Origin of the sequence: Streptomyces sp. Edi2 (assembly GCF_040253635.1) — a bacterium.
GTDB lineage: Bacteria > Actinomycetota > Actinomycetes > Streptomycetales > Streptomycetaceae > Streptomyces.
In genome coordinates, this window is the sequence record NZ_JBEJGX010000003.1 from 3,607,796 (window position 1) to 3,837,890 (window position 230,095).

The 230,095-nt window shown below is 70.5% G+C and carries 193 protein-coding genes, 2 tRNA genes and 3 pseudogenes (2 of these 198 cut by a window edge); 93 read left to right on the plus strand and 105 right to left on the minus strand.

Going from position 1 to position 230,095, the window contains the following annotated elements; all coding sequences use genetic code 11:
- The 3 genes and pseudogenes from ABR737_RS19125 to ABR737_RS19135 form a co-directional block, all read left to right on the plus strand.
- Positions 1-2,055: the final stretch of a putative T7SS-secreted protein gene (locus tag ABR737_RS19125; protein WP_350251376.1), read on the plus strand. The gene continues 2,700 nt to the left of window position 1, outside the view; the window shows 2,055 of its 4,755 coding nt (coding positions 2,701-4,755); the start codon falls outside the window, past its left edge; it ends in the stop codon at positions 2,053-2,055.
- Between the two features lie 5 nt (positions 2,056-2,060).
- Positions 2,061-2,423, plus strand: a complete 363-nt coding sequence (locus ABR737_RS19130) for a hypothetical protein (protein ID WP_350251377.1) — start codon at positions 2,061-2,063, stop codon at positions 2,421-2,423.
- A 284-nt stretch (positions 2,424-2,707) separates the two neighbouring features.
- Positions 2,708-2,898, plus strand: a pseudogene (locus tag ABR737_RS19135) (IS630 family transposase); the annotation flags it as partial.
- Positions 2,899-3,315: 417 nt separating this feature from the next.
- Here the strand turns inward: ABR737_RS19135 and ABR737_RS19140 are convergent.
- Positions 3,316-5,115, minus strand: a complete 1,800-nt coding sequence (locus ABR737_RS19140; RefSeq protein WP_350251378.1) for an ABC-F family ATP-binding cassette domain-containing protein — start codon at positions 5,113-5,115, stop codon at positions 3,316-3,318.
- Positions 5,116-5,244: 129 nt separating this feature from the next.
- Here ABR737_RS19140 and ABR737_RS19145 point away from each other — a divergent pair, with 129 nt between their 5' ends.
- Positions 5,245-5,610: a hypothetical protein gene (locus ABR737_RS19145; RefSeq protein ID WP_350251379.1), complete on the plus strand. Its 366-nt coding sequence runs from the start codon at positions 5,245-5,247 to the stop codon at positions 5,608-5,610.
- Positions 5,611-5,641: 31 nt separating this feature from the next.
- On the plus strand, positions 5,642-6,583 hold the full coding sequence (locus ABR737_RS19150; protein WP_350251380.1) for an alpha/beta hydrolase: 942 nt from the start codon (positions 5,642-5,644) through the stop codon (positions 6,581-6,583).
- 99 nt (positions 6,584-6,682) lie between these two features.
- Here the strand turns inward: ABR737_RS19150 and ABR737_RS19155 are convergent, their stop codons facing one another.
- Both ABR737_RS19155 and ABR737_RS19160 read right to left on the minus strand, forming a co-directional pair.
- Positions 6,683-7,048 (minus strand): hypothetical protein, encoded by a 366-nt coding sequence (locus ABR737_RS19155; protein WP_350251381.1) that lies wholly within the window; start codon positions 7,046-7,048, stop codon positions 6,683-6,685.
- A gap of 508 nt (positions 7,049-7,556) precedes the next feature.
- A complete protein-coding gene (locus tag ABR737_RS19160) occupies positions 7,557-7,781 on the minus strand; it encodes a hypothetical protein (RefSeq protein ID WP_350251382.1) in 225 nt (74 codons plus the stop codon).
- A 187-nt stretch (positions 7,782-7,968) separates the two neighbouring features.
- Between ABR737_RS19160 and ABR737_RS19165 the strand changes: the two genes are divergently transcribed.
- Complete coding sequence (locus tag ABR737_RS19165; RefSeq protein WP_350251383.1) at positions 7,969-8,826, plus strand: helix-turn-helix domain-containing protein; 858 nt, start codon at positions 7,969-7,971, stop codon at positions 8,824-8,826.
- 1 nt (position 8,827) lies between these two features.
- A complete protein-coding gene (locus tag ABR737_RS19170; RefSeq protein ID WP_350251384.1) occupies positions 8,828-9,025 on the plus strand; it encodes a DUF397 domain-containing protein in 198 nt (65 codons plus the stop codon).
- A 34-nt stretch (positions 9,026-9,059) separates the two neighbouring features.
- On the opposite strand, the gene ABR737_RS19175 is transcribed toward ABR737_RS19170, so the two are convergent.
- The 6 genes from ABR737_RS19175 to rsmI all read right to left on the minus strand — a co-directional run bounded on the left by ABR737_RS19175 (position 9,060) and on the right by rsmI (position 14,972).
- A complete protein-coding gene (locus ABR737_RS19175; protein WP_350251385.1) occupies positions 9,060-9,965 on the minus strand; it encodes a 4-(cytidine 5'-diphospho)-2-C-methyl-D-erythritol kinase in 906 nt (301 codons plus the stop codon).
- A complete protein-coding gene (rsmA, locus tag ABR737_RS19180; RefSeq protein ID WP_350251386.1) occupies positions 9,962-10,954 on the minus strand; it encodes a 16S rRNA (adenine(1518)-N(6)/adenine(1519)-N(6))-dimethyltransferase RsmA in 993 nt (330 codons plus the stop codon). Before rsmA ends, ABR737_RS19175 begins: the two co-directional genes overlap by 4 nt.
- A 22-nt stretch (positions 10,955-10,976) precedes the next feature.
- Positions 10,977-12,131, minus strand: coding sequence for a resuscitation-promoting factor (locus ABR737_RS19185; protein ID WP_350251387.1), 1,155 nt, complete (start codon positions 12,129-12,131; stop codon positions 10,977-10,979).
- A 274-nt stretch (positions 12,132-12,405) separates the two neighbouring features.
- Positions 12,406-13,311, minus strand: a complete 906-nt coding sequence (locus ABR737_RS19190; RefSeq protein ID WP_350251388.1) for a TatD family hydrolase — start codon at positions 13,309-13,311, stop codon at positions 12,406-12,408.
- Between the two features lie 33 nt (positions 13,312-13,344).
- Complete coding sequence (locus tag ABR737_RS19195) at positions 13,345-13,809, minus strand: hypothetical protein (RefSeq protein WP_350251389.1); 465 nt, start codon at positions 13,807-13,809, stop codon at positions 13,345-13,347.
- A 257-nt stretch (positions 13,810-14,066) separates the two neighbouring features.
- Complete coding sequence (gene rsmI / locus ABR737_RS19200; protein ID WP_350251390.1) at positions 14,067-14,972, minus strand: 16S rRNA (cytidine(1402)-2'-O)-methyltransferase; 906 nt, start codon at positions 14,970-14,972, stop codon at positions 14,067-14,069.
- Between the two features lie 88 nt (positions 14,973-15,060).
- Here rsmI and ABR737_RS19205 point away from each other — a divergent pair, with 88 nt between their 5' ends.
- From ABR737_RS19205 to ABR737_RS19220, 4 genes are all read left to right on the plus strand, one after another.
- Positions 15,061-16,800 carry a dolichyl-phosphate-mannose--protein mannosyltransferase gene (locus ABR737_RS19205; protein ID WP_350251391.1) on the plus strand — a complete coding sequence of 580 codons (1,740 nt, stop codon included), beginning with the start codon at positions 15,061-15,063 and terminating at the stop codon, positions 16,798-16,800.
- Positions 16,801-16,988: 188 nt separating this feature from the next.
- Positions 16,989-18,641 (plus strand): penicillin-binding transpeptidase domain-containing protein, encoded by a 1,653-nt coding sequence (locus tag ABR737_RS19210; protein WP_350251392.1) that lies wholly within the window; start codon positions 16,989-16,991, stop codon positions 18,639-18,641.
- Between the two features lie 88 nt (positions 18,642-18,729).
- Entirely contained in the window at positions 18,730-19,245 is a 516-nt protein-coding gene (locus ABR737_RS19215; protein WP_350251393.1) for a YbaK/EbsC family protein, read from the plus strand.
- A complete protein-coding gene (locus ABR737_RS19220; RefSeq protein WP_350251394.1) occupies positions 19,242-20,093 on the plus strand; it encodes an EamA family transporter in 852 nt (283 codons plus the stop codon). The genes ABR737_RS19215 and ABR737_RS19220 overlap by 4 nt, the downstream gene beginning before the upstream one ends.
- Positions 20,094-20,273: 180 nt before the next feature.
- Here ABR737_RS19220 and ABR737_RS19225 read toward each other — a convergent pair whose 3' ends face one another.
- The 11 genes from ABR737_RS19225 to ABR737_RS19275 all read right to left on the minus strand — a co-directional run bounded on the left by ABR737_RS19225 (position 20,274) and on the right by ABR737_RS19275 (position 32,498).
- Positions 20,274-21,494, minus strand: coding sequence for an RNA-guided endonuclease InsQ/TnpB family protein (locus tag ABR737_RS19225; protein WP_350251395.1), 1,221 nt, complete (start codon positions 21,492-21,494; stop codon positions 20,274-20,276).
- Between the two features lie 147 nt (positions 21,495-21,641).
- Positions 21,642-22,550, minus strand: a complete 909-nt coding sequence (locus ABR737_RS19230) for a TIGR01777 family oxidoreductase (RefSeq protein WP_350251396.1) — start codon at positions 22,548-22,550, stop codon at positions 21,642-21,644.
- A gap of 128 nt (positions 22,551-22,678) precedes the next feature.
- The gene (locus ABR737_RS19235; protein WP_350251397.1) at positions 22,679-23,470 is read right to left on the minus strand and encodes an SDR family NAD(P)-dependent oxidoreductase; all 792 of its coding nucleotides are present in this window, start codon (positions 23,468-23,470) and stop codon (positions 22,679-22,681) included.
- 505 nt (positions 23,471-23,975) lie between these two features.
- Entirely contained in the window at positions 23,976-25,184 is a 1,209-nt protein-coding gene (locus ABR737_RS19240) for a serine hydrolase domain-containing protein (RefSeq protein WP_350251398.1), read from the minus strand.
- A gap of 223 nt (positions 25,185-25,407) precedes the next feature.
- Positions 25,408-26,181 (minus strand): energy-coupling factor ABC transporter ATP-binding protein, encoded by a 774-nt coding sequence (locus tag ABR737_RS19245; RefSeq protein ID WP_350251399.1) that lies wholly within the window; start codon positions 26,179-26,181, stop codon positions 25,408-25,410.
- On the minus strand, positions 26,169-26,930 hold the full coding sequence (gene cbiQ / locus ABR737_RS19250) for a cobalt ECF transporter T component CbiQ (RefSeq protein WP_350251400.1): 762 nt from the start codon (positions 26,928-26,930) through the stop codon (positions 26,169-26,171). Before cbiQ ends, ABR737_RS19245 begins: the two co-directional genes overlap by 13 nt.
- 1 nt (position 26,931) lies before the next feature.
- Positions 26,932-28,113: an energy-coupling factor ABC transporter permease gene (locus ABR737_RS19255; RefSeq protein ID WP_350251401.1), complete on the minus strand. Its 1,182-nt coding sequence runs from the start codon at positions 28,111-28,113 to the stop codon at positions 26,932-26,934.
- Between the two features lie 239 nt (positions 28,114-28,352).
- Complete coding sequence (locus ABR737_RS19260) at positions 28,353-30,677, minus strand: MMPL family transporter (RefSeq protein ID WP_350251402.1); 2,325 nt, start codon at positions 30,675-30,677, stop codon at positions 28,353-28,355.
- Positions 30,678-30,815: 138 nt separating this feature from the next.
- A complete protein-coding gene (locus ABR737_RS19265; protein ID WP_350251403.1) occupies positions 30,816-31,391 on the minus strand; it encodes a TetR/AcrR family transcriptional regulator in 576 nt (191 codons plus the stop codon).
- A gap of 145 nt (positions 31,392-31,536) precedes the next feature.
- Positions 31,537-32,193, minus strand: a complete 657-nt coding sequence (locus ABR737_RS19270) for an ATP-binding protein (RefSeq protein ID WP_350251404.1) — start codon at positions 32,191-32,193, stop codon at positions 31,537-31,539.
- Complete coding sequence (locus ABR737_RS19275; RefSeq protein ID WP_350251405.1) at positions 32,190-32,498, minus strand: hypothetical protein; 309 nt, start codon at positions 32,496-32,498, stop codon at positions 32,190-32,192. The genes ABR737_RS19270 and ABR737_RS19275 overlap by 4 nt, the downstream gene beginning before the upstream one ends.
- Positions 32,499-32,681: 183 nt before the next feature.
- Between ABR737_RS19275 and ABR737_RS19280 the strand changes: the two genes are divergently transcribed.
- The 4 genes from ABR737_RS19280 to ABR737_RS19295 all read left to right on the plus strand — a co-directional run bounded on the left by ABR737_RS19280 (position 32,682) and on the right by ABR737_RS19295 (position 37,707).
- Positions 32,682-33,584 carry a helix-turn-helix domain-containing protein gene (locus ABR737_RS19280; protein ID WP_350251406.1) on the plus strand — a complete coding sequence of 301 codons (903 nt, stop codon included), beginning with the start codon at positions 32,682-32,684 and terminating at the stop codon, positions 33,582-33,584.
- On the plus strand, positions 33,577-33,810 hold the full coding sequence (locus tag ABR737_RS19285; RefSeq protein WP_350251407.1) for a DUF397 domain-containing protein: 234 nt from the start codon (positions 33,577-33,579) through the stop codon (positions 33,808-33,810). Before ABR737_RS19280 ends, ABR737_RS19285 begins: the two co-directional genes overlap by 8 nt.
- Positions 33,803-34,012 (plus strand): DUF397 domain-containing protein, encoded by a 210-nt coding sequence (locus ABR737_RS19290; protein WP_350251408.1) that lies wholly within the window; start codon positions 33,803-33,805, stop codon positions 34,010-34,012. The genes ABR737_RS19285 and ABR737_RS19290 overlap by 8 nt, the downstream gene beginning before the upstream one ends.
- Positions 34,013-34,335: 323 nt before the next feature.
- The gene (locus tag ABR737_RS19295) at positions 34,336-37,707 is read left to right on the plus strand and encodes a S41 family peptidase (RefSeq protein ID WP_350256845.1); all 3,372 of its coding nucleotides are present in this window, start codon (positions 34,336-34,338) and stop codon (positions 37,705-37,707) included.
- Between the two features lie 248 nt (positions 37,708-37,955).
- Here ABR737_RS19295 and ABR737_RS19300 read toward each other — a convergent pair whose 3' ends face one another.
- From ABR737_RS19300 to ABR737_RS19315, 4 genes are all read right to left on the minus strand, one after another.
- Positions 37,956-38,213 (minus strand): hypothetical protein, encoded by a 258-nt coding sequence (locus tag ABR737_RS19300; protein ID WP_350251409.1) that lies wholly within the window; start codon positions 38,211-38,213, stop codon positions 37,956-37,958.
- 214 nt (positions 38,214-38,427) lie between these two features.
- Positions 38,428-39,339: an SDR family oxidoreductase gene (locus tag ABR737_RS19305; RefSeq protein ID WP_350251410.1), complete on the minus strand. Its 912-nt coding sequence runs from the start codon at positions 39,337-39,339 to the stop codon at positions 38,428-38,430.
- Entirely contained in the window at positions 39,336-40,367 is a 1,032-nt protein-coding gene (locus ABR737_RS19310) for an alpha/beta fold hydrolase (protein WP_350251411.1), read from the minus strand. Before ABR737_RS19310 ends, ABR737_RS19305 begins: the two co-directional genes overlap by 4 nt.
- Entirely contained in the window at positions 40,364-41,896 is a 1,533-nt protein-coding gene (locus ABR737_RS19315; protein WP_350251413.1) for a flavin-containing monooxygenase, read from the minus strand. The genes ABR737_RS19310 and ABR737_RS19315 overlap by 4 nt, the downstream gene beginning before the upstream one ends.
- A gap of 210 nt (positions 41,897-42,106) precedes the next feature.
- Here ABR737_RS19315 and ABR737_RS19320 point away from each other — a divergent pair, with 210 nt between their 5' ends.
- Entirely contained in the window at positions 42,107-42,949 is an 843-nt protein-coding gene (locus ABR737_RS19320) for a MerR family transcriptional regulator (protein WP_502964345.1), read from the plus strand.
- A 61-nt stretch (positions 42,950-43,010) separates the two neighbouring features.
- On the opposite strand, the gene ABR737_RS19325 is transcribed toward ABR737_RS19320, so the two are convergent.
- A complete protein-coding gene (locus tag ABR737_RS19325; RefSeq protein ID WP_350251414.1) occupies positions 43,011-45,026 on the minus strand; it encodes an AfsR/SARP family transcriptional regulator in 2,016 nt (671 codons plus the stop codon).
- Between the two features lie 369 nt (positions 45,027-45,395).
- Between ABR737_RS19325 and ABR737_RS19330 the strand changes: the two genes are divergently transcribed.
- Positions 45,396-45,908 (plus strand): stress protein, encoded by a 513-nt coding sequence (locus ABR737_RS19330; protein WP_350251416.1) that lies wholly within the window; start codon positions 45,396-45,398, stop codon positions 45,906-45,908.
- Between the two features lie 485 nt (positions 45,909-46,393).
- On the opposite strand, the pseudogene ABR737_RS19335 reads toward ABR737_RS19330, so the two are convergent.
- From ABR737_RS19335 to ABR737_RS19345, 3 genes and pseudogenes are all read right to left on the minus strand, one after another.
- Positions 46,394-47,243, minus strand: a pseudogene (locus ABR737_RS19335) (helix-turn-helix domain-containing protein).
- 3 nt (positions 47,244-47,246) lie between these two features.
- The gene (locus tag ABR737_RS19340) at positions 47,247-47,630 is read right to left on the minus strand and encodes a DUF6879 family protein (RefSeq protein ID WP_350251417.1); all 384 of its coding nucleotides are present in this window, start codon (positions 47,628-47,630) and stop codon (positions 47,247-47,249) included.
- A gap of 179 nt (positions 47,631-47,809) precedes the next feature.
- Positions 47,810-48,613 (minus strand): exodeoxyribonuclease III, encoded by an 804-nt coding sequence (locus ABR737_RS19345; RefSeq protein ID WP_350251418.1) that lies wholly within the window; start codon positions 48,611-48,613, stop codon positions 47,810-47,812.
- A gap of 134 nt (positions 48,614-48,747) precedes the next feature.
- Here ABR737_RS19345 and ABR737_RS19350 point away from each other — a divergent pair, with 134 nt between their 5' ends.
- The 10 genes from ABR737_RS19350 to ABR737_RS19395 all read left to right on the plus strand — a co-directional run bounded on the left by ABR737_RS19350 (position 48,748) and on the right by ABR737_RS19395 (position 60,757).
- Positions 48,748-49,236, plus strand: a complete 489-nt coding sequence (locus tag ABR737_RS19350) for a GNAT family N-acetyltransferase (protein ID WP_350251419.1) — start codon at positions 48,748-48,750, stop codon at positions 49,234-49,236.
- Positions 49,237-49,369: 133 nt separating this feature from the next.
- Positions 49,370-50,299: an ABC transporter ATP-binding protein gene (locus ABR737_RS19355; RefSeq protein ID WP_350251420.1), complete on the plus strand. Its 930-nt coding sequence runs from the start codon at positions 49,370-49,372 to the stop codon at positions 50,297-50,299.
- A complete protein-coding gene (locus tag ABR737_RS19360; RefSeq protein WP_350251421.1) occupies positions 50,296-51,372 on the plus strand; it encodes an ABC-2 membrane transporter-related protein in 1,077 nt (358 codons plus the stop codon). The genes ABR737_RS19355 and ABR737_RS19360 overlap by 4 nt, the downstream gene beginning before the upstream one ends.
- A gap of 391 nt (positions 51,373-51,763) precedes the next feature.
- Complete coding sequence (locus ABR737_RS19365; protein ID WP_350251422.1) at positions 51,764-52,153, plus strand: GntR family transcriptional regulator; 390 nt, start codon at positions 51,764-51,766, stop codon at positions 52,151-52,153.
- A gap of 221 nt (positions 52,154-52,374) precedes the next feature.
- A complete protein-coding gene (locus ABR737_RS19370) occupies positions 52,375-53,154 on the plus strand; it encodes a MerR family transcriptional regulator (RefSeq protein WP_350251423.1) in 780 nt (259 codons plus the stop codon).
- Positions 53,155-53,505: 351 nt separating this feature from the next.
- Positions 53,506-54,771, plus strand: a complete 1,266-nt coding sequence (locus ABR737_RS19375) for a glycosyltransferase (RefSeq protein WP_350251424.1) — start codon at positions 53,506-53,508, stop codon at positions 54,769-54,771.
- 266 nt (positions 54,772-55,037) lie between these two features.
- Positions 55,038-55,607: a M23 family metallopeptidase gene (locus ABR737_RS19380; protein WP_350251425.1), complete on the plus strand. Its 570-nt coding sequence runs from the start codon at positions 55,038-55,040 to the stop codon at positions 55,605-55,607.
- A gap of 136 nt (positions 55,608-55,743) precedes the next feature.
- Positions 55,744-56,175, plus strand: a complete 432-nt coding sequence (locus tag ABR737_RS19385) for a helix-turn-helix domain-containing protein (RefSeq protein WP_350251426.1) — start codon at positions 55,744-55,746, stop codon at positions 56,173-56,175.
- Complete coding sequence (locus tag ABR737_RS19390) at positions 56,172-57,011, plus strand: alpha/beta fold hydrolase (RefSeq protein ID WP_350251427.1); 840 nt, start codon at positions 56,172-56,174, stop codon at positions 57,009-57,011. Before ABR737_RS19385 ends, ABR737_RS19390 begins: the two co-directional genes overlap by 4 nt.
- A gap of 131 nt (positions 57,012-57,142) precedes the next feature.
- Positions 57,143-60,757: a HelD family protein gene (locus ABR737_RS19395; protein ID WP_350251429.1), complete on the plus strand. Its 3,615-nt coding sequence runs from the start codon at positions 57,143-57,145 to the stop codon at positions 60,755-60,757.
- A 312-nt stretch (positions 60,758-61,069) separates the two neighbouring features.
- Here the strand turns inward: ABR737_RS19395 and ABR737_RS19400 are convergent.
- From ABR737_RS19400 to galU, 7 genes are all read right to left on the minus strand, one after another.
- Positions 61,070-61,142, minus strand: a tRNA-Ala gene (locus tag ABR737_RS19400).
- A gap of 75 nt (positions 61,143-61,217) precedes the next feature.
- On the minus strand, positions 61,218-62,264 hold the full coding sequence (sepX, locus tag ABR737_RS19405; RefSeq protein WP_350251430.1) for a divisome protein SepX/GlpR: 1,047 nt from the start codon (positions 62,262-62,264) through the stop codon (positions 61,218-61,220).
- Positions 62,265-62,416: 152 nt separating this feature from the next.
- Entirely contained in the window at positions 62,417-63,031 is a 615-nt protein-coding gene (locus ABR737_RS19410; RefSeq protein ID WP_350251431.1) for a GNAT family N-acetyltransferase, read from the minus strand.
- Positions 63,032-63,045: 14 nt separating this feature from the next.
- On the minus strand, positions 63,046-63,549 hold the full coding sequence (locus tag ABR737_RS19415) for a MogA/MoaB family molybdenum cofactor biosynthesis protein (RefSeq protein WP_350251432.1): 504 nt from the start codon (positions 63,547-63,549) through the stop codon (positions 63,046-63,048).
- Complete coding sequence (gene moaC / locus ABR737_RS19420) at positions 63,546-64,028, minus strand: cyclic pyranopterin monophosphate synthase MoaC (RefSeq protein WP_350251433.1); 483 nt, start codon at positions 64,026-64,028, stop codon at positions 63,546-63,548. The genes ABR737_RS19415 and moaC overlap by 4 nt, the downstream gene beginning before the upstream one ends.
- A 61-nt stretch (positions 64,029-64,089) precedes the next feature.
- Entirely contained in the window at positions 64,090-65,406 is a 1,317-nt protein-coding gene (gene glp, locus ABR737_RS19425) for a molybdotransferase-like divisome protein Glp (protein ID WP_350251434.1), read from the minus strand.
- A 4-nt stretch (positions 65,407-65,410) separates the two neighbouring features.
- The gene (galU, locus tag ABR737_RS19430; RefSeq protein ID WP_129295899.1) at positions 65,411-66,313 is read right to left on the minus strand and encodes a UTP--glucose-1-phosphate uridylyltransferase GalU; all 903 of its coding nucleotides are present in this window, start codon (positions 66,311-66,313) and stop codon (positions 65,411-65,413) included.
- A gap of 87 nt (positions 66,314-66,400) precedes the next feature.
- On the opposite strand from galU, the gene ABR737_RS19435 reads away from it, so the two are divergent.
- Positions 66,401-67,096, plus strand: a complete 696-nt coding sequence (locus tag ABR737_RS19435; protein WP_350256847.1) for a 5-formyltetrahydrofolate cyclo-ligase — start codon at positions 66,401-66,403, stop codon at positions 67,094-67,096.
- A gap of 101 nt (positions 67,097-67,197) precedes the next feature.
- On the opposite strand, the gene ABR737_RS19440 is transcribed toward ABR737_RS19435, so the two are convergent.
- Entirely contained in the window at positions 67,198-69,921 is a 2,724-nt protein-coding gene (locus ABR737_RS19440; RefSeq protein ID WP_350251435.1) for a penicillin acylase family protein, read from the minus strand.
- A gap of 182 nt (positions 69,922-70,103) precedes the next feature.
- On the opposite strand from ABR737_RS19440, the gene ABR737_RS19445 reads away from it, so the two are divergent.
- The 5 genes from ABR737_RS19445 (at position 70,104) to mscL (ending at position 76,192) form a co-directional block, all read left to right on the plus strand.
- Complete coding sequence (locus ABR737_RS19445) at positions 70,104-71,624, plus strand: potassium/proton antiporter (protein ID WP_350256848.1); 1,521 nt, start codon at positions 70,104-70,106, stop codon at positions 71,622-71,624.
- 355 nt (positions 71,625-71,979) lie between these two features.
- Complete coding sequence (locus tag ABR737_RS19450; RefSeq protein ID WP_350251436.1) at positions 71,980-73,281, plus strand: MFS transporter; 1,302 nt, start codon at positions 71,980-71,982, stop codon at positions 73,279-73,281.
- Positions 73,282-73,414: 133 nt separating this feature from the next.
- On the plus strand, positions 73,415-73,789 hold the full coding sequence (locus ABR737_RS19455; protein WP_350251437.1) for an FmdB family zinc ribbon protein: 375 nt from the start codon (positions 73,415-73,417) through the stop codon (positions 73,787-73,789).
- 232 nt (positions 73,790-74,021) lie between these two features.
- Positions 74,022-74,855 carry an S-methyl-5'-thioadenosine phosphorylase gene (locus ABR737_RS19460; protein ID WP_350251438.1) on the plus strand — a complete coding sequence of 278 codons (834 nt, stop codon included), beginning with the start codon at positions 74,022-74,024 and terminating at the stop codon, positions 74,853-74,855.
- Positions 74,856-75,685: 830 nt separating this feature from the next.
- Positions 75,686-76,192 (plus strand): large conductance mechanosensitive channel protein MscL, encoded by a 507-nt coding sequence (gene mscL / locus ABR737_RS19465; protein ID WP_350251439.1) that lies wholly within the window; start codon positions 75,686-75,688, stop codon positions 76,190-76,192.
- A 43-nt stretch (positions 76,193-76,235) separates the two neighbouring features.
- Here the strand turns inward: mscL and ABR737_RS19470 are convergent, their stop codons facing one another.
- The 4 genes from ABR737_RS19470 to ABR737_RS19485 all read right to left on the minus strand — a co-directional run bounded on the left by ABR737_RS19470 (position 76,236) and on the right by ABR737_RS19485 (position 79,876).
- Positions 76,236-76,505 (minus strand): hypothetical protein, encoded by a 270-nt coding sequence (locus ABR737_RS19470; protein WP_350251440.1) that lies wholly within the window; start codon positions 76,503-76,505, stop codon positions 76,236-76,238.
- 4 nt (positions 76,506-76,509) lie between these two features.
- On the minus strand, positions 76,510-77,085 hold the full coding sequence (locus ABR737_RS19475) for a MepB family protein (protein WP_350251441.1): 576 nt from the start codon (positions 77,083-77,085) through the stop codon (positions 76,510-76,512).
- 662 nt (positions 77,086-77,747) lie between these two features.
- On the minus strand, positions 77,748-78,293 hold the full coding sequence (locus ABR737_RS19480; protein WP_350251442.1) for an AMP-binding protein: 546 nt from the start codon (positions 78,291-78,293) through the stop codon (positions 77,748-77,750).
- 179 nt (positions 78,294-78,472) lie between these two features.
- Positions 78,473-79,876 carry a rhodanese-like domain-containing protein gene (locus ABR737_RS19485; RefSeq protein ID WP_350251443.1) on the minus strand — a complete coding sequence of 468 codons (1,404 nt, stop codon included), beginning with the start codon at positions 79,874-79,876 and terminating at the stop codon, positions 78,473-78,475.
- Between the two features lie 428 nt (positions 79,877-80,304).
- Between ABR737_RS19485 and ABR737_RS19490 the strand changes: the two genes are divergently transcribed.
- From ABR737_RS19490 to ABR737_RS19505, 3 genes are all read left to right on the plus strand, one after another.
- On the plus strand, positions 80,305-81,105 hold the full coding sequence (locus tag ABR737_RS19490) for a GntR family transcriptional regulator (RefSeq protein WP_350251444.1): 801 nt from the start codon (positions 80,305-80,307) through the stop codon (positions 81,103-81,105).
- Complete coding sequence (locus ABR737_RS19500; protein WP_502964346.1) at positions 81,090-82,298, plus strand: sulfite exporter TauE/SafE family protein; 1,209 nt, start codon at positions 81,090-81,092, stop codon at positions 82,296-82,298. Before ABR737_RS19490 ends, ABR737_RS19500 begins: the two co-directional genes overlap by 16 nt.
- 108 nt (positions 82,299-82,406) lie before the next feature.
- Positions 82,407-83,621, plus strand: a complete 1,215-nt coding sequence (locus tag ABR737_RS19505; RefSeq protein ID WP_350251445.1) for an NAD(P)/FAD-dependent oxidoreductase — start codon at positions 82,407-82,409, stop codon at positions 83,619-83,621.
- A gap of 215 nt (positions 83,622-83,836) precedes the next feature.
- On the opposite strand, the gene ABR737_RS19510 is transcribed toward ABR737_RS19505, so the two are convergent.
- Complete coding sequence (locus ABR737_RS19510; protein ID WP_350251446.1) at positions 83,837-84,916, minus strand: MerR family transcriptional regulator; 1,080 nt, start codon at positions 84,914-84,916, stop codon at positions 83,837-83,839.
- A gap of 130 nt (positions 84,917-85,046) precedes the next feature.
- Positions 85,047-86,462 carry an amidohydrolase gene (locus ABR737_RS19515; protein ID WP_350251447.1) on the minus strand — a complete coding sequence of 472 codons (1,416 nt, stop codon included), beginning with the start codon at positions 86,460-86,462 and terminating at the stop codon, positions 85,047-85,049.
- 212 nt (positions 86,463-86,674) lie between these two features.
- On the opposite strand from ABR737_RS19515, the gene ABR737_RS19520 reads away from it, so the two are divergent.
- From ABR737_RS19520 to ABR737_RS19535, 4 genes are all read left to right on the plus strand, one after another.
- Positions 86,675-87,706, plus strand: a complete 1,032-nt coding sequence (locus ABR737_RS19520) for a methyltransferase (RefSeq protein WP_502964489.1) — start codon at positions 86,675-86,677, stop codon at positions 87,704-87,706.
- A 244-nt stretch (positions 87,707-87,950) separates the two neighbouring features.
- Positions 87,951-89,108 (plus strand): low temperature requirement protein A, encoded by a 1,158-nt coding sequence (locus ABR737_RS19525; protein ID WP_350251449.1) that lies wholly within the window; start codon positions 87,951-87,953, stop codon positions 89,106-89,108.
- 601 nt (positions 89,109-89,709) lie between these two features.
- Positions 89,710-90,561 (plus strand): hypothetical protein, encoded by an 852-nt coding sequence (locus ABR737_RS19530; protein ID WP_350251450.1) that lies wholly within the window; start codon positions 89,710-89,712, stop codon positions 90,559-90,561.
- On the plus strand, positions 90,554-91,684 hold the full coding sequence (locus ABR737_RS19535; protein ID WP_350251451.1) for a P1 family peptidase: 1,131 nt from the start codon (positions 90,554-90,556) through the stop codon (positions 91,682-91,684). Before ABR737_RS19530 ends, ABR737_RS19535 begins: the two co-directional genes overlap by 8 nt.
- Positions 91,685-91,880: 196 nt before the next feature.
- Here the strand turns inward: ABR737_RS19535 and ABR737_RS19540 are convergent, their stop codons facing one another.
- Positions 91,881-92,597 (minus strand): VIT1/CCC1 transporter family protein, encoded by a 717-nt coding sequence (locus ABR737_RS19540; protein ID WP_350251452.1) that lies wholly within the window; start codon positions 92,595-92,597, stop codon positions 91,881-91,883.
- 83 nt (positions 92,598-92,680) lie between these two features.
- Here ABR737_RS19540 and ABR737_RS19545 point away from each other — a divergent pair, with 83 nt between their 5' ends.
- A complete protein-coding gene (locus ABR737_RS19545; RefSeq protein ID WP_350251453.1) occupies positions 92,681-93,304 on the plus strand; it encodes a hypothetical protein in 624 nt (207 codons plus the stop codon).
- Between the two features lie 173 nt (positions 93,305-93,477).
- On the opposite strand, the gene ABR737_RS19550 is transcribed toward ABR737_RS19545, so the two are convergent.
- Positions 93,478-93,810: a hypothetical protein gene (locus tag ABR737_RS19550; RefSeq protein ID WP_350251454.1), complete on the minus strand. Its 333-nt coding sequence runs from the start codon at positions 93,808-93,810 to the stop codon at positions 93,478-93,480.
- A 442-nt stretch (positions 93,811-94,252) separates the two neighbouring features.
- Between ABR737_RS19550 and ABR737_RS19555 the strand changes: the two genes are divergently transcribed.
- Together ABR737_RS19555 and ABR737_RS19560 are read left to right on the plus strand one after the other, a co-directional pair.
- Entirely contained in the window at positions 94,253-95,458 is a 1,206-nt protein-coding gene (locus ABR737_RS19555; RefSeq protein ID WP_350256850.1) for a CaiB/BaiF CoA transferase family protein, read from the plus strand.
- An 81-nt stretch (positions 95,459-95,539) separates the two neighbouring features.
- Complete coding sequence (locus ABR737_RS19560; RefSeq protein WP_350251455.1) at positions 95,540-96,871, plus strand: L,D-transpeptidase; 1,332 nt, start codon at positions 95,540-95,542, stop codon at positions 96,869-96,871.
- A gap of 121 nt (positions 96,872-96,992) precedes the next feature.
- Here the strand turns inward: ABR737_RS19560 and ABR737_RS19565 are convergent, their stop codons facing one another.
- Positions 96,993-98,720, minus strand: coding sequence for an MDR family MFS transporter (locus tag ABR737_RS19565; RefSeq protein WP_350251456.1), 1,728 nt, complete (start codon positions 98,718-98,720; stop codon positions 96,993-96,995).
- Between the two features lie 138 nt (positions 98,721-98,858).
- Between ABR737_RS19565 and ABR737_RS19570 the strand changes: the two genes are divergently transcribed.
- Entirely contained in the window at positions 98,859-99,665 is an 807-nt protein-coding gene (locus ABR737_RS19570; protein WP_350251457.1) for a TetR/AcrR family transcriptional regulator, read from the plus strand.
- 188 nt (positions 99,666-99,853) lie between these two features.
- Here ABR737_RS19570 and ABR737_RS19575 read toward each other — a convergent pair whose 3' ends face one another.
- The 5 genes from ABR737_RS19575 to ABR737_RS19595 form a co-directional block, all read right to left on the minus strand.
- Positions 99,854-100,534 (minus strand): hypothetical protein, encoded by a 681-nt coding sequence (locus tag ABR737_RS19575; RefSeq protein WP_350251458.1) that lies wholly within the window; start codon positions 100,532-100,534, stop codon positions 99,854-99,856.
- Positions 100,535-100,920: 386 nt separating this feature from the next.
- Positions 100,921-103,101 (minus strand): fructose-specific PTS transporter subunit EIIC, encoded by a 2,181-nt coding sequence (locus ABR737_RS19580; protein WP_350251459.1) that lies wholly within the window; start codon positions 103,099-103,101, stop codon positions 100,921-100,923.
- Between the two features lie 312 nt (positions 103,102-103,413).
- Positions 103,414-104,361, minus strand: a complete 948-nt coding sequence (gene pfkB / locus ABR737_RS19585; RefSeq protein ID WP_350251460.1) for a 1-phosphofructokinase — start codon at positions 104,359-104,361, stop codon at positions 103,414-103,416.
- Positions 104,358-105,158: a DeoR/GlpR family DNA-binding transcription regulator gene (locus ABR737_RS19590; RefSeq protein ID WP_350256851.1), complete on the minus strand. Its 801-nt coding sequence runs from the start codon at positions 105,156-105,158 to the stop codon at positions 104,358-104,360. The genes pfkB and ABR737_RS19590 overlap by 4 nt, the downstream gene beginning before the upstream one ends.
- Positions 105,159-105,431: 273 nt before the next feature.
- On the minus strand, positions 105,432-106,433 hold the full coding sequence (locus ABR737_RS19595) for a sigma-70 family RNA polymerase sigma factor (RefSeq protein ID WP_328386260.1): 1,002 nt from the start codon (positions 106,431-106,433) through the stop codon (positions 105,432-105,434).
- 185 nt (positions 106,434-106,618) lie between these two features.
- Here ABR737_RS19595 and ABR737_RS19600 point away from each other — a divergent pair, with 185 nt between their 5' ends.
- Positions 106,619-107,278, plus strand: a complete 660-nt coding sequence (locus ABR737_RS19600; RefSeq protein WP_350251461.1) for a GNAT family N-acetyltransferase — start codon at positions 106,619-106,621, stop codon at positions 107,276-107,278.
- 122 nt (positions 107,279-107,400) lie between these two features.
- Positions 107,401-107,991, plus strand: coding sequence for a hypothetical protein (locus ABR737_RS19605; RefSeq protein WP_350251462.1), 591 nt, complete (start codon positions 107,401-107,403; stop codon positions 107,989-107,991).
- A 92-nt stretch (positions 107,992-108,083) separates the two neighbouring features.
- Here ABR737_RS19605 and ABR737_RS19610 read toward each other — a convergent pair whose 3' ends face one another.
- Positions 108,084-108,563, minus strand: a complete 480-nt coding sequence (locus ABR737_RS19610) for a pyridoxamine 5'-phosphate oxidase family protein (RefSeq protein ID WP_350256852.1) — start codon at positions 108,561-108,563, stop codon at positions 108,084-108,086.
- Positions 108,564-108,758: 195 nt separating this feature from the next.
- On the opposite strand from ABR737_RS19610, the gene ABR737_RS19615 reads away from it, so the two are divergent.
- Entirely contained in the window at positions 108,759-109,724 is a 966-nt protein-coding gene (locus ABR737_RS19615) for a questin oxidase family protein (RefSeq protein ID WP_350251463.1), read from the plus strand.
- Between the two features lie 150 nt (positions 109,725-109,874).
- Here the strand turns inward: ABR737_RS19615 and ABR737_RS19620 are convergent, their stop codons facing one another.
- Positions 109,875-110,642 carry a DODA-type extradiol aromatic ring-opening family dioxygenase gene (locus tag ABR737_RS19620; RefSeq protein ID WP_350251464.1) on the minus strand — a complete coding sequence of 256 codons (768 nt, stop codon included), beginning with the start codon at positions 110,640-110,642 and terminating at the stop codon, positions 109,875-109,877.
- Positions 110,643-110,808: 166 nt separating this feature from the next.
- Here ABR737_RS19620 and ABR737_RS19625 point away from each other — a divergent pair, with 166 nt between their 5' ends.
- On the plus strand, positions 110,809-111,306 hold the full coding sequence (locus tag ABR737_RS19625) for a MarR family winged helix-turn-helix transcriptional regulator (protein ID WP_350251465.1): 498 nt from the start codon (positions 110,809-110,811) through the stop codon (positions 111,304-111,306).
- Between the two features lie 303 nt (positions 111,307-111,609).
- Here ABR737_RS19625 and ABR737_RS19630 read toward each other — a convergent pair whose 3' ends face one another.
- Together ABR737_RS19630 and ABR737_RS19635 are read right to left on the minus strand one after the other, a co-directional pair.
- On the minus strand, positions 111,610-113,139 hold the full coding sequence (locus ABR737_RS19630) for an MFS transporter (RefSeq protein ID WP_350251466.1): 1,530 nt from the start codon (positions 113,137-113,139) through the stop codon (positions 111,610-111,612).
- A 199-nt stretch (positions 113,140-113,338) separates the two neighbouring features.
- On the minus strand, positions 113,339-113,968 hold the full coding sequence (locus ABR737_RS19635; RefSeq protein ID WP_350256853.1) for a TetR/AcrR family transcriptional regulator: 630 nt from the start codon (positions 113,966-113,968) through the stop codon (positions 113,339-113,341).
- Between the two features lie 571 nt (positions 113,969-114,539).
- Between ABR737_RS19635 and ABR737_RS19640 the strand changes: the two genes are divergently transcribed.
- Entirely contained in the window at positions 114,540-115,787 is a 1,248-nt protein-coding gene (locus ABR737_RS19640; protein WP_350251467.1) for a M6 family metalloprotease domain-containing protein, read from the plus strand.
- A gap of 179 nt (positions 115,788-115,966) precedes the next feature.
- Here the strand turns inward: ABR737_RS19640 and ABR737_RS19645 are convergent, their stop codons facing one another.
- Complete coding sequence (locus ABR737_RS19645; protein WP_350251468.1) at positions 115,967-116,611, minus strand: TetR family transcriptional regulator; 645 nt, start codon at positions 116,609-116,611, stop codon at positions 115,967-115,969.
- A gap of 67 nt (positions 116,612-116,678) precedes the next feature.
- Between ABR737_RS19645 and ABR737_RS19650 the strand changes: the two genes are divergently transcribed.
- Complete coding sequence (locus ABR737_RS19650; RefSeq protein ID WP_350257161.1) at positions 116,679-116,879, plus strand: hypothetical protein; 201 nt, start codon at positions 116,679-116,681, stop codon at positions 116,877-116,879.
- Positions 116,876-117,217 (plus strand): hypothetical protein, encoded by a 342-nt coding sequence (locus tag ABR737_RS19655; protein WP_350251469.1) that lies wholly within the window; start codon positions 116,876-116,878, stop codon positions 117,215-117,217. Before ABR737_RS19650 ends, ABR737_RS19655 begins: the two co-directional genes overlap by 4 nt.
- A gap of 132 nt (positions 117,218-117,349) precedes the next feature.
- Here ABR737_RS19655 and ABR737_RS19660 read toward each other — a convergent pair.
- Positions 117,350-117,490 (minus strand): annotated as a pseudogene (locus ABR737_RS19660) (TIGR02391 family protein); the annotation flags it as partial.
- 403 nt (positions 117,491-117,893) lie between these two features.
- Positions 117,894-119,351 (minus strand): IPT/TIG domain-containing protein, encoded by a 1,458-nt coding sequence (locus ABR737_RS19665; protein ID WP_350256854.1) that lies wholly within the window; start codon positions 119,349-119,351, stop codon positions 117,894-117,896.
- Positions 119,352-119,857: 506 nt separating this feature from the next.
- Here ABR737_RS19665 and ABR737_RS19670 point away from each other — a divergent pair.
- The gene (locus tag ABR737_RS19670; protein ID WP_350251470.1) at positions 119,858-120,655 is read left to right on the plus strand and encodes a bestrophin-like domain; all 798 of its coding nucleotides are present in this window, start codon (positions 119,858-119,860) and stop codon (positions 120,653-120,655) included.
- A gap of 134 nt (positions 120,656-120,789) precedes the next feature.
- Here ABR737_RS19670 and ABR737_RS19675 read toward each other — a convergent pair whose 3' ends face one another.
- Genes ABR737_RS19675 through ABR737_RS19685 form a run of 3 tightly spaced genes read right to left on the minus strand, consistent with a single transcriptional unit; the run spans position 120,790 to position 122,712 of the window.
- Complete coding sequence (locus ABR737_RS19675; RefSeq protein WP_350251471.1) at positions 120,790-121,203, minus strand: arsenate reductase ArsC; 414 nt, start codon at positions 121,201-121,203, stop codon at positions 120,790-120,792.
- Positions 121,196-122,314 (minus strand): ACR3 family arsenite efflux transporter, encoded by a 1,119-nt coding sequence (arsB, locus tag ABR737_RS19680; RefSeq protein WP_350251472.1) that lies wholly within the window; start codon positions 122,312-122,314, stop codon positions 121,196-121,198. The genes ABR737_RS19675 and arsB overlap by 8 nt, the downstream gene beginning before the upstream one ends.
- Positions 122,311-122,712, minus strand: coding sequence for an ArsR/SmtB family transcription factor (locus ABR737_RS19685; protein ID WP_350251473.1), 402 nt, complete (start codon positions 122,710-122,712; stop codon positions 122,311-122,313). The genes arsB and ABR737_RS19685 overlap by 4 nt, the downstream gene beginning before the upstream one ends.
- A gap of 78 nt (positions 122,713-122,790) precedes the next feature.
- On the opposite strand from ABR737_RS19685, the gene ABR737_RS19690 reads away from it, so the two are divergent.
- Complete coding sequence (locus tag ABR737_RS19690; RefSeq protein WP_350251474.1) at positions 122,791-123,264, plus strand: ArsI/CadI family heavy metal resistance metalloenzyme; 474 nt, start codon at positions 122,791-122,793, stop codon at positions 123,262-123,264.
- Between the two features lie 291 nt (positions 123,265-123,555).
- Here the strand turns inward: ABR737_RS19690 and ABR737_RS19695 are convergent, their stop codons facing one another.
- Positions 123,556-123,969, minus strand: a complete 414-nt coding sequence (locus tag ABR737_RS19695; RefSeq protein ID WP_350251475.1) for a hypothetical protein — start codon at positions 123,967-123,969, stop codon at positions 123,556-123,558.
- Positions 123,970-124,156: 187 nt separating this feature from the next.
- Here ABR737_RS19695 and ABR737_RS19700 point away from each other — a divergent pair.
- Positions 124,157-124,232: transfer RNA gene (locus ABR737_RS19700), tRNA-Arg, on the plus strand.
- A gap of 126 nt (positions 124,233-124,358) precedes the next feature.
- Here ABR737_RS19700 and ABR737_RS19705 read toward each other — a convergent pair.
- The 7 genes from ABR737_RS19705 to ABR737_RS19735 form a co-directional block, all read right to left on the minus strand.
- The gene (locus tag ABR737_RS19705; protein ID WP_350251476.1) at positions 124,359-125,525 is read right to left on the minus strand and encodes a tyrosine-type recombinase/integrase; all 1,167 of its coding nucleotides are present in this window, start codon (positions 125,523-125,525) and stop codon (positions 124,359-124,361) included.
- Positions 125,525-125,731: an excisionase family DNA-binding protein gene (locus tag ABR737_RS19710; RefSeq protein WP_350251477.1), complete on the minus strand. Its 207-nt coding sequence runs from the start codon at positions 125,729-125,731 to the stop codon at positions 125,525-125,527. The genes ABR737_RS19705 and ABR737_RS19710 overlap by 1 nt, the downstream gene beginning before the upstream one ends.
- Positions 125,728-127,086, minus strand: a complete 1,359-nt coding sequence (locus tag ABR737_RS19715; RefSeq protein WP_350251478.1) for a replication initiator — start codon at positions 127,084-127,086, stop codon at positions 125,728-125,730. The genes ABR737_RS19710 and ABR737_RS19715 overlap by 4 nt, the downstream gene beginning before the upstream one ends.
- Positions 127,083-127,328 carry a hypothetical protein gene (locus ABR737_RS19720; protein ID WP_350251479.1) on the minus strand — a complete coding sequence of 82 codons (246 nt, stop codon included), beginning with the start codon at positions 127,326-127,328 and terminating at the stop codon, positions 127,083-127,085. The genes ABR737_RS19715 and ABR737_RS19720 overlap by 4 nt, the downstream gene beginning before the upstream one ends.
- Before the next feature lie 179 nt (positions 127,329-127,507).
- Entirely contained in the window at positions 127,508-127,702 is a 195-nt protein-coding gene (locus ABR737_RS19725) for a hypothetical protein (RefSeq protein ID WP_350251480.1), read from the minus strand.
- 12 nt (positions 127,703-127,714) lie between these two features.
- The gene (locus ABR737_RS19730) at positions 127,715-129,034 is read right to left on the minus strand and encodes an FtsK/SpoIIIE domain-containing protein (protein ID WP_350251481.1); all 1,320 of its coding nucleotides are present in this window, start codon (positions 129,032-129,034) and stop codon (positions 127,715-127,717) included.
- A gap of 50 nt (positions 129,035-129,084) precedes the next feature.
- Complete coding sequence (locus ABR737_RS19735) at positions 129,085-129,441, minus strand: SCO3933 family regulatory protein (protein WP_350251482.1); 357 nt, start codon at positions 129,439-129,441, stop codon at positions 129,085-129,087.
- A 169-nt stretch (positions 129,442-129,610) separates the two neighbouring features.
- Here ABR737_RS19735 and ABR737_RS19740 point away from each other — a divergent pair, with 169 nt between their 5' ends.
- On the plus strand, positions 129,611-130,390 hold the full coding sequence (locus ABR737_RS19740) for a GntR family transcriptional regulator (RefSeq protein ID WP_350251483.1): 780 nt from the start codon (positions 129,611-129,613) through the stop codon (positions 130,388-130,390).
- A gap of 385 nt (positions 130,391-130,775) precedes the next feature.
- On the opposite strand, the gene ABR737_RS19745 is transcribed toward ABR737_RS19740, so the two are convergent.
- Positions 130,776-132,341: a GmrSD restriction endonuclease domain-containing protein gene (locus ABR737_RS19745; RefSeq protein ID WP_350251484.1), complete on the minus strand. Its 1,566-nt coding sequence runs from the start codon at positions 132,339-132,341 to the stop codon at positions 130,776-130,778.
- Positions 132,342-133,303: 962 nt separating this feature from the next.
- Here ABR737_RS19745 and ABR737_RS19750 point away from each other — a divergent pair.
- Positions 133,304-134,881, plus strand: a complete 1,578-nt coding sequence (locus tag ABR737_RS19750) for a hypothetical protein (RefSeq protein ID WP_350251485.1) — start codon at positions 133,304-133,306, stop codon at positions 134,879-134,881.
- A 1,171-nt stretch (positions 134,882-136,052) separates the two neighbouring features.
- Here the strand turns inward: ABR737_RS19750 and ABR737_RS19755 are convergent.
- The 6 genes from ABR737_RS19755 to ABR737_RS19780 all read right to left on the minus strand — a co-directional run bounded on the left by ABR737_RS19755 (position 136,053) and on the right by ABR737_RS19780 (position 143,364).
- Positions 136,053-137,561 carry an HsdM family class I SAM-dependent methyltransferase gene (locus ABR737_RS19755; RefSeq protein WP_350251486.1) on the minus strand — a complete coding sequence of 503 codons (1,509 nt, stop codon included), beginning with the start codon at positions 137,559-137,561 and terminating at the stop codon, positions 136,053-136,055.
- Positions 137,558-138,787: a restriction endonuclease subunit S domain-containing protein gene (locus tag ABR737_RS19760; RefSeq protein WP_350251487.1), complete on the minus strand. Its 1,230-nt coding sequence runs from the start codon at positions 138,785-138,787 to the stop codon at positions 137,558-137,560. Before ABR737_RS19760 ends, ABR737_RS19755 begins: the two co-directional genes overlap by 4 nt.
- A 354-nt stretch (positions 138,788-139,141) precedes the next feature.
- Entirely contained in the window at positions 139,142-141,082 is a 1,941-nt protein-coding gene (locus ABR737_RS19765; RefSeq protein WP_350251488.1) for a DNA/RNA helicase domain-containing protein, read from the minus strand.
- A gap of 977 nt (positions 141,083-142,059) precedes the next feature.
- On the minus strand, positions 142,060-142,425 hold the full coding sequence (locus ABR737_RS19770) for a hypothetical protein (RefSeq protein WP_350251489.1): 366 nt from the start codon (positions 142,423-142,425) through the stop codon (positions 142,060-142,062).
- Positions 142,404-142,700: a hypothetical protein gene (locus ABR737_RS19775; RefSeq protein ID WP_350251490.1), complete on the minus strand. Its 297-nt coding sequence runs from the start codon at positions 142,698-142,700 to the stop codon at positions 142,404-142,406. The genes ABR737_RS19770 and ABR737_RS19775 overlap by 22 nt, the downstream gene beginning before the upstream one ends.
- Positions 142,690-143,364 carry a bifunctional DNA primase/polymerase gene (locus ABR737_RS19780; RefSeq protein ID WP_350251491.1) on the minus strand — a complete coding sequence of 225 codons (675 nt, stop codon included), beginning with the start codon at positions 143,362-143,364 and terminating at the stop codon, positions 142,690-142,692. The genes ABR737_RS19775 and ABR737_RS19780 overlap by 11 nt, the downstream gene beginning before the upstream one ends.
- Before the next feature lie 171 nt (positions 143,365-143,535).
- On the opposite strand from ABR737_RS19780, the gene ABR737_RS19785 reads away from it, so the two are divergent.
- On the plus strand, positions 143,536-144,891 hold the full coding sequence (locus ABR737_RS19785; protein ID WP_502964490.1) for an NsdA family TPR-like regulatory protein: 1,356 nt from the start codon (positions 143,536-143,538) through the stop codon (positions 144,889-144,891).
- Positions 144,892-144,899: 8 nt separating this feature from the next.
- Here ABR737_RS19785 and ABR737_RS19790 read toward each other — a convergent pair whose 3' ends face one another.
- The gene (locus ABR737_RS19790) at positions 144,900-145,826 is read right to left on the minus strand and encodes a phosphotransferase family protein (protein ID WP_350251492.1); all 927 of its coding nucleotides are present in this window, start codon (positions 145,824-145,826) and stop codon (positions 144,900-144,902) included.
- A 1,076-nt stretch (positions 145,827-146,902) separates the two neighbouring features.
- Between ABR737_RS19790 and ABR737_RS19795 the strand changes: the two genes are divergently transcribed.
- The gene (locus ABR737_RS19795) at positions 146,903-147,046 is read left to right on the plus strand and encodes a hypothetical protein (protein ID WP_350251493.1); all 144 of its coding nucleotides are present in this window, start codon (positions 146,903-146,905) and stop codon (positions 147,044-147,046) included.
- A gap of 863 nt (positions 147,047-147,909) precedes the next feature.
- A complete protein-coding gene (locus ABR737_RS19800; RefSeq protein ID WP_328386250.1) occupies positions 147,910-148,230 on the plus strand; it encodes a GYD domain-containing protein in 321 nt (106 codons plus the stop codon).
- Positions 148,231-148,607: 377 nt separating this feature from the next.
- Here the strand turns inward: ABR737_RS19800 and ABR737_RS19805 are convergent, their stop codons facing one another.
- Positions 148,608-149,204 carry a hypothetical protein gene (locus ABR737_RS19805; protein ID WP_350251494.1) on the minus strand — a complete coding sequence of 199 codons (597 nt, stop codon included), beginning with the start codon at positions 149,202-149,204 and terminating at the stop codon, positions 148,608-148,610.
- A gap of 136 nt (positions 149,205-149,340) precedes the next feature.
- On the opposite strand from ABR737_RS19805, the gene ABR737_RS19810 reads away from it, so the two are divergent.
- Complete coding sequence (locus tag ABR737_RS19810; protein ID WP_350251495.1) at positions 149,341-151,455, plus strand: TIR domain-containing protein; 2,115 nt, start codon at positions 149,341-149,343, stop codon at positions 151,453-151,455.
- A 169-nt stretch (positions 151,456-151,624) separates the two neighbouring features.
- Positions 151,625-152,359 carry a hypothetical protein gene (locus ABR737_RS19815; RefSeq protein ID WP_350251496.1) on the plus strand — a complete coding sequence of 245 codons (735 nt, stop codon included), beginning with the start codon at positions 151,625-151,627 and terminating at the stop codon, positions 152,357-152,359.
- 206 nt (positions 152,360-152,565) lie between these two features.
- On the opposite strand, the gene ABR737_RS19820 is transcribed toward ABR737_RS19815, so the two are convergent.
- A complete protein-coding gene (locus tag ABR737_RS19820; RefSeq protein ID WP_350251497.1) occupies positions 152,566-154,665 on the minus strand; it encodes a SpoIIE family protein phosphatase in 2,100 nt (699 codons plus the stop codon).
- 255 nt (positions 154,666-154,920) lie between these two features.
- Between ABR737_RS19820 and recQ the strand changes: the two genes are divergently transcribed.
- Positions 154,921-157,083: a DNA helicase RecQ gene (gene recQ, locus ABR737_RS19825; RefSeq protein ID WP_350251498.1), complete on the plus strand. Its 2,163-nt coding sequence runs from the start codon at positions 154,921-154,923 to the stop codon at positions 157,081-157,083.
- 57 nt (positions 157,084-157,140) lie between these two features.
- Here the strand turns inward: recQ and ABR737_RS19830 are convergent, their stop codons facing one another.
- Positions 157,141-158,415 carry a sensor histidine kinase gene (locus tag ABR737_RS19830; protein ID WP_350251499.1) on the minus strand — a complete coding sequence of 425 codons (1,275 nt, stop codon included), beginning with the start codon at positions 158,413-158,415 and terminating at the stop codon, positions 157,141-157,143.
- A complete protein-coding gene (locus ABR737_RS19835; RefSeq protein WP_350251500.1) occupies positions 158,412-159,074 on the minus strand; it encodes a hypothetical protein in 663 nt (220 codons plus the stop codon). The genes ABR737_RS19830 and ABR737_RS19835 overlap by 4 nt, the downstream gene beginning before the upstream one ends.
- Before the next feature lie 531 nt (positions 159,075-159,605).
- On the opposite strand from ABR737_RS19835, the gene ABR737_RS19840 reads away from it, so the two are divergent.
- From ABR737_RS19840 to ABR737_RS19850, 3 genes are all read left to right on the plus strand, one after another.
- The gene (locus ABR737_RS19840) at positions 159,606-160,337 is read left to right on the plus strand and encodes an SDR family oxidoreductase (protein WP_350251501.1); all 732 of its coding nucleotides are present in this window, start codon (positions 159,606-159,608) and stop codon (positions 160,335-160,337) included.
- 30 nt (positions 160,338-160,367) lie between these two features.
- The gene (locus ABR737_RS19845; protein ID WP_350251502.1) at positions 160,368-160,814 is read left to right on the plus strand and encodes a cupin domain-containing protein; all 447 of its coding nucleotides are present in this window, start codon (positions 160,368-160,370) and stop codon (positions 160,812-160,814) included.
- A 286-nt stretch (positions 160,815-161,100) separates the two neighbouring features.
- Positions 161,101-161,388, plus strand: a complete 288-nt coding sequence (locus ABR737_RS19850) for a hypothetical protein (protein ID WP_350251503.1) — start codon at positions 161,101-161,103, stop codon at positions 161,386-161,388.
- A 23-nt stretch (positions 161,389-161,411) separates the two neighbouring features.
- Here the strand turns inward: ABR737_RS19850 and ABR737_RS19855 are convergent, their stop codons facing one another.
- Positions 161,412-162,251, minus strand: coding sequence for an isocitrate lyase/PEP mutase family protein (locus ABR737_RS19855; protein WP_350251504.1), 840 nt, complete (start codon positions 162,249-162,251; stop codon positions 161,412-161,414).
- A gap of 63 nt (positions 162,252-162,314) precedes the next feature.
- Between ABR737_RS19855 and ABR737_RS19860 the strand changes: the two genes are divergently transcribed.
- From ABR737_RS19860 to ABR737_RS19870, 3 genes are all read left to right on the plus strand, one after another.
- Entirely contained in the window at positions 162,315-163,034 is a 720-nt protein-coding gene (locus tag ABR737_RS19860) for an ArsR/SmtB family transcription factor (protein WP_350251505.1), read from the plus strand.
- 180 nt (positions 163,035-163,214) lie between these two features.
- Positions 163,215-163,604: an ADP-ribosylation/crystallin J1 gene (locus ABR737_RS19865; protein ID WP_350251506.1), complete on the plus strand. Its 390-nt coding sequence runs from the start codon at positions 163,215-163,217 to the stop codon at positions 163,602-163,604.
- Entirely contained in the window at positions 163,601-164,533 is a 933-nt protein-coding gene (locus ABR737_RS19870) for an ATP-grasp domain-containing protein (protein WP_350251507.1), read from the plus strand. Before ABR737_RS19865 ends, ABR737_RS19870 begins: the two co-directional genes overlap by 4 nt.
- A gap of 57 nt (positions 164,534-164,590) precedes the next feature.
- On the opposite strand, the gene ABR737_RS19875 is transcribed toward ABR737_RS19870, so the two are convergent.
- On the minus strand, positions 164,591-166,096 hold the full coding sequence (locus ABR737_RS19875) for a glycosyltransferase family 39 protein (RefSeq protein WP_350251508.1): 1,506 nt from the start codon (positions 166,094-166,096) through the stop codon (positions 164,591-164,593).
- A 279-nt stretch (positions 166,097-166,375) separates the two neighbouring features.
- Positions 166,376-169,408 carry a D-alanyl-D-alanine carboxypeptidase gene (locus tag ABR737_RS19880; RefSeq protein ID WP_350251509.1) on the minus strand — a complete coding sequence of 1,011 codons (3,033 nt, stop codon included), beginning with the start codon at positions 169,406-169,408 and terminating at the stop codon, positions 166,376-166,378.
- A gap of 224 nt (positions 169,409-169,632) precedes the next feature.
- On the opposite strand from ABR737_RS19880, the gene ABR737_RS19885 reads away from it, so the two are divergent.
- The 3 genes from ABR737_RS19885 to ABR737_RS19895 all read left to right on the plus strand — a co-directional run bounded on the left by ABR737_RS19885 (position 169,633) and on the right by ABR737_RS19895 (position 171,983).
- Positions 169,633-170,394: a GOLPH3/VPS74 family protein gene (locus ABR737_RS19885; RefSeq protein ID WP_350251510.1), complete on the plus strand. Its 762-nt coding sequence runs from the start codon at positions 169,633-169,635 to the stop codon at positions 170,392-170,394.
- 317 nt (positions 170,395-170,711) lie between these two features.
- Positions 170,712-171,578, plus strand: a complete 867-nt coding sequence (locus tag ABR737_RS19890) for a helix-turn-helix domain-containing protein (RefSeq protein WP_350251511.1) — start codon at positions 170,712-170,714, stop codon at positions 171,576-171,578.
- A gap of 195 nt (positions 171,579-171,773) precedes the next feature.
- On the plus strand, positions 171,774-171,983 hold the full coding sequence (locus ABR737_RS19895; protein WP_350251512.1) for a DUF397 domain-containing protein: 210 nt from the start codon (positions 171,774-171,776) through the stop codon (positions 171,981-171,983).
- Positions 171,984-172,102: 119 nt separating this feature from the next.
- Here ABR737_RS19895 and ABR737_RS19900 read toward each other — a convergent pair whose 3' ends face one another.
- A complete protein-coding gene (locus ABR737_RS19900; protein ID WP_350251513.1) occupies positions 172,103-172,990 on the minus strand; it encodes a hypothetical protein in 888 nt (295 codons plus the stop codon).
- A gap of 139 nt (positions 172,991-173,129) precedes the next feature.
- Between ABR737_RS19900 and ABR737_RS19905 the strand changes: the two genes are divergently transcribed.
- A complete protein-coding gene (locus tag ABR737_RS19905; protein ID WP_350251514.1) occupies positions 173,130-174,359 on the plus strand; it encodes an aminotransferase-like domain-containing protein in 1,230 nt (409 codons plus the stop codon).
- An 86-nt stretch (positions 174,360-174,445) separates the two neighbouring features.
- Positions 174,446-175,231 carry an SDR family oxidoreductase gene (locus ABR737_RS19910; protein ID WP_350251515.1) on the plus strand — a complete coding sequence of 262 codons (786 nt, stop codon included), beginning with the start codon at positions 174,446-174,448 and terminating at the stop codon, positions 175,229-175,231.
- An 88-nt stretch (positions 175,232-175,319) separates the two neighbouring features.
- Here ABR737_RS19910 and ABR737_RS19915 read toward each other — a convergent pair whose 3' ends face one another.
- A complete protein-coding gene (locus ABR737_RS19915) occupies positions 175,320-176,438 on the minus strand; it encodes an ADP-ribosylglycohydrolase family protein (RefSeq protein ID WP_350251516.1) in 1,119 nt (372 codons plus the stop codon).
- 200 nt (positions 176,439-176,638) lie between these two features.
- On the opposite strand from ABR737_RS19915, the gene ABR737_RS19920 reads away from it, so the two are divergent.
- Together ABR737_RS19920 and ABR737_RS19925 are read left to right on the plus strand one after the other, a co-directional pair.
- Entirely contained in the window at positions 176,639-177,598 is a 960-nt protein-coding gene (locus ABR737_RS19920; protein WP_350251517.1) for a D-2-hydroxyacid dehydrogenase family protein, read from the plus strand.
- 108 nt (positions 177,599-177,706) lie between these two features.
- A complete protein-coding gene (locus tag ABR737_RS19925) occupies positions 177,707-177,964 on the plus strand; it encodes a hypothetical protein (protein WP_040900550.1) in 258 nt (85 codons plus the stop codon).
- A gap of 141 nt (positions 177,965-178,105) precedes the next feature.
- Here ABR737_RS19925 and ABR737_RS19930 read toward each other — a convergent pair whose 3' ends face one another.
- The 3 genes from ABR737_RS19930 to ABR737_RS19940 form a co-directional block, all read right to left on the minus strand.
- Positions 178,106-180,754, minus strand: coding sequence for a bifunctional FO biosynthesis protein CofGH (locus ABR737_RS19930; RefSeq protein WP_350251518.1), 2,649 nt, complete (start codon positions 180,752-180,754; stop codon positions 178,106-178,108).
- A 159-nt stretch (positions 180,755-180,913) separates the two neighbouring features.
- Positions 180,914-181,312, minus strand: a complete 399-nt coding sequence (locus ABR737_RS19935; RefSeq protein ID WP_350251519.1) for a VOC family protein — start codon at positions 181,310-181,312, stop codon at positions 180,914-180,916.
- Between the two features lie 470 nt (positions 181,313-181,782).
- The gene (locus tag ABR737_RS19940; RefSeq protein WP_350251520.1) at positions 181,783-182,607 is read right to left on the minus strand and encodes a TIGR03619 family F420-dependent LLM class oxidoreductase; all 825 of its coding nucleotides are present in this window, start codon (positions 182,605-182,607) and stop codon (positions 181,783-181,785) included.
- 231 nt (positions 182,608-182,838) lie between these two features.
- Between ABR737_RS19940 and ABR737_RS19945 the strand changes: the two genes are divergently transcribed.
- Together ABR737_RS19945 and ABR737_RS19950 are read left to right on the plus strand one after the other, a co-directional pair.
- Positions 182,839-184,389: a CehA/McbA family metallohydrolase gene (locus ABR737_RS19945; RefSeq protein WP_350251521.1), complete on the plus strand. Its 1,551-nt coding sequence runs from the start codon at positions 182,839-182,841 to the stop codon at positions 184,387-184,389.
- Positions 184,390-184,470: 81 nt separating this feature from the next.
- Positions 184,471-185,433 (plus strand): quinone oxidoreductase family protein, encoded by a 963-nt coding sequence (locus tag ABR737_RS19950; protein WP_350251522.1) that lies wholly within the window; start codon positions 184,471-184,473, stop codon positions 185,431-185,433.
- Between the two features lie 130 nt (positions 185,434-185,563).
- Here ABR737_RS19950 and ABR737_RS19955 read toward each other — a convergent pair whose 3' ends face one another.
- The 6 genes from ABR737_RS19955 to ABR737_RS19980 form a co-directional block, all read right to left on the minus strand.
- Positions 185,564-187,024, minus strand: a complete 1,461-nt coding sequence (locus ABR737_RS19955; RefSeq protein ID WP_350251523.1) for an aldehyde dehydrogenase family protein — start codon at positions 187,022-187,024, stop codon at positions 185,564-185,566.
- 169 nt (positions 187,025-187,193) lie between these two features.
- Positions 187,194-189,035 (minus strand): N-acyl-D-amino-acid deacylase family protein, encoded by a 1,842-nt coding sequence (locus tag ABR737_RS19960; RefSeq protein ID WP_350251524.1) that lies wholly within the window; start codon positions 189,033-189,035, stop codon positions 187,194-187,196.
- Positions 189,036-189,076: 41 nt separating this feature from the next.
- Positions 189,077-190,201 carry an LLM class flavin-dependent oxidoreductase gene (locus ABR737_RS19965; RefSeq protein WP_328386221.1) on the minus strand — a complete coding sequence of 375 codons (1,125 nt, stop codon included), beginning with the start codon at positions 190,199-190,201 and terminating at the stop codon, positions 189,077-189,079.
- Positions 190,202-190,321: 120 nt separating this feature from the next.
- Positions 190,322-191,107, minus strand: a complete 786-nt coding sequence (locus ABR737_RS19970; RefSeq protein WP_350251525.1) for an SDR family NAD(P)-dependent oxidoreductase — start codon at positions 191,105-191,107, stop codon at positions 190,322-190,324.
- A gap of 216 nt (positions 191,108-191,323) precedes the next feature.
- A complete protein-coding gene (locus tag ABR737_RS19975; RefSeq protein ID WP_350256856.1) occupies positions 191,324-192,235 on the minus strand; it encodes a TIGR03619 family F420-dependent LLM class oxidoreductase in 912 nt (303 codons plus the stop codon).
- A 158-nt stretch (positions 192,236-192,393) separates the two neighbouring features.
- Positions 192,394-193,266: a DUF4231 domain-containing protein gene (locus ABR737_RS19980; protein WP_350251526.1), complete on the minus strand. Its 873-nt coding sequence runs from the start codon at positions 193,264-193,266 to the stop codon at positions 192,394-192,396.
- 237 nt (positions 193,267-193,503) lie between these two features.
- Between ABR737_RS19980 and ABR737_RS19985 the strand changes: the two genes are divergently transcribed.
- The gene (locus ABR737_RS19985; protein WP_350251527.1) at positions 193,504-196,317 is read left to right on the plus strand and encodes a toll/interleukin-1 receptor domain-containing protein; all 2,814 of its coding nucleotides are present in this window, start codon (positions 193,504-193,506) and stop codon (positions 196,315-196,317) included.
- A 130-nt stretch (positions 196,318-196,447) separates the two neighbouring features.
- Here ABR737_RS19985 and ABR737_RS19990 read toward each other — a convergent pair whose 3' ends face one another.
- On the minus strand, positions 196,448-197,680 hold the full coding sequence (locus tag ABR737_RS19990; RefSeq protein ID WP_350251528.1) for an amidohydrolase family protein: 1,233 nt from the start codon (positions 197,678-197,680) through the stop codon (positions 196,448-196,450).
- Positions 197,681-198,036: 356 nt separating this feature from the next.
- Here ABR737_RS19990 and afsR point away from each other — a divergent pair, with 356 nt between their 5' ends.
- The 5 genes from afsR to ABR737_RS20015 all read left to right on the plus strand — a co-directional run bounded on the left by afsR (position 198,037) and on the right by ABR737_RS20015 (position 204,770).
- Positions 198,037-200,979, plus strand: a complete 2,943-nt coding sequence (afsR, locus tag ABR737_RS19995; protein WP_350251529.1) for an SARP-family global regulator AfsR — start codon at positions 198,037-198,039, stop codon at positions 200,977-200,979.
- Positions 200,980-201,189: 210 nt separating this feature from the next.
- The gene (locus ABR737_RS20000; RefSeq protein ID WP_350251530.1) at positions 201,190-201,453 is read left to right on the plus strand and encodes a laminin G; all 264 of its coding nucleotides are present in this window, start codon (positions 201,190-201,192) and stop codon (positions 201,451-201,453) included.
- A 353-nt stretch (positions 201,454-201,806) separates the two neighbouring features.
- Positions 201,807-202,010: a hypothetical protein gene (locus ABR737_RS20005; RefSeq protein WP_350251531.1), complete on the plus strand. Its 204-nt coding sequence runs from the start codon at positions 201,807-201,809 to the stop codon at positions 202,008-202,010.
- A 204-nt stretch (positions 202,011-202,214) separates the two neighbouring features.
- A complete protein-coding gene (locus ABR737_RS20010; RefSeq protein ID WP_350251532.1) occupies positions 202,215-203,924 on the plus strand; it encodes a class I adenylate-forming enzyme family protein in 1,710 nt (569 codons plus the stop codon).
- 255 nt (positions 203,925-204,179) lie between these two features.
- Positions 204,180-204,770 carry a TIGR03086 family metal-binding protein gene (locus tag ABR737_RS20015; RefSeq protein WP_350251533.1) on the plus strand — a complete coding sequence of 197 codons (591 nt, stop codon included), beginning with the start codon at positions 204,180-204,182 and terminating at the stop codon, positions 204,768-204,770.
- A 218-nt stretch (positions 204,771-204,988) separates the two neighbouring features.
- On the opposite strand, the gene ABR737_RS20020 is transcribed toward ABR737_RS20015, so the two are convergent.
- Positions 204,989-206,626 (minus strand): FadD3 family acyl-CoA ligase, encoded by a 1,638-nt coding sequence (locus ABR737_RS20020; RefSeq protein WP_350251534.1) that lies wholly within the window; start codon positions 206,624-206,626, stop codon positions 204,989-204,991.
- Positions 206,627-206,731: 105 nt separating this feature from the next.
- Between ABR737_RS20020 and ABR737_RS20025 the strand changes: the two genes are divergently transcribed.
- From ABR737_RS20025 to ABR737_RS20040, 4 genes are all read left to right on the plus strand, one after another.
- Positions 206,732-207,883 (plus strand): lipid-transfer protein, encoded by a 1,152-nt coding sequence (locus ABR737_RS20025; RefSeq protein ID WP_350251535.1) that lies wholly within the window; start codon positions 206,732-206,734, stop codon positions 207,881-207,883.
- 153 nt (positions 207,884-208,036) lie between these two features.
- Positions 208,037-208,519 carry a Zn-ribbon domain-containing OB-fold protein gene (locus ABR737_RS20030; protein WP_350256857.1) on the plus strand — a complete coding sequence of 161 codons (483 nt, stop codon included), beginning with the start codon at positions 208,037-208,039 and terminating at the stop codon, positions 208,517-208,519.
- Positions 208,516-209,322 carry an enoyl-CoA hydratase/isomerase family protein gene (locus tag ABR737_RS20035; RefSeq protein ID WP_350251536.1) on the plus strand — a complete coding sequence of 269 codons (807 nt, stop codon included), beginning with the start codon at positions 208,516-208,518 and terminating at the stop codon, positions 209,320-209,322. Before ABR737_RS20030 ends, ABR737_RS20035 begins: the two co-directional genes overlap by 4 nt.
- Positions 209,323-209,532: 210 nt before the next feature.
- Positions 209,533-210,516 (plus strand): hypothetical protein, encoded by a 984-nt coding sequence (locus ABR737_RS20040; protein WP_350251537.1) that lies wholly within the window; start codon positions 209,533-209,535, stop codon positions 210,514-210,516.
- A gap of 136 nt (positions 210,517-210,652) precedes the next feature.
- Here ABR737_RS20040 and afsK read toward each other — a convergent pair whose 3' ends face one another.
- The gene (gene afsK / locus ABR737_RS20045) at positions 210,653-213,325 is read right to left on the minus strand and encodes a protein serine/threonine kinase AfsK (RefSeq protein WP_350251538.1); all 2,673 of its coding nucleotides are present in this window, start codon (positions 213,323-213,325) and stop codon (positions 210,653-210,655) included.
- A 984-nt stretch (positions 213,326-214,309) separates the two neighbouring features.
- Between afsK and ABR737_RS20050 the strand changes: the two genes are divergently transcribed.
- Positions 214,310-214,957, plus strand: a complete 648-nt coding sequence (locus ABR737_RS20050; protein WP_350251539.1) for a TetR family transcriptional regulator — start codon at positions 214,310-214,312, stop codon at positions 214,955-214,957.
- A gap of 273 nt (positions 214,958-215,230) precedes the next feature.
- On the opposite strand, the gene ABR737_RS20055 is transcribed toward ABR737_RS20050, so the two are convergent.
- From ABR737_RS20055 to ABR737_RS20070, 4 genes are all read right to left on the minus strand, one after another.
- On the minus strand, positions 215,231-215,698 hold the full coding sequence (locus ABR737_RS20055; protein ID WP_350251540.1) for a nitroreductase family deazaflavin-dependent oxidoreductase: 468 nt from the start codon (positions 215,696-215,698) through the stop codon (positions 215,231-215,233).
- Complete coding sequence (locus ABR737_RS20060) at positions 215,698-217,344, minus strand: acyl-CoA dehydrogenase family protein (RefSeq protein WP_350251541.1); 1,647 nt, start codon at positions 217,342-217,344, stop codon at positions 215,698-215,700. The genes ABR737_RS20055 and ABR737_RS20060 overlap by 1 nt, the downstream gene beginning before the upstream one ends.
- Before the next feature lie 353 nt (positions 217,345-217,697).
- A complete protein-coding gene (locus ABR737_RS20065; protein WP_350251542.1) occupies positions 217,698-218,201 on the minus strand; it encodes an allene oxide cyclase barrel-like domain-containing protein in 504 nt (167 codons plus the stop codon).
- A gap of 201 nt (positions 218,202-218,402) precedes the next feature.
- Positions 218,403-219,995: an IPT/TIG domain-containing protein gene (locus tag ABR737_RS20070; protein ID WP_350251543.1), complete on the minus strand. Its 1,593-nt coding sequence runs from the start codon at positions 219,993-219,995 to the stop codon at positions 218,403-218,405.
- 424 nt (positions 219,996-220,419) lie between these two features.
- Here ABR737_RS20070 and ABR737_RS20075 point away from each other — a divergent pair, with 424 nt between their 5' ends.
- Positions 220,420-221,604, plus strand: a complete 1,185-nt coding sequence (locus tag ABR737_RS20075) for a thiolase C-terminal domain-containing protein (RefSeq protein WP_350251544.1) — start codon at positions 220,420-220,422, stop codon at positions 221,602-221,604.
- Positions 221,605-221,662: 58 nt separating this feature from the next.
- On the opposite strand, the gene ABR737_RS20080 is transcribed toward ABR737_RS20075, so the two are convergent.
- Positions 221,663-222,445, minus strand: a complete 783-nt coding sequence (locus ABR737_RS20080; protein WP_350251545.1) for a VOC family protein — start codon at positions 222,443-222,445, stop codon at positions 221,663-221,665.
- A 232-nt stretch (positions 222,446-222,677) separates the two neighbouring features.
- Here ABR737_RS20080 and ABR737_RS20085 point away from each other — a divergent pair, with 232 nt between their 5' ends.
- Both ABR737_RS20085 and ABR737_RS20090 read left to right on the plus strand, forming a co-directional pair.
- Entirely contained in the window at positions 222,678-224,168 is a 1,491-nt protein-coding gene (locus tag ABR737_RS20085; protein ID WP_350251546.1) for an FAD-dependent monooxygenase, read from the plus strand.
- Position 224,169: 1 nt separating this feature from the next.
- Entirely contained in the window at positions 224,170-224,985 is an 816-nt protein-coding gene (locus tag ABR737_RS20090; protein WP_350251547.1) for a pyridoxine/pyridoxamine 5'-phosphate oxidase, read from the plus strand.
- Positions 224,986-225,012: 27 nt separating this feature from the next.
- Here the strand turns inward: ABR737_RS20090 and ABR737_RS20095 are convergent, their stop codons facing one another.
- The 3 genes from ABR737_RS20095 to ABR737_RS20105 form a co-directional block, all read right to left on the minus strand.
- A complete protein-coding gene (locus tag ABR737_RS20095) occupies positions 225,013-225,501 on the minus strand; it encodes a GNAT family N-acetyltransferase (RefSeq protein WP_350251548.1) in 489 nt (162 codons plus the stop codon).
- A 244-nt stretch (positions 225,502-225,745) separates the two neighbouring features.
- Positions 225,746-226,333 (minus strand): Zn-ribbon domain-containing OB-fold protein, encoded by a 588-nt coding sequence (locus ABR737_RS20100; RefSeq protein WP_350251549.1) that lies wholly within the window; start codon positions 226,331-226,333, stop codon positions 225,746-225,748.
- 144 nt (positions 226,334-226,477) lie between these two features.
- Positions 226,478-227,017, minus strand: coding sequence for a GNAT family N-acetyltransferase (locus tag ABR737_RS20105; protein WP_350251550.1), 540 nt, complete (start codon positions 227,015-227,017; stop codon positions 226,478-226,480).
- A gap of 300 nt (positions 227,018-227,317) precedes the next feature.
- Between ABR737_RS20105 and ABR737_RS20110 the strand changes: the two genes are divergently transcribed.
- Both ABR737_RS20110 and ABR737_RS20115 read left to right on the plus strand, forming a co-directional pair.
- Positions 227,318-229,573, plus strand: a complete 2,256-nt coding sequence (locus ABR737_RS20110) for an acetate--CoA ligase family protein (RefSeq protein WP_350251551.1) — start codon at positions 227,318-227,320, stop codon at positions 229,571-229,573.
- 169 nt (positions 229,574-229,742) lie between these two features.
- Positions 229,743-230,095 carry the 5' end (the start) of an enoyl-CoA hydratase/isomerase family protein gene (locus ABR737_RS20115; RefSeq protein ID WP_350251552.1) on the plus strand. It continues 502 nt past the right edge of the window, so only the first 353 of its 855 coding nucleotides appear in the window; the start codon lies at positions 229,743-229,745; the stop codon falls past the right edge of the window.

Consider the following 230,095-nt stretch of genomic DNA (forward strand, 5'->3'; position numbering starts at 1 on the left):
CTCGGCCAGACCACCCGCTTCGAATACACCCACTTCGACCTGCTGACGGCCCGCACCGACCCTGACGGCGTCCGCCACGAGTTCCACCACGACACGGAACTACGCCTCACCCACGTCACCAACCCTCAGGGCCTGACCTGGAACTACACCTACGACGGTGCTGGCCGCCTGGTCTCCGAATCGGACTTCGACGACCGAGCCCTTACCTACACCCACGACCCGGTCGGTCGGCTCGCCACCCGCACCAACGCCCTGGGCGAAGTCACCACCTACACCCGCGACCCCCTCGGCCGCATCACCGAAAAGAACGTCGCGGGTCTTGTCACCACCTACACCCACGACACCTCAGGTAATCTCCACCAGGCCGCCAACCACGACGCCACCGTCACCTATACCCACGACATCTTGCGCCGCGTCACGTCCGAGACGGTCAACGGCCGCACCATGACGTTCACATACGACGCCCTGGGCCGCCGCACCTCCCGCACCACCCCCACTGGAGCGGTCACCACCTGGACGTACGACGCTGCGGGGCGAGAGACTGGCCTGAACGCCGGGGGTCGCAGCATCACGTTCACACGCGATGCTCTAGGCCAAGAACTGTCCCGCACCCTCGGCGACATTACCTTCACTCACACCTACGACACTCTTGGCCGCCTCACCGACCAACACATCACCGCGACTGCGCACACCGTCCAGCACCGTGCCTACACCTACCGTGCGGATGGCTACCTCACCGGCATCGACGACCACCTCAACGGGGCACGCCACTTCGAGCTTGATGCTTCCGGCCGGATCACCACTGTTTCCGCCCGGAAGTGGACAGAGTCCTACGCCTACGACGAAGCCGGCAACCAGACGCATGCCACCTGGCCCGACCGACACCTGGCTCCCGAGACCCGAGGCGAGCGCACCTACACAGGTACACGGATCACCCGAGCAGGCACCGTCTGCTACGAATACGACACCGCCGGCCGGACAACAGTGCGCCGGAAAGCCCGCTTGTCGCGAAAGCCCGACACCTGGCGCTACACCTGGGACGCTGAAGACCGCCTGATTGCGTGTACCACTCCGGATGGTGCTCTCTGGCGCTATCTCTACGATCCATTCGGACGGCGCACTGCGAAGCTACGCATGGCCGAGGAGGGGCAGCGCATCGCTGAGCGGGTTGACTTCGCCTGGGACGGCACCACCCTGTGCGAGCAAACCACTTTTGTCCACGGCGGCGTCTCGCATACAACGCTCACGTGGGATCACCATGGACTGACCCCTCTGGTTCAGCGTGAATGCCGCAGCGCGGTCCACGCCACGCAACATGAGGTGAACGAGCGGTTTTTCGCTATCGTCACCGACCTCGTCGGGACGCCCACTGAACTACTCGACGAGGCCGGGGCCATCGCTTCCCGGACGCGTACGACAATCTGGGGTGCCACAGCCTGGAGCACAGGCGCCACCGCTTACACCCCATTCCGATTTCCCGGACAATATTTCGACCCGGAAACCGAACTTCACTACAACTATTTCCGTTCCTACGATCCCGAAACTGCTCGTTACACCACCCCGGATCCACTCGGGCTCGCCCCGGCACCCAATCCCAGAGCCTACGTTCATAACCCCCACACTTGGACGGATCCTCTCGGGCTCAAACTATGCGAAACGGCAGGATCCAGTGGCGTTCCCTCTGGGCATGGAACAGTGCGCTGGGATGTAGACATGAACCACGCCACAATCCGAGTGGAGGGAAATGGAAGATACATGGAAACTGAACAGATCATCCCAAACTGGGATGGAGTGGGAAGCCCGAACGGTCTTCCCACAACTGGGGCAGGCGCTCAAAGCCTCGGTCCGAACGTGGTCGAACGCACCTTCCATGTTCCTGACGTGAACGCCGCGGTCGACGCCCAGTTGAGGACAATCAACGCAAAGCTTGGCGATTATAGCCTCATGCGCAACAATTGCGTTACGTACTGTGTGGACATATTGAGATCCGGCGGAGTGGATATCCCGCCGGGCGCAAGAGGTATGCTCGTTCTCAAAAAAATGCTGAAAGATTAGGAGGTATGGTGCGCGCGGAAGAAGTGAAGCCGAATGAAGTTCTTGCCGAGATCATCCTGAGTAAAAAGGTTGGGACGAGCCATGTTCGACTGGCTGGTGACCTGATCTCAGTCGATGCACAGCTCAGCATGGCCGCGGTAGAAAGCGGCGGTCTGCCGCTGGAGCAGATGGCCGATATCGCTGAGGCCGTATTGCCGTTGGAGGAGGCCTTTATTCAAGCGTGGGAAGAGGTTAATTCTGAACCCGGTTTCGAAGAATCGTTTCCCAAGCTGAAGGAATTGGAACGCGTGCTGAGGAACGCAGTGGAGGGGATTATCGAGATCGCGCAGAGGCATCAGCTTTCAGTTAGTCGGACGCACCTCGACTGAGTCACTGTGCCCTGTTGAACTTGTGGCCTCGACCAGTACAAAGTCCGCCGCCGTCAGGGCTGGTGCCGGTGCGGAAGTCTGCGTGGTGGTGGCCCGCCTAGTTTCCGCAGCCAGGGCCCACGGCGCCCCAACCACCCACACCGTCAACTGTCCCGCTGGCAGGTACGGCGCCAAGCCACCGCCCGCCGCTACTGGTGCTGGTGCTTTGACCCTGTTGGTTCGCCTGATTGGTGGCCGTGGCGGTTGGAGATGCGATGACATCCGGTCCGACCGCGGGAGGCGCGGTGGCCGAGCCTGTCCAGGTGTGCAAACTGATCGGCCAAGAAGGGCAGCGGCTGCAGCAGGTCGTGCTCCGGAGCAGCACCAGTTCGGCGCGGTTCCGGCGCACGACGATGCTGCTGGCCTCGACCCGTGGGAACCGTCTCCCGGTGATCGCCAGCTGGTGCAGGCCGGCGAGGACACCGTCCGCTGCGTCACGTCGGGCAGCACGGAACGCTGAAGTCGGCGGCCTTGGCGGTATCGGCCCCCGCGGCCACCAGCTCGGTGCCGCTGTCCACCACATCATGCCGGTGCGCCGCGGCCTTGGCGGCCGCATGCTTGGCCCGCTGCCCGCGATGGAACTCCCTGTCACATCACGAGCGCGTGACCTGGATTGAGACCGTCTTTTGAAGGAGTGCGACGGACTTCGAGAGCCGTAAGACCGGAAACCACAGGGGACCAGGCGCCCTGGCCCATGAGCGGGAGGGATGTTTCCGACTTGTGGCCAGGCGTCAGCAGTCGGCGGGCACGCCAGATGGTGGGAACGGCTGGCGCGCCGAATCACTGGTGGAACGGGCACGCCTCGACCGTCAACAAGACGGGAAGACCACCGGCCCGCCCCACCTCCGTATATCTACGCCTCCTCAGCCAACTCCAACCACCGCATCTCCAGCTCATCCTTCTCCGTGCTCAGTTCGCGCAGCTGGGCGTCGAGGCCGGCGACCTTCTCGAAGTCCGTCGCGTTTTCGGCGATCTGGGCGTGGAGCTTGGTCTCCTTGTCGCCGATCTTGTCCAGCTGGCGTTCGATCTTCTGGAGTTCCTTCTGGGCGGCGCGGTTGACGGCGGCGGCCTTCTTGGGGGCTGCGGTCTGCTGGGTGGGGGCAGGCGTCGCGGCCTCGATGACCTGGCGGCGGCGGTCCAGGTACTCGTCCAGGCCGCGCGGGAGCATACGGAGGGTGGCGTCGCCGAGCAGGGCGTGGACGCGGTCGGTGGTGCGCTCGATGAAGTAGCGGTCGTGGCTGATGACGATGAGGGAGCCGGGCCAGCCGTCGAGGAGGTCTTCCAGCTGGGTCAGGGTCTCGATGTCGAGGTCGTTGGTGGGCTCGTCGAGGAAGAGGACGTTGGGCTCGTCCATGAGGAGGCGCAGGATCTGCAGGCGGCGGCGCTCACCACCGGAGAGGTCGCCGACCGGCGTCCACTGCTTCTCCTTGGTGAAGCCGAACTTCTCGCAGAGCTGGCCCGCGGTCATCTCGCGGCCCTTGCCCAGGTCGACCCGCTCGCGCACCTGCTGGACGGCCTCCAGCACCCGCAGCGTCGGGGGGAGTTCGCTGACCTCCTGGGAGAGGTACGCCAGCTTGACGGTCTTGCCGACGACCACGCGTCCGGCAACGGGCTGCGTCTCGCCCTGCGTCCAGGCCGCCTGGGCCAGCGCCCGCAGCAGCGAGGTCTTGCCGGCGCCGTTGACGCCGACCAGGCCGATCCGGTCGCCGGGGCCCAGCTGCCAGGTCAGGTGCTTGAGGAGGACCTTCGGCCCCGCCTGGATGCTGACGTCCTTCAGCTCGAAGACGGTCTTGCCGAGGCGGGAGCTGGCGAACTTCATCAGCTCGGCGTTGTCGCGCGGCGGCGGGACGTCCGCGATCAGTTCGTTGGCGGCCTCGATGCGGAAGCGGGGCTTGCTCGTACGGGCGGGGGCGCCGCGCCGCAGCCAGGCCAGCTCCTTGCGCATCAGGTTCTGCCGCTTGACCTCTTCGGTGGCCGCGATCCGCTCCCGCTCGGCCCGGGCGAAGACGTAGTCGCTGTAGCCGCCCTCGTACTCGTGGACATCGCCGCGCTGGACGTCCCACATCCGCGTACAGACCTGGTCGAGGAACCACCGGTCGTGGGTGACGACCACGAGGGCGGAGCGCCGGGCGCGGAGGTGTCCGGCCAGCCAGGAGATGCCCTCGACGTCGAGGTGGTTGGTGGGCTCGTCGAGGACGATCAGGTCCTGTTCGGCGATCAGCAGCTTGGCGAGCGCGATGCGGCGGCGCTCACCGCCGGAGAGCGGCCCGATGACGGTGTCCAGGCCCTGGGTGAAGCCCGGCATGTGCAGATCGCCGAAGAGGCCGGTCAGCACGTCGCGGATCTTGGCGTTGCCGGCCCACTCGTGGTCGGCGAGGTCGCCGATGACCTCGTGCCGGATGGTGGCGGCCGGGTCGAGCGAGTCGTGCTGGGTGAGGACGCCGAGGCGCAGCCCGCCGTTGTGGGTGACCCGGCCGTCGTCGGCGGTCTCCAGCTTCGCGAGGATCCGGATCAGGGTGGTCTTGCCGTCCCCGTTGCGCCCGACGACGCCGATCCGGTCCCCCTCGTTGACGCCGAGCGAGACACCGTCGAGCAGGGCACGGGTTCCGTACACCTTGCCGACGGCTTCCAGATTGACGAGGTTCGTGGCCATTCCGCTCCTGCACTTCTGCACTTCAGGTCGATCGACCTTCCCAGCCTAGTCGGCGTGGGGACGAGGACCGCCGGGAGATGAGTATCCGTACCGATGGCAGGAGCGGACGGCGGCCCTAGCGTCAGCGGCATGATCAACGACCAGGCTCCGGCCGCCCCTTCCGTGTCCGACACCGCACCGTCGGTGACCGGCTCCGCCGTGGGCCGCATCGTCGCCGGCCTGCTGGTGCTGGCGTTCGCCGGGGTGACCGGGCTGTTCGCGCCGTTTTTGGTGATGGCGAGCGACGGCTGCTCCGAGGATGACGCCCGCACGATCTGCTCCGTAGGCGCCCAGCAGGTCGTCGGCAACCTGCCGGTCATCGCCGCCTTCGTGGGCGCCCTGCTGGCTGTGGTGGGCATGGGCAGCAGGGGTGGCGTCAGCCGGGGCTGCCTTCTGGCGGCCCCGTTTCTGCCGGCCCTTGCCTGGGTGGTGTCGCTGGCCATCGTGGGCGCCTGAGACGCCGCGGCCCGCGTTGTAACGTGCCGTCATGGCACGGGACATGGGCATGGCGGGTACGGCGGGGATGGCAGGCGCGGCGGGTATGGCGGGCACGGCAGGCGCCGTAGGCCCGGACGGCTCGGACGGCTCGGACGGCACGGCAGTGGAGACGGTACGCGGGCTGGTCTACGGCCCGAGCGGGAAGCGGCTGGATGTCTATCGTCCGGCGGGGGTGGCAGGGCCGTCCGGGGACGCCTCAGCCTCCGGGAAGACCGGGGAGACCGGGGAGACCGGGGAGACCGGGGAGACCGGGCCCTCCGCCCCCGCGCCCACCGTTCTGCTCTGGCACGGCATCGGTCCGGACGAGCGGGACGTGCTCGAACCGCTGGCACGTACCGCGGCGGCGCGCGGGCTGCTGGTGCTCGTACCGGACTGGCGCTCGGACGCCGCGGACGGGGGCCGGGCGCACCTGCTGGAGTCACTGGCCTTCGTGCGCAGAGAAGCGGGCGGGCTGGGCGGCGACGGGGAGTCGTTCGTGCTGGCCGGGTGGTCGGCGGGGGCCGGGGCCGCGCTGGGGGTCGCCCTGCGTCCCGAGATCGTGGAGGGGTGGCGGCCGAGGGCGGTGGTGGGCCTGGCGGGCCGCTACGACCTGCCGGCGCGGACCACCGGGACCGCGCCGCTTGCCGATCTCGCCGAGGGCCGGGTCCCGGGCGTCCCCGTCCACCTCGTCCACGGCAGCCGCGACGCCGTCTTGGATGCCCGCTGCTCCCGCGATCTCGCCGAGGCACTGCGGGCGGCGGGTCGGGCGGACCGGGCGAAGCAGGCCGTGACCCTCCAGGAGCCGGAGACCGACCACGCCGGCGTGATCATGACCGCGTACGAGCCGGCGGCGGACCACTGCGTCCCGACGACCGCCGAACACGCCGTACGCTCAGGCCAGTTGGTGACCGGGGTGCTGGCCGAGGCCGCCGGAACCGGTGGCGCGGCGTAACGCTCCGGCCGCTCGTGCTGCCTCAGCAGCGCCAGCTCCTGCTGGACGACCAGGTGTTGAGTCTCCGTCGGCTGACCACCAAGGAACACTCCTCAGTGGTCAGCTCAGCGCCTTCTCGATGGCCTCGAAGATGTCGGCGTCGGTCTCCTGCTGCCAGGCCGGAAGGTCGGGCCAGTCCGCGACGTAGCCCGGCTTCGGGTCGTCGAAGTGCTTGAACATCTGAGCCGTCCAGCAGGTCGCGACGAAGCGCCCTTTCTGCTCCCGGGACAGCCTGGACGTGTGGCCGTCGCTGACCTCGACGAGCTGGCGTACCTGCTCGTAGACCGCCCCGGCAGCCTCGCGCTCCCACTGCGGGGTGTCGTCCCACGGAGTGACGTAACCGGCCTTCGGCTCCCCGGGGAAGTGCCGCCGCACTCCCGCAATCCAGGATTCCCGGAACAGTCGTGCACCCTCGGTCTGCGACATGCCATCCCCTTTCGTCACGGCGTGCTCAGCGTGGCGATCTCCGCCCCCAGCTCGGCCACGCGGTGATCGCGGCTCAGGGGGCCGAACTCGTCGCACAGGTCCCGGAGTCTATGGGCGATGTACCTGGAGAATGACACGCGAGCACACGCGCCCAGACTGCCAAGACGGCGTGCGCCTCAGCGGCGCCCGCCCCCACCGGATGACCAGGTGTTGAGTCTGCGCACGGACTCCTCCAGCTCCCGGCGCCGGGCGTCTTGAGCCGCACGCTGCCGCGCCTCCGCAGCAGTGACGTACGGCCGGACGAGGCCGCCGTCATCACCGCACAGTGGCAGCAGACCGGGCGGCACTCGGCGGACCCGTACGAGGCGCCGTCGACCGGCAACCGCCGGCGACCCTGCCGACGCAGCGAGCGCGCCGGTAGTGGTGGTCGCCCGATGCCCGCCCCGCCCCGGAAGTAACCAGCTCAGCAGCCCGCCGAAGGTTGCCCGGACGAGACCCGGTCCGCCGCTCAACGGGCCGCCGCCTTGCGCAGAACCTCGGCGAGCCGGCGGGCGGTGGCCGCGTTGCAGTTACCGAGGGCGACCAGCGAGACGCCGTAGATGCTCGCGAAGCCGGGCAGATCGACGCCGAGCGACGGCAGCGTGATGCCGTGGTGCTCCAGCGCGGTACGCAGCTCTTCGGCGCTTTCCTGTACGTCGTCGGGGTGGTCAGGGAGGGAGCGGTCGAGGGGCACGGAGCCCGCCTTTCTGTACGCATAGCAACGAACCGCTTACAGAGTGATGTGACGCGGCGTAGCGTGAAAGGGGTTTGGGCTCCCGGTCGCGGTCCGGGGAATGCGTGGTGTGACGTGGTGGAAATGCGGGAACCGCCGGGGCCTGTCCGCAACGACTGGGAATCAGCTACACGTACGGCGGTGAACCGTGGCACGACGCAAGGACATTGACGGCTCGGCGGGAGTCCCCACCTTTTACGGCGCGGAGCTGCGCTACCAGAGGGAGTTGGCCGGGCTCACGCTCTCGCAACTGGTCGAGGGCAGCTTCTACGGCCCGAGCCACCTCAGCGAGATCGAGCGCGGCGAACGGCGGATGCCGATGGAGTTGGCAGAGCACGTGGACAAGGTGCTGAAGACGGACGGCTTCTTCACGCGGCGCTGCGAGGACGTGCGGAAGGCGAGGCGGACCGGCCACGCCGAATACTTCGAAGGCATTTTGGAGGCGGAGAAGCGCGCGGAGACCATCGAGGAGTGGTGTCCCACCCTCGTCCCTGGGTTGTTGCAGACCGAGCCGTACGTGCGGGCGGTGGTGCGGGCGACTCACCCGCTGGCGCTCGACAACGAGGTGGAGGTCAAGGTCAGCGCCCGCACGGCGAGGGGCCACCTCTTCGAGAGTGACCACAAGACCCCCGAGTACTGGGTGGTCCTGCCCGAGTACGTGTGGCGCTGCCCGGTCATTCCTGCGGCCGAGATGGCCGATCAGCTCGATCGCATCGCGGAGCTGGCAAGGAGGCGCCGGATCGTTCCACAGGTCCTCCCGTGGAATTGCGGACCGCACCCCCTCATGACGGTGGGCTTGGCCAAGATCATGACCTTTGCAGACGCTCCGCCGCTTACCTACCTGGAATCGCAGTACAGCGGCGACACGATCGACGATCCGGCCCTCGTGAAGAGATACCGCAAGGCATACGATCGGCTCAGGGCCGCCGCACTCCCTCCTGAGGCGTCCCTGACCATGATCGAGGCGGCCGCAGAGGACTACCGAAGTGACAAACAAACGGATTGACTTGAGCACCGCCGTCTGGCGCAAGAGCAGCTACACCAACGGCGACGGCGGAGACTGCGTCGAGGTAGTCGACGACCTCCCCGGCATCGTCCCCGTCCGCGACTCCAAAGACCCACACGGCCCGGCAATCGTCTTCCCGGCCACCGCCTGGTCGACCTTCGTCGCCGCCGTCAAGAGCACCGGCCTGCCGGGCTCTTGAGCTTCGCGGGTGCTTGAGCCGCCCGGGCTCCCGATCAGAGCACCCGCGCCCCCGCCGCCGGCGCATCCGCCACCCGTACCTGGCGGCAGGTCCCCGATGCCAGCAGGGCCGCGGCCACTTCCTCCGCCGCCTGCGCGTCCTTGACCAGGAAGGCCGTGGTCGGGCCCGAGCCGGAGACCAGGGCGGCCAGGGCGCCGGCCGCGGTGCCCGCTTCCAGCGTCGCGGTCAGGGGCGGGCACAGGGACAGGGCCGCGGGCTGGAGGTCGTTGGTGAGGGTCGCGGCGAGCGCGGTGGCGTCGCCCGACTCCAGGGCGGCCAGGAGCTCGGGGGCCGCCTCCGGATCCGGTACGTCCGTGCCTGCCGTCAGACGGTCGAACTCGCCATATACGGCGGGGGTCGAGAGACCGCCGTCGGCGACCGCGAAGACCCAGTGGAAGGTGCCGCCGACGGGGAGGGGGGTCAGCAGTTCGCCGCGGCCGCGGCCCAGGGCCGCGCCGCCGACCAGGCTGAACGGTACGTCGCTGCCCAACTCGGCGCAGAGGGCGAGGAGTTCTTCGCGGGAGGAGTTCGTTGACCAGAGGGTGTCGCAGGCCAGGAGGGCCGCGGCGGCGTCCGCGCTGCCGCCGGCCATGCCGCCCGCGACGGGGATGTCCTTGGTGATGTGGAGGTGGACGTTCGGCTCGATGCCGTGGCGGGCCGCGAGGAGTTCGGCGGCGCGGGCCGCGAGGTTCGTGCGGTCCAGGGGGATCCGGTCGACGTCGTGGCCCTCGGCGGTGATCCGGAGGGTGTCGGCCGGGGTGGCGGTGACCTCGTCGTAGAGGCCGACGGCGAGGAAGACGTTCGCCAGGTCGTGAAAGCCGTCCGGGCGGGCGGCGCCCACCGCCAGCTGGACGTTGACCTTCGCCGGCACCCGGACGGTGATCGAGGTGGTGGTCGTCATGTCTGCTCTCCCCCGGATTCCTGCTCTGCCCCTGATGCTTGCTCGCCCCGTGCTGACGCCTGCTCTCCCCGTACTGGCGCCCGCTCTCCCCGTGACTGCCGGATGCCTGGCGCCCCGCCCGGTCCCTTGTGCTCGGCGATCCGCGCGAACTCCTCGACGGTCAGCGCCTCGCCGCGGGCCTGCGGCGAGACACCAGCGGCGACCAGTGCGGCCTCCGCGGCGGCGGCCGACCCGGCCCAGCCGGACAGCGCGGCCCGCAGCGTCTTGCGGCGCTGGGCGAAGGCGGCGTCGACGACGGCGAAGACCTCGTCACGGGAAGCGGTCGTCTCGATCGGCTTGGTGCGGCGCACCAGGGAGACCAGGCCGGAGTCGACGTTGGGCGCGGGCCAGAAGACGTTGCGGCCGATGGCGCCGGCCCGCTTGACCTCGGCGTACCAGTTGGCCTTCACCGACGGCACGCCGTAGACCTTGTTGCCGGGGCGGGCGGCGAGGCGGTCGGCGACCTCGGACTGCACCATGACCAGGGTGCGGTCGATGGTGGGGAAGGCCGCGAGCATGTGCAGCAGCACCGGCACGGCGACGTTGTAGGGGAGGTTGGCGACCAGCGCGGTGGGCGCGGGTCCCGGCAGCTCGGTGACGTGCATGGCGTCGCTGTGCACCAGCGCGAAGCGGTCGGCGCGCTCGGGCATCCGGGCCGCGACGGTGGAGGGCAGCGCGGCCGCCAGCACCTCGTCGATCTCGACGGCGATGACCCGGTCGGCGGCCTCCAGCAGCCCCAGGGTCAGCGAGCCCAGGCCCGGGCCGATCTCGACAACGACATCGTCGGCCCCGACCTCGGCGGTCCGCACGATCCGGCGGACGGTGTTGGCGTCGATGACGAAGTTCTGGCCGCGCTGCTTGGTGGGCCGGACGCCCAGCGCGGCGGCCAGCTCGCGGATGTCGGCGGCGCCCAGGAGGGGGCCGGAATCGTCGGTGGTGCTCTTGGTCATGCCAAAGCCTCGCTGCGCTCGTTCACCCGTGAAGCTTACGGCCGCAGACCGGCCACGGGCTCGCCCCCCTTCTGATGTAGAGCTTCTTGGCCCGGAAGGTCTGTTCCCGGGGGGAGGCGTCCTGCGGGCGCCCGTGGCCGCCGAGGGCTCGCCAGGTGGGTGCGTCGAACTGGTAGAGCCCGCCGTAGGTGCCCGAGGCGTCGACGGCGTGCGGCCGCCCGCCCGTCTCACACTGGGCCAGCGCATGCCAGGCGAGGTGGTCGGCGCCGCGCACGGAGGCCGGCAGCACCATGGTGCCGAGGTGCACGATCTGCGGACGGGGCGCGTGCACGACCTTGCTGTGCAGCCGCTTCGGCTTCTGCCGGACGCCGTTGACGGTGCGCACCCGGTAGGTGACCCGCCGCACCCCGGGCCGCCCCTGCTGGACGACCGACTGGACGCCGCGGGCCAGATACGGGTCGGCGCGCAGGATCGTACGGAAGGGCAGACGCTCCTCGCGGACCTCCTTGGAGCCGGTGATCCGCATTACGGAGATGGTCTGGCCGTCGCGCGGGAAGCTCTCCGGCGGCGCCGAGGTGGTGTCCTGGTCGCGCAGCGCGAGGCCGGCCTCGGCCAGCGCCTCGCGGACGGTGGCGGCGTTGGTGCGCACCCGGTGTTCCCGGCCGTCGGCGACGATGACCAGCGAGCGTTCGGTGCGGACCGCGAGCTCCATGCCGTGCTGCTCGATGCGCCGGGAGCGGTCCGCGGACAGCACGGCGCCCTCGGCCCGCACGCCGAGCTGGTGGAGCGCGCCGGCGACGGTATCCGCGGTGGTCCACACCTGGCGGCGCTGCCCGTCGATGGTCAGGACGACCGGGCGGCCGTGCCGGACGACGATCTCGTCACCGCTGCTGAGTCCGGTGCCGGGGGCGGGCGCGACGAGGTCGTGGGCGCCGATGTCGAGATGCTCGGCGGCGAGCAGATCACCGACGTCGCCGGCGAAGGTGTGCAGCGAGCGCGGGATGCCGTCGACGGTGAGCCGGACCGCCTTGTCGTGGACGACGAAGGCGGTGGTGCCACCGGCGAGGAAGACGACGACCAGCGCCTGCGGCAGCAGCCTGCGCAGCGCGTCGGGGCCCTCGGCGCGGCGTCTACGACGGCCGCGCGCGGCGCGGTGGCTGCTCTGCGAATGACTCACGGCGCGCTCCACATGCCACGGGATGCGGTTGACGGCCGGAATGTAGCGGAGTGTGGGTGACTCTCCAAAGTCGACCCGTTACGGAAAGTGTCCATCTGGAGGTGCGGCGCAGGTCTCCGGTGGTGCCGGAGGGCCGTCGGCGGGCGGTCGGAAGGACGCCGCGGGCCGGGCGGAAACCCCTCGGCGGCCGGCGGAATGCGGTGGCGTCCGTTCAGCATCCGAAGGCACGCGGGGGTGCCTCCGGATGCGTGTGGTCAGTGCCTGAAGGCCCCTGTCAGTACCCGAAGGCGCGGGCCGTGTTCGCGGCGACGGCGGTGGCCAGTGCGTCCTCGGTCATGGCTTTGACCTCTGCCATCGCCCGCAGCGTGACCGGAATGAGGTACGGGGCGTTGGCTCGTCCGCGGTAGGGGGCGGGGGTCAGGAAAGGGGCGTCGGTCTCGACGAGGACCAGCTCCGGCGGGGCGACGGCGAGGGCGTCGCGCAGCGGCTGGGCGTTCTTGAAGGTGACGTTGCCGGCGAAGGACATGAAGTAGCCGGCCGCGGCGCAGACCTCGGCCATCTCGGCGTCACCGGAGTAGCAGTGGAAGACGACCCGTTCGGGGGCACCCTCCTCGCGCAGGATGCGCAGCACGTCGTCGTGCGCCTCGCGGTCGTGGATGACCAGGGCCTTGTCGTGGCGCTTGGCGATCTCGATGTGCGCGCGGAAGGACCGCTCCTGGGCTGCCATGCCCTCGGGCCCCGTACGGAAGTAGTCCAGGCCGGTCTCGCCGACGCCGCGGACCTGCGACAGGGCGGCCAGTTCGTCGATCCCGGCGAGCGCGGTGTCCAGCGCGGCGTCGCCGCCCGCTTCCCTGGCACCCTGCCGCGACCAGCCTCCCCCAGCCCCGGGGGGCTGGGAGGTGCCCCCAGGATCACCCAGCACGATCCGCGGCGCCTCGTTGGGGTGCAGCGCGACGGTGGCGTGCACGCTGTCGTGCGCGGCCGCGGTGTCGGCGGCCCAGCGCGAACCGGCCAGGTCGCAGCCCACCTGGACGACGGTGGTGACGCCGACGGAGGCGGCCTTGGCCAGCGCCTCCTCCACGGAGCCGTCCTGCATGTCCAGGTGGGTGTGCGAATCCGCGACCGCCACCCGAAGGGGTTCGGGCAGCGGCGGCGGGGTGTTCTTGTCCTGCGGTGCCATGGCCGCGATCCTACGAGGGCCGCGGCACGGGCCTCACTTGCGGTGGTGCTGGAAGGGGTGCAGCAGGTCGGAGAGGTGCCAGTGGTGGCGTCCGGGGTCCTCGGCGGTGCTGCCGGCGTGGTCCGGGACGGCCCCGGAGGGTGCCGGTGCCGGTGCCTTCTTCCGCTCGCTGCCGTGCTGGCGCTGGTGCATGCTCGCGATCGCGTCGGAGACCATCGATACCTGGCCGGAGCGCATGATGCGTACGACGTTGCTGCCGCAGTTCAGGCAGGTGGGGCAGGTCAACGGGGACGGGACCCGCTCGCCGTCCGCGTAGTAGACGACATGTGTCTCGCCCTTGCCGTCGACCTGGTGGACTATCTCGTACGCCTGCTCCCAGCCGTGCCCGCACCTCATGCAGGCGAAGGAATAGGCCTCGTGCGCGGCGGCGTCCGGACGGGCGGCGGGGTGGTCTCCGCCGGTGGTCGAAACGCCGGTGGTCTTCGCGATCTCGCTCATGTGCGCGCTCCTCTTGTCCGCTGGACAAGGTCTTCGGGAACCGTTCGTCCCTCGTCCAGTGGACGCCTTCGGCGCGCACAATGCAGCCCTTGGCCGAGGCTATTGGCCCAGATTTGGCCGACGGTAGGAAAATCACCTCAACGCGCCGACCTGCGCTTTACCTTTCCGGTCAGCCGTTTACCTTCTGATGAGTCGCTTTTCGCCCGGGGCCGCGCATCAATTCTTCGCGGGGTTCCTCGCGGGGTGCTCCCCGAGCTTTACGCCGGGCCCTTCTCCGGGCCCTTCGCTGAGCCCTTCTCCGCGTTTTTCTCCGCGCTCTTCTCCGCGTTCTTCGCCGCGACCACCGCGTCGAAGACCTCCCGCTTGGGCAGCCCGGCGTCCGCGGCGACCGCGGCGATGGCCTCCTTGCGGCGCTCGCCGGCCTCCTCGCGGACCCGCACCCGGCGCACCAGCTCGTCGGCGTCCAGCTCCTGCGGCCCGCTCTCCGGGGCGCCCTCGACGACGATGGTGATCTCGCCGCGCACCCCCTCGGCCGCCCAGGGCGCCAGGTCGCCCAGCGGCCCGCGCTTGACCTCCTCGTACGTCTTGGTCAGCTCACGGCACACCGCCGCGCGCCGGTCGGCGCCGAAGATCTCGGCCATCGCGACGAGGGTGTCGTCCAGGCGGTGCGGCGCCTCGAAGTAGACGAGGGTGCGGCGCTCGCCTTCGACCTCGCGCAGCCGGGAGCGCCGCTCGCCGCCCTTGCGGGGCAGGAAGCCCTCGAAGCAGAAGCGGTCCACCGGCAGGCCGGAGACGGCGAGTGCGGTGAGTACCGCGCTGGGGCCCGGTACGGCGGTGACCTTGATGTCCCGCTCGACCGCCGCGGCGACCAGCCGGTAGCCGGGGTCGGAGACGGAGGGCATGCCGGCGTCGGTGACCAGGAGCACCCGTGCCCCGCCGGCCAGCGCATCGGCCAGCTCGGGCGTCCTGGCCGCCTCGTTGCCCTCGAAGTACGAGACGATCCGCCCGGTGGGCTGGACGTCGAGCGCCTGGGTCAGCCGGCGCAGCCGCCGGGTGTCCTCGGCGGCGATCACATCGGCGGCGGCCAGCTCGGTGGCGAGCCGCGGCGGCGCGTCCGCGATCTCCCCGATGGGCGTCCCTGCAAGTACCAGCGTTCCAGTCACCGTCCCATCCTCCCAGGAGGCCGCCGCGCCCCGATCCGTCGGTGTCCCCCGGTGGCGTCCCCACCGGTCCACAGGCCACTTCCCTACGATGGGCCGGGTGACGAGTGACACCACCGCGACCGACGCCACCGCGCAGCATGCCCCGGAGCCGGCCGAAGCGCCCCCCGTGTGGCAGCGGCGGCTGCGCCGCTTCGGGTACCCCGTCCGCGCGCAGGGCGATGTCCGCGCGCGGCTGGTGCCCGCCTTCCCCGAGCCGAGCGGTCGCCTGTGGGCGGTGTTCGGTGTGGGCCCGGCGGCCGCGGCCCGGCTGGCACGGTGGTCCGGCTGGGCCGGTCCGCTGCTGGTGACGCTGTTCGCGGGGGTGCTGCGGTTCTGGAACCTGGGCAGCCCGCGGAAGGTGATATTCGACGAGACGTACTACCCCAAGGACGCCTGGTCGCTGCTGCAGTACGGCTACGAGGGCACCTGGGCCAAGAACGCCAATGACGCGCTGGTCAGCCATGCGCCGCAGATCCTGCTCTCGCCCGAGCACTCGTACGTCGTCCACCCGCCGATGGGCAAGTGGCTGATCGCGCTCGGCGAGTGGGCGTACGGGATGAACCCCTTCGGCTGGCGGTTCACGGTGGCGCTGCTCGGCACCCTCTCGGTGCTGCTGCTGTGCCGTATCGGCCGCCGGCTGATGCGGTCGACGGCGCTGGGCTGTCTAGCGGGCGCCCTGCTGGCGGTGGACGGTCTGCACTTCGTGATGAGCCGGACCGCGCTGCTGGACCTGATCGTGATGTTCTGGGTGGTGGCCGCGTTCGGCTGTCTGCTGGTGGACCGGGACCGTACCCGGGCCCGGCTGGCGGCGGCGCTGCCGCTCGACTCCGCCGGAGTGGCGCACCCGGACGGGGAGGTCGGCGACCGGCTGCGGCTGGGGTGGCGGCCGTGGCGGCTGGCGGCCGGGCTGTGTCTGGGCCTGTCCGCCGCGACGAAGTGGAACGGCCTCTACTACCTTGCGGCCTTCGCCCTGATGTCGGTGCTGTGGGATGTCGCGGCCCGCCGTACGGCAGGCGCCCGGCGGCCGTTCCGCTCGACGGTCCGGCGCGACGTCCTGCCCGCTTTCGGGTCCACCGTCGTCGTCGCCCTCGCCACCTATCTCGCGTCGTGGTCGGGCTGGATCGCCACCAAGGGCGGCTACTACCGCGACTGGGCGACCACGCCGGACGGCCGGGCGGGCGGCTGGACCTGGCTGCCGGACTGGCTGCGCAGCCTGTGGCACTACCAGACCGAGGTCTACGCCTTCCACACCGGACTGACCACCCCGCACACCTATCAGTCCAACCCGTGGAGCTGGCTGGTCCTGGGCCGACCGGTCTCGTACTTCTACGAGGACCCCAAGGCGGGACAGGACGGCTGCACGGCGGCCGAGGGCTGCGCCCGCGAGGTGCTGGCGCTGGGCACCCCGCTGCTGTGGTGGGCGGCCTGCTTCGCGCTGCTCTATGTCCTCTACCGCTGGCTGTTCCGGCGGGACTGGCGGGCCGGGGCGATCGCCTGCGGGGTCGCGGCCGGCTATCTGCCGTGGTTCCTCTACCAGCAGCGGACCATCTTCCTCTTCTATGCGGTGGTGTTCGTCCCGTTCCTGTGTCTGGCGCTGGCGATGATGACCGGCGCGCTCATCGGACCGCCGGGGTCAACCGAGCGGCGCCGCACGATCGGTGCGGTCGGTGCCGGTGTCCTGGTTCTGCTGATCGTGTGGAATTTCATCTACTTCTATCCCCTGTATACGGGTATGCCCATTCCCAAGTCGGCCTGGCACCACCGGATGTGGTTCGACACCTGGGTGTAGCCGTCCGGCGCGGTGCGGCCGACCGGAGGCGGCCCGGCGGGAGTTCGACAACTCTGTAACAGGTGTACAACAGCGCGTCACCGGACCGTGCCCTGATCGAGACTCACCACGTCCCCGTGTCCCTTAGAGTGCGGTGCACGTTCTTGTGTGCGTATTCAAGGACGAGGCTCTGGGAGGGATTCAGCGGCATGCGCCGAGAGGTGAAGTACGGGCTGATCGGCGGATCGGTGGCCCTGGTGGCGGGAGTCGTGGGCGGCTTCGCGCTGTTCGGCGGCTCGGACGAGTCTCCGCAGGAGGTCAGGTCGGCGGACGCCAAGGCGGGCGACAAGGGGCCGAAGGTGGCGACCGGCCCGCTGTCGGCCAAGGAGGTCCACACGACGGCGCAGGGCTTCCTGACCGCCTGGCAGTCCGGCGACGCGGCCAAGGCCGCCGGGATGACGGACGACCCGGTCAAGTGCAAGGCCGCCCTGGAGGCCCTGGCCAAGCAGGCCCGGTTCTCGAAGGTCTCCCTGACGCCGGGCACGCCCTCGGGCGACAAGGTGCCGTACTCCGTTGCCGCGCAGATCGACTACAAGGGCACCAAGGCGGCCTACTCGTACCGCAGCGCCACGACCGTGCAGCGCGACAAGACCACCGGGAAGCCGCAGATCGCCTGGCAGCCGGCGATGCTGCACCCGGGCCTGGCCAAGGGCGACCAGCTGCGGACCGGCGAGGCCGAGGCGCCGCCGATCAAGGCCGTGGACCGCAACGGCGCCGCCCTGACCCCCGAGGAGCATCCGGCGCTGGCCGGGGTGCTGGACAGCCTGCGCGACAAGTACGGCGCCAAGACCGACGGCAAGCCCGGGGTGGAGCTGTTCATCCAGCGCGCCAAGAGCGCCAAGCCCGCGGACCAGTTGCCCGACAAGACGCTGAAGGTGCTCTCCAAGGGGACCCCGGGCACGCTCAAGACCACCCTGGACGCCAAGCTGCAGTCGGCGGCCGAGCGGGCGGTCAAGGGCAAGAAGTCCGCCTCCGCCGCCGCGGTCAAGCCCAGCACCGGCGAGATCCTGGCGCTCGCCAACTCCCCCGAAAAGGGCTTCAGCATGGCCACCCAGGGGTCGCTGGCCCCCGGCTCGACCATGAAGATCGTGACGTCGGCGATGCTGATGGACAAGGGCCTGACCTCGCCCGGCAAGAAGAACCCGTGCCCCAAGTACGTGACCGTCGGCGGCTGGAAGTTCCAGAACCTCAACAAGTCCGAGATCAAGGACGGCACCTTCGCGCAGAGCTTCGCCGCGTCCTGCAACAACGCCTTCATCTCGCACGCCAAGGACCTCAGCGACGACGATCTGACCAACGAGGCCAGGGACGTTTTCGGCATCGGCCTGAACTGGCAGACCGGCATCCCCACCTTCGACGGTGCGGTGCCCGTGCAGAGCGACGCGCAGATGGCGGCCTCGCTGATCGGCCAGGGCGGGGTGCGGATGAACCCGCTCAACGTCGCCTCGCTCTCCGCGACGGTCCGGGCCGGCTCCTTCCACCAGCCGTACATCGTCTCGCCGTCGCTGGACCACCGGACGCTCGCCAAGGCCCCCCGCACGATGAAGCCGTCCACCCTCAGCGGCCTGAAGTCGCTGATGAAGCTGACGGCGACCTCCGGTACGGCCGCCGAGGCGATGGCCGGGGTCAGCGGTGACATCGGCGCCAAGACCGGCTCCGCCGAGGTCGACAACCAGAAGAAGCCCAACGCCTGGTTCTCCGCCTACCGCGACGATGTCGCCGCGGCGGCCGTCGTCCCGGCGAGCGGCCACGGCGGCTCCAACGCGGGCCCGCTGGTCCGCGCCATCCTCACCGCCGGCTGACGGGGCGGGGCGCCCGCCGGGGTGCCTCTCGTCTCATCGACCGGATTCCGTTCGCATGGCCCGTACAGCTTTCGCTAGCGTGCGGGCCATGAGCGATTCCCGGTCCGGCACCACACCGGAAACCCCGCACGCCACTGCTCACCCGCGCTTCGCCGAGGCGCTCACGGAACTGGGCCTGACCGTGGAGGTCCGCAGCTTCCCGGAGGCCACCCGCACCGCGGCCGAGGCCGCCGCGGCCGTCGGCTGCGAGCTCGCCCAGATCGTCAAGTCGCTGGTCTTCGCGGTGGACGGGCAGCCGGTGCTGGTGCTCATGGACGGCGCCTCCCGTGTCGACGTGGAGCGGGTGCGCACGGAACTCGGCGCCGCCGCGGTCGGCCGCGCCGATGCCGCCCTCGTCCGCGAGACCACCGGCTACGCCATCGGCGGCGTCCCGCCCTTCGGCCACCGCACCCGCACCCGGGTGCTGGCCGACCGCGGCCTGCTGGCGCACGATACGGTCTGGGCCGCCGCCGGGACCCCGCACACGGTCTTCCCGCTCGCCCCCGCGGCCCTGATCGAGTACGCCGGCGGCCGGGTCGTCGACGTGCGCGAGCGCACCGCATGACCCCGCTCGTCGTCGCGGCGGTCCTGCTGGCCGCCGTCACCCACGCCAGCTGGAACGCCATCGCCCACGGCATACGCGACCAGCTCCTGGCCTTCACCCTGGTCGGCGGCGGCGGTGCGCTCTGCGGCCTGGCCCTGGCCGCCGTCACCCCGCTGCCCGCGGCCGGCGCCTGGCCCTTCCTCCTGGCCTCCAGCGTGCTGCACATCGTCTACCAGGTCCTGCTCATGCAGTCGTTCCGCCTGGGCGACTTCGGCCAGATGTACCCCATCGCCCGCGGCACCGCGCCCCTGGTCGTCACGGTCCTGGCCGCCGTCTTCGTCCACGAGGTCCCCAACGGCTGGGGGCTGGCCGGTGTCGCCCTGGCCTCCGCCGGGCTGGTGGGCGTCGCCCTGTGGGGCATCCGCGGTTCGGGCACCAGGCCGCACTGGCCGGCCCTCCTCGCCGCCCTCGCCACCGGCCTGGCCATCGCGTCCTACACCACCGTCGACGGCCTGGGCGTCCGCGCCTCCGGCACCTCCCTGGGCTATATCGCCTGGCTGATGATCCTCGAAGGCATCGTCATCCCCGTCTACGCGCTCGCCACCCGCCGCCGTCAGCTCCTCACCGAGCTGCGCCCCATCGCCCTGCGCGGCATGGCAGGCGGTGTGCTCTCCGTCTTCGCCTACGGCCTGGTGCTGTGGGCGCAGACCCGCGCGCCCCTCGCCCCCATCGCCGCCCTGCGCGAATCGTCCATCATCGTGGGCGCCGCCATCGGCGCCCTCTTCTTCAAGGAACGCTTCGGCGCCCCCCGGATCGCCGCGGCCGGCCTGATGGTCATCGGCATCGGCCTGATGCTCCACACCGGCTGAGCGAGCGGCGCCCCGCGGACGGTGCCCCGCGGACGGCTCAGGTGCCGGCCCGTGCGCCGCGTACCCGCCGCACGAGGTCGTCCGCGGCGCCCCGCCACGCGTCGTGGTCAAAGTTGAATCCTCCCCTCCCTGAAGGGAGGGGATTCCTCACCCTCCAGGGCTGATGTGGGGATTTCTAGCTCACGCCGCCAGGCGGGGCAGCGCCCCGTCTGGTCTTCCGCGATCAGCACTAGCCGGGTTGAGACCAGCCCGGACCAGCATCACGCGTGCGGAGTTCTTGTCCCTGGGGGATACGGCTCCGCACACGGTGCAGGCATAGGTTCGTTCTGAGAGAGGTAGCGCGTGCTTGGTTCTCGCTCCGCACTGTGAGCAGTCCATCGTGGTGTGCGCGGGGTGTACCAGGTGCACGGCACGGCCGTGCTTGCGGCCCATCTCGCTCAGAGCCATCTTGGTGGCCCCGATAGCGGCGTCGGCGGCCTTGCGGGCCATGGTCGACTTCGCGAGGAACTTCGGCTTGAAGTCCTCGACAGCCAAAGCATCGTGGTCGCGAACCACGGACTTCGCCCACTTACGACCGGTGTCCTTGCGCTGCCGGGCCACCTTCTTGTGCAGCTTCGCCGTCTGCCGCCTCGCGGCCTTGTAGCCCTTCGACCCCGGCTTGCCCCTTGGCGGCTTGCGGCGGGCCATCATCCGCTGATAGCGGGCCAGCTTCTGCGCAGCCGTCTTCCCGTGCTGGGCATGGGGCAGGTCATGGGCGTCGGACGTGGTGGTCGCGGTCTCCTTCACGCCCCAGTCGATACCAATCACACGGCCGGTCTCCGGCAGCGGCTGGACCTCGGCGGGTACGACGAAGGACGCGTACCACTCCCCCGTGCTGTCCTGATAGACGCGCACGCTGGACGGGTCGGCGGGAAGTTCCCTCGACCACACCACCGTCACCGCGATGCCGCCCGCAAGGTGCAGACGGCCGTCTTTGAGGCGGAAGCCCCGCTTGGTGTAGTTCAGCGTCGGCAGCGCCTCGCGCTTCTTCTTCCACCTCGGCATACCAGCCCGGCGGCGCATCGGCAGCCGGTCTTTGATGTCCTTCTGAGCCTTGGACTTGGACTTGCCGAAGTCGCGGATCAACTGCTGCTGCGGCACCGAGGAGCCCTCACGCAGCCACGGCGTTCGCGAGCGGGCCTCGGTCAGCATCTTGTCGAGCTGGGCCGGACCGCATGTCCGCTTCTCGCCGGTGGCTTTGTTGTGCAGGTGGATGGCCTTGGACTTGGCAACAGACTCATTCCAGACCCACCGGCACCGGCCCCACTCCGCTTCAAGGGCGGTTCGGGCGGTGGACGACACGCGCAGCCGGAACGTCCACCGGGCATGCCCGGCATCCTCCGTCTTCGCTTCCGTCGTCATACACCACAACCTATCGGGGAGGACTGACAGTTGAGAACAATCGATCTTGGTGGGCTCCCTCGCCCCGCCGTGGGGTGAACACCATTTCGCCCTGGCGGCGAAACGGCTACCTCTGCCCTGCTCCGCAGGAGTCCGATTCCCCCCGCCCTAAAGGACGGGGCATCCTCGGAGGAAGCCGGTGAATCCCGCTTCGAGCAGGCGTCCTGGCACCACACGGCGGCTCTTGAGCAGGAGTTCGGTGTCGGAGCGCAGCGCGAACGCGCCCAGCTCGGCCATCCACTTCGTGGCCGGCAGGCCCACCGGGACGCCCCAGGCGGCCCGCAGCGCGCGCATGAACTCGCGCTGCGGCAGCGGGGCGGGGGCGGCGAGATTCACCGGCCCGGCGAGGTCACTGCGTTCGACCAGGAACTCGACCGCGCGGACGAAGTCACGGTCATGGATCCAGGACACATACTGCGCCCCGCCCGCGACCGGACCACCGAGCCCGAGCCGCGCCAGCCGCAGCAGGACATCGAACACGCCGCCGCGATCGGGGCTCATCACCATGGCGGAGCGCAGCGCCACCTTCCGGGTGCCCGGGGTCTCGGCCTCCTCCTGCGCCCGCTCCCAGGCCTTGGCGATCTCGACGCTGTACGCCCAGTAGTCCGGGACCCCGGCCTCCGCGCCGCCGACCACCCCGGTCGCCTCGTCGTTCGGGGCGTCGAAGCGGTGGGCGTAAACGGTGGCGGTACTCATCTGCAGCCAGACGCCGGGCGGCCGGCCCGCGGACGCGATCGCCTCCCCCACGACGCGGGCGGAGTCCACCCGCGAGTCCATCATCGCCTGGAGATTGGCCGGGGTGTAGCGGCAACTGACGCTGCGTCCGGCCAGATTGATCACGACGTCGCTGCCGTCGACCTCCGCGGCCCAGGCGCCCTGCGTCACGCCGTCCCACCGCACTTCCCCGGCCCGCACCGGACGCCTGGTCAGGACCACGACCTCGTGCCCCGCGGCGGTCAGCGCCCGCCTCAGGATGGTGCCCACCTGACCGGTCCCGCCGGGTATCACTATCTTCATCGGGCTCCCCTCGTCATGCTCATCGTGCACCCGGCCGGCCCTTGCCCTGCGGCCGGGTGCCGGAACGCCGTGCCCGGGCCCGGCAGATGCCGCCGACCCGGCCACCTGCCCGGGCGGCGGGCCCGCCCTCACTCGCCCCGTAGCGCCCTGAACAACTCCCCGTTGGCGACCAGCACCCCGCCGTCCACCGGCAGCGTGATCCCGGTCACCCACGCCGCATCCGACGACGCCAGATAGGCCACCGCCGCCGCGACATCCTCCGGCCGCCCGACCCGCCCCAGCGGGTACGCCGCGGCCGCGCGCCGCAACCGGTCCTCGTGCCCGGCCCAGTTGGGGGTGTCGACCGTTCCCGGCGCGACGAGGTTGACCCGTACGCCGCGCGGCGCGGCCCGGCCGGACAGCGTGCGGGTCAGGCCGGCCAGGCCCGCCTTGGCCGCACTGTAGGCGTGATTGCCGAAGTCCTGGATGCCGTTGACGGACCCGATGTTGACGATCGCGCCGCGCCCGCCGGCCGCCGCCAGATGCGGCAGCGCGGCCCGCGCGCACCGGAAGGCGCCGCCGAGCGTGATGTCGAGGTCCGCCGCCCAGTCCTCGTCCGTCTCGTCCTCGAACGACGGGGCGTCCGGATGGCACCGGTAGGCGTTGTTGACCAGCACGTCCAGCCCACCGAAGCGGTCCACCGCGCGGGCCACGGCCGCCTCCACGGCCGCCCGGTCCCCCACGTCGCACGGCGTTGCCTCGGCCGTTCCGCCGGCCTCGACGATCCGCGCGGCCGCGCGGGCGGCGCGGTCCCCGTCGAGGTCGGTGACCAGTACCCGGGCTCCCTCCGCGGCCAGCCGTTGCGCGGTCGCCTCGCCGATGCCGCGGCCGGCGCCGGTGATCAGTGCGCTGTATCCGTCGAACCGTTGCGTTGTCGCCATGCGTTGCAGTGTGTCCTGCTTCCCACGTTGTCGTCTGCGGCGCCGTTCGCCTCCGGCGGGGTGGGGTGGGGTGGGGTTTGGGCGGGGGCCGCTTGCGCTGTGTGGTGGGTGCCGGTGGCGGGCCTCCGGGGCCTGTGTTGTGGACTGCTTCGCTTTACGTCCACAACACAGGCCCCTCCGGCCCGCCACCTCCCGCCCGGATGGCGACCCCCGCCCGGTGGGGTGAAGGTTTTCAAAGACCAGTAGCTCGGCCCGCATCGTGATGCGGGCCGAGCTACTGGTCTTTTGTTTTCTCCTGCTCCCCCACCCGGGGTGGGGTCCCTCAACCGGCGGGAGGGGGCGGGGCCGGAGGGGTGGGTGTTCGGACTGCTTCGCTTTACGTCCGAACACCCACCCCGGAGGCCCCGAACCCGCCACCCACCACTCACCTCGGGGCCCCACCCCACACAACCAACCCCGCCCCCGCCGAAGGCGGGAAAAGAACAACAGACGAGGTACGGCGGGCTCACCCGACAACGTGGGAAACGGCTCTCACCATGGCCTGGGGGCGCGGGTCCGCCGTCACATTCCGCTGCATACCGTTCGTGACGTAGCCGAAGGCGACCCCGCTCTCGGGGTCGGCGAAGGCGAGCGCGCCGCCGCGGCCGGGGTGGCCGAAGGAACCCGGGCCCAGGAGCGGCGAAGCGGGGCCGTGGAGCATGAAGCCCAGTCCGATGCGGGTGGGGACGAGGAGGGTGCGGTCGGGCCCCGCGGACTCCTCGGTCCGGGCGAGGGTCAGCGTCGCGGGCGCGAAGAGCCGGGGGTGGCCGTCGACGGCCCCGATGAGCGCGGCGTAACAGCGGGCCAGCGAACGGGCGGTGGCGATGCCGCCGGAGGCGGGCAGTTCGGCGGCCCGGTAGGCCGGGTCGTTCTCGTCGGGCGCCGGGGAGATCGCGCCGAAGGCGCGGCTGGTGAGCGAGTCCGGATCGGCGTAGGCGTCGGCGATGGACGGCTTCGGGCGGACCCGCAGGCCCGTCGCGGCGGGCGGGGCCGGCGCCCCGACGGCGCCCAGCCGTCCGACCCGGGACTGCGCCGCCTCGGGCAGACCGATCCACAGATCGAGGCCGAGCGGCCCGGCTATCTCGTCGGCGATCCAGCTGCCGACGCTGCGGCCGGTGACCCGCAGCACCAGCTCGCCGATCAGCCAGCTGTAGGTCTGCGCGTGGTAGCCGTGATCGGTGCCGGGCTCCCAGAGGGGGGCCTGGGCGGCGACCGCGGCGGGGCCGCTGACGCCATCGATGGCCTGGCCGGGGGTGAGCGGGGTGTCCAGGGCCGGCAGCCCGGCGCGGTGCGAGAGCAGATGGCGGACGAGGACGCGTTCCTTGCCGGCGGCCTTGAACTCGGGCCAGTACGTGCCGACCGGCGCATCGAGGTCGAGCTGTCCGCGCTGGTGCAGCAGCAGCGGTACGAGGGCGGCGATGCCTTTGGTCGCGGACCGGATCACCTGGGCCGTGCCGGCCTCCCAGGGCGCCGCGCCCGCCGCGTGCTTGCCGGCGTCCCCGTCCTTGGTGCCGCCCCACAGGTCGACGACCTTGCGGCCGTGCCGGTACACGGCGACCGCCGCGCCCCGCTCGCCGCGCCGGTCGAAGTTGGCCATGAAGGCGTCCCGGACCGGCTCGAAGCCGTCCTCGACCGTGCCCTGGACGTCCACCACTGGTTCCTGCTTCCCACTCATCCGTCGCATTCGTGACCCATCCATGGTGCAACGCGCGGATCAGTGCTGATGACCAGGACCGCACCCCGTGGCCTTCGTCACACGGGTACGTCAGGGCCCGCGGCTCACCGGGGCCGGGGCCGGGGCAGCGAAGGGTCACCGTCAGATCGGTGAAGGGGCCTCGTCGGACCGGCGAAGGGGCACCGTCGGACCGGCGGCGCGTCACCGTCCGATGGGCGGCGGCTCACCCCGGGACGTCGACCGACCGCGGGTCGAAGCCGAAGGGCAGTTCCAGCCGGTGGGTGCGCATCAGTTCCTCGTCGCACAGCAGCTTCTGGGTGGTCCCGTCGGCCACGAGCACCCCGCCGGAGAGCACGACGGACCGCGGGCACAGCTCCAGGGCGTACGGCAGGTCGTGCGTGACCATCAGGACGGTGACGTCCAACGACCGCAGGATGTCGGCGAGTTCACGGCGGGAGGCCGGGTCGAGGTTGGAGGACGGCTCGTCGAGGACCAGGATCTCCGGCCGCATCGCCAGCACGGTCGCGACGGCGACCCGGCGGCGCTGCCCGAAGGAGAGGTGGTGCGGCGGGCGGTCGGCGAAGTCCGCCATGCCGACCCGGGCGAGTGCTTCGGTGACCCGCTCCTCCAGTTCGGCGCCGCGCAGTCCCGAGGAGGCCGGGCCGAAGGCGACGTCCTCGCGGACGGTGGGCATGAACAGCTGGTCGTCGGGGTCCTGGAAGACGATGCCGACCCGGCGGCGGATCTCCGCGAGGTTTTCCCTGGCGACCGGGAGGCCGGCGACCTCGACGGTGCCGGCGCCCGCTTCGAGGATGCCGTTGAGGTGCAGGACGAGGGTGGTCTTGCCGGCGCCGTTGGGCCCGAGCAGCGCGACCCGCTCGCCGCGGCCGACGGTCAGGTCGACGCCGAAGAGCGCCTGGTGGCCGTCGGGGTAGGCGTAGGCGAGCCGGGAGACGGCGAGGGAGGGGGCGGGTGCGGTGGTGCTCAAAGGGTCCATCCCAGGAGGCAGACGGCGAGCGCGGCGAGGGGGAGGGCGGCCGCGCCCGTCCATTGTGCGCGGGTGGCGGTGGCCTCGCCGACCTGGGGCATGGTGCCGGTGTAGCCGCGGCTGACCATGGCGAGGTGGACCCGCTCCCCGCGCTCGTAGGAGCGGATGAACAGCGCGCCGGCCGACTTGGCGAGCACGCCCCAGTGGCGGACGCCGCGCGCCTCGAAGCCGCGGGAGAGCCGGGCGATCCGCATCCGGCGCATCTCGTCGGTGATCACATCGCCGTAGCGGATCATGAAGGAGGCGATCTGGACGAGCAGCGGGGGCATCCGCAGACGCTGGAGGCCCAGCAGGAGTTCGCGCAGTTCGGTGGTGGCGGCGAGCAGCACGGACGCGGCGACGCCCAGCGTCCCCTTGGCGAGGATGTTCCAGGCGCCCCACAGCCCCGACTCGCTCAGGCTCATCCCGAGGACCGCGACCCGCGGCCCCTCGGCGACGAACGGCATCAGCAGGGCGAAGGCGACGAACGGCACCTCGATCAGCAGCCGCTTGAGCAGGAACCCGGCCGGAATCCGGGCGGCCCCGGCGGCGGCCGCGATCAGCAGGGCATAGAGCCCGAACGCCCAGGTGGCCTCCCGCGGGGTGGAGACGACGACGAGGACGAAGCAGAAGACCGCGGCGATCTTGCAGTGCGCCGGCAGGGCGTGGACCGGTGAATGTCCGTGCCGGTACAGCTTGTGCGCATGTCCGGCGCCCATCTCAGGCACTCTCCGACGGGCGCCCGCTGCCCGCGGCCGGCTGCTCGCCGCTGCCGGCGTTCCTGCGGCGCCGGAGCACGACGAACACGCCCGTGCCGACGGCGAGCGTCGCGCCGACCCCGATCACGCCGGCGAGGCCGCCGGCCAGGCGCGGGTCGGTGATGTCCTGGACGCTGTAGTCGGCGAGCGGGGAGTCCTTGGCGGCGTGGTCCCTGGCCTTCGCGTCGATGCCCTGGTCGTGGGCGACCTTCTCCAGGCCGTCGGGGCTGGCGGAGGCGTAGTAGCTGATGCCGCCCGCGCACACCAGGGCGGCGGCGAGGCCGGCCAGCCAGACCCGGCGGGAGGAGCGGCGCGGGGCCGCGGAGGCGGCGGAGGCGCCTGCGGGAGCGGGAGCGGCGGAGGCGGGTGCGGGCGCGGCAGGCCGGGAGGGCTCGTCGGCCGGCGAGCCGGACTCGTCGCCCGGGGCGGCCAGCGGCGAGGTCCGCAGCTCCAGCGGCTTGGTCAGGCCGCGCGCGCCGTACACCAGGTCGGGGCGTACGGCGATCACCGCGCCGACCGTCAGGGCGGTGATCGCCGCCTCGCCGATCCCGATCAGGACGTGGACGCCCACCATGGCGGTGAACACCTTGCCGATCGACACATCCGCGGTCCCGCCGAGCGCGTAGATGGCGGTGAAGGCCACCGCGGCCGCCGGCACCGACACCAGCGCGGCGACGAACGAGGCCACGGTGACCGAGCGGCGCCGCCGCGGCAGCACCTTCACCAGCCCGCGGAACAGGGCGTAGGCGACCACGGTCGTCACGATCGCCATATCGGTGATGTTCACGCCCAGCGCGGTCAGCCCGCCGTCGGCGAACAGCACGCCCTGCATCAGCAGCACGACGGAGACACACAGCACACCGGTGTACGGGCCGACGAGTATCGCCGCCAGCGCACCGCCCAGCAGATGCCCGCTGGTGCCCGCCGCGACCGGGAAGTTCAGCATCTGCACGGCAAAGATGAACGCCGCGACCAGTCCGGCCAGCGGCGCCGTACGCTCCGCGCCCGCGACACCGCCCGCACCCGCACCCGCACCCGCCAGCTCGCGCCGGGCGCCGCGCAGGCTGACCGCGACCGCGGCGGCGGCGACCACACCGGTCGCCGCCGACACCGGCGCATTGATGAATCCATCGGGTACGTGCATCTCAGGCTTCTTCCGCTTCAGGCTCTGCAACCCACCAATGGTGGTGTCTCCTGCAAATAACTTGCAAGAGCGCCCATGATGCGAAACGGCCACGGCGAGCGCAAAGGCGGGTCCCACCTGCGCATCCCTCACCCAGGGGAACATGTGCACGGATGAGGGGTGCGGAGGGCCGTGCCGGGCCGCGCGCTACGCACCGGCCCGGCACGGCCCGTCAGACGCGGCCCGTCAGACGCGGCCCGTCAGGTGCGCACCGCTTCGCGCGCGGCGCTCTCGTCCGGCCCCTCGGCGGTACCGGTGCCGGAACCACCGCTGACGCCGGTGCCGGAACCACCACCGGTGCCGGTGCCGGAACCACCGCCGGTCTCAGTGCCGCTGGCGCTGCCGCCGAGCTGCGTACGCAGCCCCTCCCCCTCGACATCCACGTTCGGCAGCAGCCTCTGCAGCCACCGCGGGAGCCACCAGGCGGAGCGGCCCAGCAGCGCCAGGACCGCGGGGACGAGAGCCATCCGGACGAGGAAGGCATCGAAGAAGACGGCGATGGCGAGGCCGAAGCCGATCATCTTGATCATCGAGTCGGAGGAGCCGATGAAGCCGGCGAAGACGCTGATCATGATGACCGCGGCGGCGGTGACCACGCGCGCGCCGTGCCGGAAGCCGGTGACCACGGCCTCGCCGGGACGCTCACCGTGAACGAAGGCCTCACGCATCCGCGTGACGAGGAAGACCTCGTAGTCCATCGCCAGGCCGAAGACCACGCCCACCATGAAGATCGGCATCATGCTCATGATCGGGCCGGTCTGCTCGACCCCGAACACGTCGGCCAGCCAGCCCCATTGGAAGACCGCGACGACCGCACCGAGCGCCGCCACCACCGAGAGCAGGAAGCCCAGAGCCGCCTTGAGCGGGACGAGCACCGAGCGGAAGACCACCATCAGCAGCAGGAAGGCCAGGCCGACGACCAGCGCCAGATAGGGCACCAGCGCGTCATTCAGCTTCTGCGAGACATCGACATTCATCGCGGTGGTGCCGGTGACCAGGGTCTTCGAACCGGTGTCGCGGGCGATGCCGTTCGCCGTGGACCGGATGTCGTGCACCAGATCCTCGGTTTCGACGCTGCTGGGCTTCGACTTCGGGATGACGTTCAGCATCGCGGTGTCGCCGGCCTTGTTGAAGGCGGGCGGGGTGACGACGGCGACGTCGTCCAGCTTGCCGACCTCCTTGGCGACCCGCCCGGCAGCGGACTTGGCGGTCTGCCCGGCGTGCGCGCCGCGCCCGTCGACGACCAACATCAGCGGGCCGTTGAAACCCGGGCCGAAGCCGTCCGACAGCAGGTCGTACGCCTTGCGCTGGGTGGTGTGGGTGGGCTGCGATCCGTCGTCCGGCAGGCCCAGTTCCAGCGAGGCCGCGGGGATCGCGACGACGCCGAGGCCGACCACGCCCGCAAGAAGCACGGAGACCGGCCGCCGCAGCACGAAGCGCGCCCAGCGGGTCCCCATGTTGGGCCGCTCGGTGATACTCACGCTCTCCGACTTACGCGCCTCCTTACGCGCCTTGCGGGGCAGCACCCGCGCCCCCGCGAAGCCCAGCAGCGCCGGGATGAGGGTGAGCGCGATCAATACGGCGATGACGACGGTGCCGGCCGCGGCCAGGCCCATCTTCGTCAGCATCGGGATGTTGACGACGGTGAGGCCGACCAGCGCGATCACCACGGTCAGCCCCGCGAAGACGACCGCCGAGCCCGCGGTACCCACCGCGCGTCCGGCGGCCTCCTCGCGCTCACGGCCCTCGGTGATCTCGGCGCGGTAGCGGGAGACGATGAACAGGGCGTAGTCGATGCCGACGGCGAGGCCGATCATCGTGGCCAGCGTCGAGGTGGTGCTGGAGAGGTCGAGCGTGCTGCTCAGCGCGGTGATGGTGGAGACACCGATACCGACCCCGATCAGCGCGGTCAGCAGCGGCAGTCCGGCCGCGATCAGCGCACCGAAGGTGATGACGAGGACGACCGCGGAGATCGCGATCCCGATGACCTCGGTCGCACCGGTCTCGGGCATGGCCTGCAGGGCGTTGCCACCGGTCTCGACGGTCAGTCCGGCGTCCCGGCCGTCCTTGGCCGCGTCGTCGAGGGCGTCCTTGGAGGCGTCGGTCAGTTCAAAACCGGTGACCTTGTAGGAGACCTGGGCGTAGGCGGTGCGGCCGTCCTTGCTGAGGGCCCTGGCGGTGTACGGGTCGGTGACCCGGTCGACCTGCGAGGAGCCCGACTGCAGGGCGTGGACGGTCCGTTCGACGGCCGCCTTGTTCGCCGGGTCCTTCATCGTCTCGCCCGCGGGGGCCCGGAAGACCACCCGGGCCGTGGCGCCGTCGGCGTTCGTGCCGGGGAAGCGCTGGTCGAGGAGGTCGAAGGCGCGCTGGGCCTCGGTGCCGGGGATCGAGAAGGAGTCGGCGGCGGGTGCGGCGGCGGTGGCGGCCCCGACGCCGGCAACTGCCAGCAGGGCCACCCATATCAGGGCGACGAAGCGGCGCCGCCGGAAGGCGAAGCGGCCGAGTTTGTAGAGGAAAGTGGCCATGAGACCGGGTGCTCCCGTGGGATGAAGGGCGTACATGGGCGTACGGAGGCATGCGCCATCACCCCGGCGACGAGAGCGGCGTGCCGGGTACGAGGGCTGGGATGAAGGGGAGTGTGAAGGGAAGTGGGGCGGGCGGGATCAGACGCCGAGGGCGGGGAACACCACGGCGTCGAGATAGGCGGAGAGGAACGCGGCATCGGCGCAGCGGTCCTCGATGAGCTGCTGGGCGATGAGGGCGCCGACGAGCATGTGCGGCGCGAACTGCAGCGCGGGACACCCGGCCGCGATCTCACCGCGGTCGATGGCGCGCTGCAGCATCGCGTTCAGCCCGGTCATCTCGGGGTCGAGGAGGACTTCACGCAGCGCCTCGTGGAGCTCGGGGTTGCCGTGGATGGCCATCCCCAGCCCCCGCATCAGGGCCGCGTCCTTCTCGACCTGCCCCTCGTCGTCGGCCCGGCGCACCAGCTCGGCGAAGTCGCCGCGCAGGCTGCCGGTGTCGATGTCCGCGGTGCTGACCGGCTTGCAGTGCCGCAGCGCCCTGGCGACGAGCTCCGGCTTGCCCTGCCACTGGCGGTAGAGGGTGGCCTTGCTGGAGCGCGTACGGGCGGCGACGGCGTCCATGGTCAGCGCGTCATAGCCGACCTCGCGCAGCAGATCGAGCACCGCATTGAAGAGCTCGGCCTCCCGCTCGGGAGTCAGCCGGCTGCGCCCCATGACACCTACCTCCTGGTCGGACCGTACGCACGCGGCCACCTTACCGACGGCAACTGCGAACGAAACGGTTTCGTACACTTCGAAGATAGGCCCCCACCGATCGAAACGGAAGCGTTTCGCTAGTGGCCTGCGTCACCGGGGGGCGTCAGTGCTTGATCGCCATCTCGGCCCAGAAGGTGAAACCGCCGTCCAGTTTCCGCCGCCCCCAGCGGTCGGCCAGCGCCTCCACGATCAGCAGCCCGCGCCCGCCGTCCTGCTCAGGCCCCGGCCTGACCGGCGCGGACGCATAGCCCTGCCCCTCATCGCTCACGCCGATGCACGCGGTCCGGGCGGTACGCGAGAGCACGACTGCGATGAGACGACTGTCGCTGTACTTCAGCGCGTTGCCGACGAGCTCCCCGGTGATCAATTCCAGCGCTTCCGCCTGCTCCGGGGCCACACCCCACCAGCAGGCGATGGTCCGCACGTAGTGACGGGCGGCGCCTGCGGAGGAAAGATCCCCACCGGGGAGCGACTGCAGGCCCAACTCCTGCAGCGGGTTGGACGGCTGCGTCAACGCGCGCCAGAGGGCGTCCGTTAACCGACTGTCCGGAGAGCCGAGTTCAGGTTCCGGGTCCCGCCCGAAGCCGGCGAATACGTCCTGCGTCTGGTCGAGCGGCCCACCTGCCGCGCCGGGTCGCATTACCTCCAGCCGGTTGACGAGACGGGATACCGGGCCGGTGCCGTCCGTGGACAGATAGCAGGGCCGGCCGCCCTCTCCGGCCCAGGGCAACCGCCGAAGCGAAGCGTCATCAACGTTCACCGCGCCACCTCCACGTCACGCATGCCGTATGCAGTGCCCCGAAGGGTGCGGAGCTGCCGCGGGTGACGTCGCTCCTGCCGCTGCTCGCGGGTGAGCAGATAGGGGCGGATCATGGCCGTTGCCCGGCCGTCGATCGGGGTGTCGGTGGCGTATGGGCCGGGGCGGCGGGACGTCAGCGCAACGAATGCCGGCCGGGCAGCGCGGGCCGGACGGGGAAGACGGCTCAGCGCCCCGGCACGATGGCGGCCACGTGGGGCAACCAGGGACCGCAGCCGGTTGATGGCGTGCGCGCATTGGCGGTGCATGACCTCAACTCCCTTTGCAGAGTCTGCATCGATACATCGCAAGAAGACTGCCATTGGATTCCAATGAATAGCCGACTCGCGAATGGAGTTCACCAATGTGAGTGACGAGCTCCCGGAGATGCCCGTACCGGCCAATAGCTGCGTACGCTCGCCGTGTTGGGCCGTCGCTGAGCGTGACAGCGAATGGCGGGCGAGAAGGAAGAGGCGGGGATGACCGCGACACTCACAGGACCGGCGGGGCGCATGCAGATCGCCCGTGGCTTGATCTCCTTGCGCGAGCGATGCGGCTTGACTCAAACGCAGGTCGCCGAGCGGGCCGGGGTCAGCAAGGCGACCGTGAGCCGTTACGAGATGTGGCAGGACCGTGCCAGGATCCGGTGGGCCACAGTGAAAGCGATCGCCGACGCCTGTGACGCCTCTGTAAGCGAACGTGATGCCCTGGTCCGAGTCGCGCGGACCCAGACCGACGGCTGGTGGGTCGGGAACAGCGCGGTGCCGGAATGGATGGACCCGCTGGTGTCCTTCGAGCACGAAGCCGAGTACGAGCACCTCTGCGCCAACACCGTCATCCCTGGTCTGCTGCAGACGCGGGAGTACGCCCTCGCCATCCATCAGGCGCGCGAGGTGCGCAGCCCGAACGATGTGATCGAGCAGATGGTGGACGCCCGGATTCAGCGCCAGGGCATCCTTCGACGGGAGCCGCCGCTGCACGTGTGGGCGGTGTTGGATGAAGCCGTTATTCGCCGGGCGGTCGGCAACTCAGATGTGATGGCCCGGCAGTTGGACCACCTCTACGAGATGGCGCAGAGCCCTACGGTCGAGATCCAGATTTTGCCGTTCAAAGCGGGAGCTCATGCAGCCGGAGCCGGCGACTTCGTCATCCTCGGTAGGAACGACGAACGAAACCCGCTCAACTCCATGGCCGTGGTCTACATCGAGATGCGACGACGCGGGCTGTATCTCGACGAGGCCGAAGATGTCTCCGGCTATAAGCTCACCTTCGACTATCTTCGCTCACAAGCAGCCGACACCTCGGCGTCGTTGCGGCTGCTGGCCAAAGTACGACAGGAGCTGCCTCATGGCTGATCGCCCACTGTCCGGCATAGAACTACCGGCTCCCACTTGGTTCAAGAGCAGCTACAGCGGCGGCGAAGGCAACGCATGCCTAGAGGTCGCACCTGCCGGGACACGGGTCGCTATCCGCGACTCCAAGAACCCGGGCGGGCCCGTGCTGGCATTCCCGGCCACAGCGTTCGCGGCGTTCGTCGGCGAGGTGCGGCGCAACGGCTCGCCGGAGCTAACCCATGACTGATCACCCTCAGTCCCGGACCGACATACCGGCCTCCGCCTGGTTCAAAAGCAGCCACAGCGCCGCCAACAACGAATGCATGGAGATCGCATATGCCGGGACGCTGGTAGCCGTCCGCGACTCCAAGGACCCGATCAGGCCCCCGCTGGCATTCCCGGCGGCAGCATTCACCGCGTTCGTCAACGAGGTGCGGCGCAACGGCTGACCCGGATCGGCACCACGTGCGGCGAGAGCTGAGTACGGAGGCAGACGGGTCGGGCGGGGGCCACTCGGAGCGCGTTCGCGGCCTCGGCGCCCGACCACGTGGCGCCGTAGCCGGCACCGGCCCCGCCGCCCTCCCCCGAGGCCCACCCACCAGGCCGACTTGCCCCCGCTCGTCCGTCCCGGAACGATGGTTGGGTGAGCGATGTACCCGAGGACGTCGGGCCGCGCCCGGAGTCGGACCCCGCCAAGGCCCGCGGGCGGCTGCGTCGGGACAAGGCCCGTGGGCGGCAGCGCCGGGAGCCGACCGCCACGGGTGTGCCGGGGGTGTCCGGCGGCGCGTATCTGCGGTATCCGCATCTGCACGACGATCTGCTCTGCTTCGCCGCCGAGGACGACCTGTGGATCGCCCCGATCGCCCCGGAGGGCGAGGAGCCGGGGCGCGCCTGGCGGCTGACCGTGGACCGTACCCGCGTCGGCCACCCCCGCTTCTCCCCCGACGGCGCGCACATCGCCTTCACCACCTGGCGCAGCCTCGACCCGGAGGTTCATCTCGCGCCGGTCGACGGCGGCCCGGCCCGGCGGCTGACGTACTGGGGCAGCACCGATGCCCGGGTCTGCGGGTGGACACCGCCCGACCACGAGGGACAGGCGCACGTCCTCGCGGTCTCCTCGCACGGCCAGCCGTTCTCGTACTACTCGTGGGCCTACAGCGTGCCCACCGACGGCAGCCCCGGCGGCAAGCTGCCCTGGGGGCCGGTCTCCGATATCGCGGTCGCCGACGTCGAAGGGGAGCGCCGCACCCTGCTGCTGAGCGGCAAACCGCCGCACGAGCCCGCCTCCTGGAAGCGCTACCGGGGCGGTGCGATGGGCCGGATGTGGCTGCACGGCACCCGGCTGCTGCCGGATCTGTACGGGCACCTCGACTCGGTGATGTTCGTCGGCGGCCGGGTCGCGTTCCTCTCCGACCACGAGGGCATCGGCAACGTCTACTCCTGCCTTCCCGACAGCACCGACCTGCGCCGGCACACCGATCACGCCGACTTCTACGCCCGGCACGCCTCCAGCGACGGCTCGCGGATCGTCTACCAGTGCGCCGGTGACCTCTGGCTGATCGACGATCTGAGCCCGCAGGCCGTACCGCGCAAGCTGGCCGTACGCCTGGGCGGTCCGCGGGCCGGCCGGCGGACCTACCAGGTACCGGCCGCCTCGCACGTCACCGGGCTCGCGGTGGACACCACCGGGCGGGCCAGCGCGGTCGGCATACGCGGCAGCCTGTACTGGCTCACCCACCGCGACGGTCCGGCCCGCACGATCCACGACACCCCGGGCGTACGGGTCCGGCTCCCCGAGATGCTGGGTTCCACCGGCCGGATCGCGTACGTCACCGATGCCGAGGGCGAGGACGCGATCGAGATCACCAACCTGCCGCGGGCCGGCGCCCCGGGCGAACCGCGCCGGCTGGCCGCCGGTGAGCTGGGCCGGGTCCACGAGATGAGCTCCGCACCGGACGGGGAGCGGCTGGCGGTGGCCTCCCATGACGGCAGGCTGCTGCTGGTGGATGTGTCCCGGCCGGAGGAAGGGGAGGCCGGGGAAGGAGAGTCCGGGGAAGGGGCGGGAGAGGAGGACCGGTCGGCGGAGGGGGCGGCCGCCGGCGGCGCCCGCGTCACCGAGCTGATCCGCTCCACCAACGGCCCGGTGCGCGATCTGGCGTTCTCGCCGGACTCCCGCTGGCTGACCTGGTCGCACCCCGGCATCGGCCGGACGCTGCGGCAGATCAAGATGGCCCGGCTGTCCGACCGGCACATCGTGGACGTCACCAACGGCCGGTTCGAGGACGAGCAGCCGGTGTTCACCCGCGACGGCCGCTATCTGGCGTTCCTGTCCTGGCGCGGCTTCGACCCGGTCTACGACGTGCACACCGGCGACCTGTCGTTCCCGCTGGGCTGCCGCCCGTACCTCGTACCGCTGTCGTCGGCGACCCCCTCCCCGTTCGCGCTGTCCCCGGAGGGCCGGCCCGCTGCGGGCGGTCTGGACCCGGACGAGATTCCGCCGCCGTCCGGCGAGGGGCCGGTGCTGGTGGAGGTGGAGGGGCTGGAGAACCGCGTCACCCCGTTCCCGGTGGCCGCGTCCAAGTACTCCTCCCTGGAGCCGGTCAGCGGCGGCGGGCTGGTCTGGCTGCGCTGGCCGATCTCCGGCGCGCTGGGCGAGACCTTCGCCAACCCGGCCGACACCTCGGGCCGGCCCACCCTCGAACACTTCGATCTGACCAAGGCGCGGCGCACCGAACTCAGCAGCTCGCTGGACGGGTTCGCGCTCAGCGGCGACGGCACACGGCTGGTCGTCAACGACGAGGGCGACCTGCGCGCGGTGCCCGCGACCGAGCCGCCGGACAGCGACTCGACGGTCTTCCTGGACCTGCGGCGCATCCTGCACGACGTCGATCCGGTGGCGGAGTGGCACCAGGCGTTCGACGAGGCGGGCCGGATCACCCGGACCTACTTCTGGGACCCGCAGATGTGCGGCCTCGACTGGGACGCGGTGCTCGCCCAGTACCGGCCGCTGCTCGAACGGGTCGCCTCCCCGGACGAGTTCGCCGATCTGCTGCGCGAGGTGATGGGCGAACTGGGCACCTCGCACGCCTATGTCGTCGGCGCCCGGCGCAACGAGGGGCCGCCGCACTACCAGCGCGCCATGGGCCTGCTCGGCGCCAACCTGGTGTGCCGCGACGGCCATTGGGTGGTCACCCGGATCCTGCCCGGCGAGTCCTCGGACTCCAAGGCCCGCTCTCCGCTGGCCGGTACGGGCATCCGTGAGGGCGCGGCGCTCACCCATGTCGACGGCCGCGGGGTGGACCCGGTGACCGGCCCGTATCCGCTGCTGGCCGCGGCCGGCGGCACCACCGTGGAGCTCACCTTCTCCCCGCCGGAGGGCGAGGGCCCGCCCCGCCGGGTCGCGGTGGTCCCGCTGGTCGACGAACGGCCGCTGCGCTACCAGGACTGGGTGGCCAAACGCCGCGCCGTGGTAAGGGAGTTGAGCGGCGACCGGTGCGGCTATCTGCACATCCCCGACATGGGCGGCTCGGGCTGGGCGCAGTTCAACCGCGATCTGCGGATGGAGGTCTCCCGGCCCGCGCTGATCGTGGACGTTCGGGGCAACGCGGGCGGCAATATCTCCGAGCTGGTGATCGAGAAGCTGACCCGCACCATCATGGGCTGGGATCTGACCCGCGACGCCGAGCCCGTCTCGTACACCAGCAACGCCCCGCGCGGTCCGGTGGTGGCGGTCGCCGACGAGATGACCTCGTCCGACGGCGACATGATCACCGCGGCCTTCAAGCTCCTGGGCATCGGCCCGGTGGTCGGCATGCGGACCTGGGGCGGGGTGGTCGGGATGACCGGCCGGCACCGGCTCGCCGACGGCACCGCGATCACCGTCCCGATGAATGCCGCATGGTTCCGGCTCTACGGCTGGGGCGTGGAGAACCATGGCGTCGAGGTCGACATCGAGGCGCTGCGCTCCCCGCTGCACTGGGCCGAGGGCCGGCATCCGCAGCTGGGCGTAGCGGTGCGCACGGTGCTGGAGCTGCTGGAGCGGCATCCGGCGTCGACCCCTCCGGACCTGTCGGACGCGCCGGACCGGCGGCGGCCGCCGTTGCCGCCCCGGAGCGGGGGCGCGGCGGAGGCGGCGGGGGCCTGAGCCGGCCGTCGGCCGGACCGGGCCAGGTCGCGACGGTAGGGGCAGGCCGCCGCAGCAGGGGCGTGCCACGGCAGAGCGCCAGAGCGGCCGCAAACTGAGGAACTGGCCATCCACCCTTTACGGGTGCCTGCTCAAGGTCGCCGGCTGACCGCCGGCTGACAACGCGGTGGGGCGCACCCGGTCGACCGGGTGCGCCCCTTCACGCATGACGCGTACGCCGCCGCGCGTGAAGTTCAGGACGAGCCGTGTCAGCTCTCGAAGCGGCCCTCGGCGGCGTCCATCGCGTCCTGGGCGGGGCGGCCGCCCTGCTGGCCACGCTCACGCGGCTTCTCCTGGCCGCCCTGACGCTGACCGCCACGCTCCTGGTCCTGGCGCTGACCGCCGTGCTCACGGTCCTGGCGCTGACCGCCGCGCTCGTGACCCTGCTCGCGAGCGTCGCTCCGGGCGTTCTGCGCCTGGTTCTTGAGCTCGTTGGCCTTGTCCTGGAACTGGTCCTTGATGCCCATGCTGTTCACTCCTAGTGGGGTGTAGGGGGGTTGGGCCCCGTTCAGCGTGACACGCCCGGACATTGCTCGCATTTCGATCACGGATGACTACGCTCCGTGATGCGCGCGGGTTGCCCGCCAGGCACTCACCCGGCACACAGCAGGCACCGACCGGCCGCTCAGGGGCGGCTCCGGTGCAGCTCGGGGCCTTCTCCCAGGCCGTTCGCCACCCGGGTCACCGGTCCGCCCGCGCCTTCTCGTCCGCCTCGCCGCCGGCGCCCACCAGGCCGACCCGCATGCCGTCCAGCCGGTCCCCGAACCGCCGCATCTCCCGCTGGCCCACCGACCCGATGAGCGAGGGCAGATACCCGCGGACCGACTGCATCCCGCGCAGCCACCACTGCCCGTAGACGTGCGCGGAACGGCGCTCGATGCCCACGACGATCCGGTCGACGGCGGGGTCCGGCGGATAGGTCTTGTTCGACGGCCACGGCAGCCGGGAGCGCAGCTCGCGCATCACCTCGTCCTGGTCGGCGCCGCGCACCATGTCGGTGTCGGTCCAGCTCAGATAGCCGACCCCGACCCGTACGCCCTTGTAGCCGACCTCGGCGCGCAGGCTGTGCGCGAAGGCCTCGACGCCCGACTTGGAGGCGCAGTAGGCGGTCATCATCGGCGCCGGGGTGATCGCGGCGAGCGAGGCGATCTGCAGGAAGTAGCCGCGGGACGCCATGAGGGCGGGGAGGAAGGCGCGGCTGGTGACCGCGCCGCCGATGAGGTTCACCTCGATGACCCGCCGCCAGGAGTCCGGGTCGGAGTCGGCGAACGGGCCGCCGGTCGCCACCCCGGCGTTGGCGACGACCACATCGACCTTCCCGAAGCGGTCCTTGACCTCGCCCGCGATCCTGGCCATCGCCTCGTGGTCGGTGACGTCGGCGTGCCAGTGGTGCGCCGGACCGTGCAGCGAGGCCGCGACGCCCCGCAGTTCGTCCGGCTCCAGACCGACCAGCGCCAGCGTCGCCCCGCGCGCCGACAGCTTGCGGGCCAGCAGCGCACCGACCCCACGGGCCGCGCCGGTGACGACGACGACCTGGCCTTCCAGGCTCCGGGCCCTGCTCCCGCTCCGGCTCCTGCTCGCGCTCGCCCTCATACCGTCTTCTCCTTCTTCTGCCCTGCGGAGCGGGGGACTTCGGCGGCCGCGGACTCCCCGGCCTCGGCGCCGGTGCCGTGCCCGGCCACGGTCCCGGCCTCGGCCCCGGCCCCCGCCGTCCGCAGATGGTCCTTGACGAGTTCGCGCAGCCGCCCGGCGACCGCACCGGGGTCCTCGATCGGTGTCATGTGCCCGAGGCCCGGCAGCTCCGTGAGACCGAGGCAGTCGGGGAGGACGGAGGCCAGCCGACGGGCGTGCACGAGCGGGGTGAGCCGGTCGGCGGTGCCCGCGATGATCGCGGTCGGCAGCTCCAGCCGGCCGACGCCACCGGTCAGTTCGAGCCCGGAGAGCACCTTGCCCCAGCGGGCCCGGACCCCGGGCGGGCAGGCGTGCACGATGCGCGCACAGGCCTCGATCTGCCCGGGGGTGGCGCTGGGGCCCATGGTGGCGTACTGCAGGGCGCGCTTGGCGAGCGGCGATACGGGGCCGAGCGGCGCCCGGGAGTGCAGCATCAGCCGGTGCGCACGGCGCCGCCCCTGCGGGCTGCGCAGCGGGAACACCCTTGATTCGGCGGGCAGATCGGCCATTCCGGTGCTGCACAGCAGCGCGGCGGCGGCCCGCTCGCGCAGCTGCGGCCGTCCGGCGGCGGCCATGATCGTCATACCGCCCATGGAGTGGCCGCCCACCACGGCGCGTTCGTCCGGCCGCAGGGTGGCTTCCAGTACGGCCACCAGGTCGTCGGCGAGCGCATGGGTGCCGTGGCCGGCCGGACCGGCGGCGGGGCTGCGGCCGTGGCCGCGCTGGTCGTAGACGACGACCTTGTACTCGGGGGCCAGGTCGCGGACGACCGGCGCCCAGAAGGCGGTCGAGCAGGTCCAGCCGTGCGCCAGGACGACGGCCGGGGCGTCCTCGGGGCCGTGGACCTCGGCGTAGAGCCGGGCGCCGTCGGCCGAGGTGACGGTCAGCGTCGTACGGGGCACCGGCGGCGCGTACGGGCCGGTGGTGACGTGTCCGGGCCGGCGGCTCATGCGGCCACCTCCGTGCGCGCGCCGGCGGCGGTCCGGTCCCCGGGCCGGCCGGCCGGTGGCCGCAGCACCTCGTACTCCGCGAGGTCGACCTGCCGGGTGACCTTCTTGAACTCCCCGGTCGTCCCCGGCCAGACGGTGGTGTTGCGGCCGTTCGCGTCCAGATACCAGCTGTTGCAGCCGCCGGTGTTCCACACCGTGCGCGCCATCCGCTGCTGAAGCGTGTGGTTCCACGCCCTGACGGCGGAGGGCCGGGCATCGAGGGCGATCTTTCCGCCGAGGAGGTCCAGCTGGCGCATGAAGTCGGCCAGGTAGTTCAGCTGCGCCTCGATCATCAGGATCATCGAGCTGTTCCCGAGGCCGGTGTTGGGCCCGATGACGGTGAGGAAGTTGGGGAAGCCGGCCGCGCTGGTGCCGCGCAGCGCCTCCATGCCGCCCTTCCACTCCTCGGCCAGCGTCGTCCCGTGGGCGCCGGTCACCCGCTCGGCGATCGGCAGGTCCGTCACATGGAACCCGGTGCCGAAGACGATCGCGTCGGCCTCCACCTCGCTCCCGTCGGCCCCCACCAGGGTGCTGCCGCGCACCTCCTTCAGCCCCGCGGCGACCACGTCCACATTGGGCTGCGCCAGGGCCGGGTAGTACGTGTTGGAGAGCAGGATCCGCTTGCAGCCGATGCGGTAGTCGGGGGTCAGCGCGGCCCGCAGCACCGGGTCCTTGACGGCCTTCTTCATATGGTTCCGGGCCAGGAGCTCGACCAGCCCCAGCTCGTTGGGGCGCTTGGTAAAGGCGCTGACCTGCAGTTCCCTGATGCCCCAGAGCAGCCCGCGGCGTGCGGCCCGGGTCGCGGGCACCTTGGTGTGCAGCCACTGCTCGGCCGCGCTGATCTTGCGGTCGGCGCGCGGCAGCACCCAGGGCGGGGTGCGCTGGAAGAGCGTGAGGCGTTCCACGTCCGGCTGGATCGCGGGCACGATCTGGATCGCCGAGGCCCCCGTACCGATCATGGCGACGCGCTTGCCCCGCACGTCGTAGTCGTGGTCCCAGCGGGCGGAGTGCGAGACCTTGCCGGGGAAGGTGTCCAGCCCCGGTACGTCGGGGACCTTGGGGTCCGACAGCGGCCCGGTCGCCGAGACCACCACATCCGCGGTCAGCGGTCCGCCGGCCGTCTCCACCTCCCAGTGCAGCGCCTCCGTGTCCCAGCGCAGGCTGTGCACCTCCGAGTTGAGGCGGAGGTGCGGACGCAGTCCGAAGGTGTCGGCGACCCGCTCCAGGTAGGCGCGGATGTGCGGCTGCCCGGAGAAGTTCCGCGGCCACTCCGGGTTGGGCGCGAAGGAGAAGGAGTACAGATGCGAGGGCACATCGCAGGCGCATCCGGGATAGCTGTTGTCCCGCCAGGTGCCGCCCACCGCACCGGCCCGTTCCAGGATGACGAAGTCGGTGATCCCCTGGCGCCGCAGCCGGACCGCCGCGCCGAGACCCCCGAACCCCGATCCGATCACCGCAACCCGCACATGCCTGCGCTCGCGCTCGGCCATTGCGCCGCCTCCCGAGTTCGACGTACTTCACTGCCATCTTCGGTGCCGTGAGGTCCGGCGCCACAGCCGCCCGCCCCATCGCGCCAGCAATCACTGGCACAGTTGGAGCGTAGGGCAGCCGCGTACCGAGCGGTAGGGGGCGGACGGCAGGAAGTTACCGCTGGTTGTCGCCCCGGTCCCGTGCCACGCCCCCGGGCATAGGCTGAGTCCGTGGCAGCGAACGAGAACTCCGAGGACGCGCGCACGGAAGCGGCAGCACACCCCCCGGCGCGCGAAATGCGCATGGCCGACCTGGCGGAGGAAGCCGGCATCACGGTCCGTACGCTGCGCTTCTACCGCGAGCGCAAGCTCATCCCGCCGCCGCGCCGCGAGGGCCGGATCGCCTGGTACAACGAGCACCACCTCGCCCGCCTGCGCACCATCGGCGCCCTCCTGGAGCGCGGCCACACCCTGGGCGGCATCGCGGAACTCCTCTCGGCCTTCGACACCGGCCGCGATGTGCGCGAACTGCTGGGACTGGACCACACCCTGGTGGCGCCCTGGTCCGAGGAGACACCCGTCCGCCTCACCCCCGAAGAACTCGCCGACCACTTCAGCGAGGACATCACCCCCGAAAACCTCACCACGTCCCTGGACATCGGCTACCTCGCCGTCGACGGCGACGAGTTCGTCCACATCAGCCGCCGCCTGCTGGATGCCTCCACCGAACTCGTGGGCAAGGGCATCCCGTTGGCCGACGTCCTCGAAGCCGGCCGCCAGGTGCGCGCCCACGCCGACGCCCTCGCCGACATCTTCACCACCCTCATCCGCACCCACGTCCTCTCCGACGTCCTCTCCCGCACCTCCACGGGCGAGTCCCCCGGCCCCGACGAGGTCGACCGCATCGCCGAGACCGTCGACAAGTTCCGCCCGCTCACCAAGGGCGTGGTCGAGGCCGAACTCTCCATGGCCGTGGACCGCCGGGTCCGGGCGGAACTGGCCACCTGGCTGCGGGAACAGGGGCAGGAGCAGGGCGGGGAACGGGGGAACGGGCAAGGGCAGGACGGGGAGTGAGCCCGGGCGGGCGGGTGGTCGCGGCTCGGTCAGGCATCGAACAGGCCCTTGCCGCCACGACTCACCCGGGCCACAACCGGAGCCCGGCCGCATGGTCGGACAGGCGCCGCAGGGCGAGGTCCCGGTAGGCCGGCGGCTCCTCGGTCGCGACGAGCTTCCCGGCGTAGATGCGCACCAGCTCGGTCCGCGCGAAGTGGCCCCCGGCCTGCTCTTCGAGGAGGTGCGCCTCACACAGCTCGGCGAGCTGACGCCGGGTGCGCTGCAGGTCGTGTCCGGCCAGCGCGGCGGCCGCATGGACCTCCACGTCCGGGCCGGGGACGAGCCCGAGGAGCCGGAACAGCCGGGCCGCACCGCTCGACAGTGCGCGGTAGCTGAGCGACAGACCCGCCTCCATGGACAGGTCCGGATCGGCCGCGGACAGCTCGCACAGCCGGTGCCGCTCGTCGGCCAGCTTCTTCGTCCAGTCCGCCAGCGACCAGCCGACGTGTGCCATCAGCCGGGCGGCGGCGATCCGCAGCGCCAGCGGCAGCCGGTCGCACCGCTCGACGAGTTCCCTCGCGGCGGCTTCCTCCGCCGCGATGCGCTGCCGCCCCAGCGCGGTGCCCAGTAGCTCCAGGGCGTCGTCCGCGGGCAGGGGGCCCACCGTGACCAGCGCCGCACCGTCACGGATCATCAGCCCGCTCAGCCGCCTCCGGCTGGTCACCACGGCCAGTGCGCCCGGCGTCGCGGGCAGGAGGGGACGCACCTGCTCGGCCGTCCCGGCGTTGTCCAGCACCACGAGCATCCGCCGCCCGGCGAGCAGCGAACGGTAGAGCGCCGAGCGCTCCGTCTCGGAGTCGGGGATCTGCGCGTCCGGCACCCCCAGCGCCTGCAGGAACCTCCCCAGCACGGTGCCCGGCCGCATCGGGGGACGCTCGAAGCCCCGGAGGTCGATGAAGAGCTGGCCGTCGGGGAACTCGGCCTTGAGCCGGTGCGCCCAGTGCACCGCCAGGGTGGTCTTGCCGGCCCCGCCCGCGCCGGCGAGCACCACACAGCCCGGGCCAGGAACCCGGTCCAGGTGCTCGTCCAGCGCGGCGCCCTCCCTCGTACGGCCGCAGAAGTCGGCGATGACGGGCGGGAGTTGGGCAATGAGAGGTGGCGTCACGGAAGGGTTTTGCGCGGCGTAAAGCGGTGCGGCGGAAGGGTGTTGCGCGGCGTAAGTCGGCGCGGCGGACGGACGTTGCGCGGCGTAGGGCGGCGCGGCGGACGGACGTCGCCCGACGGAAGGCGGCGGGCGGTCCGCGTCGTACGGCACGGCGGAACGGGGAGCGGCCGGGGGACGATCGATGAGGTGCGGCACGGCGGAACGGGAGCCGGCAACGGGCCGGTCGGCGAAGTGCGCCACGGCTGCCGGCTTCCCGTCGAGCACCGCCAGGTACGTCTCATTGAGGGCCGGGCCGGGATCGATGCCGAGCTGGTTCTTCAGGTGCCGTCTGGTCCGGTGGTAGTGGCCGAGGGCCTCGGCCTGTCTGCCGCTCGCCTGCAGCGCACGCATCAGCAGAGCGGTCAGCTCCTCGTGCAGCGGATGCTCCGCGAGGTAGGCGGTCAACTCCGTGACCAGCTCCCCGTACCGGCCGAGCAGCAGCAGCCTGCCGCCGAGTTCCTGCAGCGCCGCCACCCTCGCCTGGGCCAGGCCCACACCCAGCGTCCGTCTGACCCGGTCGCCGGGCACATCCGCCAGCGCCTCACCACGCCACAGACCGAGCGCCTGGCGCAGCTGCGCGACGGCCGTCCACGGCTCGGCCTCACGGGCATCGGACACCAGCTCCCGGAACCGGTTGACATCCACCGCCCACGGGTCGGCGATCAGCACATACCCCTGGCCCCGGGTGGCGATTTCGGCCTGGCCGGCCAGCAACTGCCGCAAGCGGTGCACATGGTTGTGGACCACGCCTCTCGCTCTGGTCGGCGGGTCCGCATCCCACGCCAGGTCGATGAGCCTCCCCACCGGGATCACGCGATTGACCTCGCTGATCAGAATCGCGGCCACGGTGCGCAATCGGCCCGCTCCCAGGCTCAGCAGTCGCCCGTTGTTCACTTCGATTTCAACCGGCCCCAGTAGCCGCAACTCAACCATTGTGCCCTCGAGTTCGTCCCGCCGATGCGCGCACAGCAAACCGCCCTTTTGCCAGCAAAGACCACCGGCGGGAAGGCGGGGTTCCGTTTCCCTCACCGCTTTCACTATGTGGACGGAGAAAGCGGACTGACGGAAAGTCAGTGAAGTGTGCGGACCATCTGCGAAGTGCGTGATCACAATGTGAGCGGTTCATGAGCGGGGCCGCGAAACATCCTTCCTGTGCCGGTCGCAGCGGCAATCCCCTAGCCGCTGCCCTGGCCGGCTCTCCGGTCCCCGATACCCGCATCGGGGATCGGAGAGGACTGCCATCCGTACACCTGGAGGAGAACCATGGTTACCAAGAACGTTGTGAAGAAGGGCCTTGCGGCGGCGGCGCTGTGCGCAGCACTGAGCGGCACGGCCGTCGCCTTCCCGGCGACGGCATCGGCCGCCCCGGCCGCTCCCGCCGCCGCGGCGGGCGAGTCGCCGGTCAGCGTCGGCGCCAACGCGAACCTGAACTTCAACGTCGACGTCCTCGGCATCGCCAACAAGATCGAAGCCTCGATCAAGACCGCCCAGAACCGCGAAGGCTTCGTCAAGAACCTGATGGAGTCCGCGTTCTACGAGAGCGGCCAGCACTACAACGTCATGGTCCACAACCTCAGCCAGCCGTACGACGACAAGCTGAACGGCGTGAAGCAGTACGGCTCGGCCACCTACGACGGCGTCGTCTACGGCATCTGGATCTTCGAGGACGGCGAGTTCACGAACCAGGGCGACGGCGGTTACATCAACTGGGCCTTCCGCGGCGTCTGGGAGCGCCCCGACAACGGCGGCTACGTGAAGTTCTCCCGCATTTCCTGAGCCCCTGGCCGGACCACCGGCCCGCCTCCGCACCGCAAACGGCCCGCCGCACTCCGGTGGGCCGTTCCTGCTGCATGAAGGCGTTCCGTTCGCCCGGCCGGCCCGGTCGGCTGGCATGGCCTGTGGCCCGCAGGGGGATACCTCTGCGGTTGGGTCACCCGTCCCGGCGCTTACCTGTCCAGGGTTTCCGCCGCCGGGGCGGGAGTCTCGAGCGCGGATCAAGGGTTCCGCCGAGTCGTGCCCACCAGTCCTTGGTGCCGCGCCTGGCTTCGCTGGAGGTTCAGCGCAGTGCATACCTTGCAGCCCGGGATCGGCACGCCATCCAACAGCCACTCGTCCAGCGGCAGTTCCACAGGTGGTTGGCTGTCCCGCATCGGGCTGGTCATGGCCCCTCCGCCGTTCGCCTCGCGTGTCCTCTCGATGACGACAACGCCAGGAACCCGCGCGGCCCAACTCACAGCCGATTGCACGCGATTGCGGGGCAATCACCTCAACGAGGCCATGGCCGATGTGATCAGCCCACGAGCTTTGGCGCCATAGACGGCCATGTCCGCCATAGTGGAGAACGCGGCGGCATACATAGCCACTTCGCTGGGCTGTGTCACGGTGAGGTAGCCGGACACCAGCTCTACGTTCGCTTGCGCCTTGTCGAAGATGGAGAAGCCCTCGACCGGCATACGAGTCCGGCCGAGCCCGGTCGGGACCACGCCGATACTCACGTTGGGCAGCGCGCTGGCCGTCAGCAGGTGTTCGAGCTGCTCGATCTGCGTATGCGCGGTGCCCAGCGCATTGGTCAAGGCCGGCCTCTTCCATCAGGAACGCGAATCGCTTCTGTCCCTCATACAGGACCCTCTGGCGGTCCATCCGGGCAGCGACGGCATCGGCCACGTCATCGATCACTACCCGCCTTCGCTGAACTGCGCGCAGCACGTCTTCGGTGTATCCGAAGGTTTGGATCAGCCCGGGAACGAAGTGTGGCGAGTAGCAGCGGAACCAACGGGTTCGCTCATACACCGGCAGGACGGACTCTTGCGCCCGTCGCAGGCCGGTGCGCTCCATGCGATGCCACTGCAACCACGTGCTCTCGGCAGTCCGGAGAGAGACGATGAGGTCCTGCGCCTGGTCCTCCGTGCCGCACGCCCGGCACCAAGCCAGGATGTCGTCAGCGGACGGTGAGGTCTTGGCGGTGGCGATACGGGACGCCCTGGACGGGTGCCACCCGCATGCCGCAGCCAGCTGTTTGCCTTCCAGGCCGGCATCCCGGCAGATCTCGCGGAGACGATCTGCCAGTGCCTGCCGGGCTGCCTGGGCACTGGACGATGACGAGACGGGCATGGGTCAGAGGGGCTTGTACTCCTCGTGCGGGATGGCCCGCTCCCACACGGCCTCGAAGGCCGAACTCACCAACTTCACAACGGCGGGTTCAGTTCGCCACTCCCGGTCGACCACTTCGCCGACACCTGAGAAATAGGTGAAGAGCACGGCCGACCTGTCGAACATCCACAAGTCAGTGCCGGGTAGCGGAATGTCCGCGCTCTTGCGTCGGGGCAGCCACCGGATCAGCTCTCCCGCTGCCACGTTGGGGAACGTCACGTCGTACTCGTACTTGTCCGTTGCCTTGTACGACTGGATCAGCAGATCTCCGCTGTCCTCGTCCAGCCAGATCGTTGGCGAATCGATGTCCGGCGTGTTCGGAATGATCCCGAGGAATCGCAGCCTCATGCCTGACCTCTCCCTGGGTCGACACATTTGCGCCCGATTGCACGACAATCACCCCTCCGGGGAGGGCCGTCAAGGGCGCATAGAAGCGCACAGGCAAAGCAGCCGGAATAGCCGAAGCAGCCATGCGGCCCCGTCCGGCGATGGCGGGCATGACAGCCGGGCGGGGCTTCGTGCTGCCCCTACAGGTCGAAGACGACCGTCACCGGCGCATGATCCGACCACCGCTGGTCATGGCCGGCCGCGCGCTCCACGTACGCCTTGACCGCGCGTCGCGCCAGGCCGGGCGTGGCCATGGCGTAGTCGATGCGCCATCCCGCGTCGTTGTCGAAGGCGCGGCCCCTGTAGGACCACCAGGAGTACGGGCCCGCGGTGTCCGGGTGGAGGCCGCGGACGACGTCCACATAGCCGCCGCGGGTCTCGTCGAGGACATCGGTCAGCCAGGCGCGCTCCTCCGGGAGGAAGCCGGCCTTCTTCCGGTTGGCCTTCCAGTTCTTCAGGTCGGCCTCCTGGTGGGCGATGTTCCAGTCGCCGCACACCACGACCTCACGGCCGTCCGCCGCGGCCCGCTTGCGCAGGTCTGTGAGGTAGGGCAGGAACTCCGCCAGGAAGCGCTCCTTCTCATCCTGCCGCTCGGTGCCGACCTCGCCGGAGGGCAGGTAGAGGCTGGCGACGGTCACACCGGGCAGGTCCGCCTCGACGTACCGCCCGCTGTCGTCGAATTCCGCCGACCCGAAACCCACCCGGACCCGCTCCGGCTCCCGCCGCGTGTAGAGCGAGACCCCGGCCCGGCCCTTGGCCGCCGCGGGGGCGTGCACGGTGTGCCACCCCGCGGGCTCCCGCACCTCCTCCGGGAGCTGAGCGGTCTCGGCCCGCACCTCCTGCAGGCAGAGCACATCGGCCGCGGTCCCCGCCAGCCACGGGACGAAGCCCTTCTTGGCCGCGGCGCGCAGCCCGTTCACATTCACGGTGGTCACGGTGAGCACAACATGCTCCTTGGTTTCGCAGGCGGGAGGAGGCTGCCCCACACACTGACGGTGGTCGCGGTGAGCATCCCGGCACGATACCCACCCCCGGACCTCATCGCGCCGGGCGCCCGTTCACCCGTACGATTTCTGGAATGGAGATACGCCCCGTCCGCTATGACCACCCCGACGCGGTCACCCTCGATGCGCTGGTGCAGCAGGAGTACGCCCGGCGCTACGGCGACGACGGCGACGTCACCCCGCTCGCCCCGGAGATGTTCACCCCGCCGCGCGGCACGTATCTGATCGCGTACGACGGCACCCGCCCGCTGGCCACCGGCGGATGGCGGCTGCAGGAGGACGCGGCGGAGGGGTACGAGATCGGCGACGCCGAGATCAAGCGGATGTTCGTGCTCCAGGAGGCGCGCGGGCGGGGGCTGGCCCGGCGGATCCTGGCCGCCCTAGAAGCGGACGCGCGGGCTGCGGGGCGCTCCCGGATGGTGCTGGAGACCGGTACCAAGCAGCCCGAGGCACTGGAGCTGTACGCCTCCAGCGGCTATGTGACGGCCGAGAAGAAGTTCGGGCTGTACCGGACCTACGAGGACAGCCGGTGCATGACGAAATCGCTGGTGGAGCGCGTCTGAGGGACACCGGGCCGACGCATGCCGGCCTCCCCGCCCGCGCGTCCGCACGGGCGGGTCCTGACTGTTGTTGACAGGCGTCCGGGCCGCTCCTCATACTCATTCCACTAATCAACTAGCTAAAGGGGGGATCCAGGTGAGCGACCCGAGCCCATGGGCCATCGAGGCCGAAGGACTGGGGAAGAAGTACCGCCGTGGCTGGGCGCTGCGGGACTGCTCCTTCCGGCTTCCCGCCGGCCACATCTGCGCACTGGTCGGACCGAACGGCGCGGGCAAGAGCACGTTCCTGGGCACCGTGACCCGGCTGATCCAGCCGACCACCGGGACCCTGAAGCTGTTCGGTGTCCCGGTCTCCGACCCTGCCGCCCTGCAGCGGGTCGCCTTCCTCGCGCAGGACAAGCCGCTCTACCCGCGCTTCACCGTGGCCGAGACCCTGCGCCTGGGCCGTGAGCTGAACCCGCGCTGGGACCAGGCAGTGGCCGAGCGGATCGTACGGTCCGGGAAGGTGCCGCTCAGCGCCCGGATCGGCACCCTCTCCGGCGGCCAGCGCACCCGCGTCGCCTTCGCCCTCGCCTTCGGCAAGCGGCCCGAGCTGCTGCTGCTCGACGAGCCGATGTCCGACCTCGATCCGCTGGCCCGGCACGAACTGTCGGGGCTGCTGATGGCCGAGGCCGCCGAGCACGGCACCACGGTCCTGATGTCGTCCCACATGCTCGCCGAGATGGAGGTCATGTGTGACTACCTCCTGGTGCTCGCCGAGGGCCGGCTGCGGATGGCCGGCCAGACCGAGGAACTGGTGCCCGCACACCTGCTGGTGACGGGCGTGGCCGGTGACGACGGCGGGGTGCCCGAGGAACTGCGCCGGCAGCACACCGTGGTCGAATCCCGGGTCAGCGGGCGGCAGTTCAGCGCCCTCGTCCGGCCGCACGGCCCGCTCTCCGACAGCTGGGATTCGCTGGCACCGAGCCTGGAGGAGGTCCTGCTGGCCTACCTGCGCTCGCCCGACGCGCCCACCCTGATCGCGGACGAGGCGCGCACCGGCGGACCGCACGAGGCCGCCGCGTGAGCCGGACCGGCACCGCCGTCACACCGGGCGGGACGGACGCGGGCGCGGACACGGGCGCGGATACGGGCACTGACACCGACACCGACACGGACACGGACACGGACCGCGGCCTCGCCCCCGCGGCCGCGAACCGCCGCGAACTGCTGCACGGCCTGCCCTGGCTGGTCTGGCGCCGGCACCGCGCGCTGCTGCGTACCGGACTGCTGATCACCGTCGCGGGCTGTGCGGCCTTCGCCTACCAGCGCATCGGCCTGATGGACTTCCTGCACGCCAAGGGCGCCTCGGCGGCCGCCGGGAGCCAGGTGTCCACGGCCTTCCAGAACACCTTCGGCACGACCTTCAGCCGCGACATCCAGGTGCTGCAGCTCCTGCCCGTCCTCGCCGGCATGTTCCTCGGCGCACCGCTGATCGCGGGCGAGCAGGAGCACGGCACCCTCAAGCTGGTCACCACCCAGTCCGCGAGCCGCGGCCGCTGGATCGCCGCCACGCTCGGCCTGCCGCTGGCCCTCATCGTACTGTGCACCACCCTGCTGTCGGCCGCCTTCACCTGGCTGTGGTCCCCGGCCCACGCGCTGGTCTCCGACGGCGACTGGCTGGAGAGCGGCGCCTTCGACACCACCGGACCGGTGCCGGTGGCCACGGCCCTGTTCCTGACCTCCTGCGGTATCGCCCTCGGCGTGCTGATCAAGCGGGTGACGGCGGCGATGGCGGCCACCGCCGTCCTCGCCGTGGCCGCCGGCGTGATCTGGGACGAGAAGGTGCGCCCGCTCCTCGGCACGCTGCGCAGCGTCAGCTACCCGTTCAACGGCGACGGCCCGTCGCTGCCTGCCGCCTCCGTACGGATCGACGACTGGGTGTCCACCGCGGACGGCAAGCTCTACGGCTTCGGCACCTGCACCACCGGCGACACCGGGGCCTGCCGGGCCAAGCTGGGCATCGTCAACCGGGTGACCCAGTACTTCGACTACGGACAGATGGCGGGGATGCAGTGGCTGGGCGCGGGGATTCTGCTGGCGCTGGCAGCCGTGATCCTCGCGCTCGTCGTATGGCGGGCACACCGGCGGCCGCTCTGAACGGCACGGCGCGCCAGGGACGCGGCGGGTGGCGGCCCGTGGGTTCTGCGGATTCCGTGGGTTCTGCGGATTCCGTGGGTTCTGCGGATTCCGTGGGTTCTGCGGATTCCGTGGGTTCTGCGGATTCCGTGGGTTCTGCGGATTCCGTGGGTTCTGCGGATTCCGTGGGTTCCACGGGGCCCGTGGGTTTCGCAGGTTCCACGGGACCCGTGGGTTTCGCAGGTTCCGCGCGTACAGGCCACGCCCCGGGCGGCGCTTTGACACCCGGCACGACCGGCCCGATCATCAAGCGGTCGGGCAGCACGGTCCCGGCGGCCCACAGGGCGGCACCTGCGGCCCACAGGGTGGCAACCGCGGCCCGCAAGCCGGCACCGGCGAGAGAAGCAGAGAGGTGGTGAGCGCCGTCGAATTCCGTATCGACCGCCGCAGCGGCGTCGCCACCTACCTCCAGATCGTCCAACAGGTCCAGCAGGCGCTGCGGTTGGGCATCCTGGTGGAGGGCGACCGGCTGCCGACCGCCGCACAGGTCGCCGCCACGACCAAGGTCAACCCCAACACGACCCTCAAGGCGTACCGCGAGCTCGAACGCGAGGGCCTGGTCGAACCCCGCCCCGGCCTCGGCACCTTCGTCAGCCGTACGCTCGCCCGCCCGGAGTCCGCGGCGGACGCCCTGCTGCGCGAGGAGCTCCGCTCCTGGATGGACCGGGCCCGCGCGGAGGGGCTGGACCGGGAGGACGTCCAGGCGCTGATGAACTCGGTGCTGCAGGACCGGTATCCGTAGGGCTGAGCCGGACGGACCGAGCGAGCGGTGAAGCGGGCAGGCCTGCGCCGCGCCCCGCCCACCCACTGGCCGTCCCCGGCCGCACCCCGGCCGCCTTTCTTCCGCCCCGCTTGACCCTCACCCCACGTCAGGTTCCACCCTGAAGGACGCACGGCCCGCCACCGGTGGCACCCCACCGGGCAGGACGGGCCGGCCGGACGGACGGGATGAAAGGCGCTGCGATGAGTTACTCGGTCGGGCAGGTCTCCGGATTCGCGGGCATCACGGTGCGCACCCTGCACCACTACGACAAGGCCGGCCTGCTCTCCCCCAGCGACCGCAGCCCCGCCGGCTACCGCCTCTACAGCGATGCCGACCTCGCCCGGCTGCAGCAGATCCTCTTCTACCGGGAACTCGGCTTCCCGCTCGACGAGATCGCCACCATCCTGGAAGACCCGCAGGCCAACGCCCTCGACCATCTCCGCGCCCGGCACCGCAACCTCAACGACCAGATCGCCAAGCTGCAACGACTGGTCGAGGTCGCCGAGAACGCCATGAAGGTCCAGGAGACCGGCGTGCAGCTGACCCCGGAGGAGCGCTTCGAGGTCTTCGGCGAGCTGACCTTCGACCTCACCTACGCCACCGAGGCCCGTCTGAAGTGGCAGCACCTCGAAGGCCATCAGCGCTCGATGGCGCGGGCCGCCGCGCACTCCAAGGAGGACTGGGCGACGCTCATGGCCCAGCACGCCGACTGGCGCCGCCGGCTGACCGCCGCCTTCGACGCCGGGGAGGCCGCGGACGGCGAGCGCGCCATGGACCTCGCGGAGGAACAGCGCCGGCACATCGCCCGCTGGTTCACCCCGTGCCCCACGGATATGCACGGCCGGATCGCCGACGACTTCGCCGCCGACCCTCGCGCCTTCGCCCTGGTCGTCCCACCCAGCGAACAGCGGCCCGGCCTCGCCGCGTATGTACGCACCGCCGTGCACGCCAACGCCGTACGCCAGTCACCGGCCTCCTAGGGGGACCTGGCACCCCGTAGGGGTTCCCCGGGGCAGCCCCCTACGGCTCCCTGGTGCTCCGTAGCCCGGACTCCCCCAGCGCCTGTCGTCAGGCTCCCGCCTGCACCGCGCACCGCGCGTCCCGCACCGCGCGTCCCGCATCCCGCATCCCGCATCCCGCATCCCGCATCCCGCATCCCGCATCCCGCATCCCGCATCCCGCATCCCGCATCCCGCGCCACCCTGCCTGCACCGGACCCCCGACCTGCCCCCTCGGGCCGCACCGCCCTGCCCACACGGGCGCGCACCACCTGCCTGCACCACCCTGCCGCAGCCCCCTCCCTGACTCCCCGCCCAAGAAGGCCGACGACCATGACGAACATCCTGATCACCGCCGCCGGATCGTACGGCGACGTCGCCCCGTACACGGGCGTGGGCGCCCGGCTCCGCGCAGCCGGCCACGAGGTCGCCCTCGCCACGCACGACAGCTACGCCGGCCTCGTACGAGCCGCCGGCCTGGAGTTCCGCCCCTTGCCGGCCGACCCCCGCACCCGCCGCCCCGCCGCCGGACAAGCGCAGCCCGCCGGCCCGGCCGGCAAACGCGCCCTCATGCGCCAGGCCGCCGCCTTCATCAAGGAACTGGGCGGCGGAATCGCCGAGGCCGCCCACGCGGACACCGGCCTCCTCCTGCTCTCCGCCACCACCGCACCGCTCGGCCACCATCTCGCCGAGGCGATGGGCATCCCGTACCTCGACCTGCCTCTCGTACCCGGCGCGCCCACCGGCGACTTCGCCCCGGTCGTCAGCGGCGGCCGCTCACTGGGGCGTTGGGGCAACCGCGCCGCCGGCCGTCTTTCGCTCCGCATCATCGACCGCCTCTACGCGGACGCGACCCGCGACCTCCGGGCCCGCCTCGGCCTGCCGCCCGCCACCGCCCGCACGGCCCGCCGCCGCGCCGAAGCCGCCGGCCGGCCGGTCCTGCACGGCTTCAGCGAGGTGCTGGTGCCCCGCCCCGCGGACTGGCCCACCGGCCTGGACGTGGTCGGCAACTGGTGGCCCTGGCACGCACCGGGCGCCCAACTTCCGCCTGTCGTCGAGGACTTCCTCGCCGCGGGACCGCCCCCGGTCTTCATCGGCTTCGGCAGCATGGCGGGCGGCGACGGTGAGCGTCTGAGCGCCCTCGCGGCCGCCGCCCTGCGCCGCGCCAAGGTCCGCGGCATCCTCCAGTCCGGGTGGGCCGGGCTGACCACCCGGCACGCACCCGAGCACGCCGACCTGCTCACCATCGGCGACGTCCCGCACGCCCTCCTCTTCCCCCGGATGGCCGCCGTGGTCCACCACTGCGGCGCCGGAACCACCGCCGCGGGACTGCGCGCAGGCGTCCCCACCGTCCCGGTACCGGTCACCGCCGACCAGCCCTTCTGGGCCGCCCGCCTGGCCTCCCTCGGCGCGGCCACCGCCCCGATCCCGTTCGCCGACCTGTCCGCCGGCCACGCCGTCGCCCGCCTGGCCCACGCCCTCACCCAGGCCACCGCCGCTCCCGACCGCCGCCACCACGCCACCGAGGCCGCCCGGCGCCTGGCCGCCGAGGACGGCGCCGGCCAGGTCCTCAAGGCGGTCGAATGCCTGGGTGCCTGAGCCGCCCCATCTGAGTGCCTGAGCCACCCCGCCCGAGCCCTGAGGCGCCGCGCCCGTCCCCGTCCGCCCCGCACTCCCGCGCCTCCTGTGTGCCAGAGCCGCCCTGCCCCAGCCCTGAGGCGCCCCACCCATCCCCGCGCTCCCGCACCGCCCATCCGGCCGCCCGGCCCAACGAGGCTCACCCGCCGGGCCAACCTCCACCCGTTCGGCGGCCCGGCGGCCCGCCCCGGGATGCGACCGCCCGTCACAAGGCGTGGGCTCGCCACATGACCCCATTCCGCACCCACCCCCCGCTCCGCAGAATGCTGCTCCACGCCATAGCCACGGCGGCCATGGGTTCCGTCCTCACGCTGACGGCCTCCCAGGTGGCCCACGCCGCCGCGCCCACCGCCGCCGGCACCCACTCCGGCAAGTGGACCCACCCCACGACCGCGCACTACCGCATCAGCTCTCCCTACGGCGCCCGCGGTCACTGGCGCGCCGGCCACCACACCGGCATCGACCTCGCCATCCGCTCCGGGACCCGGGTCAGATCCGTCGGTTCGGGCACCGTCGTCCTCGCCAGAAGATCGGGCGCCTACGGCAAGGCCGTGACGATCCGGATGAAGGACGGCCGCTACATCCTCTTCGGCCACCTCTCACGCATCACCGTCCGCCCCGGCCAGAAGGTCCGCGCCCGCACCCGCCTCGGCTACAGCGGCGCCACCGGCCGCGTCACCGGCCCCCACCTCCACCTCGAGGTCCGCAAGAACCGCCGCTACGGCTCGGACATCAACCCCCTCACCTACCTGGCCCGACACGGCGTCCGCCTCACCTCCCGGTCCTTCACCCGCTGACTCCGTCCCCACTGCCCCGCCGCCCGGCCACCCCCGCCCCACTCGCCCACATCCCTCAAGCCCCCTCTCACCCTTCCCCAATCTTCCCTAACAGCCCCTATTCCAACCCCCGATAGGGAATGTTAAGGTAGTTTTCGTGAGCGAACACTTCTACTCCGTGGAGCAGGTCGCCGAACGCCTCGGCCTGCACGTACGCACCATCCGCAGCTACGTACGGGACGGCCGACTCCCCGCGGTCCGTATCGGCAAGCAGTACCGGATCGCGCACGAGGACCTGGAAGCGTTCACCGGCCGTCCGGTGCCGGCGCCCCCGGGCGAGACGGACGGGCGGCAGCGGCACACCGAGGTGTCGAGCATCGTGGAGATCGACGCGGTCAGCCCCGAGACGGCCGACCGCCTGACCATCCTCCTGGTGGGCTCGGCGACCAACGACCGGCGGGGGGACGAGCCGCTGCGGATCGAGACGGCGTACGACCAGGAGCGGGCCCGGATGAAGATCATCGTGCTGGGCGGCCCGGGAGCCACCGCCCGGCTGCTCGACTACGTGGAGGGGGTGCTCTCGTCATGAGCACGATCTACAAGTCCGAGGCCGGCGCGAACGAGATCCAGCAGCGCTATCAGGAGGCGCTGAGCGCCTGGCCGGTCCCCGCCGAGCACATCCGGCTACCGACCCGCGAGGGCGAGACCTTCGTCATCGCCTCCGGCCCCGAAGACGCCCCGCCCCTCCTGCTGTTGCACGGCAGCGGGGCGAACACCTCGTTGTGGCAGGACGACATCGCCTCCTGGTCCCGGCATTTCCGTACCTACGCCGTCGACGTCATCGGCGAGCCCGGCAGGAGCGCGCCGTCCCGCCCGCCCCTCGCCTCCGAGGCCTCCGCGCTCTGGCTGGACGAGGTACTGAAGGGTCTCGGTATCACGAACACCTCGATCGTCGGGATGTCACTCGGCGGCTGGCTGGCGCTGGACTACGCCACCCGCCGGCCGCAACGGGTGACCCGCCTGGCCCTGCTGTGCCCCGGCGGCGTGGGGAGGCAGAAAATGGGTCTGGTCTTCACGTTCCTGCTCCTGCGCCCCTTCGGACGCCGGGGCGCGCTCCGGTCGGCGCGAGCCGCCACGGGCCTCGACACACCACAGACCCGGCACCTCCTCGACCACGTGTCGCTGACCTTCAGGCACTTCAAGCCGCGCACGGAGCGGCTACCCGTGTTCCCCGACAGCGCTCTGCGCCGCCTGACCATGCCGGTGCTGGTGACAGCCGGCGCCCGCGACGCCATGTTCGACTCCGCGGAAACCGCCCGGCGCATACACCGATGTGTCCCGCACGCCACCGTGAACCTCCTGCCCGACGCCGGACACGCCCTCCTCGACCAGACCGCATCCGTCCTGTCCTTCCTCCGCGGCTGACCCTCCGGAGGGCGGCCCGCAGCAACTCATGTGATGACCATTCGTCACCACCCCTTCTCTGATAGTTATGTGAATGGGGTACGGGCGCAGGCCCGTAGCGGCATCCCGTGGACGCCGCAGGGAGGATGCACATGAGCGCCACCACACGCGATGAGGTCATCGCCGTCGAGCAGAAGGCGGTGGACCACGCCTACGACTGCTACCGCGCGCGGCTGGCCCAGATGAGCGGGGCGTCGGCCGCCACGGCTTCGGCGAGCGGCAAGGACAGCATCGCCAACCGGATCGAGGCGGAGGCGCGGGCCGAGGAGTACGGCGGCCTCGGCGACGAGTCACTGGTCTTCTCCCGCGTCGACGCACCGGAGGAGCCGGGCGGCGAGCACCGCCCCTGGTACATCGGGCGACGAGGCGTACGCGACGCCGTGAACGAACCGGTGGTCCTGCTGTGGACCAGCCCGCTGGCGAAGAAGTGGCTGGAGGCGCGGCCCGAGGCACCCGGGGAGGTGAGCCTGCGACGGCAGTTGCGCTGTGTGCAGCGTGTGGTCGAGGGCTACTTCGACGAGATCGCCCGGACAGCTCCCGCAGCTCCCTCAGCCCCCGTATTACCCACCTCATCCACGCCCGTCCCGGAGCCACGACCGGCCGCGGACGACTCCCGTCCTGCGGCCGCGCCCGAGGCCCCCGTCCCGGCGCCGGGGAAGCAGCGCCCGCCGTCCCGTACGCCCGGCGATGCCGCCCGCCGCCGGCGCCGTAAGACGCTCCAGCCGGACGACTTCCTGCTGCGGGAGCTCCAGCGGTCGCGCAGTGGCCGTATGCGGGACATCGTCGAAACCATCCGCCGGGACCAGATGGACCTGGTCACGGGCTCCCCCTCCGACATCCTCGTGGTGCAGGGCGGCCCCGGCACCGGCAAGTCCGGGGTCGGTCTCCACCGCGTCACCTGGCTCGTCAACAACGAGCACTTCAAGGCCCAGGACATCCTCGTCATCGGCCCCCACCAGCGGTTCCTCGATTACGTCGGACAGGTCCTGCCCACCCTCGGGACGCGGGACGTCAACGCCGTCCAGCTGACCCGCCTGTGGGAGGGCGAGATCCATGGCACCGACACCCCGGCGGCGCGGCTGGTGAAGTCGGACGAGCGCATGGCGGCCGTCCTGCGGCGCCGGATCGACAACGACTGCCGGCCCGAAGTCCTCGACGACCTCACCACCGCCCCCTCCTTCGAGGGCGACGAGCCCGCGGTCGTCGTCACCGCCGGCAGCACGACCCTGCGCGTCCCGCGGACCGAAGTCCTCGCCCTCCTCGACGAGACACGGGGCGGCGACGGCGCCTACCGGGAGCGCCGCGAACGCTTCCGCAGCCTGTTCGTCGACCGCCTGCTGCAGGAACTCGCCGCCATCGCCCCGCGCCGCGGACAGGGCGGTACGATCCGCCGCGACCTGGAACGCAACCGCCGGGTCGAACGCCTCGTGGACCGCATCTGGCCCTCGCCGGGCGCCAGGGAGGCCCTGCGCACTCTCTACGATTCGGCCGACCTCCTCGGCACGTGCGCCGCCGGCATCCTCGACGACGACGAGCAGGCGGCCCTGCACCGCCCCCGGGCCGCCAGCGCCGATGCCGACCCATGGACCCTCGACGACCATGTCTGCCTCGAAGAACTCCGGTTCCTCATCTCCGGGGAGACCCCGAGGCGCTACGGACACATCGTCGTCGACGAGGCGCAGGACCTCACCCCCATGCAGGCCCGCGCACTGCGCCGCCGTTGCGCGGTCAACGGCTCCATGACGGTCCTCGGTGACCTCGCCCAGGCCACCGGCCCCCACACCCACACCAGTTGGGACCGCCTGGGCACACTGCTGTCCGACCACGGGGACTGGCACGTCGCCGAGCTGACCACCAGCTACCGCGTGCCTGCGGAGATCATGGAGTTCGTGGCGCCCCTCGCCCGTGCGGTCGCCCCGGCCCTGCCCTATCCGCAGGCCGTGCGGGAGGCGGGCGACGGGGCCGTACGGACCCTGGCGACCGAGCCGTGGAAGCTCCTCGACGACACCGCCGCCCAGGTCACCCGCCTGGTGGGCACCAGCGACGGGAACACCCCGCGTTCCGTGGCCGTCATCGTCCCCGACGACTCGGGCTGGCTCGACGAGATCGGCCGCCATCTCGACGAGCGTGCCGGCCTCACCGCGCAAGGCCGCGAGACGGTCTCCGTCCTGGCCGCCGCGCAGGCCAAGGGCATGGAGTACGACCACGTCCTGGTCGTCGAACCCGCCACCATCGCCGACCGCGGCCCGGCCGGCCACCGCCAGCTCTACATCGCCCTCACCCGCAGCACCCAGACCCTGACGGTGCTCCACACCTCCGCCCTTCCGGAAGTCCTCACGCACCCCGACGGCGCCCTCGCCGCGGATACCAACGGCACCTTCGAACAACCCGAAGCACCCAAACCACCCAAAGCACCCGCCACCGAAACCACGGATCCCACGGAATCCACGGAATCCACTGAACCGACCGAAGCCACCGAAGCCACCGAAGCCACCGAAGCCACCGAAGCCACCGAAGCCACCGAAACGACCGAACCCGGCACAGCGCAAGGCGCCATCCCCCCGATCGGAACCGACATCCGCGTACGAGTCCTCGGCCCCGGGCCGGGCGGCCGCTACAAGGTCAAAGCGCTGGCCCCCGATCTCGACCGCCCCCTGGTCCTGACCGTCCGGCACGGCTCCGCTCCCCCGCACCGAGGCGAGAAACTGGACTGCTGGGTCTTCGCCAACGAGACCAACCAGAGCGTGCTCACCACCGACCAGCGCGGCCGCAAGCCCCTCTCCCCCACGATGGCGGAACGCTACGCAGCCGCACTCGACGTGCTCGACGAGCTGCTGACCGGCGACGGAGACATCCCCCAGGACGCCCGCGGCCGGCTGTCCGATCTGCAGGCCATGGCCCACCGCGTCCTCCGCCGCGAGCAGGTGGACTGGGTGGACGTGCGGTGCGTGCTCGGTTCCCCGGACAGACACCGTCTGGGCGTGCTGCGCGACCTCATGGCGGGCGCCCACCGCGCACTCAAGGACAACACCCTGGACACCGGCCGGCTACGGCACGACCTCACCCACTCCGGCTGGACCCAGGCCCTGACCGAAGCCCGCGAAACCCTCCGGACCCGCCTCGCCACCGAGCCCGACACCGGCTCGGCCTCCGAAAGCACCCCCGCCATTCCCACCACCCCCACCACTCTCACCGCTCCTTCCACCCCCGCGCCGCAGCCCGACCAGAAGGAATGCGCCCCCGTGCCCACCGTCGCAGAAGTTCCCACCGCACCCACCGTCACCACGAAGGAGGGATTCCTGCACGCACTGGAGACCTCGGCCGCCGCCGACCGCACCTGCAAGAAACACGAGTCGGTGCGCTACGCCCTGAAGTCCGCCCTGCTCTGGGCAGAGCTCCAGCCGGCCGATTCCCCGCTCGTCGACGTCAGCTGCCTCACGGACAACGGCCTGTTCCTCTACGAGGTCCTGGGCGCCGGCCGCTCCACCTACGAAGACCTCCGCTCGGGAGCGACCCGCCTCCTGGAGATCAACCACACCCTGCCCACCCCGGCCGACAGCCTCTACCTGGTCCTCTCCGAACCCCCCACGGAGGACTGGTCCGCCGACACCATCCACGACGTCTTCCACATCCACGTCCTCTGGCGCACCCCGGACAGCTGGGGCGGCGACAGCCCGGAGTCCGCCCTGACGCCCGGCCAGAAGTAACATAGCCGCCCTGCTCCCAAGCCAATCCGTGCAGTGGGGCGCATCGGCCTGCCCCCCAACCGGCCCGCGAGGGACCTGATTTCCCTGCTGGTCGCGTCCGCCACGGCGGTTCCTCGGGGCAACCAATGGGTCTTGCCACAGGTAAGGATCAGACGGGTCTGGGAGGTCGGCCCTCCTCGCTTGACCGGGCCGAACCCGGCCGACCGCGGGATCGCGGTAACCACGGAGATCCACACGCACGCGCCCTCTGCACTGCCGTACGACAGGAAAAAGCCCCCACCGAATCTCCCCGGTGGGGGCTTTGACGCGCTGTGGACCTGAGGGGATTCGAACCCCTGACCCCCTCGTTGCGAACGAGGTGCGCTACCAGCTGCGCCACAGGCCCTTGCGACGAGTGAAACTCTAGCATCTCGGTCGCGGTGCTCGGAAATCGCTTCCGGTGCTGGTCAGCCGAGGGCCGTCACTCGTTCGCCGCGCGCGGGCGGTCCTCGTTCTCGTACTGGTCGAAGAGGGGGGTGCGGCCGCGGGTGCGGCGGCCGGGGTGGGTGGGGCGGTCCTGGGAGGGGGTGTCGGCGTGGGGGTGGTCGGCGGCGGCGCTGGAGCGGGCGGAGCTCCAGGCGTCCTCGGCGTCCAGGTCGACGTGGCTGGTGGCACGGGGGGCGACCGGCGCGGTGACGTAGGTGGGGAGGGGGACGGGGACCGGGTCCCAGCTGCCGGCGGCGGGGCGCGGGCGTTCGCGTTCGCGCTGCTGGTCGACCCACTCGGCGTGGTCGGTCTCCTCGACCAGGGCGCGGCGGCCCGCGGTATGGGCGGGGGTCGCGGGGCGGGGCGGTTCCGGGGCGGCGTCGGGCGGGGTGTCAGCGCGGACGTCGGCCGGGTGATCAGCGACGGGCGGCTGGTCGGCCGCCTGCTGAGGGCGGGCCCGGCGTCCCTCCCGCAGGCGCTGGGCCGCGGCCTCCGCCTTGCGCCGGTCCATGGTGAAGGTGAAGCGCCGCCGCTCCTGGGCGCGCAGGTAAATGATGTACGCGGTCAGCAGGAGGGCGGGCAGGGCGGGGGCCCAGAGGAAGGGGAGGCCGCCGACCGCGGCGACGATGGCGCCGGCGGTGAAGGTGAGGAAGAGGACGGTGGTGGTGCGCCGGCGGCGGGCGAGGACCTTGGCGCGCTTGGTCCGCTCGGCGGCGGAGGGGCGCGGCGGCGCGGCCTGCACCCGGGTGTGGGGAGCCTCGGCCGGGTCCGCCGCGGGGTCGCCGAAGGCCCGGGCGGCGGCCTCGCCGGCCGGGGCGTCCGGGTCCACGTCGTCGCCCGCATCGTCGGCGGGGTGCTCCCCGCGTGCCTTGTCGTAACGGCGCTGCATCGCCGCCCGTCCGGACAGCAGCCGGATGGCGGTGCTGAAGCGCTCGGTCGGACGGGCCTCGTTGAGCTCGTCCTGCCTACGGAGCCACATCGGCACCAAGTAGGCGGCCCAGGCCCCGACGATGACTGCGTAGATGAGGCCGCTGCTTCTCACAACTCACACGGTAGAGGGGTTTGCAGGGGGCCATCCGCCAATTGGGCCGGTGTGTCGCACGATCTGGCTGATATCTCGAACTTTTTTGTGATGGTAGAGATCAGTGTCTTCCGCCGATCCGGTCCATCAGGGAATAGAATCGAACGTTTATTTTATTTGTGGGGTGTGCCGGGAGCGCTGGGCTTCTCCCTGCGCCAGCGGCTGAGCAGGCCTTCGGGTACTTCTTCCGCGGTGAGAGCGAAGACCAGGTGGTCGCGCCAGGCGCCGTCGATGTGGAGGTAGCGCGGGCGGGTGCCCTCTTCGCGAAAGCCGAGCTTTTCGACCACCCGGCGGCTGGGGACGTTCTCCGGGCGAATGCAGATCTCGATGCGGTGCAGTCCCACGGACCGGAAACAGTGGTCGGCGGCGAGCGCCACGGCGGTCGGGATGACACCGCGGCCGGCGACTTCCCGGTCGACCCAGTAGCCGATATGGCCGGAGCACATGGAGCCCCAGGTGATCCCGGCGACCGTCAGCTGGCCGACGAGCCGGCCGCGGTACTCGACGACGAACGGCAGCATCCGGCCCGCGTGCGCCTCGGCGCGGAGGTGGCGGACCATCTGACGGTACGTGGGGCGGTGCGGCGGGACGAGGCCGGGCGGGGGCGGCGGGACGGTCGCTTCCCAGGGGCGCAGCCAGTCGCGGTTACGGCGGTTGACCTCGCGCCAGGCCCGTTGGTCGCGCAGCTTTATCGGGCGGAGGGTCACCTCTCCGTCCGTGAGGACCACCGGCCAGGGCGCGTTCAGCTCGGGCTCCCGGATGGTCTGGGGTGGTCGCCGCCGCGGATCTGGTCGACGGCGTGCGGCAGGATGTCGGCGAGGACGGCGAGGCCGTCGCGGACCCCACCGGTCGAGCCGGGGAGGTTGACGATCAGGGTCGTACCGGCGACGCCCGCCAGTCCCCGGGAGAGCGCGGCGGTGGGCACCTTCGTACGGCCGGCGGCGCGGATCGCCTCGGGGATGCCGGGGATCTCGTAGTCCAGGACCTGGCGGGTGGCCTCGGGGGTGCGGTCGGTGGGCGACAGGCCCGTACCGCCGGTGGTCAGGACGACGGCGTAGCGGGCGGAGGCGACGGCGCCGCGCAGGGCGGCCTCCACCGGTTCTCCGTCGGGCACCACCTGCGGGCCGTCGACCTCGAAGCCCATCGCGGTCAGGCCCTCGGCGAGCAGCGGACCGCCCTTGTCGGGGTAGAGGCCGGCCGCGGCGCGGTTGGAGGCGGTGACGACCAGGGCGCGGGCGGGGCTCATGACCGGCTCCAGTCGCCGGACTTGCCGCCGGTCTTCTCCTCCACGCGGATATCGGAGATGACCGCTGCCTTGTCGACGGCCTTGACCATGTCGACGACGGTGAGCGCGGCGACCGAGACAGCGGTCAGGGCCTCCATCTCGACGCCCGTGCGGTCGGTGGTCTTGACGGTGGCCGTGATCTCGACGGCGTCGTCGGTGAGGGAGAGGTCCACCGTGACGCCGGAGACGGCCAGCGGGTGGCACAGCGGGATCAGCTCGGGGGTGCGCTTGGCGCCCATGATGCCGGCGATCCGGGCGGTGGCCAGGGCGTCGCCCTTGGGCATGCCCTCGCCCCGCAGCAGCTCGATGACCTGCGCGGAGACCAGGACGCGGCCGCGGGCGGCGGCCGTGCGGGCGGTGACGTCCTTCGCGGAGACGTCGACCATCCGCGCCGCGCCCGCCGCGTCGAGATGGGTGAGGTGTTGCTGGCCGCTGCTCATCGTTCTCCCGGTACCCAAACTGCCGCCTGTGGGACGACACCGTACCCCCGGCGGCAGCGGGCTACCCGAGCAGGACGAGGTCCACCTCGGCGCCCGCGGCGACCTCGGTGGTGTCCTCGGGGACGATGATCAGCGCGTTGGCGTGCGCCATGGCCTTGATCAGGTGGGAGCCTGCGCCGCCGACGGGGGTGACCGTGCCGGCGTCGGCGTCGTAGGAACCGCGCAGGAACTGGCGCTTCCCCTTGGGTGAGGAGGCGATGGCGTCGGTGCACCGGGCGGGGGTGACGGGGCGGTGCACCTCGGGCAGCCCCCTCAGGGCCCGGATGGCGGGCCGGACGAACAGCTCGAAAGAGACGTACGAGCTGACGGGGTTGCCGGGCAGTGCGAGGAGCGGGGTGCGGTCGGGGCCGATGAGGCCGAAGCCCTGGGGCTTGCCCGGCTGCATGGCGAGCCTGCGGAACTCGACCGTGCCTTCGTCGGCGGACAGGGCGGTCAGGGTCTCCTTGACCACGTCGTACGCGCCGACGCTGACGCCGCCGCTGGTGACGACGAGGTCGGCCCGGATGAGCTGGTCCTCCAGCGTGGAGCGAAGGGTCTCGGCGTCGTCGGCGACGGCGCCGACACGGTAGGGGATCGCGCCGGCGGCGCGAGCGGCGGCGGTGAGCTGGAAGCTGTTGGAGTCGTGGATCTGCCCGGGGCCCAACGCCTCGCCGGGCTGGACCAGTTCACTGCCGGTCGACAGCACCACGACCCGCGGGCGGGGGCGCACCTTGACCGTGCCGCGGCCGATGGCGGCGAGCAGGCCGATCTGGGAGGGGCCGAGCACCGTGCCCGCCCGCAGGGCCGGCTCGCCCTCGGTGGCATCGCTGCCGCGGGTGCGGATATGGGCGCCGGCGGCGGCCGGGCGGTGGACGCGGACCTCGCCGGCGGCGTCCTGGGGGGCGGCGCTGTGGGCACGCATCGTGGCGGCCGGCCCCTCGCCCGTGCCGCCGTCGGTCCATTCGACGGGGACGACGGCCCCGGCGCCGGGCGGCAGCGGGGCGCCGGTCATGATGCGCGCGGCCTGGCCGGGGCCGATCTCCGGCAGTGCGCCGCTGCCCGCCGCGACATCGCCGAGGACGGTGAGGGTGACCGGTGCCTCTTCCGTGGCGCCCGCGACATCGGCGGCGCGGACCGCGTAGCCGTCCATGGAGCTGTTGTCGAAGGGCGGCAGGGCGACGGGGACCGTGATGTCCTCGACCAGGACGCAGCCCTGGGCTTCGAGGAGCTGCAGCTCGATCGGGTCCAGCGGGGCGATCTTCGCCAGGACGTCGTCGAGGTGCTCGGCCACCGACCAGACGCGGTCCTGGTGGCGGGTCTGGCCGGTGGCGTGGTTCAACGTCTCACATCTCCTCGGTGACGTAACTGCGAAGCCAGGACCGGAAGTCCGGGCCCAGGTCTTCACGTTCGCATGCCAGTCGGACAATGGCACGCAGATAGTCGCCGCGGTCGCCGGTGTCATAGCGGCGGCCCTTGAAGACGACGCCGTGCACCGGGCCGCCCAGGGCGGGGTCGGCGGCCAGCGCCTGGAGGGCGTCGGTGAGCTGGATCTCGCCGCCGCGGCCCGGGGCGGTCTTGCGCAGCACCTCGAAGACGGCCGGGTCGAGGACGTAACGGCCGATGATGGCGAGGTTGCTGGGCGCCTCCGCCGGGTCGGGCTTCTCGACCAGGTCGGAGACGGCCACGACATCGTCGTCACCGGTGGGCGCGGCGGCGGCGCAGCCGTAGAGGTGGATCTGCGCCGGGTCGACCTCCATGAGGGCGATCACGGAGCCGCCGTACTGCTCCTGTATCTCGACCATGCGCGCCAGCAGCGGGTCACGGGGGTCGATCAGGTCGTCGCCGAGGAGGACCGCGAAGGGCTGGTCGCCGACGTGCGGTGCGGCACACAGCACCGCGTGGCCCAGCCCCCTGGGGTCGCCCTGCCGTACGTAGTGCATGGTCGCCAGGTCGCTGGACTCCTGCACCTTGGCGAGCCGGGACTCGTCGCCCTTGCGGTGCAGGGCCTCTTCGAGCTCGTAGTTGCGGTCGAAGTGGTCCTCGAGCGGGCGCTTGTTGCGGCCCGTCACCATCAGCACGTCGGAGAGTCCGGCGGCGGCCGCCTCCTCCACCACGTACTGGATGGCGGGCTTGTCGACGACCGGAAGCATCTCCTTGGGTGTGGCCTTGGTGGCGGGGAGAAACCGGGTGCCGAGGCCGGCTGCGGGGATGACAGCCTTGCTGATCCGTGTGTGCGATGGGGTCATGCGCGACACCATAACCGGCCCTATCGGAACGATGATGAGGGTCTGGTGAATAGAGCATGAGAGCGGGAGCAAGGGCACACCGTGAGCATTGACGACGATAAAAAGCGCAGGTTGCGGCGGCACCTCCTGGAGGTGAGGAGAGCGTTGCCGCCGGATGTCGTCGCCGTGACGGGCGAGGAGCTGGCCCGGCGGACGCTGGAGCTGGACGAGTTGGCCGCGCCCGCCGGCGTGCGCCACGGCGGCCCCTGCGACGCCGACGAAGCCGACGACGCCGGCATCCCTGGCAGCCCTGGCAGCCCTGGCGGCCCGCCCACCGTCGCGGCCTATGTGTCGATAGGCGGCGAACCCTCCACCCGCGCCCTGCTGGACCGGCTGCGGACGGCCGGGGTGCGGGTGCTGCTGCCCGTCCTGCTGCCGGACAACGATCTGGACTGGGCGCTCTACGAGGGTGCCGGACGGCTCGTACGGGCCGGCCGGGGGCTGCTGGAACCGGACGGGACCCGGCTGGGCCCCGAGGCCGTCACCCAGGCCGATGTGGTGCTGCTGCCGGGGCTCGCGGTGGACCGCGGCGGGCTGCGACTGGGGCGCGGCGGCGGCTCCTACGACCGGGTACTGGCCCGGCTGGAGCGGGCCGGTGCGCGGGCGTCGCTGGTGGTGCTGCTCTATGACGCGGAGGTGCTGGCCGAGGTGCCCGCCGAGCCGCACGACCGGCATGTGCATGCCGCGGTGACCCCGTCGGCGGTGCACCGGTTCACGGCACCGGGGGGCCGTACGGAGGGCTGAAGCAAAGACGTCGGGCGGGCCGGAAGTCTTCCGGCCCGCCCGACGGCGCAGCGATCACCAGGTGACGGCGGAAGCGCCGCCCGCCCCTGAGGGCAGAGCCCCTACGGCGACAGGGTCAGCGTGTCCTTGCCCGCCTTCTTGACGGCGTCCTGGCTGTACGCCCAGGGCAGCAGGTCACCCTTGGCCCACTTGTCGGTCTGGTCGTAGTAGTGGGCGTCGTACGCGTGCCCCGAGGCGCCGGTGAGGTTGATCCAGCGGGACTTGTCGAGGTCCGCGAGGTTGACCACCATCCGCATCGACGGGACCCAGGTGACCTGGTAGCCGCCCGCGGCGTTCCAGCCGGTGGCGTCGACCGCGGCCTCACCGCCGCCGACGTTCCAGGGGCCGCGGTTGAACAGGCCCTGCAGCATGCCGGGTCCGTCGGTGCCCAGGGTCTGGTTCTTCAGGTACATCTGGTGCAGCCGGCCCCAGCTCCAGTTGTCGATGTTCTTGCCCAGCTTGGAGGTCAGTTCGTAGCGCGCGTCCGCCATGGCGTGCGCCAGGAGCTGGTCGCGGTTCTTGTCGCCGGGACGGCCTGGCCGGTCCTCGGTCTTCCACCAGGCGTTGTTCGGGTCGTCGAGGATGTTGCGGACGACCTCGTACCAGCGGTCGCCGCCGTCGGGCTGCGCGGTGTCACCGGCCCGCTCGCCGCATTCGCGGATGTACTTGTCGTTCTCGTCGGCGGGCCCGGTCTCGTCCGCCGGGCGGACGGTCAGGCACTGCCCGTCGGGGCGCAGCTCCTTGGGCATCTTGTTGCCGAAGGCGAGCTTGAGGGTGTTGCGCCAGACGGCGTTGAAGTAGGCGGCCGCGGCGGAGTCGGGCTCCTGGGTGAAGTCCCAGCCCTCCAGCAGCTGCTGGGCGTCGCGGACGTACTTGTCCTTGATGTCGATCTTCGTGAGGTACGGCGTCAGCAGCCGGGCGATCTCGCTGCTGTTGTCCTTCTGGAAGGCCTGCATATCGTCGGTCGAGACCTTGCCGCCGTCCTTGGTCTTCGACTCGATCAGATCGTTGATCCGCTGGCTGCGGGAGCCGTAACCCCAGTCCTTGGTGAGGAGGTAGGGGTACTTCTCGTCCGTGACGGCCTGGTTGGCGGTGACGATGTAGCCGCGCTGGGGGTTGTACTCGTACGGCAGCGCCTTCTGCGGGATGTAGCCGGTCCACTGGTACTTCGGGTCCCAGCCGGGCGCCGGGAGGGTGCCGTCGTAGTGGCCGTCACCCTTGCCGCGGACCGGGATCCGGCCCGGGGCCTGGTAGCCGATGTTGCCCTTGGTGTCGGCGTAGATCAGGTTCTGCGAGGGGACCTCGAAGTCGCCGGCGGCCTTGCGGAAGCCGTTCCAGTCCTTGGCACGGTCGAGTGCCAAGACGGCGTCCATGGACTTGCCGGGGGTCAGCGCGGTCCAGCGCAGCGAGACGGCGTAGCCGTCGCCGCGGTCCGGTGCGGCATTGCCGACCGGGGCGTCCTTGCCGACACTGGCCAGTTCGCCGTCGCGGTCGGAGACGATCGGCCCGTTCTTGGTGGACCGGACGGTGATCTCGCGGCTCTCGCCGTCGGCGACCTTGATGGTCTCCTTGCGGGTTATGAAGGGCTGCTGCTTGTTGTCGAAGAGGTAGCCGTCGGCGTTGACCTTCTCCAGGTAGAGGTCGGTGACGTCGGCACCGAGGTTGGTCATGCCCCAGGAGATGTCCTGGTTGTGGCCGATGACGACGCCGGGCATACCGGAGAAGGTGAAGCCGGAGACGTCGTAGTTGCACTTGGGGCCGGTATTACGGCAGTGCAGGCCCATCTGGTACCAGAGCGAGGGCATCTGCGGTGCCAGGTGCGGGTCGTTGGCGAGCAGCGGTTTGCCGGTGGTGGTGTGCGCACCGGAGACGACCCAGGAGTTGGAGCCGATGCCGTTGCCGTTGGGGCCGAGCAGCGCCGGGATCCTGTCGGTGGTCTCGGCCAGCGCGGACAGGCCCGACTGCAGGCCCGCGGCGGCGCCGGCGGGGGTGGCATTCGCCGAACCCGCCGAGCCCTTGGGCGAGAACTTCTTGGTGGCGGGGTCGACCGCGCCGCCCTCGACGATCGGCTTGTTCCGCTTGTACGGGTATGCCGGGTAGAGCTGGGCGATCTGCTCCGGGGTGAAGCGGCTGGTCATCAGGGAGCGGTCGATCTCCTCCTGCATATTGCCGCGGAGGTCCCAGGCCATCGCCTTGAGCCAGGCCACCGAGTCGACCGGCGTCCACTTCTGGGGCTTGTAGTCGTTCTGGAAGTCCAGCGCCGCGTACTCCAGGGACACCGCCGAACCCTTGTGGTCCTTGAGATAGGCGTTGACGCCGGCGGAGTAGGACTGGAGGTACTTCTTGGTGCTGGGCGACAGCTTGGTGTCGTACTCCTTCTGCGCCACGTCGTGCCAGCCGAGGGTGCGCAGGAACGAGTCGGTCTTGACCTCGCTCTTGCCGAACATCTCCGAGAGCCGGCCGGAGGTCATGTGGCGCCGTACGTCCATCTCCCAGAAGCGGTCCTGGGCCTGGACGTACCCCTGGGCGCGGAAGAGGTCTTCGTCGGTGTCGGCGTAGATCTGCGGAATGCCGTTGCCGTCGCGGACGACATCCACCGGGTTGGTCAGGCCCGGGAGTTTGAGCGAGCCGGTGGTCTGCGGGAACGAGGAGCGGACGGTACTGACCCCCCAGAACGCGCCGAAGCCGATGCCCGCCACGAGCAGCAGCACGACCGTGATGGCGACGAGGCGGCCGCGCCGCCCCTTCTTTTTCCTGGGGACTGGGCCGGACTTGTTGGCGGGCATCTCGGTCCTTCGAGGGGCAGGGTGGGAGTGCTGGAGCAACCATAGGCGCACGGGTCCGGCTACCCCTACGCGGAGTCACCGCCAGCACCCCCAACCTTCAAGTAATGGTAAATTGTTAGTCTCAGTAACTAGATACGGTAAGGAAAGACCCCTCCGGAACCTGTGCGAGGAAGGACCAGCTCCTGTCTGTCGACCACCTCAACGAACTCCTGCTGTTCTGCTCGCTCGTACTGCTCATCGCGGTTGCCGCGGTACGGCTCTCCTCGCGCAGCGGGCTCCCCAGCCTGCTCATCTACCTGGGGATAGGCATCGCCATAGGCCAGGACGGCCTGGGCGGTGTCGTCTTCGACAATGCCGAGCTGACCCAACTCCTCGGCTATACCGCGCTGGTCGTGATCCTGGCCGAGGGCGGTCTGGGCACCAAGTGGAAAGAGATCAGGCCGGCGCTGCCCCGGGCGGTGTCGCTGTCGACGGTCGGCGTCGCGGTGAGCGTGGGGGTCACCGCGGCCGGAGCGCACTATCTGGCCGGGCTCGACTGGCGGCAGGCGCTGCTGATCGGCGCCGTGGTCTCGTCCACGGACGCCGCGGCCGTCTTCTCCGTGCTGCGCAGCGTGCCACTGCCGGCCCGCCTGACCGGGGTGCTCGAAGCCGAATCCGGCCTCAATGACGCCCCGGTGGTCATCCTCGTGGTCGCCTTCTCCACCGCGGGGCCGGTCGAACACTGGTACCTCCTGCTCGGCGAGATCGCCCTGGAGCTGGCGATCGGCGCCGCGCTCGGACTGGCCATCGGCTGGCTCGGCGCCTACGGCCTGCGGCACGTGGCACTGCCCGCGTCGGGCCTGTACCCGATCGCGGTCATGGCCATCGCGGTCTGCGCCTACGCGGCCGGCGCGCTGGCGCACGGCTCGGGCTTCCTCGCCGTCTATCTGGCCGCGGTGGTCCTCGGCAACGCCAAGCTGCCGCACTCCCCGGCCACCCGCGGCTTCGCCGAAGGCCTCGGCTGGATCGGCCAGATCGGGATGTTCGTCCTGCTCGGCCTGCTGGTCACCCCGCACAACCTGCTGGACGACTTCGTGCCCGCGCTGCTGATCGGCATGATCCTCACGCTGGTGGCGAGGCCGATGTCCGTCTTTGTGGCGCTGATGCCGTTCCGGGTGCCCTGGCCGGAGAAGACCCTGCTGTCGTGGGCCGGACTGCGCGGCGCGGTGCCGATCGTGCTGGCCACGATCCCGATGGTGAGCGATGTTCCCGGCAGCGACCGGGTCTTCAACATCGTCTTCGTCCTGGTCGTCGTCTACACCCTGATCCAGGGGCCGACGCTGCCCTGGCTGGCCAAGCGGCTGCAGCTGGGCGACGACGAGGAGGCCGCCGACCTGGGCATCGAGTCCGCTCCCCTGGAACGGCTGCGCGGCCATCTGCTGTCCACCTCCATCGGCCCGGCCTCCCGTATGCACGGCGTCGAGGTCGGTGAGCTGCGGATGCCCGCAGGCGCCGCGGTCACCCTCGTCGTCCGGGACAACTCCAGCTTCGTGCCGTCGCCCTCGACGGTGCTGCGGCGCGGCGACGAACTGCTGGTGGTCGCCACCGACCCGGTACGCGACGCGGCCGAACGGCGGCTGCAGGCGGTCTCCCAGGGCGGCAAGCTGGCCGGCTGGCTGGGGACGGGCGGGTCCACGGGGCGGTGGGGGCACCATCACCGGTGAGGTCCGGGCGAGCCCGGGCCGGGGGCGCTCGGGGTACGCCGGCGCGCCCCCCGGAGTGCGGGAAATGTGCCGCAGATCTCCACGGATCCCAAGGAAATTTACCCGAACCCCAGGCCAATCCCAGGGCTTCCCGCGCGACGGCCTGTAGTATGAAAAGGCAACATCGACGAACCAACTCTGCCTGATGCAGAGCTGGCGCGACCGCTCGGCGGCCGCGGTCCTCCTGCCACACGCAGCCACCCTCTCGGTGCGGACCACGCGGTATCACTCGGTCCTGCGCGAGAGGACAGCTCTCGGCGCGTACCCGTGACGACCTCGCGGGTGGCGCGCTACCAGGCGGCAGAAAGGCCCGGCCGTGGCATCCGCGGTCAAGGATTCCCGTTCCGGATACGGACCACTGCTCCGCACCCCTGGTGCTTGGACATTCCTGCTGCCCGGCTTTCTGGCCCGGCAGCCCTTCGCCATGCTGACGATCGGCATCGTGCTGCTCGTCGAATCGACCACCGGCTCGTACGGCACCGCAGGCGCGGTGTCCGCCGCGACCGGTGTGTCCATGGCCCTGTTCGCCCCGCAGAGCGGCAAGCTGGCCGACCGCTTCGGCCAGCGCGCGGTGCTGATCCCCGGCGTACTCGTGCATGTCGCCGGCGTCGCCGCACTGATCACCCTCGCCCTCGCCCACGCCCCCCTGTGGACGCTGTTCGCGGTGGCCGTCCCCACGGGCGCCTCGACGCCGCAGGTCGGCCCGATGGTGCGGGCCCGCTGGGCCTCCCGGCTCGGCGGCAGCCCGCTGATGCCGACCGCCGCCGCCTTCGAGTCGGTGACCGACGAGTTCACCTTCGTCGTCGGCCCGGTGCTGGCGACCGCGGTGTGCACCGGTATCCACCCGGCGGCCGGCCTGGTCGCCGAGGCCGCGCTGACGCTGGCCGGCGGGCTGCTGTTCGCCTCCCAGCGGCGCAGCCAGCCCCCGGTGCACCGCCCGCAGGCCGGTGACCGGCCGCGCGTCTCGGCGCTGTCGGTGCCCGGCGTGCGCGTCCTGATCGTGGCGTTCCTCGGCATCGGCGCCGTCTTCGGCGGGATGCAGGTCTCGCTGACCGCGTTCACCCAGCACATCGGGCAGCCCGGCATCAACGGCGTGCTCTACGGGATCTTCGCGGGCGGCAACATGCTCGCCGGCATCGCCTGCGGGGCCATCACCTGGAAGGTCAGCCCGCGGCGCCGGCTGCTGGTCGCCTACGGGCTGCTGGCCCTGGCCACCACTCCGTTGTGGGCGGTGACCGCGGTACCGCTGCTCGGCGCGGTCGGCCTGGTCGTCGGCCTGTGCATCGCACCGGCCCTGATCACCGGCTACACGCTGGTCGAGTCGCTGGTGCCGGCCGCCGCCCGGACCGAGGCCTTCACCTGGCTGACCGGCGCGGTCGCGCTGGGCCAGGCGGTCGCGGCCACCTCCGCGGGGCAGCTCGCGGACGGCTTCGGGCCGAGCACCGGATTCCTGGTGCCGCTGGCCGGTACGGCGCTGGCCCTGACGGTGCTGCTGACGCTCCGCGCCCATCTGCTGCCCCGTGCTGCGGCCGAGGCTGCGTGCGCGCCTGTGACCGGAGCGAACCCGCAGGTCACAGCCGTTTCCGGCGACCGGGAACGGGAGCTGGCGCGCGTTTGACGGCCTCTGCCGGAAGTCTGACGGAACGTGGAGTCGGTCACCGTAAGGCGGTCACGGTGGACTGGCGGGCGGGAATACTGCAATATGGAGCGTCGTTAGCACTCATCGAGTGAGAGTGCCAGGAGGAAGACAAGTGCCGACGTACCAGTACCAGTGCACCGAGTGCGGCGAGGGCCTCGAGACGGTGCAGAAGTTCACCGATGACTCGCTCACCGAGTGCCCCGGTTGCCAGGGACGCCTCAAGAAGGTGTTCTCCGCGGTCGGCATCGTCTTCAAGGGCTCCGGTTTCTACCGCAACGACAGCCGCGGCTCGTCGTCCAGCAGCAGCCCCGGGAAGAACGCCTCCACGTCGGGCAACTCGTCCTCGTCGGACTCCTCGGGCTCCTCCGACTCCTCGTCGGGCTCTTCGTCGGGCTCCTCGTCCGGCAGCTCGGACAGCAAGTCCTCGACGCCGGCCGCCGCGTCGTCGTCGTCGGGCAGCACCTCGAGCGCCAGCTCCGCAGCCTGACCCACAGCTCTTCGGGCCCCGCCGTCACCGACGGCGGGGCCCGTCGTCTTGCGCCACGCTCCGCCTGATGTGCACAGGGCCTCGCGTCTTGCTCGTTGCGCTGTCTTCTTGCGTCGTGCTCGGCCTTACGGCGCCTGGCTCGGCCTTACGGCGCCCGGCTCGGTCTTACGGCTTTCTTTCGGCTTCGGCACCCGCCCCTCCCCGGTCTCCGTACCCCGATAGTGTGACCGGCATGGCTGACGCGGAGATTGGTGTAATCGGCGGATCGGGGTTCTACTCCTTCCTCGACGACGTGACCGAGGTCACGGTGGACACCCCCTACGGACGCCCCAGCGACTCGCTGTTCCTGGGAGAGATCGCCGGCCGCCGGGTCGCGTTCCTGCCCCGGCACGGCCGCGGCCACCACCTTCCGCCGCACCGCATCAACTACCGCGCCAACCTCTGGGCCCTGCGCTCGCTCGGTGTGCGCCAGGTCCTCGCCCCGTGCGCGGTCGGCGGTCTGCGCGCCGAATACGGCCCCGGCACGCTCCTGGTCCCCGATCAGCTCGTCGACCGCACCAAGGCCCGCCCCCAGACCTACTTCGACGGCGAACCGCTCCCCGACGGGCAGATCCCCAATGTCGTCCACCTGACCTTCGCCGACCCGTACTGCCCCACGGGACGGCAGGCCTCCCTCAAGGCGGCGCGCGGCCGGGACTGGGAGCCGGTCGACGGCGGGACCCTGGTCGTGATCGAAGGCCCCCGCTTCTCCACCCGCGCAGAATCGCGCTGGCATGCCGCACAGGGCTGGTCGGTGGTCGGCATGACGGGCCACCCCGAAGCCGTCCTGGCCCGCGAACTGAGCCTGTGCTACACCTCCTTGGCGCTGGTCACCGACCTGGACGCGGGCACGGAGACCGGCGACGGCGTGTCCCACGAGGAGGTCTTCCGGGTGTTCGCGGAGAACGTGGGCCGGCTGCGGGAGGTCCTGTTCGACGCGGTCGCCGCCCTCCCGGACACCGCTGGCCGCGCCTGCCTGTGCACCGAGGTCCACACCGGCTGGGACCTGGGCATCGACCTGCCGTAACGGCCTCGGAGCTGCTTGCCGTAACGCCCTTGGACTCGCCTGCCGTAACGGCCTTGGGCTTGCCGTGACGGCCTCGGCGGACTGCTCGGCCTCCCCCTTGCGGGTGGCCGGGTTGTCCACAGGGGCGGGGTCGTCCACAGCCCGGAGCGGGCGGGAGCGGATTCCGGCACGGTGGTGAGCCCGGTCCCTCCGACCTCTCATCGCAGGCGGTGCCCACCATGCCCCACACCCCTTCCGCTCCTTCCGTCCCTTCCGCGCCTTCTGCTTCTTGCGGGCCTCCCTCTCCCCTCCCTCCGCTCCCTCCCCGGGAGGACCCCGCCCTTCTCTTCCCGCCGCTCCCCACTCCCCCTCCGTGTGACGTGCCGCACTTCGCTCCCGTACGAGCGGGCGGCGGCCGCCGCTTACGGGGCCGGAACACGCGGCAGCGAACGGTGGCCGCCGCCCTGGCGCTGACCGCCGCAGCACTGGCCTGCGGAGCCTCGTACGGCGCCGTACGAGCCGCGCCCGTCTCCGGCTGCCCGTCGGCAACGCCCGCGGGAGGGCGGTGACCATGCCCCAAGATCAAGTGGCATCCGTACTCCCCGCACGCGACACTGCTGCGCATGGCGGGGCATCCGCCGCGCGCCAATGGAGTCGCGCTCACCGCACCACCACCGCGGTTTCCGTCCACGGCGTCCGCAGGGTCGGCACCTTCCGCCGGACGCACGCCGGGGCTCCGGCCGATCGCCGGTGCACGGGGCAGGACTGGACACCTCCGCCCCGCCCTGCCGTAAGTTGCGGTGCTGACTGTTGATGCACCATCCGTAGTGAGCGTGGAAAGAGGCTGTCAGGTGAGCGAGAGCAAGGGCGTCCTGCAGGGATTCAAGGAATTCCTGATGCGCGGCAACGTCATCGAACTCGCGGTCGCGGTGGTCGTCGGTGCTGCCTTCACGAACATCGTGAACGCCGTGGTCAAGGGCATCATCAACCCCATCGTGGGCGCGCTCGGTTCACAGAACCTCGATCACTACCAGTCCTGCCTGACCGAGACCTGCGCCAAGGATCCCAAGACGGGCGCGTTCGCCGACGGCATTTACATCCTCTGGGGCTCGGTGCTCAGCGCCGCCCTGACGTTCCTGATCACCGCCGCGGTCGTCTACTTCCTCATGATCCTTCCGATCAACAAGTGGAAGGAGCGCCAGACGGCCAGGAAGGCGGACGAGAGCATCCCCGCGGACCCGACCGAGATCCAGCTGCTCATCGAGATCCGCGATGCGCTGATCGCGCAGCGCACCGGCTCACCGTCCGTGCCGTCCTCCGGCGCGGGGATCATCGGCACACAGAAGACTCAGCAGTAGCAGGCGCCCACGGCGGCCGGCCCACGCCGCCCCCTCGCCTCGCTCAGAGGTGGTGGGGCGGCTTTTCGTCGAGGAAGCGGGCCAGGTCGGCGGCGCTGTCACTACGGTCCGGGCGCTCGCCCCAGCCACGGTCGGTGTCGTCCGAGGACTGCTGGTTCAGCGGATCGTCGAAGATCAGCCTCGCGGCGGGCTTGGGGGCCGGGCGCACAGCCGGCGACGGCGCGGCGGCCTGTGCGGCTTCGGACGCCTCCTGGGACGCGTCTTGGGCGTCCTGGGGCGTGGGGGCCGACTCGGGTCCGTTGCTGGTGCTCACCCCTTCAGGGTACGGGCGCGTGGAGCGCCCGGGCACGGGCCTGGTCGAGGGCACCGCCGGCCTCGATCGGCAGAAAGTGCTCCACCTGCCACGCCTGTGCGCTGCGGGCCTGGCGACTGGTCGTCTCCACCCACGGCGGGTAGATGCGGAACGCGCGCTTTCCGCCCGTGCCGTTCCGGGACACGATGCCCCGTCCGGCGAGCACATCCCGCGGAAAGACGAAGTGCCCGAAGTGCCCGTCCTGGCGGCTGCTGATGACGAAGAGATCGACCGCGTCCGCGGAGTCGAACGGCTGGATCGGTCCTCCGGGGCTGCGCTTCCACACGGTGACGAACTGGCCGGCCTTCGTCGGAGTCGTCTTGGCCACCCGGAACCTGACGGCCAGGCCGTCGAGAGTGAATTCATGGGCCGCGTACTCCGCGCTCTCCGTTTCGGGCACCGGCCGCGAGCAGACGAACCCGCACGGGTCGTACACCGCCGTCTTCGCCGCAAGAAGCTCCTCGTGCAGCGATTCCCCACCAGCCCAGGGCTCGGCACCTGCGGGGCACTGCGCGGAGGATTCAGCGGAATTTGTCGCCATTGCGCCATCGTGCCATTGCCGGCCGCCGCGCAGGTCAGCGGGATAGCCGGGGCTTTGCGGGCCGGTGCGGCCGCCCGGTCGCCTCCCGCCTCATCGGCCCTTGTCGTGGGTCGGTACGGGCTGCGGGCGGTGACCGTCGCGGGGGCGGGTCGGCGGGCCCTGCGAGGCGTGGCTGCGCCTGAGGAGCCGGTTCCGGTTGGTGCCGGGCAGGGGATGGCGGGGGTGAGCGTACTCGTGGCGGGCCATGAGGAGGGGCCTTTCCGGTCGGGGGCGAGTACGACGACCCCGTCGGAAGAGTGATGCCTCCGGGGCCGCAGCCGGGGCAGGTAAAGCAGGTAGGGCACGTGGGGCGTCCGCGGCTGGTCCACGGAATCCACGCTAGGCACGCGGGAGGCACACGGCTCGTTCTCCGGGCTCAGTGGGTGAAGCTGCGCCATCTCACCGGCGTGGGCCAGCACGCCTTTCCCTGAACCCGGCATAGGCCGCGGCTGTCCCTGTCCCCGCCTGGGTCGCGCCTGCCCCTGTACCGCCATGGGCCGGGCATCCGCTCGCCTCCCCTGAACCGGCGCGGGGCGCCTCTCCCCTGGGGGCCTCTCCCACCGGCCGCTTCTCCCTCGGGCCACCTCTCCTCTGGGCGGCCTCTCCTCGGGGCGGCCGCCCCGTCAGCGGGTGGCCGCCCCGGTGCCCAGTGCCTCGTGCCACCACAGGTCGCGGCCGGGCTTCCAGGAGACCGGCCGCGAACACCGGTTCACCACCAGCACGGTGCGGTCCGGCACACCCCCCGGTGCACCCCCCGAGGCCGCGCCCCGGGCCAGCGCGTGGTCGAGCACCGCCTTCACCGGCCGTACGGCCCCGTCCCAGAACGCCGCATCGGCCGTGATCAGCACCCGGGCCGAGGACTCACGCGTCCGTGCGACCAGTTCGGGCACCGTCAACGAGACCGGCAGCGTGGTGCGTATCGCATCCAGTCGGCCGCAGGCGAGCGTGGCGATCACCGACTCCGGCACCAGTGGCAGATGCACCGCGACCCGGTCACCGGCCCGTACCCCGAGCCGGGTGAGCGCGGCCGCGGCCCGCTCGGCCTGGTCGAGGAGCATGCCGTGCGTCAGCTCCTCATGGCGTCCCGGCTCCCCGCTCCAGGTGAGGGCGATTCGCGACGCCTCCGGTTCCTGCACATCCCGGGCGTCATCTGCATGCTCTGAGGTCATACGGCGCAACATGCGGACCAGGATGTCGATCACTGATCAACGTTCACTGAACGTCCGTTGTACGCGCCGGTGTACGGCACCGGCGCACGGGTCGCGTACGAGGGCAGCGTGCCCGTCACCCAGGATTCCTTCCCCCTTCGGGCGCACGCCATCCCTCCTCCGGCCCACCGGGCGCGCGCTCACCCCGCGCCCGTGGCCACCGCGTCGTATCCCCCCACCACATCGCACACGTCCCCGAACCCGTGCGCCTCCAGCAGGGCTGCGGCGATCACCGACCGATTGCCGCTGCGGCAGTACAGGACCACCGGACGGGCCGGATCCAGTTCGGTGATGCGGGCAGGAAGACCGGCCAGCGGGATGTTGCGGGCACCGGGGAGAGCACCCGCCTCGTACTCGGCCGGGTTGCGGACATCGATCAACTGGGTGCCGGGCGCGTGACCTTCGGGCAACTCGCTCGCCGGCCCGGGCAGCTCGTCGTGCCGGATGCGATGGCTGCGTCGCGCGAGGGCGGGCGTGCGCTCCAGTACGGCGGCCGGGTCGGGCAGATGACCCAGGACATGGTCGTAGCCGATACGGGCGAGCCGGAGGCGGGCCTCCTGCTCCGTACCGGGGTCGGCGAGCAGCACGATGGGGGTGCCCGGGGCGACCACGCTGCCTGCGTACTCCGCGAACCGGGTGTCCAGGCTCGTATGGAGCGAACCGGCCAGGTGCGCGCGGGTGTAGGCGGCCAACGGACGGCAGTCGAGGAGGGCGGCGCCCTGCCGGTCGCGGGCCGCGAGCGCCTCGTCGAGGGTGAGGGCGGGCGGCGGGCCGGGCTCCAGGAGGGCGTGGCCGTCACGGTTGAGGGCCGAGTCGTGCGCGAAGTACCCGGGGGTGGCAGGCTGTCCCGCGGTGACCAGCCGGACGAAGTCGGCCTCCGGCATGGGCTGCAGGGCGTAGTTGACGCGGCGCTGGTTGCCGATCGTGGAGCTGGTCTCGGTCGAGAGGCTGCGGCCGCAGGCGGAACCCGCGCCGTGTGCGGGAAAGACCCGGGTCGCGTCCGGGAGGGTCATGAGTTTGGTGTGCAGGGAGTGGTGCAGACGGGCGGCCATGTCCTGCGGGGAGTGACCGGCGGCGGAGAGCAGGTCCGGGCGGCCGACATCGCCGACGAAGAGGGTGTCGCCGGTGAGCACGCCGAACGGCTCCTCGTCGTCCGGGTGTTCGCGGATGACCAGACAGATGGATTCCAGGGTGTGGCCGGGGGTGGCGAGGACGGTGAGGGTGACCCCCTCGCCGTCGTCCGCCCCGAGCGAGATGCGCTCACCGTCCCGTAACCGCCGTATGGGGAAGCCGGTTTCGGCGGCTTCCCCGAAGGCGATGGCGGCGCCGGTGGCCCGCGCGAGTTCGAGGTGGCCGGAGAGGAAGTCGGCGTGGATGTGTGTCTCGACGACGAGTTCGATGCGCAGGCCGGCGGCTTCCGCGTCGTGCAGGTACTCGTCGATATCGCGGCGCGGGTCGACGAGGACGGCGCGGCCGGTGCGCTCGTCGCCGATCAGATACGACGCCTGGGAGAGGCAGTCGAGGTAGTACTGCGCGAAGTGCACGGTCGGCCTCCAGGGTGCGCGGGGCCCGTGCGCGGCGGCTGGGGCCCGCCCGGGCAGGGTGCGTTGTGCGGATGCACGGATGTACGTACATTAGGGAGCCGGATGGCGGGCGACAAGCCGAGGCCGCCTTCCCGGGGCTCCATGTGACGGTGCACCAGGCGAACTTGGGTGACGAGGTGGCAGGCATCACGCACGACATCGCCTCGCGCGCGGGTGTGTGACGTCACATCAGCTTCGGGCGAGCCGGCCGCTGCCCGGTCCGTCCGACGCCCGGCCATCGGGCAACCGGTCCGTCGGGCACCCAGCCCGTCGGGCACCCAGCCCGTCGGGCACCCGGCCGTCGGGCGGCCGTACCGACTCGCTCGGCATCGACGACCGCACCACCCGCACCGCCCACACCACCCCGTACGCCCGCGGAGGAACCCACCATGACGAACGAGCCGCCGGACGGCGCGCACGGCCCGCGTCCCCTGGACCGGCGCTCGCCGCTGCCCCTGTGGGCGCAGCTCTTCGCCGATCTGCGCCGCCGGATGGAAGCCGGCGCGTTCCGTGCGGAGTTCCCAGCCGAGCACCGACTGACCGGCGAGTACGAGGTCAGCCGGCACACGGTCCGGGAGGCGCTGCGCAAGCTGCGCGCCGACGGGCTGGTGATCGCCGAGCGCGGCCGCACCAGCCGGCTGGACACCCGCCGCATACAGCAGCCGCTGGGCTCCCTCTACAGCCTCTTCCGTGAGCTGGAGGGCCAGGGCGTGGAGCAGCGCAGTGAGGTGCTGCGGCTGGAGCGGACCGCGGAGGAGACGGTCGCCGGGCATCTGGGGCTGGTTCCGGATGCGCCGCTGGTCGTACTGGAACGGCTGCGGCTCGCGGACGGCGAACCGCTCGCGCATGACACCGCGTATCTCCCCGCCGAGGTCGCCGAGCCGCTGCTGGACGCCGACTTCGGGCACACCTCGCTCTACGGAGAACTGACGCGGCGCTGCGGGGTGAAGGTCACCGGCGGCCGGGAGCGGATCCAGCCGTTCCTGCCGGACGTCCGGCAGGCGTGGCTGCTGGGGCTCGCCGACCGGGAGGCGGCGTTCACCATCGAGCGGCTGGGGCAGGCCGGGGCGCGGCCGGTGGAGTGGCGCGAGACGGTGGTCCGCGGCGACCGGTTCTCGTTCGTCGCGGAGTGGTCCGACCGGAGCCCGGCCGTCGCCCTCGCGCCGCGTGCCTCGTGTCCGTCCTCATAGCCGCCGCGGCGCTGGCGTGCGGACTGCTGATCGGTCTGCTGCTGGGCGCGCTCGGCGGCGGCGGTTCGGTGCTGGCGGTGCCCGCGCTGGTCTATCTGCTGGGGCAGTCGCCGCACGAGGCGACCGCGGGCGCGCTGATCGTCGTCACGGTCGGCTCGGTGACCGGGCTGGTCTGCCATGCCCGTGCCGGGCGGGTCCGGTGGGCGGCCGGTGCGACGTTCGGGGCGCTGGGTACGGCCGGCAGCTACCTCGGCTCCCGGTGGAGCGCGGCGCTGGACCCCGCGGTGCTGATGGCGGCGTTCGCGGGGCTACTGCTCGTGGTGGCGGCGACGCTGGTGGCACGGGGGCTGCGCGAAAGGCGGGCTGCGGACGGCATCCGCCCCTTACGGGAGTCCCCGGAGACGGGCTCTTCAGGAGAGCCGAGGGGGCCGGTTCCCTTACGTGATGCTCCGGAGCCGCCCGCGCCCCTTCGCCACTCGCCGGGCTCTGCGCCCTTACGGGACATCCCGGAGCCCGCGCCGGTACGGGAGACCCCGGGGCTCTCGCCCGTACGGGAAACCCTAGAGCCCTCGCCCGTACGGGACGCCCCAGAGCCTTCACCCGTGCGGGACACCTCGAGCCCGGCTCCCTCCGCAGGCCGGACCGCCGAGGCCTCCCATCTCCCGGGGGCCGACCCAGCGGGGGCCCACCCTGTGGGGGCCCACCCTGTGGGGGCCCACCCCGCGGACAGCAGCCCCCCGGACACCCGCCCTACAGGCACCCACCCCACCGGCCCCCGGCCCGCAGGCTCCCGACCCGCCCGTCCCCTCCGGCCCGCCCGTCCCCTCCGGTTCGCCGTGACCGCGTCCGCCGTCGGGCTGCTCACCGGTTTCTTCGGGGTCGGCGGCGGCTTTGTCGTCGTACCGGCGCTCACCCTGGTCCTGGGCCTGGAGATGCCGGTCGCCATCGGCACCTCTCTCCTCGTCATACTCCTCAACTCCCTTACGGCGCTGGGAACCAGGGCCGGTACGGGGGATCTGGACTGGCCGGTGCTGGCGGGCTTCGCGGCCTGCGCGGCGATCGGCAGTCACCTCGGCAACCGCCTCACCACCCGCCTGCGCCCGCAGACCCTGACCACGGCCTTCGCCTGCCTCGTCACCGTCCTGGCCGTCTCCATGGCGGCCACCGCCCTGCCCCGCCTCTGGTCCCCCTGACGCCCTCGGACCCCAGGGTCCCGATCCCTCGCCCATGCGCCGCCGACCACCCGCATCGCGCCCCCACCACACACCACTCACCAGTCACCACCCACCAGGAGGAAGCACATGGCCCCCGCACCCGCCGCCCCGTCCCACCACCAGGTCCTCATCGTCGGCGGCGGCACCGCAGGCATCACCGTCGCCGCCCGGCTGCGCCGCGCCGGTGTCCGGGACATCGCGCTGCTGGAGCCGTCCGAAACACACTGGTACCAGCCGCTGTGGACGCTGGTCGGCGGCGGCCAGGCCCCGCTGCGCGCCGCGCTGCGCACCGAGGCGGAGGTCATACCGCCCGGCGTGCGCTGGCTGCGGGAGCGCGCCACCGCCGTCGACCCGGCCTCCCGTACGGTCACCACCGCCTCCGGCCGGGTCCTCTCCTACGGGCGGCTGGTGCTCGCCCCGGGCCTGCAGCTCGACTGGGACGGCGTCCCCGGCCTGGCCTCGGCCCTCGGACACGGCGGGGTGAGCAGCAACTACCGGCCCGATCTCGCCCCGCTCACCTGGGATCTGATCCGCCGGATGCGCAGCGGGACAGCGGTGTTCACCATGCCGTCCGGGCCGGTGAAGTGCGGCGGCGCCCCGCAGAAGATCGCGTATCTGGCGGCCGACCACTGGCGCAAGCGCGGCGTGCTGGGCGCGATCCGCACCATCCTGGTGCTCCCGGAGCCTGCGATGTTCAAGGTGCCGGTCTTCTCCCGTGCGCTGACGGAGACGGCCCGGCGGTACGGCATCGAGGTGCGGCTGAGCTCCGAGATGACCCGGCTCGACGGCGCGGCGCGCGAGGCAGTGATCACCGACCACACCACCGGCAAGGACGAGACCGTCCGCTATGACCTGCTGCACGCCGTACCGCCGCAGCGCGCCCCCGAGTGGCTGGCCGACGGCCCCCTGGCCGACCCCGACTCCCCCTTCGGGTACGTCAAGGCCGACCGGGAAACCCTCCAACACCCTGACTTCTCCGATGTGTTCGTGCTCGGCGATGTCGCCAACCTGCCGACGTCCAAAACGGGTGCCGCGATCCGCAAGCAGGCGCCGGTCGTCGTCGCCAACCTCCTCGCCCATCTGCGCGGCCGCCCCGCCACCGCCCGCTATGACGGCTACACCTCCTGCCCCCTGGTCACCGCCCGGCACAAGATGCTGCTCGCCGAGTTCGACTACGACCTGCAGCCCACCCCCTCGATCCCCTTCATCGACACCACCCGGGAACGCACCGACATGTGGTTCCTCAAGCGCTACGGGCTGCCGCAGCTCTACTTCAAGGGGATGCTCAAGGGTCTGGCCTAGGGGCGGAGACTCTTCAGGGGCAGGGATTCAGGGGGCGCCGGCTCAGGGGCGGCGGCCCAGGGGTGACGGCCCAGGGGTGACGGCCTCGGACATGTGGCTTCGTGGCGGTGGTTTCGCGGCAGTGGCTTCGGGACGGTGTACGGGCCCCGGCCTGTCCGCAGGGAGAGCCCGGCAGCCGTCCGGGGAGGCCGGCCGCCGCCGCGCCGGATTCCGTTCTACGCCGCCCTGATCTCGCCCACCACACACCCCACGTTGTCCGGCGCCCCCGCCTCGCGGGCGAGTCGGATCAGGTCCCGTACGGCATGGTCGGGGCCGTCGGCCGTGGTCAGCACGTCCTGGATCGTCTCGGCCGCCACCACCGAGGTCAGGCCGTCGGTGCACAGCAGATAGCGCTCCCCGGGCCGGGCCTCCAGCAGTTGCAGGTCAGGGGCGAACGCGGTGCCGCCCTCCAGCGACCGCAGCAGCAGCGCGCGCTGGGGGTGCGACGAGGCCTCCTCGGGGGTGAGGCGGCCCTCGTCGACCAGCGACTGGACCAGGCTGTGGTCGTGGGTGACGCGGAAGAGGCCGGAGTCGCGCAGGACGTAGGCACGCGAGTCCCCGATGTGCAGCAGCGCCAGCTGCGAGCCGGAGCGCAGTAGCGCGGTGAGGGTGCTGCCGGAGGCCTCGTTGGCCGCCGGGGCGGCGCGGTGTGCCCGATGGGCCGCCTCCTCCAGGACGGCCGGCAGGTCCGCCGAGGCCAGATCCCGGTGCTCCAGTTCCCTGAGCGCCTCGATCGCGGCCGTCGCGGCGGGGCCGCCACGGGGGCCGTAGCCGTCGGCCACGGCCAGCAGCCGCGGTCCCGCGTAGGCGGCGTCCTGCTGGGCCGGGCGCACCAGTCCCTGATCGGTCAGGGCGGCGCAGCGCATCGTCACCGGGGTGAGCGGTTCGGTCATGACGGTGTCCTTCCTGGACAGCTGGTCGACGAGGAAGGCGGCCAGGTCCCGGCGGGCGGCGGTGTCGGCCTCGACCTGCGCCCAGTACGCGGCGACCGCCCCGGCCGCCGCGTCCGGCACCAGCTCGCACACCTCGCGGATGCGGGCCAGCGGCATACCGAGCCGGCGCAGCCAGGCCACCAGCCGGGCCCGCTCCAGCTGGGCCGGGGCGTAGTGGCGGTAGCCGCTTCGCGGGTCGACACGGTCCGGGGTCAGCAGGCCGAGCTCGTCGTAGAGCCGCAGGGCCTTCGGCGAGAGCCGGCAGGCCCGGGCGAACGCCCCGATGGTCAGCAGCTCACCGTCCCCGTGGGGCGCGTCACCCACACCCCCGGTCACCCGTCGGTCCGGCCTTCGGTCCACTCCCCGGCCCGCCCCTCGGTCCACCCGTCCGCCCTCCTCGTACCGGGCGCCTCGCCCGGTACGGCCGATGCTGGGGCTTCCCCCAAGGACAAGGTCAAACGGCTGCCGCCGCCCCGCCCCGGCCGGCCCCGCCCTGGCCGGCCCGGTCCGCCGCCTCCACCGTGTCCGGGTCCGCCGCCTCCGCCGGGTCCGGGTCCGCCGCCTCCTTCGTGTCCGTGCCCGCGCGGGCCAGCTGGTTGAGCGCCGCGGCGGTCAGCGCCTGGACGCCCATGGTGAGGGTCGGCCGGACCACCGGGACGAAGTGCGGCGAATGGTTGGAGGGGATGTCCTGCGCGAGCCGCCCGGCGGCCAGCGCCGCCTGGAACTCCTCCGGGTCCCAGCCGCCCAGCCACCAGTAGTAGAGGGGTGCCCCGGCGGCGGTGGCCAGCAGTCCGGCGTCCTCGCTGCCGGTGGCCGGTTCGTAGGCGAACAGCCGCTGCTCGCCGAAGACTCCGGTGAACTGCTCATTGACCTGCTGCAGGGTCGCCGCGTCGTTGACGGTGACGGGGAAGGAGTCCAGGACCTCGGTCTCGGGCGCCCGGTCCGCACCGGAGGCAGCGGCCTCGGCGCGCGCGATGCGGTCGATGGCGGCCAGCACGGCCGTGCGCACCGCCTCGTCGAAGGTGCGCACGCTGAGCCGTACGACGGCCCGGTCGGGGATGACATTGGCGGTGTCCCCGGCCTGGAAGGAGCCGACGCTGACCACCGCCCGGTCCTTCGGCGCGACCTCGCGGGCCACCACGGACTGCACCCGCTGCACAAAGGCCGCCGCCATCAGGATCGGGTCGACCGTGGTCTCAGGCCGGGAGCCGTGGCCGCCGGTGCCGTGGAAGGTGATCTCCAGGCTGTCGGCGGCGGCCATACAGGGTCCGGAGCAGTACGCGATCAGCCCGGCGCCGAGGGGGGCGACATGCTGGGCCAGCACCACATCGGGCGTGGGGACCAGGCCCTTGGTGTAGAGGCCGGCGTCGAGCATGGCGCGGGCCCCGCTGCCGACCTCCTCGGCGGGCTGGAAGAGCACGACCAGCGTGCCGGACCAGCGGTCTCGGGCCGCCGCGAGCAGGTCGGCGGCGCCCAGCAGACAGGTCACATGGACGTCGTGCCCGCAGGCGTGCATCCGGCCGGGGATCGTGGAGGCGTAGTCCAGGCCGGAGTTCTCGGTGACGGGCAGTGCGTCCATGTCGGCGCGCAGCAGGACAACGGGCCCCGGGCCGTTGCGCAACACGCCGACGACTCCGGTTTCGGCGATGCCGGTGGTGACGTCATAGCCGCAGCGGGTCAGCCGGCGGGCGGCCTCGGCGGCCGTACGGGTCTCCTGGAAGCCGAGTTCGGGGTGGCGGTGCAGGTCTTCGTAGAGGGCCACGAGGTCCGCGAGGCGGTCGTCGAGCGGGGCCAGGACGGCGGCGGAGTCGTCACTGTGCTCGGCGTCATCGGTCGGGCCGGTCATGCCTGTCGTGTCGCTGTCGCTCATACATGCATTCGACCATGGATCGCCGCCCCGCACCGCGCCTCTGCCCCCCACCCACCCCGGAGCCGCCCCGTAGGGGCACGCCGCCCTGCCCTGGCCGGACTTCGCGGGTGCCGCCCTGCCCGATCGTGACACCGAAGCCCGTGACTGCAACCGTGGATCACCCTGCCTGTGGCCAGGACCAGCACGCCCAAGCCGACGACTGGAGGCCGACGTTGGCCAGTTCCCCCACCCCACCGACCGGCGAGCCCCGCGATCTCGCGGCTCATCTGATGGAACAGGCCATGGGCCATGTCTTCTCCGCCGCCCTGCGCACCGCGGCGCACCACCGCCTCGCCGACCACCTCGCCGCGGGCCCCCGCACCCCCGAGCAGCTGGCCGCCGCCACCGGCACCCAGGCGCCGCAGCTGCGCCGCGTCCTGCGCTACCTCGCCACCCGCGGCTTCTTCCGGGAGGACACCGCGGGCGCCTACCACCTGACGCCGTCCGCCGTCCCCCTGCGCACCGACGTCCCCGACTCGATGCACCCGGCCGTCATGATGGCGACCGACGAGCTGTTCCTGCGGACCTCGGCCGCCCTCCCGGAGGCCGTCAGGCACGAGGGCGCGTCCTTCGAACGGCTCTTCGGGGCACCCCTCTTCGAGCATCTGACGACGGATCCGGCCACCCGGCGGGTCTTCGACGACGGGATGTCCTCCGTGTCCGCCCCGGTCGACGCGGCGGTGGCCGACGTGTACCCGTTCCCCGCGGTGGGCACGGTCGTGGACGTCGGCGGTGGCCGCGGCGGGCTGCTGCGCGCCGCGCTGCGCCGCCACCCGCAGCTGACCGGTGTGCTCTTCGACCAGGCGCCGCCGCTGGCCCACCACCTCCTGGAGGGCGATGAGTTGAAGGGCCGCTGGCGGACCCAGGAGGGCGACTTCTTCGCGTCCGTGCCGGAGGACGGCGATGTCTACGTCCTCAAGCACGTCCTGCACGACTGGCCGGACGAGGCCTGCCTGCGCATCCTGCGCACCTGCCGCCGGGCGATGGCGGCGGGCCGCCGGCTGCTGGTCATCGATGCCGTACTGCCGCCGGGCAATGCCCCGCACTTCGGCAAGACCCTGGACGTCGCGATGATGGCGGTGGTCGACGGACGGGAGCGGACCGCGGAGGAGTTCGCCACCCTGCTGTCGGCGGGCGGGTTCCGGCTGACACGGATACTGCCCACACCGGCGTTCCCCTCGATCGTGGAGGCGGTCGCCGAGTAGCCACCACGAACACCCGCGGGCACGAGACGCCGCGACACGAAACGACACGCCGCGACGCGCCGCCCCCAGCTCCTCGGAGGCGGAACGACACGTCGTACCCGCCTCCGTCGTGGATGGCCCGACACGCCGCGCCCACTCCCCGCACCGACCGCCCGACACGCCGCGCCCCGCTCCTCTTCATGGGCGGCACCGCCCGCCCGCGCTGTACTGATGCCGGCCGCCCCGGCCCAGGAGAGGAGCTGATGTGCCGGTCCTCATGCGGGCGCGCCGCCGCGACGAGCAGCACCGCACCGCCACCCCGCTGGAGCTCTTCTTCGACCTGTGTTTCGTCGTGGCGATCGCCCAGGCGGGGCAGCAGCTGGCCCATGCGCTCGCCGAGGGGCACCCGGGACACGGCATCTCCGGATACCTGATGCTCTTCTTCGCCATCTGGTGGGCGTGGATGAACTTCAGCTGGTTCGCCTCGGCGTACGACACCGATGACCCGCTCTATCGCGTGGTGACCCTGGTCCAGATGGCGGGGGTGCTGGTCCTGGCCGCCGGCGTGCCGCGCGCCTTCACCCAGAGCGACTTCACGGTCATCTGGTGCGGGTACCTGGTGATGCGGCTGGCCATGGTCACCCAGTGGCTGCGGGCCGCACTCGCCGGCCGGGACGCCGAGCGGCGCACCGCACTGCGCTACGCCCTGGGGATGACGGCGTGCCAGGTCGGCTGGCTGGGCCTGCTCGCGCTGCCCAAGGAGGACGTCCCATGGGTGTTCGTCGTCGTGGGACTGCTGGAGCTGGCCGTCCCCGCACTGGCCGAGCGGGAGCGGCAGACGACCTGGCATCCGCATCACATCGCCGAGCGCTACGGCCTGTTCACCCTCATCGTGCTGGGCGAGACGGTAGCGGCGGCCACCGTCGCCGTGCAGTCGGCGCTGGACGCGAATGACGAGCTCGGCGTCCTGCTGCCGATCGCGGGCGGCGGACTGCTGCTGGTCTTCGCCGCGTACTGGATCTACTTCGCGGTCCCCATCCACCGTCACCTGCACTCGAACCGCGAGTCGTTCCTGTGGGGCTACGGCCACTACCTGGTGTTCGGCTCGGCGGCCGCGGTGGGCGCGGGCATCGAGATCGCGGTGGAGGAGGCGTTCGGCAGGGCGCATCTGTCGGCGTTCGCGGCGGCCGCGTGTGTCACGGTGCCGGCCGCCCTGTTCATGATGACGGTGTGGCTGATCCACTCCCGGCACCACAAGCGCGGCGCGGCGCAGCAGCTGGTGCTTCCGGTGTCCTCGCTGCTGGTCCTGGTGTGCACCTTCGCCGGGCACCGGGCGGTTCTGGCGGCCGGCCTGGTGGCATCCGGCGCGGTGGCGGCCGGCGTGTTGCTCACATCCCGTCAGGGTGCCGCACCGCTGGAGTAGAAGCGCCCCGGCGTGTTGCCCACACCTCGTCAGGACACCGCACCCGTGGAGTGGAAGTGCCCCGGGCGTGTTGCCCACACCCCGTCAGGGAGTCGCGCCGATGGAGCAGAAGCGACCGGGCATGCCGCCGCCCTCACCCGTCTGAGCACCGCACCCGTGGAGGGCAGCGGCCGCCACGTCACCCATCTCGGCGAGCGCCCCGGCACGGATCTCGGCAAGCGTCCCCGCACGGGCCTCCCGGCGCGCCCGCAGGCCTCTCTGCGCCTCCCCCATAAGCGTGCCGAACTGCCGTGCAAACCTCCGCAACCGCCCTGATCCGGCATCAGATTCGGCCATCTTCGCTTCCTTCACCGGAGGGGCCCTTCACCAGCAGCACCCTCGGTGCCGCCTTCACCCCATACCCCGTCAATTACCCACCAATGGACACCGCTTCCCGCCACTTGGCGCCCTCGTTCCCCACCGTTCACCGGGGCCAGCGGAGGCGCGTCTACTCTGAAGCGGTAGGGTGCAGATTGCCCTTTTTATGACAGGGGCGCCCCGGGAAAGAGCCGCAGAAAAACCCGGGGACCGACCGCCGTCCGTACCTGAGGAGACGCCAGCCATGGCCCGCCACGCTCAGTCCCGCGCGCGGACGAGACTGTCCCGGCGCAGCAAGGCCGTGGGCGGTCTCGCCCTCTCCACGCTGGTCGGCACCGCCCTGTGGGCGTGGCCCGCGTCGGGCGACGACCACACCAGCGCGACCGACGCCAAGAGCACCACGTCCTCGACGGCTTCCGGCCCGGACACGCCACGCGTCCCCGTGTCCGCCGCGAAATCCGCCCCGAACGCCGCACCGAATGCCCCCGCGGGCCGCCCCATCCCGGGCCTCAGCGACGCCGCCAGGAAGCGGATACCGGCCGACTCCCGGCAGGCCCTGGTCGTCACGGGCAAGGGCATGGACTCCTTCGAGTCGCGTGTCGTCCTCTACACCCGCGAGGAGGGCTCCGACGACTGGGAGCCGGGCCCCACCTGGTCCGCGCACAACGCCGCGCACGGCTGGACGGACGACCACCGCTACGGCGATCTGCGCTCCCCCATCGGTGTCTTCTCGCTCACCGACGCGGGCGGGCTGCTGAACGCCCCCGAGGACACCAAACTCCCCTACGACCACAACACCAGCTTTGTCGCCGACGGCACCGGCGTGGAGGGCGAGCCGCTGGCCGGCGCCTTCGACTACGTCATCGCCATCAACTACAACCGGGAGCCCGGCACCTCTCCCCTGGACCAGCAGCGCCCACTGGGCGACGCCAAGGGCGGCGGCGTCTGGCTGCATGTGGACCACGACGGCCCCACCCAGGGCTGTGTGAGCCTCAAGCCCAAGGTGATGCAGGAACTGCTGCGCACCCTCGACCCCGACCTGCACCCGGTCATCGTGATGGGGCCGGCCGGTTACCGGGCATCCGCCGATGACTGAGCACCCGCCGGTCACTGAGCACCCGCCGTACCCCGCGGGGCCGCAGGACGCGCTGACCGATGTCCTCGGCCTCCGGGTCGGCCACGCCCAGCGGACCGGGGGCGGGTACCTCACCGGCACCACCGTCGTCCTGGCCCCCGAGGGCGGCGCCGTCGCGGCCGTCGACGTACGCGGCGGTGGCCCCGGCACCCGGGAGACCGACGCGCTCGACCCGCGCAACCTCGTCCAGCGCATCGAGGCGGTCGTGCTGACCGGCGGCAGTGCCTTCGGTCTTGACGCGGCATCCGGTGTCGCCGGCTGGCTGGAGGAGCGGGGCCGCGGTTTCCGCGTCGGCCCCGACCCCGCGCAGGTCGTACCGGTCGTGCCGGCCGCGGCCCTCTTCGACCTGGGGCGCGGCGGCGACTGGCGGGCCCGCCCGGACGCCGCACTGGGCCGGGCGGCGGCCGCAGCCGCGGCGGACACCGGGCCCGGCGCCCCGGTCGCGCAGGGCAATACGGGCGCCGGCACGGGCGCGGTGGCCGGCGGCCTCAAGGGCGGCATCGGCACCGCGAGCGCGGTCCTCCCGTCGGGCGCCACCGTCGCCGCGCTGGCCGCCGTCAATGCCGCGGGCTCCTTCGCCGACCCGCGCACCGGCGCCCTCTACGGCCGGCTGTACGAAAGCCCGGCGGACCTGCCCTCCCCCGAGGTGCACGCCGCCGCCGCGCGCCGGCTGGCCGAGGCCGGGGAGATATCCCGGGCCCGCTCGGCCGCCTCCGTCCGCCCGCCGCTGAACACCACCCTCGCCGTGGTCGCCACGGACGCCACCCTCACCCGCGCCCAGGCCCTCAAGCTCGCCGGCACCGCCCACGACGGGCTGGCCCGCGCGATCCGCCCCGTCCATCTCCTGTCCGACGGCGACACGGTCTTCGCGCTGTCCACCGCCACGCGCCCGCTCGCCCCCGAAGAGGCCCGCGCCGAAGCGGCGTTCGACGTGCACGCCGAGGCCGGGGCCCTCAACCAGATCCTGTCCGCCGGCGCGGACGTCCTGACCCGCGCCGTGGTCCGGGCCGCCAGGGAGGCGGAAACGGTGGACGGGCCCGGCGGGGTCTTCCTGTCGTACCGCGACCTCTACGGGACGGGCTGATCCCCTACGGGACCCTGCTCCCTTACGGGACGGCTTGATCACCTACGGGATGGCTTGACCCCCTACGGCATGGCCTGATCCTCTGCGGGACGGCCTGATCCACGGACTCCCCGACCCACGGACAGCCTGATACGCAGACGGCCATCCGTACCGTCGGTCACCCTCCAACTGCGCCGAGCACCGCCCATCGGACCGGTCACACCCCCACCGCCCCCAGCACCGACCCCGCGGCATACGTCACCCCCATCGCCACGGCGCCACCGCCCACATTCCGCAACACCGCCCGCCCCACCGGCGCTGCCCCCAGCCGGGCACTGCTCCAGCCGCACAGTGCCAGCGCCGCCAGCACCGCGACCACCGTGATCCACAACCGCTGGGCGGCCGGCGGCAGCACGATCGCGAGCAACGGCAGCAACGCCCCCGCCGTGAACGCGAGGAAACTCGCCCCCGCCGCATGCCAGGGATTGGTGAGCTCGTCGGGATCGATCCCCAGCTCCACCTCCGCATGCGCACGCAGCGCGTCATGCTCGGTCAGCTGCTCGGCGACCTCCCGGGCCAGTTGCCCGTTCAGTCCCTTGCCTTCCAACATCTCCGTCAGTTCGATGAGTTCGGCCTGCGGCTCGGTCGCCAGTTCCCGCTTCTCCTGGGCGAGCGCGGCCTTCTCCGAATCCCGCTGGGTGGAGACCGATACGTATTCACCGGCCGCCATCGACATGGACCCGGCCAGCAGTCCGGCCAGTCCCGCGGTCAGCAGCGCGCCACGGGCATCGGTGGCTCCGGCCACTCCGACGACGAGTCCGGCGGTGGAGACGATGCCGTCATTGGCGCCAAGTACCGCCGCCCGCAGCCAGTTGAGGCGGCTGCCGAGCCCGCCGCCGTGCGCCTCGTCGTGGTCCGGTGTCTGCACAGTCATCGTCAGAGCGTCCCATCCCCACCGGGCGCACCTCCCCCGACGCCACCGCCCCGCCCCGAATGGGCCGGTGGTAGAAACGGCTTATGTCCGCACCACCCCCCTCCCCGCCTCCCCAGCCGCCACCACCCACGCTCGTCCAGCCGGCTCCCCGCAAGCCGGCACCACGCCGCCGACTGTGGTGGCACCAGCTGATATTCGGGCTCTGGTACCGCCCGGTGGAGGTGCTGGACGAGGCACGGGACCGCAGTGCCTGGAGCGCCGCCGTGCTGCTGTCGTTGATCAGCGGTGGCATCGGGGTGCTGTCGGTGGATGCGTTCCACACCCAGTGGGCCGTCGACCACGCCGCGGCGCTGAAGCTCCTCGGGCTGGGCGAGGCGGGCGTGCTGGCCGCCAGCCTCGCGCTGGGCTCGGTCGCCCACGCCATCGCCCGGACGCTCGGCGGCATAGGCCGCTTCGCGCCCACGGCAAGCTTGTTCATCGTGCTCTTCTGGGTGACGGATCTGCCGCGGATGGCCATAGCGGCCTGGCTGCCGACCGATGCCACCTTCGTCCAGGCCGCGACCTGGACGACCTGGGGGTTCGGCTACGTCCTCGCCGTACTGCTGATACGCGGCCAGCACCACCTGTCGACGTGGAAGTCGGCGGCGGCGGTATCGGTACAGATGCTGGCCGCGCTGGCGATGCTGCGGCTGGGCCCGGTGCACTGAGACCGGTGCGCCGAGACCCGTGGCTGCGACCGGTGCGCCGAGACCGCGTACCGAGGGCGGTGCGTACCTGGAACGGTGCGTACCGAGAGCGTGCGTACCGGGACCGGGCTCAGGCCGGTTACCCGGTCAGCTCCCGTCGGCTCCGGTCGGCTTCCCCGGCCGGCCGCGGCCGGTCAGCTCCGGCTGGTCAGCTGCCGTACGAGACCCTCGAACGCCGCACGCTCGGCGGCGCTCAGCTCCACGCACTCCGACGGCGGCCCGGCCGGCCCGGTCTGCCGAGGGACGGAACCGAGCAGCCCCCGCTGTGCGGGCAGCCCTTCCGGGGACGGTGGGGCGAAGCGCCTGCGCGGCGCGTATCGCGCCCGCATTTCCCGCTGGTCACGCCACATGGCCGACTCGTACCGCCCCCGGCGCAGGAGTCTGGCCAGCCCGACGACCCAGACGATGGCCACAGCCAGCAACACGCCGAGGCCGATCTGCTGCAGAATCGAAGCGGAGGGGAGCATGCGGTCCTCCCGGACGGATGAGGCGCTGGGGCAGAGCCAGTAGACACCACACGCCAGGCCGTCCGACAGGGGATCTTGGGACTTAAGTCCCGAAGTGACGCATCTCCTATGACATTTCGCTACATTCCCGTCACGGCGCGGCACATCGGCCGCCCAAGAGGCCGTCACGGCAGGGTGCACGCCACCCGGTTGGCCACCCCGGAGGCTTCCCCTCGGCGAAGGCCGTCGCGGACGATGACGGCACCTCGTCCGCGACGTGAGGAGTACGCACGTGCCGCAGCCGCACCGGCCGCAGCCCCCGCCGTCCACCGGCGCCGACACGAACGCCAAGAGCAGCAAGCGCCCCAGGACCGCCAAGAGCACCACGAAAGCCGCAAACGCCACAAACGTCACCAGCGCGGCAGCCGGAGACGCAGGAGCCGCCGAGCCACCCGCCCGCGCCCTGGAAGGCATCCTCGTCGCGGACTTCAGCCGGGTGCTGGCCGGTCCGCTGGCCGCCGCGACGCTCGCCGACCTCGGCGCCGAGGTGATCAAGGTGGAGCGTCCCGGCACCGGCGACGACACCCGCGCCTGGGGCCCGCCGTTCGCCCCCGACTCCGCTTCCGGGGACCCGTCAGAGAGCGAAGGCGGAGCGCAGCGGAGCAGGACGGCCGCGTACTTCGACGCCGCGAACCGCTCCAAGCGCGGCCTGGCCCTGGACCTCGCCGACCCGGACGACGCCGCCGCGGCCCGTGAGCTGGCGCGCCGGGCCGATGTACTGATCGAGAACTTCCGCCCCGGCTCGCTCGCCGCATACGGCCTGGACCACACCGCCACCCGCGCCGCCAACCCCGGCCTGGTGCACTGCACCATCACCGGTTTCGGGTCCGGCGCCGGCGCCGCGCTGCCCGGCTACGACTTCGTGGTGCAGGCCGTCGGAGGGCTGATGAGCATCACCGGCGAGCCCGGCGGGCCGCCCCTGAAGGCAGGTGTCGCCCTGGTGGATGTCCTGACCGCAAAGGACGCCGCCACCGGCATCCTCGCCGCGCTCCGCCACCGCGACCGGACCGGCCAGGGGCAGCTGGTGGAAGTGAATCTGCTCTCTTCCCTGCTGGGCTCGTTGGTGAACCAGGCCTCCGGCTACCTGGCCACCGGCCACGACCCGGGCCCGATGGGCAACCGCCATCCGAGCATCGCTCCGTACGAGACGCTGGCCTGCCGGGACGGGCAGCCGCTGGCGGTAGCCGTGGGGAACGACCGTCAGTTCCGGGCGCTGACGCAGGTACTGGGCGCACCGGAGCTCGCCGAAGACGTCCGGTTCGCCCGCAATCAGGACCGGGTGCAAAACCGGGCAGATCTCATCAAAGTACTGGAAAACCTCCTGTCCACCGACACCCCGCAGGCCTGGACCGAGCGGCTGACCCCGGCCTCGGTGCCCTGCGGTCCGGTCAACAGCCTCTCCGAGGCCCTGGAGTTGGCGGAGCGGCTGGGCCTCGATCCGGTAGCCTCCGTCGGCGAGGGTCGTATCCCCCAAGTCACCAGCCCGCTCCGCCTTTCGGCCACGCCGGTGACCCAACCCTCCGCTCCACCCCGCCTGGACGAACACGGCGCGCCACTGCGAACCTGGCTATCGGGACCGGCCGACCAACCCCTCCCTTTGCATATGTGACCTTCGTCACAACCGGGCCCCACCCGCAACCAAATCTGCCCGTTGGTGCTGTTTACCAGCACGGAATCACAACACCCTTGTATGGAGCAGCTCGTGACATCGCCGGACAACCCCGCACCCGCACGGTCCCGCACTCCGCACCAGCTGCTCCAGTCAGCCGAGCAGCCGGCGTCCGGTGCGCCGCGCCCGCACCGCCGGATGCGCCGCACTCTGGCCGTCACCGCCCTGTTCGCGGCGGGTGCGCTGGCCCTGTCCGCCTGTGGCGGGGACGCCTCGGCCGGCGGCAATGACGACGGCAAGAACGGCCAGGCCGGTGCGGATGCCGCGGCCAAGAAGGACGCCTCGGACGCCAAGATCAAGGTCTCGGCCAAGGACGGCGCCACCAACGCCAGCATCAACGACACCGGTGTGAAGGTCACCGGTGGCAAGTTGACCGATGTGAAGCTCACCGCCGCCGACTCCGGCACGGCCGTGGCCGGTGCCATATCGTCCGACGGCTCGTCCTGGAAGCCCGGCGCCCAGCTGGAGCGCGGCACCAAGTACAAGATCGTGGCGAACGCGAAGGACGCCAAGGGCCGGCCCGCCACCGAGAACGCCTCCTTCACCACGGTCTCCACGGCCAACAGCTTCATCGGCAGCTACACCCCCGACGACGGCAAGACCGTCGGCGTCGGCATGCCGGTGTCCTTCAACTTCGACAAGGCGATCACCAACAAGAAGGACGTCCAGTCCCACATCACGGTGACCTCCAGCAGCGGCCAGGAGGTCGTCGGCCACTGGTTCGGCGCCCAGCGCCTGGACTTCCGGCCCGAGGACTACTGGAAGGCCGGCTCCAAGATCACCATGAAGATCGACCTGGACGGGGTCAAGGGCGGCCAGGGCATCACCGGCGTCCAGTCCAAGACAGCGTCCTTCACCATCGGGCGCTCGCAGGTCTCCACCGTCGACATGAACACCCAGACCATGACGGTCAAGCGCGACGGCAAGACCTACAAGTCCATCCCGATCTCCGGCGGCAGCGCCGACCACCCCACCTACAACGGCCAGATGGTGATCTCGGAGAAGTTCGCGCAGACCCGGATGGACGGCTCGACCGTCGGCTTCGGTGGTGAGTACGACATCAAGGACGTCCCGCACGCCATGCGTCTGTCGTCGTCCGGCACCTTCATCCACGGCAACTACTGGGGCCCGTCCTCCGTGTTCGGCAACTCCGGCACCAGCCACGGCTGCGTCGGCCTGCGCGACAGCAAGGGCGGCGGTGGCGACACCCCGGGCAAGTGGTTCTTCAACGAGTCGCTGGTCGGCGATGTCGTCATCGTGAAGAACTCGCACGACAAGACGGTCCAGCCGGACAACGGCCTCAACGGCTGGAACCTGTCCTGGTCCGACTGGAAGGCGGGCAGCGCGGCCTGACGGCCAGCGCCCGCAGAACAGCTGCACAGAGACGGTGGCCGGTCCCGGACGGGGCCGGCAACCGTTTTGTGCGCGCGGGGCGGGCTTGTGTGTAAGGGGCGGGCTTCCGTAGGGGCGGACCTCAGGGGCGCGGTTCCGCCGGGCTGTGCGGTTCCGCCGGGCTGGGCGACTTCGCCGGGCTGGGCGACTTCGCCGGACCGTGTGGATGGGCCGGGCTGTGTGGGGTTGCCGGGCCGTCCGGATCCACCGTGCTCCGCAGCGGAGCCTCCCGTACGAACCAGGCGGCCGCGAAGCCGAGCGCCGCCAGCGCCGCGGCTCCGGTCAGGACACCGTGCAGCCCGCTGGTGACCGCCGCCCGGTAGGCCTCCCGCACCGGTGCGGCGAGCCCGTCCAGCGCCTGTGGCGTCAACTGCCCGGCCCTTCCCGTCAGCCGGTCCGCGGCGCCCTCCCCCAGCCGCTCGGCGAGCCCGCTGTGCAGCCGGCCGGTGAAGACGGCGCCCAGCAGGGCGACACCGAGCGAGCCGCCGACCGTACGCAGCAGCGTCACGGTGCCACTGGCGGCGCCCATGTCGCGGGGCTCCGCGCTGTTCATGGTGATCAGCATGGTGCTCTGCATGACGAACCCGATGCCCATCCCCGCGACGACCGTGAGCCCGGAGGCCAGCGCCGTCGCGGTCTCCCTGCCCAGCAGCAGCAGGACGAGTACGCCCGCGGTCAGCACCCCGCCCCCCAGGATCGGGTAGATCCGATAGCGGCCGTTACGGCTGATCAGCGCCCCGGTGCCGAGCTGCACGCCCAGCATCCCGAACATCAGCGGCAGCAACAGCAGACCGCCGGCCGTCGGCGACAGGCCCTGCACGAACTGCATGTACTGCGGCAGATAGCTGGTCATCCCGAGCATCACCGCGCCGATGAGAAAGCTCAGAATCTGCGCCAGGGTGAAGTTGCGGCTGCGGAACAGCCGGGGCGGGATGACCGGCTCCACGGCCCGCCGCTCGACCCGTACGAACCAGGCCAGGGCCACCACGCTCACGGCCGCCAGCCCGAGGATCTGCGGTGACCGCCACCCGTACCGGACGCCGCCCCAACTGGCCAGCAGGGTCAGCGCAAGGATCGCGCCGGACAGCAGCACCACACCCGGGTAGTCGATCCGCGCCGGGCTCCGCTCCGTGCGGCCCAGCCGGATCCAGCCCCCGACGATCACCAGCGACACCACCCCGATCGGCAGATTGACGTAGAACGCCCACCGCCAGCTCAGATGGTCCGTGAGAAAGCCGCCCAGCAGCGGCCCCCCGATGAACGCGACCGGCATCATGGCACCGATCATCGACTGCATCCGGCCGCTCTGCCGCGGCGGTACCAGCACCCCGATGATCGCCAGCGCCCCGACCATCAACCCGCCCGCGCCCAGCCCCTGCAGGGCCCGGAAGGCGATGAGCTGCGCCATGTCCTGCGCCAGCCCGGACAGCATCGACCCGGCCAGAAAGAGGGCGATCGCGGCCATGAACGTGCCCTTGCGGCCGTAGAGATCGCCCGCCTTCCCCCAGATCGGTGTCGCCACGGCGGTGGTGAGCAGATAGGCCGTCACCACCCACGACAGCTGGTCCAGCCCGCCGAGCTCCCCCACGATCGTGGGCAGCGCCGTACCCACGATCAGACCGTCCACCATCGCCAGGAACATCCCGAGCAGCAGCCCGAAGACCCCTAAGTACAGGGACCCAGGGGGGCGGGTCCCGCCGCTCGGCGTCCCCTCGCCCGTCTCGTCCGTCGCTCCCGTCCGGCCCTTCGCTCCCGTCCGGTCGGCCGCTCCCGTCGCATCGGCCGCTCCCGTCGTGCCGTTGACCGCCATTGCTGCGCCCCCTCGCATGTCACGTGTACTACGTATCGGTTGGATACAACGTACACATCAGCGTGTACAGCGTCTACAATTGATACGTTGTACGCGATACTTCGGCAGGACCCGGGAAGCGGGAAGGAAGTGAGCGCCATGACCGGCAAGAAGCCCGGCGCAGCCAAGAACGGGCAGCCGTTGCCGTCCGGGCCGGCCCCGGACACGCCGGGCACTCCGGACGCGTCCGACCCGGCGGCGGTCTCTCTCTGGGAGCGCCTGGACCGCCCGGCGCCGGCGCCGCGGGCCACCCTGACCCCGCAGAAGATCGCCGCGGCCGCCGTACGCATCGCCGACACCGACGGCATCGACGCCGTCACCATGCGGCGCCTGGCCACCGAGCTGAGCGTCGCGCCCATGGCGGCCTACCGCTATGTCTCCGGCAAGGCCGACGTCCTGGACCTGATGACGGACGCGGTCTACGCGGACCTCACGCTCCCCGACGACGTGGAGAACTGGCGCGACGTCATGCGCGCCAACGCGCTGCGCTCCCGGGAGATCGTGCTGCGCCACCCCTGGCTCATCCAGATCTCCTCGCCGCAGTCGTTGCGCGCGCTCACCCCCCACCGGATGGCCATGGCCGAGCGCGGGCTCGCCTCCCTGGACGGCCTCGGACTCGACGTCGACGCGATGATGGCCGTGCTCGGGACCGTCAACTCCTATGTTCACGGGGCGGTTTCGGCCGAGTGCGCCCACTATTCCCTGATGCGGGAACAGGGCGCGGCCAGCAACGACGACCTGCGCCTCGCCCTCGCCCCGCAGATGCGCTACCTGATCGGCACCGGGCGCTACCCCACCTACCACCGCTATCTCCTCGAGGCCACCCGCAAGGACGACCCGCAGTGGCGCTTCGAAACCGGCCTCGACAGCGTCCTCGACGGCATCGCGGCCCGGCTGGGGATCTGAGCGCGGGCTCCCCGGGAAAGTGGCGAGCCCCCGGGAACGTGGGCAGCGGGCCCCTCATACCGGTCCAGCGGCCGTCGGATGCTTGATGCTCCGACGACCGCTGGACCGGTCTGGGGGCTGTGGGGCTGCGGGGCCGGGTTGACGGGCGGTAGCGTCCCGGCTGACGAGGCGTTGCACCCGGCGGGGGCTTACGGGTGGTAGCGCTCGGCGATCTTCGTGGCGGTGCCGCCCGTCACGGTCACCCGGACGTCGACGTTGCCCATCTTGGCCGCCTTGCGCGCGTCGTCGAGGGTGCACGGGGTGGTGCCGTAGCCGGAGGCGTCCGTGTGGACTCGGCCGTCGGGGGCCTCGCAGAGGGCTGCCGCACCGAGCACCTTGGTGCTGTCGAGGAGGTGGAACGCCTGCTCCGGACCGCTGTCCGGGGCCACCGTCAGCTTGTCCTCGGTAAGCCACATCAGCTTGCCGGTCCAGGTGCCGCTGACGCCCTTACGGCCGCCGGAGGCACCGCCCTGTCCGCCGGAGCTGCCCGTCGCGGAACCCTGGCCTCCGGTCGTGCTCGTGTGAGAGGTGCCCTTCCCCGCGGCGGACCCGGAGCCACCGCCCGCCTGCCCGCCCGTCGAGGACGAACCTGCGGAGGAACCACCCGTAGAGGAACCGCCGGAGGCCGAGCCACCGGAAGCCGAGCCACCGGACGGGGCATCCCCCGCATTCGAGCCGCCGTTCGCGGCCTGGCTGCTCGCCGCGGAGGGCGCGGCCGACGCTTTGCCGTCCCCGCTCTGGCAGGCGGTCAGCGAGAGCCCCGCGGCGGCGATGAGGGAAGCGACGGCGAGACGACGACCGCGGCGCAGGGTGGTGGTGGCGAGCGACATGAGGATCCCCCGAGGTGGTAAATGGTGCCTGGCAACGGGTGCCGGGTGCCGGGTGCCTGGTGCCTGGTACCGGGTGTCTGGTGCCCTTCGGCATGACACCCAGGACTCTCGCCGCGGCTGCTAAAGATCTGCTAACGCACGAGTAACTTCGCGGCGCGTTCCGTCAGAGCCCGTCGTGGAGCGCGGTGGAGGGCGGGCGTGCCGAGGCCTCCACCGGGTGTCGGCGGAGGCCTCGGGGTGTTCGGGCGGGGACGGGACTCGCGCGGAGTCGGGGCTCGGGAGAGGACGGGGCTCCAGGCGAGGTCGGGTCGGGGCTCGGGAGGAGGAAACGGAACTCCAGGCGGGGACAGGGGCTCCAGGCGGGGACGGGGATCAGGCGGCGAGGATCAGGCGGCGGCGGTCACTTCGGCCTCGCCCTCGGCCGGCGAGTCCGCCGCACGGGTCCGCGGTGGCTTGCGGAGGCCCTTGAGGAGGATCACCAGGGCCGCGCTGACGCCCGTACCCGCGGCGATGGCGAGCAGGTAGACGAACGGCTGGCCGATCAGCGGGACGACGAAGATGCCGCCGTGTGGGGCGCGGAGGGTGCAGCCGAAGGCCATCGACAGGGCGCCGGTGACCGCGCCGCCGGCCATCGCGGCGGGGATGACGCGCAGCGGATCGGCGGCGGCGAAGGGGATCGCGCCCTCGGTGATGAAGGAGGCGCCGAGTACCCAGGCCGCCTTGCCGTTCTCCCGCTCGGCCTTGGTGAAGAGCCGCCCGCGGACGGTCGTGGCCAGCGCCATCGCCAGCGGCGGCACCATACCGGCCGCCATCACCGCGGCCATGACCTTGAGGCTCCCCTCGTTGGGGTTGGCGAGGCCGCCGACCGCGAAGGCGTAGGCGACCTTGTTCAGCGGGCCGCCCAGGTCGAAGCACATCATCAGGCCGAGGATCACGCCCAGGATGATCGCGTTGGCGCCGGTGAGGCCGGACAGCCAGTCGGTCAGCCCCTTCTGCAGCGCGGCGATCGGCTTGCCGATCACGAGGAACATCAGGAAGCCGACGATCGCCGAGGAGATCAGCGGGATGACCACGACCGGCATGATGCCGCGCAGCACCGGCGGGATACCGACCCGCTGAATCGCCATCACCACCGCACCCGCGATCAGACCGGCGATCAGACCGCCGAGGAAGCCCGCGTTGATGGTGAGCGCGATGGCGCCGCCGACGAAGCCGGGAACGAGGCCGGGCCGGTCCGCCATGCCGTACGCGATGAAGCCCGCCAGCACCGGGACGAGGAAGCCGAACGCGACGTTGCCGACCTGGAAGAGCAGGGCCGCCCAGCTCGTGGACTCGGTCCACAGGAAGTGGTCGGCGACGGACGGCGCCTTGTTGATCGTGTAGCCGCCGATGGCGAAAGCGAGCGCGATGAGCAGGCCGCCCGCGGCGACGAACGGGACCATGTAACTGACGCCGGTCATCAGCCATGTGCGCAGGCGGGTGGCGAAGCCGTCACCCGTGGCGGCGTCCTTGTCCATGGGAGCGGCGGCACGCGCGGGGGCGGACGCCTCGCCGCGTTCGGCCTTCTGCCGTACCTCGGCGATGAGTTCGGCGGGGCGGTTGATGCCCGCCTTCACCCCGACATCGACGGTCGGCTTCCCGGCGAACCGCTCCTTCTCCCGCACCTCCACGTCATGCGCGAAGATCACACCGTCCGCGTCCGCGACGAGCTGCGGATCGAGCCGCTTGAACCCTGCCGAGCCCTGGGTCTCGACGGACACCTCGACGCCGGCCGCCTGCCCGGCCTTCTCCAGCGATTCGGCAGCCATATAGGTGTGCGCGATGCCGGTGGGGCAGGAGGTGATGGCGACGATACGGAAGGGAGCGGCCTGGGCGGGGCTCTTGGGGGCGGGGGTCTTGCGGGCGGCGTCGGGGACAGCCTCGGGGGTGGTCCCAGGGGCGGCTTCGGGGGCGCTCTCAGGGGCGCCCTCAGCGGCAGGTTCGGCCTCCGAGGACGGCTCAGGGACAACCTCGGGGGTGGAGTCGGGGGCAGCCTCCGGGGTGGTCCCAGGGGCAGCCTCGGAGCGCGCGTCCTCATCCGAGGCCGAGGCCGGTGTCGGTGTCGGGGCCGAGGGTTCCTCCGCCGGCGCGTCCCCGCGGATCAGGGCCGCCGTATGCTCCGGTTCGGTGGCGGACCGCAGCGCGCCGGTGAAGGACTCGTCCATCAGATGCCGGGCGAGGGTCGAGAGGATCGACAGATGGTCCGCGTCGCCGCCCGCCGGGGCCGCGATCAGGAAGATCAGGTCGGCCGGCCCGTCCGGCGCACCGAAGTCGATGCCGGAGGCGCTGCGTCCGAAGGCCAGCGTCGGCTCCGTGACATGCGCGCTGCGGCAGTGCGGAATTCCGATCCCGCCGTCCAGACCGGTCGGCATCTGGGCCTCCCGTGCGGCTACGTCCGCGAGGAAGCCCTCCAGGTCGGTGACGCGACCGTGGGCGGCCATCCGCTCGGCCAGGGACCGTGCGGCGGCGTCCTTCGTTTCTGCGGACAGGTCGAGGTCGACCAGTTCCGCGGTGATCAGCTCACTCATCGCGGGCTCCCTTGCGCGCGGTACCGCCGTGCGGGCGGTGGGGACGGAACGGGGGGTGGCTGGGGCGCCTCCCGGCGTGGACCGGAGGGAGGGAACGAGGGGTCGGTCGCGGAGGACCAGGAGCCACAGGGGGCCAGGAGGCCGTGGGGGGCCAGGAGGCCGTGGGGGTCCGGAGAGCCGCAGAGGTCCGGGAGGCCGCAGGGGACCAGGAGGCGACGGGGACGGCGGGCGCAGGAACAGCGGCCACGGAGACGGCAGGCGCAGGGACGGCAGGCGCGGGAACAGCGGCCACCGCGACACCAGGCGCTGCCCTCATGACACCGGCTCCGTCAGCACGCGGTGGAGCGGCACCGCATCGGTGGTCGTGACCGCCGAGGTCTCCAGATCGGCCGGCGTCGGCATCAGGCTGCCGGGCAGCTGAACGGCGGCCGCGCCATGGGCCAGTGCGGCGGCCAGCGCCATCGGTCCCGTACCGCCCGCGGTGAGGAAACCCGCCAGTGAGGCATCGCCCGCGCCGACATTGCTGCGGACGGCGGCGACCGGGGCGCTGCCGAAGTAGGCGCCTTCCGCGTCGACCAGGAGCTGGCCGTCCGCCCCCAGGGAGGCCAGTACGGCGCGGGCACCCCCCGCGCGCAGTTCCTCGGCGGCCTTGACCGCATCGCCGAGGGTCGCGAGCGGCCGGCCGACGGCCTGCGACAGCTCCTCGGCGTTCGGCTTGACGATGTCGGGTCGTTCGCGCAGCGCCGCGGTCAGCGACGGGCCCGAGGTGTCCAGGGCGATCCGGGCGCCGGCGCGGTGGGCGCGGGCCACCAGCTCCGCGTACCACTCGGGCGCCAGACCGCGCGGCAGGCTGCCGCAGCAGGCGATCCAGTCGGCCCCCACCGAGCGCTCGCCGACCGCGCTGAGCAGCGCCTCCGACTCGTCCGCCGTCAGCTCGGGCCCGGTCGCGTTGATCTTCGTCAGGGTGCCGTCGGGTTCGGCGACCGAGATGTTGGAGCGGGTCTGGCCGGCCACCTCCACCCCCGCCACCTCGATGCCCTCGGCGCCCAGCAGAGCGGCCAGCGCCGCGCCGGCCGGACCGCCCAGGGGCAGTACGGCCAGGGTGCGGTGTCCGGCGGCGGCGACCGCCCGCGAGACATTGACACCCTTGCCGCCGGGGTCGATCCGGTCGGCGGTGGCCCGGAGCACGGCCCCGCGGTCCAGCGCCGGGATCTCGTACGTCCGGTCCAGGCTGGGGTTGGGGGTGACGGTGAGGATCATGCGCGTACTACTTCCGTGCCCGCGCATTCGATGGCGAGGGCGTCGTCGGGGCTCAGGCCGGTGTCGGTGATGAGCAGGTCCACATCCGACAGCTCACCGAACCGGGCGAAGTGCTGCTGCCCGAACTTGGCGGAGTCGGCGAGGAGGACGACGCGGCGGGCGGCGGCGATCAGCGTCCGCTTGACGGCGGCCTCCGCGAGGTCGGGGGTGGTCAGGCCGCCGTCGAGCGAGAAGCCGTTGGTCGCGAGGAACAGCACATCGGCGTTGACCTCGCGGTAGGCGCGCAGCGCCCAGTCGTCGACCGCGGCCCGCGTACGGCGCCGGATCCGGCCGCCCACGAGGTGGAGGGTGAGCCCGGGGTGGTCGGCCAGCCGCGCGGCGACCGGCAGGCCGTGGGTGACGACGGTCAGCTCGGCCTCCAGCGGGATCTCGGCGGCGAGCCGGGCGGCGGTCGTACCGGCGTCCAGAATGACGCTCCCGGAGCCGCCCGAACCGCCCGGGCCACCGGGGCCGCCTTCGCCACCGGGAAGCTCGGCCAGCGCGGCCCGCGCGATGCGCTGCTTCTCGTCCGCGGCGACGGCGTCCCGCTCGGCGAGGTCGGGCTCGAAGTCCAGGCGGCCGGCCGGGATGGCCCCGCCGTGCACCCGGCGCACCAGGCCTGCCCGGTCCAGGGCCTTCAGATCGCGCCGCACGGTCTCGGCGGTGACCTGGAACTCTTCCGCGAGGGAAAGCACATCGACCCGGCCGCCCTCACGGGCGAGCCGCAGAATCTCCTGCTGGCGCTCCGGTGCATACATCAGCGTGCCTGTCCGTTCCATGCCCGAACCTGTGGTTTCGACGCGATGCTACGGCGGCACATCCGCGATGTAAACACAAATGGACTTCACGCAGACTCAAACAGACATCACAGCCTGGCCGAGCGGGCCCCCTCTGCCCGCGGGCCCCTCTTCCCACGGGCCCCCTCCCCCTCGGACACAACAGAGCCCCGACGCCACGAAGGGCACCGGGGCTCGTCCTCTACAGGCACAGGCCTTGCCATGGATGTCGGCACGCGCGAGAGCGCGCACCCGTCAGGCGGCGGCGTCGAATCCCGTGTCACGCGCCATCCGCTTCAGCTCCAGCAGGGCGTGCTTCTCGATCTGCCGGATCCGCTCACGGGTCAGACCGTGCTGCTTGCCGACCTCGGTCAGCGTGCGCTCACGGCCGTCCTCTATGCCGTACCGCGCCTTGATGATCGAGGCGGTGCGGTGGTCGAGGCGGTCGATCAGATCCTCCAGCTCCTCGCTGCGCAGCAGCGTGAGCACGGACTGCTCGGGTGAGGCCGCGGAGGTGTCCTCCAGCAGATCGCCGAACTGGGTGTCGCCGTCGTCGTCCACCGACATGTTGAGGCTGACCGGGTCGCGCGCCCAGTCGAGTACGTCGGTGACGCGGGCGGGCGTGGAGCCCAGCTCACCGGCGACCTCCGCCGGCTCCGGGTCACGGCCGTTCTCACGGTTGAACTCGCGCTGCACGCGACGGATCCGGCCCAGCTCCTCGACGAGGTGCACGGGCAGCCGGATCGTGCGCGACTGGTCGGCGATGGAGCGGGTGATGGCCTGGCGGATCCACCACGTCGCATACGTCGAGAACTTGAAGCCCTTGGCGTAGTCGAACTTCTCCACGGCACGCACCAGACCGGCGTTGCCCTCCTGGATCAGGTCCAGCAGGGGCAGCCCGGCACGCGGGTAGCGACGGGCGACCGCAACCACCAGGCGGAGGTTGGACCGGATGAAGATGTCCTTGGCCTTCGCGCTCTCCTCCACCAGCGCCTCGAGCTCCTCGCGGCTGGCGGCTGCGGCATTGCCGTCGGTGACCTCGCCGTCCAGGATCTGCTGGGCGTAAACGCCCGCCTCGATGGTCTGGGACAGCTCCACCTCCTTGGCGGCGTCGAGCAGTGGCGTTCGCGCTATCTCGTCGAGGTACATGCCGACCAGGTCGCGGTCGGCGATCTCCCCGCCTACGGCGCGAACGCTGCGGGCCCCGTCAGAACCGCTGCTGCTTTCCTGACGACGGGCGACGGCACGGGTTGCCATGCGTGTGCTCCCTTTGCGATGAGTCGGTCGCGGGACGGTGGGCGGGCCGGAAGGGGCATCGAAACCGATGCTCACGTAGCGACCCGTCCGAAGGAAACAACGGCTGGAATCCGGACAGAATTCCCACGCCGCCCCGCTATTTTTCTGATCATGCAGTACCCTGCGCGGCCACCCAGGGAGGTCATATGCTGCGTGAGCAGGGAGAAGTGCAGGTCAGGGCGGGCACGGAAGCCGACCTTCCGACCCTTACGGATCTTTACAACCACTACATCCGTGAGACATGCATCACCTTCGACCTGGAGCCCTTCACTCCCGACCAGCGCCGCCCGTGGCTGCTCTCCCACCCCCAAGACGGCCCCCATCGCCTTCTGGTTGCCCAGGAAGCGACAGATCACACGAAAAACCCGCACAACGGGCCGACGTCGGCACCTGAGGCACGGGCCGCGACTGCGGGACCCGGGGCGCGGACCGGAACTGCGGCGACCGGGACACTGACCGGAACTGCGGCCCCCGGGGCAAACCGCCCCGGAGGCGCGCTGCTCGGCTATGCGACCAGCAGCGCATTCCGCCCGAAGGCCGCCTACGCCCCCTCCGTCGAGGTCACCGTCTACTGCGCCCCGCAGGCCGCCGGCCGGGGCATCGGCACGCTGCTCTACACGTCCCTGTTCGAGGCGCTGGCCGACGAGGACGTCCACCGCGCCTACGCCGGGATCACCCAGCCGAACGAGGCCTCCACGCGCCTGCACACCCGTTTCGGCTTCCGGCACATCGGTACGTACACGGAGGTGGGCCGCAAATTCGGCCGCTACTGGGACGTGGCCTGGTACCAGAAGGACCTGGGCTGACCCCGCTCCGCGCCGCCTCCGCAACCCGCCGTTCCGGTTGACGCGGACCGCCCCCGGGTGTCGCCTGGTGAGGAGGGCCAGCGGGACAGCGAGGCAGTGGGACGCATCGAGAGGAGCCCGTCATGGACCAGCACGCTCAGCGGCACGAGGCCAGGGCCGCCCGCTCACACGGCACCGTCGACGTGGAACACGGCGCGACGGCGAACACCCGGTCCCGTGACCCGCAGCGGGCCCCGCGACCGGCCGGCAAGGCAGGCCTGGCGGAGCGGGCAAGGCACATCCCGGCGACCGTCTCCCTGCCGATCATCACGGCCCTCGCCTTCGGCTGCTTCACCATCTTCCGCACCCACACCGACGGCACCAAGGGTGGCCCGGCCATGCTGTACGGACTGGCCGCGGCCGTGGTGTCCGGCGTGCTGGGACTGGTGGTGGCCCACTACCAGTCGTCCATGATCACCGAGACCCGGGCGATCGCGTACGGCGCCCTCTTCGGCTGCTCGATCGGCTGGGTCTACAGCCTCGGCGGGGAGTCGATCCTCAAGTCGTCCGCCTTCGGCTTCACCCTGGGCGCCGTGATGTTCGTCGTCGCCCTGTACGTCTTCCGCACCCACCGCGCCCGCGAGCCGCACGGCATACACCGCCCCCACAAGCCGCACCGGGCCCACAGGGGCGACAGGGACCGGGACCACAGCCTCCCCGTGGCCACCCACTGAGCCGACCGCACCCTTCACCCCGCTGGCCACCAAGCCACCCGTCACGCCCCTCGCCACGCCCCTCGCCACGCCGCCCGTCACGCCCCTGCCCGTCACGCCATCCGTAGCGCCGCATCGTCGGACGTCCGCCGGATGGTGCGCAGCGGCCGCCCCGGTACCCAGCTCTCCAGTACCACATACGGGTCTTCGACGGACGTGTACAACGCCTCCGTCAGCTCCGCCCGGAAGAGATGAAACGGATCCGGCGGCTTCACCACCGCCGCATAGCGGGCGACCACCTCGGGGTCCGTCACCTCCACCGCCCGCCCGGAAACCCGTACGTCACCCCCGGACAGATCGGTGCCAGGACCCGGATTGCCATGCAGCGAGAAGCGGGAGTCGCGCCGCAGATCAAGCGCCTTGCGCGAGCCCACCATCATGCCCAGCCACAACTCGCCGTAACGGAAATCCGCCTCCAGGCCGGTGAGCCGCGGCCCGCCGTCCTTGCGGAGGGTCGCCAGAACGTGGTGCCGGTACGCCCCGAACCGCTCCCGCACCCGCCCGGCGAACTCCGGCACCGCCGCCTCGACCACCGACCAGCCGACCGCACCGCCCCCGACTCCCCCACGCCCCTCGGCACTCTTACCGCCTCCGGCCTTCTCGCCACCCTCGACATCCGCACCGCCTCCGACGATTCCGCCGCCCTCGATGCCCCCGACCCACGCGCTCTCACTCGTCATGGCAGCACCCTCCCCCCAAATACCCGACACCCTCTGTCCGGTATGGACATGGAGACGGAGACGGAGACGGATACGGATACGGGCCGGGGTGAACGGGGCGAACGGAGTGAGGGCCGGTGCCCGCGAACCGGGTGGGGCAAACTGGAGAGCGTTCCGCGTGCCCGTGCCCGTATCACCGACGCCAACTGGCGGGAGGCGCTGGGCGATGCGAGCCGGGTCACCGACTGGACCGCGTACTTCACCCACCAGGTCACCGAGCGGCCCTGGCGCGAGCTCCTCGCCGACTGGTGGCCGCGCCTGCTACCCGGCATCGCGGGTGCCGCCACCCATCCGGTGATCCGTGTGGGCCACGCCGTACGCAGCCTCCTGACGGAAGGTGAAGACACCGCACGGACAGCGGAGTTCGCACACGCCCTCGGATACTGGGCCGCCCGCCATCTGCCCCTGCCCACCGCCGTGCGCCCCGCGGGCGGCGCCACTCCGTCCGAGGCGCTGTCCGCCCTCCCCCGCATCGCCGATCAGCACGTCACGCCGGAACACGGCTACGCCCAACTTCCGCACACCCCTGACTGGTTGCGCACCACCGAGTCCTTGCGCATCCCTGATGACCTCGAAGCCGTACGTGAGGGCCTGAGCGCGCTCGTCCGTGCCGCCACCCTCAACTACGCGGACTACGGCCATGGGAACGGCATCATGCTGGTGCATGCCGCCACTGCACCGAACGCGGTGCTGCGCACCCTGCCCGCGCTCCCCCACGAGCTGTGGGCGAGCTCGTTCGCGATGGCCTGGGCGGCGACCTCGGCGGTCACCGCCATCTACGCCGCCGACACCCCGCGCCCGGCGCCGCACGCCGGCTCGGTCACCCCCGGAGAGATCTTCGAGCGGGCGGTCGCCCACGGCAACGAGCATGCGATCAAGTTTGCCGACATCGCCCTGGACGTATCCGAGGACGGCGACACCCGCGCCCTGTCGGCGGCCCTCAACGCTCTCGCACTGATCAACGAGGACGACTGACGGGCGGCGGCAGACCCCGACACGCGAACGGCCGGCCGCCGGATACCGGGACCCGGCACCGGCACCGGCACCGGCACCGGCACCGGCACCACCCTCGCCTCCGGAGCACCGCCGCGCCGACCTCCGGAGCATTCGCCGGGCCCGCTCCCCTCAGCCGAACTGCACCGACCGCTTCGCCAGCCCCATCCAGAACCCGTCGATCACACTGCGCCCACGATCCAGCTGGGCATGGGCATCCGCGGCCCCCAGGGTCACGAACAGCGGGGCGAAGTGCTCGGTGCGGGGGTGGGCCAGCCGGCCGGCCGGCGCCTTGTGCACGAAGTCGAAGAGCGCGTCGAGGTCCTGGACCTCCAGGGCCCGGCGCCCCCAGTCGTCGAACTCCGCCGACCACGCCGGTGTACCGCCGCCGTCGTGCCGCAGCGCCGCCAGATTGTGCGTGAAGAAGCCGCTGCCGATGATCAGCACGCCCTCCTCGCGCAACGGTGCGAGCTTGCGCCCAATCGCGTGGAGCCGGCGCGGATCGAGGGAGGGCAGGGAGATCTGGAGTACGGGCACACCGGCGTCCGGGAACATCTCCACGAGCGGCACATACGCACCGTGGTCGAGCCCCCGGTCAGGGATGTCCACCACGGGCATGCCCGCCGTCCGCAGCGTTTTGCGTATCCGCTCGGCCAACTGCGGCGCCCCGGGGGCCGGGTACCGCACCTGGTAGTAGTGCTCCGGGAAGCCCCAGAAGTCGTAGACCAGCGGCACGGTCGTGGTGGCGCCGAGTGCGAGCGGCGCCTCCTCCCAGTGGGCGGAGACGATCAGTACGGCCCGGGGCCGCGGCAGCTGGGCGGACCAGGCGGCGAGCTGGCCCGGCCACCACGGGTCGTCGGCGAGCGGCGGCGCACCATGACTGAGATAAAGAGCCGGCATTACGGACATCGCAACCCCACAGCGTCACACTGGTCAGTAGTCGGTGTGCGTGACGCTTCGGCCGCCACACCCCCCACGATGCTTGAAGGTTCAAGCGTCGACTTTCAGACTAACCCGGCGTTGTTAAATCTTAAATAACTCTCCGAGTGGTGAGAGAGTGGATGGTATGAGCATCGAACCCGCAGTCGAGCCACGATGGCTCAGCGACGAGGAGCAATTCGCCTGGCAGTGCTACCTCCACGCCACCACGCTTCTGGAGGATCACCTCGACCGGCAGCTGCAGCGGGACGCCGGGATGCCGCATGTCTACTACGGCCTGCTCGTCCAGCTCTCCCGTGCACCGCGGCGCCGGATGCGGATGACCGAGCTGGCCCAGAACGCCAAGATCACCCGTTCCCGGCTCTCACATGCGATCGCGCGGCTGGAGCGGAACGGCTGGGTGCGGCGCGAGGACTGCCCGTCCGACAAGCGGGGGCAGAACGCCCATCTCACGGACGAGGGAATGCGGGTGCTGGAGAAGGCCGCCCCGGGGCATGTCGCCGCCGTACGCGCCGCGATCTTCGACCGGCTCTCCCCGGAGCAGATAGGCCAACTCGCCGAGATCTGCCAGGTCATGACCGAAGGGCTGCAGCCGAAGGGCGCCGACCTTCCCTGGCTGCGCTGACCGACGGCGGAGCCGAGACGGCCAGCAGTCGTAGGGGGCGGGGCCGCGCGCGAATGCGCCGGGCCGGTGAGGCCCGGCGCACCCATGAGTCAGGCCGGCGCACCTATGAGTCAGGTAGGAATGCGGTAAGAGCGCGCGGCGAAGGCGGCGGAAGGTGACGCGGGGCCCGCCGGTGTACGAACCCCCGTCGGCGTACCAACCCACCGCCCCACGAGCCCCCGCGGGCCTACGAACCCACCGCCTCACGAGCCCGCCCCGCCACCACGGCCGCCCCACCACCACGGTTCAGCGCGCCACCACGCCTCAGTGCGCCATCACCGGGACGGGCACCTCGTCCTCATGAGCCGCACCCACACCCTCGCCGTCCGCCGACGAGGCCACCGGTCCGCCGGCCCCCGGCCGCCCGGTGTTGATGAAGGTGAAGGCGATCACGCCCGCCAGGGCCAGGATGCCGACCGCCCACCAGATGGCGGTGGTGTAGCCGTGCACCATCGACTGGAGCTTGAGCAGATCCAGCGAACGCGCACCGGCCGCGTGCGAGGTGGCGTACGCGGTCGTGGCACTGGCCGCGATGGTGTTCAGCAGGGCCGTACCGATCGCGCCGCCCACCTGCTGCGAGGTGTTGACCATCGCGGAGGCCACACCGGCGTCCCGCGGCTGCACCCCGTGCGTGGCCAGCGACATGGCCGGCATGAACGCCGTACCCATGCCGAGACCCATCAGCAGGAAGCCCGGCAGGATCAGCGCCGGGTAAGAGGTGTCCAGGTCGATCTGGGTGAGCACCAGCATGCCGAGCGCGGCGACCGTGAAGCCCGGCGCCATCAGCAGCCGCGGGCGGACCCGGGTCATCAGCCGGGCACCGATCTGCGTCGAACCGGTGATCATGCCGACGATCATCGGCAGGAACGCCAGACCGGTGATGACCGGCGTGTAGCCCTTCACGATCTGCAGGTAGTAGGTCAGGAAGAGGAAGAGACCGAACATGCCGATCACGGCCAGGCCCAGCGACGCGTAGATGCCGGCGCGGTTCCGGTCCGTGACCACCCGCAGCGGCAGCAGCGGGGCCTTCACCTTGGACTCGACCAGCACGAACGCCAGCAGCAGGACGACGGCCGCGGCGAACAGGCCAAGGGTCGGGCCGGCCAGCCAGCCGTCGGACTCGGCCCGGGTGAACCCGTAGACCAGCGAGACCAGGCCGAGCGTGGCCAGGATGACACCCGGAACGTCCAGCCGGGAGGTGTTACGGCTGCCCGCGGGCTCACGGATGACCAGGTACGCGCCGGTCGCGGCCACCACGGCGAACGGGATGTTGACGAAGAAGGTCCAGCGCCAGTTCATGTACTCGGTCAGCACCCCGCCGAGGATCAGGCCCACGGCGCCGCCGCCACCGGCGATCGCGCCGAAGATGCCGAACGCCTTGGCGCGCTCCTTCACCTCGGTGAAGGTCACGGCCAGCAGCGACAGCGCGGCCGGCGCCAGCAGCGCACCGAAGACGCCCTGCAGCGCACGCGCGCCCAGCAGCATCCCCTGGTCCACCGCGGCCCCGCCGAGCGCGGAGGCGGCCGCGAACCCGACGAGCCCGACGATGAAGGTCCGCTTCCGCCCCCACAGGTCGGCCACGCGCCCGCCGAAGAGCAGCAGCCCACCGAAGGCCAGCGCGTAGGCGGTGATCACCCACTGCCGGTTGGCGTCGGTAATGCCGAGATCCTGCTGTGCGGAGGGCAGCGCGATGTTCACGATGGTCGCGTCGAGAACGACCATCAGCTGGGCGAGAGCGATGAATATCAGCGCTTTCCAGCGCCGGGGATCGACGTACGGGGCGGTTTCAGGCATGGCGGGATCCACCTAGTGGTGCAGTGAGCGAACAGGAGCGAAGAAGAACAGGACGTGCGGAACGAAGTACGGGACGTGCGGAACGAAGTACGCGACGTGCGGGACGGAATACGGAAGGCGGGAGAGGTACGAGGACGGGTGCGAGAGGTAAGAGGTGTGCGGGACCGCGTCAGGCCGCTGCTACGGCGCGCGGCTCGGTTTACGAGCGGCGCCTCAGGTCGTCCAACGTGGCGGCCGAGCCGGGAAGTTCGGAACGGGCGGGCGCCTGCAGGCCGTCCAGGAACAGCTGCAGATGACGGTGTACGAACTGGTCGAAGTTCGTACAGTTGCTGCCCGGCAGCGGCCGGGTGAGCTGGGTGATCGCGACCATCAGATCACCGACCGCGAGGTCGGTACGCAGCTGGCCGCTGTCGCGCGCGGCACGCATGACGGCCTCGACGGCCGCTTCCAGGCGTTCGCGCGCCGCGAGCAGATCGGGGTGGTCTCGGTCGACGCCGTCGGAGAGCAGCGGGCACAAGGCCCCGATCCGCTCCTCCACCGCGGCGTGGACAAAGCGCCTCAGCGCTTGGAAAGCATCGGGCTCCTCGGCAAGGGCACTCTCCGCGCGGTCCGCGGTACGGGACATGACGGCGAGCGTGACGTGGTGGATCAACTCCAGGCGATCCGCGAAGTGACGGTAGAGCGTCGCATTGCCGACACCTGCGCGTCGAGCGATTTCATCGAGCGGGACCTCGGGCCCGAACTCGACCATCGTCTCGCGAGCGGCCGCAATGATCCGCTCCCGGTTGCGCAGCGCATCGGCCCGCAGGCGGGGCGGCTGCCCCTTCATCCCGGTCTTCGCGCATGCGGCGACGGCAGTCACGGCAGCTCACTCCCCTCAACTCTCGACATTCTCGGAACTTCTCGGAACTTCTCGAAGGTCCGGATTCCCGGACGTACGCCGTCCGGCCCGTCCGGTCGGGTGACCGACGAGGCCGAACCGGCCGACAGGCGAACCGGCCGACGAGACCGCCCCCACGGACGACCAAGCGGCCAGGCACCCGGCCGGGGCCGGCACGAACCGGGGAACCGCTCCCCGGTTCCTTCGGACCTCTGGTTAAACGGGGACCACCTCCCCGGATATTTCATGACCCCATGTGACCTGAAACACACTCACCCATGACCTGAACCACACGCGCCCGTGGCCTGAACCGCACTCACCCGCCCACCCCGGACGCCCCGGACCGGCCGGAAGCCAGGCCCGACCAGTCCAACCCGGCCGGTCCAGGCCAGTCCGGTCCAGACCCAACCCGCCCAGGCCCGGCCCGCCCCGCCCCATCGCGACCCATCCGGCCCCGCCATGACTCCAGTTGACGTAACCCCGCGCGCGAGCGATCACCCGTCAACACAAGGTGATCGATATGAAGCACAAGGTATCCGCGGTTCTGGCCGTCGGCGCCGCCACGGCGGCCGCGGCCATAGCGCTGGGCTCACCGCCCAGCGCCGTCGCCATACCTGCCGCGCCCGGCGCCTCACCGAGCGGCCCGTGCGCCCTGCGCGGCATCACCGACGACGTCGCCGAATCCGCGGAGACTCCCGCCGGCTACGCCCGCTCATCCGGCATCGTCAGGGCGCTCACCCTCTTCATCGACTTCCCGGACGCCCCCGCCACGCTGTCCCCCCGCGCCCGCTTCGCCGAATTCTTCCCGGCCGCGACGGACTACTTCCGCACCAGCTCGTACGGCAGGCTGACCTACCACCCCATGCCGCTGTTCCGGTGGATCCGCATGTCCCGCCCGCTCGCGGCGTACGACATCGGACGGGGCGCCAGCTTCGACCCGGCCTCGGACGACGGCTATCACGCCCTCTCCCGGGAGATCGTCCGCAACGTCGACCCGATAGTCGATTTCCGTGACTACGACGTCATCAACGTCATCGCCACCCCCAACGCGGGCCCGCCCGCGACCCGTACGGTCCTGTCGGTCACCTTCAGCGGCGGCGACATGGGGCTGAAGACCTCCGACGGGGTGCCGTTCCGGAATGCGTCCTTCATCTGGAGCCGGCAAACGGGGGCGAGCGCCTTCCGCGTGCTCAATCACGAGAACGCCCATAGCTTCGGGCTCCCCGACCTCTACTTCACGGACGACCGTGACGCCTCGCCCCCGGTAGGGCACTGGGATCCGATGGACGAGGACTGGGGGCCGAGCAACGACTTCGTCGGCTGGCACAAGTGGAAGCTGGGCTGGCTGTCGGCCGATCAGGTGCACTGCGCCCCGCGCCGCGGGACGCCCGGCGAACACACCCTCACCCCGGTCTCCACCCCCGGCGGCACCAAGATCGTCGTCATTCCGACCTCATCCCATACCGCCCTGGTCGCCGAGGCCCGCACCCGCGGCCCGCTCGACCCCACGGTCTGCCGGCCCGGGATCCTCCTCTACCGCGTCGCCACCGACGTCCCCTCGGGCCGCGGCCCGATGCGCATCGTGGACGCCACCCCGGACAGCGGCGGCTGCTACCAGGACAACAAATACGTCGACCCGGAACTGACCGACGCCACCTTCCTCCCCGGCGACACCTATACGGACCGTCGCAGCGGCGCAGCCGTCACCGTCCTGACGGAGAATCCGGACGGCACCTATCGCGTACGGGTGACCCCGGCACGCGCCTGACGAAGACGACCGACCCCGGCGCGCACCCGCCAAAGACAACCGAACTCCGAACCCTGCGCGCGCCCGCCAAAGCCGCGCCACCCACCCCCACCCGCCAAGTCAAACGAGCCGCACAACCAGCCGCACCCCCCCTGCCCCCTGCCGCCAACTCGCCCCAGCCCTGCCTCCCTCCCCCGCGCTTACTCCCCCCGCCCCTCCTCCCGCCAGTGCCGGCGCCCGATACTGATCAGCCGCAGCTGCCTGCGCGCCACCTGCACCACCTGCTCGGCCGCCCCCTCGGCCCCGTCCGCGTCCGCGTCAAGCAGCGCCGCGGCCGTCGTCACCAGCCGGTCCACGTACAGCTCCGCCAGCATCCGCACGTCGTCATCGCGCCACCCTTCCGACACCGGCTGGGACTTGAGCGCCGCCGCGACCTCCTCCGCGAACCGGTCCAGCTCATCCGCGATAGCCTGCCGCACGGCCCGTACACCCCCGTGCCGCTCGCGCGCCACAAACCTGATGTGCAGCGGATAACGGCGCACGTGCCGCTCCACGACCGCGACCGAACAGTCGATCCGCTCCTCGGCCGCATCCTGCTCCGCCAGGATCGCCCGCACCATGGCATGCAGGCTCCCCAGCGCCTCCTCGACCAGGGCGACACCCAGCTCCCCCATGTCCCGGAAGTGCCGGTAGAACGCGGTCGGTGCGATCCCCACCACCCGCGTCACCTCGCGCAGCCCCAGGCTGCTCAGACTCTGCTCCTCCAGCAGCCCGAGCGCCGCGTCGAGCAACGCCTGACGGGTCTTCTGTTTCTGGGCCTGTCGGACTCCAAGACTGTGACTCATATCATCCAGTAAACAGCCGTTCTCTGAACTACTCCACCCATGGGCAGTCGTAGACTGAAGGAACTGAGTGAACGACTGTCCTCTGGAATCGGAAAGGAAGATCATGCTCTTCCTCGTCGCAGCCCTTCTCCTGATGGGGATCATGCTGGGTACCGCGGCACACCTCCCCGTCCCCGTCACCCTCGTCGCGGCCGCCGTCATCGCCGGCTGGCTGCTCGTCTTCTTCCTCCGCGAACGCCGCCACCACGCCGAGGTGACCTCCCGATGACCACGCTCAGCGAAGCCACACCCACGACCTCGCCGACGACGCCCTCGCCCGCGGCGGCCACCACAGAAGCCAAGGACGCACACCGGCCCACCCCGCGCCTCCGCTCCCAGGCGGACGGCATGGCCGTGGCCTCCTTCATCCTCGGCCTGCTCGGCACCCTGGTCCTGAACATCCTTCTCGGCCCCTGTGCCCTGGTCCTCGGCGGCCTGTCCCTGGCCCGCGGCACCACCCGCCGCGGCCGCGCCCTCCTGGGCATCACCCTCGGCGCCGCCGACCTGCTCCTCCTGGCTCTCCTCACCAGCGCGGACGGCACCCTCAGCTGGCACATCGGCGGCTAACACCCCGCCCAGGGCCACCACGACACGACCGGTCCGACAACGCACATGCTGCCGATGGCGGTGGTCAACCCCGACCACCGCCATCGGCATCGCCGTCGCCACAAGCAACGGCAACCACCCCACCCAGCGGGCCAGGACGCTGAAGGCGGCCAGTTGTTCCAGCGCCTCGTGCCCAGGTAGTTCGGGCAAGCCGGCCTCATGGCTGTTGGGGTTGCGGATGCGGGCATAGGAGCCCTCGGCGAAGGCCATCGCGCCGCGGTGAATGCTCTTGAAAGTGTCGCTGTTGCCGTCGGCTGCGTCTCGGCGTTGGCCTTCTCGGCCGCCGCGGTGACAGCCTCACGGAAGTGGCCGCTGCGCCACAGTGCGCGGGCCCCTTCCCACGCCCACGGGTGCATGGCTCCGCACGGAGCTGTCGTCGAGCCGCCACCGCATCGCGGTACCAGGACTCTGGCACATCGGTGCCTCGACTCATTCCGGCCCGGTCTCTCGGGGTTCCGGACACCTGGTCGCCCGGCAGCTGCTCGGCCGTGCCGCACAGCTTCGTGGCCTGCTCGCCTCAGGGCGAACGATCCTGCGGCGATCCCTCGCCGGGGCACGGTTCGACCGGTCGGCGGCAGGGGCCCGGGGCTGCTCGAAGAGCCGCCCCGGGGACGGGGCGTGACGGGGCGTGCGGGCGTTACCGTCCGGTGTAGGTGAACTCGTCGGCCGGGCTGGTGGGAGAGGTGGCCTTGCCGACCGTCACGGTGACGTTCACCGTCTGGTGGTCGTCGAGCTGACCGGGCGCGGTTGCGGTGATCTGGCCGGTGGAGACGAACTTGACCGAATCGGATGCCTTGTCCTTGAAGTGCACGGTGGCGCCATTGGCGAAGCCCGAGCCGCTGATGGTGACCGGGGTGCCGACCTTTCCGCTGGTCGGGCTGACCGCACTGACCACCACAGGTGCGGGTCCGCCATAGGCGAACTGCCCCATCGCGACGGCCGGGGAGGTGCCGAGGGTGTTGGTGACGCGGACGTGGACGACGCCGGTTCCGTCGGGGACCTTGGCGGTGATCTTCCGGTCGGAGTCGACGTTGCGCGTGGGGCAGGCGAACTGGCCGAAGTCGACCATGCTGTCCTTACTGAAACCGGTGCCGTTGATGGTCACCGTGGCGCCTGCTGCGCCGAAGGTGGGGGTCACGTCGGTCACCACCGGCCCGGAAGGGACGGCAGGCGCTCCCACCAGGTCCAGGTAGGTCGAGTTGGCGTGCTGGAAGGCGACCTGGCCGAGGAAGTCCTGGGTGGTCTTGTTGACCAGGTTCTTGGCAAGGCTCGTGTAGCTGGTGTTCATCGGGTGCAGCGTGCCGGGCTGGACGTAGACGTTGCCCTTGGTGCGCTTGGAGATCGTCCCGATGAGCAGCTTCACTTCTTCGGTCGCCTGCGGTCCCGGGTTCGGGTACCAGCCGGCGGTGGTGTCGAGATCGGCCCACGCGTGCGGTACCAGGTCGTAGGCGTTGTTGTGTCGCTCGTCGATGACCCACGGCACGGAGTCGAAGTAGTCGACGAAGCTCTGCACGCCGGCGGTGGGAGCGGCATAGGTGATCACCGCGAACTTCGGATTTTTCGGCCAGGTCCGTGCCTGCAGGTACGGCGCGAGCATGGTGGCGATGCAACCGCCCAGGCTGTGACCGGTGAGATAGACGGTCGGCTGCGGCGAGGCCGAATTGAGCGCGGCGGTGAGCGCCTGAGCGAGTGTGACGTTCGGGGAGGGTGAGGCGATCGATTGGGCGTTGACAACCCGTTTGAAGGCATCCATCGCCCCCTTGGAAACGGCGATGGGCTTCGGCGATCCGCTTTCGGGGAACGGGACGACGGTGCCGACGTCCAGGTCTTCGAGGATGTCGGTCAGATCGGCGTCTGTTCCGCGAGCGACCACGGCGAACTCGTTCGAGCCGTTGGTGCTCCGTGCGATGTAGGCCATATTGGCGTTGGCCTCGCTCAGGGCGAGCCACACCAGCTCCCATGCGCCCTGCGTCGCAAGGCGGGGATCGTTCAGTTGCGCGTTGATGCCGGTGATGATGCGTTCGGTCTGCTGTTCCAGGGTTTCCCCGGACGGGCGCGGGGTGGCCCCGGTGGCTGCGAGGGCGGCCAGGGTCATGGTCACCTGGGGGATTGTCGGATCGGGTGCCATCGTCGTTCCTGCTCCTCGGATGTGTTGCCGGTGCGGAGGCGGGACGGCCTTTCGGCAGCATCAGGGCATGCCGAACCGCCGGTCAGAGTGGATCGCACACCATCAGACCTCCCCTCTGCGTTGTCCGGTGCTCTTCCTGCCTGCAGGTTGACCAGGTTCACCTTGTTGGCCGTTCGCCATACGTGGGTGCGGGTCGCCGGGCGGGGTACGCAGGGGCGGTCGCCAGAGCTGCGGTGTCCGCGGCAGGCCCGGGGCGCCGCCCCGGGCGACGATGCCGTCGGGGCGGATGAGCGCGGCCGGGCCGCGGCTGGGCTGTGTCAATGGGGCAGCGGTGCCAGGACCAGGTCCGGCTCCGGAGCCGAGGCAGAGCACGCCCCTGGCCCCAACCCTCCACGCTCCGACGACCGAGGGACGCGGATCAGGCATATAGGCCCTCCCGCTACGCTCGACACTGTCACTGTTACCGTGAGTCAGTGACCGTGACCCGTTGGATCGTGACCCACGTCCCTTCCTGGTTGCTGCTGGTAGGGCTCGTCGCCGGTGTCGCCGGCGGGACGGCAGCCGTCCAGGCGGTGGTGCGGCACCGTTTCCCCAGCCTTGTGCGGGGTGAGCAGAACGAGGTCGCAACCTTTCTGTTTCCCGTTGTCGCGGTCGTCTACGGGTTCCTCATCGGCTTCATCGTCCTGGCACTCTGGGGCCAGGTGAACACGGCGGATCAGACGACGCGGACCGAGGGTGCCATGGCGGTGCAGATGGCCAGGGGCCTCGACGTGTTCGGCAAGGAAGAGGGTGCACGGATCCGGCAGGGCCTGTTGGCGTACGGACGCGCGGCGAACGCCGAGTGGTACGGCGCCGCGGCCGGCCGTACCGCGCCTGAGGCCGAGCGGGCGCTGGACCGCCTGCACGGCACCTACGGGACCATCAGACCCCGCAATGACACCCAGCGCGCCTTTCTCACCAGCTCGCTGTCATCGTTGAGGGAATTGGGCAGCGCACGCACGGAACGGCTGCTCCAGGCACGCACCAACCTCGGCCCGCCCCCGTCCTTGTGGATGGCGGTCCTTTTGACCAGTGGACTGGTCCTCGGGTTCTCCGTCGTTTTCGGCTCCGAGCATGCCCTGATCCACTACGGGATGGTCGGGGGAGTGAGCGTCCTCGTGGCCGCCAACCTGTTCCTCGTCACGGAACTGTCGTATCCCTTCCTGGGCGAGTTCTCGACGTCGCCGGAGCCGCTGCGCGCCGTGATCCAGGCCCTGTCGCCGCCTCGGTAGACCCGCAGCGCAGAGCGGAGGGGTAGCGGGCCGGGGCGAAGAGCCGTTGACCACGAGGCATGAGGGGATAAAACGCTGTGGTCGTGTGGCGCAAGCTCCGCGGTCGCGCTGATCGCCGAACGCGTCTCGTCTTGCTATGCGGTGGCGTCGATTTCGGCGATCAGGGCTTCGATGCGGGTCTTGATCTGGTCGCGGATGGGCCGGACGGCCTCGACGCCCTTGCCTGCGGGGTCTTCCAGGGCCCAGTCGAGGTAGGTCTTGCCGGGGAAGACCGGGCAGGCGTCGCCGCAGCCCATGGTGACGACGTAGTCGGATGCCTGGACGGCTTCGGTGGTCAGGACCTTCGGGGTCTGGGCGGTGATGTCGATGCCGGCTTCGGCCATCGCCGCAACGACGGCCGGGTTCACGGCGCCAGCGGGGGCGGAACCTGCCGAGCGGACCTCCACCTTGTCCTGGGCGAGGTGGGTGAGGAAGGCGGCGGCCATCTGGGAGCGTCCGGCGTTGTGGACGCAGACGAACAGCACCGACGGTTTGCGGGGGTCAGTCACGGGCGGGCTCCTTCAGGCCGGCCGGCTCGGCGGCCGGGGCGGTGTCGGGGAAGAGGCGGCGGGCGGCGAGGGCGACGTAGACGAGGCCGATCAGCACCGGCACCTCGATGAGAGGGCCGACGACGCCGGCCAGGGCCTGGCCGGATGTCGCGCCGAAGGTCGCGATGGCAACGGCGATGGCGAGTTCGAAGTTGTTGCCGGCCGCGGTGAACGCCAGCGTCGTCGTGCGCGGGTAGTTCAGGCCGACGGCCTTGCCCAGGGCCATGGACCCGGCCCACATGAGAGCGAAGTACACCAGCAGGGGCAGCGCGATCCGGGCGACGTCGAGAGGCTTTGAGGTGACGGCGTCGCCCTGGAGGGCGAAGAGCACGACGATCGTGAACAGCAGCCCGTAGAGGGCGAAGGGGCCGATGCGGGGGATCAGCTTTGTCTCGTACCAGGTGCGGCCCTTGGCCTTCTCGCCCAGGCGGCGGGTGAGGAAGCCTGCGGCCAGGGGGATGCCGAGGAAGATCAGCACGCTGCGGGCGATCTCCCACACCGAGATGTTCAGTCCGGTCTGCTGCAGGCCGAGCCAGCCGGGCAGGACGGAGAGGTAGAACCAGCCCAGCAGGCTGAAGGCGAGGACCTGGAAGACGGAGTTCAGGGCGACCAGGACGGCGGCGGCCTCGCGGTCGCCGCAGGCCAGGTCGTTCCAGATGATGACCATGGCGATGCAGCGGGCCAGCCCGACGATGATCAGCCCGGTCCGGTACTCCGGCAGGTCGGGCAGGAAGATCCACGCGAGCGCGAACATCACGGCGGGGCCGAGAATCCAGTTGATCACCAGTGAGGGGATCAGCAGGCGCTGGTCGCGGGTGACGGTGTCCAGGCGGTCATAGCGGACCTTGGCCAGCACCGGATACATCATCACCAGCAGCCCGAGCGCGATCGGCAGCGAGACGCCGGTGATCGTCACCTTCGCCAGCGCATCGCCCAGGCCCGGGACGAGTCGGCCCAGGCCGAGGCCGGCGCCCATGGCCAGCAGGATCCACACCGCAAGGAAGCGGTCCAGGAAGGACAGCCTGGCCGCGACCGGCCCCGCAGGCGCGGGCTCAGTCGTCTTCCCGGTCATGAGGTGATGCCCGCGGGCGTCTCGGTGAGCTGGGGAAGAGGCTCTCCGGCGGAGCGGGTCAGGATGCCGGCGAGGCGGTCGGTCATCTGAGGAAGCAGCCGGTAATAAACCCAGGTCCCGCGGCGTTCGGAGTCGATGAGTCCGGCCTGCCTCAGGTGCTTGAGGTGGTGGGAGATCGTCGGCTGGGACAGGTCGAAGGCGGGCGTCAGGTCACACACGCACACCTCACCGCCGGCCCGGGAGGCGATCATCGACAGCAGTCGCAGCCGCACCGGATCCCCGAGGGCTTTGAAGACCTTCGACAGCTCGGCGGCCTGCTCTTCGTCCAGCGGCGCGGTCAGCAGCCCCGGGCAGCACTCCTGGGTCTGGCCGAGCACCTCAAGCTCTTGATTCGACATGCGTCTATGTTGACGAACTTCAATTCAAGGCGCAAGCTTGCATCGATAGACATCGATACAACGTGCTGGGAGGCCGTCATGCCCCGTGTGCAGCTCGCCCTCAACGTCCCCGATCTTGAGGCGTCGGTGGAGTTCTACGCCAAGCTGTTCGGCGTCGAGCCGGCCAAGCGCCGCCCTGGATACGCCAACTTCGCCGTCGTCGAGCCGCCGCTGAAGCTCGTCCTCATCGAAGGCGAGGCGGGCCAGGAGACCCGCCTGGACCACCTCGGTGTCGAGGTCGGCTCCACCGAGCAGGTCCATGCCGCAACCGACCGCCTGGTGGAAGCGGGGCTTGCGACCTTCGAGGAGAACGACACCTCCTGCTGCTACGCCCTCCAGGACAAGGTGTGGGTGCACGGCCCCGGCAAGGAGCCCTGGGAGGTCTACGCCGTCAAGGCCGACGCCGGCCAGCTGGGCAAGAGCGACATCCCGGGTAGCGGCGCCTGCTGCGGCAGCCAATCCGCTGCCGAGCCCTCCGAGCCGGCTTCCGGTTGCGCCTGCGGCAGCAGCTGACCGACCCGGCCGGGGCGTGCAGCGCGTCGCACGAGCGCTGAGCCGCCGGCGCCTGACGGGCAGCGCCACTGCAGGGCGATCCAGCCGTCCGGGATCCAGCCGTCCACGTACGCCTCCAGGAACAGCTCCAGGTCACTTACCGCCAAGTGCCCGACGCGGTCGGCGATTTGGCCGTACGGGAGCCAGACGAGCGGCACTCCGACGTCGATTTCGGGCGCTGCCGCCACGAACTGTGGTCCAACAGCGGCCGCGTCCACGAACGCGCCTTCCTCGACGACGGCACCAGCACCCTCATCCCCCCTGTCCGCCGGCAAACTCGAACGCCGCGCCAGCACCCACACCCACCGCTGGTACCACCTGCTCGACATCCCCTGCCCCCGCGGCCCCCATCAGCACCGCGAGTCCGTCGGCGTCGCCAGCACCATCGGCGCACAGAGCCAGGGCCAAAGCGACACCGAGACCGGCTTCCACCGCGCCGAAAACCTCCTCCAGATCCCCGACAACACCGCCGTCCACCAGACCCTCTACGGCGACCGCGAAGACACCGAAGCCGGCTTCTCCCCACTCGACCGCTCCCTGTGGAACCGCCGCATGATCGCCTTCGGCGCCGAAGCCCAAAGCCTCGTCATCCTCGGCTTCCTCCCCACCCAGAACGCCACCAGCGCAGCCCGCCACCAAGAAGACCCCACCTGCTCCGACGCCCACACCGAGACAGCAGACCTCAGCGGCGACCGATGAGCAGCCTCACGATCATGAACTGAGCCGAGGCGCCCACCACACCCCAGCCCCATCCGCTACCCTGTCTGGGACCGCCGCTCGCGGCGGTCCGCTCCCTTGCCAGGAACCGGATGAACATCACTCAGAGTATTCATCCACGTTTTACGCAAGCCCCGCCTCCGTAGCTCAGGGGATAGAGCACCGCTCTCCTAAAGCGGGTGTCGCAGGTTCGAATCCTGCCGGGGGCACCATGCGCCGCCTATGCGGCGGATACGACGAAGGCCCAGGTCAGCCGGTGAAGAACCGGATGCCTGGGCCTCAATCGTTCTCGGGTCGGGATCACGCCGCCGAAGCCGTCGTGCCAGATCCGTGCCAGATCAGTTGATCTTGTCTCCGTAGGGCGACTCCCCATCCTTCTTGGAGCCCTTCGCCTTCTTCGACTTCTTGATCAGCCGGTCGACGTGATCCGCGATCTCCTGATCCCGTCCGCCGACGAGGTGCTGATAGATCATGGCGGCTCGTACGGTCGAGTGACCCATACGTGTCATCAGCTCCCGCGTGGTGGCGCCACCAGTCGCGGCCAGGCTGTTGCCCGTGTGCCGCAGATCGTGGAAATGGACACCCTTGGCCCCGGCCCCCTTGAGCGCCGCCGTCCACGTGTCATGGAAGTTATTCCGGCGCAGCCTGCCGCCCTTCGGGCCGACGAACAGCAGTCCCGACCGGCCGTCCTCTCCGAAGATCCGCAGGTGTTCCTTGATCTCCGGAACGAGCGACGCAGGGAACGAGACGGTACGGACACCTGCCTCGCTCTTCGGTGCCTTGACCTCCAACTTCCCCGACTGCGGCTCCGCCTGAGCCCGCCGCACCTGGACGAAGCGTCCCTCCAGGTCGACATCTCGCCGTTGCAGGGCAGCCAGCTCCCCAAACCGCATGCCGGTGAAGGCAGCCAGCAGCACCATCGCGCGGTAGCGCCCCTCGATCGCGCCGGCCACGGCGAACACCTCCTCAACCGTGAGTACGGGGCGCTCTGCCGACTTGGTGATGCCGGCGCCCTTGATACGGCACGGATTGCGTTGGATCAGCCCGTCGTCGACGGCGGTGTTCAGCGCCGCCCGCAGAATTTGGTACGCCTTCACCACGGTGGCTTCACCGACTCCCGCCTCCAGCAGTTCGGCCCGCCAGCGTCGAACGCGCGGGGTGTCGATCTCCCCCACCGTCAGATCCCCAAGGTGCGGTCGGATGTGCAGCCTGATGACGCCGCCGTTTCGACCCCGCGTGGTCGACGCGTAGTTCCGCTCACGGAACCACTGGTCGATGAAGTCGCCGAAGCTGACCTTCCCCGCATCCGGATCGACCCAGCGACCGCGAACGATGTCGGCTTCGATCTCCGACAGCTTGACCTCGGCATCCCGCTTGGTCGGGTAAGTCCGATCGCCCTTACGCAGTTGCTTGGTCACCGGGTCCGGGTAGCGGATCTGCCAGCGGCCCGAGGGAAGTTGCCGAACCGCACCGAACCGCCGCTTGCGACCACTGTTGTTGGGCATCAGGCCACCGCCCTTCCGCGACGCCGACTGATGGGATTGGTGGTGTGGAGCGCGATGAAGTCCTCAAGCTCCCGTTCCGGAATGCGTACGTGACGTCCGACGTGGACGAAAGTGATCCGACGCTCGGAAATGAGACGCCGAGGGAAGCGCACCGAGGTGCCGAGCCGTTCGGCCACCTGCTCCACGGTCAGGAGCCGGCCGCTCATGCGGACACCTCCGTTCGCGAGGCCCGGACACCGGCCGCGATCAGCTCCTCGGCCAGCGAGTAACCGCGACCCACAAACCTCCACTGGCCGATGGCCACCGTCGGACGATCTCCGAGCCCGAGCGCTTCCAACTGCTCCTGCGCACGATGTTCGGCACGAGCCTGCCGAAGCGCAGTGAGAGTGGTGGAGTACTGCCGCGACTTGGTCGAGAAGTGGCCGCCGTACCCGAGCATGTGGGCCCACTGGCGCAACCGCAGGGCCTCGAACTCTGACAGCCCGCCCAGCCACCAGCAGGTGGCGATCATCCGCCGCGTGTGAGCGCGTACGGGCAGCGTGGCGAGGTCAGTCGAACGGTGAATCCTCCCGTCGACCGCGCCGGCCGCCTCCGCTCCCTTGGTCGCGTACTTGGCGATGTACGCCGCCACGGCCGCGGACGTCAGCCGCTCCCCCACACCGAATTCCTTGATGGGGCGTACGTCGATCTGCTGCCCGAAGCGAAGCGTCCGGTCTCCGATCACATCGCCACCAGGTGCCGGGAGGCTGACGCGTCCGACGGCTTCATTCACCGCGTCAGTCAGGAGCTGGGTTGAGGCCCAACCGGGCGGAGGGGAGTTCGCGCCTTCCGGACCGTCCAAGCGGATCACGGCGTGGAAGTGGACCAGGCCCCGACGCTGGTACTCGGCAACCTTGGCGTACGCGAGCCGGAGCAGAGCACCGAGGCCGGTACGGGTGACGCCGATCCTGCGGGCGAGTTCCCGCCGCAGCTCCATCGCGAACCGATGCCAGAGCTGCCCGGCGAGCGCCTGCCAGAGCACAGCCCCCGCGTAGTCGTAGCACTGCGGGCACAGCGGCTCCCCGATTTCCGGATCACCCTCGGCATGGCGGATGAAGCAACCGATCGGAACATCGTGCGGGCAGCTCTCCCCCACCTTGCGCGGTCGACAGGCACGCAGCCGACCGTTGCGTTCGCGCCGCGTGTGGACCGGGCCGAAGCCAGGAGCGGTGAGGGTGAGGAAGACCCGAGGGTGGGCGCTGACCTCCGGACTGGTCTCCTTGCCGCCGACCAGTCCGGCACGGATCAGCTGGTACGTATCCGCCCGGTACAGGCGGGCACAGGTCGGGCAGACACTCGTCCGCCGGTTGCCACATGCGGTGAGCAGTCGGCCGCCCCGGCCGTCCGAGGCGAAGGAGTGCAGGACCTCGCCTGTCCTCGCGTCGGCCAGGGTCGTGTTGCCGACCAGGTGAATCGGATTCGTGCAGCCGCCGAGGCGCACGATGCTGCGCTGCCAAGCGTCGAAGTCACCCAGCACGGCTCGTTCCGCGAGGGCAGCGGCGCCCTTCGAGACCTGGTTCATCGCGGACCTCCGAACGCCTGGGCCATGACCGTGGCAATGGCTTCGGGCCGTGTCTTGGCGCTGAATCGGAGGGTCGGGTCGGTCAGCCAGAGAGCTGCCGCATGGGCCGGGCAGAGTCGCTGCTCGCGGTTCGCGGTGTCGACGAGGACGACCTCTGCACGGCCAACGCAAGTCGGGCGTTCGGCTTCGCGCAGTTCGCACCGAGGAGGCGGGAATTTGCGTGACGGATTGCCGGTGGTCAAAGTGTGGGTGCTCCTTCTACTGCTCATGTGGCGGTTGGAGTGGGTTCCTGACAGGGTCGGGTTTGGCGACTTCGCGCCCCGTCGGGAGCCCTTCATACGGACGTCTGCTGGGCTGCTCGGCCCAGGTCGAACGCGGGGTACTGCGGGCACTGCGGTACCTCCTTCACTGCGTGATGCGGTCAGAGGTGGAGTTGACCGAGGAAGCCACCCACCCCGTTGAGTGCGGACATGACGAACGGTGCGGCTGCGGTCTTGGCGACGAGGAACCCGAAGCCCCCGGAGAGCAGGACCTCGGCCCACCGCAGATAGCGGATGCGCAGCAGGAACCAGATCAGGAGGCCGAGCAGGAGCACGGCCGACATCGAAACGAGCACGGCACTTCCCTCTCATTCGTCTTCGTCGCGGTCTGGACGTGCGAAGGGAATGGTCATGCCGGGGGACGTACCGCCGATGGCGTCGACCAGTTCGGGGATGTACGGGGCGAGGTGCGCGTACTCGGCCGCAGTCGCTTCCGCTTCGGTCTCTGAGATCAAGTGGGAACGGGCCCGTTCCCAGCCGTCTCCCGAGGCGATGACGGCTGTCCCCGCTTGCTCCGGCGTGATTGCCTGAGCTGCCTTCAGTGCGTCCGGGTTAAGATCTCCGAGCGCCATCTCTGCGGTTCCGGGATCGGCGACCCGATGGCAGACGCGTCCGCCCAGTTGAGCCCGTAGGGCAGTGACGCCCGGTCCGAGGTCCGAGCCGACTCGCTGCCCGGCGACGACGAGATACACACCCAGCGCCGCGCCAAGCTGAGCCAGCCGGATCAAGGCCGTACTGGCAGCCTGCGCTTCGTCCTTCTCAGTGCGGTTGGCGATGAGAAACAATTCCGCGATCTCGTCCACGATCACAACGACCGGAACAGGTTGCTCCTTCTCCGCCAGGCCCCAGATGTTGCGGACGTGGGAGGCCCGGCAGATCGCCATGCGGTCGAGCGTGAGGTCCACCAGCGCGCCCAGGAGCTTCACCGCCTGACTTCGGTTGGTCGCGAGTGCGGAGAGGCGAGGGCCATAGAGCGACAGCTCCATGCCACCCTTGCAATCGATTCCGATCAGGGCGACGTGTTGCGGAGCCAGCCCGGCGACGAGTGCGTTGATCAGTGTCGACTTTCCCGACCGTGTGGCCCCGACGATCAGCCAGTGCGGGACACGCCGCAGGTCCAGGACCCATTGCGATCCGGTCTCCAGAGCACCGACCACCACGCGTAGGAGCCGACCGGGGCCGCGCTGCATGGGTACCCGCGGCTCCTTCAGCGGGTCGGTGGCCGAAGCCACGATCCGCACCACACCGGGCTTGTACGCCGTGACCCGCACCGCGTGAACCTGCCAGTCCTCCGCCATCGCAGGCGCCGCCTTGGCGAAGCTCTCAGGCACCTGCCCCGGAAGCAGCCTCACCAGGAACCAGAACCCTTGCGCCGTCGGATGCAGGGCACTACGTCGTGGAACCCGGGGCTGCGGAGGCGCCGCCCCCTTCCCCACGAGCCCGGAGACCACGACGAGCGCGGCCTTACGGCTCACTGCCAGCCCGCAGCCGGCCATCAACGGCCGCCAGGTGCGGGCGACATGCAAGCAGGCCAAGGGATATCCGACGATCACCCACCAGGCCACCGGGTAACGGCGCCGCAGGCCCGGGCCCGCGATGAGCAGGCCCAACGCCAGCACGGCCACCACAACCAGGAGCCAACTCCCAGCGGTCCTGCTGCTAGCGGCAGCAAGGGCTATCACTGACCGGCCCCCTTACTCGCCGTGGACGACGAGGCCGGCGCGGACAACGGCTTGATCTCCGCCGCGCGGAAGGCGACCCCATGCCGACCGTCGTTCTCCCAGGGGGTGGCCACCAGGTCCCGAAGCTGGACGGGCATCCCGAGCTGGATGCCGGTCGGCTCCCCCGCCACGCTCACGTTGATGACGTCGGCCGTGGACCCTGCCATCAGGCACACACCGACCTGGTACATCGTCTTGCCGGTTTCACGGTCGACGCGGAGCTGACCGGTTTCGCGGTTGGCGACACGCGGTGCGGGCGGTACCGCGCAGATCATCCCGCTGAACTTCGCGGTGTCGATCGGAAGGCTTGCCATGTCTCTGAACTCCTTTGTCTCGAAGGCCCGTAGGCATCTACCTACGGAATGACTACCACCCGTAGTACGGGCTCGGAATCCAGAGTGCAACCCGTAGTACGGGTTGTCAAGCGACTACGTGTGAGGGAGGCTGTAGCTGCCCACGAACGTGGGCAGCCTGTCGCAACCGATGGACACCAACGAGCCGACGTCACCCGTGGAGAACCCGATGCCGCCCGAGAAAGCCCAGGCCAAATACCGCCAGATCGCGGAGTACCTGCGGCAGGGCATCCTGGACGGCACGTACCCGGCCGGCCAGCCGTTGCCGTCCGAGGAACTGCTCGCGAAGCAGTTCGGCGTCTCTCGCCCCACTGTCCGTCAAGGCATCTCAGAACTTCGCGCCTCGGGCTTGGTCGAGGTCATGATGGGCCGCGGCATGTTCGTCCGCTCACCCCACTCCCGCCCGAGCGTCACCCGCCCCCGCGGCGTACGGCGCGACGCAGACGGACGCTACATCGAGGCCGACGGCCTCCGCTGGACCGATGCCGAAGAGCCCGCCGTCACCCGCACTGACGCACCGCTCGCCCTGGCCGACCTGCTCCGCATCCCGCCGGGCGAGCCGATGTACACCTACGACGCATTGCAGACCGCCGACCGAGGCCGGCTCCGCCAACTCCACCGCACCTATGTGCCGTTCTCCGTGCTGGTCGACACCAAGTACGAGGACCAGGCACCCCCGCCAGCCCCTCACCTGTACACCGCACTCGCCGACCTGGGCCACGAACTGCACTTCACGGAGTACCTGCGCACCCGCATGCCGCTACCGGACCAGGCGGAAGCCTTGCGCCTATCCGACGGGGTACCTCTGCTCCACATCCTCCGCGTCACCACCGGCGGCGAGGACAAGCCCCTGGCTTTGGAGGAGTTCCAACTCCCCGGGGATGACTTGGAGATCAGTTACCCGCTCTGACTGGCGGGTACGTGGTTCAGACTTTCTCTACGTCTTCAAGGCGGCTCGCTACCGCTCGCCGCGCGCGGCCCGGCTCCCCGGGCCGCCGCTCCTGTCTTCGCCCCGCTCCGGCCCGGTCCACCCGGCCGCGCAAGCGATCAGCGAGCGCCAGAAACAGGTTCATACTAGGTCAGCGGGGGTTGGGGCGGTCGGCTCCACGGCTTTAGCCACCTCCCGGGTTCGGGTCCCGCGTCGAGCAAGAGCAGGGGGCCACTCGTTGAAATTTCGGGCAGCTCACAAGCCTGCCCGAGATGCCGGCCAGCGTACGGCCCCTAATCATGCTCAACACCAAACCGGGCAGGCCACCGACCAAACCCGCTCCACCGACCTCCTGAAACGGCCAACCCTATGGGTTCATCAGCGCGTTAGCCGCGTTGACGAGGGCCCGGGAACGCGCTCTAAGAAAAGCCTCATAGTCGTCATCAAACAGTTCAACTTTGGGGCATAGGGCGCGCTCAAACACACCGTCCTTACTGGACACGCGTGAGCGGTATGCGCTTGGCGCAACTCCACCCAGGACCTTATTATCAATGGCATTGATAAAGCATAGGTTCGCTAGCGGGCTTTGCCGATCAGTTGGAATTCCCTCCGAGCGCAGGTGGGACTGGGGGTAAAGATGGTGGAACTCATTTCGATTGTACGCTTGGAGGGCAGTCGATAGATCGATCGATTGCCCGCTAACGAAACTCAGAGGGCGCTCCTGCGCCAGGAGGAGGATGAATGTCTTAGAGTTGACCGCATTCAGGTTGAAGTTATTCTCCAGGAAGAATCGGTCATCGATGTGCGCTGAAATATCATCAAGGGCGGAAGGCTCGCCGTTTTTCAACTTTACGGCTTCTTCTACATCCACTTGCAAATTCCTTTGCACGACCCGCCCGTATCGCGCGGAGAAGCAAGCCTTCCAGAACCAGCGAAGGAGCGTTGCTCGCTGCCGATCTGAAACCTTGACCGATTTCGAATCAGCTGCAGCGAAGAATGACGCGAGTGGCACGAGTAGTGTGGCGTGTGGGAGATTGTCAAGTTTTTCCACTTTCAGTTCGCGCCTTACGAAGTCAATAGCTCCCTTGATCCCGTTGACTACATGGGAGAACTGCTCTCGAACTTTGGTCCCATTAAGTGAAACGAGCGTTTTCGGCGATGCATCCCCGTCAATGACGGCAGCGCAACAGCGAAGGAGTAGAGTGACATCTTCTCCTACACCTTTGAATCCGAAAGGCTCCAGTTCTTCACTCAAGTCAGCGAAGCGGCGTTGTAGATCGAAATCATCTGACCATGTCCACGCACTCAACAGCTGCAACGTGTCGAGTTCAACGCCAAGTCGATTAACTCGCTCGAATACGATTGCAACGCCAGCCCGATCATCGGTAACGAACGTCTGCACTGGAACGTCGACTTCTTTGAAGCGACTGTACAAATCATCGATCTTAGGGGTTGCCGACTCGGGAAGTGCCCTGAAGGCTGGACCGTATTTTGAGGCGTCAAAAAATACGTTCAACGGGAAGTGCTTCTTTGGGTCGACTTCACTAGGAGTCAACGGAACAAACAAGCTCTCTTGTGCGTCTGCGTCGCCCATGAAGTCGAAATAGATGTCCATCCAGTCCGATTTTCCGATAGGCCTTAGCTCGGTTTGGAAAACGCCGAAGATGCTCGTCAGGCGTTGCTGACCATCTAGAACATAGTCAATTGGGTAATCCTCCGGCCGAGGAGGAAGGGAAAAGGGGCCCAGGTCCCTCTCGGTCTTCAGCTCTGCCCTTGTGCGCCAAAAAAGCAATGCGCCAAAAGGGTATCCCTTGTAGATGCTGTCCATTAGCTGGGCGACCCTATCGGCATTCCAAACGAAACCTCGCTGAAATGCGGGAATGCGAACCCTGCCGTCCGATACAGCTTCAATGAGTTGGCGGATTGAAGGCATGGATCGCTCCCTGTATATGAGTTCTTGCGAATGCGGTTTCCGCTGGCCTAGACGGAAAACGTCACTTAGTCCTTCGGATACCGGCCTACGGCCTTCAAGCATTGCGGGCAGCGTTCTCCGCGGACAGGCCTATCCCATCGGCTATCTTCGCGAACGGTGTAGCCGCCTGTGATGGGGTGGGCTCCGAGGTGCTCCTCGATGTTGTAGGCGTGGCTGGTCGTCTGCCTCGGCAGGCTGCGATCGGTGAGGTCGGGATCTTCCTGCTCGACTGCTACACGCCACTTCGTCATGGCGGCAGAGTAGGGCCGATCCAGTGACTGCGTAGTCGAAACGCGTGGGTAGCTCCCTGGGCTGGGATGTCTGTGCCGAGTTGTCACTGCCTGCGTGCTGGAGCATCAGCGGGTTGACGGGCGGCCCCAGCTCCGAGAGTGGGGTCGGTGCCACTGCTGGGTCTCGTGAGACGGAGCTGCCTGACTGCAGGTCAGCCGTGTCACCGGTCCAGCAGGTTGGCTACGAGGCAGGCGCTAATCGCTCGCGTGAGGTCACCGGCAGGGGCGGTGGATGGCCGCTGCCATGGGCGCTTAGCCAGGCCTGTCCGGCCACGGCCGCAAAGACCAGCATCACCGAGCGCGCTGGCGTGACGGCAGCTCGGTATGGAAGGCGGCAACCCTTCGTCGACTCGGCTCTGGGGCGACATCATTTAGCTGGCCATGGGCGTTGCTGACCACCGACAGTGACATCAGCGACAGCGCCCAGGAGCTGAGATGAGCTTCATCGGCTGCCGGCAGTTGCCTCTGAAGCGGATACCTCCCAGCCGTATGAGGCAATGGGAGACACATAGGTGTTTAAGTCCTTCTTTAGGGTGAGTGGCTTACGTCAAATGACGCAAGAAGAGGTCACCACTTAAGCGAGAAGGGTACCCGGATAGATTGCAACGTCAGCCAAACCCTTGAGGCTCCGTCATGAATGAACCGTACAACTGGTTTGATCAAGCCGCCGTGACCCTTTTGACTGATCTCCCCGCATGGCGCCTACGTGCGGTTGAGCGGGTGGAGCTTTCAAGCGCATTTTGGTCTGAGCGAGATCGGGAAATCCATGTCAAATCTTTCTCAGAAGTGACGGAAGGGGATTCACCTTGGCGCCGCAACCTCCGAACAGACCTGGCTCGCCACCGCTCCGCCACGGGGGAGAGTTTCGAAATGGTATTGCCAATTACGGACCTACCTAAAATCCCCCTTCTGGATCTATCAATCACAGTGGACGGAAATTCCGTTTATCGAGTCCCTAAGGACGAGGGAGCAAGGATTGAGGCCCGTCATGTCGTTTATTTGGCCGAGCGAGCTCAACTAATCAATGACCCGCCAGAATGCTCACAGCATTTGGTCGATTTCCTCGGGGCTCTATTTTACTTCCCCACTCATCCCTACCAAAAGATCTGGGAAAAATATCACCATTTATCCTTTTCTCATGCAGACTCATGGAGCGTCAGGGCTTTCGTTGATACTCAGCAAGAGTATCTAGCGTCGATGCGACGGAAGTTCCCATTTGACATTTTGCATTCCTATGGTGAATGGAAATGCACGGCGAATAGGATTGGTGAGCTTGCTGCGAGTTACGTCATCCTGGACCATACGAGCGGTGCACAAAACCCCCTAATCGCACTTCCCTATCTATTTCAAGAGATTGAAGAGCAGCAGCGATCTCAAGAAAGAGTCATGGGGCGGCAGGATATTGACGTCCTACTGAACTACCTGTGCTCCATGCTGGAAACCGCTCACAGCAGGGCAAGTAGAGATGCTGCCGCTTGCGAATTCATCTCCACCTACTTTGGGTATGGCTATCGCTGGATGGCATTCGCCAAATGCAAAGTTCCAGTTAGCGAGTCATTCAGCATTCACGTGAAAGAAAAAAGGGCGATCTACTTTTCACCGGAAAGGAAAGCGAGGATCTCCGCCTGGGAGCAATGGAAGAAGGAAGCTTGGCAAATGGTTCCATTTGCCGACGCGGAAACTAATCACGTAAGTGTTCGCGTTACAGATACGGCTGTTCGCCTCAAGCATCGCCCGCAAGTTTTGGATGAGATCAAAAATCCCGTTACGGAGGCCGTTGATCAGGAAGCAAGTACTTTCGAACTTTATCTACTTCACGACTCATCCCGAGGTCGTCGTGAGCGCATCTATATCAAGTGCCCACTGCGTTTGACTAGACTTCATTCAGGAATGCTCTACATTACGATGATCATTACTGCCTTTGGTTTCGCCCTTCTAATCGATCGTGGCCTTCCTGAGCTTTCGTCCATGCCGCCGCACGACCCCACAAGGCAGTCAACTTCCCCTGTTGCTGAAGGGCTAACGGCGAAGGATGCAACCCTCATCCTCATTCCCGTTGCATTTGCTGCAACATTCCTTCTCATTAGGGATGCTTCGACCTTGAGTGCATGGCTCCGCAGAATCCGCCAATCGGTTCTTTTGGTCGAGCTGTTTGTGCTCCTGGCCTCAGCTTTTGTATTCGTGCTAATTCATCATATTAAGATTGGTTGAGGCTTGTCTCTCGATCGGATGCCTGCAATAGAGCCCCGCGCGAAACTAGCCCGCCACAGTCGGCGAAGGCAGGAGTGACGGCGACACGATTGTGGGATTCCCCCGGCTTCAACGGGACGGTATGACTGCCTCGCGGTGGGCACCCTGCCTCGGCTTGCCAGACATCCACATCTGACACCAACGACGGCGCATGGCCACAATCCCACACGGCTCACGGCAGCCCCGCTCCCTCCATGGTGCAGCGGCGGCCCGTTGAGCGAACTCCTAAAGCGGTGGCAGGCGCGTGCCAGATCGGGCGGACAGCCACGGTCAGCGAGGACGCATGGACGCGCAGCGACTGCGTTGTCGGCTGTAGGAGATGGCGCGTGGCGTGACCACTACGGATGCGCTGGAAGCCACCCCCAGGCTTACCAAAAAGTAGCCTTCATCAGGCCCAGTGATCAGACACCCGGCCCCTAAAGCGGCTGTCGGGTGCGAATCACGAAACGTCGTTGCAGGCCGTTAGCTCTGGGGCAACCGCGCAGCGCTCGGACCTACCTCCGAACTCTCGGTAAGGGCAGGGCGACGATGATCTCTAAAGCGGCAGACGCAGGCCCGTGCGGACAGGTAGCGTTTCCAGCAGGCCCTTTCTCAAGCTTCATCCGCCTTACCCGATCTGCGGGTTTGGCCTCCTGGCGGGCGCCAGGAGGCACCCCCCGCGCAGGTTGAGGCGGGCCATTGCTGAGAGAGGAAGCTCTTGGGCACGGAGAAGTACGCCAAGCGGCGGACCGTTCTGCGGCACGTCGGGCAGGTCTTGACCAAGGTCAGCGTCTACGTACTTGGGCAGCTGATCTGCTCCTGGTTCGGCCTGTAGGCAGGAAGGGCCTAGTGCTGGCCGGCGAGTGCGCGCCGGCCAGCACACACTTCGCAAGGACTCGAGTACGAGTGGGGTCGTGTCATCGTGGGCCCCATCTCGCCTGGCGCGGCCAGTCTTGGGCTCTTGACCGCGAACATGTTCCAAGCAAGGCCAGCCTGGCTCGTTGTGGATCGCACTCTGCCGATCCCGACGTCGAGATCGTTACGGGACACCCCTTGACAACCTGACCTGCGACTTCCATGCCCGCCCGCTGCCGCACGCACCACCTGCGGAATTCGTGACCGTCAACAGCCAGCGCCGCTGGCGATAAGCGGCTCATTCAGCGTCGTCGTGCAGCAGTTCCGCAGTCAGCTCCTCGAACTCCTGCAGGGCTATTTGTAGATCGTCAAGAACACCTTGTGCGATCTCTTCAGGAGCGGCCAGAGAGCTCTCCCCCGAGGACTCGTTCGGCAGCGTGAGATCAAGACTTGCGTGACCATGGTCAAGCACATCGTGGATGTCGAAGCATCGGAAGTTTTCTGTCTCTCGGCGATCCGCTCGGGAGAGACCTGGACCGTACGAGGACACGAATGCGTTCAGGTCTCTTTGGCTAAGCGGATTGTCTCTAAGGGCGGATCGGTGTCTTGAGCGCAGGTCATAGACCCAAATTCTGGAAGTTTGAGGATACTCGCCCGCGCGATAGGGATGCTGGTCGAAGAAGATGACGCTCGCCCTGACGCCGCTGGCTGAGGGGAAGGTTCCCGCAGGCAGCCTGAGTAGGGTGTGGACGTCGAACCTGTACATCAGGTCTCGTCGCACGGCCTCTGCCGCGCCCAAGGCAAAGAGGATGTTGTCGGGGACGATAACCGCTGATCGTCCCTGCACGGCCGTCAGCGACATGGCGTGCTGCAGGAAATTGATCTGCTTGTCTGTCGAGACGACCAAGAAATCTGATCGCTCATACATATCGCGGGAACTCTCCCCGAAGATCTCTGCATGCTTGCCGAACGGCGGATGGGTGAGCACCAGCGAGGCTTTGCTGCAAGGCTGTTGAGCCAGTGCGTCCCTCACAGTGATCGGTGCTGGTTGCCCGGCAGAGACAGCTCCGTGCAGAAGCAGGTTCGCGGTCGCCAACCGGGCAGTACTAGGGACCAGCTCGTCCCCCCACCGCTGTTGGTTGCGGTACTGACGCTGCTCATAGGAGGTGGGGCTGGCCAGATCCCGTGCGAGATAGTCGTGCGCACCGAGGAGGAAGCCGCCCATGCCGCAGGCTGGATCACTGATGGTGTCAGTGATCTCTGGTTGGAGCACTTCGACAATGGCATCGATGAGCGGACGGGGCGTGAAGAACTGACCGGCCCCGGATCTTCTCTCGTTCATCGTTCTTTGGAGGAGCTCGCCATATACCTCGCCCAGAAGACTCTTCCCGCGCGCGCCCCATTGCTCGCCATCGAACAGATCGAGAACGAGCCGCTGCAGCAGTGCGTGATCGGGTACGTGGTTCTGTGCGCCGGCAAAGACAGCGTCCACAACGGTACCCGAGGCCCTGGACGAGCGCTGGGCGAGTATCTCGGTGTACTGGGCGACAAGCGGCTCTCCCGCCTTCCTTGTCAGCGCCACCCAATCGTGCTGGATGGATGGCGCAGGCGGCTCGCTGACTGTTGCGGTCTTCCGGTCTTCGTCCTCAACTTTGAGCACGAGTAGATATGTGAGCTGCTCGACGGATTCCATGGCAGACAGCCCGCGGTCATGCAGCAGGTTGTAGTAGTTCAGGAGCCGCGCGGTCAAATGTGCCTTCGCGTCGTGCGATCCTCGGTCCGTCGTGAGGGCAGAGACATCGGTCATAGCTCAAGCTCCAGTTGTTCGGCGACAACGTACTTGCTGTGCTGATCAGCCACCGCCGATGGGGTATGTACTTGGCAGGCATTCCAGTCGCCGTCGTTGCGTATGAACGGCGCCGGCGGGAACTGCAGGGCGGGCTCCTCCTGCGGCGAGCCGCTGCTCGCAGGACTCATGATCCGCCCGGCTGACGTCGCATCAGCCATGGCCCGACGCAGTAGGGCCGATAACTCCAGCGCGTTCTGTACCCGCAGTTGCAGGTGGTCTGCTGCGTGTCTGCACTGAGTGGCTCGTCGGCCCAGCCGCACCTGCTCGTTAGGCGGGGCAATGGGTATCGGGATACCTTGCAGATTAGTTTGCGTGATATTGCGCATCGACGACAGACTGCCGTTGCTCCGTCGCGCGATCTCCGCACGTACGTAGGAGGTTGCCAACAGCGGCACGAGCCAGCGGTCATCGACATCGCTCTTGGGCACCAATCGCAGGCTTTTGTCGCTCAGATACAGACCAGGCCGACATTCCGTGACATGGACGGTCGCACCGACGTGGTCGAGAGTGTTGGCACGGCACAGCAAGATGTCGCCAGCCTTGATCTCGTGCCGTGGCATGAGGGGCGTTCCAGCGGGCACCGCTTTGTTCTCGTCCTGGAGGAACTTCCCTCGGGTGATGGCACTGGTCTTGATCACTGCCTTCTCGTCACTTTCGGCGCGCCGCCCCAGGCACTGCGGTGAGCGTCCTGTCTCGATCTCCTTGATGACCTCGCCCAGACACCCCCAACGCCAGCCGCGGGGAAGCGTTTGGCCGGCAGCGTCACATTGCGCCGTCAGTGCATGATGGGCGGCGTCCTGCAACGCAGTGACTCCCGAAGCGGCCCGGAGAAGCGCCGCTTCGGCCTGATCCAGGCGCTTCAGCCGTGCCCGAAGCTGCGCCAGGATGCGTTCCTGTAGTGCAAGTGGCGGCAGGGAAAACTTGATGTTCAGCAGTGCCTCGATCGTGAGCGAGTGCGTGCGGCCGCTGCGTGCTACGGCTTGAATCTGTGCTCGGACATCGGAGGACTGCCACAACTGCTCCAGGTACGAGGGATGCAGGAGCGTGGGGCGCACGCGGACTCGCGTCATGGTGCGCGGGAAGTCCAGCGGTTGCGTCCCTTCCTCGATCAGTACTCCCTGACCGAGGCGGTCCATTGATCCGGCGTTGCGACGGACGAGAAAGTCTCCTACACGAACGTCCACTGGAACTCCGTCGACGCATGCCCTGTCCACTGCTGGATTCGGGTGCCCTCTTGTCGCCTCTGCCTCGAGCACTAGCGGTTCAGGCGTGGCACACCATCCGTCGTTGGCGACAGTGGCCTTGGATCCTCCGCTCATCAATCGACTACTGAGGACCCTGGCGAGCCGGACTTCCGGCCAGCCTGACGCGGATTCCGTTGCTGACACGGGCCCATCCCCTTCATCCCGGCCGCACGGGCTGGGCACAATAATTCGTTTACCAGCTCCACAGACGCCCAGTGTTGAGCCGAAACAACGCCCCGCAGCTCTTCCTGTGCAGCGATCCCTCGGATGCGAACCTTGGCGGCCCTCCTACGATCAGAGCTTCGGAACGCCAAGCTCCGCGAAGAGCTGTCTGGTGGCCGGGTCCATGGAGTAGAGCACCGTGCCGCGGATGGATCGGGTCATCAGTACGCCGTAGGCATTACGAAGTCGCTCCGTCAAGATTTCGTCGGAGTCGATTCGGATGGCCTTGCTCTTCACCCAGTCACGGTCCAAGGCCCACGAGCCCTCGGCCCAGGTGAGGTCAGGGCCCATGATGACTCCGCCCCACTCGTATTCCAGGCCTTGGGCCGTGTGCACGCAGCCGACCTGACCGAAGCCGCCGTCGCCTGTAGCCCAGAACCGGCGCGATGGAACACCCGGCGTGTTATGCGTGTCCTCCGCGTTCCACGGGCGAGCCCACCCCGGTTCCGGGGCGACATCCGGGTAGGTACCGGACGTGTCGGTCCACTCCCAGCACATGCCAGCAGTCATCCGGGCGCTGTGCCCCGCATCAAGCTTGGACTGGAGGAACTCCTCCATCCGGGCCGCCCTGTCGGTGTAGTAGAGCTCGAAAAGCTCCGGATTCTCGTCGTCGTCCGCGTTCCACGGCACAGGTCGGCCCGCCAGGAGATGCCCCACCCATGTGTCGTAGGTGGAACTACCGACCGCTCGAAGAGACCTGTCAAGCCTGATGGGCACGACCTCTGCCTTGAGGTCTTGAATGGCCTCGATGAGATCCGCTTCAGACCAGGCATCCTCGGCGAAGAGTCGCTGGTCGCCGTCCACGAAGAAGACAGGGACTCTGGCCCGTGTCACGATCACCGAAACCGACGACTCGCCGGGCCGCATCGCGTACGAGCCCGACTGGGGGCGCTCGGTAAGCCGGTGCGCTTCGTCGCACACCAGCAAGTCGAGCCCGTTGGGCGCCACCTTGTTCGCGATCTGGTTCAAGGTCGTGAAGTGCTTCTGCTTTCCCTTGGCACCGCGCTTGAGGTTTTCGCGGGATGCGATGCCACCCGACACGAAGCGCGCTTCGTAACCCTTGTTGAGCGCTTCGCCGAGCGCTGTCAGGGCCAGGAGTGACTTCCCGGTGCCCGGCCGACCGCTGATGACGTACACCTTCTTCGCACCAGGCGACGGCTTGCGGACCGACTCCATGACCTGGTCGACAGCTTCAAGCTGCTTCTCCGTCAAGCTGAAGTTTGTGTGCCCGTTGACGATCGCCCCGATCTCGTCCGTAAGCAGAGAGCTAGCACGGCGACGCCCCAGGAGTGCCTGCGCTGCTGCGGCATTCTTGACGGGACTGAAGTGGCTGGTGAGGAACTTGCGGAGATCGTCTGGTTGCCGTGCCGTGAAGGTCGGAACTCCCGGCGCCGGCCGCACCATGCTGATCCACTGGCAGTCAGGATCCTTCAGGTTGTGTAAGTAGGCTGCGCCAGCGAGGTGTACGTACCGATCATCGAACATGCTGTGATGGCGCTTCAGCGCCTCCAGATTGTCCTTCACCTGCACTGCAGGGTGCTTTCTGTGCTCCCGGTAGAACGGTGCGTAGACGCGGCCAATGGCGCAGTCTACGCAGAGCTCTCCAGTGGTGGACTGCCTGCACTCAGCGCACAGCTTGGCCGTCCCCTTGGCCGGGTCGGGCCGCTCAATGGTGCCCCACTGCTTCAGCTCAATGGCGGCGAAGCTCAGTCCGCCATCAGGGTGCTCTCCGGCAAGAACCACGTCGATCGGGCTCATATCGGCGTGAACTCTGTACTCGACGAAGACATAGACCTGCCCGAGGTCAACGTCCCTGAGGGCGGTCGCAACCTCGTAGAGGCTCTCGCGCCACGTCTTCTTGTCGGCAGCGGAGGCCTTGGCATGGTTGGGATGCGCGGCTTCATAGATCTCAGCAATCTTGTTGCTGAGCCGCCGCCTGTTGCGCACCAGCTCCTCAGCCGGCCAGAACGCCTCTAAATCTGACCACGTGCCCCCGCCAGCCACTTCGCTCACGCTCCCGATCTACGCACTGGAGACACCAGCGGTCCTACAAAACGTCGCTTGGTGTCAAAGAGTTGGACGAGTATCCCAGCGGCCCAAAGTGGCGGGCAAGGGATCTTCGCCAGTCCGCCAGCTGCTATCTTCACCGTCCCGGCGGCCGGACATGCGACCGAGCAGAAGCTCACCGACTCGCTTCCGCGCCGCCGGCCCTCGAAACGCCTACCCCCCGGGGGTGGTTCGCCGACGTCCGCTCAGCATCGCCCCCCATTACTCGGGGACACCTCCTGGCCTGGACGCCAGGCGAGATGTGGCGTCGGGCCATGGATGCTGGAGCATGCGCCATGCCCCTGCTAACAGCCGGAGCCCAACGTCCCGCCCCGATGACGCCTGGTTCCCGCGAACGCCCCTCCTCGCGTGAGCAGCGCGTGAACGAATGAGCGTTGTCCCGCCTACTGACATTCTCGGCAGCAGCACAGCACCATGCACCGTGACGGACTGAGTGCAACCTTCAGGTCTACTTGCTTGGACCTCAACTACCACGCCGGCATCGCAGCGGCCCGCGCTGGCTACACCTCTGAGGAAGCAGGGCCCGAAGCAGCCGACCTCTCTAGGCGGGGCTTCACTCGGCACCTGGGTGACAGCGAGCACTTTCACACGCGGTGATTGGCAGGGGCCGGATCGGCCGTGCCACGTGCTTCGGGCGGCGGCGCAACCCAGCAGCGTGGCTGAGACCGGCGTGGGTGCAACGAGGCATACGCGCGCCTGGCCCGTCGGCTGACCGCCCGCCGTGGCTGACTGTCGTCGGCTGAGGCCCAGACAGACCGCGTCGAAGGCAACCGTCGTCGGCCGAACGCAGGTTCTGAACTGCCGCAACACATGAGAGACGCGGGCCCAGAGCGGTGTGCCGGTCTTCGGCTCGTCCGGGCTGCGGCGCTGGGGCGCCGGTCCCGGCCGGCCGAAGACCGCAGGGCTGCTGACTCGGAAGTGCATTACGCGGCCGGAGCCTCCGGAGGCGCGGACTGGCCCTGGTCGGCATGTTCCGCCATCTCCATCGCCAAGCCCATGACGAGCAGGCGCGCCAGCATCTCGCCGGCCTCAGGCTGGATGGGCCCGAGACACACCAAGCCATCGCCGAAAACCGTCACGTCAGCCCTCAGACCGAGGAAGTCCGTTCCGAGGCCGGCGCTGTGGAGTTGTGCGGCTAGCGCGTCAGCACCGCGCTTGGCTTCGGCCCAACCACGCACGTACGGCATTGCCGGCGAAAGGTTCTCGGCTCGTTTGGCGACTACACGACGCGGGTCGGTCACGTCCTCCACCTTCTCCTTGCTCTTGGTCAGTCCGTCTTGCGAGTGCACGAGTCATCTGCCTCTTCGGAACCACGGGCGCAAAGCAACGCCCGGCGCAGCAGCTCTGCCAGGCGCTCCGCCGTCTCCGGTGAGACTCGGCCGAGTTCGATGAGGCCGTGGCCGAAGGCGTTCAGGTCGGCACGGAGATAGGGGAAGTCACGTGCCATGCCGGCTGCGGTCAGTACGTCCCGCAGCGCGGTGGTGGCGTTGCGGGCCGCGTACCACTCGTCTGTCTCCAGCGGTGACCAGCGGGCGGCGTCCTCGGGATCTTCCTCACTGGGCACGGTCGCTCACCCGCTCAAGCTTCTCGGACCCGGCCTCTTCGGGGCTCGGGTACTGCTCGCCGTAGCGGTCTGCTCGTTCGATCAAGGCCGATGCGGCCGCGAACATCACCGCCAGCGATGCCGTGCGCAGCGGGGATGCCTCGGGTCGGCGAATGGGTGCGCGTAGCCACTGGTGGCGGTCATCGGCCATCGGCATCGGACCGGGTACGACGACGAAGGAGCCGGCGTCGAGGTAGCGGTACTCGGGCGGGGTCGCCGTTTCCAGGGACAGGAGGCGCGTGAAGCGGCCGCGCGACTTGGACGACAGAAGAAACCCGATCTGCTTTGCGCGACGGTCCATCATGACCGGACCGAGCGGCATTTCGCGACGTACCAACTGGTCGAAGGTCTCCATGCCCAAACGCTGGCTCATGACCACCACATCGAAGAGGCGCCCGGTCGCCAGCGCGTACGGACGCCTGGGGTCATCCGCCCAATGAGCCCGGCACATCACTGGATCGTCAGCGACAGCGGACAGCCACTGAATGCCTCGCCTCGTCATCCTCTGCACGTCATCCCACCTCGGTCGGCAACTGCGACGGCTCGTCTGCCGCGGTGCGACCAGACTCCTGCGTGAGGACCTGAGCTGGGCAGATGACGAGAGGTGACGGGGGATGACGGGCATTGCACGATCGCGTCATCCCCCATCAGGGTCTGAACCGCGGGGCAATCCACCGGAGTCGCCACGCGGCGCGTGTCAGATCCCTAAATTCCGGGGAAGGAACGGGCATCGCCCACGCCGTCCGGGGAGGCGATCACCACGGAATCGAAGCCGACATCGTTCGGTCCTCTCCTGCTGCGCGCTCGGAAGAGCCGCGGTTGGAGTCAGGCCCGGCTGGTCCATGAACTACGCCAAGTCGCCACTCGACATGGCCAGCCGCTTCCGGCCGACGCGAGCGTAAAGCGACGAATCGCCAGTTGGGAGAACGGCCACAGCGCTCCGGATGAGTTCTACGGCCCGGTGGTGTGCGAAACCCTGGGGATGTCCTCCGCTGAACTGGGGCTGGGCCACCTCACCGGCCAGGACTCCGCCCTCCTGGACGCCGGCTACCCCGCCAGCCCCGACGCTGCCATTGCGAACGTGGACCGCCTCTGGCGGGCAGACCTGAATGGCTATGACCCCCTGCTTCAGGCCCAGGCATCCGAGCCCGCGTGGAGCGAAGCGTCGTTACGGTGGCTTGTTGCTCCGGAGGCAGCATTCCCCAAGGCGATGGGTGATCGAGGGCCGCGTGTAGGCCTCGCCGACGTCGCGGTAATCAAGTCGACCTGCGACATGTTCGCCCAGCTAGACGACCGGTTCGGCGGAGACCATGCTCGACAGTCCGTGATCCAGTACCTCAGCCGGGACGTAGCGCCTCTGCTCTCCGGCCGGTACACCGAGTCGGTTGGGCGCGCCCTGTTTTCGACCGTCGCCGAAGCCACCCTGCTGGCTGGTTGGATGTCGTACGACGCTTGTCAGCACGGGCTGGCACAGCGGTACTTTCTCCAGGCACTTAGGCTCGCCCAAGACGGCAACGATCGGCGCCTGGCCGGCAGCATCCTGTCCGCGATGAGCCACCAGGCCACGTTTCTGGGCCAGTTCACCCACGGCGCCACCCTCGCTCGCGCGGCCCTGATGGGTATCTCGGCTGTCGCCACTCCGACCCTGCGTGCGCAGTTCCACGCGATGGAGGCTCGGGCGCTGGCGCGCACCGGTGACCGGCACGCGTGCGAAAGTGCACTCGCCGCAGCCGCCAAGGCGCTGGAGAGTTGCAATACGGATGACGAGCCCGAGTGGATCACCTACTTCGACGCTGCCGAACTGGCGGCGGAGGCCGCCCACTGTTTCCGCGACGTGCGCAGCGCTCGCCAAGCCGTCTCCCACGCGGAAAACGCCATGAGCGGCAGCCACGTCCGCAGCGACTTCTTCGCCACCATGGTCCTGGCCGACGCCCACCTCCACGCCGGCGATGCCGAGGAAGCTTGCAACGTCGCCCTGGACGCCCTTGATCTCGGGGAACAGCTCCGGTCCGCCCGATGCGTCGCCTACCTTGCCGAGTTCCGCCAACACCTCGCGGTGTCAGGGCCTACCGCCGCCGTCCGCGAGTTCCACGAGCAGGCCGCGGAACACCGTTTGTGGACCGCAAGCGGACAAGCTCTGACGACTTCGTAGCCGCGAGGTTAGAAGGGGCTCCAGTCCCGGCGGCTGCCCCCGGTACGGAGCGCATGCATCCGGCGGCTGAACTCGGCGGCAGACTTCTCACTGCTGCCGACCTGCTGGCCCATCCACAGCACCATCATCAGCTCACGGACATCGGCAAGCACCGAGTAGCCGGGCCAGTTCATGATGTCGAATCCGTAGTGATGGACGAAGCCCTCGTAATCACTCCGGTCATGCCAGCCGAAACGGTCGTAGTAGATCGCCGTGAGGATCAGATCCCACTCCCGCGGTGCCAGGCAGAAGCCGTCCAGGTCGATCATGATGGCCTGGCCGCTGCGGTCCCGCAGCACGTTGCCGATGTTGGCATCACCGTGGATTAGGCCGTACGGCAGCACGAAGTCCAGCCGGTCGTAGTCCTTGCTCAGTCGCCGAGCCCGCTGCTCCAGGAATGCCGCGTCGTCCGCCGAGACGCCATCGAGTGCCTCGAACGAGGACCACACCTTGGCGAACGGATCGAAGTACGGCAGACGCAACGACTCCGGCTCCTCAAGCCAGTGCAGCCGCCGCAGCAGGTCTGCCAGCTCGGTCACCGTCGCGTACTCCTCGCGGTCCTGGGCGCTCTCCCAGAACGTGATGACTCTGCCGCCGGCCGACAGCGGCTGAGGCACGCCGGGCAGCACTCTCGTTGCCGGGTAGTCCTGCGACTCAAGCCAGCAGGCTACCTGGACGGCCCGCTCCATCTCCGTCGCTGCATTTGGATCACGCGCGATGCGGACGATCACCGGAGCGGAAGGCAGCCGGTAGACGGCGTTCGATCCGAGTCGCAGCAGCTCTGCCCCGGACGCGTCGATCCGGGCCTCTTCGCACGCCTCGCGGAGTACGGCTTCCACGCCCTCTGCCGTGAAATCCCGCGGTGCGTCTGGACTCGTGCCGGGGTCCGAGATCATGCGATCGACCGTACCGGGCCGTGCCAGATTGGTGCCAGAGGGCAGGATCGGACCAGGTACAGGCCACCCGCCTTAATCCTGCGGCGGGCCTTGTCGGCTCCGGTCACCATCTCGCGTCTCTAGGCACCGCCGTATCTCCTGCCATGCAGTAATGACCTCGGCAGTCTTCGCCAAGACATCGCGTACCTGCGACAGCAGCAGACTCAACGTTCCCGAGAGCGCCAGAACCAACAGGGCAATGCTGTCCCAGTTCATCGAGGCCCGACCTTCCGAACGTCCGACCCACCGGGCGGGCTTGATCGGCGAGGCAGCACCCTGTCGAGCCACTCTTGATCAGCTTTGAGCTCCTCAAGCCTTTCTCGCACGTCATCGCCGTATACAGCGTCTCCCCACCTGAAGCGGATCTGCATGATCCCTGGTACTTGGGGGTCCTTGTGCTCTAGGTAGTACGTGCACTGGTAGCCCCGTCTCGCTGTCCCCTGCAAGCTGCAATCGCAGAATCGACGCTCGACCTTCAGTGGGAGGCCCCATACGTCATCCACGAGGGACTTGAGGAAACCGTCATGCGCTAGAGGTACGTCCCGGTGCGTGTCCAGCTCGAAGATCCACTCGTCCCCAGTGATCCACGATCGAGTCGAATAGGCGGTACTGGCGTGCTGGAAGATCGCGATGCGTCGAAGAAGTCCAGAGCCGAGCCATGCCAGATCTCGGCCTCTTCGAACCAGTGACGCAAACTCACGCTCATCCTCAATCTCGTAAGACGATGGGCCGGGTTCCTCCCACAGGGGAACAAAGCCGCCCTCTTCCAGGTCACGTCGCCGCTCTGTGAGAAGGTGACGCCAGCGAGTCCCTGGAGTCCCCCTGAGGACCAAGCTGCTCCCGGTGTTGACCAGCTTGAGGTGAAGATCAAGATTTCGTACGCCGGCTACGCGCAGCCGCATCACACCATCAACTTGGGCACCTGGCTCAGCAGACGGCAGGAGATGCGCCAAGGCATAGTCGCTCGTCGGAAGCTTCTTGCCCGGGCGAGATCCGCTATGGCTGTCGAGGACAACCACTGAGCGATGAGGGGCCAGATGAACACCAGCAATTCCCACTGGATGCGCCCACCACTCGCCCCCGCGCCCCAGCTTCTCCATCACTGCTGCTTCGAGGACTGCCTGTGCGCCCTGAGCGTCCGGCAGCAGCGGCAGGTGACGATGATTCCGAAGCGCCTCTGAGGCGTACTGGACGGGCTCGCCCGAATAGCGGCTGCGAGTACGAGCAAGGCGGGTGAGACGACCACGAGCGGTCACAGTTGGATCCGTCCTCGAGCGTTGCTGCCCCACACACTCGAAAACTGATCGGTGCACCCAAATATGGGCGCGCAAGAACAGACTCGACAGGTACAGGTGGAGCGCTGGCTTCTTCGTCCCTCGGATGGCATCGCAGAAGGGGCAGCGCGATACCGGAACAGGCCGCCTATCCGGCCTATCCGGCGATAGTGCCGCATGGGCCCGCACCACGCAACTCTGCTGTCCAGAAGCAAAGTTCATTCGATAGGCACCGAGGGCGATCGGGCCCGCTCATCTACTCCCGCAGCCGAAAGGCCGCAGGGAGGGTCCGGCCCCCGGGCCTTCCGCTCCACAACTATCGGACAGCAATTCGTGACGACTGCCACTACCACCGAAGCAGCCGCGGTTATGCCAGATCCGTGCCAGATGGCAGGGGCACGAGCGGACAACGGCGGAGTTTGGCGGGCGGCCGGCTTGGTGATCCCGCAGGCTGGGACCTGCCCAGGTCAGCCCCGTGATGACCAGAGCACCCTCCTAAAGCGGGTGTCGCAGGTTCGAATCCTGCCGGGGGCACAGAAGAAGGGGCCGGTCCAGGAGGGTTTCCTCCCGGGTCGGCCCTTAGTCGTTTCAGGGCTCTGCCCTATGCGTGCCGCTACGTCCGCTACGTCGACGTGAAGTCGGCTGCCGCCGACTGGCCCCCACCGCATGGGCGTCTAACGGGTGAATCAGGCCATTCGGTGCGTGGCGGTCGGTGTCGCAGCGGGAAAGGCATCTGCACACCGGACATGCGATGGGCAGGGAGCGTCCCGATGCCGAAGTTTCTGATCCAGGCCACCTATACGTCCGAGGGCACCAAGGGGCTGCTCAAGGAAGGCGCGAGTGGGCGCCGCGCTGCCGTCGACCAGGTCGTCACGGCCCTCGGCGGGAAGGTCGAGTCCGTGTACTTCGCCTTCGGAGAGGACGACATCGTGCTCATCATCGACCTCCCCGACCCGGTCTCCATGGCAGCCATCAGCCTCACCGTCAAGGCCAGCGGGGCCCTGCACACCCGGGCCACTCCCCTCCTCACCGTCGAGGAGATCGACGAGGCCGCCCGTCGGCAAGTCCCCTTCCGCGCCCCCAGCGTGTAGGGCGAGGGCGGGGGTTCGTTCAGCCTCACGGGCCGCGTCGGAGCCGCACGCGGTGCGCATGGGGCTTATGCGCCGAAGACGACCGTGTCGTCGGACGGGATGTCCACCGACCGCAGGTAGTGCGTGAGGGCGCGGTGGCGGGCATTCAGGCGTGCTCCGCTGGTTGTCCGCGCCTGACATCGACGACGTCGGACAGTGGCGTACAGGAGCGCCACTGTCGGGACGGCATAGCGAAGGGGGAAGTCACACAAGGCTTCCGCGAGAGGTGCCCGCCCTTGGCCGAAGGCTTGACCGAAGGGTTGGCGGACGGGTTGGCCGAAGGCGGCGATCGGGACGGGCGGGGCGATCAGGGAGGGCAGGGGAGCAACGCCCGCCGGCTACGCGGGATCGCCGGTCGGGGGCGACCCGGTACCCCCGCTTCCTACGCCCCCCCCCGGCTGATTCCGGGGTCGAGGCTGTGTGGGGGCCAAGAGGTCGGCGGCTCCGGCCACTTCTGCGAGTACGCGGGCCAGGTCCGTCAAGGTCTGCCGTGCGAGCCGCAGTTGTTGGCGTAGCTCGGCTTCGTGCTCCCAGCCCTGTTCGTGCTGCTGAGGAGCGACGCCGGGCAGTCTCGCCGCTTCGTGCTCCGCGAGGGCGGGGTGCCAGCGGGTCAGGAGGGGGCGGACGACGGCGTTGAGGACGGTGACGGCGAGCGATCCGAAGGTGATCTCGCCCTGCCTGCTCCGGGGTGCGACATCGGGACCGTAGCGACGCAGGATGTCACGGGTGGTGTGGAAGAGCGTGTACTGCGACGACAGTGCCTCTCTCAAAACACCTTCGGACGGGCCGAGTTCGATCACGCTGACACGGGTGATCAATTCGACGTAGAGCTCCCAGGCGGCCTTGCGCTCCGCGTCGTCCGGCCGCCAGGTACCGCTGACCTCTCCGACGAACGGTACGGAGAACTTGACGGCGACCTCCGCCGGCCGCCCCATGCGCTTCCGCCTCGGCACGCCATCCCCCTACGTCGTGTCGCACCCACCGACCGGACCGCCACGATACTGGACCCCGTCTCCGCTCGGGCACACTACGTCCGGGCACGGCAACGGGACGGGACGGGAAAGGACTGGCATGGATCGGCAGCAACGCGAGGCGGAGTGGGATGTCTTCGTCAGCTACAGCCGGTCCGACGCGGACCTCGTGATCCCTCTGGCCCGTGCCCTGCGCCACCGGGGGCTGCGCGTCTTCGTGGACGACACCGCGGTCGAGGACTTCGCCGGCATCACGGCCACCATTTCCCATGCCCTCGCCCGTTCGAAAGCACTGCTCGCGCTGTATTCGGAAGAGTACCCGCGGCGGCGCGCCTGCCAGTGGGAACTGACCTACGCGTTCCAGGCCGGGCAACGCGAGGGGGACCCCCGCCGGCGCATCCTGATCATCAACCCGGAACGCACCGCCGACCATGTCCATCCCCTGGAACTGCGCGACGCCAGACACTGGCCCGGCATCCGCGGAGAAGGAGACGCCGACCTTCTGGCGGCCCGGGTCTCTTCGTACCTCGAGGAGCTGACGGGGCCGTTGGGAAGTGCGCCCGGTCCGGCGCAGCCGACGTGGCTGCCGGCCCCCATGCCGTCCGGCTCGCGGTGGTTCACCGGGCGCCTGGCCGAGCAATGGCACCTGCACACGGCTCTGCACCGCCATCGTGCGCCGCTCGTCTCGCAGGCCGGCCAGGGGCGTGCCGCGGTCGTGCGGGGCATGCCCGGTATCGGCAAGTCGCTGCTGGCGCAGGAGTACGCCCTGCAATTCGCCTCGTCCTTCCCCGGCGGGGTCTACTGGTTCGACCTGCACACAAGCGGTCCCGACGCAGCTGCTCACACGCTGGACGCCTACTTCCGCCAAGTGCGCACCGTGGCGTCAGCCCTCGGCATCCATACCGGCACCGAGTCATTGCCGGCTCTGCTCAGTCACCTGGCCCTCGCACTGGGCGAACGCAACATGCCTTTCCTGTGGGTGCTCGACGGAATTCCTGACGGGCTCCCTCACGAGCAACTTGCCCTCCTGTACGGACCGCACATGCTCGCGGCCACCCTTCTGACCACCCGATCCCGCCACTACGGCAGATCCGCCGAACCGCTCGACCTGGGCCCGCTGCCCGCTCCGGATGCCTACGACCTCCTCGCCTCACGCCGTCGGCCCACGAGCCAGGAGGAGCAAGAGGTCGCCATGGACATGCTCGACGACCTGGGCGGGCACCCCGTCGCCCTGGACCTGGTCGCCGAGCGGATGGCTCATGAGAACGCGGCGCGCTTGCGGCGCCTGCTGCACAGCAACAGCACCGATGCCCTGCTGCGCTGGGAACGTGCGACCTCCTCAGGACGCTCGGCTACCCGGCCCCCGCTGCCGTCCGCTCTGCTGCCGCGCAGCATCAAGACGCGCACCCCGGCCAATGACGTGCTGCGCATGCTGGCCGTGGCGCATCCCACCGCGCTGGGCGAAGGCCCCATGGAGCAGACCCTGTCCCGCGTCGACGGCCTCCGCTCCGCCGAAGCAGTGCACCGTGTCGCCGAGGGGACGGACAACCTGATCGGCGAGGGCACCGTCCGGCCGCCCAGCCCCGGCGACCACACATGGAGCATCCACCCTCTCGTCGCGCGAGCCGTGCGGCGTCACGACGAGGACATCACGCGCCAGGAAGACCTGCGTCAGGCTTTGCTCAGTGTCCTCGTGGAATCGTGGACGGCTCCTATGCTGGAAGCTCGAAGCGCTCCGACTACATCGCAGGAGTCTCCCGTGCGTTCCCAGCCGCCGTCCTCTTCCCACGACGTGGAGCGGGTAGTCGCGTTCGACCTTCAGGTCGAGTTGGCGTTGCGCGTCGGAGTACAGCCGCTGGCCGACGGCCAGGGCTCTCTCCGAGAGGCCCTTACCTCCCTCCACTCCGTTTTCACCACCGCACGGGACGGCCTCCACCGCCTCGGCCCGCAAGCCTCTGCCTCCCGCCTGCCGCAGCTGGTCGCCGGCCTCGTCAATGACCTGCTGCGCCCCTTCCTCAGCACATGGCACCCGGCACTGGAAGTCCATGAAGCCACCCGGCCCGTCGCCATGAGCAGCATCGAGCACGAACGCAGCTGGGAACGAGCCGCAGAGATGCGCGGCGCCCTGGCCGCCCTGCGCCGGCCCCTCACCGACATCACGATCAGCCTGGGCGAACTCTCGGGAGCCGATCTGCTCACCGCGGTCGCCGAATGAAAGAAGCTCCCAAGGAGCGATGGGCGGCCACTCACCGCTGAGCAGCCGGCCGTTCTGGCCAGGCACCGGTGGCAGCGCAACTTCTACGCCTGATCTGCGACGACCACCACCAGTGGCCGTGCGCGCCCGCTCGTACCGAGGCCTCCCCCGCTGCGCACGGCCCCCGTTGATGGTGCATGTCCTCTGGCATGTCCTCCTGCTTGCGGTGCCCTACGGCATGGCGCCGCCGGTGGTGGGAGCTGCCGTGGTGGGAGCTGCCGTGGTGGGAGCTGCCGTGGTGGGAGCCGCCGTAGTGGGAGCCGCCGTAGTGGGAGCCGCCGTAGTGGGAGCCGCCGTAGTGGGAGCCGCCGTAGTGGGAGCCGCCGTAGTGGGAGCCGCCGTAGTGGGAGCCGCCGTAGTGGGAGCCGCCGTAGTGGGAGCCGCCGTAGTGGGAGCCGCCGTAGTGGGAGCCGCCGTAGTGGGAGCCGCCGTAGTGGGAGCCGCCGTAGTGGGAGCCGCCGTAGTGGGAGCCGCCGTAGTGGCACCGGCGACCGTGCCGCCAATCGTGAGACCGGCCACCGTGCCACCGCCCTGCGTGGTCTGGCCGCCGACCGTCGTGCTGGCGCCGGTCGTCGTGGTGGTGGCGCCCGTAGTGGTGGCGCCGGTCGACACGCTGGCGCCCGTCGTCGTGGTGGTGGCACCCGTGGTCGTGGCGCCCGTGGTGACGCCTCCTGTGCCGCCGCCACCGCCGCCGCCACCGCCGCCACCGCCGCCACCGACGAAGACGCAGAGCCTCGGGTTCTGGACGACCCTGCCGTTCCGTACGTTCACCACGAGGAGCTTGCCGGTATTGGGATCTCTGAGGAACTTGCAGAGCAGGCTCGGCGCCGCGCTCGACGATGTCGAGGCGGTCTTCGCTGTCTGAGGTGCCGCCTGCACGCTCATCACGCCACCCGTGCCGACGAGCGCCACCGTCAGGATGGACGCGCCGATCACGCTGGGTAGGTGTTTCCGGATGACCTTCACCATGATGCCTCCTTGGGGCGGACGGCCTACGTGGGTATCTCCCTCAGCGTGGAAGGCCGACCATGGCCCTGGTGTTGATCCGGCGTGACCCTGCCGTGACACCGCTCAGGACGGCGTGGGGGGAACCGGCCCTTCGAGCCGTAGGGGGCGGGCGATGAGGACGGCGACGTCGTCGTGGTCGTCCGGGTCCCGGAGGGCGTCGAGGAGGCGGTCGCAGGTGTCCTCCAAGGAGCGGTCGGGGGTACCGAGGAGGCGGAGGAGGAGGTCCAGGCGGGCGTCGATGGGCTGGTGACGGGTCTCGACCAGACCATCGGTATAGAGCACCAGCAGGTCGCCGGGGTGCAGGGGAAAGGTGGTGGCCTCGAAGGGGACGCCACCGACGCCGAGGGGTACACCGGTGGGCAGGTCGAGGAGTTCAGGGGGCTCGCCGGTGCGGATCAGCACCGGGGGCAGGTGTCCGGCGATGGCGATGTCGCAGACCGCGCGGTGCGGGTCGTACACGGCGTATGCGCAGGTGGCGTAGTACTCCAGCCCGACGGTGATCTTGTCGATGTGGCGCAGTACGTCGCTCGGCGGGATATCGAGGTCGGCCAGGGTGGAGGTGGCGGTGCGCAGGCGCCCCATGGTGGTGGCGGCGTTGATGCCGCTGCCCATCACATCGCCCACGACGAGGGCGGTCTTGTCCGCGACCAGGGGGACGACGTCGAACCAGTCGCCGCCGACCTCGCTGGTGGTCCCGGCGGGCTGGTAGCGGGTGGCGATCTCCAGTCCCGTCCGGTGTGGTGGGCGGTCCGGGAGCAGGCTGCGCTGGAGGGTCACCGCCGTATTGCGCAGGCTCTGGTACAGGCGGGCATTGTCGATGCACACCGCGGCGCGGTCGGCCAGTTCGGCGGCGAGGGTCAGGTCGTCCTCGTCGAAGGGCAGCGGATTGCGCGCGCGGGAGAGACACAGCGCGCCCAGTACCTCGCCGCGGGCGATCAGCGGCGTGGTGAGGTAGCTGTGGATGCCGGCGCGGGCCAGCAGGGCGGCGGCCTCGGGGTCGCGTGCCATACGCGTCAGGTCCCGCTCGCCGACGTGGGAAACCAGGATGGGACGGCCCGTGCGCACACATTGGGTGACCAGCCGGTCGGGCCCGTAGCTGGCCAGCCGGCCGGGCGGATCGGCGGCGCGGACCGCCTCGGTCGGGTGGGCGGCGCGTACCGCGAGGGCGCGGAAGAGCGCATGGTGGTCGCCGGGTGTCGTGGGGCGGCCGTCGTCCAGGACGGCATCCAGGACGTCCACCGCCGCCACGTCGGCGAGCTCGGGCACGGTGACGTCGGCCAGTTCGCCGGCGGTCCGTTCCACCTCCAGTGTGGTGCCGATACGGGCGGTGCCGTCGGCGATCATGGCCAGATGCCGGCGGGCGCGGGCCGTCTCGGTGGCCTCGCGGTGCCGGTCGGTGACATCCACTATCAGGCCGGCCACCCCGAGGATCCGCCCGCCGGGATCCTCGAGCCGGTAGCAGGAGACGGACCAGGCGTGCTCGTTGCCGGGATCGGCGGGGGTGCGTCCCATGGTGTACGCATCGACCAGGGGGCTGCCGGTCGCCAGCACCTGCCGCAGCGCGGTCTCGACCGCGTCGACGTCCATCAAGGGCAGCACCTCGCGGACCGACCGGCCGAAATGGTCCTCGGCGGGCACACCGTTCATCCGCTCCAGCGCGGGGTTGACGGCCAGGTAGCGCAGGTCGGTGTCGAAGACGGCCAGGCCGATGGGGGACTGCGAGACCAACCGCGTGGACAGGGCCACATCCCGTTCCACCTGCCGCAGGACCGCCTCGTCGGTGGCGATCCCCAGCGCGTAGAGGTCGCCCCGGACGTCCAGCAGCCGCATATTGCGGAACTCCACGAGCCGGGTGCTGCCGTCCTTGTGCCGGATGGGGAAGGCACCGGCCCAGCTGCTGCCCGTGCCCATCACCTCGGCGAAGAGTCTGATCACCAGGTCCAGATGCTGTTCATGGACCAGCAGCCGGCCCGCGTACTGGCCCAGGGCCTCCTTCGCGGTGTAGCCGAACAGCTCCTCGGCCTGCGGGCTCCACAGGACGATGTGCCCGTCGGAATCCAGCACCACCGCCGCGACACCGAGCAGATCCAGCAGCCCACTGCGCTGCGGCTCTCCCTCGTCGGGCTGATCGCCCACGGATCCGAAGGGGCCGGCTGTCCTCATCCCGGGCACTCCCTCCGCCTGTGAGCGCGGCCTGGGCCAGGCTGCGGCCTGTGTCCCCTGCACCTCGCAGTGCCTCCATGGTGCCCCGGACCCGGGCGACCCCGCAGAGCGTGCGGGCGGGCCGGGACGCCACGGCACGGCAACGGCGCGGCACGGCGCGCGGCCACGGATCGGGGGGCCGGAGCGAGGGTCCGGAGCGAGGCGAGTTATCCACAGGGTCGACGGCGACCCCCGCGGAACTCGTAGGCTTCTGGAATGGCTCTGGCGGACGTGGAAATGGTCGTGGACATGGATGTGGAAGGCGCATCGGACGCAAGCGAGGCGGTGCAGGTACTGCGCCGGGTGTTCGGGTACGAGTCGTTCCGCGGCAGTCAGCAGGAGATCATTGAGCACGTCATAGGGGGCGGGGACGCGGTCGTCCTGATGCCGACCGGTGGCGGCAAGTCGCTGTGCTATCAGATTCCCTCGCTGGTCAGAGGCGGTGTGGGGGTGGTCATCTCCCCCCTGATCGCGTTGATGCAGGACCAGGTCGATGCCCTGCGGGCGCTCGGGGTGCGGGCCGGATTCCTCAATTCGACCCAGGATCTGGAGGAGCGGCGGCTCGTCGAGGCCGAGTTCCTGGCCGGGGAGCTGGATCTGCTGTATCTGGCGCCCGAGCGGCTGCGGGTCGAGCAGACGCTGAGCCTGCTGGACCGGGGGAAGGTCTCGCTCTTCGCGATCGACGAGGCGCACTGTGTCGCGCAGTGGGGCCATGACTTCCGGCCGGATTACCTGGCGCTGTCGATGCTGCACGAGCGCTGGCCCGAGGTGCCGCGGATCGCGCTGACCGCCACCGCGACCGAGGCGACCCACACCGAGATCACCTCCCGGCTGCGGATGGCCGACGCCCGGCATTTCGTGGCGAGCTTCGACCGGCCGAACATCCAGTACCGGATCGCGGCGAAGAGCGAACCGAAGAAGCAGCTGCTGGAGCTGCTGCGCAGCGAGCATGCGGGGGACGCGGGGATCATCTACTGCCTGTCGCGGGCCTCGGTCGAGAAGACCGCACAGTTCCTGGTGGAGAACGGCATTGCGGCGGTGCCGTATCACGCGGGCCTCGACGCGCGGACGCGTGCCGAGAACCAGGCCCGCTTCCTGCGTGAGGACGGGCTGACCGTGGTCGCCACGATCGCGTTCGGCATGGGCATCGACAAGCCGGATGTGCGGTTCGTGGCGCATCTGGATCTGCCGAAGTCGGTGGAGGGCTACTACCAGGAGACGGGGCGCGCGGGGCGTGACGGGCAGCCGTCGACGGCCTGGCTGGCCTACGGGCTGCAGGACGTGGTGCAGCAGCGGAAGATGATCGACGGGTCGGAGGGGGACGAGGCGCACCGGAGGCGGCTGTCGGCCCATCTCGACGCGATGCTGGCGCTGTGCGAGACCGTGCAGTGTCGGCGGGTCCGGCTGCTGGCCTACTTCGGGCAGGAGAGCAGCGCATGCGGCAACTGCGATACGTGCCTGGCCCCGCCGGAGACCTGGGACGGCACGGTGGCCGCGCAGAAGCTGCTGTCCACGGTCGTCCGGCTGAAGCGTGAGCGCGGGCAGAAGTTCGGCGCGGGCCAGATCATCGACATCCTGACGGGGAAGAAGACCGCCAAGGTCATTCAGTTCGATCACGACGGGCTGAGCGTCTTCGGAGTGGGGGACGACCTCCGGGACACCGAATGGCGGGGCGTCGTACGGCAGTTGCTGGCTCAGGGGCTGCTCGCCGTCGAGGGTGATTACGGCACGCTGGTGCTCACGGAGGCGAGCGCCGAGGTGCTGGGCGGCCGGCGCGAGGTGCCGATGCGGCGGGAGCCGGAGAAGGCGGCGCGGGCGGCCAAGGCGAAGACGAAGAGCAAGCGGGCGGCACCGGTGGACCTGCCGGAGGAGGCCCTGCCGGTCTTCGAGGAACTGCGCGGCTGGCGGGGGCGTACGGCCAAGGAGCAGGGCGTGCCCGCGTATGTGATCTTCCACGATGCGACGCTGCGGGAGATCGCCACGATCCGGCCGACGACCACGGCCGAGCTCGGCGCGATCAGCGGGGTCGGCGAGAACAAGCTCGCGAAGTACGGACCGCAGATCTTGGATGTGCTGGCGGGACGGGAGACTCCCGGCGGAGAGGGCGCCGGCAGCGAGGGCGCCGGCGCGTCAGCGGCGGGCGGGGCTCCGGCGGCGGGCGGGGCTCCGGCGGCGGGCGGGGCTCCGGCGGCCGCAGGGGCACCGGCGTCTGCCGGGGCGAAGGCAACGGCCGGGTCGGCAACGACGGCCGGGGCTGCCGGGGCTGCCGGGGCTGCCGGGGCTGCCGGGGCGAGCAGAACGCCGGGGGGTGCTCCCCTGGGGCCGGAGCCTGACGACGAGGAGGCGTTTCCGGAGCCGCCGGACGACATCGACTGGTAACCGGCGGGCAGTGACCGGCAACTCCGGCCGGTCAGGCAGCACGCACGGGATGCGGCATCAGGAGGCACGGGTGGCGGCATCAGGCAGGCGGAGGATCGTGCGGGCGCCTCCGTCGGGAGCGTTGGTGAAGCGGAGGTCGATGCCCAGGACGGCGGACTGGCCGACGGCGACGGTCAGGCCCAGGCCATGGCCCTTCCCGCGGCCCGGGGCGTCGGTGCGGAAACGCTGCGGACCGTGATCCAGCAGGCCGGCGGAGTAACCGGGCCCGTGGTCGCGTACCTCGATGGTCGCCGGGCCGCCGGGCGGGGCGTCGACGGTGACGATGACCGGGGGTCGACCGTGCCGGTGTGCGTTGAGGACGAGGTTGGTGACGATGCGGTCGAGCCGGCGGCGGTCGGTCTCGACCACCCTGTCGGCGGCGATCCGCACGACGGTGTCGAGGCCGGTGGCGCGTACGGAGCCTTCGACGAGTGCCCCGAGGGCATAGGCGTCGAGGTCGGCGCGCTCGCTGCCGGAGTCCAGCCGGGAGATCTCCAGCAGGTCCTCGGTGAGGCGATGCAGCGCCCGCAGCCGGTCGTTGATCATCTCCTTCGGGCGTCCCTCCGGCAGCAGCTCGGCCGAGGCGAGGATGCCGGTGAGCGGCGTACGGAGCTCATGTGCGACATCGGCGGTGAAGCGCTGTTCCGCCTGGAGCCGGCTCTGCAGGGAGCCGGCCACCGAGTCCAGCGCCGCGGCCACCGCCGCCACCTCGTCCTGCCCGGCCGAGCCGCCGCCCGGCGCCTGATCTGCGCCGTTGCCCACCCGGGCGTCCAGGTCACCGGCGGTGATACGGCGCGCGACCGCCGCCGTGGTGGCCAGCCGCCGGCTGATGCGCTGGGCCAGGAACAGTCCGGCGAGGGCGACGACCGCGGCGGCGAGCACGGCAGAGCCGAGGATGGCGGTGTCGAGTATCTCGAGGGAGCGGCGCGTGTTGCCGTAGGGCGACCAGGCGGCCATGACACGGCCGTCGGCCGGCGCTGCCGCCCACATGACGAGGCGGCCCCGATACGTCCCCACCATGGTGCCGTGCCGGCCGGAGCGCGCCAGCCGGCGTAGCTCGGCAGGCAGTTGAGGCGGGTCGAGGAGGGAGTTGAGGCCTTCGCGCGAGGTGCCGTACTCGAAGAGGTCCAGGGCGGTGCCGAGGTTGGCGCTGGTCTCCTTGCGGACCTGGCCGACGGTCTGACGGGCCACCGCATTGTGGACGAGGGCCCCGAGAACGGCGGCGACCGCGCAGCTCACCGCCATCACGGTCAGCGCGATCTTCCAGCGGAGGGAGACCGCCGGGCGTTTCACGGTCTGCCGCCGCCGGCCTGCGGGGTCTGGGAGGTGCGGGCGTCATCGAGAGTGAGGTTCCACAGGCTCATCGAATCGCCGTCCCAGAGATAGTCGGTGACGCTGACGTAGCGGGGATCCTTGGTGGGCTCGCGGATGGCGAGATGCCCGGCCGCCAGCTCGACGCCGGCCAGCACACCGCGCAGCACGAGCACCCGGGTCACCACCGCGTCCCGGACGCTGTACACCCGCAGCTCGCTGGTGCGCGGGGTGAGGTTGACGGCCATGAGCAGGTCCGGTTTGCCGTCGCCGGTGAGGTCGTGCAGCTCGGGACGGCGTACCGCCTTCGGGGCGGGCGGTTTCCCGCCCTGCGCGGCGATGTCCGCGTTGAGGACGGCGAGCGGCTTCGCGTCCGCCATGGTGCCGCTGGGGATCCGCGGGACATGCGGTACGGGGACCAGGGCCGCCGGGTTCTCGTCACGGCTGGGCGGGGCCGGCGAATAGTCCGGCCACAGCACCAGCGGCGCATCCACATCCCGGGCTCGCCCCTCGCTCTGCAGCCCCTCCACGCCCACGCATCCCGTCGCGAGGAGGACGAGCGAGGCGAGTGAGGTGAGGGCGGCGAGGACGGAGCGGGGAGAGCGGGCGGTGAGCGCCGTGCCGGGCCACAGCCGTCGCATATCGTCACCACCGCCTTCACGCCTTCGCACCCTCACGACTTCGCACCCTCACGACTACGCACCCTCACGACTACGTATCCTCACGCCCTGGCCCCCGCTGGTGCCCGCGCACCCTGGCGCCTTGCCGCTGTCCTGCTGCTCTGCCCGCCCTGCCGGCTACCCGCCCGCCGGATGAGACCGCCCCATGGAGCAATCACTCGACGCGGTCAATCGCACAGGAATCGCCAGGTATAAGGACGTAACCTGACACCAAGCTATCCAAGACGACGGCAGACGGAATCTTTGGATCGGCCATTCCGGCGGCTTGAGAAGCCGCTTTGAGGAGTCGTTTCCCTTGGGGCTTGTGGGGGGGGACAGCTCCCGCCGGTCATCGGACCCGGCATTGCCAGACAGTCCACCGGCGGCCTGCTGCCCACAGCGCTGCACACCGCCCGACCGGGATGCCCAGACGCGCACGGTCCGCATGCGCCGCGCACCGCACCATCGCAATCTGGACGCATGACCTACTCGGTGTGCGACGAAGGGTGACCCATGAAGTTCGCAGTTGTCGGTGGTACCGGCCTGATCGGGTCGCAGGTCGTGAAGAAGCTGAACGCGGCCGGGCACGAGGCCGTGCCGCACTCGCAGTCCACAGGTGTGGACGTGATCACAGGGCAGGGCCTGGTGGAGGCGACGGCCGGCGCCGACGTGGTCGTCAACCTGACGAACTCCCCCACCTTCGACGACGCCTCACCGGCGTTCTTCCAGACCTCGATGGACAACCTCCTGGCCGCCGCCCAGAAGAGCGGGGTGGGCCACTTCGTCATCCTCTCGATCGTCGGCGCGGACCGGATGACCGACCTCGACTACTACCGGGCCAAGGTCCTGCAGGAAGACGTTCTCAAGGCCGGGCCGGTCCCCTACTCGATCGTCCGCGCCACCCAGTTCATGGAGTTCGTGAACGCGATCCTGTCCTGGACAACCGAGGGCGACACCGTCCGCCTGCCCACCACCCCGATCCAGCCGATCGCCGCCCAGGACGTCTCCGACGCGGTCGTCGAAGTCGCCGCCGGCAGTCCTTTGAACGGCTCCTTCAACGTCGGCGGGCCCGATGTCTTTGCCCTCGACGAGCTCGGCCGGATCACCCTGAACGCCCGTCCCGACGGCCGCACGGTCGTCACCGACGACACCGCAGGCATGTTGGCCGTCGTCGAGGGCGACGCGCTCACCACCAAGGGCGAGGCCCGCCTCGCCCCCACCCACTACACCGACTGGCTCTCGTGACCCGGCCGGCCCTTCGAGGGAGGTCCCGCCATGTCGAACGATGAGCCGGCGGCAGGCAGCGCCGGGAGCCCACCGCGCTCGGAAGCATGGAAGACGGCGCTCACCGTGTTGCAGTCGGCGAAGCCGCCATCCGTGCCGGAGGGGGTGGAGGCGATGACGGTCATCGTCGAGTTCCCGCCCGGCGATCCCGGCACCCCTCCCCACCGGCACTCGGGCCCCGCGTTCGGCTACGTGCTGGAGGGCGAGATGCTCTTCGAGCTGGAAGGCGAACCCGAACGGGTGATCAAGGCCGGCGAGACGTTCTGGGAGCCGGGTGGCGACGTCATCCACTACCAGGACGGGAACAACCGGACGGATTCCAGGAGCCGTTTCCTGGTCACCATGCTGTGTGCGCCGGGTCAGCCGATGCTCACCCTGGTCGACGAGGAAGAGCTGGCGCGGCGTCAACACCTGCGAGCTCCCCGTCCAGACGTGTGATCCGCCGCTGATGCCGGGCGGCCGCCGCCGCCGGACCGCCGCATGGCCCGCAAGGGCATCACGGCCGCGCAGCGGCTCGGCCGCCACCGCCCCCGCCGCCTCACCAAAAGAAACGACGCCTTGAGGGCATTTGCCCCATCGGGCGGGCGTTCCTTCACACGACCGCTCCCAGAGATCTCGGCGACTGTTACACAACGTACGGATTACCGTTAAGGACGCTCCGTAGCGTGCTCCTTAGTCACCACACCCCTACGGCGGCACGAGCCGCCCACGACGAGGAGTACCCATGCGGGCCCAGTACCGCTCGATGATCCGTACCGCCACCGTCGCGACCGGTGCGCTGGCCGTCCTGCTGCTTCCCGCGGGCGCCGCCTTCGCTGCCGACTCCACCGCGCCCACGGAGAGCCGGACATCGATCATGCTGCCCGACAACGGACTGGCCGGACTCGCCGAGAGGGCCGGTCATCTGCCCAAGGCCGGGGTGATAGGCGGTGCGGGTGCGCTGGGCGTGGCCGGCGCCGTCATCGCCGTGCACCGCCGGCGCCACGGCGGCGGGGGACGCCAGGAGGCCTAAAGCCGCCCCAGGGCCCTGCCCGGCTACTCCTCCTCCCCCACCAACCGCTGCACCTCCTCGTAGCCCAGCACCTCGCCGCCCGCCCCGGCCGCATCCGTGGGCCGTTGGCCGCCCGTACGGATCGCGTCGGCCGCCGTGAGGGTGGCCTGCAGCGCCGTACGGAACAGCAGCGAACCGGTGCTGATGCGGCGTACGCCGAGGTCCGCCAGGCGGCTGACGGTGTGCCGTCCGGGGACGAAGAGAATGTTCAGCGGCGCGGGGATCCCGGCGACCAGAGCCGACACCTCCTCGTCGGTGACGACACCCGGTACGAAGATGCCGTCCGCGCCCGCCGCCAGATAGCTCTCGGCGCGCGCGAGCGTCACCGACAGCGGCGGCGGACTGTCCGTCAGCCAGTGGGTATCGATACGGGCGTTGAGGAACAGGCCCGGCGCCCGCTCCTTCACCGCGCCGAGCAATTCGGCCTGGCGTACCGGATCCTGCAGCCCCCCGCCGCCGGGCAGCCCGTCCTCCAGGTTCAGTCCGGCCGCCCCGGCCTCCGCCAACTCGGCGGCCAGGTCCCCCACTTGCCCGGCGTCGCCGCCGAACCCGCCCTCCACGTCGACCGTGTACGGGCAGGACAGCCGGCCATTGAGCCGCAGCGCCAGGGCCAGCGTCGCGTCCCGGGCCTCGGCGAGCCCGCGTCCGTCCGGATAGCCATGGGCCGCGGCGACGCCCAGGCTCGTGGTGCCGACCGCCGCATATCCGGCCCCGGCGAGCGCGACGGCCGAGATGACGTCCCAGGCGTTGGGCAGCAGCAGCGGCTGGTCGGCATGGTGCAGCGCATGGAAGTGGAAGGTGGCGTACTCCGGGGAGGTACTCATATGGGCACCGTAGGCCGGAGTCCCTTCGGTAGGCGCCGAAGACTCGCGGCGGACAATGGAGTCATGACCACTCCGGCGTACAGCTCCGAGCTCGCACGGCTGGCCGCACTGCTCGCGGACCGCACCCGGGCGTCCTTCTGCCTGGCCCTGCTCGACGGCCGGGCCTGGACGGCCGGCGAGCTGGCCGCGTATGCGCAGGTCGCGCCCTCGACGGCGAGCGAGCATCTGACCCGGCTCACCGAGGGCGGGCTGCTGGTGGAGCGCCACCAGGGCCGTCACCGTTACGTGCAGCTCGCCGGTCCGCGCGTCGCCGAGCTGCTGGAATCCCTGATCGCACAGCTCGACCTGCCGGCCGAGCGGCCCCGCGGGCTGCGTGCCGTCAGCGCTTCCGCCGCGCTCGCCCGGGGCCGCACCTGTTACGACCACCTGGCGGGCCGGCTCGGCGTGACGATCACCGACGCCATGACCGGGCGGGGGCTGCTCGACCAGGACGGCGGGTTCGCGCTCACCGACGCCGGGCGGCAGTGGCTCACCGACGGCCTGGGGATCGAACCGGCCGCGCTGCGCACGGGGCGACGGCCCCAGGCCCGCGGCTGCCTGGACTGGACCGAGCGCCGGACCCATCTCGCGGGCACGGCCGGCGCCCGGCTCTGCGACCGGCTGCTGGAGGGGCACTGGGTCCGCCGGATCGGCAGCGGCCGGGCCGTGCGCCTCACCCCGGACGGCGCGACGGCGCTGCAGGACCTGCTGGGGATCGACGGGGTGTCGGCCGATCTGCTGTGAGGGGGCGGTCCGGACAACTCGCGCCCTGGCTGCCCGCACCTCGAACGTCGACCCCGCCCGGGCTGCCCGCCACCCGGACCCGACCCCACCCGAGCTACCCGGGCCCAGGCCCCGCCCGAGCCCTCCCCGAGCCCCGAAATCCCGATGCTCCACCCTCCCCTCCGCCCGTACCGTACGAGCATGATCGAGACGCCGCGCCCGGACGAGACCGCGCCCGCCACCCGCACTCTCTGGCGCCCCACCGGCCCCGAGGAGCTGGCCCTGGTCGAGGCCTCCGGCTGGCGCGCCTGGCCGCCGCGCCTGCCCGACCAGCCGATCTTCTATCCCGTGCTCAACGAGGACTACGCGATACGGATCGCCCGCGACTGGAATGTGCCGGCCTCCGGCGTCGGCCATGTCACCCGATTCGAGGTCGAGGCGGACTTCGCCGAGCGCTATCCGGTGCGGCAGGCGGGCGGCGAGACGATCCTCGAACTGTGGGTTCCCGCGGAGGAGTTGGAGGAGTTCAACCGGCATATCGTCGGGCGCATCGAGCTCGTCCGCAGCTTCCACCCGCCGCAAGGATCATGACGGCGTCCCGACGCCGCACCACCGCCGCTCCCGTTCTGCTGACCTCGGCGCAGCGCACCAGCACCGCCGGGCTGCTGAACGGGGCGGCCGCCCGCCGCGGCCTCGAAACGGTGACCTTGACCGGCCCGGACACCCTGCGCGCGCTGGCCGGGCGGGCGGTGCACTGGTACGGCGGGCCGCGCACCGCCGACCGCATCGCCGGACCGCTGCGGCTGGGTCTACTGGACCCGCCGGACGACTGGCTCGCCCGGCTGCCACGTCACCTCACCCTCCGCAGCGTCGAGTTGATGACCCACGGGGAAGCGTCACGGCGTACCGGACCGTTCTTCGTGAAACCGCCGAGCGACAAGTCCTTCGCGCCGAGCGTGGTCGCCTGCGGGGCGCAGCTGCCGCCGGCCGCCCCGCAGACTCCGGTGCTCGTCTCGGAGGTCGTCTCCTTCGTCGCCGAGTACCGGCTGTTCCTCCTGGACGGCGCCCTGGTCACGGCCACCCGCTACGCCGTCCACGGCCGCCTGGACCCCGCCCCGCTCGACGACGACCCGTACGCCCCGGACGTCCGCGCCTTCGCCGCCCGGCTATCGGCGCTCGCCCCGCTGCCGAGTGCGGCGGCGGTCGATGTGGGGCGGCTGGACGGCGGCGGATGGGCCGTGGTGGAGGCCAATATGCCGTACTTTGCGCACTGTTACGCCGCGGATCCGGCGGCCGTGCTGGAGGTGGTACTGCGCGCGGCAGGTCCGTACGCGCGCGTCCAGGACAGCGACCGTCGTTTCCTGCGCGCCCGTGGGGTGCCGGGATGCGCTGGGGAACCAGGGGGCTCAGAGGGCCCAGGGGACTCAGAGGACTCGGGGGTCTCAGAGGACTCGGGGGTCTCAGAGGACTCGGGGGTCTCAGAAGCCTCAGCGGACTCAGGGCCCCCTCTACGGCCCTGAAGGCCTCACGGCCTGACGGCCGGCACCCGCCGCCCCCGCCCCCGCCCCCGCCCCCGACTACCGCCCCGACCCCGGCCCTTCGCAAGCCCCCGCCCGCCCGTACACCGTGATCCGGGCGCCCCTGACCTGCAGCGTGCGGCAGACCTCGAACGCGGTGTGCAGCGTGGACCGTTTGGCGATCTCCTGGTCGTTGTCATCGACCGGCTGCCCGTCGGGGTCGCCGGCGACGATGATCCGGCGGACGGCCAGCATCCGGTCGTGGATCTCCTCACCGGACCGCTCGGTGCCGTAGAGGGTGTGAGAGGCCAACGGGCTCTCGGCTTGGGCGAGATCACGCAGTCCACGGAAGTCGTCCGGCAGGGTCGCCCGCCAGATCCGCCTGCGGGACGGCATGAACAACAGGCCGTCGCCGGGCTCGGCCACCTCGTGTACGGCGTGCGCGATCGCGGTGACATCGTCGACCCGGCTGTCCGGACTGCGCAGATGGACGTTGACGGGCAGCAGCGCAACCGGCACCGCGGCCACCGCCATCATCCGCAGCCGCCGGCCACGGGTCTGGCCCGGCTCACCGGCCGGCCACAGCAGCCGCGCCAGTGCGGCGCCCGCGAGCAGCGCGAACCCCACGACGTAGTAGAGGACATAGCGGTCGACATAGGCCGGTTCGACATGGGAGAGGAGCAGCAGGAGGAGGGTGGGCAGGAGCAGCAGGGGGATGCCGAGGGCACGCAGCCCGATCGGGCCGCGGGAGCGGACCCGGACCCGGGCGCAGGCGAGACCGAGGACCGCGAGCACGGCGAAGGTCAGCAGTTGGACGGGGTCCGGCCACATGAGCCAGCTGATCTGCTCGGACTGCCGGATGCTGAACACCGCTAGCGGGGCCAGGCCGGCGAGCACCGTGCCCGCGGCGCACAGCCAGGCGCGCAGTACCCGGCGGGGCAGCCGCGCCAGGATCGCCGCGGCGCCGTGCACAGGCAGGGCCAGCGACGCGAACTCGTGCAGCAGGCAGGCGAACAGCATCAGCGCCGTGTAGCCGAACCACAGCCTTCGGCGCGGGCGGGCCGCGGTCAGCACCAGCAGATAGCTCGCCCAGACGACCAGCGCACAGACCGTCGCGTACGAGCGCCCCTCCTGCGCGTACTGCTGCACGACCGGGATCAGCGCGAAGGTGCAGCCCGCGAGCAGCCCCGCCCGCCGGCCGGCCAGGCGCTCCCCCAGCAGGGCGACTCCCGCCGCGGCGGCGGTCATCGCGGCCACGGACGGCAGCCGCAGCGCGACGGCCTCACCGAAGGCGCCGTCGGGGGTGACGCCGAGGGTGACGTCGTAGACGCGGAACCAGAAGTGCATCAGCACGTAGTAGAGGCCGTGGACGACATCGACGTGCTGCAGCGTGGGCCACAGGTCGGCCAGGCTGCGGTGCGCCATGTCGTAGGTGACCGCCTCGTCGCGCCATATGGCGCCCTGCCGGCGGATCCCCCACGCCCCCAGGAGCAGCATCAGCCCGGAGGGCAACAGCACCACCACGCCCTGTGCCGCCCGGGCACCGCGGGCGGCCGCGGCGGACACGTACGTCTTCTGCGCTTGCGCTACGTCGATGACGGACTCCGGTCACGCGCGGAACGGACGGACAGACAGTCAGAAAGGCAGGCTCACGATAGAGCGGGCCGCCAGTGGGCCACCAGACGGGCGAGCAGGGCGGCCACGGGCGGCGACCGGGGAGGGAACGCACGCGGTGGCCGCGGGGCAGGAATGGATCAGGCCCCCGGAACCGGGCGGGGCCGGCGAACCAGGGGCCGCGTGCGGTGACCCGGGGCCGCGGGCAGGACGCCCGCGGCCCCGGCCCGCTCAGGTGATGCGGACCAGCTTCGCCCCGAAGGACGGCTCGACAAGGTCCTTCTGCAGGGCGACCGGCACCTTCTGCTTGCTCTGGCCGTTGCCGACGGTCAGCACACCGACCTCGGTACCGGCCTTCGCGGTGTGCGGGACGGTCTTTCCTCCGTCACCGACGCTCAACGTCAGCTTCTGGCCCGGGACTCCCACCGCCTTCAGGTCCTTGGTGGCGACGACCGGCGTGCGTCCGTTCAGGCCGTCGTCGACATAGCCGACCACCTGGCCCTTCTTCACCGCCGTGGCCGAGGTCAGCGCGTTGCGTACGACCTCGATGACCTTCTTGCTGTTGTTCTTGACCAGGGTGAGGCTGTTGGCGCCGTCGGGGTCCAGGCCCTTGAAGTGCTGGTCCATCATCGTGCCCAGTATCAGCTGGTCCTTGCCGTCCACGGTCTTGTAGGCCGCCCAGGACAACGTGCCGCCGGCCGCCGTGCTGGAGCCGGTCTTGATGCCCTTGATGCTCAGCCCGGCCAGCAGCAGGTTGTCGATATTGCTGTTGATCCGCTTCGGCAGGCCCTGGATGCTGGTGTTGGGCGTGGCGACGATCGGCCGGAAGGCGTCGAACTTCATGACGGCCTCGGCCAGCTTGAGCTGGTCGACGGCGGTGCTCACGGTCTTGGAGTCCAGGCCGCTGGGGTCGGTGTAGGTGGTGTTCTTCATGCCCAGGTCCTTGGCGGCGGCGTTCATCTTCTTCACGAACGCTGCCTCGTTGTCGGACTTGGTGTCCCAACGGGCCAGCAGCCGGGCGATGTTGTTGCCGGACGGGATCATCAGCATCTTGAGCATGTCCTGCTGGCTGAACTTCTGCCCCGCCTTGAGTCCCTCGATCCGGGACTCGTGCCTGGAGCCGCCCTCGGTCACCGCCTTGGCGTCGACCTCGATCTGCGGGCCCTTCTCGTCCTTCTTGAGCGGGTGGCCCTGGAGGATGACATAGGCCGTCATGATCTTGGCCACGCTCGCGGTCGGCACCGGCTTCTGCGGGCCGAACGTCCCCAGGTCCCCGGAGCCGACCACCTTGACCGCCGCCTGCCCCTGCGCGGGCCACGGGATGGCGAGCTTGCCGCCCTCGAAGGTGAACGAGGACTTGGCGTCGCCGACGGTGAGCGTCGGGTCGGGCAGCGGGCGCACCCCCTGGGCGACCACAAAGATGATCACCAGCAGCACCGCCAGCGGGGTCCAGATCTTGAACCGGCGGACGACCGTGCGCAGCGGGGTCTCGGGCGGCGGCGGGGTGTTGGTGAGCTGCGCCAGGAGATCGAGTGGCGGCAGGGGCTGCTGCTTGGTCTGCTCCGACTCGGGCAGCGCGGCGGGAGCGGCGGCGCCCGTGGCTCCCGTGGCGGCGGGCGGCATGGCACCCGGCCGGCCGGCGGGCTTGGGCGGCGCGGCCGCCCCGGAGGCCTTGGCGGGCGCGGCGGGCTTGGCGGGCGCGGCGGGCTTGGCGGGCGCGGCGGGCTTGGCGGGCGCGGCGGGCTTGGCGGCGGGGGGCGCGGCGGCTGCCTTGCCCTCCGGCTTGTCGGCCGTCTTGCCCGCGGCCTTGTCGGGCGCCTTGTCGGCGGCCTTGTCGGCCGTCTTGCCCGCTGCCTTGTCCGCGGGCTGTTCCGCGGCGTTGTCGGGCGTACGGGCGGGCGTCCTGGGCGCCGTCTTGCCCAGCGACCTGCCGGCGGTACCGTCGTCCGCCGACTTCAGCGCCACGAACTGGCTGGTCCGCTCGGAGTCCCGCTCGGGACCAGGCGTCGCCTTGGCATCGGCCTTGGCGCCGGTCTTGGCCTCGTCCTCCGCCTTGCCCTTTGCCTTGCCCTCGGCACCCGCTCCGTCCTTGGCGTCGGGCTTGCCCTTGCCCTCGGACTTACTCTCCGCAGTGCCGTTGCTCTCGGCCTTGCCCTTGGCGACGACCTCGCTCTTGGCGGCGTCCTTGCCCTTGGCCGGGGTCGTGACCTTGGCGGCACCCTCGCCCCTGGCGGGCGGGTTGATCTTGAACGCGGTGGTCGCCTGGTCGACGGCGCCGGCCGCCGCACCCTTCCCCTTCAGCTTCGCGACAGCAAATACACGGGTGGCTTCATCCACCGCCGTCCCATCGGCCTCGGCATCGGCATCGCCGCTGCCGTTGCCGTCAGCCTCGCCCTTGCCGTCGGCCTTCGCGCCGGGCTTGCCCTTCTGCGGCCCCACGGTGAAAACGGCGGTCGGCTGATCGACCACCTCGGCGGCGGACTCGCTCTTGGACGACTTCTCAGTCCTGGACGACTCCTCAGCCTTGGACGAGGCCTCGGCCTTGGGCGACGACGCGCCCTCCCCCTCGGACTCGTCCTTCGACGCAGCCTTGGGCTCCGGCTGCGGCTGAGCAGACCCGGAGTCGCCGCGACCGCCCTTGGACTCACCCTCCGGTGCGCCCTCAGCCTTCACCGGGGCCTTCCCGTGCCCCGCTTCCGGCTCCGCTCCCTGCTTCACTTCCGACTTTGCGACGGCACCCTCGGCACCCTCTGCATCGCCGTCGTCGCCGGCCTCGGCACCCTCGGAGCCGGTCTCGGCATCCTCGGCGCCCTCGGCATCCTTGTCGCCTTCCCCGGCGACCCAGGCGGCCACAGCGGCCCGCAGGCGCTCGTCGCCACCCCCGCCGCCGCTACCGGCACCCTCGGCAGCCTCAGCGGCCTCCTGAGGCGCCTCCGACGCCTCAGGCGCCCCGGCCCCCTCAGAAGCCCCCTCAGACGCTTCGGCCCCGGCCTCAGACTCCGACCCGGCTGCGGACTCCGACTTCACACCGGACCCCGACTTCGCCCCGGATTCCGACTTCGCCGCAGGCTTCGGCGCTGCCGCTGCCTCCGGCTCTTTCTCAGGCTTCGAGTCCGTCCCGGCCCCCGATTCCTTCGCCGGGTCGGCCGGCTCCCCGCGGAAGGCGGACAGGCGCGGATCGCGTTTGCTCCGCGCCGTCTTTCCCGACGACTGCTTCTTGTCCGACTTGTCGGGGGACTCGCCCGCCACCGATGTCTCCTTCATACGTCGCCACGCTGCCTGGCCCAGTGTTCCCAAGTGTCCTGTGTCCGCGTGGCACCATCTCGCCGCCACGCGTACCGGTAGGCGCCGCACCCCACAGAAAGATGTCGCCTACGTGCAAGACGAGAACGACATACCTACCGGTTCCCTACCGAACCCCCCACGCACCCTCGACAGATGAATGTGAGAGGGGTCACCCTGTCATTCATCCACGCGGGGAGGCATGGATGGGCAGGAGCCGCAGAACAATTCCGGAGGAGCTTCTGCTGCTCGCTTTGGACCCGACGACGGGTACCACAGCGCAGCCGCAGTCGCTCGACCTCGGCCTGGCCGGGGCCCAGCTAGTAGAGCTGGCTCTGGCAGGACGGATAGCCCCAGACGGGGATCGTATCGCCGTGGTGATGGCACGGCCGACAGGAGATCCAACTCTGGACTCCGCGCTCGAACTGCTGCGCCGACGCGGCAGTCCGGTGCGCGCGGTCCACTGGATCGGCGGGCCCCGGCTGGGGCTGCGCCAGACCTACCTCACGCACCTGGAACGGTGCGGCATGGTGCATGCCGTGGCGGGACAGATGTGCGGGGTGCTGCCGACGACGCGCTACCAGGCGACGGAGACAGCCATCAGCCGGGAAATCAGGGCCCGGCTGGACAACGCGATCCGCACGGGCGTACCCCCGGACCCGCGGACCGCGGCGCTCGCCGCGCTGGCCCATGCGGTCGGTCTCGGCAAGCATCTGTATCCAGGGAACGAAGGGCGTTCATCGCGCTCCCGTCTCCGGGATCTGATCCGGCACGACCCGATGGGCGGACTGGTCGCACACGCCGTCATGGATGTGCAGAACGGCGCCGCGGCACAGCCACGGCGGCCGCAGGCCACCGTGGCGGGAGCAGTACGGCAACCGGCGGCCCGGGCCTCGGCGGAACCGGCCGGTGCGCCGGGCCAGTCGCGGCACGGCCACGGGCGGATGGCCCGGGTGGGCGCCCGCTGACGCCGTAAGACACCCGGCGGCGCCTCACGGCCACCGCTGCACCCACCGCACCACGGCACCACCGCACATCGGACCACGCAGCACCGTCCCCACGATCCCGTTCGGGAGCCGCAGCAAGAAGCGCGGGGTGGCGGGCCGGCCGTTCTGGACGACGGCCGGCCCGCCACCCCGCGCAGCTGCGCGCGCGCATTTTCCCGATTCCGGCCCCGAATTTCCAACGTGACCACCTTGTCCAGCCATTTGCCAGCGCGACGTGGACCGTTGGTGGCAGTCTGCTGACCAGAAAACAGCAGTACGGAGCCGGAGGTGCACTTAGCGTGGCGTCCAACGTCAACCCCACCGTCAGGCGACGCCGATTGGGCCAGGAGCTGCGCAGGCTTCGAGAGACCAAAGGCATGACGGCAGAAGAGGTGGCGGACCGGCTGCTCGTCTCGCAGTCGAAGATCAGCAGACTCGAGAACGGGCGTCGCAGCATCAGCCAGCGCGATGTCCGCGATCTGTGCGGGGTCTACGAGGTCGAAGACCACCGCATCGTGGATTCGCTGATGCAGATGGCCAAGGATTCCCGCCAACAGGGGTGGTGGCACGCCTTCGGCGACATCCCGTACAGCGTCTACATCGGCCTGGAGACCGAGGCCGCCTCGCTGCGGGTGTATGAATCCCTGCTGGTGCCCGGTCTGCTGCAGACACCCGGCTATGCCGAGGCGGTCATTCCCGGCACGGTCCCCGAGCTGGCGCCCGACCATTTGGAGAAGCGCATTCAGGTGCGGATGCGGCGCCAGGACCGGATCAATGATGCCGAGCACCCGTTGCGGCTGTGGGCAGTCCTGGACGAGAGCGCGCTGCGCCGGGTGGTCGGCAGTCACCTGATCATGCGCGAGCAACTGGACCACCTCGTCGAGATGAGCCAATTGCCGCATGTGACGGTCCAGATTCTTCCGTACGACACCGGGGCGCACGCCGGCATGTCGGGAACGTTCTCCATCCTCGAATTCGACGACGCCGCCGATTCCAGCGTGGTGTACATCGAGGGCGTCACCAGCGATCTCTATCTGGAGAAGACCAACGATGTGCACAAGTACACGATCATGTACGAGCATTTGCGCGCACAGGCGTTGAGCGCCGAGCAGAGCCGGGAGTTCATCGCTGCCGCGGCGAAATCCCATGCGGATGCCGCGGGGTGAGGCCCGTCGGGGAGAAATAGTACGGAACCGGCATTCCTGCGGAGAGGCTGGCACGGTACACCTGCACCCGCCTCCGTGAATAGGGATCAAGAAATATGCCATTCGGACGGGTGAACGGCCTCTGCGGCTCGTGATGTTGGCGCGTAGCGTCATCACTACCGAATCCGCGGTAACTCAGAGTGAGTTGGAGTGAACATGGCCGTGCAGCCCAATTCCGCATTCTCCTGGACCAAGTCCTCGTACTCCGGTGGCAACGGCGCCTGCGTGGAAATCGCCGTGCCCGCCGTCACCGCTATTGCAGTGCGGGACTCCAAGGACCCCGACGGTCCGCGCCTCACGTTCGACAACTCCTCCTGGAACCGCTTTGTGTCGGACGTCGCCGGTGGCGCGTTCGACCTGGCGTGACCTGAGCCGTCACCGTCCGCAGTCCGCAGTCCGCAGATACGAGCCCTCTCGACTGGATCGCCGTCCCGGCCGAGGGGGCTCGGCCATGCCCGCGCCCATCCCCGTACCCGTGCCCTCCCTCAGCGCAGCTCGGATACGTACCGGTCCGTCCCGGGCACCGTCGGGATGAACGGCGCCAGCAACTCCACCCGCCCCAGCGCCGGCTCCGCGACCTCCTCCTCCAGGCCGGTGAAGTGTGCCGTCCAGCCGTCGCGCGGGTCCTGCTGGAGGAACCACAGGAGGGTCAGCCGGGTGTCCACCCCCACGACCTGCTTCACATAGGACATCCGGTCCCCCGGCAGCGGCGTCGGCCGGAAGACGGTCACCATCGCCGCCGGGGAGCCTGTCAGCCGCCGGGGAAGGTGGCGGGCACACAGCCATTCCACGAGCTCGGCCCGTTGCTCCGGCCCCTCCGTGTCGATGACCTCCAGCACCAGCCCGGCGTAGGGGTGGTCCAGTGCATGGAAGTCGCGGGGGCCGGCGGCGCCGTCCCGGTAGACCGTCGCCACATGCTCCTGGAAGGCCGTGAAGACGTGCGTACGGTCCTGGTAGACCCGGCCGTCCCGGTTGAGGCGCTGGTTGATGCCGACGGTCCACTTCATGTGCTCGTCGTAACGGCCCTCGGTGAGCCAGTAGGTGGAGAGATAGCAGCCTGTCGTGACCGGCTGTGCGACGGCGGACTTCTCCGGGCGGCGCAGCAGTTGCAGGTCACGGGTAGCCACCCAGCGGCGGCCGGCGAACATCCACGGCATCGCCATCGCGCCCGCGATGTAGTGGTCGTCCTCGTACCAGCGGTTGTAGGCGTATTCGTGCCCCGGATGCGGTTCGACCATGGTGATCAGCGCATGTCCGGGGCGCACACCGTAAGGGCCGACGGCGGCCAGCTCGGCGTAGGCGGCGGGCCCGGTGGCGGTGGGGGTGCCGGTGCCGTCTGTATCGGGCGGCGTTGCTTTGCTGTCTGCGGTCATGACAGACAGGTGTAGCTGACGACGCGTCATATGTGGAGCCCTGCGTATCCGCCCTGCACACCGCTCCCCGGCCCCCTTAGGCTGCCCGACATCTGCAGTTGACGCCGGTCGATCGCAGACATGAGTGATGGGAGCCGTCATGTCGGACTCGATCCCTGCCTCCGCGGCCACCGCCGTCCCGGGACTCGCCGCACGGGTGGCGCGAACCGGCAGTTCGCCGGTACGCGACATCCTGGCGCTCACCGCCCGGCCCGAGGTCATCTCGTTCGCCGGCGGGCTGCCCGCGCCCGAGTTGTTCGACGCGGCAGGCATAGCGGCGGCCTTCCAGCATGTACTGGCCGAGGAGCCGATGCGGGCCCTGCAGTACTCCACCAGTGAGGGCGATCCGGCGCTGCGTGCGGCCGTCGCGGCGCGGACGACCGCACGCGGACTGCCCACCGAGGCCGATGACGTGCTGGTGACCACCGGCTCCCAGCAGGGCCTGACGCTGCTGGTCACGGCCCTGCTGGAGCCGGGCGATGTGGTGCTGGTCGAGGACCCCTGCTACCTCGCGGCGTTGCAGACCTTCTCCTTCGCGGGCGCCCGGGTGGTGCCGGTGCCGACCGACGACGAAGGGCTCGACCCGGCCGCGCTGGACGAGATCACCGCGCGCGAGCGGCCCAAGCTGCTCTACCTCGTGCCGACGTTCCAGAACCCCACCGGCCGCACCCTGTCCGCCGAGCGCCGGGCCGCGGTCGCCGAGGTCGCCGCCCGGCGCGGACTGTGGATCGCCGAGGACGACCCGTACGGCGAGCTGCGGTTCGAGGGTGAGCCGGTGCCGTGGGTCGCCTCTTTTCCCGGGGCCGAGGACCGTACGGCGCTGCTGGGCTCGTTCTCCAAGGTGATGGCGCCCGGTCTGCGGCTGGGGTCGGTACGGGCGCCGGCCGCTCTGCGGCGGGCCTGTGTCATCGCCAAGCAGGCCGCCGATCTGCACACCTCGACCGTCGACCAGGCGGCCGCGGCCCGGTATCTGGCGGTCGCCGACCTCGATGCCCATCTGCGGCGGGTGCGCGACGCCTACCGGGCACGGCGGGACGCCCTGGTCGACGGGCTGTCCACGGCGCTGCCCGGCGGTTCGCGGTGGAACCGGCCGGCCGGCGGCATGTTCGTGTGGGCGACCCTGCCCGAGGGGTACGACGCGACGGCGCTGCTGCCCGAGGTGGTGCGGCATGACGTCGCCTACGTCCCCGGGGCGCCGTTCTTCGCGGGGCCGCCGGATGCGACCGCCGTCCGTCTGTCGTTCGTGACGCACTCCCCGGAGGAGATCCGCGAGGGGCTGGGACGGCTGCAGAAGGCTCTGGAGGGGGCGCGCCGGAGCGAAGGCCCCTGACGGCGGCAGCTCTGGCTTTCCCTGTCCCCCGGGCCTAACCTGACGCGCCATCAGAAGCGCGTCGCGGGACCGGCCGGGAGGCACACATGCTGCTGCGGAACAAGACCGTCATCGTCTCGGGCGTGGGAGCCGGGCTCGGCCATCAGGTCGCGGCGGCCTGTGTACGGGACGGTGCCTCGGTGGTGCTGGGAGCCCGTACGGAGGCGAATCTCGCCAAATCGGCGGCACAGATCGACCCTTCGGGCGGCCGCACGGCCTGGCGGGCGACCGATATCGGCGACGAGGAGCAGTGCGAGGCGCTGGCCGCGCTGGCCGTGGAGCGGTTCGGCGGGATCGATGCGGTGGTCCATGTCGCGGCGCTGGACTCGCTCTTCGGAGGCCTGCGGGACGCCGACTTCGACTCCTGGCGCAGCGTCGTGGACGTCAATCTCTTCGGCACCCTGCGGATGACCCGCGCCTGCCTGCCGTCCCTGGTGGCGCGCGGCGGCGGCTCGGTGGTGATGATCGGCACCCAGTCGTCGGTCGCCGCCCCCTCGCAGGTGCAGCAGGCGGCGTACGCGGCGTCCAAGGGCGGGCTGGTCTCGGCGATGTACTCGCTTGCGCGGGAGCTGGGGCCGGACCGGATACGGGTCAACACCGTGCAGCCCGGGTGGATGTGGGGCCCGCCGGTGGAGGCGTACGTCACGTTCCAGGCGCACGGTGAAGGCGTTCCGGAAGCGGAGGTGCTGGGCCGGCTGGCGGAGCGGATGGCGCTGCCCGAGCTGGCGACGGACGCGGACGTGGCTGAGTGTGCGGTCTTCCTGGCCTCCGACCGGGCGCGTGCCATCACCGGCCAGTCGCTGCTGGTCAACGCGGGGGAGCTGATGCGGTAGCGGCCCCGCCCCTCCGCGGGCCGCACCACCGGGCCCGCGCCCCGGCCGGTCCGTCTCCGGTACGGCCGGTCCGTCTGCGTACGGCCGGTCAGGCCCGCGGGTACCGGGCGAGCCACCCCGGCGACGAGCCGGCCGGGCCGTGCAGCGCGGGCCCCTGCGTCATCTCCATCGAGAAGTCGTCGGCCAGCTGCAGGATCGTCTCCCGGCCCTCCAGCTCGACCAGCCACACCGGCGGCAGCGCCGTCTCGCCGTGCAGGGTCCCCAGCAGGTTGCCGCAGATGGCGCCGGTGGAATCGCTGTCCCCGCTGTGGTTGACGGCGAGCAGCAGGCCGTGCCGGACGTCCTCGGCGACCAGTGCGCAGTACACGCCGATCGCCAGCGCCTCCTCGGCCGTCCAGCCCGCACCCAGCGACTCCACCCGGGCGGGTGTCGGCATGCCCTGCCGCACGGCGCCGAGCGCGCGCTTGAGAGCGTCGGTGGTCTCCTCGTGGCCCGGGCGGGTGGCCAGGTGCGCCAGCGCCTTCTGCACGGCGCCGTCGAGGTCTTCGCCGCGGGCCAGCGAATGGCTGATGACCGCGAAGGCGCCGGCCGCCAGATAGCCGGTGGGGTGGCCGTGCGTCTGCGCCCCGCACTCGGCGGCGAGCTGGAAGACAAGCTGCGGCTCCCAGCCGACCAGCAGGCCGAACGGCGCGGAGCGCATCACCGCGCCGCAGCCCTTCGAGTCCGGGTTCTTGGGCGCTTCGAGGGTGCCCATCACCTCGTCACCGAGGCCGCTCAGGCAGGCCTGGCCGGGCGCCCTGCGGGAGTACAGCCACTCCTCGCGGGCGAGCCAGCCGTCGTCCTTCTTGCGCTCGTCCGGGCCCCAGTCGCGCTGGGTGGCGGCCCAGCGCAGATAGGCGCGGTGGACGTCGGTGGGCGGATGCCAGGCGCCGGTGTCGCGGCGCACCTGGGCCCGGATCAGCCCGTCCACGGTGAACAGGGTCATCTGGGTGTCGTCGGTGACCGCGCCGCGCCGCCCGAAGGCGGGTACAAAATCAGCCACGCCTTCCTGGCCGTGCGCCGTGCGGATCGCATCCAGCGAGTCGAATTCGATACCGGCACCGAGCGCATCGCCGATGGCGCCGCCGAGCAGACAGCCGCGTACCCGGCTACGGAAGTCCTGCTGTTCCGCGCGCCCCCAGATGGCGCCGCCTCCCGCTGCGCTCATTGCGCCTCCCGAAGCTCACGACGTTCGGGGGCCTAGCAGAGGCCCCCTGGGGCAGCACTGTAATCGTTCAGGATTGATCAATTTTCGGCCAGGAGGGTAATGCGAATAGTCACTCACAAGGAGGCTTTTGGCCGGTACGGTCCCGATCAGTACCATCCGGCCACCCCGGCCGCCCTCCTCGCCCTCCTGGGAGAATCCGCATGACGTTGCGCTGCGCCGTACTCGACGACTACCAGGACAGCGCCCTCTCGATGGCCGACTGGTCCCTCCTGGCGGGCGCCGTGGACGTCCGTACGCTGCGGCAGCCCCTCGGCTCCGAGGACGACGTGGTGGCGGGGATCGGCGACTGCGAGATCGTCGTCGCGATGCGCGAGCGCACCCCGTTCCCCGCCTCGCTCCTGGCCCGGCTGCCCCGTCTGCGGCTCCTGGTCACCTCCGGGATGCGCAATGCCGCCATCGATCTGGCGGCCGCCGCCCGGCACGGCGTCACCGTCTGCGGCACGGCCAGCAACACCGAGCCGCCCGTCGAACTGACCTGGGCGCTGGTCCTGGGCCTCGCCCGCCACCTCGTCACCGAGAGCACCGCGATGCGCACCGACGGGCCCTGGCAGAGCACGCTCGGCGCGGATCTGCACGGCCGCACGCTCGGCCTGCTCGGCCTCGGCAAGATCGGCACCCGGGTCGCCCGGATCGGCCAGGCCTTCGGCATGAACCTGACGGCCTGGAGCCGGAATCTGACTGCCGAGCGCGCCGCGGAGGCGGGCGTCCGGCTCGCCGCCTCCAAGGAAGAGCTCCTGGAGGCGAGCGACTTCGTCTCCGTGCACCTCGTGCTCAGCGACCGCACCCGCGGCCTGCTCGGCGCGGACGAACTGCGCCGGATGCGGCCGACGGCGTACCTCGTCAACACCTCCCGCGCCGCCATCGTCGAGCAGTCCGCGCTGCTGCGGGCGCTGCGCGAGCACGGGATCGCCGGTGCCGGCCTGGACGTCTTCGACCAGGAGCCGCTGCCCGCCGGCCACCCGCTGCGCACCCTCCCGAACGTGCTCGCCCTCCCCCACCTCGGCTATGCCACCCGCCGCAACTACGAGGGCTACTTCCAGCAGGCCATCGAGGACATCACCGCCTTCCTGGCGGGCAGCCCGGTCCGCGAACTGGGCTGACGCGGAGCGGGCGGCGCCGGGGCCGGCGGACGGCAGAGCCGCCCGGCCCCCGCCCGGGGGGTCAACCGTTCGATCATGGCGGCGGTGCCCGCTGGGCATGCTGTCCCCATGTCCGAGTACGAGTGGGATCGCACCACCATGGCCGTTGTCGCCTCCGCGCTCTCCGGGGACAGCGACGGCGCGGTGGAACTCCTCCGTCCGCTCCCCCAGAGCGATGTCTGCCATATCGCGGTACGGCTCGCCGCGATGGCCGCCGACGCGCTGATCGTCGCCGCCCAGGACAGCGGAGGCGACCGCGAGGAGGCACTGTCGCAGTGGCAGCAGTGCATCCTGCAGCACGAGGCCGAGTACGAGGGCGGCGAGTAGCGGGGCCCCCGCGGCCGGCCGGAGCGCCGGATCCCGGGGGGCGGCGCGCCGGGCAGCCGGCCTCGTGGCGCCGGCGCGTCAGGCAGCGGGCCTCGTGGCGCCGGCGCCGCCTTCCGCGCCCGGTGCAGGCCCGCTCCCCGGCTACTCCACGACCGGCAGCAGCTCCGGCAGATGGCCGTCCGAGGCGAGGGCGGCGGCCCGGCGTTCTTCGGTGACCGGGGCGTACGTCGTGGTGCGCGGGCGGGCCGGGCGGCCGGCCAGGTCGGCGATGGCGATCAGGTCCTGGATGGAGCGGTAGGAGCCGTAACTCGAGCCCGCCATCCGGGAGATGGTCTCCTCCATCAGCGTGCCGCCGAGGTCGTTGGCGCCGGAGCGGAGCATTTCGGCCGCGCCTTCGGTCCCGAGCTTGACCCAGCTGGTCTGGATGTTGGTGATGTGGGGGTGCAGCAGCACCCGGGCCATCGCGGTCACCGCGCGGTTGTCGCGCGTGGTGGGGCCGGGGCGGGCGATGCCTGCGAGGTAGACGGGGGCGTTGGTGTGGATGAAGGGGAGGGTGACGAACTCCGTGAAGCCACCCGTCTCCTGCTGGATCTGTGCCAGCAGCCGCAGATGGCCCAGCCAGTGGCGCGGCTGGTCGACATGGCCGTACATCATCGTCGAGGACGAGCCGATCCCCAGCTCATGGGCGGTCTTGATGACCTCGACCCAGGTGGCGGTGGGCAGTTTGCCCTTGGTGAGGATCCAGCGGACCTCGTCGTCGAGGATCTCGGCCGCGGTGCCGGGGATGCTGTCCAGCCCGGCGGCCTTGGCCTCGGAAAGCCACTCGCGGATGGACAGGCCCGTACGCGTCGCGCCGTTGACGACCTCCATGGGCGAGAAGGCATGCACATGCATACCGGGGACGCGTTCCTTCACGGCGCGCGCGATGTCGAAGTACGCCGTGCCGGGCAGGTCGGGGTGGATGCCGCCCTGCATGCACACCTCCACCGCCCCTACGTCCCACGCCTGTTGGGCGCGGTCGGCCACCTGGGAGAGGGAGAGGGTGTAGGCGTCGGCGTCGGTGCGGCGCTGCGCGAACGCGCAGAAGCGGCAGCCCGTGTAACAGACGTTGGTGAAGTTGATGTTCCTGGTGACGATGTAGGTGACGTCGTCCCCCACGGTGTCGCGCCGCAGGTGGTCGGCGATGGTGCAGAGGGCGTCCAGGGCGGGCCCGTCGGCGTGCAGCAGCGCCAGGGCCTGGGCGTCGGTGAGCCGGGTGGGGTCGTCGGCGGCCTGCGACAGGGCCTGCCGCACGTCGGCTTCGATGCGCTCCGGTGCCATCCCCGGGGCGGCGGCCTCCCGCAGTGCCTCCCAGTCGCCGTAGACCTCGTCGAAGTCGTCGCGGCGGTCGGCGGTGCGGCCTTCGGTGTCGATGGTGTGGTGCAGGTCCGTACGGCCCGACGAGATCATCGTGAAGCCCTCGTCGGGCTCCTGCCAGGGGCGGCCCACCACGGGGGCGTCCTCCACGGCCAGGCCCGTCTCCGGGTCGGCGAGCGCCCGTACATGGGGCAGCAGGCGGGGGTCGAGCCAGGGCTCACCGCGCTGCAGGAACTCCGGGTAGATGGGGAGCCGTTCCCGCAGCTCGAACCCGGAGGCGGCGCAGCGCTCGGTCAGCTCGTCGATCTGGGGCCAGGGGCGCTCGGGGTTCACGTGGTCGAGGGTCAGCGGGGAGACGCCGCCCCAGTCGTCGATCCCGGCGTCGATGAGCATTGCGTACTCGCCGTCGACGAGGTTGGGCGGTGCCTGGATGCGCGTCGAGGGGCCCATGATGTGCCGGGCCACCGCGATGGTCGCGGCCAGCTCCTCCAGCTCGGCGTCCGGCATGCCGCGCATCGCCGTGTCCGGCTTGGCGCGGAAGTTCTGCATGATCAGCTCTTGGATGCCGTGGTACGCGCGCTGGATACGGCGCAGCGCGAACAGCGACTCGGCGCGCTCCTCGTACGTCTCCCCGATGCCGATGAGCAGTCCGGTGGTGAAGGGGACGTTGGAGCGTCCGGCATCCTCCAGGACACGCAGCCGGACGGCCGGCTCCTTGTCGGGCGATCCGTAGTGGGGACCGCCGGGCTCGCTCCACAGCCGCTCGGCGGTCGTCTCCAGCATCATCCCCAGGGACGGGGCGACGGGCTTGAGCCGCTGGAAGTCCGTCCAGGACAGCACCCCGGGGTTGAGGTGCGGCAGCAGACCGGTCTCCTCCAGGACGCGGATGGCCATGGCGCGGACGTACGAGAGCGTGTCGTCGTAGCCGTGCGCCTCCAGCCATTCGCGGGCCTCGGGCCAGCGGTCCTCCGGCTTGTCGCCCAGGGTGAAGAGGGCTTCTTTGCAGCCCAGTTCGGCGCCGCGGCGGGCAATGTCCAGCACCTCGTCGGGCGACATGAACATTCCGTGGCCGTCACGGCGCAGCTTGCCGGGGACGGTGACGAAGGTGCAGTAGTGGCACTTGTCCCGGCACAGGCGCGTCAGGGGGATGAAGACCCCGCGGGAGTACGTGATGACTCCGGGGCGGCCGGCGGCCTCCAGGCCGGCATCCCGCACCCGGGCCGCGGAGGCACACAGGTCCGTGAGGTCCGCGCCGCGCGCCTGCAGCAGCACCGCGGCCTCGCCGGCGTCCAGCGCCACACCGTCGCGGGCCCGCTTGAGCGCACGGCGCATCGCGTTGGCCGCCGGCCGCTCCTGTGAGGCGGGACCGGAGGCCCTTTCGTGGCCGGTCCCTTGGTCCGATGCCTGGTCAGGTCCCTGCACGCTGGAAGTCATCCTCCGAGGATACGAGCGCCCACCGACAGCGCCGCCGCCGGAGATCGAGTGGTCGGTGTGCCACTGATCACTACGGCCCGTGGTTCCGTCCGGGCCCGGAAGGGGCACTTCCCGGCGGCGGTTCCGGGCACGCTTGCACAGCGGCGGCCCCTGGTACGTCTACATACCGGCCAGCAGTTCGTCGGAGTATGTCCGGGTCAGGAACTCCATGTTGTGGCCGTCGGGGTCGTTGAGGTACAGACCGCGGCCGCCGTCCCGGGTGTTGATCTCCTGTGGCCTGGTGTGCATGGGGTCGGCCCAGTAGGAGAGCTCCCGCTCCTGTATGCGGTCGAAGATCGTGTCGAACTCGCCCTCGGACACCAGGAACGCGTAATGCGTGGGGACGAACTCGCCGCCCGCGACGTGCTCGGCGTAGTCGAGGGTCACCCCGTTGTCGAGCTTCAGGGCCGCGAAGGGACCGTAGGCCTTGGGTTCGGGCGCGCCGAGCAGACCGGCCAGGAACCGGGCGGAGGCGAAACGGTCCTTGCTGTGCACGATCGTGTGGTCGAGGCGAGGCATGGGATCTCCTTGATCTCTCTGGCCGGGCGGTCAACGTGTCCCCTGATCTGCTGAGGCAGCGCGGGCCGTCGGGCTCCTTGGCCCATCGGCCTTTTTGGCCCACGGCCTTCATGGACCGCTGATCGCCTTGGGCCGCTGACCACCTGAGCCGCCGATCTTCCGGGACGGTTGATCTTCCTGGCCGTTCACCGTTCTCACCGGGCCGCCGGTCTGCGGGGAGATCCGCGGCCCTTCACCTTCGACGCTACGACTGCGGAGGCCGCAGCGGATCGTTCTCCGGTACCGACCCGGGCGGGAAGCGGTACACCGCTGGTCCTAGGCCGGGTCCGAGGCCGCCGCAGGCAGCCGGCCGGTGGAGGGCCCTCCCCCGGGGCCCGTGCGCCATCCGCTCCGCCATCCCTCCGCCGTCTCCGCCGTCCGCTCCGCCGTCCGTCACCCCTCCCGCACGCCGCACTCCCCTGCGTCACCCGTCACAGGTACTGCGCGAAGTCGTCCAACGTCCGCAGCACCTCGGCCTCCCCGGCGGGCGGCAGCTGCAGCACCACCTCCTGCACGCCCAGCTCGCGGTAGTGCGCCAGCTTCCCGGCCGAGGGCTGGACCGCGTAGGGCACCACCACCGGCTCGCCCGTACGCCCGGCGTCCGACCATGCCTGCCGTAGTACCGGAACGGTCTCCGTCAGCCCGCGGCCGCCGATCGGCAGCCACCCGTCGGCGTACTCGGCGATCTGCCCGAAGAGCTTGGGGCCGGCCGAGCCGCCGAGGAGGGTGCGCGGTGCGCCGTGCAGCGGTTTGGGGTGGGCGAGGGAGGCCCGTACGGACCCGAATGCGCCCTGATACGCGGTCGGTTCCTCGGCCCACAGGGCGCGCATCAGCGCCACCCGGTCGCGGGTCAGCTCCCGCCGGGTCGACCACTCGACGCCGTGGTCGGCTGCCTCCTCGACGTTCCAGCCGTAGCCGATGCCGAGGGTGAAGCGGCCGCCGGAGAGGAAGTCGAGGGTCGCGATCTGCTTGGCGAGGTCGACCGGGTCGTGCTGGGCGACGAGGGTGATGCCGGTGCCGAGGGCGAGCCGTTCGGTGACCGCGGCGACCTGGCCGAGCGCGATGAACGGGTCGAGGGTACGGCCGTATTCGCGGGGCAGCGGCTCGCCCATCGGGGCGGGGGTGTCCCGGCCGGCGGGGATGTGGGTGTGCTCGGGGAGATAGAGGCCGGCGAAACCGCGCTGCTCCAGCTCGCGGCCCAGCCGGTCCGGCCGGATCGTCTCGTCGGTCAGGAAGATCGTGGTCGCGATCCGCATGCGGGAACACCTCCGTGTCAGGCGGGTGAGTGACCGCATGGTGCCTCACCGCCCGACGGTTATCCACAGGCCTTTCGCTCTCCGTCACACGCGCGTACAACAGTTTTCACGCGGTGCGACGAGCCGGCCGCGCAGCGGAACCAGACGCCCGCGGGCGGAACGGACGGGCACGACAGGCGCATGGGACAGGCCCGAGGCGGCACGGGGAGACGGAGATGGACGGGGGCCGATATGGAACGACGCGACGTTCTGAGACTTTCGGCGGTTGCGGGCGCGACGGGTGCGTTTACGCTCGGACGTGTGAGCTTCGCCGACGCCACACCCGCTGCCGGGCGGCCCGGAGGCGGGCCGGGCGGAAGCGGGCAGTCCGGGGACGGGCCGGGCGAGCAGACCCGGCGGGTGACCGGCCATCTGCCCACGGGAGCACCGGACTTCGTGTATCTGCCGGTCGAGGTGCCGCACGGCGTCCGCGAGATCGCGGTTGCCTACCGCTACGACAAGCCCACCGTCCCCGAGGGCACCCCCGGCAACGCCTGTGACATCGGCATCTTCGACGAGCGGGGCACGGGCCTCGGCGGCGCCGGCTTCCGCGGCTGGTCGGGCGGGGCGCGTACGGAGTTCTTCCTGCGCGCCGACGAAGCCACCCCCGGATATCTGCCGGGCCCCGTCAACGCAGGCACCTGGCATATCGCCCTGGGGCCGTACACGGTCGCGCCCCAGGGGCTGTCCTACGACGTCACGGTCACCTTGCGGTACGGGCCCCCGGGGCACACCCCGGCGCCCGTCCATCCGCCCGAACGCGCCCGGGGCCGGGGCCGTGCCTGGTACCGCGGCGACAGCCATCTGCACTCCGTCCACTCCGACGGCAAACGCACTCCCGCCGAGATCGCCGCGCTGGCCCGCGCCGCCGGGCTGGACTTCCTCAACACCTCCGAGCACAACACCACCTCCGCGCACCGCGCCTGGGAGGGTCTGTGGGGCGATGACCTGCTGATCCTGACCGGCGAAGAGGTCACCACCCGCAACGGGCACGTGGTGGCGATGGGCACCGACCCCGAGGCCTTCATCGACTGGCGCTACCGGGCCCGCGACAACGCCTTCGGAAAGTACGCGCGCGCCATCCGGCGGGCCGGCGGCCTGGTCATCCCGGCGCATCCGCACGCCACCTGCATCGGCTGCCACTGGAAGTTCGGGCTGAACGAGGCCGATGCGGTGGAGGTCTGGAACGGCCCGTACACCCCCGATGACGAGATCACCCTCGCCGAATGGGACAACACCCTCGTTGCCCACACCCGTGGCCGCGCGGACTGGCTGCCGGCCGTCGGCCACAGCGACGCTCACCGCGACCCGGATGTGGTGGGCCTGCCGCAGACCGTGGTGCTCGCCGACGATCTCTCGCGCCGTGCGCTGCAGGACGGCATCCGGGCGGGCCGGGTCTGGATCGCCGAATCGTCGAAGGTCGATCTGGCCTTCTCCGTCACCGGTGAGCGCGGCGAACACGCCGGGATCGCCGAGCGCTTGGAGCTCCCCCGTACGGCGAAGGTCACGGCCCGTCTGAAGGTCTCCGGCGCCCCGGGCTGCACGGTCTCCTTCCTCACCGACCAGGGGCGCCTGTACTCCACCCCGCTCCCCGCCTCGGGCAGCGGCACCGTCACCTGGCAGACCACCCCCGACCACGCCGCCTACATACGCGCGGAAGTCCGCCACCCTCCGACGGCAGCGGACCTGCCGGGTCCCATGGCGGCCATGACCAACCCGGTCTTCCTGGGCCGCTGGGACTGATCCGGCAGGGAACGTGACCGGTCGCGGACGGAGAGCCATGATCAGTCACAGGCAATACGACCAATCCCGGGAGGGGCATCCATGCGTGCCATGCAGTTCGAACGATTCGGTGACCCGGAGGTCCTGACCGAGGCCGAGGTGCCGGACCCGGTGGCGGGGCCGGGCGAGACCCTGGTCGAAGTGGAGGCCGCGGGCGTCAACTTCGGCGACATCAAGCACATCGCGGGCGAGCACACCGAGGGCCCGAACGCGCCGAGGGGGCCGCTGCCGCGCATCCCGGGCATGGAGGTCGTCGGCCGGACCGCCGACGGCCGGCGGGTCCTCGGGTACGTCCCGCAGGGCGGCTATGCGGCGAAGACCGTCGTCCCCGACCGCGACCTTGTCGCCTTACCGGAGGGGGTGAGCGCGGGCCAGGCGCTGTCCCTGCTCATACAAGGCCTGACGGCGTGGCATGTGCTGCGGTCGGTCGCCCGGGTGCGGCCCGGCGAAAGCGTGGTGGTCCATGCCGCCGCGGGCGGGACAGGCAGTCTCGCCGTCCAACTGGCCCGGGAGTTCGGGGCGGGCCGCGTCATCGCCACCGCGTCCTCCGAGGAGAAGCGCGCCTTTGCCCTCGGACTCGGCGCGGACGCGGCGATCGACGGCGACGCGGAGGGCTACAAGGACCGGATCCTCGCGGCCAACCACGGACGCCCGGTCGACATCATCCTGGACGCCATCGGCGGCCCGGTCCTCGACGCCGCACTGGACACACTCGGATACCTCGGACGACTGGTCACGTATGGCGCCTCCTCCCGACAGGCCGCCGCTCCCCTCGTGCCGAACCGCCTCGCGGTGGAGAACATCGGCGTCGCCGGCTTCTGGCTCATCCCGCTCCTTGCCCGCAACGGCCCCGGTGGGACGGCACTCAAGGAACTGCTCGACCTCACGGCACGACGATGCCTGCGGCCGCTGGTCGGCGCGGAGTACGACCTCGCGCGTGCTCGCGACGCGCACGAGGATCTGCTCGGCCGCCGCACAAAGGGCAAATTGGTCCTCCGCCCGTGAATCCGATCTCGAAGCCGACCCTCACAGCTGACCCTGAAGCCGACCGGCGGTCCCCCTTCCCCGCCCGGTCTCCTCGCACCGCATCGGCAGGTCCGGCAGAAGTGACCCCGCGCCCCGGCCCCGCCTTCCCTCACCCCGCCCAGACAATCGCCTGCCACTCGCTGTACGCATGCAGGGCGTACGAGCCCACGTCCCGGCCGACCCCGCTGCGCTTGAAACCCCCGAAGGGCGCTTCCATGTTGCGGCCCACCGTGTTCACACCCACCCCGCCGGCCCGCAGTTGCCCGGCCACCCGGAAGGCGCGGGCGGTGTCGCCGGACCACACGTAGTCGATGAGCCCGTAGTCGCTGTCGTTGGCGAGGGCCACCCCCTCGTCCTCCTCATCGAAGGGCACCACCACGACGACCGGACCGAAGATCTCCTCCCGGACGACCCGCATATCGGGGGTGCAGTCGGTCAGCAGCGTCGGCGCGACGTAGAAGCCGCGCTCCGGAACGGACGGCCGTGCGCCACCCGCCACGACCCGTGCGCCTTCCTTCCTGCCCAGCTCCACATACGACTCGACCCGGTCGCGGTGCGCGGCCGAGATCACCGGCCCGACCACCGTCCCCTGCGCACGGGGATCGCCGACCCGGAGATGCCCGATGTAGCGGGTCAGCCGCTCGACCAGCGCCTCGTACACCCCTCTCTGCACGATCACCCGCGTCGGCGCCGTACAGATCTGCCCGCTGTAGAAGGAGTAGGTGGTGCCGATACCGGCCACCGCGGAGTCCAGGTCCGCGTCGTCGAAGACCACCGCGGCGCCCTTGCCGCCCAGCTCCATGAGCTGGCGCTTCATCCCTCGTCCGCACACCTCGGCGATGCGCTGCCCGATGGCCGTGGAACCGGTGAAGCTCACCATGTCCACGTCCGGCGAGTCCACGGCCGCCTCACCGGCCTCCGCGGAAGCACCGCTCACCACATTCACCACTCCCGGCGGCGCACCCGCCTCCGCCAGCGCCGCCGCCATCCGGTACACCGACAGCGGGTCCTGCGGGGCGGGCTTCACGACGACGGTGTTGCCCATCGCCAGCGCCGGGGCGATCTTGCCCGCCGGGTTCGCCCACGGGTTGTTGTACGAGGTGATGCAGGCGACCACGCCGACGGGCCGGCGTACGGCGAGAGCACCCAGCACGGCCGCCCGCCCAGTCGGCCCCGCCTCGTTGATCTGCGGAGGCAGCCCCTGTTCGACCGGCTCCAGCGCCCCCTTCGCATACCGCCGGAAGCGCGCCACCCCCACCGCGACCTGCATCCCGCGCGCGGTCCGGGTCGTGGCCCCGCTCTCCGCCTGTGCCAGCTCGGCGTGCGCCGCGAAGTCGCGCTGCATCACTTCCGCAGCCCGGTCGAGAATCGCGGCACGCTCCTGCGGCGAAGTGCGCGACCAGGGCCCGAAAGCCTCGCGCGCCGCGGCCGCCGCCTCGTACACCTGCGCCCGGCTCGCCTCGGGCGCGAGCCCGACGACCGCCTCCGTCGCCGGGTCGATGACCTCGTAGCGACCACCGTCGGGCTCGACCCACTCACCCCTGATGAACAGCCGTTCCGAGACCGTCACCTGGCACTCACCGCGCCCATGTCCCCTCTATTTCCTCGATCCCCTCTCTGCCCTTCCACCACGGCTACGTGACGCGGACCGAGCCCCTGACCGCGCCCCTGATCCGGCCCCGGCCCCACCCCCGTCACTTCACACGCACCACCCCCATGCGCCGGGCCCACCACTCCCGTCATTTCGTGTTCACCGTCCTCGTGTCCCGGCCCGACCGCAGCACGGTTCCCGGCACCGCGCCGGTCACCACGTCGTCGCGGATCGTCTCGACGCCGTTGACCCACACCGCGTTGATGCCGACCGCCCGGGAGTCCAGCCGCGGGCTGTCGCCGGGCAGATCGTGGACGAGCGTGGCCTTGCCCGCGTCGATCCGCTCCGGGTCGAAGAGCACGAGGTCGGCGTGCCAGCCCTCCTCGATGCGGCCGCGCTCCCGCAGGCCGAAGAGCTGCGCGGGGTCATCGGTGAGCATCTTCACCGCCTGCTCCAGGCCCACCAGCTTCCTGCCGCGCAGGCAGTCGCCGAGGAAGCGCGTCGTGTACGGCGCACCGCACATCCGGTCCAGATGCGCGCCCGCGTCGGAGCCGCCCAGCAGGACGTCCTCGTGCTGCCAGGTCTCGGCGCGCAGCGCCCAGGAGGCCGGGTCGTTGTCGGTGGGCATCGGCCACAGCACCGTCCGCAGCCGGTCGTTGGCGCAGATCTCGACCATGCAGGCGAAGGGCTCCAGGCCGCGCTCGGCCGCGATGTCCTGGACGACGCGCCCGGTCAGGCCCTCGTTCTCCGGGGAGTAGGTGTCCCCGATGACGTACCGGCCGAAGTCGGTGAGCCGCCGGAAGACCCCCGCCTCCTTGCTCTCCGCGCGCCGCAGCATCTCGTGCCGTACGCCGGGGTCACGGAGCTTCGCGATGCGTTCGGGTACCGGCAGGCCCAGGATCTCGCCCCAGCCGGGGAGGAGGTTCAGCGCGCAGAAGGTGCCCAGGGACATGTTCATGGGGGTGAGGATCGGCATCGTCAGGGCCACGATCCGGCCGCCGGCCTCCCGGGCCCGCTCGCCGGCGAGCAGCTGGCGCGGCACCCGTGCGGGCACCGCCGCGTCGATCGTCAGCACGTTCCAGTTCAGCGGCCGTCCGGCCGCCGCGCTCATCGCCACCAGCAGCTCGATCTCGTCGTCGCCGAACTGGTCGAGGCAGCCCGACACGATCGCCTCGATCTGGGTGCCCTCGTGCGCGGCGACGGCCCGCGACAGCGCGAGCAGTTCCTCCGGTCCGGCGTGCCGGGAGGCGACCGGCTTCCCGTAGCCGTCGGAGTGGGTGGAGGACTGCGTGGTGGAGAAGCCCCAGGCCCCGGCCTCCATCGCCTCGTGGAAGAGCGCCAGCATCTCTTCCAGCTGCCGGGCTGTCGGCTGCCCGCCGATGGCGTCCGCGCCCATCACGTACCGCCGCAGCGCGCAATGGCCCACCATGAAGCCCGCGTTGACGGCGATCCGTCCCTCCAGCGCGTCCAGGTAGTCGCCGAACGAACTCCACGTCCAGGGGGCGCCCTCTTCGAGCGCCACCAGGGACATGCCCTCGACCTTGGACATCATCCGGCGGGTGTAGTCGGCGTCGCCGGGCCGCCCGGGGTGCAGCGGCGCCAGGGTGAAGCCGCAGTTGCCGCCCGCCACGGTCGTCACCCCGTGGTTGAGCGAGGGAGTGGCGTACGGGTCCCAGAACAGCTGCGCGTCGTAGTGGGTGTGCGGATCGACGAAGCCGGGGGCGAGGACGAGGCCGGTCGCGTCCTCGCTCGTCCTCGCCTCCTCGGTGCCGATGCCGACGCCGGGGCCGACGCCGGGACCGGGGCCGGGGCCGATACCAACCCCGCTCCCGTTCCCGCTGCCGGTGCCTGCGCCGGTCCCGGTCCCGGCCCCCGCCCCGGTCGGGGCGATGACGGCGATACGGCCGTCACGGATGCCGACATCGGCGGTGTACGAGGGCGTTCCCGTGCCGTCCACAACGGTCGCGCCCTTGATCAGGTGGTCGAGCATGGGCGGTGCGTCCCCTTCCCCTGGGCGGAAATTCCGCGGGTTCAGCTGCCTGCGGCCTGACGGAACCGGGTCGTCCGGTGCACCGGATCCGTGTCGATCTTCGGGATCACGTGTTCGCCGATGAGCTTGACCGTGTTCATCGTGTCCTCGTACGAGATCCCGATCGGCAGCCCGAAGCTCAGCTGGTCGGCGCCGGCCTGTTCCCAGCGCTTGCACTGCCCCAGCACCTCGTCCGGGTCGCCGCAGATCATCAGCTCCTCGGCGATCAGCAGCTCGATGAGCTCGGCGGTGTAGTCGGGCAGCAGCTCGGGCCACTCGGGGATGCCGTCGGGCCGCGGGAAGGTGTCGTGGTAGCGGAAGACCAGCGACTGGAGGTAGTTGAGCCCGCCGCCCACCGCGATCTCCACCGCCTTGTCGTGCGTCTCGGCACAGATCGCGGTCGAGGTCACCATCACGTTGTCGTTGACGAAGCCGCCGACCGGCTCGGCCTCCCGGATCGCCGTCTTGTACTGCTCCAGCACCCACTCCATGTCGGAGACCTTCTGCACGCTGAAGCCGAGGACGCCCAGCCCCTTCTTCGCCGCCATGGCGTACGAGGACGGGGAGCCTGCCGCGTACCACATCGCCGGGTGCGCGGCCCCGTACGGCTTCGGGAAGATCTTCCGCGGCGGCAGTTGCCAGTGTTTGCCCTGGAACCCGACGTACTCCTCCTGGAGCCACATCTTCGGGAACTCGGCGATGGTCTCTTCCCAGATCTCCTTGGTGTGGTTCATGTCGGTGATGCCCGGGAGGAAGCCCAGGATCTCGTGGCTGCCGGCGCCCCGCCCGCTGCCGAACTCGAAGCGGCCCTCGCTGAGATGGTCGAGCATGGCGACCTTCTCGGCGACCTTGACGGGGTGGTTGACCTGTGCGAGCGGGTTGAAGATCCCGGATCCCAGGTGGATCCGCTCGGTCGCGTGCGCCAAATACCCCAGAAAGACGTCATTGGCGGAGAGGTGCGAGTACTCCTCCAGGAAGTGGTGCTCGGACGCCCAGGCGTACTTGAAGCCGGACTTGTCCGCCTGGATGACGTACTCGGTCTCCTCCATCAGCGCCTTGTGCTCCGCGAGCGGGTCGGTCTCGGCCCGCTTGCCCACGTATCCCTGTACAAAGAGCCCGAATTCCAAGGAGGTTCACCGTCCCCTGAGCCATTCGCCATTTCTGACGTACCGTCAGATTCGATGTGCCGACTGTTCCACCGCACACGGGGAGCGTCAATAGCCGTCGCGCGCCGGACTGACGCACCGTCAGAACAGACTGACCCCCGCCAGCCAGCCCCCGTCGACGACGAACGGCTGCCCGGTGATGTACGACGAGTCCTCGCACGACAGGAAGAGCGCCAGCTTGGCGACCTCCTCCGGCCGGCCGATCCGGCCCAGCGGCACCAGCTTCCGGTAGAGCTCATCCACGGCCCGCTTCGACTCGACCGGGTCCGCGCTCGGGTCCAGTGCCGCGGGGTTGGTCATCGGGGTGTCCACCGCCCCCGGGCACACCGCGTTGACCCGGATCCTCCTGGCCGCCAGCTCCACCGCGGCGACCCGGGTGAGCCCGAGGACCGCATGCTTGGTCGCGGCATACGCGCCGACGAAGGCCATACCTGTCAGGGCCGTGTACGAGGCGGTGTTGACGATCGTCCCGCCGCCCGCCGCCTCGATCTCCGGCGCCACCGTACGGATCCCGAGGAAGCACCCGACCTGGTTGACCTGCACCACCTGCTGGAACTCCTCCAACGGCGTCGACACCAGCTCGTTGAAACGAAGAATCCCCGCGTTGTTGACCAGCCCGTCGATCTTCCCGAAGGCGTCCTTGGCGGCGCCGGCCGCCGCCTCCCAGTCCGCCTCCCGCGTCACATCCATATGGACGAAGCGGGCCCGGTCCTCCCCCAGCTCCTTGGCCAGCGCCTCGCCCTGCGCGTCGAGCACATCCCCGAGCACCACCTTCGCGCCCTCCGCGGCGAACAGCCGCGCCTCCTGCTCACCCTGCCCGCGCGCCGCACCCGTCACGATGACAACCCGCCCGTCGAGCTTGCCCATGCCTGCACTCCTCTGCTGGTGAGTACGCCTTCGGCTGTTCCGGTCCGTGAGCTGTGCGCCGCGAGTTGTGCGCCGTGCGTCGTGAACGGTGAGTGGTGAGTGGTGAGCCGGGAGTGTGGCGAGCGTTGAGTGGCGAGCCATGAGCGTGGTGAGCGGTGACGAACAGCCGCCCAGCCGCCCAGCCGTTCAGCCGTTCAGCGCTCAGCCATTCAGCGCTCAGCCATTCAGCAACGGCGCCACATCCGTCCCGAACGCCGCCATCTGCTCCGTCAGCTCGTCACCACTACGGCTGCGGAACCGCACCTGGATCTGGTCCACTCCCATGGTCCGGTACTCCCGCAGCGACTCCGCGATCCGCTCCGGCGCCCCGGACAGGGTCCGCCGGCCGACCTCCCACCCCGGCTCGCCGATGTACAGCGGCTCGGCGATGGCGCCGATCACGACCGGCGTACCGACACCGGCAGCGGCCCGCAGCCTCCGCAGCTTTCCGATCTGCGCCGGCAGCTCCGACCGCCGGTCGCCTTGCGGCAGCCAGCCGTCGCCGCGCACCGCGGCCCGGCGTACGGCGGCGGGCGAGGATCCGCCCACCCAGAGCGGCGGCCGAGGCGTCTGCACGGGCCGCGGCGCCTGCCCCAGCCCCTCGAACGCGAACCGCTCCCCCGCGAACCGGGGGAACTCCTCCGGCCCCAGCGCCGCCTTCAGCGCGTCAATCGTCTCGTCCAGCACCGCCCCACGCCGCTCGAAGTCCACTCCGAGGACGTCGAACTCCTCCGTCACGTGTCCGGCGCCCACCCCCAGAATCAGCCGCCCACCGGAGAGCCGGTCGAGCGTCGCGTACTGCTTGGCGGTGACCAGCGGATGCTTCAGCCCGGCCACCGCCACATGACTGAGCAGCCGCACCCGCTCGGTGACGGCGGCCAGATGCGCGAGGGTGGCGACCGGGTCGTACCAGACGGTGCTCATCGCCTCGGCCAGCCGCCGCGGGATCGCCAGGTGCTCACAGCAGGCGATATACGCGAACCCGTACCGGTCGGCGGCCCGCGCGACCGCGACCAGCTCGACGGGCCCCGCCGCGGCCTCCCAGCTCTCCGCGAAGAGAGTGCTCTGCGACTGCACCGGCAGCTGCATCCCGTACACCAGCCGCCCGTCCTCCGGCCGCCATACCCCACCGCGCACGCCGTCCACAGGCCCTCCCACGATCTGACGAGGCGTCATATACCCCGGAGCGACACATCGTGGCGCCTGACGCCCCATCAGACAAGGGGCGGGCGTCGGCGCGCAATCGGCTACACGGCTCCCCGGGAGGCCCGCCACATCGTGTGTTCGCGGCTGATCGCCTCCTCGGCGTCAGCCACCTCCTGCATCCAGTCCGACTCCTCATGGGTCGCGGACAGCCGCTGGTGCACGATGCTCAGTTCGGTCGCCGCAAAGGTGTAGGCACGACCGAGCGACTCGTACTGCCGCACCGCGAACCAGGCGGCGCCGGCGCCCAGCACGGCCGCGAGCACACCGGGCAGATCGAAGTCGATGACCTTCAGCAGGCGCAGCACAGCGGCGAGCACGCCCAGCCCCTCCACCACGATGAGGCCGATCCGCCAGCGGCGGGCCAGAACGATGTTCACGGCCGCCTTGGTTCCGTACCACTGCTGCTGATCCGCGATGCGCCCGGCGAGATACGCCTGCTTGCGGCAGGCGAACGGGCTCCGGCGCAACTCACCCATGGCCTGGGTGGCGGCCATGGAGCCCACCGGGACGATGCTGTCGGCCGGCGCCTCCCTGAGCAATAGCTCCAGCCGCTCGTGGAATCTGCGTTCCGCGGCGTCCGCGGGCAGCGTGGCCGGGAACGGCTCGCCCGCCACCGCGTATCGCCAGGACAGCGTCTTCGCCGACTCCGCAAGGGCACGCCCGTCGTACCAGGCACGCTCCGGCCGCTCCGCGAGCATCCACACCTCCAAGTAGACGGTCACCAAGAAGGCCAGGAGCACCACCGTGACCGCGGCGTCGTTGCTCGACACCGCACAGACGGCAGCCACAATCGCCAGCACCAGCCGCCATTTCGTGCCCCGCATATGGCGGCGCTGCCCCGAAACCGAAGCGGCATCCGCCGACCGGAACACCGCCGGAAAATCCTCGTCGCCGAGTGTTCGCCCCTCGCTCACCGCAGCCCCGCCCCCTCGCATCCCGCAACATGAGTCCGAAATACGACAGAAGTGTAGAGCCGATCGCCGACGGCCATCCCGGCATCCGGGGAACGGGACCGGGCCGAGGACGAGACGCTGCGGTGATACCAACTTCGCGGCCACAAGGCACCGTTGCCACCCTCACCGGCGATGTGGATGATGCGGCAACGGGGACGTGCGGCGGCCCCGTGCCGACCTGACGACGGGGGAACCGGAATGGCTGGCCAGAACGCCTCGCAGCGCACCCACCGATACGACGCCTTCCTTTCCTACAGCCATGCGGCCGACAGCGCCAAAGCTGATCATCTGCGGCGGGGCCTGCAGAATTTCGCGCGCAGCAGCTGGCGGCAATTACGGGCGCTGCGTATCTTCCTCGACAATGCCTCGCTGGCGGCGAACCCGGCTTTGTGGCCCGAAATCGAGCGTCATCTCGCGGATTCCGGCGCCTTTATCCTGCTCGCCTGCCCGAGGTCCGCGGACTCGGACTGGGTGCAGAAGGAGATCAACTGGTGGCGCGCCGGCCCCGGGGCGCGGAGGATGCTCATCGTCGTCACCGGCGGTGAGCTGGAGTGGGACCACGGGGCGGGGGACTTCGACTGGGCGCGCACCACCTGCCTGCCGCGCACCATGGCGGGAATGTTCAGCGACGAGCCTCGGTGGGTCGATCTGCGGTGGATGTCGGAACAGGATCCCGGCTCGCTGCGGGACTCTCGCTTCCAGCAGTGTGTGGCCGACCTGGCGGCCCCGCTGCACGAGCGCCCCAAAGAGGATCTCATCGGTGCGGACGTCACCCGGCAGCGCAGGACGAAACGGCTCGTGCGCGGTGCGCTCGCCGTCATCACCACTCTCGCCTTGGCGGCCGGCCTGGGCTGGGTGGACGCCGTCCAGCAGCGGGACGAGGCCCAGCGGCAGGCTCTGCTGGCGACCTCCCGGCAGCTGGCCGCGACCGCTCTGAACCTGAAAGACGGAAATCTGCGGCTGGCGTCGCTGCTGGCGATCGAGGCGTACCGCATGCAGCAGTCACCCGAGGCCCTCGCCACGCTGAACCGGCTCTCCACGGACAGCCCTCATCTGGTGAGCATGACGTCGAGCACGAAGGACATCAGCGCGCTCGCTTTCAGCACGGACGACCAGGCGGTCGCCGTCGGTGACGAGGGCGGTGCGGTGACGGTGCGGGGTGCCGACGGCCGCACCCTGCGTGCCCGGACCTCGCTGCCGGGCCGCATCACGGCAGTGGGCTTCAGCAAGGACGGGAAGCGGCTGGCCGTCGGGGACGACAAGGGCAACGTGGGGGCCTATGACCTGACGCGCAGGACACTGCGCCGGTTCGTTCCCCGGCCCGAGAGCGTTTCCTCGCTGGCATTCAGCACGGCGGGACAGCTGGCCGTCGTGGATGCGGACGGCACGGTGACGCTGTACGAGGAGAGCGGGAAGCAGGTCCGTTCGCAGCGCACCGGGCACTCCGGCGACGTGATCGCCTTCCAGAACGCCGGGTCCCGCCTTCTGGTGCGCGACGGAGTGGGTGGCGGCGCCCTGCACACCGTGCCCGAGCTGCGCACGATCCTGAACAGCAAGGAGTTCGTACTGCCCGCGAGCCAGGCCGTGGTGGCCGTCTCCAACAGCGGCCGCTGCTTCGGCTACCTCAAGTTCGGGCAGTTCATCAGCACCGGACTACCGGAGATCAAGGGCCACCAGTCCCTCGCCGACACCTGCACGGACTTCCCCGCGCTCCCCAACGAGGAAGCCAGATTGCTGGCCCTGACCGACAACGGCCGGATGGCCGTGGGCACCACGTCCGGCATCACGGTGGTCGACGCGGAGACCAAAGGGCGCGCCAGTCAGCTCCGCAAGCTCACCGGTGTCGGCGGGCCCTCGCTGCTGAAGTTCTCGGACACGGGCAGCAGGCTCGCTTCCGTACACGGCCGGACGGTCGCGCTGTGGAACTTCGACCAGTTCTCCCGGACGGCTCATGCGCACGGCCTGCCCCTGTCGGACGACCAGACCATGGTCTACAGCCCGCCTCTGGCCGCCGGCCCGGACGGCCAGGTCGCCTGGAGCAACCTCATGCACGGCGACCCCTTCGGCACCGAGACCAAGCTGCACGTCTGGAGCCCGAAAGGCCGCGGCACGCTCGCGGGCGGGGAGGCTCTCATGTACGACGCGCTCGCCTTCAGCCCCGACGGCCGGACACTGCATGCCGGCCTGGACGGTGCAGTGCAGTCATGGCAGATCCAGGACACACGCCTGGTGAAACGGCACACGGTGGCCTTTTCCGGAGAGCGGTACGGCTACTCGCGGGACCCTGTCGTGATCGCCCCGCGCGCGGACGGTTCCCTGGTCGTCACCACGGACGACGGGGCCGTCCATGTCGCCGGACCGTCGGCGCAACGCACCCGGATCATGGTGCCGCGTGGCACCGGCGACCCTCAGAAGGGGCTGCTCTCCTCGTTGAGCGACGACGGCCGGACCGCCGCCGTGGAGAACACCAGGGGCGCCGTCGACATCTACGACGTCGACTCCGGAAGGAAACTGCAGTCGGTGCGCCTGAACGGCGAGCAGGTGAACGCGCTCGCGCTGGCCGCCGGGGGACATGCACTATTCCTCGTGGGCAGCAAGGGGACGTTGGCCCGCTGGGACCTGGACGAGCGGCAATTCCGCTGGCAGAGCGCCGAGCCGAACGGGGCCCGGGTGACAGCGAGCGCGGACGGCCGCACGGTCATCACCCTTTCCGACAGCGGCGCCTTGAACCGGTGGGACGCGGACACCGGAGACCGGCTGGGCGGCCCCGACATCCCCATCCCACTCCACACACTGTCCGGAATCGGCGGCATCGGGGAGCACACCGGCTTCGTGCTGGACGACGCCGGCACGCTGTGGACGGCCACCGAGGGCGGCGATGTCCTCTCCTGGGACTTCTCGGTGAACTCCTGGATCAAGGGCCTCTGCCGGATCGCCGACCGCGATCTCACGGCGGCCGAATGGCACCGCTATGTGGGAAACACCCCGCCGCCCCGTCCCACCTGCGGCTGACGGAACGGCACAACCTGTGCGGACCGATCGGCCGAACCGCTGCCGGGGCGGGGCCGGGACGGAACGCCCATGGGGGGCTCGAAGCCGAACCCCGACCCGTCCATCCTCGTTCCCGCCCTCGTTCCCGCCCTCAGACTCCCCCCGCCGACGGCCCCCACAGCCCCTCCCCCGTCAACCCCAGCAGGGAAATCGCGTTCCCCCGAACGATCTGTTCCACTACGTCCGGCGCGAGGTGTCCCATCTGTGATTCGCCGACCTCCCTCGACTTCGGCCAGGTCGAATCGGAGTGCGGGTAGTCCGTCTCGTAGAGGACGTTGCCGACGCCGATCGCGTCCAGGTTCTTCAGACCGAAGGCGTCGTCGAAGAAACAGCCGTAGACGTGTTCGGTGAAGAGTTCGGACGGCGGGCGGAGGACCTTGTCGGCGACGCCGCCCCAGCCGCGGTTCTCCTCCCAGACCACGTCGGCGCGTTCGAGGATGTACGGGATCCAGCCGATCTGGCCCTCGGCGTACATGATCTTCAGGCTGGGGAAGCGGTCGAATTTGCCGCTCATCAGCCAGTCCACCATCGAGAAGCAGCAGTTGGCGAAGGTGATCGTGGAACCGACGGCGGCGGGGGCGTCGGCCGAGGTCGAGGGCATCTTCGACGAGGAGCCGATGTGCATCGCGACGACCGTGCCGGTCTCGTCGCAGGCGCGCAGAAAGGGGTCCCAGTAGTCGGTGTGGATGCTGGGCAGCCCCAGGTGCGGCGGGATCTCGCTGAAGCAGACCGCCCGTACCCCGCGGGCCGCGTTGCGCCGTACCTCCGCGGCCGCCAGCTCCGCGTCCCACAGGGGGATGAGGGTCAGCGGGATCAGCCGCCCCTGCGCCTGCGGGCCGCACCACTCCTCGACCATCCAGTCGTTGTACGCGCGCACGCCCAGCAGCCCCAGTTCGCGGTCCTTGGCCTCGGTGAAGGTCTGGCCGCAGAAGCGGGGGAAGGTGGGGAAGCAGAGTGCGGACTGGACGTGGTTGACGTCCATGTCGGCCAGCCGTTCGGGCACGCTGAACGAGCCCGGACGCATCTGTTCGTAGGTGATGCCTTCGAGCTTGATGTCGTCGCGGGCGCAGCCGACGGCGGTGTCGAGGCGGGTCAGCGGCCGGCGCAGATCTTCGTAGACCCACCAGTCGGCTATCGGGCCTTCGTCCCCCGCGGCGCCCATCGTCGGGGCGAACTTGCCGCCCACGAAGGTCATTTCCTTGACGGGCGCCCGGACGATGCGCGGGCCGATGCCGTGGTACTTCGACGGAAGCCGGTCCCGCCAGACGTGTGGGGGCTCCACCGTGTGGTCGTCCACCGAGATGATCTTGGGGAAGGTCTCCATGGCGGATACGGTAGCGCCGATCTGACGGTGCGTCAGCACTACGTCCGGGAATGAACCGGGTGGCGAGGGGCGCTACTCGGGAGAGTCAGCAGCAGCGGAGTACGGCCCGAGCATCGGAAGGTCAGGACGGGGCGCGTTCAGGGCGCACAAGGGCAACTACCGGCCAGAGGGCGCGCGGAAGCGGACCCTCCGCGCCTCCTTGTGCATTGACGCATACACCTCCTGATCACCCGAGGAGGCTTTGTGCATGCTCCGGACCCCTACTGACGTAAGGGGCTCGGACAAGGCAGACTGACCGTTGCGCACGGTGAACCGATGCGAACGGTACGAACGGATGGCACAAGGCAGGGGGACACATGGACCACAGTCCGGGGCAGGGGCGGGAGCGGCTCCGCTTCTCCGTGCTCGGTCCCGTGCGGGCCTGGCGCGGCGATGCGCCGCTGGCGGCGGGCTCCCCGCAGCAGCGTGCGTTGCTTGCCGCACTGCTGCTGCGCGGCGGCCGTACCGCCACCGCACCCGAGCTTGTCGACGCGCTGTGGGGCGACGAACCACCGCACGCCGCGCTCGCCGCGCTGCGTACGTACGCCTCGCGGCTCCGCAAGGCGCTGGGTGATGACGCAGCCACCTTGGTCAGTGAGTCCGGCGGCTATGCGATCCGCTCCGTGGACGGCCACCCGCTGGACCTGGACCTGGACCATGCCGAGCAGTACGCGACCGAGGCCGAAAAGGCCAAGACCGTCGGCGATCGCGGCCGCGCCCGCAAGCTCCTCGACGACGCGCTCGCACTGTGGGCCGGCGAGCCCCTGGCCGGCCTTGCCGGCCCTTACGCCGAGACCCAGCGCACCCGTCTCGACGAGTGGCGGCTGACCCTCCAGGAGACGCGCCTCGAACTCGACCTGGAAGTCGGCTGCCACGCCGAGGCGGTCTCCGAACTGACTGCCCTCACCGCCACCCACCCACTGCGCGAGCGACTGCGGGAACTCCTCATGCTGGCGCTGTACCGCAGCGGCCGGCAGGCCGAGGCGCTGGCCGTCTACACCGACACCCGCCGACTCCTCGACGAGGAACTGGCCGTCGAGCCCCGGGCCTCGCTCTCGGAACTCCAGCAGCGGATCCTCCGGGCGGACGCCGACCTGGACGCGCCCCTGACGCTCAGCGACGGCACGGACCACGCCGACCATGGCGTCGTCCGGCCCCAGCAGCTTCCCGCCACCGTCGCCGACTTCACCGGGCGCACGCCCTTCGTCGCCGAGCTGGGCGACCGGCTCGCCACCACCGAGGGCAGCGTGATGGCGGTCTCCGCGCTCACCGGCATCGGCGGCGTCGGCAAGACCACCCTCGCCGTGCATGTGGCCCACGCCGCCCGCGAGCACTTCCCCGACGGGCAGCTCTACGCCGACCTGCAGGGCGCCGGACACACCCCCGCAGAGCCCGAGGCCGTGCTCGGCGCCTTCCTGCGCGCCCTCGGCACCCCGGACTCCGCGATCCCCGACGGCCTGGAGGAGCGCTCCGCCCTCTACCGCTCCACCCTCGCCGGCCGCCGCGTGCTGGCCCTGCTGGACAACGCCCGGGACGCCGCACAGATCCGCCCACTGCTCCCCGGCACCGAGGGCTGCGCAGCACTGATCACCAGCCGCGCGCGCATGATAGATCTCGCCGGGGCGCATCTGATCGACCTCGATGTGATGAGCCCCGACGAGGCGTTCACCCTCTTCACCCTCATCGTCGGAGAAGAGCGGGTGAACGCCGAGCGCGAGGCCTCGATGGACGTGGTCGGCGCCTGCGGATTTCTCCCGCTCGCCATCCGCATCGCTGCCTCCCGTCTGGCCTCCCGCCGTACCTGGACGGTCTCCGTGCTCGCCAGCAAACTGGCCGACGAGCGCCGCCGTCTGGACGAGCTGCGTGCCGGCGACCTTGCCGTCACAGCCACCTTCGAACTGGGCTATGGGCAGCTCGAACCGCAGCAGGCACGGGCATTCCGGCTGCTGGGTCTGGCCGACGGCCCGGACATCTCCCTGGCCGCAGCCGCCGCCCTCCTCGACATGGACGACGATACGACCGAGAGCCTGCTGGAATCCCTCGTCGACACCTCACTGCTGGAATCCGCGGCACCCGGCCGCTACCGCTTCCACGACCTCGTACGCCTCTACGCCCGCTCCTGCGCGGAGCGCGACGAGCAGCCGCCGGCGGAGCGCGATGCGGCGGTGTCTCGGCTCCTGGACTTCTACCTGGCGACAGCTGCGCACAGATACCCCCTCGAACGCCCCGGCGACATCCTGGTCGACCACATGGAGACGCCGCACTATCCCGGACTGGTCTTCGAGGACCGCTCCGAGGCGATGAGCTGGTTGTTCAGTGAAACCAGATGCCTGATCGCCTGCGCGCTGCAGAACACCGCACCGGGCCCCCTGCGGCGTGCCGTCGATTTGCTGGTACTCACCAGGGACATGGCCGATTCCGGTGCCAGCAACCGGCAGTTCGAGCGAGCCTGTCTCACCCTGCTCGCCGCCGCGCTGAAGGCCGACGACCAGCACGCGGCGGCTCGCGTGCACTGGATCCTCGCTCCCATCTACACCCAGTCCGGGCGGCTCAGCGAGGCCGACGAGCACGCCAAGCTGGCAACGCTGCGCGGGCTGTCCGCCGGCGACGACTTCTCCGCCTGCAACGGACTCAACGACCGGGGCATCATCGCCAGTATCGAGAGTCGGCTCGAGGAAGCGGATGCCTATCTGAACCAAGCCCTCCTCTCCTACCGTGACATCAACAACCGGCAGTCGGAGGCGAGCGCGCTCTGCAACCTCTCCCGCGTCCACCTGGACACCGGCAGGGTGGACAGCGCGGTTGCGCTCGCCGAACAGGGGGTCGCGCTGTACGAGGAGTGCGGTGCCTCGCGACGGCTGGCCAACGGCAAGTACAACCTGGGCATGGCCCTCACGCTGGCCGACCGGCTGGAGGAGGCCACCCAGCAACTGACCGAGGCCCTTGTCAGCTTCCAGGACACCCGGCAGCGGTTCTGGGAAGGCATGACGTATCTGCGCCTGGCAGAGGTGGAACTGGCGGCGCATCAGTCTGCGAAGGCGGCCAACTACGCTGAGTTGGCGGTCGCCGCACTCCGTAGCAGCGGTGGGGACCGCTGGCGCGCCAGCGCACTCGCGGTACTCGGAAACGCTCTGGGCGAGATCGGTCACACTGGGCGCGCACAGGTCTGCCGGCAGGAGGTGCAGACGATTCACAAGAGGCTGGGACTGCCGCAGAGCGGCGGTTCGCCGCGGTTTCCCGCCTCGGTGCCTGTCGCGTAGCGGCAGCCAAGGCTCGCCCCTCCGGCGTTTATCGATCGTTCATCGCCACACGGCAGTCTCTTCTCAACCGATCCGCCGCCTCGGGGGGCAAGCGGCTCGGTGAGCGAGCCCCACCGATAAGGTGTTCGGCCGCGGTTCGCCCGTCCGGCGGCCCACGGGGGAGTTGCCGGGCGGGTGCGCCAAAAGCGCCCACACGTAGGAGTTGATCGTATGGCCACCGAGAACCAGCCTCGCCCGGGTGACGAGAAGGATGTCGTCAAGCCGCTCGACAGCACGCGTCCGATCCAGCCCATGGACAGCACCCGTCCGATCCAGCCCATGGACAGCACGCGCCCCATCCAGCCGCCGGACAGCACTCGTCCGATTCCGCCGGCGGACAAGCGCGGCCCCGTCGTCGGCGGTGCCGGCGCCCCCCATGACGGTCACTCCGTGACGGCGAAGGACAGCACGCGGCCGATCATCGACCCGCAGTAGTCGACATCGGTATCAAGTGATCCCGGGGATCAGGGGGATACCCGGGAGGGCCCCGGGGGGGGGGAGACCGGGGAACGGGGGACGTACGGGGGACGTACGGGAGGGGATGGGGGAAGTACGGGGGGCGAAGGGGCCAGCCTCGATGACATTCCAAGGGGGGAGTCATCGAAGTGGGCCCCTTTCGCGTGCGCCGACGCAGAAGGGTCCTTACTGCGGGCCGTACGCCGGCGCCGCAGCGAGCTGCAACAGCAAATCCCCCTCATTCTGCAGCTATTTCAGGACACCTGATCGAATGTACGGCTCATGACCGGCAAGCTTCTGTTGTTCATGACTCGCCCCTTCAAGGAGTTCAGATGACCCGATTCACGCGCACCCTCGTCACCGTCGCCCTCGCGGCCGCTGCCGCCGGCGGCGCCGCGACTCCGGCCATGGCGGACAGCCACACCCCCTCCACCCCGAACTTCTCCGCCCAAGACAGCACCATGCCCATCGCCGCCAACGTGGCCACCCCCGACAACCACATACCGGTCGCGCCCCAGGGGTCCGTCCAGCGCTGACCGAACACAGCACCGCCCCTTCACGTGGGCCGGGCCCGTCGCGCCGCGACGGGCCCGCTCGGTTTCCGGCAGCCGCTCCGCCTGCCGCGCAGACCCTGTCACCACATAGCTGACGATGCATCAGTTCAGCTGCTACAGTCGCGCCGTTCAGGCCCGCCGAGGCCGTCGGGTCCGCCCCGCTCCGCTCGCAGCCAGGAGGCGCGCGTGTTCGAAGCCGGTCGTATACGCACGCTCTGGGAACTGGTCGAGTACCGGGCACGGGCCTCGCGCGGGGCGCCGATGTTCTACGACGGGGACAGGCGGAGCGTCACCTTCGACGGGGTGCGCGACGAAGCGCTGCGGGTGGCGGCCGGGTTCCGGGAGCTGGGGATCGGGGCGGGGACCCGGGTGGCCTGGCAGTTGCCGACGCGGATCGAGACGGTGGTCGCCTCACTGGCGCTGGCCCGGCTCGGGGCCGTGCAGACGCCGGTCATCCCGCTCCACCGGGAGCGCGAAGTCGGTTTCATCCTGGCGGAGTCGGCGGCGGAGTTCGTGCTCGTACCGGGCGTGTGGCGGGGGTTCGACCACACCGCGATGGTGCGGAAGCTCGCCGGGGACGGGGTGCGGGTGGTCTCGGTTGCGGGCGGGTTGCCGCAGGGGGACCCGGGGGCGTTGGCCGCCGTTGCCGGAGCGGATGAGGGGCACGCGGCAGGCGAGGGGCAAGGGGCGGCCGAGGGGCACGCGGCAGGCGAGGGGCCAGGAGCTGACGAGGGGCCGGGAGCGGGCGACGGGCCGGGAGCGGGCAACAGGCCCGGTGGGGAGGCCGGGACCACCTGGGTCTACTACACCTCGGGCACCACCTCCTCGCCCAAGGGCGTCGAGCACACCGACGCCACTCTCCTCGCCGGTGGCATCGGGCTGGCCACCGCGCTCGGGATGTCCGCGGACGACATCGGCTCGATCGCCTTCCCCTACGCGCATATCGCCGGCCCGGACTATGTCATCGCCATGCTCGTCAGCGGGTTCCCCGCGGTCATCCTGGACCGCTTCGAGCCGGGCCACGCGGCCGCCGTCTACCGGCGTCACGGGGTGACGATGGCCGGCGGCAGCACCGCTTTCTACCAGGCATTCCTCGATGAGTCACGTCGCTACCGGCAGCGCCTGCCGCAGGCCGGGCCGTTGATTCCCTCGCTGCGGCTGCTGTCCGGCGGCGGGGCCCCGATGCCCGCGGAGCTGTATGCGGCCGCCGGGCGGGAGCTGGAGTGCGCGATCGTGCACGGGTACGGCATGACCGAGTGCCCGATGATCACGATGGGCACGCCGTACGACAGCGATGAGCAGTTGTCGCGGACCGTGGGCAAGCCGGTGGTGGGGGCGAAGGTCCGGATCGTCCTGCCGGACGGGAGCGAGGCCGGAACCGGGGAGTCCGGTGAGGTGACGCTCAAGGGGGCGATGCTCTTCCGGCGGTACACGGACCCGGCGCTGACCGCCGCGGCGTTTGCCCCCGACGGCTCCTTCCGCACCGGTGATCTGGGGTATCTGCGTCCCGACCGGCATCTGGTGCTGACCGGGCGGCTGAAGGACATCATCATCCGCAAGGGCGAGAACATCTCCGCGCAGGAGATCGAGGATCTGGTGCGCACCCATCCGGCGGTGGCGGAGGCCGCGGTGATCGGGCTGCCGGACCGGGAGCGCGGGGAGCGGGTGTGTGCGGTGGTCACGCCCGCCGATCCGGCCGCGCCGCCACTGACCCTGGACGGGCTGACCGCGCATCTGCGGTCGGCCGGGCTGATGACGCAGAAGCTGCCGGAGCAGCTGGAGATCGCCGGCGAGCTGCCGCGCGGCGGGCCGCTGAACAAGGTGCTCAAGGCATTGCTGCGGGAGCGGTATGGGGAGTGGCAGCAGGAGCGGCAGCAGGAGCGGTATACGGAGTAGCCGGGGCGCTGCGGCGGTGTGGCGATGAGTTCCGGGGGCCGGCGGAGTCTTCACTGGGAGCGTCACCGGAGGAGTACACGGCATCCCTCCGGTGAGCCCTCGGCAGGACGCCCGGCCACGGCTCCCCTCCGGTGGAACCCGGCGGGACGCCTTGGCGGGACGCCCCGGCACGACGCCTTGGTAGGCGCCTTGTGGCAGGACGCCCCGCAGGGCACTCCGACAGCACACGCCCAGCAGTACGGAAGGACCCCGACGATGACCGACACGATCGACTTTGCGGCGCAGGCCCGGCTGGTGTCGCAGCTGGCGGCGCAGACCGCCGAGGATCAACTCGACGCCCCCACTCCTTGCGAGGCCTACGCGGTGCGCCATCTGCTGGGCCACCTCGTCGGCCTGTCCGCGGCGTTCCAGCACTCGGCGCGAAAGGACCTGGGGCCGATGACGAGTGCCGACCCGAGCGCGGCGGTGCCGGACGTGGAGCCCGGCTGGCGGGCCGAGCTGGACCGGAACCTCCGTGGGATGGCCGAGGCCTGGCACGATCCGCAGGCCTGGGAGGGCGAGACCCAGGCGGGCGGGGTGACCCTGCCCGCCGCCATGGTGGGCCGGTTCGCGCTGAACGAGCTGGTGCTGCACGGCTGGGACCTGGCCCGCGCCACCGGCCAGGAGTACACGCCGGACGCGGCCGGCCTCGGGGTGTCGTACGCGTTGCTCGCGCCGCTGGCCGAGGGCCCGGACCGCGTGCCGGTGTTCGGCCCGCCCGTGGAGGTGGCGGCGGATGCCCCGCTCCTCGACCAGGTGGTGGCGCTCAGCGGCCGCCGGCCCGACTGGGCACCGCCGGGATCGTAGGCGGGGGGCCTCGGCGGGTACCGCAGCCTCGGCAGACGGCGGCATCAGCGGTACCTCGGCCCCGGCAGTACCGCAGCCTCGGCAGACGGCAGCTTCGGCGGTACGGCGGCCCCGGCGGTACGGCGGCCTCGGCAGTACGGCGGCCTCGGCAGTACTGCTGCTCCCTCGGCAGCACCCGCTGCGCAGCGGTACCTCGGCGCAGCCGTACCGCAACCGGATCACGCCGGAGCCACCCCCGGGCCCCCGTTCCGCAGCAGAGTCTTGAGGATCTTGCCGCTGGCGTTGCGCGGGAGCGCGGTGACGAAGGCGACCTCCCGCGGGACCTTGTAGTTGGCCATCTCCCGGCGGGACCAGGCGATCAGGTCGTCAGCGGTGAGCAGGGAGCCGGCGCGGCGGACCGCGTAGGCCTTGCCGACCTCGCCGAGGCGGGGGTCGGGTATGCCGACGATGGCGACCTCGGCGATGTCCGGGTGGCGGCCGAGGAGTCGCTCTATTTCGGCGGGATAGGCGTTGAAGCCGCCGACGATGAACATGTCCTTGATGCGGTCGGTGATCCGGAGGTTGCCCGCCGCGTCGAGGACGCCCACATCGCCGGTGCGCAGCCAGCCGTCGGGGGTGATCACCCGGGCCGTGGCGGCCGGGTCCTCGAAGTAGCCGGACATCACGTGGTAGCCGCGGACGTGCACCTCGCCGGGTTCACCGGGCGGCACCGGGCCGCCCGCGGCGTCGACGACCCGGACCTCGGTGCCCGGTATGGCGCGGCCCGAGGTCGTGGCGATCACCTCGGGCGGATCGCCGCGGCGGCACATCGTGACGACGCCCGAGCTCTCCGAAAGGCCGTACGCCGTCAGGACGGTGGAGATCTTCAGCTCGCTGCGCAGCCGCTCGACCAGCTCCAGGGGGACCACGGCGGCGCCGGTGACCACCACGCGCAGCGCGGAGAGGTCGTGCAGGCCGCGGGCGGGATGGTCGAGGAGCTGCTGGTGGAGGGTTGGGGGGCCGGGGAGTACGGAGATCCGTTCGGCGGCGATATTGGCGAGCGCGGTCTCCACGCCGAAGACCGGCTGCGGGATCATCGTCGCGCCGCGCAGCAGACAGGCGATGATCCCGGCCTTGTAGCCGAAGGTGTGGAAGAACGGGTTGACGATCAGATAGCGGTCGCCCTCGCGGAGGCCGGCCAGTTCGCTCCACACGTCGTAGGCGCGCAGGGTCTGGGCATGCGTGATTACCGCGCCTTTGGGGCGGCCGGTGGTGCCGGAGGTGAAGATGATGTCCGAGGGGGCGTCGGGGTGCAGCGCATCGGCCCGGCCGCGGACCGTTTCCGGGGGCACCGCCGCGCCGCCGGCGAGGAAGTCCTGCCAGGTGGTGAAGTCGGCGGGGGCGTCCTCGGCGAGCACCACGACCTTTTCCAGCCGCGGCAGTCCGGGCAGCGGGCCGTGGCCGGGGCCCTCCTGGGCGGCGCGACGGAGCGAGGCGACGTAGGACGTGCCGAGGAAGGTGCCGGTGACGAAGAGGAGTTTGGCGCGGGTGCGGCGCAGGACGTAGGCGGCCTCGGTGCCTTTGAAGCGGGTGTTGACGGGGACGAGGACGGCTCCGGCGGTGACTGCCCCGAGGGCGGAGACGATCCAGTCGAGGGTGTTGGGCGCCCATACGGCGACGCGGTCACCGGGCGCGACCCCGGAGGCGATACAGGCGGCCGCGGCCTCCTCCACCCGCGCGCCGAGCTCGGCGTACGACACCCGGGTACGGCCCTCGACCACGGCCTCCCGGGAGCCGTACCGCTGGGCGGCCGCCCGCACCAGCCGGGGGATGGCGCCGTACTCCAGATCCGCCCGCGCCTCCAGGTCGTCGCGCATCGCGTCGCCTCCCGCCGAAGAGCCCTGCGCCACTAGCTGACTGCCCGTCAGATTAGCGGTAGCCTCCTCCGCTGTCAGCACTGACGACCGACCGTGGAGGTGGCGATGGGGGCGACCCTCAAGGACGCTACGGCGATAGCCGGCATCGGGCAGACACCGTTCGCCAGACAACTCGCCGCCTCCGAGAAGACCTTGGCCTGCCGGGCGATCGTCGCGGCGCTGGACGACGCCGGTATCGCCCCCTCGGAGGTGGATGCCTTCGCCTCCTACACCATGGAGGAGACCGACGAGGTCGAGATAGCCAAGGCCATCGGCGCCGGGGACGTCACCCACTTCTCCAAGGTCGGCTACGGCGGCGGCGGTTCCTGTGCGACGGTGGCCCATCTGGCCGCCGCCATCGCCACCGGCCAGGCGAGCGTCGGCGTCGCCTGGCGGTCCCGCAAGCGCGGTTCGGGACCGCGCCCCTGGAAGAACACCCAGGTCCAGCTGCCCACCCCGGGACAGTGGACCCGCCCCTTCGGACTGCTGCGCCCCGCCGACGAGATCGGCATGCTGGCCCGCCGCTATATGCACGAATACGGCGCCACCCGCGACCACCTCTTCAACGTCGCGCTCGCCTGCCGCAACCGCGCCAACCAGAACCCGGCCGCGATGATGTACGAGCGCCCGCTGACCCGTGAGATGTATATGACCGCCCGCTGGATCAGCGAGCCGCTCTGTCTCTTCGACAACTGCCTGGAGACCGATGGCGCGCTGGCCTGTGTCGTGGTCTCCGCCGAGCGGGCCCGCGACTGCCGGCAGCGACCGGTCTATGTCCACTCCGCCGCCCAGGGCCTGCCCGCCCAGCATCACGGCATGGTCAACTACTGGAACGACGATCCGCTCACCGGCCCCGCCTGGACCGCCGCCCGGCAACTGTGGAAGGGCGCCGACCTCGGACCGCAGGACGTCGACGTGGCACAGATCTATGACGCCTTCACCCCCCTGATCCCCCTCTCCCTGGAGGGGTACGGCTTCTGCGGGCGCGGCGAGGGAGCGGCCTTCACCGAGGGCGGCGCGCTGGAGACCGGCGGCCGGCTCCCCCTCAACACCGGTGGCGGCGGCCTCTCCGAGGCGTACGTCCACGGTTTCAACCTCATCACCGAAGGCGTCAAGCAACTGCGCGGCACCAGCACCGCGCAGGTACCCGGCGCCGCCACCTGCCTGGTCACCGCGGGCGAGGGCGTCCCCACCTCGGCCCTGCTGCTGAGGAGTTGATACGTCATGAGCGCCCGTGAAGCCGTCGAGTCCGCTGTGCCCGTCCCCTCCGCCGAGCCGGGCCAACCGGCCGGGTCCGCCGCGTCGGTCCCGTCGACCGAGACCGCCAAGTCCGCCAAGTCCACCAAGTCCGCTGAAGCCGTTCGCGATGTCATGTCACCCAGCGTGACACCCGCCACTGACAACCGGCCCGACAGCGGCCCTGGCCTGCTGCTTCCCGTCGCCGATGACGACGGGGCGCCCTTCTGGGAGTACGCCGCCAGGGGCGAACTGCGCATCCAGACCTGCTCCGGCTGCGACGAACTGCGCTTCCCGCCCCGGCCCTGCTGTCCGCACTGCCAGTCGTTCGCCGCGCACTGGCAGCGGATGAGCGGCCGCGGCCGTATCTGGTCCTATGTACTGCCGCATCCGCCGCTGCTGCCCGCGTACGCCGCCCTGCCGGGCTACAACGCGATCGTCGTGGAGCTGGCCGACGCCCCCCGTATCCGCCTCGTCGGCAATCTCGTCGCCGAGGCCGACGCTCCCCTCAACTCCGTCGACCCGGCACGGCTGCGCATCGGCGCCCCGGTGAAGGCCGCCTTCCACACCATGCCCGGGGGCGTGACCGTACCCCGCTGGCTCCTGGAGCGCCCATGACGATCCGTACGGAGACCAAGGACGGGGTCGCCCTGGTCACCCTCGACCGGCCCGGGCGGCACAACGCCATCGACCTCGACACCGCCGCCGAACTCGCCGCCACCTGGCGGGCGTTCCGCTTCGACGACGCCGTACGGGCCGCGGTGGTCACCGGCGCCGGCGGCCGGGCCTTCTGCACCGGCCTCGACCGCTCCGCCGACGTCCCCCAGCCGCCCTCGCCCTACTCCATCGACGATCCACTGCTCCACATCGGCCCGAAGGCCAACGACCTGTGGAAGCCGGTCATCGCCGCCGTCGACGGAATGGCCTGCGGCGGCGCCTTCTACCTCCTGGGCGAGGCCGATTTCCTCATCGCCTCGGAGAACGCCACCTTCTTCGACCCGCACACCACCTACGGGATGGTCAGCGCGTACGAGTCCATCCTCATGGCGCAGCGGATGCCCCTGGGGGAAATCGCCCGGATGGCTCTGATGGGGACCGCGGAGCGGCTGGGCGCGGCCCGCGCGTACGCGATCGGCCTGGTCTCCGAGCTGACCGCACCCGGTGCCGCGGCCGAGGTGGCGCTGCGCCGCGCGGCCGTGCTCGCCGCCCAGCCGACCGAGCCTGTCCAGGGCACCGTGCGCGCCCTGTGGGCGGCCAAGGAGGCGGCCCGGGCACAGGCCCTGGCGCACGCCCCCCAGCTGATCGCGCTGGGCAATCTGCCCCCGGACCGCCAGGCCGGCCTGTTCGCCGCCCGCACGCGCGACGGCGGCCAGGAGGGCGGGCGGGACGGCAGGCGGGGCGGCGGACCACTGGTCAGATGACCCTTACGCCGGCGGATACCCCGGCGATACGTCGGCGGGCGTACTTCGCTCACACATCCTTCTCGCGGGCGTGCTTCTCTCGCACGCTTCTCTCACGCGCGCCTCTCTCGGGCGTACTTCTCTCAGACGTACTTCTCTCGCGAGCTCAGAGGGTCGGGCGTAGCGTCGGTCACGGAGGATGACCGGACGACTCGAAGCGAGGCGACGCCCGTGGTGCGCAACGTTTTGGGGTCGCTGATCGCCCTCGCCGGAGCGGCGGCCGCCGTATGGAGCCCCTTCCGTCCCTGGTACGACGGCCGTCACGGCAGCGACGTACGGATCGAAGACCTCTTCAACGGCATCACCCGCAACGGCGCCGCGCTCTTCGGCTCCGTCCTCCTGCCCATGGCGTTCGCCGCCCTGCTGACCCTGATCGGAGTTGCCCTGCGCTCCCGGGCGCTGATCACCGTCGCGGGCCTGGTGGTACTCGGTTTCACGATCTTGTGGATGGTCCGCCAGGGGCAGGCCACCAGCGAGCTGACGGCCGGGGCCCGTGGCCTCGGAGCGGGCGTGGCCAGCGCACTGGGCGGCGGCGCACTGCTGCTGCTCGGCGCCCTCGTCATGCGCGGCCGCGGCCGACGGGTCCGTGGCCGCGGCTATGACGAGCGGCAGTACGACGACGGGCGCTACGGGCCCTCCGCCCACGACGACCCCTACGGCCGGCGCGCACCGTACGACCCGTACACGCCCTACCCCCCGGGGACACCCGAGCCATGGGACGCGGGCCGCCCGGGGGCGGAGGAGTGGAACCCCGAGCCCTACCCGACGGGTCCCGGCCCCGGCGGTCACCCGGCAGGCCCCACGGCCGCCGGCGGACCTGACCACGGCGCCCACGGCCCGTACGAGGACACCCCCACCGCTCCCCTGCCGGTCACGCCGCCACCGCCGCCCGCACAGCACCAGCAGCCACCCCCGCCGCAGCAAGAGCAGCCGCCCCAACAACAGCAACAGCCTCAACAGCCACGCCCGCAGGCGCCACCCCCGCCGCCGACCATGCCGGCCCATCAGCAGCCCCCCACACCTCCCGTGGAGTGGGGCAAGGAGCAACGGCAACCACCGCGCCCCTCCCAGTCCGGAGAACCCGGACAGCCCAGGACGCCCGGGCAGCCCGGACAACCCGAGAGGCCTGAACAGCCCCCTGAGGACCGGGAGTAGTGCCGGACACGGCGAACTCACGACCACCACGTCACGACCGCCATGCCACGCCACGACCACCGCGCCACGTCACGCCCGCCGTGCCACGTCACGTCGCATCACAACCGCCGCACCAGCCCACAGCCGCCACGCCGCATCACGCCCGCCGCGCCAGCCCCGTCCCCTTCGCCGCGTCCAACGCGTACACACAGCGGTCCTTGCTGCAGGCGTACACCACGCCGCCGACCGCCACCGGCGAGCCGGTGATCTCGCCGCCGGTCGCCAGCTTCCAGCGCAGCTGACCGCCCATCGCGTCGAGCGTGTAGAGGCAGTGGTCGGCCGAGCCGAAGTGCACCCGGCCCTCCGCGACGACCGGTGCGCCGATGACCTCGGCGCCGGCCTGGAACCGCCAGCGCGGGGTGCCGGTCACCGCATCCAGTGTGTAGAGCGCCTTACCGCTGCCCAGGTGGACCGCGCCATGGGCGACCAGCACCGGTTCGGTGGACTGCCGCGCCTCGGTGGCGATCCGCCAGCGGTCGCGGCCGTCCGCCGGGTCCAGCGCGTAGACCGTGCCGAGGTAGTCCGCCAGATAGACCCCGCCGCCGGTGACTGCCGGGCCGGGGGCGAAGGCGGGCGGGCTCAGGAACACCGCGGGCGCCTCGAAGTGCCAGCGCACCTCGCCGCGGGCGATGTCGATCGCCAGCACCCGGGTGCCGGCCACGACATAGACCGCACCGTCCGACGCGGGCAGCAGCCGTACCGGCACTCCTCCGCAGGACGCGGCGTCGCCCACCGGGTACGACCAGCGCTCGGCGCCGGTCCGCGCCTCCAGCGCCTTGAGCCGTGCGTCGGCCCAGACGAAGACCGTGCCGTCGTGCACCACGGGTGCGGCCTCGGCGGTCTCGAAGTCGGTCTGGACGCCGCCGATCTCCCACAGCCGTTCGCCGGTGGCCGCCTCCCAGGCCTGGACTCCGCCACCCCGGGTGCTGGTGACCACGGTCCCGCGGTCGACCTGGAGGGCGTAGACCCAGCCCTCGGTGTGCAGCCGCCAGCGCTCGGCGCCGTCGTCGGCGCTCAGCGCGTACAGGCTCGGGCCGTCCGAGGCGTGGATCCGGCCGTCCGCGACCGCCATCGCCCAGGCGACGTCACGGGTCTTGAACTTGCGGCGCCCGCTGGCCACATCGAGCGCATGCACCTCGAAGGACGTGACGTACAGCAGGTCGTCGGCGACGGCGGGAGTGCCCCACACATCGTTCGACATCCGGAACCGCCAGGGGCGCCAGCGGCCGGGGTCGGCGGGCGGCGCCTCGGGCGGCGGAGGTGGCGCGGCCTCTCCGCGGGCCGGGCTCTCCCCGGTCACGGCACCGCCGGCCGGGCCCTGCGCCGGCACACCGGTCACGGGTCCGGTACCGGGCGGCCGTACCCAGTTCGTCGCGGCACCGGCCTGCCCACGCGGCTGCGGGCCCGGGGCGTCGGCGCGCGGCCCCGGCCCTATCGGAGCGGCCGAGCCACCCAGGTGTACGGGGCCGGCGGCACCGTCCCCGGAGACGGCCGGCGGCGCGGCGGACAGTGCGGCGGCGGGGGACGGTGCGGCAGCCGCTGCCTGCGAAGCGGCGGGCGGGGCCGCGGAGACCGGGTCCACCCGGGCCGTCGAGACATCCGGGCCGAGCGCCGCGGGCTGCGGCATCGGGCCGGGGTTGCCACCGCGCGGGTCGGTGCCCCGGTGCGCGCCGGGGCCCGCGCCGACACGGCCGGGCCAGCCGGACTCCGCACCGGCCGGTGCGCTCTCCGGCCGCGGTGGCGCCTGGACGGGCTGCGCCGCGGACACCGGAGGCGCCGCGGGCGGATGCGGCGGCGCGGCGGGCGCCGCACGGCCGGTGCCACGCCCGGACGCGGCTCGCTGGCCGCCGTTCGCCACGGTGGTGCGACCGCCGCGGCGGCCTTCGATGAGCGCCACCGCTCCGGGCGGCAGCCACGCCGAGGCGGTACCGCTGTCGTCGCTTCCGGAGCCGAAGAGATGCGGCGCGAGCTGGGACTGCAGATCGGCGGGGGACGGCCGCTGGCCGGCCTCCATCTGCATACAGGACTCCATCAGCGGACGCAGTTCGTCCGGCAGCCCGGCCAGGTCGGGGCCCTCACGCAGCAGCATGAAGACGGTCTCGACGGGGTTGGCGCCATGGAACGGCGCATGGCCGGTGGCGGCAAAGACCAGTGTCGAGCCGAGGGAGAAGATGTCGCTCGCGCCCGTCACGCTGCGCGAGTCACGGGCCTGCTCGGGCGACATATAAGCGGGTGTGCCCACGGCGACGTTGGTCATCGTCAGCCGGGTGTTGGACACCCCGGAGGCGATCCCGAAGTCGATCACCCGGGGGCCGTCCTCGACGACCAGCACATTCGACGGTTTCAGGTCACGGTGCACCAGGCCCGCGCCGTGGATGGACTGCAGCGCCTCGGCGATCCCGGCCGCCAGCCACCGCACCGCCTGGGCCGGGAGCGGCCCGCACTCATTGACTATTTCCTCGAGGGAGGGCGCGGGGACATAGGCCGTCGCGAGCCAGGGCACCGCCGCGCGCGGATCGGCGTCCACCACCGCGGCCGTGTAGAAACCGCTGACCGCGCGGGCCGCCTCGACCTCGCGTGTGAAGCGGATCCGGAACAGCTGGTCCTCGGCGAGCTCGGTACGCACCGTCTTGATCGCCACGCGCCGGCCGGACGCCGAGCGCGCCAGATAGACCAGTCCCATGCCGCCGGCCCCGAGACGGCCGAGCACCTCGAACGGGCCGATCCGCCGGGGATCGTGCTGCGTCAGCTGCTTCAGCTGCTCCACCACTTGCCTGCCACCTCCCCGTGGGGCGTAAAAGAGACTCTCAAAAGCTCACGGGCCGCCGAGAGCCACTGCCCCGTGCAGCGTCTCCCCGCCTGCGGCGAGGAGCGTCGAAACGGCCGTACGCGTGCTGATTGTTCCTGGCCGGGCCGACGGTTGCGAACCCGGGGCCTGTCCGCCGTGTCACGGCATACCCTCCGCGGCCCGCACCCGACCCGTTACCCGACGTAACCCAACCACGTCTGACGTGCTGCGATACGTCCCCTGACGAGTGGTTACCGGGCGGGTTACCGGCAAGTTACCGATCTGCCACGCGCGGCACCGCCCGAAATACGGACGTTCACCACTCCGTTTGACGGGACTACCGCGGAAGCGGTTCGCCCTCTTGAGCATCCGGTGGCCGCGGTGGCCGAAACCATGCCGTTCCGCTGACTGCGCACACCCATCCCCCACCGGTCCCGCCATCCCCACCGGATACGCGACACCCACCGGTCACGCCAACCCCGCCAGCCATGCCATCCCCCGTCATCGCTCCCGCCCCAGCGGATCAATTCTGCGCGTTCGAAGGTCATTTCGGCGTCATGACACCTGGCGTGGCGCCCTATCAGGCATCCGGGCAGGCCGGAGAGCCGACCGCCACGGGGGCCAGATGTCCAAGCTAGCGCCGTTTCGTACGATTCACCCGCCGAGAATTCGCACGCACGAGCTATTTCGTCGGAGGCTGCGGACGGGGAAGCGGCAGGGTCAATGTTCAACTGACGGCCACCGCAAGACACTTGCGGCACGGACGGGGACCACTTATCCACCAGAGTTGTCCACAGCCTGTTGATAACACTCTTCACCGGTTCGGACCAAGCGGGGCGGCGCGAGGCGCGGCCACGGGCGGGCCCGCCACCAGCACACTCACGGCGGCTACGCACCCCGAACTCCCCCATCCCCATTTGCAGGCAGCCAAATCGCGCTCCGATCACCCCTCGGTAAGCTGACGGCATGACAGGACAAGTTCGAACCGTCGACGGCAGAGTTGCCGGCCGCCGCGGACAGGCGACGCGGCAAAAGCTTCTGGACTGCCTCAGTGAAATGCTCAGTTCGTCCCCCTATCGGGACGTCAAGGTCATCGATGTAGCCCGAAAAGCGGGGACTTCACCCGCAACGTTCTACCAGTACTTCCCGGACGTCGAGGGCGCCGTCCTCGAAATCGCCGAGGAGATGGCCAAAGAAGGCGCCACTCTGACCGATCTTGTCGCCGGACGCTCCTGGGTGGGCAAGTCCGCATGGCAGACGGCAGAGGATCTGGTCGAGGGCTTCCTCTCCTTCTGGCGGAAGCACGACGCCATTTTGCGCGTGATCGACCTGGGCGCGGCCGAGGGCGACAAGCGGTTCTACAAGATCCGCATGAAGATCCTCAATGCCGTCACCAACTCCCTTACGGATTCGATCAAGGAACTGCAGAGCAAAAGCAAGGTCGACAAGGACGTGAGTGCGCCCGCGATGGCCGGCTCACTCGTCGCGATGCTGGCGGCGGTTGCCGGGCACCAGAAGGGTTTCCAGAGCTGGGGCGTGAAGCAGGCCGAGCTCAAACCGAATCTGGCGCTGCTGGTACACCTCGGCGTCACCGGCAAGAAGCCGACCAAATAGCGAAATAGCGAAGCCACCGGGAAAGCATCCGAGGAAGCGGAAGCGGCCGGAGAAGCCGCTGTCGAGGCTGCCGCGCCTCGAAGTCCCGGGGCGTCCAGGGTGGTTCGCCGCCGTCGGTCCTGTATCCGTCCTGCCATAGCTGTACCGCACACGCAGCGGGCGTCGCGCGGCCCCTCAGGGGTTCGCCGCGACGCCCGCTGTGCGCATGGGGAACCGAAGGGGCAAGAGGGGCGGGAGTGAAGCCCCGCCAAGCCCCACTGCGCACCGGCCGGGTCACCGCCGCTCCAGCCGGAACAGCCGGATCTCCCGCGCCACCCGCGCCTGGTACGCGGCGTACGGCGGCCAGAACGCCAGCGCCGCCTGCCAGGCCTGCGCCCGTTCCTCACCGGTGAGCAGCCGGGCCCGCACCGGAATGTCCCGGCCGCGCCAACTCACCTGGGCCTCCGGGTTCTTCAGCAGGTTGCCGGTCCAGGCCGGATGCCCGGGCCGCCCGAAATTGCTGCCGATCAGCAGCCAGCCGCTCTCCTCCGGCAGGCACGCCAGCGGAGTACGCCGCGGCAGCCCGCTCCTCGCCCCGGTCGCGGTCAACACCACACCGGGCAGCATCCGGGCGCTGAGCAGCACCTTTCCGCGGGTCAACCGGTGCACGGCACGGTCCAGAGCGGGGATGACGTGCGGCGCGATCCGGGCGAACGTGCGGGTCGCGGAGACCTTCTGAAGCAAACGCTCACCCCGCGGCATCAGGCCTCCACCGCCTCGGGCTCTGCCTCTGCCTCTGGCTCCGGCGTACGGGCTCCCGCCGGCGCCTCGCCGGTGGCCCGGCGCACGGGCGTCCCACCGCTTCCACCTGCCCCACGGCTACGGCTGCTGAGCTGCTGTCCGCTTCCCCCGGCCCCACGGCTCCCGCTGAGCCCTCTGCCACCGCCGGCCTCCCCCACTCCGCCCGTGAACAGCCCGGCCTCCTCGGCGGCCCGCGCCCGGAGCCGGTGGACGGGCCCCAGCAGCAGTTCATCGCCGGCCGCACGCTTGAAGTACAGATGCGCCTCGTGCTCCCAGGTGAAGCCGATACCGCCGTGCAGTTGCACCGCCTCGGCCGCCACCGTACGCAGCGCCTCCAGCGCCTGCGCCAACGCCAGCGCCCCCACACCGGCCTCTGCGGCAGCGGGCCGGGCCACAACCGGCCGGGCCACACCGGACTCGGCTGCGCCGGACTCTGCAGCACCGGGCTCGGCTTCACCGGAGACGGCTGCGCCTGGGCCGACCACTCCGTACGCTCCCGGGGCGCCCCGCCCCCCGGGCCGGCCGCCGCCCGCCGCCCAGGCCGCGTAGTACGCCGCCGAGCGTGCCGCCTGCAGCGTCACATACAGATCGGCGAGCCGGTGCTGCACCGCTTGGAAGGAGCCGATGGGGCGGCCGAACTGCTCGCGCTCCCGGACGTAGGCGACGGTACGGGCCAGCGCCGCATCGGCCGCCCCCACCGCCTCGGCGGCCAGCGCCGCGGCCGCCGTCACCCCGGTCGCGGCGAGCGCGGCGGCCACCGCCGTCCCTCCCCCGTACGGGTAACCCTCCCCGTCCACGTCCCCCAGCAACTCGGCCGGAACCTCGCGCAGTTCGAGGCGTGCCAGCGGGCGGGTCTCGTCCAGCGCGGTCTGCCGGATCCGCAGCAGCCCGGTCGCACCGGGCACACCTGCCCCCTCGGCCGGCCCCTCCGCTGCCCCCTCGACTACCCCCTTGGCGTGCGCCTGCCGGCCGTCCGGCCGGACCGCCGGGCCGAGTGCCGCCGCCCGCACCAGAAAGAGCAGGGTACGGCTGCGCGCGAACCCACCGGCGTGTGCGGCCACCACCAGCACCTCCGCGGTGTGGCCGTTCAGCACCTGCCCGGCCTCCCCGTACAGCCGCCACGATCCGTCCTGCATCCACGCCTGAATCCCGCCGGCCCGGCCGCCACCCGCCCAGTCGCCGTCATTCGGCCCGGTCAGCCCCAGTGCGGTGGACAGCTGCCCGCCCGGTACGGCGAGCGTTCCGGTCAGCTCCCCGGTGGCGAGGCCTGGCAGCAGTTCGCTGCGCTGGCGTTCGCTGCCCAGCGCGAGGATCAGCGGCGCGGCCAGCGCGGCGGTGGCGATCAATGGCGAGGGAAGGACGGCGCGACCGGTCTCCTCGCAGGCCAGAGCGAGTTCGGTGGGCCCGCAGTCCACCCCGCCGTAGGCGGCGGGCAGCGCCAGGCCGGGCAGGCCGAGCTCGGCAGCGAGCCGGTGCCACAGCTGTGCGTCGTACCCGGGCGGGGTGCGTACCGCCGCCTTGACCTGGTCCGGACCACAGTGCTTGAGCAGCAGTTCGCGCAGGGTGCGGCGGATTTCGTGCTGCTCCTCGGTGAACGCGGCATCCATCGCGGGCTCCTCCCGGCCGTGCGGCACCCCCGTCGGTCCGACGGGCTGGCTCACTCACTCCCGCTATCGATCTGACGGGCCGTCATAGTAGGGACGAGGGGTGCACTTTCCTAGGCCAGGCCCGCAAGTCGTCGGGCCGACGGGGCACGCGCTCCGCACGGCCCGCGATGACGAGAGCCGAAGACGGCGGCCGACGGCGAGGCCCGACGAGGGCGCCCCGGCGACGAACGCCCGTTGACGGCGCCCGACGGCAACGCCCCATGACGGCGCTCGCCCTCGCCGTGCGGCCGGGGCCGCAGGCGAGGGCGAGGACGAGGTGAGCACGGGGACGAGGTGAGGCGTTCCCCCTCCCGTCAGAGGAGGAGATGGACCGTGAAGTGCGTTTCCGTGTCGGAGACATTGACGGCGTGGAGGTAGCCGCGAGCGGTGCGGTAGCGGCCCGTGCCCCCGGTGATCGCCAGGTCGATGTTGCCGGGACCGGCGGTGGTGACGTTGAACCGGCCTTGCACGGTGAGCTGCCCCTGGGGGAGGGACAGATCGGCCGCGCACTGCAGGTCGAACTGATCAACCGGGTCGAACCGGGTCAGCCTGCAGATCTCGCTGTAGGTGCCGACCGTGCTGTTCCCGCGGAGGAGATTGCCACTGACGACGAATTCGTCCCCCAGACTCGGCCCGCCCGACCCGTCCACGTCGACGAAGCCGCCCTGAGTCTGCTTCGCGACGAGTTGGAAGACTTCCTCTCTCGGGGGATTGGGCCCGGGTCCGCTGCCGGTGGCCGCCGATGCCGAGGGTGCACAGAAAAGGAGGGCGGCAAATCCGGTGACCGCGCTCAGGGCGAATTGCTTGAAGTGACGCACAGTTTTCTCCTCTGGGACTGGAAGGGAAATGCATTGGCTATGGCCATGAAACGCGGTAATGGAGCCGTAATTACCGGACCGAGATCAATCGCAGGGATGCCATGACGCCGCGCATCCCGGCCACTGGCTCCCGGCCCCTGACCCCTGACCCCTGACCCCTGACCCCTGCCCCCTGCCCCCTGCCCCCTGCCCCGAGAGGGATCAGATATCGGGGCCGGAGACGTAGGTGAACGATCCGGAAGGCGTGCCTCCAGGGCCGGCGACCGTGACGTCAAAGGTGCCGGTGGTGCCGCTGGGCGGGGACGTGGCGGTCACCGTGGTGTCGGAGACGATCTCGAAGGGCGCCAGGACGCCGTGGAAGGTGACCTGGTCGGTGGAGGACAGGCCGGTGCCGGTGAGGGTCACCACGGTGCCGCCGGAGGTCGGTCCCGTGTCGGGGCTGACGCCGGTGACGGTGGACGGGCTGACGTAGGTGTAGGTCGGGCCGCCGGCGCTGCCGCCGGCGGTGAACACGGTGACGGCGACACCGCCCGGCCCCGGAGCGCCGGCGGCTCGGACGGTGAGCTGGGTGTCGGACACGGTTTGGACGACGGCCCGGGTGGGGCCGAAGTACACATCGATCGCCCCGGCGAGGTTGCGGCCGGTGAGGACGATCTCCTGGTCGCTGCCGGCGACAGGGCCCGCGGCGGGGCTGATGCCGGTGAGGGCGGGCAACGGCACGTAGTAGAAGGATCCGAGGGTTCCGGTGCCGCCCGGGGTGGTGACCGTCACGGGGACGGCGCCGTTTCCGGCGGGAGTGGTGACGGTCAGCGAGGTCGCCGTATTGGCGGTGATGGCGGCCTGGGCGGAACCGAAGCGCACGGCGCCGGCATTGGCCAGGTGGTGACCGGTGACAGTCACCACCGTTCCGCCTGCCGTGCGCCCCTGGTCCGGAATCACCGTCGTCGCCATGACACCGACGGTGCCGGCGCCGGAGTTGGTCACGTAGGCGTGTGTTCCGTCGGGGAAGACCGCGATACCGGTGGGGCCGTCCCCCACGCCGATGTTCTCGACGACGGCGCGGGTGGCGGTGTCGATCACGCTCACCGTGTCCGGGGAGGAATTCGCCACGTACACATGGGCGCCGTCCGGGCTCACCGCCACGAAGCGCGGCTGGGCGCTGACGCCGATGGTGGCGGTGACGGCGCCGGCTGCGGTGTCGATCACGCTCACCGTGGAGTTGGCGACGTTCGTGACGTAGACATGGGCTCCGTCCGGGGTGACCGCCAGCAGGATGGGGACGCCGCCGACGGGGATCGTGGCCGCGACGGTGTCCGTGGCGGTATCGATCACGCTGACGGCACCGGAGGAGAGGCACGCCACATAGGCGCGGGTCCCGTCCGGGGTGATGGCCACACCGGTCGGCCCGGCCCCGACGGTGACGGTGCCGGTAACGGTGTCGGTGGCCGTGTCGATCACACTCACCGTGTTGCCGGCCTGCTGCGTCACGTAGAGGCGGGTGCCGTCCGGGGTGACCGCAGCCATCGTCGGCCCCGCCGCAACGGGGATGTTCGCGACGATGGCGTTCGAGGCCGTGTCGATCACACTGACGAGGCCGTCGCCGGAGACGGTCACATAGCCGCGGGCGCCGGTCGGACTGATCGCCACATAGGAGGGGCCGGCGCCTGTCGGGATGGTGCTGCTGACCGTATCGGTGGCGGTGTCGATCACGCTCACCGTATTCGAGCCCTGGTTGGCCACATAGGCGCGGGCGCCGCCGGGGGCAAGGGTAATTCCCCCGGGTGTGACACCCACGGGAATCACAGCCCCCGCCAAGAAAGCGGCACTTAATCCGGAGTTGCGCGCCTGGCCGGGCGCCGGAATTTCTGAAGCATAGGCGAACATGACACTCCCTGAGACAGACGGGACGACCTTGTCCCGCACACGGAAATGCCTGCTTCACCGCATGGGCAACAGCGAGCAGTAAACCGGCCGTAGTCGCACCGGAGAAATACACACAGCGATGGAGAATACCCTCCCGGGGAAAGTATTTGAAGCCCGCGTCCATACCTCCGATTCTCGGATAATCATTCCACTTCCGATTCCGCTTGCCCCGCTTCCACTTCCGGTGCCGCTCCCCTGTCGCCACAGGGTCGTGCGGACCCGGCGGACAGCGACCGGCCGCCCTGCGCACCCGCACCCTCGAACCTGACACTGAATCTGATGTACCGTCAGATTCATGACTCCAGGGCCCCGTTACGGGAATCGCAAGGTCGCCGTCGCCGGAGTGGCCCTGTCCGACTGCGGGCGCGTGGACGAGGCCACCCCGTACGCCCTGCACGCCCAGGCCGCCCGCCGGGCACTCGCCGACAGCGGCCTGGACCGTTCGGTGATCGACGGCTTCGCCTCGGCCGGCCTGGGCACCCTCGCCCCCGTCGAAGTCGCCGAATACCTGGGACTGCGCCCCACCTGGGTCGACTCGACCTCGGTCGGCGGATCCACCTGGGAAGTGCTGGCCGCGCATGCCGCCGACGCGATCGCCGCCGGCCACGCGAACGCCGTACTCCTCGTCTACGGCTCCACCGCCCGCGCCGACATCAAGGCCGGGCGCCGCACCTCGAACCTCTCCTTCGGGGCGCGCGGCCCGCTCCAGTTCGAGGTCCCCTACGGGCACTCCCTGATCGCCAAATACGCCATGGCGGCACGCCGCCATATGCACCAATACGGCACCACCCTGGAGCAGTTGGCCCAGGTAGCCGTCCAGGCACGCGCCAATGCGGCGGCCAACCCGGACGCCATGTACCGCGATCCGATCACCGTCGACGAAGTCCTCTCCGGCCCGGTGATCGCCGACCCGTTCACCAAGCTGCACTGCTGCATCCGCTCCGACGGCGGCTGCGCGGTTCTGCTCGTCGCCGAGGACTACGTCCAGGACCTCGCCAAGCCTCCCGTCTGGGTTCTCGGTTCCGGCACCTCGGTCTCCCACACCACCATGTCGGAGTGGGACGACTTCACCGTCTCACCCGCGGCGGTCTCCGGCCGGCTGGCCTTCGAACGCGCCGGCGTCCGCCCCTCCGAGATCGACCTCGCCGAGATCTACGACGCCTTCACCTATATGACCCTGGTGACGCTGGAAGACCTGGGGTTCTGCGCCAAGGGCGAGGGCGGCGCCTTCGTCGAGAAGGGGCGGCTGCTGCGGGACGGGGAGTTGCCGGTCAATACCGACGGGGGCGGGCTGGCCGCCTGCCATCCCGGTATGCGCGGCCTGTTCCTGCTGGTCGAGGCGGTACGCCAGCTGCGTGGCGAGGCCGGCCCGGACCGCCAGGTGCGCAAGCCCGGCGGCGCGTTGCCCCAGCTCGCGGTCGCCTCGGGTACGGGCGGCTGGTTCTGCTCGTCGGGGACGGTGGTGCTGGGGCGGGGTTAGGGCCTGCCTTCAAAGTCCCGTCGTTCGCCCGCAGGGCGGGCCTCGTGGTGGACGGCGGCTACCCGGCGGCCGACGGACGGGTGATGACGCTGAAGGCCGTCCCGAAGGGATCGACGATCGGGGCCATGCGCCCGTAGGGGGCGTCCTCCGGGGTACCGGTGCCGCCGCCCGCGGCGAGGGCCCGGGCGACCAGCTCGTCGGTGTCCGCGACCTCGAACACCGTCTGCCAACGGGACGCGGTGGCCGCCGGATCGCCGAAGATGCCACCGATCTCATGGCCGTCGGGGCGGCGCAGGAAGGTGAAGTCGACATCGGGGAGGTCGTCGTTCCCGTCGAGAGTGAAGTCGAAGACGGCGGCGTAGAAGCGGCGGGCGGGGCCGGGGTCCGGACACGCGAGGTCGTTGCGGACCAGCGTGCACGGCTCGTTGACCAGCTCGCAGCCCGGCAGCGCACGCCCCTGCCAGAGGCTGAAGCGGGCGCCGGTGGGGTCCGCCACGACAGCCGTACGGCCCAGGTCCGCCACGTCCGCGGGCGGTGCGAGCACACGTCCCCCACTGACGGCGATCTGCTCGGCCGTCCCGTCACAGTCGTCCGTGGCGACGTGGACGTGCCACCAGGACTCGCCCTCGACGTCGGCGGCGGAGACGGAGACGGGCCGCAGCGCCGCCACCCGCCGGCCGCGCAGCAGGCACAGGGTGTAGGGGCCACTCGCCGCTGACCGCTCCTCGCACTCCCAGCCGAAGAGCGCGCCGTAGAACGCCTTCGCTCGGTCGAGGTCGGGGACCCCGAGGTCGATCCAGGCCGGCGTTCCGAGCGGCTGATTGGTGCTGACCTCGCTCAACTTCTGCTCCTTCGCGGTGACACTGCCCGGGCCGACGCTAGTGAGGGTCGAGGACAGGGTGTGTCCTCCTTGCCCCGTTCGTCGCGGGCAAGGATATGAACAACTGTCATAGACAAGCGTCTAAGACGCTCGTATAGTCGGAGCCATCGGTCGGCGCGTGCAACGACGACCGAGCCCGCGCGTACCCGGCGCAGTCCGCTCAGGAGCACCACACCCCGAAGGGAATCCCGCCATGAGTTCCGCCGTGCATCCCGCCATGGGTCCCTCCATGGGTCCCTCCATGGAACCCGCGCTGTCCGGCACCGACCGGTCCCCCCGCACGACACCCCGGACCGTGCTGATCTCCGGTGCGAGCATCGCCGGACCGGCGCTCGCTTACTGGCTGCACCGCTACGGCTTCGCGGTGACCGTCGTCGAGCGCGCCCCCGCACTGCGAACCGGCGGCTACAAGGTCGACATCCGGGGCGCCGCGATCGAGGCCGCCGAGCGGATGGGCATCCTGGAGGACATCCAGCGCGCCAGTACGGACATGCGGACCGGCGCGTATGTGAACGACGACGGCAAGCGGATCGCCACCCTCCCCGCCGATATCTTCGGCGCCCGGGCCGGCCGTGACGACGAGATCATGCGCGGCGATCTGGCGCGCATCCTCTACGAACGCACCCGGTCGGACGTCGAGTACCTTTTCGGCGACTCGATCACCTCGATCACGCCGGTCTCACCGGTCTCACCGGTCACGCCGGTCACGCCGGTCACGCCGGTCACGCCGGTCACGCCCACCGATGATCTCGACGACCGCGAAGGCGTCGGCGACCGCGAAGGCACCGACAGACTCGAAGGCGTCGAGGTCACCTTCGAGCGTGCCGCCCCCCGTCGCTTCGACTTCGCGGTCGGCGCGGACGGGCTGCACTCCACCGTCCGGCGGCTGGTCTTCGGCCGGGAAGAGCAGTTCCTACGGCACCTCGGGGCGTATATCTCCGCCTTCTCCCTGCCGAACGAACTGGGCCTGGAGCGCGAGGAGTTGTACCACGCCCAGCCCGGCAGCCTGATCTGCGCCTACAGCTCCACCGGGGACCCGGCCGCCAAGGCCTGGCTCAGCTTCCGCTCGCCGGAGCTGCCCTACGACCACCGGGACCAGGAGCAGCAACTGGCCTTGCTGGAGGCCGCGTTCGCGGACGTAGGCGTCCTCCCGACCGGAGGCTGGCGTGAGGTCCCACGGCTGCTCGCGGCGGCCCGCGAGGCGAGCGACTTCTACTTCGACGGGATGCAGCTGATCGAGATGGACCGCTGGTCGCGCGGCCGGGTGGTGCTGCTCGGCGATGCCGCGTACTGCTCTTCGCCCGCATCGGGCCAGGGCACGGGAATGGCGCTGGTCGGGGCGTACGTCCTGGCCGGAGAGCTGGCGGCAGCCGGCGGTGACCTGGAGGAGGCCTTCGCGCGCTACGAGGAGGAGATGCGCGGCTATGTCGCGGTCAACCACGCGCAAGCGGCGAAGTTCGCCCGGGAAATGACGGCGGACACCCGGCGGCAGATCCGCTTCCGGCATCTGATGCTACGGATCCTGCCCTGCATGCCGTGGAAGAGCCTGATCGCGAAGAAGATCGCCGAAGACGTGCAGCGTGGAGCCAACGCGATCACGCTCAAGGATTATCCGGCCGCACCGGTATCGGACGGGGCCGCCGCTCCGCTCCGGCCGCCGTACGCCCCCGCGTACGCTGCCTGACATGACTGATCAGCCCGGGCACCAGGACACGCCGGACGCCGTTCCCGCCGGCGCCACCGCTCACCACTCCGACGCCGCGGACGCCGCGGACGCCACGGACGGCGCGGACGGGGCGGACGGCGCGGAAGCCACGGATGCCACGCACACCGGGGGCGCCGCGGAAGCCCGCGCGTTCCGGGAGCTGCTGCGCGGGCTGCGGGTCTGGGACGTCGAACTGCCGGCGTTCGACATGGCCACAGCGCCGGACGACCCCCTGCCACTGTTCCGGCAGTGGCTGCGGGAGGCCGCCGAGGCCGGCGTCCCCGAGCCCCACACCATGACGCTCGCCACGGCGGACGCGGACGGCGACCCCTCCGTGCGAACCCTGATGCTGCACGACGCCGACGAGCGCGGCTGGCACTTCGCCTCGCATCGCGGCAGCCGCAAGGGCCGCGATTTGGCCGTACGGCCGCGGGCGGCGCTCGGTTTCTACTGGGCGGCGGTCGGCCGTCAGGTGCGGGTCCGGGGGTCGGTGACCGTGGCGGGCCCCGAGGAGAGCGCGGCCGATCTGCACCATCGCTCCACCGGCGCGCTGGCCGCGGCGCTGGTCGGGCGGCAGAGCGAGGTGCTCGGCTCGACGGCGGAGCTGGCGCGCGCCTCGGAGGCCGCATGGGAGCGCGCCCGTCGCGAGCCGGAGGCACCGGTGCCGAGCTGGACGCTGTACGTACTGCGGGCCGAGGAGGTCGAGTTCTTCCAGGGCGACGCACAGCGCCGCCATGTACGTCTCAACTACCGCTACGAGGGCGACGGCTGGCTGAAGGAACTCCTCTGGCCGTGAGTCACGGAGCGAGCCGGAGGCTCGCCCTCACAGCTGCCGGTACATGATGTGCAGCCCCACATAGCCCTTGGTGGGGTGCAGGAAGCCCTCGGGGAGGGTCGTCATGATCCGGAAGCCCAGGGACTCCCAGAGGGCGACGGCACCGGTATTGGTCTCCACGACAGCGTTGAACTGCATCGCGCGATAGCCCTCGGCGCGGGCCCAGTCCAGTACGTGCTCCCCCAGGGCCCGGCCGACGCCGCGTCCACCGCACTGCGGATCGACCATGAAGCTCGCACCGGCGATATGTGCGGCGCCGCCCATGTGATTGGGGTTCATCTTGGCCGTACCGAGCACCGTGCCGGACTCGTCGACGGCGACGACCGTGCGGCCGGGTGCCGTCAGCATCCACATCTCGCGGGCCGTGGCCTCATCGAGATCCCGGGGGTAGGTATAGGTCTCCCCTGCCGCCACGATGGCGTGGAGGAAGGGCCAGATGGCGGGCCAGTCGGCCGCGGTCGCCTCACGTATCAACACGGCCACAGCATCCCGCGGACGCGGCGGACCCGCCACCGCAATTCGCCGCGGCCCTGAACGGCAGCACGGGGCACGTGAGCCCAGGGGCGGCGCCGGGCTCAGGGGCGACGCCGGGGCTCAAGGGCGACGCCGGGGCTCAGGGACGACGGCCCGGGAACCCAGGAGCCGGGCCTCAGGGGCCGGGACTCAGGGACGAGAACCCAGGGCGAGAGCCCAGGGGCGGGACCTCAGGGACGCACCGGCGTCACACGGGCCGGAACACAGGAATGGCAACCCTCCCGCCTGCCCCACCACCAACACCATCACCAACGCCCTCACCCTGGCCCTCGCCCGCGCCCGCGCCCGCGCCCTCGCCCGCGCCCTGGCCCGCGGCCGCGTCCTGCCCCTCCCCCTCTCCCTCGTGACGGAAGTGCACGGCGAGCGGCATCCCGATCCGCAGTTCCGGCTCCGGGCAGTCGGTGATCTCGGTCATCATCCGGGGGCCTTCGACGAGATCGACCACGGCCGCCACGTACGGGACCCGCTCAACGAAGGGCGGGAGATCGTTACGGTGCACCACGGACCAGGTATAGAGAGTGGCGCGTCCGCTGGCCGGCACCCAGCCGACATCCTCACTCCAGCAGTGCGGGCAGAACTCACGCGGGTAGTGATGCACCGCACCGCACCCCTCTGCCCGGCAGCGACGCAGCAGCAGTCGCCCCTCGGCCGCCGCGTCCCAGTACGGCCTGGTGAAGGCATCCACCTCCGGCAGATCGAAACGCGCCGCACTCCTCGCCCCACGCGACACCGCCCCCTGCGCCCCTCCCGCCCCAGCCCCAGCAGTCCCAGCCATCACGCGGACACCTCCACCGATTCGGCCTTCACGATACCTGACGATGCGTCAGTTCAACCGACACGGAACCCCTCACGCAAGGGCCCCTGCGCAATCCACCGCTCCCGCCGCACGACCACGCCACCTCCCCACCCTCACCCACCCTCACCCACCGAGGCGGAGCCCCCGACGATCGACGGAATACATCGCCTGGGCCGCGTCGAACTCCTCGAAACTGCCGAGGTGACACATACCGATGGCCTCAAGGAGGCGGCGGGAGCGGTCGTTGGCCTCTTGTGTGACCGCAATGACCGACGGACTGTCCGAGGGGACGTTCGCGAGGGCCCAGTCAACGACGGCGGCCACGGCTTCACGGGCGTATCCCTGCCCCCAGTGTTCGGGCAGGAGCCCGTAGGACACCTCCCGCCGCTCGTCGAACCTGGACGCCGGATCGATCACCACGGAGCCGACGACGGTCGCGCCCTCCCGTGTGGTCACCGTGAACAGGTTGGGACGGTGCGCGAAATTCTGCTGGTAGAGGCAAAGCGTCTCTTCGGCCACCGGCCCGCCGAGAAAGCGTCGAACCTCGGGATCCGTCCAGAGCCGGGTGAACTCCTTCACGTCGGTGGGTTCAGCGGGACGCAGCAGGAGTCGCGCCGTGCCGATGGTGGTGGGCCAGGGGTTCGTGGCAGACAGGGAAGACATGACCTGAGCATCACGGCGCAGGACACAAAACGTGGCAGTCTCACGAATATGGCGCAAAAGCATTCGTAGAGCAGAGGGCGTTAGACCGGGCCAGAACCACGGACAGCTCAACTCGGAGCACGAGGAGGCAGGAATGGTTCGCCATCACCGTGCGCACAACATGAGCCCCGCACCCGCACCCGCACCCGCACCCGCAAGCTTTACCGTGCACGCCCATTCCTGACGTGGCGTCAGTTCAGTAATCTGACTGTGCGTCAGTTGATGAGAACGAGAGGCCTCACACAGGAGCGGGCGTCTGCGATGCTTGGATCGACTCACGGCACCCTCACCACTCACTCCCGGCCGGCCCGCGTCATGGCCTGTGGGGAGCAACCACGACACACCGTCCACGGCATCAGTGAACCGCACCCCGGCGACGGCGGACAGGGCGCCGGGGTGGTCGACCGCGATGTCAGCGGGCGTCCGCTGCACGCCCCGGCGCTCGACCTGGACCGGTTCTTCCGGCCCGAGTCCGTGGCCGTGATCGGCGCCTCGGACAGCGAGGGCCGCCCCAACGCGGGGATCACCCGCCAGCTGATCACCTGGGCGGAGCGCGTCGGCGCCCGGCTCCACCTCGTCAATCCGGGACGCGACCAGGTCTTCGGGCGGCCTTGCCACTCAGCCGTCGCCGAGCTGCCGGAGACCGTCGACCTCGCCGTACTCCTCGTCGGCGACCCCCTTCCGGTCATCGAGCAACTCGGCGAGGCCAAGGTGAAGTTCGCCGTGGCCTTCGCCTCCGGATTCGCCGAGACCGGCGAGCGCGGGGCGGCCGCCCAGGCCCGGCTGGCCGAGGTCGTCGAGCGGTCCGGTCTGCGGCTGCTCGGGCCGAACACCAACCTCAACGCCTTCGAGCGGTTCCGTGAGGACCTGGACGGCCCGGCCATCGCCCTGATCACGCAGTCAGGCCACCAGGGCCGCCCCGTCTTCAGCCTTCAGGAACTGGGCATCCGTCTCTCGCACTGGGCCCCCACCGGCAACGAGGCCGATCTGGAGACCGCGGACTTCCTCTCCTACTTCGCGACCCGCCCCGAGGTGGGCGCCATCGCCGCGTATGTGGAAGGCCTCAAGGACGGCCGCAGCTTCCTGCTGGCCGCCGACCGCGCCGCCCGCCATCACGTCCCCGTCGTCGCCGTCAAGGTCGGACGCACCGAGACCGGCGCCCGGACGGCCCTCTCGCACACCGGCAAGCTCACCGGCGCCGACAGCGTCGTGGACGCGGCGATGCGGCAGTTCGGCGTCATCCGGGTGGACGGGCTCGACGAGCTGCAGGACACCGCGGCCCTGCTGGCCCGTGCGAAGAAGCCCACCGCGGAGGGCATCGCCGTCTATTCGATCTCCGGGGGCACCGGCGCGCACTTCTCCGACCTGGCGACGGCGGCGGGGTTGCGGCTGCCCGCCCTCGGTGACGCCAAGCAGGCCGAACTGCACCAGTGGATACCGGACTACCTGAGCGTCGCCAATCCGATCGACAACGGCGGGCACCCGGTCGGCGACTGGCGCGGCCGCAAGATCATCGACGCGATCCTGACCGACCCGTCCATCGGCGTACTGATCTGCCCGATCACCGGCCCCTTCCCGCCCATGAGCGACAAGCTCGCCCAGGATCTGGTGGATGCGGCGGAGCAGACGGACAAGCTGGTGTGTGTGGTGTGGGGCTCGCCGGTGGGCACCGAGGACGCCTATCGCCGCACCCTCCTCGGCTCCTCGCGGGTGGCGACCTTCCGCACCTTCGCCAACTGCATCACCGCCGTCCGCGCCTATCTGGACCACCACCGCTTCGCGGCCGGCTACCGCTCCCCCTTCGACGACGCCCCCCGCATACCGTCCCCGTCCGCGCGCAAGGCCCAGGCCCTGATGCGTCCGGGCGAACCGCTCAGCGAGCACGCGGCCAAGCAGCTGCTGCGGGCCTACGGCATCCGGGTCCCGCGCGAGCAGCTGGTGACCAGCGCGGCGGCGGCCGTACGGTCGGCGAGCCTGGTCGGCTATCCCGTCGTCATGAAGGCTTCCGGGCCGCAACTGGCGCACAAGACCGAACTCGGCCTGGTCAAGGTCGGACTGACCTCGGCCAGCCAGGTCAGGGACGTGTACCGCGAGCTCACCGACATCGCCCGTTACGAGGACGTAGCGCTGGACGGTGTACTGGTCTGCCAGATGATCGAGCGAGGCGTCGAGACGGTCGTCGGCATCACCCACGACAGCCTCTTCGGGCCGACGGTCACGGTCGGCCTCGGCGGGGTGCTCGTGGAGGTCCTGCAGGACGTTGCGGTGGGTATCCCGCCCTTCGGTGAGGACCAGGCGCGCGCGATGCTCGGCGAGCTCCGCGGCCGCGCCCTCCTGGACGGCGTACGCGGCGCACCGCCCGCGGATATCGATGCGCTGGTCGAGGTCGTGCTCAGGGTGCAGCGGATGGCGCTCGAACTCGACGGTCAGCTGGCGGAGTTGGACATCAATCCGCTGGTCGTCCTGCCACGCGGGGAGGGCGCCGTGGCCCTCGACGCGCTGGCCATCTGCCCTTGACCTCGCACGCAACCCCAACCGCAGTCGCAGTCGCACCCGTAACCGCGGGCGCAGGCTCGGATACGAGCGCAGCCTTAATGGCCCCTGCCGCCGCTGCCCCCGCAAGCGCCCCCGCCACGCCGCAGCCCGCCGTCCACACCATGACCGCACCCTTGGGAGCCGTTCCCCCATGACGCCCTCACCGTCCCCCGCTTCCGTTCCCCCCGCCGACGGCCCCGCAGGCCGCGTCGACCCCGTCGATTCATTGATACTGCACGCCACTGACAACGGCGTCTCGTGGATCACCCTCAACCGGCCGGAGGCGATGAACGCCGTCACCCGCGACCAGCGCGAACGCCTCATCGGGCTGCTTGCCGAAGCCTCCGCCGACCCGGACGTACGGGCCGTGGTCCTCACCGCGACCGGCCGGGGGTTCTGCGCGGGCGCCGACCTCCGCGGATCGCCGTCGTCGGGCGAACGGGTCGCCGGCGATGTCGCCCGGATGATCCGCGACGGCGCCCAGCGGCTCATCACGGCGGTGCT

Excerpts from the sequence above, each read along its gene's own strand:
- ABR737_RS19655 (WP_350251469.1), top strand. The coding sequence starts at position 116,876 with ATGACCACGCTCAGCGAAGCCACACCCACGACCTCGCCGACGACGCCC.
- ABR737_RS19815 (WP_350251496.1), top strand. The coding sequence starts at position 151,625 with ATGGTGCATGTCCTCTGGCATGTCCTCCTGCTTGCGGTGCCCTACGGC.
- ABR737_RS19190 (WP_350251388.1), bottom strand. The coding sequence starts at position 13,311 with ATGGCACCGCAGGACAAGAACACCCCGCCGCCGCTGCCCGAACCCCTT.
- ABR737_RS19950 (WP_350251522.1), top strand. The coding sequence starts at position 184,471 with ATGCGTGCCATGCAGTTCGAACGATTCGGTGACCCGGAGGTCCTGACC.
- ABR737_RS20020 (WP_350251534.1), bottom strand. The coding sequence starts at position 206,626 with ATGCGCGACGACCTGGAGGCGCGGGCGGATCTGGAGTACGGCGCCATC.
- ABR737_RS19925 (WP_040900550.1), top strand. The coding sequence starts at position 177,707 with ATGTCCGAGTACGAGTGGGATCGCACCACCATGGCCGTTGTCGCCTCC.
- ABR737_RS19705 (WP_350251476.1), bottom strand. The coding sequence starts at position 125,525 with ATGCCCAACAACAGTGGTCGCAAGCGGCGGTTCGGTGCGGTTCGGCAA.
- ABR737_RS19920 (WP_350251517.1), top strand. The coding sequence starts at position 176,639 with ATGACGTTGCGCTGCGCCGTACTCGACGACTACCAGGACAGCGCCCTC.
- ABR737_RS19930 (WP_350251518.1), bottom strand. The coding sequence starts at position 180,754 with ATGACTTCCAGCGTGCAGGGACCTGACCAGGCATCGGACCAAGGGACC.
- ABR737_RS19835 (WP_350251500.1), bottom strand. The coding sequence starts at position 159,074 with ATGCGACGGCTGTGGCCCGGCACGGCGCTCACCGCCCGCTCTCCCCGC.
- ABR737_RS19225 (WP_350251395.1), bottom strand. The coding sequence starts at position 21,494 with ATGACGACGGAAGCGAAGACGGAGGATGCCGGGCATGCCCGGTGGACG.
- ABR737_RS19530 (WP_350251450.1), top strand. The coding sequence starts at position 89,710 with ATGGCCCGCCACGCTCAGTCCCGCGCGCGGACGAGACTGTCCCGGCGC.
- ABR737_RS19260 (WP_350251402.1), bottom strand. The coding sequence starts at position 30,677 with ATGGCCACTTTCCTCTACAAACTCGGCCGCTTCGCCTTCCGGCGGCGC.
- ABR737_RS19850 (WP_350251503.1), top strand. The coding sequence starts at position 161,101 with ATGCGGGCCCAGTACCGCTCGATGATCCGTACCGCCACCGTCGCGACC.
- ABR737_RS19595 (WP_328386260.1), bottom strand. The coding sequence starts at position 106,433 with ATGGCAACCCGTGCCGTCGCCCGTCGTCAGGAAAGCAGCAGCGGTTCT.
- cbiQ (WP_350251400.1), bottom strand. The coding sequence starts at position 26,930 with ATGGGCGCCGGACATGCGCACAAGCTGTACCGGCACGGACATTCACCG.
- ABR737_RS19635 (WP_350256853.1), bottom strand. The coding sequence starts at position 113,968 with ATGAAGGGGCAGCCGCCCCGCCTGCGGGCCGATGCGCTGCGCAACCGG.
- arsB (WP_350251472.1), bottom strand. The coding sequence starts at position 122,314 with ATGACCGGGAAGACGACTGAGCCCGCGCCTGCGGGGCCGGTCGCGGCC.
- ABR737_RS19175 (WP_350251385.1), bottom strand. The coding sequence starts at position 9,965 with ATGACGACCACCACCTCGATCACCGTCCGGGTGCCGGCGAAGGTCAAC.
- ABR737_RS19780 (WP_350251491.1), bottom strand. The coding sequence starts at position 143,364 with ATGCCCGTCATCCCCCGTCACCTCTCGTCATCTGCCCAGCTCAGGTCC.
- ABR737_RS19195 (WP_350251389.1), bottom strand. The coding sequence starts at position 13,809 with ATGAGCGAGATCGCGAAGACCACCGGCGTTTCGACCACCGGCGGAGAC.
- ABR737_RS19600 (WP_350251461.1), top strand. The coding sequence starts at position 106,619 with ATGCTGCGTGAGCAGGGAGAAGTGCAGGTCAGGGCGGGCACGGAAGCC.
- ABR737_RS19745 (WP_350251484.1), bottom strand. The coding sequence starts at position 132,341 with ATGCCTTCAATCCGCCAACTCATTGAAGCTGTATCGGACGGCAGGGTT.
- ABR737_RS19800 (WP_328386250.1), top strand. The coding sequence starts at position 147,910 with ATGCCGAAGTTTCTGATCCAGGCCACCTATACGTCCGAGGGCACCAAG.
- ABR737_RS19300 (WP_350251409.1), bottom strand. The coding sequence starts at position 38,213 with ATGGGCATCAAGGACCAGTTCCAGGACAAGGCCAACGAGCTCAAGAAC.
- ABR737_RS19490 (WP_350251444.1), top strand. The coding sequence starts at position 80,305 with ATGACGAACGAGCCGCCGGACGGCGCGCACGGCCCGCGTCCCCTGGAC.
- ABR737_RS19475 (WP_350251441.1), bottom strand. The coding sequence starts at position 77,085 with ATGGCGACAAATTCCGCTGAATCCTCCGCGCAGTGCCCCGCAGGTGCC.
- ABR737_RS20005 (WP_350251531.1), top strand. The coding sequence starts at position 201,807 with ATGACCCGATTCACGCGCACCCTCGTCACCGTCGCCCTCGCGGCCGCT.
- ABR737_RS19865 (WP_350251506.1), top strand. The coding sequence starts at position 163,215 with ATGATCGAGACGCCGCGCCCGGACGAGACCGCGCCCGCCACCCGCACT.
- ABR737_RS19550 (WP_350251454.1), bottom strand. The coding sequence starts at position 93,810 with ATGCTCCCCTCCGCTTCGATTCTGCAGCAGATCGGCCTCGGCGTGTTG.
- ABR737_RS19735 (WP_350251482.1), bottom strand. The coding sequence starts at position 129,441 with ATGGCAAGCCTTCCGATCGACACCGCGAAGTTCAGCGGGATGATCTGC.
- moaC (WP_350251433.1), bottom strand. The coding sequence starts at position 64,028 with ATGAGCAGCGGCCAGCAACACCTCACCCATCTCGACGCGGCGGGCGCG.
- ABR737_RS19805 (WP_350251494.1), bottom strand. The coding sequence starts at position 149,204 with ATGGGGCGGCCGGCGGAGGTCGCCGTCAAGTTCTCCGTACCGTTCGTC.
- ABR737_RS20035 (WP_350251536.1), top strand. The coding sequence starts at position 208,516 with ATGACGATCCGTACGGAGACCAAGGACGGGGTCGCCCTGGTCACCCTC.
- ABR737_RS19685 (WP_350251473.1), bottom strand. The coding sequence starts at position 122,712 with ATGTCGAATCAAGAGCTTGAGGTGCTCGGCCAGACCCAGGAGTGCTGC.
- rsmA (WP_350251386.1), bottom strand. The coding sequence starts at position 10,954 with ATGACCAAGAGCACCACCGACGATTCCGGCCCCCTCCTGGGCGCCGCC.
- ABR737_RS19970 (WP_350251525.1), bottom strand. The coding sequence starts at position 191,107 with ATGGGCAAGCTCGACGGGCGGGTTGTCATCGTGACGGGTGCGGCGCGC.
- ABR737_RS19275 (WP_350251405.1), bottom strand. The coding sequence starts at position 32,498 with ATGCACCGCCAATGCGCGCACGCCATCAACCGGCTGCGGTCCCTGGTT.
- ABR737_RS19480 (WP_350251442.1), bottom strand. The coding sequence starts at position 78,293 with ATGACCTCAGAGCATGCAGATGACGCCCGGGATGTGCAGGAACCGGAG.
- ABR737_RS19885 (WP_350251510.1), top strand. The coding sequence starts at position 169,633 with ATGGGCAGGAGCCGCAGAACAATTCCGGAGGAGCTTCTGCTGCTCGCT.
- ABR737_RS19615 (WP_350251463.1), top strand. The coding sequence starts at position 108,759 with ATGGAGACGGAGACGGAGACGGATACGGATACGGGCCGGGGTGAACGG.
- ABR737_RS19900 (WP_350251513.1), bottom strand. The coding sequence starts at position 172,990 with ATGACCGCAGACAGCAAAGCAACGCCGCCCGATACAGACGGCACCGGC.
- ABR737_RS20050 (WP_350251539.1), top strand. The coding sequence starts at position 214,310 with ATGACAGGACAAGTTCGAACCGTCGACGGCAGAGTTGCCGGCCGCCGC.
- ABR737_RS19845 (WP_350251502.1), top strand. The coding sequence starts at position 160,368 with ATGTCGAACGATGAGCCGGCGGCAGGCAGCGCCGGGAGCCCACCGCGC.
- ABR737_RS19570 (WP_350251457.1), top strand. The coding sequence starts at position 98,859 with ATGACCGGCAAGAAGCCCGGCGCAGCCAAGAACGGGCAGCCGTTGCCG.
- ABR737_RS19625 (WP_350251465.1), top strand. The coding sequence starts at position 110,809 with ATGAGCATCGAACCCGCAGTCGAGCCACGATGGCTCAGCGACGAGGAG.
- ABR737_RS19755 (WP_350251486.1), bottom strand. The coding sequence starts at position 137,561 with ATGACCGATGTCTCTGCCCTCACGACGGACCGAGGATCGCACGACGCG.
- ABR737_RS19280 (WP_350251406.1), top strand. The coding sequence starts at position 32,682 with ATGGCGGGCGAGAAGGAAGAGGCGGGGATGACCGCGACACTCACAGGA.
- ABR737_RS19375 (WP_350251424.1), top strand. The coding sequence starts at position 53,506 with ATGACGAACATCCTGATCACCGCCGCCGGATCGTACGGCGACGTCGCC.
- ABR737_RS20015 (WP_350251533.1), top strand. The coding sequence starts at position 204,180 with ATGACCGACACGATCGACTTTGCGGCGCAGGCCCGGCTGGTGTCGCAG.
- ABR737_RS19415 (WP_350251432.1), bottom strand. The coding sequence starts at position 63,549 with ATGAGCCCCGCCCGCGCCCTGGTCGTCACCGCCTCCAACCGCGCCGCG.
- ABR737_RS19240 (WP_350251398.1), bottom strand. The coding sequence starts at position 25,184 with ATGAGTGGGAAGCAGGAACCAGTGGTGGACGTCCAGGGCACGGTCGAG.
- ABR737_RS19265 (WP_350251403.1), bottom strand. The coding sequence starts at position 31,391 with ATGGGGCGCAGCCGGCTGACTCCCGAGCGGGAGGCCGAGCTCTTCAAT.
- ABR737_RS19575 (WP_350251458.1), bottom strand. The coding sequence starts at position 100,534 with ATGTCGCTCGCCACCACCACCCTGCGCCGCGGTCGTCGTCTCGCCGTC.
- pfkB (WP_350251460.1), bottom strand. The coding sequence starts at position 104,361 with ATGATCCTCACCGTCACCCCCAACCCCAGCCTGGACCGGACGTACGAG.
- ABR737_RS19715 (WP_350251478.1), bottom strand. The coding sequence starts at position 127,086 with ATGAACCAGGTCTCGAAGGGCGCCGCTGCCCTCGCGGAACGAGCCGTG.
- ABR737_RS20090 (WP_350251547.1), top strand. The coding sequence starts at position 224,170 with ATGACTGATCAGCCCGGGCACCAGGACACGCCGGACGCCGTTCCCGCC.
- ABR737_RS19460 (WP_350251438.1), top strand. The coding sequence starts at position 74,022 with ATGGCTGACGCGGAGATTGGTGTAATCGGCGGATCGGGGTTCTACTCC.
- ABR737_RS19340 (WP_350251417.1), bottom strand. The coding sequence starts at position 47,630 with ATGAGGCTGCGATTCCTCGGGATCATTCCGAACACGCCGGACATCGAT.
- ABR737_RS19640 (WP_350251467.1), top strand. The coding sequence starts at position 114,540 with ATGAAGCACAAGGTATCCGCGGTTCTGGCCGTCGGCGCCGCCACGGCG.
- ABR737_RS19945 (WP_350251521.1), top strand. The coding sequence starts at position 182,839 with ATGGAACGACGCGACGTTCTGAGACTTTCGGCGGTTGCGGGCGCGACG.
- ABR737_RS19790 (WP_350251492.1), bottom strand. The coding sequence starts at position 145,826 with ATGATCTCGGACCCCGGCACGAGTCCAGACGCACCGCGGGATTTCACG.
- ABR737_RS19690 (WP_350251474.1), top strand. The coding sequence starts at position 122,791 with ATGCCCCGTGTGCAGCTCGCCCTCAACGTCCCCGATCTTGAGGCGTCG.
- ABR737_RS19245 (WP_350251399.1), bottom strand. The coding sequence starts at position 26,181 with ATGGACCCTTTGAGCACCACCGCACCCGCCCCCTCCCTCGCCGTCTCC.
- ABR737_RS19560 (WP_350251455.1), top strand. The coding sequence starts at position 95,540 with ATGGAGCAGCTCGTGACATCGCCGGACAACCCCGCACCCGCACGGTCC.
- ABR737_RS19645 (WP_350251468.1), bottom strand. The coding sequence starts at position 116,611 with ATGAGTCACAGTCTTGGAGTCCGACAGGCCCAGAAACAGAAGACCCGT.
- ABR737_RS19740 (WP_350251483.1), top strand. The coding sequence starts at position 129,611 with ATGGACACCAACGAGCCGACGTCACCCGTGGAGAACCCGATGCCGCCC.
- ABR737_RS19310 (WP_350251411.1), bottom strand. The coding sequence starts at position 40,367 with ATGAGCCGCCGGCCCGGACACGTCACCACCGGCCCGTACGCGCCGCCG.
- ABR737_RS19940 (WP_350251520.1), bottom strand. The coding sequence starts at position 182,607 with ATGCGGATCGCGACCACGATCTTCCTGACCGACGAGACGATCCGGCCG.
- ABR737_RS20025 (WP_350251535.1), top strand. The coding sequence starts at position 206,732 with ATGGGGGCGACCCTCAAGGACGCTACGGCGATAGCCGGCATCGGGCAG.
- ABR737_RS19565 (WP_350251456.1), bottom strand. The coding sequence starts at position 98,720 with ATGGCGGTCAACGGCACGACGGGAGCGGCCGATGCGACGGGAGCGGCC.
- ABR737_RS19710 (WP_350251477.1), bottom strand. The coding sequence starts at position 125,731 with ATGAGCGGCCGGCTCCTGACCGTGGAGCAGGTGGCCGAACGGCTCGGC.
- galU (WP_129295899.1), bottom strand. The coding sequence starts at position 66,313 with ATGACCCCATCGCACACACGGATCAGCAAGGCTGTCATCCCCGCAGCC.
- ABR737_RS19215 (WP_350251393.1), top strand. The coding sequence starts at position 18,730 with ATGAGCGATTCCCGGTCCGGCACCACACCGGAAACCCCGCACGCCACT.
- ABR737_RS19515 (WP_350251447.1), bottom strand. The coding sequence starts at position 86,462 with ATGAGCGACAGCGACACGACAGGCATGACCGGCCCGACCGATGACGCC.
- ABR737_RS20075 (WP_350251544.1), top strand. The coding sequence starts at position 220,420 with ATGACTCCAGGGCCCCGTTACGGGAATCGCAAGGTCGCCGTCGCCGGA.
- ABR737_RS19255 (WP_350251401.1), bottom strand. The coding sequence starts at position 28,113 with ATGCACGTACCCGATGGATTCATCAATGCGCCGGTGTCGGCGGCGACC.
- ABR737_RS19630 (WP_350251466.1), bottom strand. The coding sequence starts at position 113,139 with ATGCCTGAAACCGCCCCGTACGTCGATCCCCGGCGCTGGAAAGCGCTG.
- ABR737_RS19380 (WP_350251425.1), top strand. The coding sequence starts at position 55,038 with ATGACCCCATTCCGCACCCACCCCCCGCTCCGCAGAATGCTGCTCCAC.
- ABR737_RS19960 (WP_350251524.1), bottom strand. The coding sequence starts at position 189,035 with ATGCTCGACCACCTGATCAAGGGCGCGACCGTTGTGGACGGCACGGGA.
- ABR737_RS19895 (WP_350251512.1), top strand. The coding sequence starts at position 171,774 with ATGGCCGTGCAGCCCAATTCCGCATTCTCCTGGACCAAGTCCTCGTAC.
- ABR737_RS19750 (WP_350251485.1), top strand. The coding sequence starts at position 133,304 with ATGAATGAACCGTACAACTGGTTTGATCAAGCCGCCGTGACCCTTTTG.
- ABR737_RS20085 (WP_350251546.1), top strand. The coding sequence starts at position 222,678 with ATGAGTTCCGCCGTGCATCCCGCCATGGGTCCCTCCATGGGTCCCTCC.
- ABR737_RS19605 (WP_350251462.1), top strand. The coding sequence starts at position 107,401 with ATGGACCAGCACGCTCAGCGGCACGAGGCCAGGGCCGCCCGCTCACAC.
- ABR737_RS20110 (WP_350251551.1), top strand. The coding sequence starts at position 227,318 with ATGCTTGGATCGACTCACGGCACCCTCACCACTCACTCCCGGCCGGCC.
- ABR737_RS19665 (WP_350256854.1), bottom strand. The coding sequence starts at position 119,351 with ATGACCCTGGCCGCCCTCGCAGCCACCGGGGCCACCCCGCGCCCGTCC.
- ABR737_RS19305 (WP_350251410.1), bottom strand. The coding sequence starts at position 39,339 with ATGAGGGCGAGCGCGAGCAGGAGCCGGAGCGGGAGCAGGGCCCGGAGC.
- ABR737_RS19440 (WP_350251435.1), bottom strand. The coding sequence starts at position 69,921 with ATGCCCGCCAACAAGTCCGGCCCAGTCCCCAGGAAAAAGAAGGGGCGG.
- ABR737_RS19150 (WP_350251380.1), top strand. The coding sequence starts at position 5,642 with ATGGCACGGGACATGGGCATGGCGGGTACGGCGGGGATGGCAGGCGCG.
- ABR737_RS19210 (WP_350251392.1), top strand. The coding sequence starts at position 16,989 with ATGCGCCGAGAGGTGAAGTACGGGCTGATCGGCGGATCGGTGGCCCTG.
- ABR737_RS19620 (WP_350251464.1), bottom strand. The coding sequence starts at position 110,642 with ATGCCGGCTCTTTATCTCAGTCATGGTGCGCCGCCGCTCGCCGACGAC.
- ABR737_RS19145 (WP_350251379.1), top strand. The coding sequence starts at position 5,245 with ATGATCAACGACCAGGCTCCGGCCGCCCCTTCCGTGTCCGACACCGCA.
- ABR737_RS19235 (WP_350251397.1), bottom strand. The coding sequence starts at position 23,470 with ATGGCGACAACGCAACGGTTCGACGGATACAGCGCACTGATCACCGGC.
- ABR737_RS19315 (WP_350251413.1), bottom strand. The coding sequence starts at position 41,896 with ATGGCCGAGCGCGAGCGCAGGCATGTGCGGGTTGCGGTGATCGGATCG.
- ABR737_RS19855 (WP_350251504.1), bottom strand. The coding sequence starts at position 162,251 with ATGAGTACCTCCCCGGAGTACGCCACCTTCCACTTCCATGCGCTGCAC.
- ABR737_RS19975 (WP_350256856.1), bottom strand. The coding sequence starts at position 192,235 with ATGCAGCTGCCGGTGCAGTCGCAGAGCACTCTCTTCGCGGAGAGCTGG.
- ABR737_RS19350 (WP_350251419.1), top strand. The coding sequence starts at position 48,748 with ATGGAGATACGCCCCGTCCGCTATGACCACCCCGACGCGGTCACCCTC.
- ABR737_RS20000 (WP_350251530.1), top strand. The coding sequence starts at position 201,190 with ATGGCCACCGAGAACCAGCCTCGCCCGGGTGACGAGAAGGATGTCGTC.
- ABR737_RS19220 (WP_350251394.1), top strand. The coding sequence starts at position 19,242 with ATGACCCCGCTCGTCGTCGCGGCGGTCCTGCTGGCCGCCGTCACCCAC.
- ABR737_RS19985 (WP_350251527.1), top strand. The coding sequence starts at position 193,504 with ATGGCTGGCCAGAACGCCTCGCAGCGCACCCACCGATACGACGCCTTC.
- ABR737_RS19870 (WP_350251507.1), top strand. The coding sequence starts at position 163,601 with ATGACGGCGTCCCGACGCCGCACCACCGCCGCTCCCGTTCTGCTGACC.
- ABR737_RS20055 (WP_350251540.1), bottom strand. The coding sequence starts at position 215,698 with ATGCCGCGGGGTGAGCGTTTGCTTCAGAAGGTCTCCGCGACCCGCACG.
- ABR737_RS19290 (WP_350251408.1), top strand. The coding sequence starts at position 33,803 with ATGACTGATCACCCTCAGTCCCGGACCGACATACCGGCCTCCGCCTGG.
- ABR737_RS19910 (WP_350251515.1), top strand. The coding sequence starts at position 174,446 with ATGCTGCTGCGGAACAAGACCGTCATCGTCTCGGGCGTGGGAGCCGGG.
- ABR737_RS19915 (WP_350251516.1), bottom strand. The coding sequence starts at position 176,438 with ATGAGCGCAGCGGGAGGCGGCGCCATCTGGGGGCGCGCGGAACAGCAG.
- ABR737_RS19580 (WP_350251459.1), bottom strand. The coding sequence starts at position 103,101 with ATGAGTGAGCTGATCACCGCGGAACTGGTCGACCTCGACCTGTCCGCA.
- ABR737_RS19395 (WP_350251429.1), top strand. The coding sequence starts at position 57,143 with ATGAGCGCCACCACACGCGATGAGGTCATCGCCGTCGAGCAGAAGGCG.
- ABR737_RS19155 (WP_350251381.1), bottom strand. The coding sequence starts at position 7,048 with ATGTCGCAGACCGAGGGTGCACGACTGTTCCGGGAATCCTGGATTGCG.
- ABR737_RS19905 (WP_350251514.1), top strand. The coding sequence starts at position 173,130 with ATGTCGGACTCGATCCCTGCCTCCGCGGCCACCGCCGTCCCGGGACTC.
- ABR737_RS19545 (WP_350251453.1), top strand. The coding sequence starts at position 92,681 with ATGTCCGCACCACCCCCCTCCCCGCCTCCCCAGCCGCCACCACCCACG.
- ABR737_RS19505 (WP_350251445.1), top strand. The coding sequence starts at position 82,407 with ATGGCCCCCGCACCCGCCGCCCCGTCCCACCACCAGGTCCTCATCGTC.
- ABR737_RS19795 (WP_350251493.1), top strand. The coding sequence starts at position 146,903 with ATGAACACCAGCAATTCCCACTGGATGCGCCCACCACTCGCCCCCGCG.
- ABR737_RS19140 (WP_350251378.1), bottom strand. The coding sequence starts at position 5,115 with ATGGCCACGAACCTCGTCAATCTGGAAGCCGTCGGCAAGGTGTACGGA.
- ABR737_RS19230 (WP_350251396.1), bottom strand. The coding sequence starts at position 22,550 with ATGAAGATAGTGATACCCGGCGGGACCGGTCAGGTGGGCACCATCCTG.
- ABR737_RS19810 (WP_350251495.1), top strand. The coding sequence starts at position 149,341 with ATGGATCGGCAGCAACGCGAGGCGGAGTGGGATGTCTTCGTCAGCTAC.
- ABR737_RS20105 (WP_350251550.1), bottom strand. The coding sequence starts at position 227,017 with ATGTCTTCCCTGTCTGCCACGAACCCCTGGCCCACCACCATCGGCACG.
- ABR737_RS19540 (WP_350251452.1), bottom strand. The coding sequence starts at position 92,597 with ATGACTGTGCAGACACCGGACCACGACGAGGCGCACGGCGGCGGGCTC.
- ABR737_RS19590 (WP_350256851.1), bottom strand. The coding sequence starts at position 105,158 with ATGTATGCACCGGAGCGCCAGCAGGAGATTCTGCGGCTCGCCCGTGAG.
- ABR737_RS19390 (WP_350251427.1), top strand. The coding sequence starts at position 56,172 with ATGAGCACGATCTACAAGTCCGAGGCCGGCGCGAACGAGATCCAGCAG.
- ABR737_RS19330 (WP_350251416.1), top strand. The coding sequence starts at position 45,396 with ATGGTTACCAAGAACGTTGTGAAGAAGGGCCTTGCGGCGGCGGCGCTG.
- ABR737_RS19840 (WP_350251501.1), top strand. The coding sequence starts at position 159,606 with ATGAAGTTCGCAGTTGTCGGTGGTACCGGCCTGATCGGGTCGCAGGTC.
- ABR737_RS19820 (WP_350251497.1), bottom strand. The coding sequence starts at position 154,665 with ATGAGGACAGCCGGCCCCTTCGGATCCGTGGGCGATCAGCCCGACGAG.
- ABR737_RS19860 (WP_350251505.1), top strand. The coding sequence starts at position 162,315 with ATGACCACTCCGGCGTACAGCTCCGAGCTCGCACGGCTGGCCGCACTG.
- ABR737_RS19880 (WP_350251509.1), bottom strand. The coding sequence starts at position 169,408 with ATGAAGGAGACATCGGTGGCGGGCGAGTCCCCCGACAAGTCGGACAAG.
- afsR (WP_350251529.1), top strand. The coding sequence starts at position 198,037 with ATGGACCACAGTCCGGGGCAGGGGCGGGAGCGGCTCCGCTTCTCCGTG.
- ABR737_RS19205 (WP_350251391.1), top strand. The coding sequence starts at position 15,061 with ATGGGCCGGGTGACGAGTGACACCACCGCGACCGACGCCACCGCGCAG.
- ABR737_RS20060 (WP_350251541.1), bottom strand. The coding sequence starts at position 217,344 with ATGGATGCCGCGTTCACCGAGGAGCAGCACGAAATCCGCCGCACCCTG.
- ABR737_RS19130 (WP_350251377.1), top strand. The coding sequence starts at position 2,061 with ATGGTGCGCGCGGAAGAAGTGAAGCCGAATGAAGTTCTTGCCGAGATC.
- ABR737_RS19285 (WP_350251407.1), top strand. The coding sequence starts at position 33,577 with ATGGCTGATCGCCCACTGTCCGGCATAGAACTACCGGCTCCCACTTGG.
- ABR737_RS19370 (WP_350251423.1), top strand. The coding sequence starts at position 52,375 with ATGAGTTACTCGGTCGGGCAGGTCTCCGGATTCGCGGGCATCACGGTG.
- ABR737_RS20100 (WP_350251549.1), bottom strand. The coding sequence starts at position 226,333 with ATGGCTGGGACTGCTGGGGCTGGGGCGGGAGGGGCGCAGGGGGCGGTG.
- ABR737_RS19535 (WP_350251451.1), top strand. The coding sequence starts at position 90,554 with ATGACTGAGCACCCGCCGGTCACTGAGCACCCGCCGTACCCCGCGGGG.
- ABR737_RS19935 (WP_350251519.1), bottom strand. The coding sequence starts at position 181,312 with ATGCCTCGCCTCGACCACACGATCGTGCACAGCAAGGACCGTTTCGCC.
- ABR737_RS19990 (WP_350251528.1), bottom strand. The coding sequence starts at position 197,680 with ATGGAGACCTTCCCCAAGATCATCTCGGTGGACGACCACACGGTGGAG.
- recQ (WP_350251498.1), top strand. The coding sequence starts at position 154,921 with ATGGCTCTGGCGGACGTGGAAATGGTCGTGGACATGGATGTGGAAGGC.
- ABR737_RS20030 (WP_350256857.1), top strand. The coding sequence starts at position 208,037 with ATGTCACCCAGCGTGACACCCGCCACTGACAACCGGCCCGACAGCGGC.